Below are 229,434 nucleotides of genomic sequence, written 5' to 3'. Positions count from 1 at the left end.
GACCGCGATCCGGATCCGTTCCGGATCAACTTCCCGTGGCCCCAGGCAATCGCATCCTTTTTCGCTGGTCAAGGATCGCCCTCCGGGGCACGGCGGCCTACCCGACGGCTACCGGAAGTTGCTTGAGTGCGTGCGAGCGGAACGATGCGCGCCACTCCAGCTGCTCGTCCGGCACGGCGAGCCGCAGCCCCGGGAACCTGTCGAGCAGGGTGCTCAGCGCGGTGCGGATTTCCAGCCGGGCCAGGGCGGCGCCCAGGCAGTAGTGGACGCCGTGGCCGAGCGCGAGATGGGTCTTGTCGGTCCGGTGGAGGTCGAAGCGGTCCGGTTCCGGGTAGCGGGACGGGTCCCGGTGGGCGGACGCGAGCGCGAGCAGCACGGTGTCGCCCGTCGGTATCCGTACGCCGCCGATCTCGACGGGTTCGGTGGGGAAGCGCCGGATGGCCATCTGGTTGGGATGGGCGAAGCGGAACAGCTCCTCGACGGCCTCGGGCATCAGCTCGGGGCGGGCGCGCAGGGTGGTCAGCTGGTCGGGATGGCGGAGCAGGGTGAGCAGGCCGCCGCTGATCAGGTGCTGGGTGTTCTCGCTGCCCGCCATGAGGATCAGGAAGGCCAGTGAGACCAGTTCGTCCTCGCTGAGCCGGGACCCGTCGTCGCGGGCGGCGATCAGGGAGGACAGCAGGTCGTCCGCGGGGTGGGCGCGACGGGAGGAGATGAGGTCCAGGAGGTAGCGGTGGATGTGTCCGATCGCTTCGGCGGTGTGCCCCGGGTACTCGGGGGCGAACATGGCGGCGACCCATCCGGAGAACGTCCGGCTGTCCGCCTCGGGCACGGCCAGCAGGTCCCCGATGATGACCAGGGGCAGGGGGTTGGCGAAGGTCGCGACCAGGTCGGCCTGCCCCAACTCGGCCAGCCGGTCGGCGAATTGACCGGCCGCGGCGGCAACCCGCTCGCGGAGCTGCTCGACGTGCCGTGGGGTGAAGCCCTTCGAGACCAGCCGGCGCAGCCGCAGGTGATCGGCCGGGTCGATGTTGAGGAGGTTGGCGTCCAGCGCGGGCGGCAGGGAGAACCCCTGGTAACCGTTCGTGGAATGGGCCTTGTTCACCGACAGCCGTGGGTCGGTGAGCCCGGCCCGCACGTCGCGCTCCCGGGTGACGAGCCAGACGGGGGACCCGTCGGGCAGCGCGATCCGGTGCACCGGCCCTTCGCTGCGCAGCCGGGCGTAGGTGGGGTAGGGGTCCTGGAAGAATTCCTGGTCGAAGGGGCTGCTGAGGGTCGGTGCCGGGGTCTGCCGGTTCATGTGCGTTCCTGGGTTGCCGGGCCGGCGGCGGGCTGGGCGGCCGCGGCTCGGACGATCGGGGACGTGGTGAATGCGCGCGCCAGTTTGCGCTGGAAGGCGAGTTCGGCTGCGAGGTCCTGGGGCTCCGCCACGCGGGGCGTGGGCGGGTGGACGGCGGGCCGCCGTTGCGCGGCCCGCGCCTCCAGTGCGGCCCTGAGCTGGGCGGCTTCGACGGTGGCCGCCAGGTCGGTGCCGGCCAGACCGGCCGCCCGGGCGCGCTCTTCGGCGGCGTCGGCCACGTCGGCCGGGATCCAGACGCGGAGCGCCCATTGGGCGTCGCGGATCTCGACGAGCCGGCGGTAGAGCCGGGTCCGCAGATCCGTGTCCGGTTCGAGGTGCAGCACCGGTTCGGGAATCTGGGAGGTGACCTCGCGGTGCAGCGGGCCCAGCTCCCGGAAGGCGCGGTAGTCGGTGAACCGCTGCCACAGCGCGCTGAGATGGCGGCCCCAGTCGGGCAGGATCCAGCCCAGTGTCTTGCTGAGGGTCGCGATGGTGACGGCGACCTGGGCCACCGGCTCCCAGGCCTGCCCGCCGACGCCGAACTGGGCGGCAACGATGTCGGCGGCCCGGCATCCGGTGTAGATGAGGGCGAAGGGCAGCGTCGCGGCGATGAGATACAGCCCGCGACGCATCCAGGGCTGCGGCGCGATCCTGGCGTAGCTCCAGCCGAGGACGCCCACATCGACCTGGTTCGCGGCGTAGGCGAGCAGGTAGAGGGCGAGGTAGGCGGGGTAGTACTGGGCGCTGTCGATGGCGAAGTCGTCGGGCTTCTCCCCGCGGCTGGTGGCCACGGTGAACAGCGCGACCATGGCGGCGAGGACGAGTCCGAGTCCGATCAGCCGGGGGCGGGCCTTGCGCCAGGCGACCGGGGCTTCATGGCTGAGGTGGAGCAGCACGATCTGCTGGCACGCCGTCAGCAGGATGACGCAGCTCTGCGACAGCAACCCGGAGAAGTTGACGATGCCGACGGCGCTGCTGGTCGCCGCCCAGACCGCAGGGGTGGAGACGGTATAGGTGACGAACAGGAAGAAGAAGTTGGCCAGCAGCGCGACCTGTGTCACGGAGCGGTCCGTGCGCAGCACGCGCAGTTTGTACAGCAGCGCCAGGCAGGCGACGGCAGCACACAAGGGGTAGAGAACGCTATTCATTGCTTCCTCGGAAGGCGGGGTTGTCCAGCGCACCGAGCCGGGAGACCAGCTCTTGCATCGCGGGTGGGACGGGCCGGACGTGGCCGGCGGTCCAGCTCCCGATCCGGCGCCCGATCAGCGAGCCGACGTACTCGGCTTCGGTCTCCGCCCATGACCGGGCGTGTTCGCGCCCCAGCGTCCGGCGGATCAGAGCGGGGTCGAGCGAGGGCAGCAGGAGCCGGGAGGCCTCGGGGGTGAGGACCGGGCTCGACTCGTGGTCGCAGATGAGGTGGCCCAGCTCGTGCAGGATGACCTGCTGCTGGTGCACCGGCGCGAGCCGCTGCTCGTAGACGACGTACTCCGTGCTCGCGGTGGAGACCCAGAGGCCGTCGGGGCTGCCCAGCGGCAGCGGGCAGGGCAGGAGCTGGATGGGCCGTCCGGACCCCCGACTGAGGTGTGCGCACAGGTCGTCGACGGACAGCTTCGTGTGCGTGGGCAGCCCCAGGGCGTCGACCCGCCGTTCGCACTGTTCGCGCAGCCGCGTCGCCTGCGGGTCTGTGTCTTTGTGCCGCCAGCGCATCACCATCACTGCGGCGAGCGGTCGTTGCGGCCCTGCCCCGGCAGGTCCTCCAGGGTCGCCCGGGCCGCCTCGGCGGTGCTGACCAACCGGGTGATGAGATGGCTCAGTTCGGTCAGCGAGGAGTCGGGGGCGGCGGGGCCCGTCTGCCGCAGCGCCACGCTCTCCACGCGATGGGTGCGCATCTTCCTGAGCAGCTCCAGCTCGGAGTTGACGTCGTCGAAGACCTGCTCGTCGAGGAAGTAGGCCACCCGGGAGACGCCGAGACTGTGGGCCACCTTGACGAGGGTCTCCACGGTCAGGTTGGTTCCGTCCGCGGATTCGGCAGCGGCCAGGGTGCGCTTCGAGACCCCGGCGAGTTCCGCCAACCGGGCCAGGGTGAAGGGGCCTTCGGGGTGGTGGTGGCGGATGTGCCGGAGCCTGCGGGCGATGGCGGTCTTGGCGGCGTGCGCGGCCCCGTCCGGACCGGCGGACGTGCCTGCCGCCCTGGCGAGTTCGTGGCGGTCCAACCTTGTCCCTCCGTGGCGTGTGCACTAAAGGGTCGCACGCGGCACAGTGCCCCCTGGTGCAGGGTACGCGGCACCGTTGACCTGCGTACGCGGGACGGGACGCCCGGCCTCGGCTGCGGGAATCTGGCCCGTCGGAATCCGGTTTGGCCGGAACGGAGCGGCCTCATGGCCGAATCGGGCGACCGGTCAGCTGCCCGGGACCTCGTCGTGCACGGTGTGCGGGCCGGGGCAGATGTGCGGGGCCGGCAACGGCCACGGGGACGACAGGGCGGATTCCACCGCCATCGACTCCCGCGCGGTCCGTTCGGCCTCGCTGCGGGCGGCTCCCAGGCGGCTGCGCCAGACCAGTTCCTCGGCGATGCCATAGGCCCAGGAGCCGAGCCAGCCGCTCTGCCACGGGCAGTGCAGCGCCAGCGCACCCCGCAAGGCGTCGTAGGCCCGCAGGAGTTGGCCGGCGAGTTCAGCGTCGAGGTGCTCGGCGTGCGGACGCTCCTGCAGCGGAGGAACCGGGCAGTCGGCCAGCAGGTGGGCCACGCGCCGGCGCAGCAACTCCGCTCCCTCCTGGAGCCGTTGGGCTGCCGACCCCTTCGGGCACGACTCCTCCCAGAGCTCTTCGAGTGGATCACCGGCCCCGGGCCACGGCTGCGCCGGCGTCTCGTCGCACGGGGAGTCGTCGGCGGCGGCCGGGGAGGGCGCACCGTCCTCCGGACGGCCACCGCAGTGATGTGCACACTCCGGGACGTGATCCGCCACGGGAGAGTGCCGGAGGAAGTGTTCGTAGCGCAGTTGGGACCACAGATCACGCGGCGCAGCCGGTCCGGTGAGCAGCCGCCAGACGGGGCCGACGTTCCAGGTGTAGCCGGTGACGCGCTCTATGTGCCCGGAGCCGCGCGTGGCGAATACGGCCAGCCGCCCGGTGGAATTGTCCTGCACCTGCGTGTAGAGGCTTTCCCCGAGTTGCCAGGCGGCGCCTATACCGAACGGCGCTTCCTGAGCGCCCGTTGCCCCTTTGTGCGCGGCGACCGGTACGAGCGTGTGCAATGCCGTGTCCTGCGCCGGCTTTCCCTGGGCGACGAGGAAAGGAATTCGCTCTCGGCGACTGCCGGAGAGGTAACTGCTGCGATCAGCCGCCATGCGGGTCCCCCGTCGTGGTTCGGCATGCGGCAACAGCCGTATCCGGCTTGGCCGCAGAAGCTATGACGGTCACTGGTCGTCCCCCTATGGCCATCTTTCGACGGCCCCGCTTCGAGACGATAGACATAAGCGCACTGTTGGTGCAACTAACTGCTGATGTCATGCAATAAATTGCACCTCGGTCATGGCTGGGGGCGCGGAAAGCGGGAGGTGCGACGGGCTCGCAGTATGCCGTGGCCGGCGCGGCTATGCCGGTTCGGGTGCCGGCCTGCCGGTACGGGCCCGTCGGCGTACCCGGTCGAGCAGACCTGCGGGGTCCGGTTCCGCCTGGAGGCCGCGGAGCAGCAGCAGCCACAGGTCGTGCAGATGGGCCTCGATGTGCCGGCGCCCCTCCAGGGCGTCGGAGACGGTGTGCAGCCCGAAGAAGGCACAGACGACGCTGTGCGCGGTGGCGGCGGGCGGCACACCGGCGGCGAGTTCGCCGTTGTCGCCGGCTTCTTCGAGGAGTCGGGTGACCGCGTCGATCCAGTCGAGGAACGGGGCGGGAAGCTCGGTTTCGATGGCCTTGCGTTCGGCCCAGAGGCGGGATCCGGCGCGTACGACGATGTCGTCACGGAATGCCCGGGCCACGTCGAAGCTCAGTCCGACGAGTCTCTCCAGGGCGGGCAGGCCGGGCTTCCGGTACCGGGTGATCAATTGCGGCCAGGTGGCGAAATGCTCCTCGACAATGGCGAGGGCGAGCTTCTCCTTGCTGGCGAAATGGAAATAGATCGCCCCGCTGGTGCGGCCGGAATGTGCGCTGATATCGCTGATGCTGGTGCCGGCGTACCCTCGCTCGTCGAACAGGGCCGCCGCCGCCTCCAGAAGGAACCTGCGTGTCGTCTTCGCCCGGATCTGCACGTACACCTCAGATGTCGTTCTCGTGCCGGCGGCCCGCAATCTATCGCGCTGCGCCACCCGGAATGAACAGGTGCGCATGTTCGATTTTCGATATTCCCTGGTCGTATGAGTTCCTCAACTGCTGGCACCGCCGGAAAGAGTGAGCCGCTCAGCTGGTCCCGCACCGTCGAGCGGGAGCTGGTGCACCGGACTTCCGTGGCGGAGGTCCTCCTTACGGATGTACGGCGGACGGATACCCCCCATGTCTTCGCCGCGGCCGCGTCATGGCCGCGTGCCCATGCGACGTTCCCCCGCGACGGATCACCGCGGCACAGCCCGCTGATCCTCGTGGAGACGCTGCGTCAGCTCGGTCTCTACATCCCACTGCGTTTCTACGCCGTTCCCGCGGCGTGCCACGCGGTCATCGCCGACCTGTACTTCCGCCTCGCGCCCGGCAACGAGCCACCGGCCCGCGCCGGTGCGACCGAGGTCACCTGCCGCGCGCGGGTGAGCGCGCTGCGGCGCGATCCGGACCGCCGCGTCACCGGCCTGCGCCTGGACGCCGCCTTCACCGTCTGCGGGCTGTCCTTCGGGCAGGGAGGCGGCGGCGTGCGGTTCCTCAGCGACGCGCAGTACCGCGCCCTGCGCGGCAGGTCGGCCCGCGTCGGCATGGTGACCCCCGCCCCGGAAGCGGCGTACCGCCCGTCGGCGGCGGAACTGTCGGTGAACCACCCGCAGGACGCGGTCCTTGCCGTCGCCGAGGGCCGGCTGCTCCTCTCGCCGGCCGACCCGCTGCACCCGTTCCTCTTCGACCACCCGACCGACCATGTGCCGGGCATGGCACTCCTGGAGGCCGCGCGACAGGCCGCCTCTTACGGCAGCAGGGGCACTCTGGGCCGGCCGCGCGCCGGGCGCATGAAGGCCGTGCGGTTCACCGAACTCGCCCCGCCGGCACGGGTGCTGTGCACGCAGTACGACTCGACCTGCGTCTTCCGTGTCACCCAGGGCGACACACGGACGGCCTACGGAACCCTGAGTTACTCATAGGACCATACAATATGGACAATTAGGAGCCTATTGACCACGCCGAGTTGCCGTCCGTAACGTAACGATCGTTATTTTCCGCTGCAGAGCGCACCAGGTTCCCCCTTCTCGGTGGCTGCCCTCTGCCGGAAACCCCCGCCCGGTGCCCGGCGGCCGTCATCCGACGCTGCCTCGCCCCGCACGCGACCGGTCATTCGCCGCTCCGGGCCTGTCGGAACGGAAACCCGGATGACCGCACATCGCTTTTTCTCCTGGACACCCGCCGCCGTGGTCTTCGACTGCGACGGCACCCTGATGGACACCGAACGCCACTGGGTGGACGCCCGCGACATGGTGCTGCGCGAATACGGCTGCACCCCCTCGGCCGAATTCTCCGAACAGGCCCGGGGACTGCACTACACCGAATGCGGGCGCCTGATGGCCGAGGCGGCGGACCGCCCCGACCTGACCAAGGACATGACGGACACCCTGCTCGACCGCTTCCGCGAGCTCGTGGCGGCCAACCCCACCACCATGCCCGGTGCGCCGGAACTGGTGCATTCGGCCGTGCAGTTCGCGCCGCTGGCGGTGGCCAGCAACTGCCCGCTGGAAGTCGTCGAGTCGTGCCTGGACATGGCCGGACTCCGGGAGTGCTTCCGCCACATCGTGGTGCCCGACGCCGCCATCAGGCCCAAACCGCACCCCGACGTGTACGTCACGGCCGCCCGGCTCTGCGGAGTCGATCCGGGGGACGCCCTGGCCGTCGAGGACTCCCACTGCGGCGTGCAGGCCGCCGCGGCCGCCGGCATGCGGGTGCTCGGGGTCGGCGCACAGCCCGGCGAGAAGGAACAGGCGCTGGCCGACTGGTGGGTCGACTCGCTGGAGGAGCCGACGGTACAAGGGTGGGCGGACGCCTGTATTCCGGCCCAGGACACCGGGCAGGCCGACGCCGGGGTCACCGGCGCCTGGGCCGTCGACTCCTAGGCCGGTTCCGCACCGTCCCGCCGGGTCTGCGTTCCGGACACCCCTCCCGGCCGGTCCGCGGTCAGGGCTCCCGGCCCTGCCGCTATCCGTCCGTGGCACGCATGAGGCCTTCGGTGTCGGTCATGTAGGCCTCCAGGGCCCGGCGGGCGGCGTCCGCGTCCCCGCGGCCACCGCCTCCGCCAGCGGGTGGAGGCGGTCCGCGGCGGCAGCGGCGTCCTGGAACGGCCGGGCGAGCGCCTGGCGGACCGGGAGGTGGCCGCCGAGCAGGGTGTTCGTCATGAGCAGATAGACGCGGTTGCCGGTGGCGCGGGCCAGGGTGCGGTGGAACTCGGCGTCGGCGAGCTGCACCTGGCCGGCGTCGCTGCCGACCCGCACCGCGGCGACCTGCTGGCGTAGCGCCGCGACGTCCCGCGCGGTCGCCCGGCGGACGGCCAACTCGCCGATCAGCGTATCCACTTGGCGCCGCACCTCGAAGATCTCCGCCCGCCAGGCGCCGTCCCGCAGCACCAGGGACGGCAACAGCTCCGCGGCCCCCAGCCGCGCCCATACGCCCCGATCCACGCCCTCACAGCGAGACGTCGGGGTGCAGTCGCCCGACGGTCCACACCCGCTGACGCCGTACGGCGAGCGCGGTCACGGCGAGGAAGCCGGCCGTGAAGGCGAAGAGCACGACGAAGTCCCGCAAGAGGTGCGCGGTGAGCCCGCCCGAGACGGTGACCCGCAGTCCGTCGACGAGATAGGTCATCGGGAGCAGGGGGTTGAGCACCTGGAAGAAGGCCGGTTCGGTGGGCAGCGGATAGAGCCCGCCGGAGGCGGTGAGCTGGAGGATGAGCAGGACCAGCGACAGCACATCGCCGGGCACCCCGAAAACCGTGCGCAGACAGTGGTCCACGGCGACGAACGCCCCCGCCGCGGTGACCAGGAGGGCGAGCGTCCAGAAGCCGTGGACGGGATCGAGTCCGAGCGCGAGATCGACGACGCCGTAGAGCACCAGCGCCCCCACGGCGCCGAGCACGGCGGCCGGCAGCCATCCCGCGACGGCGGTGGTGAACGCGCCGACCCGGCCGGCCAGGGCACGGGGGTTGAGCGGGCGCAACAACAGATAGGCGAAGAGGCCGAACACCCACAGGGCGATACCGAAGAAGAACGGCGCCAGACCGCGTCCGTAGACCCCGGCCGGATGCAGGTTTCCCCGGTCGATGTGGACGGGGGTGCCCAGAACCTCGGCGGCGTGGGCGACCTGGTCAGGGCTGGTGCGGGGGATCTTGTGCAGTCCGTCGTCCACGGTGCGGGAGACGTCCCGGGCACCGTCGTGTGCCTGGTCCGCGGCGGTGCGCAGGGCTCCGGAGCCCTTCTCCAGGGTGCCGAGCCCTTCGGCCAGGCCGTGCGCGCCGTCGGCGGCGCTGTGGGAGCCGGTGTCGATGAGGCGGAGCGGGGTGTGCAGGGCCAGTACCTGGCGCCGGAGTGCGCCGATGTGGTCCTGGAGACGCTCGGCGTCATGGAGGGAGCGCCGGGCGTTGTTCTCGGCGGCGGCGGCCCGGCCGTCGAGGTCGGTGGCGGTCGCATCCAGGGCGCGGGCGTGGCTCAGGGCCTTCTGGTAGACCGGGTCGTCCCGCAGTTCGGGGTGGGCGTCGCCGAGGCCGGTGAGGTCCGACACCGCCCGTGAGGTGCCCTTGTGGGTGGCGCCGGTGGCGGTGTGCACCGCGTCCAGCCCGTCGGTGGTCAGCCGGGCGGTGGTCACCAGAGCGGAGACGGCGGCGGGAAGGCGGTCGGCCGCGGCCTGGTCCAGGCGGCCGGAGAGGGTGTCGATCTGCCCGGCGGCCCGGGCGATCTGCCGTGCCCCGGCGGCGACGCCGTCGGCCCCGCTGTGCAGGCCGGAGGTGGCCGAGGTGACCGTGGAGGTGCCCTGTTGCGCGACGCGGGTGGCTCCCACCAGCCGGTGTGCGCCGTCGGCGGCGGTGGTCAGCTTGTCGCGTACGTCCGACAGTTCGCCGTAGACGCTGCGCACATAGGCGGCGTGGGTGGCGGAGTTGACCTGGTCCTGCAGCTTGTTCTGCACGACCTCGGTCATGATGCCGGCGATGTAGTTGTTGGCATCGTTGAGTTCGATCCGGATGCCCGCTTGTTGCGGGCGGGTGTCGGCCCCGGTGGCGAGCTTGCGGCTGAAGTCGGGCGGGATGTCGACGGTGAAGAAGTAGCGGCCGTGCTCCAGCCCGTCCCGGGCCTCGGCCGGGCCGACGAAGTGCCAGTCGAAGGTGCCGGACGCCTTGAGCTGCTGGACCAGTTGGTCGCCGGCGTCCACCCGGCGGCCCTGCGGGGCGTGCGCCAGGTGGTCCTGGTCGACCACGGCGACCGGCATCCGGTCGGTCTTGCCGTACGGGTCCCAGTTCGCCCAGAGGTACATGGCGCCGTACAGCAGCGGCACCAGACAGAGCAGGACGGGCACCAGGCGGCGCACCGGGCCGCGGAAGCGCCGGAGTTCCAGCAGTGCCAGCTTGACGGCTCTCATGTGTCGGCGTCCTCTCGGGCGGCGGCCTCTTCGGCCGGGAGACGGTCCCGGCTGCGCCGCGGTAATAACAGCGCGGTCAGGCCGGGGGCGGGCGGCGGCTGGAGGCACCCGGCCAGCACGGTGGGGCCGTCGTTCCGGACCCGGTCCAGGGCCTGCCACACGGGTGGCTGCGCGTCGGGCGGCAGACCGGCGTCGACATCGTCGACGACCAGGGCGCCCGGCCGCTCGGCGAGGGCCAGCGCGGTCGCCAGCAGCAGGGCGCCGGCCGGGCCGAGGTCCTCGACCAGGTCCGCCCCGCGCGGGGCGATGTCCAGCGTTCCGAAGGCCTCGCGGATGCCGCGCTCGGTGACACCGGGGCTGGTCAGGCAGCGTTCGGTCATCACCTCCCGGACCCGCAGCCGTCCTTCGAGCGTGACCGCGGGCACGGCCCGGGCGAGGGCGACCAGCCTGCGGACCCGCCGGCCCTCGGCGGGCAGGACATGCCCGCCGACCCGGACGGCCCCTCCGGACAGCCGCATCCGCCCGGCGAGCGCGAGCAGCAGCGACGTACGCCCGGAGCCCGCCGGACCGTGCACGGCGAGCAGTCCGCCCGCCGGTACGTCCAGGTCCACCCCCTCGAACACCGGCCCTCTCGGACCACGCACGCTCGCCCCGCGGGCCACCACGTCCACTCCAGCAGCTGTCATGCTGCAAGTCCTAGCCGGGACGGGCCAACTCACCCGTGTGTCATGCCAGTTGTGACGATGTTCACGTGGGGTGGGGTGCAGGAGGGGCGCTCCGGCGCGGCGGTCCGGTGGCGGCCGGCGAGGCGGCCGGGTGAGGGGGGATGGCCGGGTGCCGGAATCAGCAGTTGCCCTTGCGCCGAGCCGGGATCACAGTGAGAAGGGGAACGTATGCGCGATCGGAGAGCATCGTGATCATTCTCGGCGTCATATTGCTCATCATCGGTTTCGTGACCGGCCTCGGGATCCTGTGGACGATCGGGATCGTGCTCGCCGTCCTTGGCGCGATCTTCTGGATTCTCGGCTCGCTGGGGCACGCGGTCGCCGGGCGTCGGCACTACTACTAGCCCCGCCCACCGGCCCGCAGGCACCTGCCCGCGCGCCGGCACCGCTCCTTCCGCACGCGCCCGTCGCACGTCCCGCGCCCACCGGGAACCGACCCGCGCGCACCGTACACAAGGAAGAGCTTTCCGATATGGACACACAAAGCCCGGATCAGGATCCCCGCAACAGTCCTGGTGCCGTCGGCGGGGTGCCGCCCGGCGAGACCCCCGCGGGTGAGGGCAGCACGGGCTCGGAAACCGGTCCTGCCGACCGGCAGACACGCGGCTGGGCCAAGGGCCCGATGATCATCCTCGGCATCATCGTCGTGCTCTGCGCGGCCTTCTTCATCGCCTACGCGGTGACCGTGACGGTGTGACGCGGTGATCGTGGAGCTGTGAGGCGGGCGCGGGCCGGTCCCGCGCCCGCCTCTCGGCCCGGTCACCCTCGGTCGCCCGCCTCTCGGCCCGGTCGCCCTCGGTGGGGTGCCCGGCACGTCTCGGCCCGGGGCCGCCCTCCGTGAGGGTGCCCCAGGCCGAGTGGGCTTGCGGCGCCTCAGGGCTCCTGCGGATCGACACCGGTGTGTGCCTCCGTGTCCCTGCCTCCGCTCGGCCGGCGCGAGCGGCCCTTGGGCCCCATGTCGCGCATGCCCTTCTCGTCGGTCTCGGCGGCCCGGCGCTCGCCGCCCTTCGTCTCGCCCTTCACCTCGCTGGCCGGCGGCACCTTCTCCCGCCCGCTGCCCTCCTTGCTGCGGTCCTTCTCGGGTGCGTAGCGCTCGGGGTGGAAGGACCGGTGGGCGCTCGGGTTCTCCTGCTGTTCGGTCTGGTCGACATCGGGCGACCATCCGTGCTGTTCAGACCCCTTGTGCGCGCTGGGCCCCTCGCCCGACTTCGGATGCGAAGACTTCCGCTTTTCAGACACGTCGGCTCCTTGTGTTGGCGCCGCGTGGGGCGGCGCTGACTGCCCCCGCGCAGAGTGCGGCAGTCCGGATTTCCCGCCTGCGGACCCCTGGCGGCAGCATGCTGCGCACGCCGCCTCGGCCCCTGCGTGGGCAGGCCCGCTACCTTCAGGCTGCGGGCCAGCCGGGGCATCCGCATCTCAGCCCGGCGGGCCGGGGACACCGGCGCCCCGGGCACGGCACGATCCCCGCAGGCCGCACACCCAAAGCGTCCGTTCCGCTACGGAGCGTGGCCGACCATTCGCCGGATCACGAGGGCAGGGGAATTCACCCGGCCGTCGGCGACCAGCGGACCGGAAGGTGCCGCGGGCCACGGAGCAACGCACCCAACCGCCAGCGCAGATCGGCCGGGTGGGCGTCCAGCTCCAGCGTCGGGCAGCGCTCCAGGAGCGTGCGCACCGCGATCCGTGCCTCCATGCGTGCCAGCGGGGCGCCGAGGCAGAAGTGGATGCCATGGCCGAAGGCCACATGGCCGCGGGCGTCGCGGGTGATGTCGAAGCACCCGGGGTCACCGAATCGGACCGGGTCCCGTCCCGCGTCGGCGATCACGGGGAGGACGACCTCGCCGCCGCCGGGGATCACCGTGCCCGCGATCTCGGTCGCCCCGGTGGTGAAGCGGAAGGTGGAGGTCTCAATCGGTCCCTCGTAGCGCAGCATCTCCTCGACCGCGTTGTCGATGAGGGACAGATCGGCGCGTAGCGCGGCGAGTTGCGCCGGATGGGTGAGCAGCGCCAGGACACCGTTGGAGATGAGATTGGCGGTCGTCTCATAGCCCGCGATCAGCAACAGCTGGGCCATTCCCAGGAGTTCCTGCTCGCTGAGCCGGTCGCCGTCCTCGTCACTCACCGCGATCAGATCACTCAGCAGATCGTCGCCGGGGTGGGCCCGTTTCTTCTTCACCAGATCGTCGAGATAGCCGGTCATGGCCACCAGGGCCTCCCAGGCCTCCGGCGTCGCGGCGCCGACGAGCAGGACGTCGGTCCAGGCGCGGAAGGCCTCCCGGTCCAGGAACGGAACGCCCAGGAGTTCGCAGATGACGGTGATCGGCAGCGGGAAGGCCAGCGCATCGACGAGGTCGGCGCGCCCGTCGGGCACGGCGAGCATCGCCGTCAGCAGTTCGTCGGTCAGCTCTTGGATGCGCGGCGTGAGGGATGCCATCCGGCGGGCCGTGAAGGCGCGGGCGACCAGGCCGCGCAGCCGGGTGTGGTGCGGCGCGTTGGAGCGGAGCATCGTCACGCCCATGGTCACCGGCTGCATCGGCTGCGCGGACGAGGCGTGCCGCCACTCCTTCGACAGCCGCGGGTCGCTGAGCGCCGCACGCACCTCGTCGTATCCGACGACCAGCCAGACGACCGTGCCCTCCGGGAGACGTACGCGGTGTACCGGGCCCTGCTCGCGCAGCGACGCGTACACCTCGTACGGATTGCGGACGAAGTCCTCCCCCATTGCCGCCAGATCGAGCGTCTCCACCGGTTGTGTTGCCATCCGGCCTCCTCCCCCTCGTGCCCTTGCCTCGGTACGGCCACATTCGGGGAATCCCTCCCCGGCGGAGGAGCCACTAACCACGACGCCCGCCGAAAGGCCGGACCTTGACCACGCGGGAGCCGGGTGGACGGCTCCGGTCCGGTCCGGGGAGCGGCATCCGCCGATCGCCCGGACCCACCCCTTCGGCTACCGCTGGGTCCAATACAGCATCAGAGCGGAGATGACGGCCCCGGCCACGCCCTCGATGGCGTGCGCGGCGGTGAAGCGGGCGTACTTCCTGAGCCACGAGCGCCGTGACTTGCCGGGAACACGCGGGAGGGAGGGCTCGTCCTCCGCATGGTCCTTCATGGGCTTCTCCCTGGTGGGTGGTGGGCGGTGAGTGGTGAGTGGTCGATAGTGGTCCGTGCGTGCCGCTCGGTCAGTGCCCCGCGCACCCCACGGACAGTGGGGCCTGCGGCTCGGCGAACTGCCGGAGTTCGGGACCGGAGCGCGCCAGCAGCCAGACGGGGTCCGGAAGCGGGGCGCCGGGGGCCGGGTTGGGCAGATGCCGGCGCGGTGAGTAGCCCAGGGCGGTGGCGATGGTGCGCCACAGCCGGGCGTCGATGAAGTTGTCGTCGGCCGCGTGATGGATCGCCAGACAATGGGCGGAGAGCTGGTCCTCGGCGCCGGCGGCGAACCGCCACCAGAAGACCGCCGCCTCGTGGCGGTTGATCGAGTAGAGCAGGCATGCGAACGTCCGGGCGCCGGCCGCGTCGTAGTCCTGGGCGAACTTCTCCAGGCGACCCATGTGCCCCCCGCGCAGGACCGACTCGCAGAGGGTGCGCAGATGCCGGCGCAGCTCCTCCGGGCCGGCCGTGGGGCCGGGGAACGGCCGGGGCCGCGGCCGGCGGGGCAGCGGCCGCGCGCGGCCGGGGCGTGCCGGGGCCGGGCCGCGCTCGTGCCGTCCTTCGGGGACCGGCCGGGCCGGGGGCGTCTGCCCCTGCGCCTCGGCGATCCGCTCGGCCAGTCGGCGAGTGAAGGCTTCAGGATCGTGGTCGGCCAGTACGCGACCCACCTCATCGGCTTCGGCTTGCAGAATGTCTTCGATGGTCACGACGGTTCTCCTTCCTGATCGTGCCGGAGATAGGAGGCCGCCAGGTCCTTGGCGAGCTGACGGCCGCGGGAGTAGTAGGTGCGCGCCGTGCCGGGGGGGATCCCCAGGGTCTCGGCGATCTCCTCATAGCTCAGCTGCGCCACGCGGAGCCGGACGCAGTCGGCCTGGACCGGTTCGCGCCGGGCCAGTTCGTCCATGGCGCGGTCGAGGGCGTCGTAGGTGCCCAGGTGCAGGATCTGGTCGACGCAGGACTGGTAGAGCCCGGCTTCCGCGGCAGCGGCCCGTTCGCGGCGGGCCACCCGGTTGCGCGAGCGGATGTGGTCCTTGATGGCGTCCCGCAGGATCCGCAGGCCCAGGGCCCGGTAGTTGCTGTGGGCCAGGAACTCGTCCCATTTCGCATGGATCTTCATCCCGGCTATCTGGACCACGTCTTCGGCGTCTTGACGGTGCCGCAGCATCTGTATCGCGTAGCCGAGGTAGCCCTGTTGCACCTCCTTGAAGAAGGCGGTGAAGTCGACCCGGAGCCGGTCCATCGGGTCGGGGCGCAACTGCTGTCCGTCTCCGTAATCGCTCACCGGGCAGCCGTCCCTCGCCCCGCCACGGGCGGGCGGACGGCACCGGGGTGGACCCGCGTACGAAGATCACGTTCGCAACTCCGCCGGCTTCCGCGGGCCTGCGGGCGCAACGTGCTGGAGGCCGGCGGGCCGCAGGTCCGCGAGGCGGTGTGGGTGCTCTCGCGCACACGGGCGCGGCGCACGGCCGGAGTCGTCCTGGCCGCGCCGCCCATGGCCGGCGCGTCCCAGGGCCACTGGTGGTCCACTGCCTCTCCTTTCGAGGTTCCACGGTCAACTCCCCGACATCCGGGCGACGTCGGGGAGACCGCTTGCTTGTCCGTAAACCGTTCGCGAAGCCGAAATTGTCAATCAGAACCAGGGACGGGATATGACGGCCCGCAGTCGGATGCTCACGTTGAGCTTCTGACCTGCGGCGTTGGGGAAAGCGTGACGCGGGAGAGTGGCGCGGATCACACGCCTGTACGGGCCGCGCGGTCGGGGCGGGCCGACCGGCCGGGGGAACCGCGGCGGCTGCCGCCCCGGTATGACTTGCCACTCGCCGGGGTGAGCGCCCTCGCGTTCTCCCGCAGCAGCCGCCGTGGCGGCGCTATCAACGCTTGGTGACGGAGCGGCTGTCCGTGCCCTCCCGGCCGTTACCCCCGCACCGCCGAGTTGCCGGCCGGGCCGCGCGCGCCGGGCCCGTTCACCCACCGGACCGACGAAGGCAAGGAAGTCCGCCATGCCGCACGAGCCCGCCCTCCTCGTCCTCGACGCCCACGGCGCCGACCCGGACGCCGAAATCCGCACGCTGCACTCCCTGGGGCCCGCGGCCCGCGTCGACGTCCTCGGCGTCACCGCATGGGCCGTCAGCGAACCCGACCTGCTCAGAGAGTTGCTGACCAGCCCGGACGTCTCCAAGGACGCCCGGCAGCACTGGCCGCGCTTCGAGGAGGTCAGTGGGACCTGGCCACTCGCCTTGTGGATCACGGTGAAGAACATGTTCACCGCGTACGGCAGCGAGCACCGACGGCTGCGCCGCCTGGTGGCACCCGCCTTCACCGCCCGCCGCGTGGCCGCGCTCGCCGGGCCCATCGAGGCCGTCGTCACCGGCCTGCTCGACGACCTCGCGGCCACGGCGCCCGGCGAGCCGGTCGATCTGCGGGAGCGTTTCGCCTACCCGCTGCCGATCCAGGTCATCAGCCATCTCATGGGGCTGCCGCCGAACCAGCGCGAGGGCTTCCGCGACGTCGTCGACGGGGTGTTCGCCACCACGCTCACGCCCGAAGAGTCGGCCGCGAACACGGCGCGCCTGTATACCGTGCTCGACCGGCTCATCGCCGCCAAACGGGCCGAGCCGGGCGAGGACATGACCTCGCTGCTCATCGCCGCGCGGGACGAGGAGGGCAAGGAATCGGCGCTGTCCGACGACGAGTTGCGCGACACCCTGCTACTGGTGATCACGGCAGGGTACGAGACCACCGTCAACCTGATCGAGCAGGCCGTCGCCGCGCTGCTGACCCACCCCGAGCAGCTCGCCCATGTCCGTGCCGGCCGCGCCGGCTGGGCCGATGTGGTGGAGGAGACCCTGCGTCTGAAACCGGCCGTCAAGCACCTGCCGCTGCGCTTCGCCGTGCGTGACATTCCGCTGCCCGACGGACAGGTCATCCCCGCGGGCGAGGCGATCCTCGCCTCGTACGCCGCGGCCAACCGCCATCCCGGCCGGCACGGCGACCGCGCCGCCAGCTTCGACCTCACCCGCACCGCACCGGGACCGGAACACCTGGCGTTCGGCCACGGTGTCCACTACTGCCTGGGGGCGTCCCTGGCCCGCCTCGAAGCCGGCACCGCGCTGCGGGCCCTGTTCGCGCGCTTCCCCGATGCCGAACTGGCCGTACCCGCCGAGGAGTTGGAGCCGGTGCCTTCACTGCTCACCTACGGGCACAAGCGCCTGCCGGTCCGGCTGCGGCCCGCCGTCTGACGGGCCGCAGCCGGATCGAAACGCCTCGCCCCGGGTGGGCGGACCGACCTCGTCCGCCCACCCGGGGGTTTCCGGCGCCGGCCCCTTACGCGGTCGCCGCCGGTCCCCGCGCGACGGTGGCGTGGTCACCGCTCACACGTAGGTGTAGCCGCCCGGGACGACGGTGCTGCCGCCTGGCGTGGTGACCACGACCGGCACGTTGCCGAGCGCTCCGGGCGGGGTGAAGCCCACCAGGGACGTGCCCGCGGGATTCGACGAGACCCCCGTCGCCGGCACCCCGTTGAACGTGACCGACGCCCCGTTCAGGTTGCTCCCGGAGATCACAAATGCCGTACCACCTGCCGTAGTCCCCGACGTCGGCGAGATGGACGTGGCCACGGGCGGGGGCGGCGGCGTGTAGGTGTAGCCGCCGGGGACGGTGGCACTGCCGCCTGGCGTGGTGACCACGACCGGCACGTTGCCGACCGCTCCGGGCGGGGTGAAGCCCACCAGGGACGTCCCCGCGGGATTCGACGAGACCCCCGTCGCCGGCACCCCGTTGAACGTGACCGACGCCCCGTTCAGACCGCTCCCCGAGATCACGAACGCCGTACCACCCGCCGCACTCCCCGACGACGGCGAGATCGACACCGCCACGGGCGGGGGTGCGGTGTAGGTGAACCCGCCGGGGACGCTGGCGCTTCCGGCCCCTGTGGTGACCACGACCGGGACGTTGCCGACGGGGCCGGCCGGTGTGGTTCCGGTGAGCAGGGTGCCCGCGGGGTTGACGGACACTCCGCTGGCCGCCACCCCGTTGAAGGTGACCGTCGCGCCGGTGAGGTTGGTGCCGGTGATGGCGAACGCGGTGCCGCCGGAGGAGGGCCCGCTGGTGGGCACGAGAGAGGTGACGGTGGGGCCCGGCGGAGGGAAGGCCACATAGGTGTAGTACACCGGGTTGGAGGTGCCATAGGGGCTGGTCGCGCCGACCGGGACGGTGCCCGCCGGGTGCGCCGGTGCGAGCACGGTGACCCAGGCACCATAGGGGTCGACTGCGACGATGGTGGCGGGGACGCCGCCGAAGGTGACGAGATTGGTGTTCTGCAGACCTGATCCGGTGAGCTTGACGGAGTTCATTCCGGTGATCGGGCCCGAGTTCGGGATGGCCTCGAAGAGTCTCGGATACCTGGGCCAGTCTCCCCCGCCCCCGTCCCCGCCGGGCCAGGAGCCCGTGGACTGCGCAATTGCTGCCTGCTCTACGACTGCGGACATGACTTCTCCCTGGGCAGCCTCCGCTGCGATTCCGCGCACGAGCCAATTCGTGAACGGATATGTCCGGAGCGGAAGTTACTGCCGTCGAATGGTGGATGCCTGCGACAGTAAGGTTCCCGACAGTTCGGAAAAAGGCGTGTACGTGACAGCAATGGTGCGTTCGGCGATCAAAATGACAATACGTAGATGAGCGTCACTCCCGCATTCTGCAACGGCGCGCGCCGTTATTCCGCGGCCCCCTCGTACGAGCCTCCCCCGGACGGTTATTTCGCAGCCCCTCCTGCGGGCTCCATGCGCGCGGCCCGGGGACGCGCGCCGCTCGTCCCCGGGCCTGATCGTGCTCCTCGGCCCCGGTCCCACGGGGCCTGTCGATTACGGCTGGTGGTAAATGGTGGCGGCCCAGGCGGCCTTCCAACCCCCGTCACCGAACTGGAGGTTGACCGAACACCGGCCGGTATCGCCGTCGCAATTCAGGCTGTTCGCCGGCACGGGTGCGACAAGCCTGCCCTCGGCGGACCGGAGCGCCGGATGGAAGACGGTCGCGGGCCAGCTCGCCCGCCAGCGCCCGTCACCGAACATCAGGTCGGCCACGCAGGTTCCGTTGTCGCCGTCGCAGTTGAGGCTCGTTGCCGGTACGGGAGCGCGGGAGGCGGACCGGTTCGCCTGGTGGAAGATGGACGCGTCCCACCGGGCCTTCCAATTGTTGTCGCCGAAGCGGAGGTTGGCCGTGCACTTGTAGGTGTCGCCATCGCAGTTGAGCGCGGTCACCGGAACCGGGGCGGCAACGGCCGGGGCGGCCGACCCGATACCCAGCACCGCGAGGGCGGCGCAGGTGCCGACGATGGTGCGTCGCATAGCCATGTCCTTCCGTCGTGGGCGCGCGGAGCGCCCGGTCCGAGAGAAGGATCGGTCGATTCCGTCCGGCGTCACGGCCGCCTCCGGGGGCCTTCAGCAGAAGGTGTGAAGGCCCGTACCGGCAAGCGAAACGCGGTCCGCGCGGCCGGCGGAGATCGGTGGTGAACAGCGCAATCGTGGTGAGCACGGGGCGTGCAGACGGCGCATCGCACGGTCCGTCCGGCACCCGGTGGCCCATGCCGCGGGCACAGTCCGGCGCTTCGGCGGCGAGGTGGGCGGAGGGTGCTTCCGTACGTGGCACGAGGAGGGTGCGGGCGCGGTGCCGGCGGGTAGGTACTCAGGTTCGCGGAGCGCCCCGGCGTGCGGCCGCCGCGCTCCGCCCCGGACCCGCCCGTTCGCTCCCGGGACCGCAGCGCTCGGCCGACCCCGGGCGGGGTCGGCCGAGTCTGTGCGGGCGGCGAGCCGGCGGTCCGGGTGCCCGCTGGTTACGGGGCCATCTCGTACGCCCCGGCCAGCGCTTCGACGCGCTCCCAGACGCGGGCCGAGCGGGCCTCGTCGACGACCGGGCGGCGGACCGCGCCCAGTGCCCAGCGCTGCTGCTCTTCGGTGGCGGAGTCCTTGCCGTGCAGCTCCACGGCGTGCGCGGAGAAGTCACGGACGAGGACGGCGAACAGCTCGTCGAGCACCTCCTCGTCGAGCCCGGTCAGCTGCGCCTGCTCCAGGATCAGCTGGCCGTGGACGACCAGCGCGAACAGCTGGCCGATGGCCAGGAGGAGATCGAGGTCGCGGCTCTGCGCCTCGTCGGGCGCGGCGGTGGTGACGAACTCGCACAGGGCGTCCGCCTGCTCACGGAAGCGGCCGACGTTGGGCACGGCGGCATAGGCGTCGTAGGCGGTGCGCCAGTCGTGGAAGCGGATGGCGCCCAGGCCGCGGGCCGGTCCCTGCCGGAAGAGGAACGCGTCGTCGGCCGCGTCGAGGCGGGTCGGTACGGGCGGGTACTCGGCCGGGTTCAGCAGGTGGTTGCCCATGAACTTCAGGATCAGCGCGAGGTTGACGTGGACGGTGCCCTCCAGCTTGGGCAGTCCCCGGATCTCGGTGGCCGCCTGGGCGAAGTAGGTGTCCTTCTCGAAGCCCTTGGCCGCGATGACGTCCCACATCAGGTCGATGACCTTCTCGCCCTCGGTGGTCACCTTCATCTTCGTCATCGGGTTGAAGAGGAGGTAGCGGCGGTCGTCGGGGCCGGCGGAGCGGAAGTAGTCGACGGCGCGGTCGCTGAACAGCTTCATCCCGACGAGGCGGACGTAGGCGTCGGTCAGCTCGCGGCGCACATGCGGGAACGCGGTGACGGGACGGCCGTAGAGGATGCGGTTCTGCGCGTGGGTGACGGCCTCGTACATCGCGTGCTCGCAGATGCCGATGGCGCCCGTGCAGAGGTTGAACTTGCCGACGTTGACGGTGTTGAGGGCGGCGTCGAAGGCGGCGCGGCCGGTGTGCAGGATGTCGGCCCCGGTGACCGGGTAGCCGTCGAGGCGGAACTCGCTGACGTACTTCGAGGAGTCGACGACGTTCTTGACCAGGTGGTAGTCCGGGTGGCGGCTGTCGGCGGCGAAGAAGACATAGCCGTCGGGGCCCTCGACATCGGTGCGGCGGCCGAAGACGGAGACGAGTCCGGCGGCGTTGCCGTTGCCGATGTAGTACTTGGATCCGCTGGCGCGGAAGCCGCCGTCGCCGTCCGGCTCCAGCAGCATGTCGGTGGAGTAGATGTCGGCGCCGTGGGCCTTCTCGGACAGACCGAAGGCGAACACCTCGCCCTGGTCGAGGAGTTCGGCCGCACGGGTGCGGACGGCGGCGTTGTCGCTCTGCCAGACCGGGCCGAGTCCCAGGATGGTGACCTGCCACGCGTACCAGTAGTCGAGCCCGTAGAAGCCGAAGATCTCGTTGAGGGCGGCGATCCGGGCGGTGTCCCAGCGCTTGTCCTGCTGCTCGCCGGCGGCGGAGGCCGGGGTGAGGAAGGTCGCGAACAGCCCTTCCTTGGTGGAGAACTCCAGGAACTCCGCCAGCCAGGCGCGGGAGCGGTAGTCCTCGATCAGCCGGCGCTTGCCGCGGTTCTCGAACCAGTCGACGGTGGCGCGCAGCAGCCGGCGGGTCTCGGGGTCGAAGTGCGCGGGGTCATAGGTACGCGGGTTGAACAGCAGCGGGTCGGCCATGGTGTTCGCCTTTCCGGTTCGTCGGGGAGGGTGGAGGGTCAAGAGACGTGCGGACGGTGCCGGTGAGCGCGGCGGCCGGGCGGCGCGTGGCTCGTCGGCGCCGGGTTCAGGGTGCGGTGCCGAGCCGGCGGAGGGTGGCGAGCACGTCCTCCAGCCAGGCGAGGGTCATCCGCTCGTACGCGATGCCGCCGCGCAGCACGACGTGCTGGAGCTCCTGTCCGGCATCGGGGGCCTCGGGGGCGTCCGGTCCGGTGAAGTCCCGCCGCTCGCCCGCGAGATAGTGCGCGAGCCGCTCGGTGTGCTTGTGGTGGTGCCGCTCGACCTCGCGGATCAGTACGGCCGGGTCGTCGAAGGCCGCCCCGCGGATCTTCACCGCGAGTTCGTGCCGGACGCTCTCCGGTTCGATCGGCTCGTGCAGCCACTCGGCGAGCGCGGCCCGGCCGAGCGCGGCGACGGAGTACTCCTTCTTGTCCGGGCGGGCCTGCTGCGGCACCTCTCGGACATCGATCCAGCCGTCGCTCTCCATGCGCTTGAGAACGCGGTAGATCTGCTGGTGGGTGGCGGTCCAGAAGTAGCCGATGGACCGCTCGAACCGCCGGGCCAGCTCGTAGCCGGAGCCCGGCTTCTCCAGCAGGGAGACGAGGATCGCGTGGTCGAGCGCCATGCCTCGATCCTTCTATGCAACGAGTTGCATAAACAAGGGGCACCGCGCGGGTGAGACGCGGCTCACCCGCGCGGCCGCGGCGCCCCCACCCCTTCCAGGACGGACCCGCCGCCCGCCGCGCCGTGCGACCATGACGTCTTCGGGGAATCAGGGGAGGCAACGGTGCACAGCACAGGCTCTGGCGTGCCGGAAGCGGGTGCGGCGCCGTCCGGCCCACCGCAGGCACCGGCCCTCGCGCCGCACCACGGACTCCTCGACCTGCGCGGCCGGACCGACACCCCGCCGACCCCCTCGCCCCCGTTCACGCTGGCCTATCCGGCGAACGCCGTGGTCGTGGTGTCCGGCCTGCCGGGCAGCGGCAAGAGCACCCTGCTGCGCCGCGCCCCCGCGCAGTCGACCGTCATCGATCCGCGGGCCGTCCATCTCGCCTGCGAGGCGGTGATGCCGGAGTGGCTGCCGTACGGCCTCTACCGGCCCTGGGCGCGGTGGAAGCACATCCGCTGGCTGCACCGGGAACTCCGGGGCGATGGACCGCTGTTGGTCCACGACTGCGGCAGCCGGCCGTGGGTGCGCCGCTGGATGGCCCGGGCGGCGGGGCGCCGGGGCCGCCCCTTGCATCTGGTCCTGCTGGACGTGGGCAGGGCCGAAGCGCTGTCGGGTCAGGAGTCCCGCGGCCGGCGCGCACCACGACGCGCGTTCGCGCGGCACCACCGGGGCCTGGACCGGCTGCTGCGCCGGCTGTCCGAGGCCGCTGCCGCCGGTCCGCCCCCGGCCGCCGTCCGGCCCGCCGCGGACGGGGCAGCCGAGGCTCCCGCGCACCGCACCCCCCTCCTCCCCGTTCCCCCCTGCGTGGCCGAGGCCGCCTCGGTGGTCCTGCTCGGCGGTCCGACCCGGGGCCTTGTGACGTGGGAGTTCGCCCGGCCGCCCGCGCCCGCGCGTCCGGCCGGCAGCCGAACCCCACGCCTCCGCTCAGGAACATGAGCCGCGTTCGGCACCTTGGGTGAACCGGTGGCACCTTGCGCTTACGCGTGCCAACCTTCTGTAATCAGCCAGCGGTCATGGCGCTGGCCGGAACAGGGGGATGAGCCGTGGCGGAGCGTCCGTTGGGCATTCAAGGGATCGAGGCCCTCTACGAGGAGTGCCGCACCCGCGTACAGGACAACAGGACCGCGCCGACGGGGCCGGGGCTCCCCGCGATCGTCCTCGTCGGACCGCACGGCAGCGGCAAGACCAGCACCCTGAAATGGCTCGGCTACCTCGGCTCGCGGCGTCCCCATGTGTACTTCGACTTCGGCTCCGCCGCGCCCCGCCGCCCCCATGAGGTCGCCGGCCGCCTCGCGTACGGGCTGTCCCACCGCCTGCCCCGGCAGACCCCGCTGCTCTTCCCGCGGCTGACGCTCGGCCTGTTCGTGGTGGCCCCCGAGCTGTTCCTCAACCCGACGGACCCCGAGCGGGCCAGGAAGCAGTTACGCCAGGCGCTGCGCGGGCCCCGGGAACCCCAGCCCGCGGCCGAGCGGGTCGTCGCGGTCGCCGGGCTGCTGCAGGACCTCAACCTCCTCAGGATCCCCGGCATCAGCCTGCTGGCCAGCCTCATCAGGCAGCCGCCCAGCATGCCGCTGCGGGTGACCCGGCACACCGGATTCGCCTGGTACGCCGGTCCGCTGGCCGCGATGGACGCCCTGGTCGAACTCAACCAGCTCAGCAAGAGCGAGGACCCGACGGACCGGGCCGCGGTGGACCGGCGCCTGTGCGAGGCGTTCTTGGCCGATCTGCGCGGCGAGTACGCACGGCGCCAACGCGACCGCAACTGCGTGGTGTTGCTGGACAACATCGATGCTCCCGGCGGGCGGGAGTTCCTCGACCTGCTGATGGAACTCCGGGACGCCGCCGGCGAGCCCGATCCGCTGCTGGCCGTGGCCGCCGCCTCGAACGTCGGCCGGGTGCCGGGGATGTTCGCGAACGGACCGGCGGGCGTGCAGGTCCGCTTCCCCGAACAGGCCGGCTACCTCGACTGGGCGCGGTCCGTCCCCGACCCGCCGCCGAACCGCTCCTGGCGCTGGTACTGCGTCCAGCTGCGCGGTCTGACAGCCGGGGAGACCGCCCAGCTCGGTACGAACATCGCCGCGCGGCTGCCGGAGGCTCCGCTGCTCGCGCACCGGTTGACCGACGGGCATCCGTGGAGCGTCCGGCAGATGCTGACCGCCTCGGCCCGCATCGTGGGCCGCGAGCGACCGGAGGCGCTGTTGCGCGCGGTGCTCTCCAGCACCACACCATCCGCGGCGGACGCCGACGAGGGGCCGTCGCTGGAGGCGGAGGCGCGGGAGTATCTCCTCCGCGATCTGACCGACGACCAGCGTCGTGCGCTCGTCGAGTGCTGTGCCGCCCGCGAGTTCGATGCGGCGTGCGACGCGGGGCTCCTCGACCGCTTCCAGCTGCACACCCGCGATTCGCTGGCCCGGGTGGTCGCGACCCGATTATGGCTGACCGACCCCGTCCCCCAGGATGCCGAGACCCGTGGCGGCCGCGGCTCCGGATATCTGGAACGGGTCCATCCGAACCCGTTGCGGGGCAGCTCCGTGCTGCACCCGTGGCTCCGCATGCTGCTGTTGCGGGAGCTCGCCGCCAGTCCGGACCGCTGGATGGCCGTCCACGGAAAGCTGCGGACCTGGCACATCGAGCACGGCCATCCGCTGGAAGTGCTGTACCACTCACTCGCGCTGCAGCGGGTGGACGATGTCATCGAGCACCTCGCCCAGCGCCTGGTCGAACTCTCCGACACCAGTGTCTGGTTGTACGAGCTGTACACCATCACCGCCGCACCGCTGCGTGAACCGGTGCTGCCGGAGCAGTCCGCCACGCTGCGGGCGGAGGAGCTGGCCGCGGAGCTCGCGCCGCGCGCGTTCGCGGCGCACACCCCCCTGACCCTGCTGGTGCTCTCGCTGTGGCTGGCGGCCGATCCACGCAATCGGCTGCCCGGCGCGAACCCCGAGCTCAACCGCACCATCAACGCGATGTTCCAGGACCTGGCCATGCGCTCCGTGCCCACCCGGATCGGGCTCATGCACGAGGCCGCGAAGTACGTGTGAGCACACCTGAGCGTTTCCTCCCCTAGGAGCTGGCACCATGCATCTGACCCCGCAACCGGCCGACTCACTCCCCCCGTGGTGGAAGGGGTGGCTGGGTATCGGCGCCCTGGCGCTCTCCCTCCTCCTCATCGCCGGCGGACTGTGGTACTTCTGGCCCGCCGAGGAGGACACCAGCTGCGCGGCGGGCGTTCCCGGGCTGCAGTGGGTCGGCGAGGGCGCGCAGCGCGAGTGCGTCGGCCTCATGGACAAGACGGCGTACACCTTCGATCCGCAGCTCAAGGGGATCATCGACCGGATCGCGCAGGAGAACCAACGGGTCCGTCAGCAGTGGGAGAAGCCCGACAAGGGCAAGAGCCGCGTCCCGTACGTCAAGGTCGCCGTCCTGACGCCCTTGACGGACAGCGACACCAGCGCGCTGCCCATGAAGGAAATACTCACCAGCCTGCAAGGCTCCTTCATCGCGCAGTGCCGGGCGAACGGCTGCCCTCAGCTGCCCGCGGCCCACTCGCTCGGCATCCAGGGCAAGACTCCGCAGATCGAACTCGTCCTGGCCAACGAGGGCCGCGACGAAACCCATTGGCAGCCGGTCGTGAAGCAGCTGTCCGAGCTGACCGAGGGCGAGCATCCGCTGGTCGCGGTCACGGGTATGGGCGTCAGCATCCCGGAGACCCAGGCGGCGGCCGACGAACTCAGCCGGCTGAAGATCCCCGCGATCGGCGCGGTGCTGACCGCCACCGATCTCAACTCGCCACGCCTGTTCAAGGTGTCCCCGGCCAATGTCGACTACGCCAAGGCGCTCCGCCGCTTCCTGACCGGATCCCCGCTGGCGAAGCACCGCGGCTACCTCGTCTTCGACAGCCGGGACGACAACTACGTCAAAACCCTGCGCAAGGCGTTCGACGACGAGTTCGGCGACTACATCGGCCGGCGGCGCGCTTCGTTCGTCGGCACGACGGGGCCCAAACCCGCCGGCATTCCGAAGCTCTTCCAACGCGCCGTCAACAACATCTGTCTGACCCAGGCGCAAGTGATCTTCTACGCCGGGCGCGACCGCGATCTCGCCGACTTCGTCCGTGCCCTGTCCACCCGTAGCCAATGCGGTCACGACAAGCCGATCACGGTCATGACCGGGGCGACCGGCACGTTCGCGCAGGGCTCGTCGGTGCGGGGGCTGCTCAAGGCCAACAAGATCACCATTGTCGACGCCTCGGCGACGAGTCCCGACCAGTGGACCAGCGGCGTCCACGCCCCGGCCGGCTTCAAGCCCTTCCTCCAGGCCCTGCGGGATCTGAAGTTCGACGACTCGGTGATGGACGACGGATACGCGATCATGCACCACGACGCCGTACTGACCGCGGTGTGGGCCACCCGCAATGTCACCAGCCAGACGGCCAGCGAGGCGCCCAACGTCCAGGACGTCTACAACGAACTCACCAATCTGCACGACGCGAGCACCGTCCCCGCGGCGAGCGGAGAGCTCAGCTTCGACGACGCGTCCAACGGCTGGCCGCACAACAAGCCGATTCCCGTCATCCAACTCCCCGATCCCCTCAAGGATCCCGAGCCGCCCTATCTGGTGCCGTGACGGCCGGGACCGGGCGCCGCCCCCGCATGCAACCACCTCGCAACCTCGCAGGGCGTTCACTGCATCAGTGCCCCGGGCGACCGGAGCCAGAGTCCGGCCGGTTCCGGACCGGACCGCCACCGCCACCGCCACCGTTCAGGGCCACCCCACCGTCCAGGGCCAACACCTCCGTAGGAGCCGGGCAAGAGAGGGACCGCACATGTACCGAACTCGGCGCAAGAATCCGCTGGTCAGCAGCTTCACCATGATGTCGGGCCGCTTCTGATGGGCGCCGACGAGCGGGCGAGGACCGCTCCGGACGTCCCGGCCGACGCGGGCGCCTCGCGCATCGCCCTCACCGCGGCCGCGACGGAACTGCTGCGCCTGCTGCATGCTCAGCACGGCCCGCTGATGTTCCACCAGTCCGGCGGCTGCTGCGACGGCAGCGCCCCCATGTGCTACCCGGCCGGGGAATTCCGTACGGGATCGTCGGATGCGCTGCTGGCCCGGCTGTCCGTGGAGGGCGTGCCGGAGCCGGTGGAATTCTGGATGTCGGCGGACCAGTTCGCGCGCTGGCGGCACACGCATCTGACGGTGGACGTCGTACCGGGGCGGGGCAGCGGCTTCTCCCTGGAGGCACCGGAGGGTGTGCGTTTCCTGATCCGCTCGCGGCTGTTCACCGAGGAGGAACAGGAGCGTCTCGGCGGCTGAGGCCGACCGGACCAGGCCGGCGGCCGGGGGGTCGGCGCCGGGCGAAGCGCCCGCAGAAGCGCCCGCAGAAGCAGAGAGACGAGCCCGGGGAGACAGAGTGAGGCCCCACGCACGGGGGAGAGCGTGGGGCCTCACCCCGTTAAACGGGTGAGAGCCCGCGCAGGTTCCCCCGGGGCGCAGATTTCGCAAGAAAATTCTGTGCGCGGCCGAGTGGGCACGGCCGGCGGGGCATCGGGGACGCGGCGACCGGTCCCCGGCCTCCCCCTCGCCGGTCAGCTTTCCCGCTGCACCAGCCGTTCCAGCATCTCCTGGAACTCCGCGTCCGCCACCACCCGCAGCCCGTTGCCGTCCGGCTCGCTCAGCGGGGTCATCACCCCGCGGCGCCACCAGAACACCCTGGGGCTGATGGCCCCCGCCGCATCCTCGTGACCGGCCGCCGCAAACTGCGCCATGGCCTGCAAGGCCGGGATGACCCGGGTGTCGTGGATGCGGTGGAACGCCAGCTGGTGCCGGAAGGGCATGGCGACCAACGCACCGTCCGGCGTGAGCCCGGTGCCCATGAGCCGCTCCACCAGCTCGTCCAGGACCAGGACCCGGCTCGCGGTGAAGAAGGAGTCGCCGAGCAGCACCTCGAACGCGGAGCCGTCACCGCGCCGCACGGTCTCATGCCCCTCGACCGGCAGCGCCCGCAGATTGTTCATCGCCCGGATCCGCAGCTCGGCCACGTCCCCGAAGTCCGTCAGCGAGTCCTCGCTCAGCATCTGCACCGCCTCGGGCAGATCGAGGGCGAGCACCTCCCGCAGCCCCGGCGCCGGGGCCCGGCCGTAGCGGAAGGAGTCCGAGGCGGGCAGCGTCTCCTGGGCGACGACACGGGGGTAGAGGCAGGCCCGGATCTCGTCCTCGCTGAGGATCTCCAGCGGCTGCGGGCCGTCCATCGTACGGAGCACCTTGCCGACGTGGTCCCGGATCAGCGCGGGCCAGCTGCGCTCACCACGCCGGTCGCGGTGGCAGACCGCGGCGAGGTTGCCCAACCCGAACTGCCGGCCCGCGGAGTCGGTGACCACGCCCGCGTACGCGGTGACTTCGAGCCCGTGCTCGGCGAAGGCCTGCCGGACCTGTGATCTGAAGAGGCCGCCCTCGCGCTCGGAGAAGAAGCCGAACTCCCCGTCGCGTGCCAGGTCGCGGGAATCCCGCTTCGGTCCTCGGCGGAACAGGCCCATCTCTTCCTCCCGGCAGCGGCCACGCTCAACGGCCATGAATGGGCCGATCGTAACGGGTTGCGGCGCCGGCCTCGTCGCCCTGCCGCCGGTACTGCTCACCGCTGTGACCGGCGCAGGGAGACGAGGTGACGGGGACGGGAGAGGGAACAGGGGTGGGAGGGGCGGCGGGGTCAGCCGCCGATGGTGACGTCGATGCAGGCGTAGAAGGCGTTCGCGGTGTCGGCGATGTTCCAGACCGCGAGGATCTTCTGCCGTCCGGTGAGGCCACCGAAGTCCACGGTGTGCGAGACCGTCTCGGGTGGCCGCGCACCGCCGTCGTTGAACTCGGCGACCTTCTTGCCCCCGGCGAAGTACTGCCAGGTACTGGTGGCATGACGGGCGGTCAGTCGCCAGCTGAAGGTCTGCGAACGGCCGATCGGGGTGACCTGCCAGCCCTTGGCGTCGTCGTCGAGTTCGGCGAAGCGGCTGTTGCCGCCGCTACAACTGGTCAGTCCCTTGGGGCCTTCGACACTCTGCGGCTCCCACTTGATCGGACCGCATTCGATGGTGCCCGCCGCACACTGCGCCTGCCGGCTCGGCGGCGAGGACACATAACCGTGCGCGCTCGCCGGGCTGACCGGCATGGTGACGACGAGCAACGGGGCGATGCCCGCACCGATGGCCAGGGCCAGCCTTCTTTTCTTGTGCATGTCAACCCTTTCGCGAGGGAGGCCGCCCACGCGAGAACTGCGGACCGACGCCGCCGACGGCGCCGAATGACGGAGGACAGATGGGGGACGCTGCCGAACGTCGAATGTCCGCCCGGGGAGGCCTCGTTGAGGGGGGATGGGTGACGCGAGGGTGTAACCAATTGGTCTAGACTTTACTGCGTGACCGAGTACGGTCAAGGGGTGCGGTAGTGGAGAGAGTGCGCAGGAGAAGAAGCGCCAACGGGCTATTCGTGGAGCGAATTTGATGGTGCGTCAGCCACTTTCGGGCGGACGCCTCGACCCCCGCTGTCGAGCGGGGGTCGAGGCGGCGCGTGCCGGCCCCGGTCAGCTCCCGGCGATGACGTCGGCCGGGGCGCTGGACCCCCGTACCACCAGCTGCGGTGCGAGCCGGACCATGCGCCGCGACGCCGGGTCCGCGTCGGCCGGGCGCCGGCTCAGCAGGCGGGCGGCCTCGGCGGCGAGTTCGCCGACCGGCTGGCGGACGGTGGTCAGCGCCGGGTCGGCGAGGCCCGCGAGCGGGATGTCGTCGAAGCCGGTGACGGCGACCTCCCCGGGCACGTCCGCGCCCAGCTGCCGCAGACGTTGCAGCGCACCGGCCGCGATCAGGTCGTTGGCGCAGATCAGGGCGTCCGGCCGGGACGGCCAGATGCGGTCGGCGGCGGCCCGGCCCCAGGCCACCGAGAAGTCGCCGAGCTCGACCCGCCCGGGGGCGGTGGGGTCCAGGGCCGCGGCTCCCGCCTCGTACGCCGCGCGCCGCTCGACGGCCGCCGATGCGGTCCCGGCCGCGCCCACGAAGCAGGGGCGGCGGCGGCCGGTGGCCGCCAGGTGAGCGAGTACCAGTGCCATACCGGCCGCGTTGTCGACGGCCACCGAGTCGGCGACGCCGGGGCCGCATCCGCGGTCGAGCAGTACGAGGGGCACCTGGGCGGCCGCGGCTGCCACCGCCTCCCGGCTGCGCCGCTCGTCGACGGGTATCAGGAGCAGGGCGTCGACCTGCCGGCCGAGGAACGCGCCGATCCGGGCCGCCTCGATGACCGGGTCGTCGTCGCAGTCGGCGAGGAGCACGGCCCGGCCCTCGGCGTGCAGGGCATGTTCCAGCTCCCGGACCAGGGAGGGGAAGAACGGGTTGGTGATCTGCGGCAGGACCAGTCCGACGGTGCCGGTGGTGCGGCTGCGCAGGGCGCGGGCCACGTGGTTGGGCCGGTAGCCCAGGCGCTCGGCCGCGGCGCGGACGGTGCGTGCGGTCTCGGCACCGACCGGGCGGGTGCCGGCCAGGACGCGGGAGACCGTGGCGATGGAGCAGCCCGAGGCCAGCGCGACCTCCCTCAGCGTGACTTCGGCCACCGCCTCTCGGCTCCCTTCGTCCGGCCCGTCCGAATCGGAGGGAGCATACGCCCCCTTGAACTTCTGGCAATCGTTGTCCCATGAGAGCGGGATCTCCTGGTCATCCCGCCCTCCTTTCGTCCAGAAAACATGTAGTTGGTCAGAGATTGAACCGTTGACAACCGGCAGCTCCATGGGCCAAGTTTCCGGAGAACGTTTTCCCATGCTGCTCGCTCGCCGGCTGACTCCCCCGCCCGGGCTCGTCATGGGGTGACCGCCGGACGCGCTGTGCGCCGGAGCCCATGTCGGCCCGCACACACCACCACTCCGCGCTGCCTTTCCGCGCAGCCGAGCAAGCAGAGCAAAGGGGCTCTTCCGTTGGCCAGAAAGATCATCCTCGACTGCGACCCGGGGCATGACGATGCGATCGCCATGCTCCTGGCACATGGCAATCCCGATGTCGAGCTGGTCGCCGTGACGACCGTGGTCGGGAACCAGACGCTGGAGAAGGTGACCCGCAACGCCCTGTCCGTGGCACGGATCGCCGGGATCACCGGCGTCCCCTTCGCCGCCGGCTGCCCGCGTCCGCTGGTACGGGCCATCGAGACGGCGCCGGACATCCATGGCGAGACCGGTCTGGACGGCCCGGACCTGCCCGAGCCGGCCTTCGAGCTGGACGGCCGGCACGCCGTGGACCTGATCATCGACACGGTGATGTCCCACGAGCCCGGTGAGATCACCATCGTCCCGACCGCCGGCCTGACCAACATCGCGCTGGCCGTGCGCAAGGAGCCGCGGATCGCCGAGCGGGTCCGCGAGGTCGTGCTGATGGGCGGCGGCTACCACGAGGGCAACTGGAGCGCGGTCGCCGAGTTCAACATCATCATCGACCCCGAGGCCGCGCACATCGTCTTCAACGAGCGCTGGCCGGTCACCATGGTCGGGCTCGATCTGACCCACCAGGCGCTGGCGACCCCCGAGGTCGACGCCAGGATCGCCGCGGTGGGCACCCGCCCGGCCAGGTTCGTCGGGGAACTCCTGGACTTCTTCCGCGAGGCCTACCGCGAGAACCAGGGCTTCGACCACCCGCCGGTGCACGACCCGTGCGCGGTCGCCTACGTCATCGACCCCGACGTGATGACCGTACGCAAGGCCCCGGTGGACATCGAGCTGCGCGGCGCGCTGACGGTCGGGATGACCGTGACGGACTTCCGTGCGCCCGCCCCGGCCGACTGCACCACCCAGGTCGCGGTCGAGCTCGACCACGAGCGGTTCTGGAACCTCGTCGTGGACGCGCTCGAGCGGATCGGTGACGTCGAGGCATGAGCATTTCCACCTCTCGGCGCCCCGCCGGGGCGACGGCCGGCGGCTCCGGTGTCCGTATAGGCGTGCTGGTCACCGCGCTGCTCGCGGCCTGCTTCGCCTTCCAGCTCAACGCCAGCATGCTCAGCCCCGCGCTGAAGAACATCGAGGACTCCCTCGGCGCCAGCTCGGCGGAGATCGGGCTGACCCAGACGGCGTTCTTCACCTCGGCGGCGCTGTTCTCGCTGTTCCTCCCGCGGCTGGGCGATGTCATCGGCCGCCGCCGGGTGCTGGCCGGAATGCTCGGCCTGATGGTCGTCGGCTGTGTCGTCGCGGCGCTGGCGAGCAGCGTGCCGATGCTGTTCGCCGGGCGCATCATCCAGGGCGTCAGCGGTCCGGTCGTCCCGCTGTGTCTGATCATGCTGCGGGTGGAGGTGCAGGAGCCCAAGCGCTACGGCACCCTGCTCGGCGTGATCACCGCGGTCAACGGCGGTATCGCCGGGGTCGACTCGCTCGCGGGCGGCTACCTCGCCGACCGGCACGGCTTCGGCTCGGTCTTCTGGGCGATGGCGGCGGTCGCGGCCGTGGCCACCGTCCTGGTCGCCACGCTCACCCCCGAGTCCAAGGCGCCCGTCGCCGGCCGGATGGACTGGCCCGGTGTCGCGCTGCTGGTGATCTCGGTCGGCTCGCTGCTGATCGCGCTCAACGAAGCGGGCAAGCTCGCCGCCGCCGACTGGCCGCTGATCGCCGTCCTTCTCGTGGTCGCCGCGGCCGCCTTCGCCCTCTTCTGGCGAACCGAGAACCACAGCGGCCACCCGCTGGTCGCCACCCGGCACCTCAAGCAGCGGGCGACCTGGGCGACCCTGCTGACCACCGTGCTCACCATGACCGGCGTCTTCGCCGTCATGAACGGCCTGATCCCGGCCTTCGCCCAGGACGCCCGGGCCGGCCTCGGGATGAGCGCCGAGCAGTCCGCCTGGTGGACGCTGTCCCCGTACGCGCTCGCCGGACTGGCCATGGGTCCGCTGGCCGGCCGGCTCGCCGCCACCTTCGGTTACGGCCGGGTGCTGCGGCTGGGACTGGCCGGTTCGGTGGCGACGGTCGTGCTGATGCTGCTCACGATGCACAGCCACTCGCAGCTCCTGCTGCTGGTGACGTCCATCCTGGTGGGCATCGCCTACGCGGGCGTGGCGAACATCGTCCTCAACGGGCTGGGCATCGTCCTCTCCCCCGCCGAGAACCCCGGCTTTCTGCCCGGCCTGAACGCGGGTGCGTTCAACCTCGGCGCGGGGCTGAGCTTTGCGGTGCTCTACGCCGTCAAGACGGCGGCCACGCCGACGGATCCGGCGTCGTCCGGCGGCTACACCGCGGGCATGATCGCGGGCGTGGCCATCCTGGCCGCAGCCATCGCCACGTCCTTCCTGATCCCGAAGCCGGTGACGGCGGAGGCACAGAGCTAGGTAGCAAAGCCGCTCAACACGCCGCCCGCCGACCGGTTTCCGGTCGGCGGGCGGTCGCATGTCGGTGGCGCGACGCCTCGTCCGATCAGCGTCCGTTCAGCGTCCGTTCAGCGCAGGATGGCGCCGAGGCCGCCGGCCGGTGCCCGTTCGGGGTCATGGACCACCACGATGTCGGCGCCGTGCGCGGCCGCCGACCGTACCAGGGCGTCGTCCGCCCGGGCGGCAGCCGGACGCAGCTCGCCCAGATTCGGCAACTCCATTCCGTGGACGGCGAGTTGGTCGACATCGGAGCCCACCCAGACCTGCCGTGCGCTGTCCGCGCCGTGCGGACTGACCAGCAGGGTGTCGATCCGGTGTTCCCGGGCCGCCTCGACCAGCGCGGGGAGACCGGCCGCGGAGTGCGCTTTCGCGTGCTTGCCGCCGGAGCCGGTACCCGCGCGGAAGCGCTCCGCCACCTGCGCGATGTGGTCGCTTTCCTGGGCGGCCCTGACCTGGGCGATGTCCCGTTCCACCAGGTCGCGCTCGGCACCTGGCGCCCGCCCGCCGTGTTCGCTCTCGTAGGTCAGGGCGCGCAGCGGTTCCGGCAGTTTGCCGTGCACCAGCCGGCGTTCGTGCGCCTCACCGACCAGGACGACGACCTCGGCGCCACTGCTCTCGAACTCCTTGCGTACCGCGTCGGCGATCTCCTCGGCGTTCTGTTCCACGGTGTGGTCCGCCGCGGTCCGGACGTGCCGTTCGGACCGTTCCCCGGCGGCGCGGGCGTCGCCCCGTTCCGCCCCACCGCCCCGCTCGCCGACTACGGCGAAGTCCGCTCCCGTACGGTCCAGGCGGACCACGAGGCAGACGGGGTCGTCGCCGATCGCCGCCAGCAAGGGAGTGACCCGGGGCACCGGCCCCCAGGCCGCGAAGGGGACGGCAGGAGGGCCGGGAAGCGGCGTGTCGAGGACGATGGATCCGTGGGCGGCGAACAGCGCCCGCCCGGCATGCGTTCCGGGCTCGCCACGGCGGGTGAGCAGGGCCTCGTGCACCGCACCACAGGTGGCCTCGTCCGCGCCGAGGGCGAACAACTGCGCCGTGGTGGCACTTGCCGTCAACTCCTGTTGTTTTGCGGTGTCCTCGGTGCCGTGCGAGACATCGGCATAGACGGACGCCCAGGGGCCGGGCCGGTCGATGACCGGTTGCAGGAGCGAGATGTGCATGGCACTGCCTCCTTGGCTTCCTCGGATTCCGCGGATTCTCCTGTGGCGCAATGCGTGGTCGTCGGTGGGCGGCCCGCATCCGTACGCGGCCGGCATTCGCCGGTAAGCAGCCGGCTGTCCTACGAATTCCCGTTCCGGAAAGGCATATGCATTGCCGGCATATGCCTCTGCAATCACGTTCCGTGCCCGTTCCGGCCATTTCCGTGTGCATGGTTGAAACGGCCGCTGCCGGGTTGTTAGGGCTGGGGGACCAGGGAAACTGGGAGGAACACGTCGGGTCTGTACGACCCGTAGAGCCGGAGGCACCCATGGTCATGGAACACGGAACCGACAAGACCGGCCCCGCCCGGGACGACGTGATGAAGCGGCAACTGCGGGGGCAAATGACGGCGGAGCGCTCCCTGTGGCTGGAGGAGGAGCATGAACTCCAGCCGGCCGGCGAGGACCAGCCGGTGGCGGCGTGGTCCCCCGAAAGCGACTTCCGGGGCGGCACACCGAGGGGGATGACCGAGGAGGACGTCGGACTGCGCTCCGAATTCGCCCGGCACCTCGGGCGGAGCCTGTATCCGGCCGACCGGAACGCGATCATCGAGACCCTCCGGCGCAACAACGCCCCGGACCGGCTGGTCACGATGGCCGAGCGGCTGCCCGCACACGAGCGGTTCGGCAATGTGCAGAGCATCGCGGAAGCCGTCGGGATCGCCACGGAACACTGGCGGTCCTGAGGCCGGGGCCGGTTTGTGCCTCCTGGCGCTGCCGCCGGGCGCCGGGAGGCGGACAATTGGTGGTATCGGCACCTGCCGCACCCCGCGGCCGGGCCAGTGGACGGGAAGAGGGAGGGCGGTTATGTCCGACGAGACGATGGGCGATGAGGTCTATCAGCCGCCCAGGTCCGATCCCCAGGACAACCCCAACGAACTCGACATGGAAGACGCCCTGGACGAGCCGGACCTCGATGCGACGCTGGATACCGGCTATTCGCCCCCGGAGCGGCCCTTCGTGGTGAATCACGACGGGACCACCGCACGGGAGCTGCACGACCGCGAGACGCTCGACCACCGGCTGGCGGTGGAGGTGCCGGACGTCTGCGCACCCGACGGCGACGGGATCGGTGATCTGCCGGGCGGGGTGGGAGAACCGACGGATCTCGAATGCGGCGAGGAGCGGGCCGGCCGGCTCGTGGGCTCCGACGAGGGATTCTGGCGCGGTGGCAGCAATGACATCGCCGCCCGCGACGTGGGCATCGACGGCGGGGCCGCCTCGGCGGAGGAGGCGGCGGTGCATATCGCCCGGGACAATGCGGGGGACGGCGGGGGCGGCGAGGGTTAGGGCCGGTCCGATGGGTCATGGCCCGCAGGACCCGCAGGATGCGCGAACCCGTGGGGCTTACGGCGCGCTGCCGCGTAGCGCCCTCCGGCGCCCATACGCCGTAGAGCGCGGGCCCCACGCCCCTCCCTCAACGAGCCGCCCGGCCTCCGGTCCCGCCAGAATGAGAACAGCGGGCATCCATGTGTACCCGGCCGCATGCCGGAAAGCCGGAAGGGCACCGACCCCCGCCGGTGCAAAGGCGCGAGCCGCCGGCTCGTCACGGACCCGACGCGGCCGCCCGGCGCACCGTGCGCACCATCCTCGACCGCAGGAGCCCACGTGAATCGACGTCGTCCTCGGATCGTGATCGTCGGAGCCGGATTCGCCGGCTACGAATGTGCCCGCACGCTCTCCCGGCAGGCCAAGGGAGCCGCCGAGATCGTTCTCCTCAACCCCAACGACTACTTTCTGTACGTGCCACTTCTGCCGGAAGTGGCGACCGGAATCCTGGAACCCCGCCGGATCTCGGTGTCGCTCACCGGGACCCTCCCGGGCGTCCGGCTCGTCCTCGGAGCGGCCCATGACGTGGACTTCGAGGCCCGTCAGGTGCACTACACCGACCCCGAGGAGCGGAAGGGCTCCCTGCCCTACGACCGGCTCGTCCTGACCGTCGGCAGCGTCAACAAGCTGCTGCCCGTACCCGGCGTCGCCGAGCACGCCCACGGCTTCCGCGGAATGCCCGAAGCGCTCTTCCTCCGCGACCACATCACCCGGCAGATCGAGCTCGCCGGTGCGACCGAGGACGCGGCGGAGCGGTCCGCCAGGACCACCTTCGTGGTGGTGGGCGCCGGGTACACCGGCACCGAAGTCACCGCCCAGGGCGTGCGGTTCACCGATGCGCTGGCCCGGCAGAACACCGGACTGCGAGACGGCCCCCGCCCCCGCTGGCTGCTGCTGGACATCGCCGACCGATTGCTGCCCGAGCTCGACGAGCGGCTGTCGCGCACCGCCGAGCGGGTGCTGCGCGCCCAGGGCGTCGACGTCCGTACCGGCACCTCCGTCAAGGAAGCGACCCAGGACGGAGTGCTGCTCGACGACGGCGAGTTCGTCGCCAGCCGTTCCCTGATCTGGTGTGTGGGCGTACGGCCCGACCCGCTGGTCGACTCCCTGGGACTGCCCACCGACAAGGGGCGGCTGTGCGTCGATGAATTCCTGAACGTGCCCGGCCGGCCAGGGGTGTTCGCCTGCGGTGACGCCGCGGCCGTCCCGGACCTGACCCGGCCCGGTGAAGTGACACCGATGACGGCCCAGCACGCCCAGCGGCAGGGCAAGGTCGCGGCGCGCAATGTGGCGGCATCCTGCGGCCGGGGCGCGCCGCGCGCCTATCGGCACCACGACCTGGGGTTCATGGTCGACCTGGGCGGGCTCCAGGCCGCGGCCAACCCCCTGCACGTCCCGCTCTCCGGACCGCTCGCCGGCCTGGTCACCCGCGGCTACCACCTGATGGCGATGCCGGACAACCGCGTGCGGGTGGCCGCCGACTGGCTGCTGGACGCGGTCCTGCCGCGGCAGGGCGTCCAGCTGGGTCTGGTCAGCTCCTGGTCGGTGCCGCTGGACACCGAATCTCCCGAGGTGGCCCGCGTACCGGGCGGCCCGACGGCGTGAGGGGCGCGGGCCCGGAGGGGCGCGGCACGGTGTCCGCATCACCGGGCCGGAGCCCCTCCCCCGCGAGGCCCCGGCCCGGTGAGACGGCTACTGCACCCGTTCCGGCTCTTCCTCCTCGGGAAGCCGCACATCGCTGACCGCGATGTTGACCTCGACGACTTCGAGGCCGGTCATCCGCTCCACCGCGGAAATCACGTTCTCGCGCACGGCCTTGCCCACCTCGGGGATGACCTCGCCGTACTCGACGACGATGTCCAGATCGACCGCCGTCTGCTTCTCGCCCACTTCGACCTTGACGCCGTGCGTGGTGGTCGTCCCTCCCCCGGGTACGCGCTTGCGCAGGGCGCCCACCGAGCGCGACAGCCCGCTGCCCAGGGCGTACACCCCCTCGACCTCACCGGCCGCCAGGTAGGCGATCTTCTCGACCACGCTGTCGGCGATGGTCGTCCGCCCCAGTTCCCCGGGGTTCCGCGGCCGGCGCTCTGCGAATTCGGTCATTGCCCCTCACCCCTTGTGCTCCGTTGTGGGGACGCTTCGGCCCGTCTCTTCACGCTATGACCGGACGGGGGACGCTGCCTCCTGAACCGGGGGCGACACCGCTGCGGGGCCCCGCGCGGCGCCGGCCGGCACTTTGCCGTTCCAGCAATGTGCCTTGACAGCTGCCTCGGCTGCGGCGCGCGTCACCGTGCGGGGGCCCCGCACGGCAGGCCGCACCCGCCCCCGTCGGCGAGGCGCCCGGCACGAGCCGCGCCCGATCGTGCACCTCGCACGCCCGAAGGTGTCAAGTCGTCGCCAACTGGGGGGCGTTGGCGCCTTGGAGCGGCAGTCCGGGGTATGGTCCTGAACCCCGCTCCCGCCTCGGGCCTGCGGGGACGGGGAAACGGCGATGCCACGGACATCTGCCAAAGGGGTGCCGCTCCCGGTGGTGGATCCGTATCGTCTGCTCGCGCCGGAGCCTTCCCGCCCCGGGACTTCCTCGTGGGATCCCCCAACGGGGGCCCGTGCATGACATGGCAATGCCTGTAACGAGGGAGCAGTGGTGACACACCTGATCGTACCGGTCATGATCACATTTGGGATATTCCTGCTCGCCATGGTGGCTGTGGGTTTCTGGACGTATCAGGACACCCTGACCTTCTCCGATTTCGCGTTGGGCGGGCGCCGACTGAGCGCCCCGTTGGCGGCGCTGTCCGCGGGGGCCAGCGATATGTCCGGCTGGCTGTTTCTGGGACTGCCCGGTGCCGTGTACGCGGCCGGCATCGGCGCGACCTGGATCGCCGTCGGTCTGGCCATCGGCACCTATCTCAACTGGCTGCTGGTCGCGCCGCGGCTGCGGACGTACACCGAGCTGGCCGGTGACGCCAAGACACTGTCGGCCTATCTGGAGGAGCGGTTCGAGGACGGCAGCCGGATGCTGCGGCTGCTCTCGGCCACCGTCATCGTCGTGTTCTTCACCGTCTATGTGGCGAGCGGCCTCCTGGCCGGGGGCGTGCTGTTCGAGGGGATCTTCGGCGGCGGCTTCGAATTCGCGCTCACCGTCTTCGCCATCGTGATCGTGGTCTACACCGTCCTGGGCGGTTTCCGCGCGGTCAGCCTGACGCACTCGGTGCAGGCCACGGTCATGTTCGGCGCGGCGGTGGCCCTCCCGGCGATCGGCATCGGACTGCTGGGCGGGATCGGTGCCCTGCACGATGCGCTCACCCACAAGAGCGCCTCGCTGCTGGACATGGGGGCCAAGGCCGGTTTCGACGGCAGCCGTTGGACGTCCGGTCACTCGCTCGGCGCGGTGGCAGTGATCTCCCTGCTCGCCTGGGGGCTGGGCTACTTCGGCCAGCCGCACATCCTGGTCCGCTTCATGAGCATCCGCAGCACCCGCGAGATTCCCAGAGCCCGCCGGATCGGCGTGAGCTGGGTGGTCGTCTGCCTGGCCGGGGCCTCGCTCGTGGGTCTGGTGGGGATCGCCGCGCTCGACCAGCCGCTGGACAATCCCGAGACGGTCTTCATCGCGCTCTGCGCCCAGCTGGTCAACCCCTGGGTCGCGGGCATCCTGCTGGTGGGCGTACTCGCCGCGATCAAGTCCACCGCGGACAGCCAGCTGCTGGTCTCCGCGATGGCGCTCACCGAGGACTTCTTCCGGGCGTTCGTCAAGCGGCAGGCCTCGGATGCGGCGCTGGTGCTGGCGGCCCGCGCGACCGTCGTGGCCGTTGCCGTGGTCGCCTACGTCATCGCGCTGAGCGGCGGCGCCGTGCTGGACATCGTCGCGTACGCCTGGGCGGGATTCGGCGCCGCCTTCGGCCCGGTGATCCTGCTGTCGCTCTACTGGCCGCGGATGACGCGGGCCGGGGCGATGGCGGGCATCGTGACGGGGGCGGTCACCGTCCTGCTGTGGAAGCAGATCGACCCGCTCCTCGGGCCGCTCCAGTCGGGCATCTACGAGATGGTGCCGGGGGTGCTCGCGGCCACCGTGGCGGCCCTGCTCTTCGGGAAGTTCGTCGGCCGCCCGCCGCGACGCAGCTGGTCGGGTTCCATGGAGCGGGAGAACGCCACGACGGTGCCGGTCGGCTGAGCCCGCGGGCGACCCGCCCCGGCCCACCGGGCGCCCCGCCCCGGCCCACCGGCGTCCCCTTCGCCGGTCCCGCCCACGGCCCCTTAGTGCCCGTTCGGCCCCCGGCTTCGGGGCCACGAGGCCCCTGCCGCCGCCGGCACGGCCGCGCGATCCTGAAAGGCGTGGTGCCGCAGACCGTAGCGGTCCCAGCCGGGAGGCGAGGGCAATGATGTGGTTCGACGGCGGATGGGGGTGGGGCAGCTGGTTCATGATGACCTTGCTGATGGTGGTGTTCTGGGGGCTGGTGATCGCTGCTGTCGCCGCGGTCGTCCATTACGTCCGCGGCGCCCCCCGGGACGGCCGGCCCGGTCCGTCCGGTCAGCAGGCGTGGGGCTGGGGACAGGGGCACGCCGAGGACCTGCTCGCCGAGCGGTTCGCCCGCGGGGAGATCGACGAGGACGAGTACAAACGGCGGCTCACCCTGCTGAGGGAACACCGGTGAACGCGAGGCGCCGGCACGGTTGGTAGCTCGACGGTGATCCTCGCGGACGGCCGCCTCCGGCAGATTCCGCACCCCCTGTGCCGTGCCCGTGAACCTGCCCGGTCGACACACCTAGGGCTCGATGTCCAGCACCTCCGCCAGCGGGCGACGGGGAGTCGCGGTGCCCCGCGGGCCGTAGCCGAGTCGCAGCACCATCTGCACGTACCCCGTACCGAACACGGGGTCGCGTAGCGTCCATCGAAGGTCGGGCCATTCGAGGGCCTGCGTGGCAGGTGCGCTGGACAGTCCTTCCCGGGTGGCCAGCAGCAGGACGCGCTCCATGGCCTGACCTGCTCGGAGCCAGTCCTCGGGACGGTCTCCGGACGTGCTCAGCAACGCCAGATGAGGCGATGCTTCGAACGTCGCGGCCTCGCGACCGGGCACCTGTCCGGTCCCGGCGAAGTCACGGACGGGAGCCTTGCCACCGCGCTTGCGTGGGCCGAAGGCGTACTCCGGCACCCCTTCCCCGGTCCCGCCCCCCGCCGTGGCGTCGGTGCGGGTCCAGCGTGACAGGTCCGCAGCCTGGCCGCGGTCGGTGCGGCTGCGTGTCTCCCCCTCCTCGACCAGCTCCAGTACCCACTTCAGATGCCACGGGGTGGGGAAGTCCAGCGTGGCGCCCTCCCTCCGGGCGGCGTCGCTCAGGGCCGACCGAACCGTCTCGGGTATGTCGGTTTCGGCGAACGGGTAGCGGCTGGTGTGCCGGCGGTGGACCGCCGTATACAGCGCGTCGAGGTCGCTCTCGCCACTGCCGAGGCCGGTCAACTGCACCGTGGCGAGGAGAGCGGGATCCCCGGGGTCCGGGAGCAGCCGGGTCGCCGGATACCAGCCCGCATGAGCCACGGCCACCCGCAGGTTCAGCAGGGCCGCGCCGCAGCCGAGGTGGAGAGCACGGTTGTCGGGGTCGGCGTGCGGCAGGCCGCGCTCAAGGTCCGCACGCACGTCGAAGGCGCGGCTGTGCTGCACGTATCGGAAGTGCCACGGCTGCGCGTTGTGCAGGGACGGGGCGGTGGCGGCGGCGTCCGCCAACGCCGCTACGCGCTCCTCGGAGAGCACTCGTGTGGTCACTGGAGCCTCCCTCGGCTCTCCCCCACCGACTCAGTCGTTGTCGATGCGTCGTCCTTGACGCGCTTGGGTTCGATCAGCACCCAGAGTTGATCGCCGATGTGAGCCCGCATGTCATCACCGCTCTTCGGCTCTGGGTCTCCGCCACCGATGTTCCTTCTCCAACCTGGCACGGTGGCTCGCCGACGGCAGGTGACCAGAAGGCCTCATCAGAGGGCCGAACGGACCTGATCAGGCCGTCCGTCCCGGAAGGGAGCCGGTCGGCTCGTTCGCCAGGGAACACGTCGGTTCAGAATGGAAGGGCGGCCGGGCGGCCGGCTGTCACGATCCGCCCGGAGGAAGGCCATGCAGCACCGAACGGTCGGAGAACCGGCAAGGGTGCGACCGGAAATGGCCGGAGTCGCTCGACCTGCGTCTCGGCGCGAGCCGGGGTGGGCCTCGCGACCTGGTAAGACGCAGATCGCGAGGCCCACCCCGGCCTCGCCCACGCCCGATTCGGGCGATCCCCCGCGTCGCCCGAATCGGGCAGCTTGACCGGATTCCTGTCCTGGGACGGATATCCGGAGTCGTCCTGAGTATATTGGCTCTCAGCCAGTCAACGCAGGAGTATCAGAATGTCCCCCCGCAGCGCATCGGTCAATGAAGAATTGCGGCGGCGCTCCCGGGAGCGGCTGCTGCGGGCGACGGTCGAGCTGGTCGGGGAGCGCGGCTTCGAGGCAACGACGCTCGGCGACATCGCCCAACGGGCCGGAACCGCACGGGGGTTGATCTCCTACTACTTCCCCGGCAAGCGCCAACTGCTCCAGTCCGCCGTGCACCGGCTGATGCATCTGACCCTGCAGGAGGCGCTGGAGCGGGAGCCGCGGCCGAGCGGACCGGACGCGGGGCGGGAGCTGCTGGCCCGGGCCATCGATGCCGTCCTGGGGCTCGCGCATGACCGGCCGTTGCTGATGCGGACGCACATGGCGGGAATTCTGACGGCCGAGGGGTTCATCCAGTGCCCCGAGCAGCAACGGCTGGCGCACTTGCTGCGCGAGACGGTCGTGGCGTACGGGTCGCCGGACCCCGACGCCGACTATCCGCTGCTGAGGGCCCTGTTGATGGGTGCGGTGGTGCCGATGCTGCTGCCGGGCGCGCCGATGCCGCGCGCGCGACTGCGCGCCGAGTTGTTCCAACGGTACGAACTGGGCTGGGAGTTGGGGTTTCCCCCCGGGTGAGGAACCGACCCGGGTGACGCGCTCGCGGGGACCGGTACGGGGATAGCCGGTCAGCGATGAGCGGGGGGAGCGGGCGGCCGGCGGTGCGGATCACCGCAGCCTCGCAGGCCGAAACCGGCGCCATGGAAGGCCGGTTGTCCGGCCATGGCGCCTCGCACGGAGCCTCGGCCGGTCACCGTCACGGCGCGGGCGGATGCGGGCGAAGGCGGTCCGGCGTCCTGGTGTCGCCCGCTAACGCTTGTTGTGACGTGGCGTCAGGAGGCCCTCGTCGCGGGCGCCGGCGATCAGCCGCAGCGACCTGCGCCGGTTCCGGCCGGTGGCCAGCATGACGGCCAGTACCGGATCGCTCCCTTCCCGCTGGGCCTGCCGGTAGGCGTCCGCGGCGATCCTGCGGCGCTCGCCGGACCGCGACCGGGCGAGGACGGCGGAGCGCGTCCGCTCGGGGGGCGGGACGGCGGCGGGGGGCGCGGACGACGCCGGTGAAGTGCCGGGCGTGGACGACGCGGACGGCGAGGCCGAGGCGCACGGAGGGGACGGCTCGGCGGACGGCCCGACGGGGGGTGCGGCAGAGGCGTCGGCGGGCGGTTCGGCCGACGGCCCGGCGGAGGTCTCGGCGAGACGCCCGGCGCCCGATGCCGTCGAATCGGCCACGCCGTCGCCCGGCACCGCGCCCGCCGCCCCCGCCGCCGCCTCCGTCACCGAAGGTGCCGGGCCCTCCCCCGCCCCGGCGCCCGCCGGTTCCGGCTCGCGCTCCGGCAGCGGCCCGTGCACCGGCTGCGGCGGCGGCACCGGTTGGTGCGGCGAAGGCGGCCGCGGGCCCGACATCGGCTGGGGCGCCGCGCCGTCGGCCGGTTCCGTGTCCGGCCCGGCCGACAGCGCCTCGTCGCCGGCCGCCGGGACAGCCGCGGGGCCGGGCCGGCGGGGCGTGGGCCGGGCCTTTTGCGGCCGGCCGGTGGCCGCCCGGAAGGCATCGTCCAGGGGGCCTTCGATCCAGCGGGCCAGGCCGGCGAGGGCGGCGAGGGTCAGCGGCGGGTCGGCCCGTACGTCCTCGACGGTGAGGCGTTCGTCGGAGACCGTCACCAGGACATCGATCCGGGCGCCGTCGGCGAAGGTCAGCCGGGCGCTGCACCACGGGCCCAGCGGATCGAGCCGGGGCAGCGAGCACCCGGAACCGTCGGAGCGGGCCGGATCGTACGGGGTGGCGGACTCGGAGGCGGGCGCGGCAGAACCGTGCGCCCGCACCTCCCATGTGGGCCACTCCAGTGGCGCGCCCTGGGCTTCATATCGGTGATTAACGGTATAAAAGTCACTTTCCGACACATTGAAAACCTAGCCTCCAGCTCACCCGGCCCAGTAGCGCGGCACGCTCATCCCACCGGGAGCAACCCCGATAGCGCATCTCCCGTCGCGCGCCCACCGGTGCGACCCTGGGGGTATCCCGCAGAAGGGGCCACCGTGCTTCGTGTCGCAGTGATCGGTTCCGGACCCAGCGGTGTCTACACCGCCCAGTCCCTGATCGAGCAGCAGGCCGTCCCGGACATCGAGGTCTACGTCCTGGACCGGCTGCCCTGCCCGTACGGCCTGGTGCGCTACGGCGTCGCGCCCGACCACGAGAAGATCAAGTCGCTGCAGAACAACCTGCGGATGGTCCTGGAGCACCCCAGAGTGCACTTCCTGGGCAATGTCGAGGCGGGGGCGCCGGGGCTGGGCGTCGAGGAGCTGCGGGAGATCTTCGATGCTGTGGTGTTCTGTGTGGGCGCCGCCACCGACCGGCATCTGGGCATCCCCGGCGAGGAGCTGCCCGGCAGCCATCCGGCGACCGAGTTCGTCGCCTGGTACAGCGCGCATCCGGACGCGGCCGCGGTCCGCTTCACGCTCGCGGCGCGGTCCGCGGTCGTGATCGGCGTGGGGAACGTGGCGGTGGACGTGGTGCGGATGCTCTCGCGCGGCGCCGCGGAGCTCGCCGCCACCGATATGCCGCAGGGGCCGCTCGGCGCGCTCGCGGACAGCCGCGTCGAGGACGTCTGGATGGTCGGCAGACGCGGCCCCTCCCAGGCCAAGTTCACCACCAAGGAGCTGCGGGAGCTGGGCTCCCTGCCGGATACGGAGGTATGCGTCCGGCCCGAGGAGCTGGCGCTGGATCCGGCGTACCGGGATCCGGGCGAGCTGCCCGCGGTGGCACGGCGGAACGTCGCGGTGCTGCGCGGCTGGGCGGAGCAGACGGCGGGCAGACCGGCGGACGCGGCGCCTGCGGCCCGGGCCCGCCGCCGCATTCATCTGCGGTTCTTCCTGCGACCGGCCGAGGTGCTCGGGGACGCCTCGGGGGTGCGCGCCGTCCGGTTCGAGCGGACCGCGCCCGACGGCCGTGGCGGTGTCGTAGGAACCGGTGAATTCGAGGACATCCAGGGGCAGTTGGTGCTGCGTTCGGTCGGCTACCGGGGGACGCCGCAGCCGGGCCTGCCGTTCGACGAGGCCACCGGGACGGTGCCGCATCTGGCCGGGCGGGTACTGCGGGGCGGGGCACCGCTCCCCGGTGTCTACGTAGCGGGCTGGATCAAGCGCGGGCCCACGGGCGTGATCGGCACCAACCGGCCGTGCGCGAAGGAGACCGCCTCGTCGCTGCTGGCGGATGCCCCGATGCTGGCGGAGCGCCACACGGCCGGGGATCCGGTCGCGGCGCTGACACGCGCGGGGCAGCGGCCGGTTCCCTGGCCGGGCTGGCTGGCCATCGAGGCCGCCGAGGCCGCTTGGGGTCACGGTCTGGGGCGCGGCACCGTCAAGCTGCCGGACTGGGCGGGGCTGTTGGCGGCGGCACAGGCGAACGGGTGAGCCGCTGACCGGACGGGCGGGCCGGGCCGCTCCGCCCCGGATCACCGGACGGGCGGGGCCGGACTGATCCATCCCGGATCACCGGACCGGACCGGTCCGCTCACTCCTCCCCGAGGCGGTCGGCTTGGAGGTCCGCCGCCCGCAGCACGCTGTCGATCAAGCCGGGGAAGAGCACCTCCAGGTCGTCCCGGCGCAGCCCGTTCATCTTGGCCGTGCCGCGGTAGAGCTGGTGGATGACGCCGTGCTCGCGCAGTACCCGGAAGTGGTGGGTGCAGGTGGACTTGCTGACCGGGAGTTCGATGTCCGCGCAGTTCAGCTCGCCCTCGGCGGCCGCCAGCACCCGGACGATCCGCAGCCGCATCGGGTCGGCCAGCGCATGCAGCACGTCGGCCAGCCGGATGTCCGCCCGGTCCGGGTGCTCCAGCGACCGGGCGCCCGACGGCGCACGGGTGGAGGTCGTTTCGGTCGGCATCACGGCTCCTGACTGGTTCTGCGGGGCTCGGTCCATCCTGGTGCGCCCGCACGCCCATTGTACGAGAAGCATCGTAGTTTGACATCCACCGTAGTACGACGCTTATCGTATGAGCCTGGATCCGACCGGACCCACTCCTCTTCAGGCACAGGAGTCTGCTGTGAGCGCACTGTTCGAGCCCCTCTCCCTCCGCTCGCTGACCGTCCCGAACCGCCTCTGGATGGCACCCATGTGCCAGTACTCCGCGGCCCCCGAGGGTCCGGACGTGGGCGCGCCCGGGGACTGGCACTTCCAGCATCTGGCCGCGCGGGCGGTGGGCGGCACCGGCCTGATCCTCGCGGAGGCGACCGCGGTGAGCCCCGAGGGGCGCATCAGCCCGTACGACCTCGGACTGTGGAACGACACCCAGACCGAGGCGTTCCGGCGCATCACCGGCTTCCTCAAGGCACAGGGGACGGTTCCGGGCATCCAGATCGCCCATGCCGGCCGGAAGGCCTCCACCGAGCGCGGCTGGGTGAACCGTGGCGGGCCGATCCTCCCCTCTCAGCGCTACGGCTGGGAGCCGGTCGGACCGAGCCCGGTGCCGTTCGACGAGGGCTACCAGGCCCCCGCGGAGCTGTCCGTGGCGCAGATCGGCGAGATCGTCGGGCAGTTCGCCGCCACCGCGCGGCGGGCGCTGGCGGCGGGCTTCGAGGTGGTCGAGATCCACGGTGCGCACGGCTATCTGATCAATGAGTTCCTCTCGCCGTTCACCAACCGGCGCACCGACGCGTACGGCGGTTCGTACGAGAACCGGACCCGCCTCGCGCGGGAGGTCGTGGACGCCGTGCGCGAGGTGTGGCCCGACGAACTGCCGGTCTTCTTCCGGATCTCGGCGACCGACTGGCTCACCGAGGACGCGAGCGATGCGCGCGTGGGCTGGACCGCCGACGAGACCGTGCGCTTCGCCCGCGATCTGCGCGAGCGCGGCATCGACCTGCTGGACACCTCCACGGGCGGCAACGCGCCGGACGCGAAGATCGCCACCGGCCCCGGTTACCAGGTGCCGTTCGCGGAGCGGGTGAAGAAGGAGAGCGGTCTCGCGGTGGGCGCGGTCGGTCTGATCACCGAGGCGCGGCAGGCGGAGAAGATCGTCGCGGACGGCCAGGCGGACGCCGTGCTGCTCGGCCGGGAGCTCCTGCGCACCCCGAGCTTCGCGCAGCACGCGGCACGGGAGCTGGGGGCGCAGCTCACGGTGCCGCCGCAGTACCTCCGGGCCGCCTGAGCGGGCCGGCCGCGCGCGGCTCCCGCGGCAGGAGCCGGGGGGCCGCACCGTGCGACCTGCGCGGACATCCTTCGGGGCGCCATTGTCAGTGGTCGGGTGCAGACTTGCCACTGTCTCCAGACAACGGCGTCCCGGAGGTGTTCCGGCATGACTGATGTACTTCTCGCGGTGGGCACCCGCAAGGGCCTCTTCCTCGGCCATCGACGACGCGGCAGCTGGGAACTGAGCGGCCCGCATTTCCCCGCCGAGGCGATCTACTCCCTCGGTATCGACACCCGGCGCGCAACGCCCCGGCTGCTGGCCGGAGCCGACAGTGCCCACTGGGGGCCGTCGGTGTTCCACTCCGACGACCTGGGCGAGACCTGGCACGAACCCGCCCGCCCCGCTGTCAAGTACCCGAAGTACACCGGGACTTCGCTGGAGCGGGTGTGGCAGCTGCATCCGGCCGGCCCCGCCGCCCCCGAGGTGGTCTACGCGGGCACCGAGCCCGGCGGCCTGTTCCGCTCCGAGGACGGCGGCGAGACCTTCGACCTCGTCCGGGCGCTGTGGGACCACCCGAGCCGGGAGAAGTGGGTCCCGGGCGGCGGCGGACTCGCCGTCCATACGGTGCTCACGGACCCGCGGAACGCCGACGCGGTCACCGTGGCCGTCTCGGCGGCCGGGGTCTTCCGCACCCTCGACGGGGGCGCCAGCTGGGCACCGTCGAACAAGGGCGTCAAGGCGGTCTTCCTGCCGGATCAGCATCCGGAGTTCGGCCAGTGCGTCCACAAGATCGCACCGGACCCGGCCGACCGCGACCGGTTGTATCTGCAGAACCACTGGGGCGTCTACCGCAGCGATGACGCGGGCGCGACGTGGAAGGACATCGGCGGCGGGCTGCCCTCGGACTTCGGCTTCGCGGTGGCCGCTCATCCGCGCACGGGAAATGTCGCCTACCTCTTCCCGATCACCGCCGACATCGACCGGGTGCCGGCCGGACACCACTGCCGGGTCTACCGCACGTCCGACGCCGGCGGAAGCTGGGAGCCCCTGAGCGACGGCCTGCCGAAGGAGGACCACTACGGCACGGTGCTCCGGGATGCCTTGTGTGTCGACGACACCGATCCCGCCGGGGTCTACTTCGGCAACCGCAACGGCGAGGTCTACGCCAGTGCGGACGACGGCGACAGCTGGCGGCAGCTCGCCTCCCATCTGCCGGATGTGCTGTGCGTACGGGCGGCCGCCGTTGCCTGAGGAGAAGCAGGCTCCGGGGGGCTGTGGGGTCGAGGCGATCCGTCTACCGGACAACGAGGTGTGAAGGAGCGGCAGTTGGGGTCGGAGGTGGGTGGGAGCGGCGGTTCCACCGGGGTCGCGTCATCCTGGGCGGCCGGGGCGTGGCCATCGATTGAAGCGGAGCGGGTCCGGGCCAGTAGGGTGATCCCGTGGCTGCACGACCTCTCCAAGAAATTGTCGAACCAGGCTGGGCCAAGGCACTTGAGCCCGTCGCCGACCGGATCGCCGCGATGGGCGACTTCCTGCGGGCGGAGATCGCCGCGGGACGGAGCTATCTACCGGCCGGCAACAATGTGCTGCGCGCCTTCCAACAGCCCTTCGACGAGGTGCGGGTGCTCATCGTCGGGCAGGACCCCTACCCCACACCGGGGCATGCGGTCGGGCTCAGCTTCTCCGTGGCGCCGGAGGTGCGCCCGCTGCCGCCGAGCCTGGAGAACATCTTCCGCGAGCTGCACTCCGACCTCGGGCTGCCCCGCCCGTCGAACGGCGATCTGACCCCGTGGACGCGCCAGGGCGTACTCCTGCTGAACAGAGCGCTGACGACGGCGCCCCGCAAACCGGCCGCGCACCGCGGCAAGGGCTGGGAAGAGGTCACCGACCAGGCCATCCGCGCGCTGGTGGCGCGCGGGCGCCCGCTGGTGTCGGTGCTGTGGGGACGCGATGCACGCAATCTGCGGCCGCTGCTCGGCGATCTGCCGGCCGTCGAGTCCTCGCACCCCTCCCCCATGTCCGCCGACCGGGGCTTCTTCGGCTCGCGGCCCTTCAGCCGGGTGAACGACCTGCTGGCACGACAGGGCGCCCAGCCCGTCGACTGGAGGCTGCCCTGACACCGGGCGATAGTGTGCCTGGCATGACGAATGCGAACATCCCTGCGGGTTGGTACGCCGACCCTCAGGGCACCCCCCACCAACTTCGCTGGTGGGACGGGTCCCAGTGGACGGAGCACACCCACCCGGGGCAACAGCCCCCGGCCCCGGCCCAGAACCAGCCGCCGCAACCGGGCCCCCAGCAGACACCCCAGCAGCAGCCGATGCAGCAGCAGGCTCCGCAGCAACAGGCCACCCAGCAGCCCCCGCAGCAGATGCCGCATCAGTCGGCGCCGCAGCAGCCGATGCCGCACCAGCAGGCGCCGGGCCGGCAGGCGATGCCTCCGGGCCAGCAGGCCCCGGGCCAGGCCCCGTATCCGGGCCCGCAGCAGGGCGGCGCACCGTACGCACAGCAGGGCTACGGGCACCCCCAACAGGCGCCCGGCCAGCCGATGCAGCAGCCGTACGGGCAGCAGCCGATGCCGGGGCAGCCCGCCGGGAATCCGGGCGCCGTGCAGCGGCAGGTGCAGCAGCAGGCCGGGGTGGCGCCCGGCGGGCCGGGCGGCGGCAGCCTGTTCACCGAACCGGTGCTGGTGGTCAACCAGAAGGCCAAGCTCATCGAGGTCAGCAACGAGTACAGCGTCTTCGACCAGCACGGCAACACCATCGGTACGGTCGTCCAGGTCGGCCAGAGCACGGCCAAGAAGGTGCTGCGCGTCGTCTCCAGCCTCGACCAGTACATGACCCACAAGCTGGAGATCCGGGACGCCTACGGCCAGCCGCAGCTGGTGCTGACCCGGCCGGCGAAGATCCTCAAGTCCAAGGTGATCGTGCAGCGTCCGGACGGCTCGCCGGTCGGCGAGATCGTGCAGCAGAACGCCATCGGGAAGATCAACTTCGGGATGATGGTCAACGGCCAGCAGATCGGCGCCATCAAGGCCGAGAACTGGCGCGCCTGGAACTTCGCCATCGTCGACCACGCCGACACCGAGATCGCCCGGATCACCAAGACCTGGGAGGGCCTGGCCAAGACGATGTTCACGTCCGCGGACAACTACGTCCTGCAGATCCACCACCAGTTGCCCGACCCGCTGCTGAGCCTGGTCGTCGCCACGGCCCTGACCGTCGACACCGCCCTCAAGCAGGACGCCCGCGGCCTTGGGTGAGCCTCCCGGCCGCGGCCGGGAGGCCGTCGGGACCGGCCATGTTCTCGGGGTCGACTCGGGTGGGTCGGGCCTGCGGATCGCCGTCGCCCGCGCGGACGACGAGGCGGCCCGCCCGCTGGCCGAACGCGTCTCCCGCGAGCCGGTGCGCATCGGCCCCGCCGGGATCGACGCCGGGCATCTGCTGTCCCAACTACTGCCCGCAGCAGAGGAGTTGCAGCGGGAAGCGGGCGCGAACGGGTTCACCGCGGTGTGCGTGGGCGCGGCCGGTGCGGCCACGCTGGGCGACGAACTGCGCACCCGGCTGCCCGCCGCACTGACCTCCGCCTTCGGAGCGCGGTACTTCGCCCTGGCCGCCGATGCGGTCACCGCGTACGCCGGGGCACTGGGGCAGCGGCCCGGTGCCGTGATCGCCGCGGGCACCGGCATGATCGCACTGGGCACGGATCCGACCGCGGGCGGCTGGCGCCGCGCGGACGGCTGGGGGCACCTGCTGGGCGACTGCGGCAGCGGCGCCTGGATCGGCCGCGCCGGGCTGGAGGCCGCGCTGCGGGAGTACGACGGTCGGCCCGGTGGCTCGGCCGCCCTCCTGGCGCGCGCGGAAGCGGTGTTCGGGCCGGCCGGCGCACTGCCCGGCGCGCTCTATCCCCGCCCCGACCGGCCCGCCGTACTCGCCTCGTTCGCCCCGGAGGTGGCCGGTTGCGCCACCGGCGGCGACACGGTCGCGCTCGGCATCCTGCGGGCCGCCGCGGGCCATCTCGCCGATGCCGCGGCCGCGGTCTGCCCGCCGGCCGCGGACAGCGCGGTGGCCTGCACCGGCGGGCTGTTCGGCCTGGGCGAGCCGCTGCTGGCGCCGCTGCGGCAGGCGCTCGCCGAGCGGCTGCCGCGGGCGCGCTCGACGGTCGCCGCCGGAAGCCCTCTCGACGGGGCGCTGGCCATCGCCGCGGCGCTAGCCGGCGACCGTCTGACGCTCCCCGCCGACGCCGAGTTGTTGCAGATCACACGGCCTGCGCCAGGTCCGTGACCCTTGACGCGCGGGATAAAACGGGACGGATACCTCTCCACCGAACCCTCCCTCCGCGCGGGTGTGACCCGAGGCGTTAGCATGCGGCGCCATGAGTTCCCCCACTGGGCCCGCACCTGGCTCGCCCCATTTTGACGCCGCACCCCCGAGCCCGGGAGCCGCACCCGGCCTGCCTGTACGAATGCCGCGCGCGCGGCAGTCCGGCCGCCACCGCAAGCCGGAACCCCTGGCCGCGCCCGAGGGCGCGCCCGCCCTGGTGCTGGCCGTGCCCGGCACCCCCTCGTCCGCCGCGCGCAGCCTGGCCGACGAGGTCTCCAGCATCGCCCGCTCCGAACTCCCCGGCCTCGACGCCCGTATCGGCTACGTCGACGGCGGCGACGACGAGTTCCCGTCGCTGGAGGCCGTGCTGGCGCACGCCGCCACCGAGCACAAGGCGCGGGAGGACGCCGACGGGAAGCCCGACCCCGGCCCCGTCGCCGTGGTGGTGCCGCTGCTGGCCGGCCCGGACAGCGCCCTGCTGCGCCGGATACGTCAGGCGATCATGAACAGCGGCTCCGGCGCGGAGCTGACCGATGTCCTCGGCCCGCATCCGCTGCTCGCCGAGGCGCTGCACGTCCGGCTCTCCGAGTCCGGACTGGCGCGCGCCGACCGTGCCCGGCTGTTCACGGTCGCCACGGCCGCCGACGGCATCATCCTCGCCACCGTGGGCGGCGAGGAGGCCGTACAGGCCGCCGGGATCACCGGCATGCTGCTCTCCGCGCGGCTCGCGGTGCCGGTGCTGGCCGCCGCCCTCGACGAGGAAGGCGCCATCTCCCGTACGGCCGAGCAGCTGCGCGAGTCCGGTTCGCAGCAGCTGGCGCTGGCCCCGTACCTGATCGGCCCGGAGATCGCCGACGGCCTTCTGGGGGCGGCCGCGGCGGAGGCGGGCTGCGCCTCCGCCGAGGCGCTGGGGGCCTACAGCACGGTGGGCCGGCTGGTGCTCTCGAACTACGCGGCGGCGGTGGGCATCACCCTCCCGACGCAGTCGCAGGGGGTACCGGTCCGCTAGGACTCCTCCCCTACCGGACACCCGGCGTCGAAGGGCCGTTCTCGCGCAGCGCGCGGGGCGGCCCTTCGCCCCGTTCGGGCGGAGGCGCGGAATCCGTTCCCGCCCCGAGCGGCACAGATGCCCCTCAGACGGCCCGGGAGAGCAGTGGCCACGGTGCCCGAGCACCGAGCGGCCGTACGGCTGCCAGAGCCCTGCGCAGGGCGCCTGCCGTACGCCTGACGCGCCGGGCGAGGAGTGCGCGCACGCGTCGGCGTCTACCGTCCTGCACAGGTCACTCGCCGGCCGCGCGCGCCCGGGGCGTGAGCGGGCCGCCCACGGAAGGAAGTTCATGTCGCACGTCGATGTCGTCCGCGCCGCCTTCGCGGCCTATCTCGCCCAGGACCGCACGGCCATGGACCGGCTGCTCGCCGAGGATTACGTCTTCACCAGCCCGCAGGACGACCACATCGGCAAGGCCGCGTTCCTGGAGGTCTGTTTCCCCACCGCGGACCGGCTGCGCCGGCAGGAGATCCTCGATGCGGTGCCTCTCGACGACGAGCAGGTCTGCGTGCGGTACGAGTACGAGCTGAAGACGGGCGAGCGGCATCGCAATGTCGAGGTGACGACGGTACGGGACGGCCGGCTCACCGAGACCCAGGTGTACTTCGGCGGGCGCTTTCCGCAGGGCTGAGCGGCCGCGGGTCCGGTCAGGCGAAGACGACGCAGGAGGCCGCGGGCACCGCGACGGATCCGGTGCGGGCGGGGATGCCGGTCGCCGGGTCGACGGTGAACCAGGTGACGTCGCCGGAGCGCTCGTTGGCGGCGTACAGATGCCGGCCGCCGGGGTGCAGCGCCAGGTCGCGGGGCCAGTGGCCGCCGCAGGGGACGGTGGTGACGAGAGCTGCGGCAGCGCCGCCGAGGGCGAGGACGGAGAGGCTGTCGTGGCCCCGGTTGGCGGCCCAGGCGAACCGGCCGTCCGGGGAGACGACCAGGCCGGAGGGGAAAGTGCCGTCCGGGGCGGCGCCGTCCGGCAGCAGGCGGGTCTCCCCCACCGGCGTCAGCGCACCGGCGCCGGCGTCCCACCGGCAGACCGTCACCATCGGAGCCAGCTCATGGATGACGTACGCGAGGTCGCCGCGCGGGTGGAAGGCGAGGTGGCGCGGGCCGCTGCCCGGCCGCAGCCGGGTCTCGGCGCGTACGGTCAGCGCCCCGTCGGCGGCCAGGGTGCAGCTGCGGACCGAGTCGGTGCCCAGGTCGACGCTGAGCAGCCAGCGGCCGCTGGGGTCGGGCAGCACGGCGTGCGCGTGCGGGCCCTCCTGGCGGTCGGTCCGCGGGCCGCTGCCCTCGTGGGCGAGCACGGTGGCGGGGCCGGTCAGTGTGCCGTCGGCCCGTACCGGGAGCGTACTGACGCTCCCGGAGCTGTAGTTGGCGGTGACGAGACGGCCCGCGGCCAGGGTGAGATGGGTGGGGTCGGCGCCCCGGACGGGCACGGCGGGGGCGAGCAGTTCGGGCCCGCCGGGGGTGAGCGCGAAGGCGGCCGCGGCGCCGTCCGGGGTCTCGCTGACCGCGTAGAGGTACCGGCCGTCGCGGCTCGGCGCCAGGTAGGAGGGGTTGGGGACGGCATCGGTGGAGTGCAGCGGAGTCAGGGCGCCGGACTCCGGGTCCACGGCCGCGGTGGTGAGGCCCGGGCCGCCCGCCGAGGTGAACGATCCGATGTACGCCCGTAGTCCGCTCTCGACCGTCGCCACGGCTCCGCCCTTCGTCCGCCTGCCCGTTGAGCTGCTCGGGCGACGCTAGCAGTCACGGAGGGCGCGGCCGGGGCGATGGCGGCTTCCGCCCCATGGGCGCGCGGCGCCGCATGCGCGGTACCCCGGCCGTGGATCAGGCGTCGACCAACGGGGAGCGCGGGGAGCTGCGCAGCGGCGCGGAGAGTTCGGCCAGCGCCCGCTCCAGCCCGTGCAGATGCATCAGCGCGGGTTCCGCCTCGGGAGGGTGCGCCACGGACAGCGTGGCGGCGGCCGCGTCGCCCGGCAGCTGCGGGCTGGTGAGGGCCTCGACGGCGGCCTCCACCCGCCGGCAGGCCGCGGTGAGCCGGGCGTCGTGGGAGGCCTCCGGGTCGGCGGCGACGGCCGCCAGCCCGCGGACCTCACGCGCGCAGTCGTCGAGCAGCGCGAGCACCCGACGGGCCCGCGCCTTACGAGCACGCAGCGGGCTCAGGGGGTGCACAAGCGGTGCGAGGGAGAGCCGCACCCTGCTCAGCAGGGGCTCCAGCGCGGCGACGTGCGGGGTGGGGTCGGCGGTCTCGGAGCCCGCGAGGCGGGCGGCGGCCTCGGCGGTGCAGAGGTGCACACAGCGCAGGGCGCGCTGGATCCAGGCGTCGGTGGTCGCGTGGGTGGTGACGGGCAGCACGCAGAGCACGGCGAGCGTCGCGCCGAGCGCCCCGACACCGGTCTCCGCGAGGCGCAGCGCGAGGAGCGCGGGGTCCAGCACCCCCAGGAGCCCGTACAGCAGCCCGGCCAGCAGCGTCACGGCGAGCATCATCCAGGTGTAGGACACCGCGGCCGTGTAGAAGATCCCGAAGACGCTGACCGCGAGCAGGGCCACCGTGGGGACGACGGCACCGTGCAGCGGGACGGCGACGACCAGGCCGAGGGCGATGCCGAGCACCGTGCCCAGGGCCCGGCGGAAGCCTCGGACCAGGGTTTCGCCGCGCGAGGTGGTGTTGACGAAGATCCACCAGGTGGCGCCCACGGCCCAGTACCAGCGCTGGTCGGAGAGCAGCTGGCCCGCCACGAGGGCGAAGGTGGCGCCGGCGGTCGCCTGGATCGCCTGGCGGGTGGTCGTACGGGCGAGCCCACGGCCCCCCGGCGGGGCGGGTACGGCAGCCGCGGGCAGCCGGCGCTCGTAGCACCACAGGCCGAAGCGGACGGTGGAGGACGCGAGCAGGGCGAGGGTGACCGCGGCGTACAGCTCGGGCAGCCGGCCCGGCTCGGTGTGCAGGAACTGCGCCGCGAAGAAGGTCATGAACGCGAACACGCCCAGGGCGTGGCCCCGCGGCCCCCACCTGCGGGCGTAGACCCCGGCACCGACCACGGCGAGGAAGACCGTGTCGCGGGTCACCGGGTGGTCGTGCAGCACCGCCGCGGCGGCGAGCACCGGGAAGCCGACGGCAGGCAGCAGCGCCGTGGTGACCAGCTGGCCGCGGACCGTCGCGTCGGTGACCGTGAAGAGGGCGAGCAGCGCGGCCAGTCCGCCGATGACGGCGGCGACGAGGGAGTGGCCGGCGAGCCCGCACACGGTGACCGCCAGGCCGATGCCGAGGACGGACCGCACGGCGCTGCGCAGCCGCAGCCGACCCGGATCCGGGGCCACGAACACCCTCTTCAGCACGGCTTTTGCCCCTTCGACGGTTCCGCATGAAAAAGGCGCCGCGGAATCCGCAGCGCCATCGACGGGGACATCAGAGCACCCTTGCGACAGCTTGCTCAACTGACGCTGGAATCGCTGTGCCATTGGTACAGCAGGTGGCCCGCCCGTCACGCCAGAAGGGGGCCAATGGGCGGGAGGACGGCCACGGGCGGCTTCTCACCAGGTATCCGCGGACACGTAGCCGCAGCGTTCGTGTACCGGCCGGGGCACGTAGGCACCCGTGCGGGGTGCGAGCTGACGATCGGGACGGTCAGCGTGGGGCCGCAGGCCTCACGGAGGCCGTCGCCTCCGGGGCGGGCCCCGCCGGGTGACGAGCGCCGGGCGCCACGGTTCAACGGCCGGCCGGGGGATGGGTTCCCGCGCTACCCGAGTGCAAAGGACGCCCGCTCGTGCCACCTCGTGCCGTCGTGCACCAGAAGCTCGACCGATGACACGAGCGCCGTGATGGGCGTACCGCCCAGGAGTTCGGCCTCCACCCTTTCCAGGACAGCATCTTCGTGCCCTTGGGCGACAGTCAGATGCGGCACGACGTCGGTGAACCGGCCGCCGAACGGCGGGGTCTGCGGCCACCGATCGGCGATCGCCCGAGTGAGCTGCCGGAACGGTCCGTCCGGTTCGGGAGCCAGATACAGCACTCCGGGGAACCGTCCACAGCTCTCGAACCGCACCGGAAAAGCCGGGTGGGCTGCCAGCACCTCCTCCAGAGCGCGGTGGACGGCGCCATCGACGCAGTCTTCCCGGAGGAACGGGAAGAGCACGGTGACATGCGCCGGAACTCCCTCTCGGGCCCCGGGGTCAAGCCGTTCTCGCCATGCCCGCACAGCGGGTTCGGCCTCAGGGATCTGCACGATGAGTCCCGTTCGTCCGGCCTGGAGCTCTCTGGTGCCGTCGTCCGTCACCGCACCTGTGTAGCAAGGAACCTCAACGAGCGCGAGAGACATAAGCAGGACCACTGGCCCAGCCACCACCAGAACCACTGAGCCATTGGTAGCGTCATCAGCGGATTTGCCGACCGGAGGAGCCGAGGGCCATGGCCGTGGATGCGCTGGATGCCAGGATTCTTCGGCTGCTGTTGGAGCAGCCGCGCACGAGTGTGCGGGAGTACGCGCGCCTCCTCGGGGTTGCCCGGGGAACCGTGCAGGCGCGCCTGGACCGTCTCGAACGGGACGGTGTGATCACCGCCTACAGCCCCCGGCTGTCCCCGGCCGCGCTCGACCACCCCGTACTGGCCTTCGTCCACATCGAGGTCACCCAGGGGCATCTGGAGGAGGTGGCCGACGCACTGGCAGAGGTGCCGCAGATCATCGAGGCGTTCTCGACGACCGGCGGCGGGGACCTGCTGACCCGGGTGGTGGCCCGGGACGCGGCGCATCTGGAGGATGTGATCCAGCAGCTGATCAGCATGCCGGGCGTGGTCCGCACCCGTACGGAGGTGGCGCTGCGCGAGCGGGTGCCGCACCGGATGCTGCCGTTGGTCGAGGCGGTGGGCGGCGCCGCGAGGTCGCGCTGACCGGCTGGGACGGCGAGGAAGTGCGGGCGGCTGACGGCGGAGCACAGCGGCTCCCCCGCTCCCGAGCGTCCGCCGGAGCCGGGTCCGCTGCGCCGGTCGCCGTGGACTGGGGACGGGCGCCACAGACGGCTTCGTCCCACAGACGGTTTTGCGCGGCACACGGCTTTCGCCCCGCAGACGGCTTCGCCCCGTCGGCGGCCGGATGCCGGGCTTGCCGGGCATCGGCCGTCGACGGGGCGATCACCGCCTGTTCCGGCACCTGCCGAAGGGGGGCCGGGGTGCGGTCAGTTCAGACCGAGGGACTTGCACTGGGCGCTGAGGCCGTCGGCGCAGAGCAGGTCGGTGCGCACGACGCCGTCGCGGACGACGGTGTCCTTCATGTTCTTTCTGGTGACGATCTGCGCCTTGAAGAGCTGAGCGGGGATACCGGACTTGCTCTTGCTCTGGGCGGTGGCCGAGGTGAGGGACGTGATGCTCTTCCCGCGCAGGAGGCGGAAGGCGATTTCGGCGGCGGTTTCGGCCTCCGGACGGACTTCCTTGTAAATGGTGAAGGACTGGGTGCCGGCTACCAGCCGCTGCAGAGCGGGGAGTTCGGCGTCCTGGCCGCCGAGCGGCACATTCTTGATGCCGGCGGACTTGAGCGCCTCGGCGATGCCGCCCGCCATGCCGTCATTGGCCGAGTAGACCGCGTCGAATCCCGCCGGGCCACGCGCGTCGATGAGGTCGCTCATCTCCTTCTTGGCCTTCACCGCGGACCAGTCGGGGATGCTCTTCTCGTAAACAATCTTATGGACCTTGCCGTCGAGGACGTCATGGGCGCCCTTCTTGTAGGACGGCGCATTCGGGTCGGTCGGCGAGCCGTTCATCATGACGACGTCGGAGGCGGCCGCCTGCGAGCCGAGGGCGGCGAGAATTCCCTGCCCCTGGAGCCGGCCGATCTTCTCGTTGTCGTAGGAGACATAGGCCGCGACATCGCCCTCGGCGAGCCGGTCGTACGCGATGACCTTGACGCCCTTCTTCGCGGCCGAGTCCACCCAGCTCTTGGCCGCCTCGGCGTCGACCGGGTCCAGGATGATGACCTTGACGCCCTTCGTCACCAGGGCGTCGAACTGTCTCTTCTGGGCATCGACCTGCTGCTCGGCATTGTGGTAGTCGACTTTGCATTCGAGGCAGAGGGACGAAATGCGTGCCGAAATGATGCGGCGGTCGAACCTCTCATAGCGGGCCGCTTTGCTCTCCGGGAGCAGCAGACCGATGTGGTCTTTGCCGGCACCGGCATCCTGATGATCACTTCCGCAGGCCGCCAAGGGCGCTGCGAGCGAAAGTGCCATCGCGCCGGTGAGGGCGCGCCGCATTATTACATTCATTCCCGGTACCTCCAAAAGGGCCTCCTGACCGGCCCAGAACGGCTGAAGTGAACGTCACCCACGGCCCTTTAGTCAAGAATCGAACCAACAATGATATGAAAGCGAGTTGTGAGGTGACTCTCTGAAGAGGCGTCACGCCAGGGGCGTTCCGGACAGTCCGGAAACGTTCAATTCGTTCCGTATCGCTCAGGAAATTCCGGTTAGGGCTGCGTCATGCGGGTCCGGATCACGGCGGGGAGCACGGCGGGGCGTGCCGCTCTCGGATCGCTCTCGGAAACACTCCTGCGCAGGTCAACCAGGGGATCACGGAGGGGAGTCGGGCAGCAGCCATCGCGGGGTGACGTCCGCTGCGGGCGCGGATACGGACCCGCACCCGCGGTGCCAGACCGAGAGAAGCGAGGGGACGAGAAGGGAAATAGGTGCTGGGCGCAGCTTTCCCGGGGCGATCGCGGCGCCGGTGCGGGCACGGACCGAGCACCGAAGTGGCAGTCTGGCGCGCACCGGCGACGACCGCGGAGAATTTTTCCACTCCGCAACCAAATGCGGCAGGGGCGAGGGGGAATCCCTGAGAATCTCTTTAGCCTAATTCCGCGCCGAATGGCCGGGCCGGAAAGCCTTACGGATGTACCGGGGCGGAACGTCCACGGTCCGTGCAGGCAGCCCGGCCGACCCCGGAGGGACCGCGGCGGGATCCGCGGAGGCGGTCAGCTCACCCACTGGGCCGTGAGGCCGAGCACCGCCGAGCCGTCCAGGTCGGTGAGCTTGGTGCCGGTGAAGCCACGTGCCCAGTCCGACGTCTGGATCCGGAACGCGGGCCGGTCCGCGGTGAGCGCCTCCAGCACGGCCTCGGCGGCCTCGGCCGGGGTCTGTGCGCCGTTGAGGAACTGCGCGGTGGTGCGGTCCAGGTAGGCCTGCAGCGGCTTCGCGTACGGGCCCGCGGCGTCGATCTCGGCCTGCAGATCGAGCCCGATGTTGTTGACGAACTCGGTCGCCACGGCGCCCGGTTCGACGACGGACACGGACACCCCGAGCGCGGCCGCGACCGGCGCCAGGCTCTCCATGTAGCCCTCGACGGCGAACTTGGCCGCGCAGTAGGCCTCGTTGAAGGGCTGACCGACGACTCCGCCGACGCTGGTGACGGTGATCAGACGGCCACCGGTCGCGCGCAGATGCGGCAGCGCCGCCTTCGACACGTGCAGCACGCCGAAGAAGTTGACCTCCATGACCGCGCGGACGTCGGCCACGGACTCGTTCTCCAGGGTGCCGAGGTGCCCGGCACCGGCGTTGTTGACCACCGCGTCCAGCCGGCCGTGGTCGGCGATCACCCCGCTGAGCGCGGCGGCGACGGAGGCCTCGTCGGTGACGTCGAGCTGCCGGACATCGAGCTCCACCCCCGCTTCGGCGGCGGCCGTGCGCAGCGCCCCGGCGCGGCCGGTGTCCCGCAGCGTCGCCACGACCTGCCAGCCGGCCCGTGCGGCGGCGATCGCCGCGGCCAGGCCGATGCCGGAGGACGTACCGGTGATCAGAACGACCTTGGGAGAGGAGGAGGAAGAAGAGGAAGAGGAGGAGGAAGAAGAAGTGGGAGGCATGGTGGTGGGGCCTTTCGATCTCTGCGAGTTCCGCGAGTTCCACGAGGAGCAAAATTAAGTGCGTGTACACACACCATAGACATTATGTGTGCGTACACGCAAACGGTAGTCTTGCCGTATGGCGAAGAGGAAGCTCACCCAGACCGAGATGCCCGTGGCCGATCACGCCTTCTACGGACTCGTCTGGGCCGGGACCGTGCTGACCGAGCGCGTGGACCGCGCCCTGAGCAAGGCCCATGACCTGCCGGTCTCCTGGTTCGAGGTGATGCTCTGGCTCGCCTCCAGCCCGGACCCGGTCCCGGCCTCCGTGCTCGGCAACAGCACCATGCTCAGCCGCAGCCAGGTCTCCCGCGTGGTCGATGCCCTGCAGAGCCGTGGGCTGGTCGTCCGGACCCCCTCGGCGCGTGACGCACGCTCCGTCGAGGTGTCCCTCACGCCGGAGGGCCACCAGCTCTTCAAGGAGGCGGATGCCACCCGCCGCGCCTGCCTGGCACCGGTGTTCACCGACCTCCTCGACGAGGAGGACCTCGAAGCGCTGAGCACGGTGTGGAAGAAGCTCAAGGCCAATAAGGGCGGCCAGGACGGGCCGTAGGGCGGTTCCGCGGGCCCGCCCTGCGCCTCAGGAGCCAGGGCCCGCCCTACGCCTCAGGGGCCGATCGTGCGGGCGATGTCCAGAGTGAGCCGCTGCCAGGGATCCCGTGGGTCGCGCAGGGTGAGTTCGGCTATGCGGCGCAGCCGGTAGCGCAGCGACTGGGGGTGCAGGCCGAGGTTGCGGGCGGCGGCGTTCGCGGAGCCCGCATCGAGGTAGCTGGTCAGCGCTTCCCTGAGGTGGCCGCGGCCCGGCTGGACGAGCGGGCCGAGGATCAGCCGGCTGATCTGCTCCGGGGCGGCGGCGGGGCGGCCGCCGAGCAGCGCCAGCACCTGGGCGTCCCCGTCCGTCAGGACCCGCGCGGGGTGGTGGGCGTGCGCGGGCGCGGTGTCCAGGGCATCGGCCGCGAGCCGATAGGCGGCGGCGATCCGGTCCTGGCTCTCCCCCGAGATCGCACAGCCGCGCAGGCCCCGCTCCCGCAACGCCTCCGCCGCGGCCCCGCCGGCCGCGGCGGGCAGCAGCAGGACGGGGCGGGAGCCGCGGACCGTCGCCAGCGAGGTGGCGTCGTGGCCGTCACCGTCGAGCGCGGCCAGCAGCCCGAGAGCCGCCTCCTGGGTCACCGCCGGACCGTCCGCCTCGACCGGCTCCGCCACCAACAGGCAGTAGGGGTCCGGGAGTTGACTGCCCAGCCGGGCGGCCCGGGCGGTCAGGGCGCCGATCGAGGCATGCCGGCCGGCGAGCAGATCGTCGAGGAGCAGCCGCAGCGCCCGGTCGCGGTCCGCGGCGAGGTCCTCGCTGGTGGCGGTGTACGCCGTGGCCATCTCCTCGGCGAGCGTGTCCAGGGTGGTCAGCGCCATGCGGACGAGCGCGAAGGCGTCCGGTGCGTCCGGCGCCGGTGTACAGGCCGCGACCTCGTCCGTGAGGACCGTCGCCGCGACCCGGTACGCCCGCAGGACCGCCTGCACCGGGCGGCCGTCCGCGGCCCGCGCCGCCGCGATCCCGCGGAACCGCCGCAGATCGGCCGGGGTGAGGACACCGTCGGTGGCCCACAGCTGGAGCATCCGCTCCAGCGCCCAGGCGGCGATGGCCCGGACCTCGTGGAGCCGGCCGTCGTCGAGGGCGGCGTAGGCGGGTACCTGCGCGCGCACCGCGGTGACGATCGAGGCAACCACGCGCGGGGAGGCGGTCAGCTGCTGCCGGATGCGCTCCCGTTCCTTCATCACAGGGTGATGATGTCAGCCGCGCGATGTGCGCACCGCGGTGGACGGGCCTTGTCACTGTCGCCAGGATCTCGGTGAGCATGCGGTCTCAGCGACGAGAGGCGGGACGTACGGATGGCGAAGCACTGGGCGGACTTCCAGTACGAGATCTATCTCCGCGGGATGTCGGGCGCCGTCCCACGGCTGCCGACCGATCTGTCGCGGCTGGCGGAGCTCACCGAGCAGCGGCTCGGCCCCGGCCCGGTCGGCTATGTGGCCGGCAGCGCGGGCACCGGGAGCACCGCCGACGCCAACCGGGCCGCCCTGGACCGCCGGCGGATCGTCCCGCGGATGCTCCGGGACGTGGCGGAACGCGACCTGTCCGTGGAGGTCCTGGGCCACTCGCTGCCCGCGCCGCTCGCGCTGGCGCCGGTGGGCGTGCTGTCGCTGATGCATCCGGACGCCGAGCCCGCCGCCGCCCGGGCCGCCGCGGCGCAAGGCGTGCCGTACATCCTGTCCTCCGCCTCCAGCACCCCTATGGAGGAGGTCGCCGAGGCGATGGGGGACGGGGAGCGGTGGTTCCAGCTGTACTGGGCGAAGGACCGCGAGGTGACCCGGAGCTTTCTGCACCGGGCGAAGGCGGCGGGCTTCACCGCGCTGTTCGTCACCCTCGACACCCCGCTCCTCGCCTGGCGGCCGCGCGATCTCGATCAGGCGTACCTCCCGTTCCTGCACGGCGTGGGCACCGCCAACTACTTCACCGACCCGGCGTTCACGGCCGGGCTCGCCAAGCCGGTGCACGAGGACCCCGACGCGGCCGTGATGCACTTCGTGGGGATGTTCGCCGACCCCGCCAAGACCTGGCCGGACCTGGCGTTCCTGCGCGAGAACTGGGACGGCCCGATCGTGCTCAAGGGCATCCTGCACCCGCAGGACGCGCTGCTCGCCGCCGAGGCCGGGATGGACGGGGTGGTGGTCTCCAACCACGGCGGCCGCCAGGTGGCGGGCTCGGTCGCGGCCGCCGACGCACTGCCCCGGGTCGCGAAGGCGGCCGGGGACCGGCTGACCGTCCTCTTCGACAGCGGGATCCGCACCGGCGACGACATCGTGAAGGCGCTGGCCCTGGGCGCGAAGTCGGTGCTGGTGGGGCGCCCTTACGCCTATGGGCTCGGCCTCGACGGCCAGGCGGGCGTGGAGCACGTCATCCGCTGTCTGCTCGCCGAGTTCGATCTGACCCTCGCCCTGTCCGGGCACTCCCGCCCCACCACACTGACCGCCGACGACCTCATCGAGGAGTCCGCATGACCCCCACGACAGATCCGGCCGCGGGCACCGGGACGCAGCCGGTGAAGAACGTCCTCGCCGTCGTCTCCCCGCACGTCGGCGGCCGCACCGCCGGCGCCGCGCTGACCGGTCTCTTCCCCGGTCAGGCCCGGGTCACCGTCGTCGAGACGGCCGACGAGGACCCCGCGGCCCTGCGCGCCGCCCATGTCCTGATCACCGGTCTGAGCCCGGTCACCGCCGCACACCTCGCCGCCGCGCCGGATCTGGAGCTCGTCCAGTGCGCCAGCCACGGCTTCGACTACGTCGATCTGGACGCGGCCCGCGCGCGCTCCCTCCCCGTCTGCACCATCGGCTCCAGCAGCGCCGAGAAGCAGAACGTGGCCGAGCAGACCTTCGCCCTGATGCTCGCCCTCGCCAAGCAACTGGTCCCCGCGCACACGGCCCTGGTCGAGGCCGACTGGGCACTCCCCCGCCTCCAGCAGTCCCTCACCGAACTGTCCGGCAAGACCCTCGGCATCATCGGGCTCGGCCAGATCGGCATGGAAGTGGCCCGGCGCGCGGTCGCGTTCGACATGAGCATCCTCTATGCCGGGCCGAGCCCGATCGCGCCCGAGGCCGCGGCCCGGCTCGGCGGCGCCCGTCATCTGAGCGTCGACGAACTGCTGCGCACCTCCGACTACATCAGCCTGCACGCCCCGCTCACCGAGCGGACCCGCCACCTTCTCGACGCGGAGCGCCTCGCCCTCCTCAAGCCGACCGCGTTCGTCATCAACACCGCCCGCGGCGCCCTCATCGACCAGGACGCCCTCGCGGACGCCCTGGAGGCCGGCACCCTCGCCGGCGCCGGCCTCGATGTCTTCGACCCCGAACCGCCCACGGCGGCCCTGCGCCTGCTCAAGGCCCCGAACGTGGTCCTCTCCCCGCATGTCGCGGGCGTCACCCGCGAGACGCTCGTCCGCATCGCCCTAGCCGCCGTACAGAACGTCCTCGACCATCTGGCGGGAAAGCCGGTGCGGGACGTCGTGTCCTAGGGAAGCGGTCCGTACGGTCGTTGGCCCTGTCCAGTGGGTCCGCGCCGTCCCGCCCGGCCTGCGGGGGACGGCGCGGACCGCCACAGGACTCTGCCCCGAATTTCGGCCATTGTTCGATGCCTTGAGTGGGCGGCGCCGGCCACCCCGACGGGGCGATGTGGCGGCAGCCTCCTGACCGGACACCGTCATTTCTCGACACCGCGCGGCTGCCGGCCGCGCCCACAGGAGTAGCGTCCGCCCGGAATCCGGGCGTCTCGCCGGTCGGTTCGGGCCGTCCGGTCCGTTCGTCAGCGGACGGCTGTGCCCGGCGGGACCTCAGGCCCGGACATCCGAGGGCCGTCCCGGTACGAGGCGACGGCCGCACCAGGAAAGGCGGACGCACGCTCGTGGAACCCCGTGGACGCACCCGTTGGGCGATCGGCGGATTGCTGGCCGGCGGTATCGTCGTCAACTTCCTCGACCGCACGGCGATATCGGTGGCGAGCTCCTCGATCGCCGAGGACTTCGGGCTGGACCTCCAGCAACTCGGGGTGGTGCTGTCGGCCTTCACCTGGTCGTACTGCCTGGTCCAGTTACCCGCCGGGATGCTGGTCGACCTCCTGGGCGTTTCACGGCTCACCCGGATCGCCTCCGCGTTATGGGCCGTTGCCGGCCTGCTGACCGCCGTGGCCAGTGGGGTCGGGCCGCTCATCGTGGCGCGGCTGCTGCTCGGGGTGGCCGAGGGGCCGTCGATGGTCGGTGCCTCCAAGGCCACCGCTGCCTGGTTCCCCGTCGGAGAGCGCGGTATGGCGACGGCTCTGTTCGACGGAGCCACCAAGCTCGCCAACATGATCGCGTTCCCGGTGCTGGCGTTCGTGATGAGCCAGTGGGGCTGGCGGGCCGGATTCGTGTTCAGCGCCGCGGTCAGTGTGCTGTTCACGGCCGTGTGGTGGTGGGGCTACCGGGACCCGTCCGCGCTGCGCGCACTGCGTCCGGCGGAGCGGGACTTCATCCTTGCGGGCGGGGCGCGGGACGCCGACCGGGGCGGCGCCCGGCAGTTCCGCGCGGCCCTGCGCTCCGGCCGGATCTGGGTCATGTCCTGCGGTTTCGCCTGTTACGGCTACACCATCAACATCGTGCTGACCTGGATGCCGGAGTTCCTCCAGCGGCAGTTCCATGTGCGGCTGCTGCAGTCCGGGCTGTACTCGATGATTCCGTGGGCGGTGGCGACGGTGGCCGAACTCGCCTTCGGGGGCTGGCTGGTGGACCGGCTGGTACGCCGGGGCCGTCATCCGTGGCGGGTGCGCAAATCCGTGCTGACCTGCGGGCTGGCGCTCGGCGCGACGATCGGCGCCGCCGGGAGTGCGGCCTCGCCAGAGGTCGCGGTCTGCTGGATGTCGGCCTCCCTCGCGGGGCTGGCGATCGCCGCGCCCGTCGCCTGGAGCCTGCCCGGCCTGCTGGCCCCGCCGGGGACGGTGGGGGCGGTCAGCGGGCTGATGAACTTCCTCAATACGGCGGCCACCGCGGGCGGTGTGCTGCTCACCGGCCGGCTGGCGCAGGTGACCGGATCGTTCGCCGCGCCCTTCCTGTTCGCGGTCGCCGTCCTGGCCGTCGGCGTCGCGCTCTACTGGTGGGCGCTGCACCCGTCCGCGGCGCCGGACGCCGATCGGGGCGGCGCCCGGCAGCCGGCCCGCGTCTGAGGCCGCGGAGCTGCACTTCCCGCCCGGGAAGTGCAGCTGCATCCCTCCGGCAGGAGCTGTGGCTGTCGTCACAGATTCCGTATCCCGCCCGGGGGCATGCCTTGTACGCATCGGTAGTTCTGGCAGGGGAGCGTGGAAAGCAGCTATGCACACCGTCGGCCCGATCCGCCTCAGGTCCGGCCTCACCCGGGGACCGGCCGGGCAGTCGCCGGAAGCGGCCGTCCCCGCTCCGGACGCCACTGCACCGGCGCCGAGGGAAGCCGCCACCGAAGGTGTCCGCCGATGACCGATACCTCCGTCTTAGCGTCGTGCCTGGCGCGATTATCCTGGCCGCCGGAGCGGCTGGCCCGTGAGATCAACAGACGCTGCGGCAGCGGAACCATCAGCAGCAAGGCCCCCTACAACTGGCTGAAGGGCTCCTGCCCCCGCCGTCGGCTGCCGCACATCGTCGCCCGGATCCTCTCCGAGCAGCTCGGTGAGCCGATCGCGGTCGAGGCGCTGTGGCCCCAGCACTTCCCGGCCGGCACCCCGCCGCTCCTCCAGGGCCCCGCCCGGCGCCAGCCCGTGGCGCCCCTCCATCTGCCCGCCGACCAGGACCCGTTGACGGCATCGGTGGACTGGCTGGTGACCGACGACGCTCCGCCGCCCTCGCGCAGCCGCGGCGACGAGATCCCCGATGCCGCGGTCGGCATGCTGACCGTCCGGATCCAGCAGCTGCGGCAGCTCGACGACAGCGCCAGCAGCGGACTCGTACTGGACTGGGCGCTCCAGGACCTGCAGTGGGCGCAGAAGCTGGCCGCCAAGTACGCCTACGGCGCCGAGACCGGGCTGCAACTGCACCGCATCATCGCCGAGCTCGGCCAGCTCACCGCGTGGCTGACCGCCGACCAGGGCATGGACGCGCTGAGCACCTCCCGCTTTCTGCACGCGCTGAGCGCCGCCCGTGCCGCCGGCGACCGGCCGCTCGGCGCGTACATCATCTCCTGCATGAGCTACCGCGCCGGCTGGGCCGGCCGCGCGGAGGAGGCGCTGCGGCTGAGCCGCATCGCCCGAAAGGGGACGGCGCACGAGGACATGGGCATCGGCCAGGCGCTGCTGGCCACCCGCGAGGCCAGAGCCCATGCGAGCCTCGGTGACGAAGCGGGCGCTCAACGCGCCCTGGAGGAGGCCGCCGAGCTCAGCCGGGCCGGCCGGCCCTCGTGCGAACCGCCCTGGGCGTACTGGCTCACACCGGCGGTCATGGTGGCCGACGCCGGACGGGCCTGGCTGGAGCTGGGGCGCCCGCAGCGGGCGGAGTCCCATCTGACCCGCGGGATCGACATGCTCAAGGGCAGCCAGCCGCGCAATCTGCTGCTGCACAGCGCCTCGCTGGCCGAGGCACGGCTGGCGCGCTGTGAGCTCGACGGTGCGGCGGCGGCCACCGCGGACGCACTGGCGCTGACCGGGAACGTCACCTCACAGCGCGCCCACACCCGGCTCATGAGCCTGCGCCGGAGGTTTCTGCGGTACGACAGCGCGGTGGCGCGCGAGATCGTGCAACGGGCGGACGAGCTGCTGCATGCGGGGCAGCCACCGGCGGTGTGCCAAGGCCTGACGCCATGAACGCCTTCGCCGCCCGCAGGTCGGCGACCTGCGCATACAGTGCACAAGCGCAGGAACTCCCCGTGGTCGGCACCAACTGAGCGCGGGCTGAGCACCGCCGCCGCGCAACCACCGCCCCCGGGACCCTCTGACACGGATCGGCATCCAGGAGAAACAGGACCACATGCGAGTCACTCACGCGGTACCGCTTGCCCCGATGACGACGCTGGGCATCGGAGGACCGGCCGCGGCCCTCATGGAGCTGCACGACCCCGCGGACTTCCCCGAGTTCGTCGCGCTGGCCGACACCCTGCCCGGCGCGCCGGTCTGTCTGGGCGAGGGCAGCAATGTGCTGGTCGGCGATGACGGATGCGACTGCGCCGTGCTGCGGATGAGCACCAAGGGCGTACGGATGACGGGGAGCACGGCGGACGGCCGGGTGCGGGTCGAGGTGCAGGCCGGTCATCTGCTCTCCGACCTGGTGGACACCACCATCGCCGAGGGCCTCACCGGTATGGAGATGCTGGTGGGCATCCCCGGGACCGCCGGCGCCACCCCGGTCCAGAACGTCGGTGCCTATGGTCAGGAAACCGCCGACAGCCTGGTGGAAGTGACCGCGTGGGACTGGACGTTGCGCCGTATGGTCACCCTGGATGCCGCGGCGTGCGGGCTGGGCCACCGCACCAGCGTCTTCAAACGCTCCCGCCGCTGGACCCTGCTGAGCCTGGTCTTCGCGCTGCGCCGGTCCGAACTCAGCGCGCCGGTCGGCTACCGTACGGTCGCCGCCAAGCTGGGGGTGCCGGTCGGGAGCCGGGTCCCCCTGGAGGAGGTGGCGCAGGCGGTGCTGGCCGTCCGGCGGAGCAAGGGCATGGTGCTGGGCTGCAGCGGCACCGACGACCGGTCGGTCGGCAGTGTGTTCCTCAGCCCCGAGATCACCCCCGCCCAGGCCGACAGCCTGCGGGCGCAGAACGCTCCGGTGAACCACTTCCCCGACGGCTCGGTGCGGGTGAGTGCCAGCTGGCTCATCCGGCAGGCCGGATTCGAGCTGCGCCGCCCGATCGTGCCGGGCGTCCGGCTGTCCTCGCTGCACTACACGCTGGTCGCCGACGAGGGCGCGAGCGCCGCCGGCTTCACCGAGGCGATCGACATCGTCTTCCAGGAGGTGCTGCGCCGCACCGGGGTACGGCTGACCTCGGAGATCGACTTCCTCTGAGGGCGGCGGCGGCCGGGCACCGCCCGGCCGCGAGCCGTCCTCAGCGCCGGAACCCTCCGGTGGGCTATCGGACGTCGAAGTCCGTCAGGCCCTCCGGTTCCTCCTCCCGGACGGCCACCGCGTCGACGGTCCCCAGGGGCGGGCCTTGGTGCGCCCAGTCCACCAGCTTCTGCACGCGCTCGGGCGCCCCCTCGAACACGGCCTCCACCGTCCCGTCCGGGCGGTTGCGCACCCAGCCGGCCACGGCGTGCTCCTCCGCCGTGCGCCGGCAGGTGTCGCGGAAGAACACCCCCTGGACGTCCCCGGAGACCACCACATGTCGGCGGATCATCCGTGTCTCACCTCGTTTCCTCGCCCTGGCGGTACCCGCGCAGATATATCCCGGCGCCGTGGTCAGCCCGCGGCGCCACGCCCGGTCGGCGTACGGCTCACATCGCGGCCGGCGGCCGCGACGGCGCGGCCGAAGTGCGCGGCGTCCAGGACGGCCGCGCCGTCCGGGTCGTTGTTGAAGTACGCGTAGATGTCGGCCCGCTCCGGCCAGGTGTCGGTGATCCGCCCCACCCAGGTGGTGAGCGCCTGCCGGCCGTAGCGCGGCCAGGGTTCCGCACGGCCCGCGTGGAAGCGCAGATACCCCCAGTCGGCGGTCCGCCAGAGGGGCGTCACGGGCCGGGAGTCACGGTCGGCCCAGCACAGCGCGGCGCCCCGCCGCTCCAGCACCGTACGGATCTCCGCGGTCCACCAGGAGGCGTGCCGGGGTTCGACCGCCACCCGGGTGCCGGCCGGGAAGCAGCCGAGGCAGGTGTCGAGCAGCCGGGCGTCCCCGCGCAGGGTGGGCGGCAGTTGGAGCAGGACGGGGCCGAGCCGGGGGCCGAGGGCGGCGGCCCGCGACATCAGCCGCCCGACCGGCTCCTCGGGGTCGCGCAGCCGCTTGATGTGGGTGAGGTAGCGGCTCGCCTTGACGGCCATCACGAACCCGTCGGGGGTCCGTTCCCGCCAGTCGGCGAAGGTCTTCTCCTCGGGCAGCCGGTAGAAGGCGGCATTGCTCTCGACGGTGGCGAAGTGCCGCGCGTACTCCTCCAGCCACAGCCGCTGCGGCCGGTCGGGCGGGTAGAGGACCGTACGCCAGTCCTTGTACTGCCAGCCGGAGGTTCCGACGAGGACGGTCATGTCCCCATCCCTGCCCGGCCGGGGCCCGGACGTATCAGCCGTCCCCTTACGGACCGGCGGCCGGGGGCGTCGGGCCGCGCGGCGTGACGCCCCCCGCGTCAGGCCGCCGCGGGCGACCCGGCCGCACCGGATCCCCCCTCGTGCGCGTCATGGTGAATCGGCCGCCGCGAGCCGGTCAGCGGCACGCCGGTGCCGCCCCGCCGAGCCGCGACGATCTCCGCCGCGATGGACAGGGCGGTCTCCTCGGGGGTACGGGCGCCCAGGTCGAGGCCGATCGGTGAGTGGAGCCGGGCCAGTTCGGGTGCGGTGAGGCCGGCTTCGCGGAGGCGGCGGTTGCGGTCCTCGTGGGTACGGCGGGAGCCCATCGCGCCGACGAACGCGACCGGCAGCCGCAGGGCCACCTCCAGCAGGGGTATGTCGAACTTGGCGTCGTGGGTGAGCACGCACAGGACCGTGCGGCCGTCGGTCTCGGTGCGCTGGAGATAGCGATGCGGCCACTCGACGACGAGCTCGTCGGCCTCGGGGAAGCGGGCCCGGGTGGCGAAGACGGGGCGGGCGTCGCACACGGTCACGTGGTAGCCGAGGAATTTTCCGGCGCGCACCAGCGCCGCGGCGAAGTCGACCGCGCCGAAGATGATCATGCGGGGCGGTGGCGCACTCGATTCGACGAACAGCGTCACGGCCGGCTCACAGCGTGATCCGTCCTCCGCGAGGTCGCACGACCCGGTGCGCCCGGCGTCCAGCAGCGCGCGGGCCTGCTCCGCCGCCGCGCGGTCCAGCTCCGGATGCCCGCCGAGGCCGCCTTCGTACGTCCCGTCGGGGTGGACGAGCAGCGGTCTGCCGAGGAGTCCAACCGGGCCCCGGGCGACCCGGGCGAGGGCCGCCGCCGTGCCCCGGGCGGCGGCCGACAGCGCCGCCGCCCACACCCTTCGGTCCGGCGCGTTCGCCGCCACCGGCGTGACCAGGACCTCGATCTCCCCGCCGCAGGTCAGTCCCACCGCGAAGGCGTCCTCAGCGCTGTAGCCGAACCGTTCGCGGACCGTCACACCGTCCCTGAGCGCCTGGAGGCACAGGTCGTAGACCGCCCCCTCCACACAGCCCCCGGAGACCGAGCCGATCGCCGTGCCCCGGCTGTCGACGGCGAGGGCGGCGCCGGGCCGGCGCGGTGCGCTGCCGCCGACGGCCACGACGGTGGCGACTGCGAAGTCCCGGCCCTCTTCGACCCAGCGGGTCAGCTCGTCGGCGATGTCCAGCATCGTGGTCTCCTCGTGGTTCGTGGTCCGGCGGGGCGGCGGCACCGCGGACGTCCGGACGGGCTCATCCGGCGGCGCGGTCGCCGCCTCCCGCCAGCAGGACACGGTCGGGGCGGATCGGCAGGTCCCGGTGGCGCACCCCGGTCGCGTGCCAGACCGCGTTGGCGATCGCCGCCGCACCGCCGACGATCCCGATCTCACCGATCCCCTTGATGCCGACCGGGTCGTCCTCGTCGGGGTCGTCGACCCAGTCCGCCTCGATGGGGGGTACGTCGGCGTGCGCGGCAAAGTGGTAGCCGGCGAGGTCGGCGCCGACCGGGGCGCCCGAGGCCCGGTCCCGGACCGCCTCCTCGTGCAGCGCCATGGAGAGTCCCCAGGTCATTCCGCCGATGAACTGGCTGCGCGCGGTGAGCGGATTGACGATCCGGCCGGCGGCGAAGATGCCGAGCATCCGGCGCATCCGGACCTCACCGCTGGTGACGTCCACGGCGACCTCGGCGAACTGGGCGCCGAAGGCGTGCCGTTCCTTCTGCGCCAGCGCGGCGATCGCGGCGGTGGTGTCCGACCGCACCGTGATCCCCTGCGGGGGTATCCCGCCGCCCAGGGCCAGTTGCTGCCGCAGTTCGCCCGCCGCGGCGGTGACCGCCCAGGCCCAGGAGCGGGTGCCCATCGAGCCGCCGGCGATCATCGCCGGGCCGAAGTCGCTGTCCGCGATCCGCATCCGGATGCGCTCCGGCGCCACCTCCAGCGCGTCCGCGGCGATCAGGGTCAGCGCGGTGCGCGCTCCGGTCCCGATGTCCGCGGCGGCGATCCTTACGGTGAAGCCGCCGTCCGCCTCCGCCGTCACCGACGCCGTGGACGGGAGGGCCCGCGCGGGGAACTGTGCCGCCGCCGTGCCGGTGCCGAGCAGCCAGCGCCCCTCCCGCCGCCGGCCGGGACGCGGGTCCCGGTCCGCCCAGCCGAATCGGCGGGCGCCCTCCTGGAAGCAGTCGAGCAGCTTGCGGCCGCTGAACGGGAGCCCGGAGACCGGACCCGCCGCCGGTTCGTTGCGGGCCCGCAGCGCGATCGGGTCGATCCCGCACTTCTCGGCGAGTTCGTCGAGCGCGGACTCCAGCGCGAAGGAGCCCGGTGCCTCGCCCGGGGCACGCATCCAGCTCGGGGTCGGCACATCGAGCCGTACGACGCGGTGGACGGTGTGGTGCGCGTCGGCGTCGTACATCACCCGCCCCATCTCGGCGCTCCGCTCGATGAATTCATGCACCGTCGAGGTGACGCACTCCGCTTGGTGGTCGAAGGCGCGCAGCCGTCCGTCGGCGTCGGCGCCGAGCCTGATCCGCTGCGCGGTGGGGCTGCGGTAGCCGACGACCGAGAACATCTGGCGGCGGGTCAGGACCACCCTGACCGGGCGCTGGAGGACGGTTGCCGCCATGGCGGCGAGCACCTGGTGCGGGCGCAGGGCCTTGGAGCCGAAGCCGCCGCCGACGTGCTCGGACCGTACCCGTACCGAGGCCGGGTCCAGGGAAAACAGGTTGGCGAGTTCCTCCGCCACGTATCTGCTGCCCTGGTTGGAGTCGACGAGTTCCAGCCGGCCCCCGTCCCAGCGCGCCATCGCCGCATGCGGCTCCAGCGGGTGGTGGTGCTCCTCGGGCGTGGTGTACTGCGCGTCCACCACCACGGCGGACGCGGCGAGTTCGGCCGCCAGGTCGCCCTTCTCCGTCTCCGCCGGGGACTGCGGGGAGCTGTCCGGCGTGTACATGTCCGGATGCCCGGCGGCGAACGCGACCTCGTGCGGCTCCTGGTCGTAGCGCACCACCAGCGTCTCGGCGGCCTCCCTCGCCTGCTCGGGCGTTTCGGCGATGACCAGCGCCACCGGCCAGCCGGCGTACGGCACCCGGTCGTGCTGGAAGACCTGGACGACCGGGTCGGGCGGCCCGAGCGGACCGGTGTAGTTGCCGTCGACGCGCGGGGCGTTGCCGTGGTGGAGCACGGCGAGCACTCCGGGCATCGCGAGTACGGGGGCGGACTCCACGGCGCGGATGCGCCCGCGGGCGATGGTGGACAGCACCAGCCAGCCGTGGGCGAGTTCGGCGAAGGGAATCTCGCCGGCGTAGCGGGCCGCGCCGGTGACCTTGGCCAGGCCCTCCACGCGGGTGTGGGCGGCGCCGATGGCCCCCGTCACCGCGGTGGTTCCCGTGGTCGTCGTGGTCATCGCGCGGCCTCCTCGGTGAGCTCGGTCAGCACGGCCACGACGAGGTTGCGCATCAGCGTCACCTTGTAGCCGTTGTGGGGCAGCGCCTCGGCGGCCGCGAGTTCGGCATCCGCGGCGGCGGCGAACGCCTCGGCGCTCGCCGGCTCCCCGGTCAGCACCCGCTCGGCCGTCCGGGCCCGCCAGGGCCGGGACGCCACCGCCCCGAAGGCGAGCCGGACTTCGCGGACGGTGCCGTCGCGGACGTCGAGGGCGGCGGCGAGCGAGCCGATCGCAAAGGCGTACGACGCGCGCTCGCGCACCTTGCGGTAGCGGGAGACGGCGGCGACCGGAGCCGGCGGGAGACGGAGCCCGGTGATCAGCGCGCCGGACGGCAGCGCGGTCTCCACATGCGGGGTGTCCCCCACCGGAAGGTAGAACTCCGCCAAGGGCAACTCCCCCGCCCCGTCGGCCGTTTCGTACTCGACGACGGCGTCGAAGGCGGCCAGCGCCACGCCCATGTCCGAGGGGTGCACGGCGACACAGTGCCCGGAGGCCCCGAGGATCGCGTGGTTGTGGTGCTCGCCCTCGATGGCCGGACAGCCGGCGCCCGGGACGCGCTTGTTGCACGCCGCGGCCGGGTCGGTGAAGTAGCCGCAGCGGGTGCGCTGCAGCAGATTGCCGCCGACCGTGGCCATGTTGCGCAACTGCCCCGAGGCACCGGCCAATACGGCCTGCGCCAGCGCCGGATAGCGGCGCCGGACCTCGGGATCGGCGGCGAGTGCACTGTTGGTGACCGTCGCCCCGATGCGCAGACCGCCATCGTGGGTGACCTCGATCCGGTCGAGGGGGAGGTCCTGTACGTCGATGAGCAGCGCGGGCCGCTCCACTCCGGTCTTCATCAGGTCGACGAGATTGGTGCCGCCGCCGAGCAGGCGCGCCTCGGGCTCGGCGGCGAGCAGCGCGACCGCGCCCTGGACGTCGGTCGCCCGCCGATAGCCGAATTCCCTCATGCCGCCGCCTCCTCGCCCGTCGGGGCGCCGGCCTCGCCCGGGGCGCTCCCCTGCCGAGGCACCGCCGGGGCCCCCGCGGCCTCGGCCGCCCGGGCCACCGCCTGGACGATCGACACATACGCGCCGCAGCGGCACAGGTTGCCGCTCATCCGCTCCCGTATCTCGTCGGCCGTGAGCGCCGGAACGCCCGCCTCCGGCCGTACGTCGGCGGTCACGGCGCTCGGCCAGCCCGCCGCATGCTCCTCGATCACCGCAAGGGCCGAACAGATCTGCCCCGGTGTGCAATAGCCGCACTGGTAGCCGTCGAGGTCGAGGAAGGCCTGCTGCACCGGATGCAGCCGCTCGCCGTCCGCCACCCCCTCGATGGTGGTGATCTCGCGCCCCTCGGCGGCGACCGCGAGCTGGAGGCAGGACACCGCCCGGCGCCCGTCCATCAGCACCGTGCAGGCGCCGCACTGGCCCTGGTCACAGCCCTTCTTGGTGCCGGTCAGATCGAGCTGCTCGCGCAGCGCGTCAAGCAGGGTGGTGCGGTGATCGACGGGCAGCGTGTGCTTCTCGCCGTTGATGTGCAGGGTGACGGCGCTGGACGTCGGTGGGGCCATTGGTCAGCCTTCTTTCGCGTAGGTGCAGGCGCGGCGGGCGTCGGGGCGCGGGCCTGAGACCGGCGGGTCCCTTGGGAGTCGGACGATCCCCGCGCCGCGGAACCGGGAGCACCGGGCGGGAACCTCACGGGCAGTCAGGGAGGAAAGGGCTCTGTACAGGGCGGCGTCAGCTCGGAGACCATGGCGGGAGCGGCGGGAGAGGGACCGGCGGCGGGCGCCATCGGCCACCCCGCACCGACCCCCCGCACCGACCACCACTCCGGCCGTATCTGCCGCTATGGTGGACCTAAGCGGACAACTGTCCACTCCATCGAAACTACCGGACAACTGTCCGGTTAGCAAGAGCGGCTTTCCCGTGATTCCCGGAAGGAGGACGAGTGCAGCAGCACAAGGACGCTCCCCTGCGCTCGGACGCGCAACGGAATCGCGAGCGCATCCTGGAAGTGGCGCTGGCGGAGCTGACGCACTCGGCGGACGCCCCGCTGAGCGCGATCGCGAAGAAGGCGGGCGTCGGGCAGGGGACGTTCTACCGCAACTTCCCCAACCGCGAGTCACTCGTCCTGGAGGTCTACCGCTACGAGGTGCAGCAGGTCGCCGACGCCGCCTCCCAGCTGCTGGAAACCCGCACACCCGAGCAGGCCCTGCGGGAGTGGATGGACCGTCTCGCCCAGTACGCCATGGCCAAGGCCGGCCTGGCCGATGCCATGCGCAAGGCCACCAGCGCCCGCGGCAGCCTGGCCGGCCTGGGCCACGGCCCGGTGACCTCGGCCGTGGCCCTGCTCCTGAAGGCGAACGAGGACGCCGGCACCATCCGCCCCGACGTGACCCCCGACGACTTCGTCCTCGCCATCGCCGGCCTCTGGCAGATCGACCCGCACAGCGACTGGCAGTCACGCGCCGGCCGCCTCCTCGACCTGGTCATGGACGGGCTCCGGACAGGCGCTCCGGGGGCGTGAGAGGTCGGCACCGCGCCACGGCAGCCGGACGTTAGCGCTCCGTTAGTGAACCGACAGTGATCGCCGGAAGGGTTGTCCCTGCTCGCCGCAACACCCGGCCCCACCTGACCGCCGTACGCGTCAGGGGTGTTGCGGCGCCTGCCCCCAGGGAGCAGGTACACGAGTGCAGCACAGCTCATCCGCCAGGCTCGAAGATCACAGGAGCACTATGTCCCCCCAGCCCTCCCCCCGCCGCGTCCGCAACCTCGCTGCCGCGCTGCTCGCCGTGACCGCCGCGGCCGCGCTCACGGCGTGCCAGGACGGCAAGCCCGACAGCGCGAAGAGCCCGTCGTCCGCCGCCTCGGGCGCCAGCTCTTCGGGCGCGGCGTCCGGCGCCAACGGGGGCGGCACCGGCACCGGTTCGCAGAACGCCGACGGATCGGCGGACTCGGGGCAGCCCACCGCCGCACGGGGCGCCGCGTCCACGGACCACTCGTCGAACCGCTGCACCGCGGCGTCGCTGCGCATGTCGCTGGGGCAGCCCGACCAGGGCGCGGGCAACATCCGCTACGCGCTGACCTTCACCAACAGCGGCAAGGCGTCCTGCACGCTGCGCGGCTTCCCCGGAGTCTCGCTGCTGGCCAAGGACGGGCAGTCGGTCGGCAAGCCGGCCACCCGTGAAGGCGCGGCGGGCGCGGCCGTCACGCTCGCTCCCGGCAAGAGCGCCCATGCGGTGCTGCACACGATCGCCAAGGGGATGAAGGGCTCCGGCTGCTGGCCGGCCGGGGCCTCGGTGCAGGCGTTCCCGCCCGGTTCGAAGGAGTCGATGACCGCTCGCGCCTCCGGACTGCAGGTCTGCGGCGACGAGTTCAGCGTCACCGCCCTGGCACCCGGCGCGGCGGCGTAACTCCGCATCCAGGGTCGTGCCGTCTCCGGCCGCGTAGGACCAACGCGGCCCGGGCACGAAGCTCGGCCCTGCGATGCCCGCCCCGTACCGGCTCCGGCCGGCGTACGGGCCCGTACGGAGGGCGGGCCCGCACGGGCGGGGCGTCGCGGGGCAGCGGGCGGTTTCCGTACCCGGCCGCACGCGGGGTGAGGCCGGTGGGCGAGGAGGGCGTGGCGCGCGGGGAGCGCCCGCCGGGCGGTGAGCTGCCGGGGGCTGCGGACCGCCGAACGCCACCACGCACTCGGCACCGGCACGACCAGCCGGTGCCGAGTTGCCGGAGGTCACGGGCCCTGGGCAAGGTGGAGAGCGGACGGGGGTGCGGCCCACCGCCGTCGGATCGAAGCGGCCGCCGGCGGTGGCAGTGGCACGACCGCGCAGTTCCTGCTCGTTCGCCGGTCCCCCGACCGTCCCGGTCCGCCCGGGGCCGGGCCCAGGCCCGGGGCGCCGTACCGGGGAGACGCATGAGCGCCCGGCCCAGGAGCGTCCGACGCCACGGAGCGGAGGAACCATGGGGACAACGCACACCTCCCGGACAGCTACGGGGTGGCCGCAGTTGCGGGTGGCCGACTGGACCGACACCCGCGAGACGCTGCACATGTGGACCCAGATCGTCGGCAAGGTCCGGCTGGCGCACGCGCCGCTCCTCAACCACTGGTGGCAGGTGACGTTCTACGTCAGCCCGCGGGGACTGACCACCTCCGCCGTCCCGCACGGCACGGGCGCCTTCGACATCGAATTCGACTTCCTCGACCACACGCTGCACCTGCGCACCAGCGACGGCGGCACCCGCCGCATCACGCTGGAGTCCATGCCGGTGGCCGACTTCCACGCCCGTGTCCTGCGGGCCCTGGAGGAACTGGACGTGCCCACCACGATCCAGGGGCATCCCAATGAGATCGAGCCGGCGATCCCGTTCGCGGAGGACTACCGGCACCACACCTACGACCCGCGTGCGGCGCAGCTGTTCTGGCGTCAACTCCTCCAAGCCAACCGCGTGTTGGGAGAATTCCGCAGCGCCTTCGCCGGCAAGGTCAGCCCGGTCCACTTCTTCTGGGGCGCCATGGACCTGGCCTGCACCCGCTTCTCCGGACGCGGCGCCCCCCGGCACCCCGGCGGCGCGCCGAACTGCGGCGACTGGGTCATGGTGGAGGGCTACTCCCACGAGCTGAGCAGTTGCGGATTCTGGCCCGGCGGCGGGGACGAGGGCGCTTTCTACGCCTACGCCTACCCCGAACCGGAAGGCTTCGCGGACGCTCCGGTGGCCCCCTCCGAGGCGTTCTACAGCCCGGAATACGGTCAGTTCCTGCTGCCGTACGAGACGGTACGCAGCGCCGACGACCCCGACCGGACGCTCTCCCGCTTCCTGCACAGCACCTACGAGGCAGCCGCCGACCGGGCCGGATGGGACCGGGCGGCGCTGGAGATCGATCCGGAGCGCTGGGAAGGGAAGACCCGATGACGCATCACGACGACTGGCCGACACCCGCTCAGGGGCTCGTCCTGACCCACTTCCTGACCGTGCGGGACGTCGCCGTATCCCGTCGCTTCTACGCGGAGGTGTTCGGCGGTGAGGTGGTGCTGGCCGAGAACCCCTGCATCGTGAAGATCGCCAACGGCTGGATCATCATGAACCCCGGCGGCGGCCCGACCCCCGACAAGCCCGAGGTCACCCTCACCCCGCCCGAACCCGGCGACCCGGTGTCGGCCTTCCTCAACGTACGGGTGGCCGACATCGCGGCCTTCTACGAGCAGGCCGTCGCCAAGGGCGCGCGGTTCCTGACCGAGCCGATCGACCGCAAGGCCGAGATCCGCTGCTACCTCCGCGATCCGGACGGCCATCTGATCGAGGTGGGGCAGGCCACCGGGATGCTGGAGGGCGTCTTCGCGGATACGGGCGGGTCGCCGGGGCAGGGTGACGGACACCCATGAGGACAGCCGCCCCGGAAGTCCCGTCAAGCGGAACGTGAGGAGTCCTCGCGGAGGGCATAGGTCAGCGTGCGTTCGCCCAGCAGATCCTCGACGAGATCGACAAGTTCCAGCACGGCCGCCGCGATGGTGTCCGGCTTCTCGCCCGCTACGAGGCGCCGCCCGATCTCGCTGTAGACCAGCGAGTGGCACCACCCGATCTGGGAAGCCACCGCGCGCGGCATCTGGTCGTCCGGCGCGGCCCCGGTCTCTTCGGCCAGGACGGCGCCGAGTGCCTCGGTCATCTGCCGGCCGAGGTCCTCCAGGCGGGCGGTGAGGGTGGGGGCGGCCCGCATCATGGCGAAGACCCGGCCGAAGCCGGCCGTCAGGCCCACCGTGCGGTCCCGGCGGCGCAGTTCGTCCCGGAGGTGGGCGAGCACGGCGCGGGCGGCGGACTCCCCGGGCCGCCGGGCGCGCACGATATCGGCGAGCCGTTGCGGGGAGGCCTGGTCCGGCGGCAGGACGAGGTCCTCCTTGGCCTCGTAATAGTTGTAGAGGGTGTTGACCGAGACCTCGGCCGCCGCTGCGACCTCGGCGATGGTGACCTGATCGAAGCCGCGCTCCACGAACAGGCCGATGGCCACCTCGGAGAGGTGTTGCCGTGTCTGCCGCTTCTTGCGCTCCCGCAGCCCTTCGCTCATGAAAAGAGCCTAACTGTGCTGCTCATGGGCGTTCATCCACCGAGCTTCCCGCCCTCGCGGAAGGCTCCCGGAAGCCACCGGGCGGAGACTTTCGCGCGCGCCGCGAGGTGGGCGACGTAGGCATCCCGTACCTCGTCCGGCGTGGTGAAGCCCGGCTCCCCACGCAGCCATTCGTCCGGGACGGCCGCGACGACCTCGCGCAACAGCCGTGTACTCACCCGGGGTGCGAATTCGGCGTCCGCCGCCGCCAGGTCCGGGCTCCGGGAGCCGAGCACGTGATGACGGAAGTCGTAGGCCTTCCCCACCGCGTCCGCCGCGCTCTCCCACCGATGATGGAAGACGAGCGCGGCACCGTGGTCGATGAGCCACAAGCGGGGCTCCTGGTGACCGGAGGTCGGCCAGACCATGAGGTTCGAGCTGTGCACCGTACGGTCCACATTGGCGGTGAACGCATCCAGCCAGATGATCCTGGCAGCCTCCACCGGATCGGCGTGCAGCGCGTGCGGCGTGACGTCGGCGGCTCCCGGCAGGTAGTCCATCCCGAGATTGAGGCCCGCACTGGAGCGCAGCAGATCCTGCACTTCTTGATGCGGTTCCTCCTCGGCCACCGCGGGGTCGAAGTGCATCAGCACCAACTCCGGTACCCGCAGCCCGAGTCGACGGGCCAGCTCCCCCACGATGACCTCGGCGACGAGCGCCTTGCGCCCTTGCGCCGAGCCGGTGAATTTGACGACGTACGTCCCCAGATCGTCGGCCTCGACGACGCCGGGGACCGACCCGCCGCTCCTGAGCGGGGTCACGTACCGGACGGCCGTCACCGTGCGCAGCTCATGCGTTGCGGTGGTGGTCATGGGTTCCCGCCCCCGTTCCCTCATGAAGGGCCGCCCCGGAGAGTCGACGGCCGAGAAAATGAATCCTACTTCAAATATGCAGTCCATTATAGTTTTCTGGGACGGCGTCAGGTCCCGGCCGTCAGCACAGGACGGACCGATTCGAACCGCTTCGACAGGAGATGCGAGCATGGCAAAGCCACAGGTGCACGACACGGCGGTCGCCCGCGCCAACGAGGCCCTCCGGACGTACACCCTCTCCGGCGAGGGCTGGCAACGCAGTCCCGGCGAGACCTTGCAGCACGTCCTCACCGACTTGCTGCACTGGTGCGACGACACCCAGCGCGACTTCGACGCCGCCCTGGAGCGCGCACGACGACGGCACGCCGAGGAAGTGGGTCAGGCGGACTAACGCACGGCGCGGTGACGGTGCGGCCGAGCCGCCGCATGTGAGCCTGAGGCCGGGGTACCCGGGCGGCAGGAGGTGCGCGGATGACGCGAGGGCTGACGACGGGCGCCGAACTCCTCGGGTGGTGGGCGGTGTTGACCGGGTTGTGGATCGTACTGATCGGTCCGGTGGACACGCTGGAGTGGGCGGTCGGCGCCGGCGCTGCGCTGCTCTGTGCCGCCGCGGCCTGTGGGGCGCGCCGCGCCGCCGGTCGCCGGTGAACGGCTGGACCGCCGCGGGGACGGCGCTGCTGGTGGGCGGCGTCGCCCCAGCCGCATGGGGCGCGGCCACCGGCCCGGTCCGCAGGCGGGTGCCCGCGCAGAACCTCACGACCACCCTGCTCAGCCTGGTCATCCTGCTGCTGGCGCAGGGCTACGCGCGCCCGGCCTATGTGGATCCGGCGCTGGTGCTCTCGGCGCTCGGACCGGCCGGCACGCTGCTGTATGTGCGATTGCTCGCCGACCGGCTGGCGGCGCGGCCACCGCGGCCACGGGCGCTGCGCACGGTGACGGCGCTGAGCTACGCGGCCGTGCTCGCCGTGGTACCGCCGCTGTGCGCGGCCACCGGCCCGGGCAGAGCGCTGGTGAAACTGCTGGTCATCGGGGGCCTGTTGATGCTGGGGAGCTGGGCGGCCGCCCGGGCGGTGACCGCCGCCGTCGTGACGGGACACGACCGTACCGGGCCGGCGGAAGGGATGTCCGATGGCTGATGAACTGCCGCTGCTGTGCGGCCTGATCCTGGTGGCCGGTGCCGGGACCGCCACCGTCCTGGTGCGCGATCCCGTACGGCAGTCCTTTCTGCTCTCCTTGCTCGGCCTGGCGCTGGCCACCGTCTTCCTGCTGCTCCAGGCGCCCGATGTCGCACTCTCCCAGCTGGCGGTCGGCTCCGCGCTGACCCCGTTGATGGTGCTGCTGTCCGTACGCAAGGTGCGTCGCACGGCACGCAGCGAGCGCCGGGAGGAGCACGAATGAGCAGCAGAGTGCGGCTGTGGGTGCTGGCCACCGGGGGTCTGGGGGTGGCCGTCCTGTTCGTCCTGGCCTGCTGGGAGCTGCCCGCCTTCGGCGGCTCGTGGCACCCTTACGGCGTCCGGGCCGTGCATGCCGCGCTCGCCCGGCACACCGCCAACACCGTCTCCTCGGTCAACTTCGACCAGCGCGCCTTCGACACGCTCGGCGAGGAGTCCATCCTGTTCGGCTCGGTCGTGGGCACCGTCGTCCTGCTGCGGCAGACCCGCGAGGAGAACCGGCTGCCGCCCGAGCCGGCCCGGGTCGCGTCGTCGGTACGCCGCTATGCCCTGCTCGCGCTGCCCGTCACCCTGCTGATCGGCCTGTACGTCATCGCGCACGGCCAGCTCAGTCCCGGGGGCGGCTTCCAGGGCGGCGTGGTGGTCGCCACGGCGCTGCATCTGCTCTATATCGCCGTGGACTACCGTGCACTGGAGCGGATCAGACCGGTCGGCATGTACGAGGTGGCGGATGCCGCGGGTGAGGCCGCCTATCTGCTGGTGGGCGCGGCCGCACTGGTCACCGGGGCGGCATTCTTGACCAACTTCCTTCCCTACGGCACCTTCGACACGCTCTCCTCCGGCGGCACCGTTCCCGTGCTCAATGCCGCGATCGGCGTGGAGGTGGCGTGCGGGGTGGTCGTCCTGCTGGCGCGGTTCCTGGACCAGGCCGTGGAGATCGAGGGCGCGGAGCGCGACGACGAAGCGGAGGCCGGGACATGAGTGTGCTGCCGTACCTGATCGCCGGATGGCTGTTTCTGATCGGCTGTTACGGGCTGGCCACCAGCCGCAATCTCCTCCACGCGGTGGGGTGTCTCGCCGTGTGCCAGTCCTCGACCTATGTGCTGCTGCTCGCGATCGGATACCGGCGCGGCGGCACCGCCCCCGTCTTCTCCGACATCGCGCCGGGCTCCCGCCCGGTCGTCGACCCCGTCGTGCAAGCCCTCACCCTCACGGACATCGTCATCGGCGCAACCGTCACCGCGCTGTTGCTCTCCCTGGTCATCCAGATCGCCAAACGGCACCGGACGGTGGACCCGGACGAGCTCTCGGAGCTGCGGGGGTGACCGTCGCGCAGAGCCTCCCGCTGATGGTGGCCACCCCGCTCTTCGGCGCGGCGGTGCTGGTCGGGGCGGGCCGACGGCTTCCGCGGTACGCCGCGGAAGTGCTGGGGTGCCTCTTCGCCTCGGGTACTGCGGCGCTCGCGCTGGCCGCGTCGGCCGCCGCACCGTCGTCCACCGCGCGGCCCGTCGCATGGCTGGGCGGCTGGCGGCCGCACGGCGGCGCGAGCGTGGGCATCGTGCTGGTCGGTGACCGCATCGGACTGGGCCTGGCCGCGCTGGTCTCGCTGCTGTCCCTGGCCGGCCTCGCCTACGCCTGGCGGTACTTCGACGAACCCCCACGGCGCCATGCGGGCTCCTTCCCCGCCCTGGTGCTGCTCTTCCAGGCGGGCATGTGCGGCTTCGCGCTCGCCGGGGACCTCTTCAACGCCTTCGTCTTCTTCGAGCTGATGGGTGTCGTCGCCTACGCGCTCACCGGCTACCGCGTCGAAGAGGCCCGCGCCGTCCAGGGGGCGCTGGTCTTCGGCCTCGTCAACTCCCTGGGCGCCTATGCCACATTGCTGGGCATCGGACTGCTCTACGCCCGGACCGGGGAACTCGGCCTCGCCCAGATCGGCAGCGCCCTCGACGCCCGGCCCGGCGGTCCGGACGCGCTGGTGATCGCCGCCTTCGTCCTCGTCCTCACCGGTCTGCTGGTCAAGGCCGCGGCGGTGCCGTTCCACTTCTGGCTCGCCGATGCGCATGCGGTGGCCCCCACACCGGTGTGCATGCTGCTGTCCGGGGTCATGGTCGAGCTGGGACTGTACGGCGTGGCCCGCATCTACTGGACCGTCTTCGCGGGCCCGGGCGGCATTCCGGCGCCCGACGCGCACCGGGCGCTGCTGGCCCTGGGGGTGCTGACGGCCGTGCTGGGCGCGGTGCTGTGCTGGCAGCAGCGCCATCTCAAGCGGCTGCTCGCCTACTCGACGGTGGCGCACACCGGGCTGTTCCTGGTGGGTGTCGCGGTGCTCACCCCGGAGGGACTCGGCGGCGTCGTCCTCTACGTGCTGGCGCATGCCGGGGTCAAGGCCGCGCTCTTCGCCTGCGTCGGCATCCTCCTGGACCGGTTCGGCAGCGTCGACGAGTACCGGCTGCACGGCACGGGACGTGAACTCCGCTGGGCGGGTGCCCTGTTCGGGCTCGGCGGCCTGGCGCTGGCGGGACTGCCGCCGTTCGGCACCGCGCTGGGCAAGGCCGTCACCGAAGAGGCGGCCGGCGGCTGGGCGACGGCGCTGTTCGTGCTGGTCTCGGCGGCCACCGGGGGCGCGGTGCTGCGGGCCGGGGCACGGGTGTTCCTGGGAGCGGGGCCGGCCGCGGAGACAGCTGCAGCACGGTCCGGTCCGGCCGGCTCGGCCGAGGAGACGACCGGGGACGCCGAGGAGCCGGAGACCCGTGGCGGGCGGCTCTCCCGGGTGCCGGACAGCATGCTCGCGGTGCCCACGGTGCTGCTCGTCGGTGCACTGGCAGTGGGGCTGGCCCCGGGCCTGTGGACGGGCATCGGCGCTGCGGCCGACGCCTTCACCGACCACGCCGGCTATCTGGCCACCGTGCTGGACGGCCGTGCGACGGAGCCCGCGGCCACTCCCCCGCCGCACTGGACCGCACCCGGCGTGCTGTGGGGCCTGCTGGCCACCGCTCTTGCCGTGGCGTTCGCCATGGCGGCCGTGCGGCAGCCCGTTCCGGAGGAACCGGCCCGCTGGGCCGGGCCGCTGCGCCGGCTGCACTCCGGCCATGCCGGGGACTATGTCGCCTGGTTCCTGGCGGGCGTCACGCTGCTGGCGGCGCTGGTCGTGTGACGGACCGCTGCCGTCTCCGTGCCGCCCGCGGAGCCGGAGCGAGCCCCGGAGTTCCCTGGACGACACGTGGCCGCAGGGCGGCTCCGCGCTCGCGTACACGGAGTGCCCGGGGTGGCGGGCGCCCCGGCGCGGTCAGGAGTGGGGAGCGCCGTAGTAGCCGGTGAGCTGCTGGTGGTAGGCGTCATCGTCGAGGTGCTTGTCCTTGTCGAACTCGGGGGCGTGCTCGATGTCGTCCTTGGTGCGGGAGAGGTAGATCGTGGTCGCTTCGACGTCGATGGAGGAGATGGTTCCAGCCGGCAGCAGGACATGCCTGCCGAAGATCCATACCCCGGTGTCGACGACCAGGTAAGCGGTGCCGACCTCCTCGGAGTGCTTGTCGACCTTGCCGATCCTGCCGTCGATCGCCTCGACGTCGAAGCCGGTCAGATCGGTGCCCGCCTGGTAGCCCGTCTTTCCTGCGAAGCTCCAGATGGTGTCCGTCATGGGAACCCTCACGTCGTGGTGGGCCGCCCGGCGGCCGGCATGCTGCGGAACGCCGGCGGCTGTGCATTTACCGGGGAATTCAGCGGTCTTTGTGCGCGCGCCGACCCGGTTTTCTTCATTCTATTGCGGCGGCGCGGGCTCCCCGCAGCATTCAGCTGCGAGGAGCCCGCGCGGACGGTGAAGTCACCAGCGGTACCAGCGCCCGCGCCCACCTGCGGCGCTCGTCGACCGCATGAGGAAACCGAGCAGCCAGAACGCCAGCACGACGACGGCGACGATCCATAGGGCCTTCAAGGCGAATCCGGCGCCGAAGAGAAGGAGCGCGAGAAGCAGGACGAGAAGCAGGGGAACCATGAGAGTCAACCTCCGAATAGGGGACTTCGACTCCACGCGGTGAGAGTACGACCTCCGGTGGAAAGCGCCGGATGTGGCGACTGGGAATATTCAGGTGCCGTGCGGCGGAAGGCCGGCTCAGATGCGGCCGTGGGCAAGTCGCGTCAGGGGGCCGGTCCGTGGCTTCGCCGTGGCACGGCCCGCGGCGAATGCAGCTCCGACGGCGCCGATCAGCCCGGCGCCGACGCTCGCGGCAAGGGCCTTGCGCTTCTTGACGACCTTCCAGGTGGTGACGGCCGTGGCAGCGACGTTTTCGGGTGCGGCCACCGCGGCCTGCCGACCACTTTCGATACTCGCCTTGGCGCGATCACCGGCCGCCGCGCTTTCCTTGGTGGCGACACGAGCCGTATGTTCGGCAGCCTTCCTTCCCTTGGCGGCAGCCGCCTTGGATTCGCGCTGCACCGTTCCTGAGGGGCCGTCGGACTTCTTTCGTTCGTCACTCATACCATTCGTCTCGCCACTCCTGCCTTTTTGAAACCCCGCAAGTTTTCCCGCTGTTGCCCGCCTCCGCTGATTCCTCGTCAAAGGCATTGCCACCGGAGATCATTCATTGCCCTCGGGAGATGTTGCTCCGGGGGCGGCAGGGAGTGCCGCATCGTCCCGTGTGAAGGGGTGGGGCCGCTGAGGGCGGGTACCCGGGCCCGGCGAAGATCCGCCGCAGTGCGCGGACCGTTGAGGAGGCGGAGGGCCGGGGTGAGCGAGGGAGTGGGCGAGGAGCGGGCGGAGCCGGCGCAGCAGGGCCGGCTCGCCCGGATCGGGCAGTGGTGGAAGCGGGCATGGGGGTCGGAGGGACTCGAGCGGCACACCGCGCTGCTGATCGGCAAGAGCACCCTGGCCGCCACGATCGCCTGGCTGGTCTCCTCCCACGTGCTGCACGCCCAGTCGCCGGCGTTCGCCCCGTTCTCCGCGGTGTTGATCATGCAGGTGACCGTCTACCGGTCGTTGCTGGATTCGTCACGCTACGTGGCCGCCGTGGCGGCGGGTGTGGCGGTCCAGGCGGCATCGGGTTTCCTGGTCGGCCCCGACGTGCTGACGTTCGCCCTGGTGGCGCTGGTCGCGCTCACGATCGGCCGGTGGCCGGCGCTCGGTTCGCAGGGCTCCCAGGTCGCCACCGCGGCGTTCTTCGCCTTCTCCACCTACGTTTCCGCCCCCTCGAACCTCGACAAAGCGACCCAGCTCGGCCAGATCATCCTGCTGGTGCTCCTCGGCTGCGGCATCGGGATCCTCGTGAATGTCGCCGTCCTGCCGCCCCTGCGCTACCGCGGTGCCGAGCACGGCATCCGCACTCTCGCGCACGCCCTGTGCGACCTGGTCGGCGACGTGTACCCGGCATTGCGGGCACACGAGGTCGACCCGGAGCGCACCGAACGGTGGCGGGCCCGGGCGGGGCGGACGGGAGACCTCGTCACCGAGGCGCGGGCAGGGCTGCGCACGGCCCAGGAGAGCCTCCACTACAACCCGCGCCCTCTCTTCCGCCGCCATCGCGGGCGACCCGGCTTCGCGGGCTACGGCGCGGTGCTGGAAGCGCTGGAGCGCACCCGGCACCAAGTCGCGAGCCTGACGCGGAGCCTGGACCGGTGGAGCGGGGACGAGGACCGCCACCGCTACGGGTCCTTTCTGGAGTGCTACGCCGACTTCCTGGCATCCGTCTCCGAGATCACCCGGGTCCTCTCCGGCCTCGACGAGGACCGGCTCCACGAACAGGCGCCGCAGTTGTGTCAGCTCGCGGACCAGGCGCAGCACTGCCGCCGGCGCGTCGCCGAACAGGCCGAGCGGGATGCCCTGCCCCTCGCCGACCCGGCCCGCCCGTACGGGGTCCTGGTCATCGAGGCCACCCGCCTGATGGAGGAGTTCCAATACACCTGTGACGTACTCCAGCACCACGTCGACCGGCACCGTCGCTGACGTCCGGGATGCAGCGGGAATGCGGCCCGCGCATACCGCTGCCGCCTGAGGAACAACGCCTGTCCGCACACTTCTTGGGCGGTGCCCGGAATCAACGCCGGGGACCGCCCAAGGAGTGTGTGACCGATCAGTGCTTGAAGGCGTCCTTGGCCTTCTCCTTGGCCGCGCGGAGATGTCCCTTGGATTCCTTCGCACTGCCCTCAGCCGTCGCACTCTCGTTGCCGACGAGACGGCCGGCTTCCTTTTTTATCTTGCCGCCGATCTGGGCAGCCTTTGCTTTCGCCTTTTCCGTGGCGCTCATGGTGCGGTCCTTCCCTGGGATGGGGCACCTTTTTGATGCCCCAGGATTCCCTGACAAAACTGTTGTCCCATGCGGGGCAGAGACGGCCGCGCACACGGTCCCCTTGGGGCGGTTTCTCACTTGGAGCTGGGCACCCGTGACGGTCCGGATTCGTCGCCTTCCGCAGCCGTCATGTGCGCCGTCACCAGGCGGAGCGTCGCTAGATCATCAGGCCGACTGCCCCGCGCCGTGCCACGGTAGGAGAGTCGGCTGACTAGGGGGTGTCCATGCCCCGTGGGCGACTGGCGAAGGAGACCGAGATGCACGACACCGCGCCCTCCCCCACCCCTGACCTCGATGGGCGCGATCAGGAGGACGAGAAATCCGGTCTCCGCCCCGAAACAGCCCGGCGGGAGACCGCGCAGGAATTCATTTCCGTAGTCGCGGACATCGCCTCGGGGGCGCTGGTTTTCCCGCTTCCCGGCTCCGGACGGACCGCCCAGCGGTTCGTCTCCCTGCAATCCGTCGCCCGTCGGGATCTCAGCCTGGCCCGGCTCGTCGAGGGCCATGTGGATGCCGTCGCCATCCTCGCGGAGCTCGGCGCGCCGCCGCCCGGACCGGCCGAAAGATGGGGTGTGTGGGCGGCGGAACCCCCGGGAGAGGGGCTGACCGCCACGCAGGGCGACGGTGGCTGGCGGCTGAACGGTCTGAAGCAGTACTGCTCCGGCGCCCGCAGTTGCACGCACGCCCTGGTCACCGCCGTCGCCGCGGACGGCCGGCGCCTCTTCTCCGTGGGTACGGGCGGTGCGGCCTGCCGCCCGGTGGACTACACCTGGCAGGCCCTCGGGATGGCCGGCAGCGACACCCTGGACGTCCGCTTCACCGAGGCCCCCGCGGTACCCGTCGGCCCGGTGGAGGGCTACGTACGGCGCCCCGGCTTCCAGCACGGCGGAATCGGCGTGGCCGCCTGCTGGTACGGCGGTGCGCTGGCCGTCGCCCAGACCCTGCGTCGCGCGGCGGAACGCGGAGCGGACCCGCACACCGATGCGCACTTGGGTGCCGTCGACATGTGGTTGCACGCCGCCGGCGCGCTGCTGGAACAGGCGGCCACGGAGATCGACCAGGACCCGCTCGACCGTGGCGGCGGCGCCAGGCTCCGCAGTCTGCGGGTGCGCGGGTTCGTCGAGGACGTCTGTGCCCGGACGCTCACTCATGTGGGACGGGCCACCGGCGCCGCGCCGCTGTGCCGCGACGTGCGCCATGCGCGCAACGCCACCGACCTGACCGTCTACCTCCGCCAGCACCACGCGGAGCGCGATCTCGCCGAGCTCGGTGGCCTGGTCGCCCGCCCGGAGGCATCGCGATGACGTCGTACCAGGACGAGCAGGACTCCGACCCGATCCGGGCACCGGGGACCGCGGAACGGGAATGGCGGGCGTGGGGCGGGTGGGAGGCGCTCCCCCGGCTGCGGCTGCCCCGGACCGGTCATGTCGTGGTGATCGCTGCCCATCCGGACGACGAGGTGCTCGGCTTCGGCGGCTCGCTGTCCCTGCTGGCGGCCGACGGTGTGCGGCTGACCGTGGTGACCGTCACCGACGGGGAACGCTCGCATCCGCACAGCCGCGTCGAGACCCCCGAGTCCCTCGCCCGCCTCCGCGCCCTGGAGTCCCGCTCGGCGCTCGGCACGCTCGGCGCACCCGGCGCGGACATCATCCGGCTGCGCCTCCCCGACACCGACGTCGCCGGCCACGAAGCCCACCTCGCGCACGCCCTGACATCCCTCTTGGCGAAAGCCGCACTCTGCGCCGCGCCGTGGACCGGCGATCTCCACCCTGATCACGACGCAGCCGGCCGCGCCGCGCGGAAGGCGGCCCGCGCCGCCGGCGTGCGCTGCCTCCACTATCCGGTGTGGATGTGGCACTGGGCCCGCCCTGCTGACCCGCGGGTGCCCTGGGCCGACGCCGCACGCATCGTCCTCCCGCCCGTCTCCCTGGCCCGCAAGGCCGCTGCCCTCAGCTGCTTCACCAGCCAGATCCGCCCGCTCGGGCCTGGACCGGGCGACGCCGCGATCCTGCCGTCCGAAGAGCTCGCCCATCATCTGCGCGCCACGGAGGTGGTGTTCGGGTGAGCACCCCGTCCTCCTATTTCGACGCCATGTACCAGCACTCGTCCGACCCCTGGCAGCTCACCGAGCGCTGGTACGAGCGCCGCAAGTACGACCTGACCCTCGCCGCCCTGCCCCGGCCGCGGTATCGCCGTGCCTTCGAACCGGCTTGCTCCGTCGGCGAGTTGACCCTGCGGCTCGCCGAGCGCTGCGACGCCGTTCTCGCCTGCGACCGGATCGCCTCCGCAGTTGCCACGACGGCCCGGCGTACGGCAGCGCATCCGCACGTCACGGTGGAATGCCGCGCCCTCCCCGCGGAGTGGCCGGACGGCACCTTCGACCTCATCGTCCTCTCCGAGTTGCTGTACTACTTCGACACCGCCGACGTGCACGCCCTCCTGGACCGTGCCGTCGGCGCGCTGGAGCCCGACGGCACCCTCGTGGCCGTGCACTGGAACCACCCGGTGAAGGAACACCTGGCCACGGGAACCGACCTGGCAAGGGTTCTCGCGCGCTTTCCCGGTCTTGCTCTGCTGGCCGACCACCGCGAGGAGGATTTCGTCCTGCAGACCTACGGCCGGCTCGGCACCGACGGCAGCAGGCCACCGTCCGTCGCCGCGCGGGAAGGGCTGGTATGACCCCGGAGGCGGTGGCCGTCGTCATCCCGGCGCACAACGAGCAGGCCCTCCTGCCTCGCGCCCTGGCCGCCGTGCACGCGGCCGCCCGCCATCCGGCGCTGGCACGGACGCGGGTGGCGGTCGTGGTGGCGGCCGATTCCTGCCTCGACGACACGGCCGGGGTGGCCCGCGGAGCGGGGGCGGTGGTCGTGCCGCTGCGCTGTCACAATCCGGGCAGGTCCCGCGCTGCCGCCGTGCGCTGCGCCCTGGACGTCCTGGGGGTCCCGGAGGCCGGCGTGTGGATCGCCTCCACCGACGCGGACAGTGCCGTGCCGCGCGACTGGCTGGCCTTCCAGCTCGCCCGCGCAGAAGAAGGATGGGAGGCGGTCGTCGGCACCGTCGCCGTGACCCGATGGCCTCCAGTGCCCGGCCTCGCCACCCAGCACCACCGCCTCTACCACGCCACTCGGCCCGCCGGCGGCCTCCCGTGGCGTCACCCGCATGTCCACGGCGCGAACCTCGGCGTGACCGCCACCGCCTACCGGAAGGCGGGCGGATTTCCGCCGCTCCCCGCCGGAGAGGACCACGGCCTCGTCACCGCGCTCGAACGCGGCGGCCACCGGGTCCTGCGCACCTCGGACTGTCCCGTCGAGACGTCGAGCAGACTGCGCCCGCGCGCCGCCGGTGGCTTCGGGCGCGACCTGGCGGCGCTGGCGGGTCCGGCCGGTCGGGCAGGGCCGGCCGTAGAAGGTGAGCCGGCCGGCTGACCGTACGGCGTGCGCGGCTCGCCGAGGCATCAGCGATGCCGTACGCGATCCGCACACGGACTCCTATTTTTTGGGGCGGCCCGTTCCCCGTCCCGCGCACCCTCGCGCCGAGAAATACGAGTTCACGGTCACCGCGCCCCACCGGGAGAAGTTTCTGCGGACGGAAACGGTCCAACCGCCACCACGCATACGTTCGACGTTGACGGGCACGCGGTGTTCTACCGCCCAAACAGCCCACCGTACTTGGGACTTCAACAAGACCACCACGACGTGCAACGGACGGGATCATGGCAACAACGCAGAGCACGGAAGGAAAGAGTGGCCCGAAACGTATCGGCGCTCCCGCAGCGATGCGCCGCGCCGCTGCGCAACTCGCTCAGATGCTGCAATGCGAGCCCGGCTCGGTATCCGCACTCAAAGGCACCGACGACGGTTGGTCGGCGGACGTGGAAATAGTGGAGATCCAACGGGTTCCGGACACCGCGAGCGTGCTGGCTTCCTACCGCGTCCACCTCGACGAACAGGGTGAACTCGTGGGATACGAGCGCACCCGGCGCTATGCCAGGGGTCAAATCGACCGGTGACGGAAGGACGCTCGCCAGAAATCACGAACGTGCCGTGACCCGCTCCAGCGCACTGGAAGGGAAGATCGACCGTGACTGTCGTCCAGCAATCCAATGCACCGAGCAGTGGCAGTGGTTCAGGAAATCTCTATGATGTCCTTGAGCTGATACTCGACCGAGGACTCGTCATCGACGCCTTTGTCCGCGTCTCCCTCGTCGGTATCGAGATACTCAAGATCGATGTACGTGTCGTCGTCGCGAGCGTGGACACCTATCTGCGTTTCGCCGAGGCATGCAACCGACTGGATCTGGAATCTGGCCGCAAGGCGCCCAGTCAACTCACCGATCTGGTCGGCGAGGTGACCGAGGACGGCGCCAAAGGAAAGTCCAAAGGCGCACTGACCGGCGCTATCGAGGCCTTCAGCGATTCCTTCCAGAAGGGTCACGAGGAACCCGAGCAGGAGGAAGAAGCGGAGCGCCCGGCGCGCAAGTCTTCCGCGTCCGGCAAGCGCCGTACGGCCCGCCGCCGGGAGGAGTGACCATGCCGACCTACGTCTACGCCATCACCGATGCCGACCATCCGCTCCGTCTGGACGGCATCGAAGGGGTCGGCGACCCCGCAGCGCGGCTGCGCACCGTCCGGACCGAGCAGCTGAGCGCCGTGGTCAGCGATGCGCCGGCGGATTTGCGGGCCAAGCGCAGGGACCTGGTCGCCCACCAGAGCGTGCAGGAGCGTCTGCTCTCCGACGGCCCCGCGCTGCCGATGCGCTTCGGCCTGGTGGGACCGGACGACGACCAGGTCGCGGCCGTCTTGGACGAACAGCGCGACGCCTACGCCGAACGCCTCAAGGAGATCGCCGGCTGCCTGGAGTTCAACCTCAAGGTCGCCCGCGACGAGGACGACCTGCTGCGGGAGATCATGGCGGAGTCCGCGGGCGTACGGCGGCTCAACGAGCGCACCCGGCGTGATCCCGATGCGCACCGCGACCGGGTCGCGCTCGGCGAGCTGGTCTCCCAGGAGGTCCGGTCCCGACAGGACCGTATGGGCGCCGAGATGGTGGACCGCCTCACGCCGGCAGCGGAACGTACCGCGGTCGCCGACCCGACCAAGACCCACTTCCTGAACGTGTCGTTCCTGGTCAGGCGGGAAAAGACCGCAGCGTTCTCCGAGGCCGTCCAGCAGGAGGCCGAACAGCGCGGCGTGGCCTACACGTTCCGTCTGAACGGCCCACTGCCGCCGTACAGCTTCGTCTGAGCCGGCCGCCACACGCCGAGCGGAGACATCCCATGGGCCTCCTCACGAACATCCTGACCCTTCCGCTGGCTCCGGTACGGAGCACGGTCTGGGTACTCGACCAGGTGTTGCTCACCGCGGAGCGCGAGTACTACGACCCGGAACCCGTCCGCGAGGAACTGCGGGACATGGAACAGCAGTTGCTCGACGGAAGCATGACGCCCGAGGAGTTCGACCGGCGCGAGGACGAACTACTGGACCGCCTGGAATGGCTGGAGGCCCACCAGCAGCGGCTGCGTACCGACTCCTGATCACGAGGAGAACGAGGAGAACGAGGTGTACGAGAGATGATGAGCAACGCCAAGATAGGTGTGGCCCTCGTAGGGGGCTACGTCCTGGGACGTACGAAGAAGGCCAAGCTGGCCATCGGCCTGGGCATGTACCTCGCCGGCAAGCGGCTGCCCCTGGATCCGAAGCAGCTGGGCAAGCTGGTGGCCAATTCACCGGTCCTCGGTCCCCTCAACGACCAGGTACGCAGCGAACTCGTGGACGCCACGAAGTCTGCGGTCAGCACCGCGCTCACCCAGCGCATGTCTGCTCTCACCGACTCCCTGCACGAGCGGACCCTGGAACTCGGCGACGCGGAGAGCGAGAGCCGCACCTCCCGAGAGGCGGAGACGGCGGACGAGACGGCGGACGAAGAGCGTCTGAACTCCGGGGCCGAGTCGCGGGATGACGCCGAGGACGAGGAGCCTGGGCCCCCGCGCAAGCGGCCGGTCGCGTCGTCCGCGAGGCCGAGCAAGCCCGCGGCGGACACGGCGTCGACCAAGACGTCAGCCAAGACGTCGACCAAGGCATCGACGAAGACGGCGGCGAAGACGGCCAAGCCGGCGGACAGGGCCGAATCCACCGCCACGGGCAAGGCGGCTCACGGGACAGGTAAGACCGCCTCAGGTGCGCGAAAGACCGCCACGGGCGCCCGGAAGAAGGCCTCCGGGACGGCACGCAGGACTGCTGACCGCGGGGGCCGCAATGACTGAGTCCACATTCGGCAAGGTGAAGAACGACGTGGCGGCGAGCCCGGCCGCCGGCGAACTCAAGGAAGAATTCCAGCGCTACCTCCAGGCCCGGGCGCAGCACGCCATCACCCGCCTCGGCCACCGGCTGGGCGAAAGCGTCGCCGGACTCGGCGAGCCCGGCCACGGTTCGGGCGGACTCCTCGGCGGCCTCGCCAAGGGCGGCAAGGCGCTCGGCGCGGGCAGTTCACCGGCGCAGGCCGCGCTGACCGCTGGTGCCTCGCACCTCAAGGACACCGTCAAGGACAAGGTCAAGGGCCTGTTCGGCACGGGCCGCAAGAGCGGGGGCGGCGCGTCCAGGAGCGTGACGATCGTCGAGGACATCGACGTGGGTGTGCCGGTGCGCGAGGCGTACGACCAGTGGACGCAATTCCAGGAATTCAGCACCTTCGCCAAGGGTGTCGTGAGCGTCGAGAAGTCCGACGACACCACCAGCAACTGGAAGGTGAAGGTCGGCAAGTCCACCCGCAGTTGGCGGGCGAACGTCACCGAGCAAGTGCCCGACGAGCGCATCACCTGGACCACCGAGGGCGCCAAGGGAACGGTCAAGGGTGTGGTCACCTTCCACCCCCTCACCGAAGACCTGACGCGAGTGCTGCTGGTTCTCGAATATTTCCCCAAGGGCCTCTTCGAGAAGACGGGCAACCTCTGGCGCGCGCAGGGCCGGCGCGCCCGCCTCGACCTCAAGCAGTACCGCACATTCCTCATGCTGCGGGGCGAGGCCACCGACGGCTGGCGGGGCGAAATCCGCGACGGCGAGGTCGTCGTCGAGCACGCCGAGGCCGTGGAAGACGAGGAGCGCGCCGGCGAGGACGAACCCGCCGAGGACGAACCCGGCCTCGAAGACGACCAAGCCGACCTTGCCGAGGACGACTTGGACGAGGACGACTTGGACGAGGACGAGCCGGACGACGACGAGCCCGGCCTCGAAGAGGAAGAGGAGGGCGAGGCGGACGACCTCGACGAGGAGGACGACCCCGGTGAGGAGGACGACCCACCCGCCGACCGTCCACGGCGCCGCCCCGTCGCGGCCCGGCACTGACCACCCTGTCCCACCCGAACTGACGCACAGGCGAGGCTGATCACGTGTCCGACTCACTGGCCGGCCGTATGGGACCGTCCTCCGGGATGTCCCCGTACAGCGGGCAAGGCTCGTCCGCCAACCTGGCCGACATTCTCGAACGCGTCCTCGACAAGGGCGTCGTCATCGCGGGCGACATTCAGATCAACCTGCTCGACATCGAGCTGCTGACCATCAAACTGCGGCTGCTCGTCGCCTCCGTCGACAAGGCCAAGGAGATGGGCATCGACTGGTGGGAGCACGATCCCTCGCTCTCCTCCCGTGCCCATCCCCGCCAGGAGGTCGCGGACGCACCCGCCGCGCCAGCGGGCAGCGACCGTCTGACCGAGGAGAACGCGCGGCTGCGCGCCGAGCTCGCCGAACTGCGGGCTGCCGTCGGCCTGCCGAAGAGCTCCCGGAGCGATGGAACACCGCAGTCGGCGCACGAGGAGGAACGGTGAACACCGACGCCCAGATCACCGAAGCGGGCGCCACTGCGACCACAGCAGGCGCCACTCCGCTCGACCGGCCGGACGCCCCCACGGACCCCGGCGCCACGGTCTCGTACGTGTACGCCCTCAGCCGCGCAGGCACCGCACTCGACACGAGGGCCCCGCAGCTCGCCGGGTTGGACGACGGCCCTCTCCGGACCGTCACCCGCGGCGAGTTGTCCGCCCTCGTGTCCTCCGTGCCGGCCGGCGCCTACAGCGAGGAGGGCATGCGGGCACGGCTGGAGGACCTGTCCGGGCTGGCGGCCGTCGCCCGTACGCATCACGCGGTGATCGAAGCCGCATACGCCACCACCACCGTGCTCCCCATGCGGCTGGCCACGGTGTATCTGGACGATGCCCGGGTCCGGTCGATGCTCCACGAGCGCCGAGCGGACTTCGGCGAGCTGCTCACCTGGCTCGAAGGCCATGTCGAGCTGGGGGTCAAGGTCTACGCGGACCCGCGCGAGCCGGGCGCAGCGGCGCCGGACCCGGCACCGGCCCCCGCCTCCGCGCCGGTCGGCCCCGGCCGCGCGTACCTGCAACAACGCCGGGCGCAGCGGCGCCATCACCGCGATGCGTACCGTGCTGCGGGGGCGGTCGCCGGTGCCGTACCGGACCGGGTGTCCGCGCTCGCCCGGGCGAGGGTCGCGCACCGTCCGCAGCAGGGCGAGCTGGCTTCGGGCCCGGGGGAGAACATCTCCAACGAGGCCTACCTGGTACCCGCTGAGCGGACAGGGCAGTTCCACCAGGCGTTGACGGGTCTGGCCGGCGGCGTGCCCGGCGTTCATGTCGAGATCACCGGCCCCTGGGCACCGTATTCCTTCGCCACGCCCCCCACGGCGGGCGCCGCCACATGACCGACAACGAGGTGGCGACGGACGGCTTCGTGGCGGAGTCGCTCGCCGGGCGTCAGGTCGCCCTGATCGACCTCCTCGACCGGCTGCTGAACGGCGGCGCGGTCCTCACCGGGGATCTCGTCCTGTCGGTCGCCGAGGTGGACCTGGTCCGGATCAATCTGCGTGCGGTCATTCACTCGATCACATCCGACGACCCGGCGCCGTGGTGAACGGCCGGGTGAACTCCCTTGCTGGACAAGGAAGTTCACCGCAACGACGACGAGGAGGACCCGTGCCGGAAGACCCCGACACCGCACCCCACCCCGCCTTCGCGGAGGTCGCCCAGGCCGCGGCCCGGGCGTTCGATCTGATACCGGCCGGGACGAACGACCGGCGCTCGGGCAGCGACCTGGCCCAGCGACTGAAGACCGATCCGGAGACCGTCGAACGAGATCTCATCACATTGGTGCTGACCATCGTCGAGCTCTTGCGGCAACTCATGGAGCGCACCGCATTGCACCGCGTCGACCAGGGCGATCTGAGTACGGACCAGGAAGAGCGGATCGGAATGACGCTGATGGTTCTCGAAGACCGGATGTCGGAACTCTGCCGCCGCTATGGACTCACCCTGGGCGACCTCAATCTGGACCTCGGACCGCTGGGCTCACTGCTTCCCAGAACAACTCCGGATGACGCCACCACGACACACCTTCAGTAACCGACTCGTCGCCATAGGTGAGCCGGAGTGGGTGACCACCCCCTCGGCTCCGCTTTCCGCTGAAATGCCGACATCAGAACGCGCGCCTATAGTGAACCGGGACTGTTCGCAGCGCTGTCAGGCGAATCCTGCCAGGTCAGCGCCTGGCCGCCGGGCAACACCGCGCGAACGCCCGCGCAGGCACCGACGCCCGGCTCGCCGGGCAGTCAGGAAGGAGGTCCGCCCATGTTGAGCGCGATCGCAGACGTCATCAGGGCGATCGGCGGCGCCATCGCCACCGTCGTCACCCTGCCCTTCCGCGCCGTAGGCCGGCTCTTCGGAGGAGCCGCAGACTCTGCACACGGCCGCCACTGAGGCGACTCCCGGCCGTCCGTACCGCTACCGCGACGCGTCAATCGCCCCAGATCTTGCGGTAGGCCTGGCGGTAGCCCTCGGAGTCCCAGGACAGTGCGCCGCCGCTGTTGGCGGAGGTGGCGATGTGGACGGGGGCGACGTACCCGCTGTCCTTGGCGCCGGTGAACGCGCGGTTGAACTCGTCGACGATCTGCCAGCCCTGTTCGGAGAGCGGCTCGGGCACGGTGGCGGCCTGGAACTGCTTGCCGTTGACGCGCTGGAAGGCCGACGGGTCGCCGTCACCGGCACCGATGTTGAAGGGGGCGCCGGCGCCGTCCTTGCCCGCGGCGCGCAGGGCGGGGGCGGCGTGCTGGAAGTACAGGTCGTTGATGGCGGCGGAGTAGGTCCACTTGCGGCCGAAACGGGACATCAGGGAGCGGACTTCCCCGATGGCGCGGCTGTTGACCTGGGGTATGGGCATGTTGGTGTAGCTCAGCAGCTTGGTGCCGGAACAGGTGGCGAGTTCCTTCTTGATCAAGTCGGACTTGTGCTTCGCGAAGGGCACCGTGGCATCGGTGAACAGGACGACGCCCGCGCGGCCGTCGGACCGGGCGATGATCCAGTCGGCGCTGATCTTCGCGACGTCCTCCACCCGCGTGGTGATGTTGCTGAAGAGTTTCGGGTCGTCATTCGGGCCGGGAGCCGGGTTGGCGTGCCAGCCGATCAGCGGAATTCCCGCCGCATTGGCCTTTTTGACCTCGCCCCGTGCCACCCCGGGATCGAAACCGCTGATGACGATGCCATCCGGCCTGAGGTGGAGGGCCTCCTTGAAGGCGGCCCGTTGGCCGGCGGGCGTGCCCTGGCCGTTGAGGGTGCGGGCGTGCCATCCGACGATCTTGGCGGCCTCCTGGACACCTTGGGCGACTCCGGCGACGCCGGGGTTGGTCAGGGTCTCGGCGATGTAGACGACGGTCTTGCCGTGGACGGCCTTGGGCCCGGTGGTGGGGCCCTTCCAGGGGGCGTTGACCGCCTCGGCGTTCTTGACGGCTTGCTTGGCTCCGGAGAGGGCGGTGGGGCAACCCGGCTTGGCGGAGCTCCGGTGGGACGCGGTGGCGCCGCCGCCGGGTTCGCAGCCGGCGGCAGTGGCCATGACCAGGAGTGCGGCGGCTGTCACGACCGCCTTGCGGGTGGGGTGCACGGGTCTCCTCGCAGGGCAGGATGAGGATACGGGTTGGGGTGGGGGGAGACAGGTTACGGGTGGCGATTCTCCGAGGGACATCCGCCTCGGGGAGAGTCGGTGTACGCCGCCTGTGGCCGGGCCCCGTACGGGACGGGCCGGTCCGCGCACTGCTCCCCACGGGCTCCTGGCTCCTGGCTCCCTACCGGACACCGGCCCCTCGGCCGGAGTTGCTCGCTCCGTGGGAGCAACGCGCCAAAAGTGACAAAGAGTTGAATACCACTTGGCCATTGCTGGGGCACGTCTTGCATGCCTGCAGCCACGCGGTAGTGTTCACGGCCGGTTGGACATGTGGCGCAAACTTTTCGCTCGCATTCGGGGCGAATTTCGCAAGCGTCGCACTCCCCCCGTCGTCGGCGGTCGGCAACAACACCACCTCGGTCACCGCTCAGGAGCACGTCGTAAGGAGGCCTGGGTGTCTGTGGACACAGTGGACCCGCCACACGGACCGGACCCGTCCCGGCGTTCACCGTGGAGGCCGCGGTTCCGTCAGCAGACGGGTGCCCTCCTGGACCGATGGCCGTTCCGGCGGAAACTCAACGTTCTGGTGATCGCGCCCGTCGCGGTCGTCGGCGTCCTGCTGGCCATCGGCGTCGACACGCAGGTGGACAAGGCCCTGGACGCCAGCCGGACCGCGGAGCTGGTGCGTGACAGCGAGCAGGTCACGAGGCTGATCAACGACGTCGAGGCCGAACACCGGCAGGCGCTGCTGCTGTCCGTGGAGCAGGAGTCGGCCCGGCCCGGCGACGCCCTGCCGTCGACCGCCGCCTACCGTCGTACGCAGCAGGAGACCGACAAACAGGTCACCGCCGTGCATGCCGCGTTCGGGGCGGGGCTGTCGAAGGACGAGGCGCAGGCCCTCGCATACATCCGGGGCCTCGCCGTGCTGCGCGACAAGGTCGAACGGGGATCAGTTCCGGCCGCCACCATCGACCCCGCCTACGCTGCCGCGGTCGGCTACCTGATCGATGGCATCGGCCTCGACCGCTACGTCGGCACCTCGTCGTCCTCGGTCACCAACCTCCTCGACACGGTGTTGCGCGCCGACGCCGCCCACGCGGCCTTCGAGAGCGGGGTGTTCTCCGCCCAGACCCGGGATGCCAACGCGCTCACCGAGTACACCCGCGCGGTCGGCGCCCACAAGCTCTACGAGGAACAGTCCGAACGCTTCGGCCGGATCGCCGCCCCGGACCAGGTCCTGCGCCTGAGCGGGATCGAGCGGGATGCCGAGGAGAACGGCATCGAGGCCCAGTTCGCGCAGCTCCAGATCGATCCGGGCTCCCTGCAGGGCCAGACCCCGCACGAGCTGCGCAAGGCGATGGCCGCCGGAACCCGGCAGGCCGAGGCCCGCCTCACCATCACCCGGTCGCTGACCGACCAGATCGCCGCCCGGTCCGACGGTCTCTCCCGCAGCGCCCTGGACAACGCGCTGGCGATGCTCGCCCTCGCCCTGCTCGGCTTCACCTCCTGGCTGTCCTTCTCCGTCCTGGTCCGGCGCTCGGTCGTACGTCCCCTGGCGGCCCTGACCGGCGCCGCCCAGCAGGTGGTCGACGTGGCCGGCGAGGAACTCGCCAGGGTCGAGGACGACGAGTCGGCGGACGGCACCCCGCTGCAGCCGCGGCCGATCCCCGTCCCGGTCCGCGACGAGATCGGCCACCTGGCCGAGGCGTTCAACCAGGTGCAGGTCACCGCCGCGGCGCTGCTGGAGCGGCAGGTGCTCAGCCGCCGCAACGTCGCCGAGATGTTCGGCAACGTCGGACGCCGGGTCAGCAACCTCACCTCACGCCAGCTCATCCTCATCGACGCCGTGGAACGCGAGGAGACCGACCCCGACGTCCTGGAGCGGATGTACCGCATCGACCACATCGCGGTACGCCTCCAGCGCAACGCCGACAGCCTGATGCTGCTCGCCGGAATCCGAGACCCCGAGGTGGAGGCCCGGCCGACCAGCCTGGTCAACGTCATCCGGGCCGGGCTCGGCCAGATCGAGGGGTACCAGCGGGTGTCCCTGCGGTCCGAGACAGAGGTCACCGTCGCGCCCGACATCACCGACGACCTGACCCTGATGCTCGCCGAACTGCTGGAGAACGCGGTCTCGTTCTCCCCGTCCGACACCCCCGTCGAAGTGGTCGTCCGGCCCGGCACCGATGTCACCTCGGACGGTGGCGCCCTGATCGAGGTCATCGACCACGGCCTCGGCATGAGCGCGGAACGGCTCGACGAGGAGAACTCCCGGCTGGTCCGCCGGGAACGGCTCGACCTCGTACCGACCAAGGTCCTCGGCCTGTTCGTGGTCGGAAACCTCGCCCGGCGCTCGGGCATCCGCGTCACCCTCAGCCGCACACCGGGCGGCGGGGTCACCGGCACCGTCTGGCTCCCGTCCGCGCTGCTGCTGGCCGTGAACCCCGCCGCCACGCAGACCCCGGCAGCGGATGCGGACGAGGCCGACGTCGACGTCGACACCGACACCGACACCGACGCCGTGGCAGACCACCCGGCAACACCCGAGCCTGAGTCCACCGGGCCCGCGCCGGCCGCCGCCACACCCCTGCCGGTACGGGCCCCCGCCACCACGTCCGAACAACGGCCGGCCGCCCCCTCGCGGGACGGCGAACTCCCCCGGCGCGTCCCGCCGCCGCGCACGGACGCGGAGCACACCGCCCCCACGTCCGAGGCGCGCCCGGCACAGTCCGGCCAGCCGCTGCGCCGGCGGGTCCGGGGCGCGACGCTCGGCAGGACCACCCCGACGGCCGACCGGGTGACCCAGGCCGTGCGCCGGCCGGTCGACGCCGACGCGGTCCGTTCGGAGCTCGACGACTTCGAGGCTGCCGTACGCAGGGCCGAGCAGGACAGCGCTCCCACCCCGACCGATCCAGCACCATCGCACCACCAGCAACCCCGGAAGGAGTCGGGCAGTGACGACGCCGACAGGTAAGAGCAGTTCCGAGCGGGAACCCATGGATCTGACAGCCGCCGCGGCCGACTTCACCTGGCTGCTCGACCGGTTCGCCACCCAGACCGCCGGCGTCGTCGACGCCATCGCGGTGTCCTCCGACGGCCTGCTGATCGCTGTCTCCCAACTGCGCGAGCAGGCCGACTCCGAGCGGCTCGCAGCGATCGTGTCGGGCGTCACGAGTCTGGCCGCCGGTGCGTCCGGCAACTACGGCCTCGGCGGCCTCAACAAGGTCATCATCGACTTGGAGGGCGGCCATGTACTGGTGTCGGCCATCGGCTGCGGTGCCGTCCTCGGCGTGGTGACCTCGAAGGAGGCGAAGCTCGGCAACATCGCCTACGAGATGACCCTCTTCGCCAACCGGGCGGGGAGCGCACTCACCCCGCAGCTGGTGCTGGAGCTCAAGAAGAACGCCGGCGCCACACCGGCCCGCTGACCCGTCCCACACCGCGGAGGCAGGATGCAGGGCTTGAGAAGAGGAGCATGATGGCCGGCGGCGAACCAGGGCCGGACGACGAAGCAGTTGGCCGCGCCCAGGGCCCGTCGGAGCCGGCCGGCCGCGCGCCCGCGATCCGGCCGTTCCTGCTGACGGCCGGCCGGGTGGCGGGGGGCGGCACCGGCCCCCCGCTCCCGGTCGAGACCCAGGTCGTGGCGACCTCGGCCGGGCTCTCCGCCCTGGGCTCGCTCGCCTTCGAACAACACGACATCGTCGCCGCCTGCCGCCGGCCGCAGTCGGTGGCGGAACTGGCCGCGGGGCTGCGCCTCCACCTCAACGTGGTCCGGGTGCTGGCCGAGGACCTGCGCGCCGCCGGACGGCTGGCGGTCCACGTCCCGAACGCCGGGACCACCCAGGACATCTCCGTACTGCGAAGGGTTATCGATGGTCTCCGTGCCGTCCCCGACTCACGGGACACACTCCGTGACAGCGGTTGAACAGCCGCCGGTACCGGTCAAGTTGGTCATCGCCGGCGGCTTCGGCGTCGGCAAGACCACGGCCGTCGGCTCGATCTCCGAGATCCGGCCGCTGACCACAGAGGCCGCCATCACCGAGGTCGCGGCCGGCGTCGACGACCTGACGCACACCCCCGGCAAGACCACCACCACGGTCGCCATGGACTTCGGCTGCATCACCATCGACCCGACCCTGAAGCTCTACCTCTTCGGGACGCCGGGCCAGGACCGGTTCGGTTTCATGTGGGACGACGTCGTCGAGGGCGCTCTCGGCGGCCTGGTGATCGTCGACACCCGCCGCCTGGACGACTGTTACGCCGCAGTGGACTACTTCGAGCACAAGGACATCCCCTTCGCCGTAGCCGTCAACGCATTCGACGGCGAAATCCACCACAACCTCGACGAGGTGCGCTGGGCCCTGGACGTCTCCGACCACGTCCCCCTGACCGTCTTCGACGCCCGCAACACAGGCTCGGTCCGCGACGCCCTCTTGGTCGTACTCGAAGTCGCCCTGTCCCGGGCGGAAGACACCACGCAGTGACGGAGGCGGACTCAGTGCGCGGAGTCCAGCATCGCTGTCCACAGCTGCGTGAAGTCGGGCATGGTCTTGGCGGTCGTGGTGATGTCGTCCACCCGCACACCCGGTACGCGAAGGCCGATGATCGCGCCGGCGGTGGCCATGCGGTGGTCGGCGTAGGAGTGCCAGGGGCCCGAGTGCAGGGGGCGCGGGGTGATGAGCAGGCCGTCGTCGGTTTGCGCCACCGCCCCACCCAGGCCGTTGATTTCGTGTGCGAGGGCGGCCAGTCGGTCCGTCTCGTGCCCTCGGAGATGTGCCACGCCGCGCAGGGTGGACGGGCCCTCCGCCAGCGCCGCCACGGCGGCGACGGTGGGGGTGAGCTCGCCTGGCGTCGCCGGCCTGCGTCGTGCGCTCCGGCCAGCCGGGCACGGTGACCCTCCCGCCGGTCACCGCGGCGGCGGCGAGGAAGGGGGCGGCATTGGACAGGCCGGGTTCGATGTCGATGTCCAGGGCGGCGAGGGTGCCGGGTGCCACCCGCCAGATGTCAGGGGTGGCGTCGTCGACCATCGCCACGGTCAGGTCGACATATCCCTCGCCACCGGGCCGGGATCGGTGCACCGGATGCGTACGGCCTTGTCGGCCAGCGGCGCGACCAGCAGCACGCTCGTCAACACCTGCGAGCTGTGCCGGGTGTCGACCGTGGTGGTTCCGCCGAGGCGCCGGCTGCCCCGCACCGGACCCGCAAATGTGCCGCGTCACTGAGGTCGTCGACGGTGCCGCCCGCCGAGCTCGGGGATGAAGCTCAAGAACTCCCTGACCGGTCGAGTGAGCATGGACGCGTTGCCCTCTAGTACGGTCTCCCCCGGCGACAGGCAGGCCACCGCCGCCATGGTGCGGAAATTGAAGGCCGAGCCCACGACGGACACCTTCGCATTACTCGCCGAGGTTGATTTCCCCACGCCGGAAAGACCCAGCATATGCGTATCGTGGTTACTGATGGTAAGCACAAATTCCTGGGCCGAACCGAAGAGGCTACGGGCCTCCGAGGACCACGCCGGGTGCACGATGACACTCGGCGCGTTCGCCAAGAGGCTCAGTAGCAGGGCTCGCTGCATATGTGGCTTGGAATGCGGGATCCGAGCGTCCCCGCTATACGCGCGGCCGCCGGGCCGATGCCCGTCGCGTGGCGCGCGACGAGGACCGGACGCCGACCGAAACCTGAGCCCCATGGCGGTGGCAACGGTCGTCGTCAAGCCGGCCGGGCTCAGGCGGGTAGGTGGGCGCGGGCGAAGGTGAGGGTTGCTTCGATCTGCTTGATGCGTTCGTCGGCTACGAGTGAGCCGTGCCCCGCGTCGTACCGGTACACCTCGTGCCGCTTGCCCAGCGAGGCGAGGCGGTTGACGTAGTTGTCGATCTGCCGGATCGGACAGCGGGGGTCGTTCTCGCCTGCGATCACCAGCACCGGTGCGGTGACACGGTCCGCGTAAGTGAGGGGGGAGGACGCCCGGTACCGCTCGGGCACCTCATCGGGTGAGCCGCCGAAGAGCGAGCGGTCGTACGCGCGCAGCGCCTCCATCTCGTCCTCATAGGCTGCGAAGTAGTCCGCCACCGGCATGGTGCTGATGCCGACGGCCCAGTTCCCGGGGCGGGTGCCGAGCCCCAGCAGGGTGAGGTAGCCGCCCCAGGAACGGCCCGACAGGACAAGGCGCTTGGGAGCGGCGAGGCCGCTGGCGACGGCCCATGCGCGGACGGCCTCGATGTCCTCCAGCTCGGTCAGGCCGGGGCGTCCCTCGATCGCGTCCCGCCATCGGGAGCCATAGCCGGTGGAGCCCCGGTAGTTCACCTGGACGACCGCGAAGCCGTGGTCGACCCAGGCGGCGACCACGGGGTCGAAGGCGTCGTCGTCGTAACCGATCGGACCGCCGTGCACCTCGAAGACGCACGGGAGCGGGCCGTCAGCCCCCGGGGGCCGGGAGACCAACGCGTGGATACGGCCCCCGGGGCCCTCCACCCAGGCGTCGGTGACGGGGACGGAGGGCGGAGCCGCCGGTCCCGGCGGGGCCAGCACGGTGCCACCCGAGGTGGACCGGACGACCGGAGGCTGTGCGGCGCTCGACCAGACGAACTCCACGGTGCCGTCCGGGCGGGTCCCGGCTCCCCTGATGACGCCCTTCGGGGTGTCCAGGCGGGTCAGGCCGCGGGCTTCCGCGGTGCCGAGTTCCAGCCGGTAGAGCTCGTCACGGGCGTGATGGGTGTGCCAGATCAGCAACGCCGAGCCGTCCTGGTACCAGGCCGCGCTGACCTCGCCGGGCAGGTCGAGTGCGAGCTCGCGCTGCTCACCGGTGGCGACGTCCCAGAGCATGGGCTCGGGCCTGCTGCGGCGCTCGTGCTCGATGAGTAGCCTGTTGTCACCCGGGACCGGGGAGAACGCCATACCACCGAGGCCCTTGCCCGGGCCGTCCCAGATACCGCCGAGGCCGCGCCCCGCGCCGTCCCACAGGTCCGCGACCACCTTGCCGTCCAGGCTCAACACGCGCACCGCCTTGTGCCGGCTGTCGCCGTGTTCGCTGTGGCCGATCGCGACGAGGGTGTCGTCGGCGGACATGGCCCCCACGTGGGCGTCCGAGGGGTGGGTGTAGAGCGTGCGTGGTTCGGTTCCCGGGCGGCAGACATGCACGGTGGTCCCGCCGGTCACGGAGGTGCCGAGCACGGCGAGGCCGTTGGCGCCGAGGGCGAGGCCGGCCTGGTGGGCGGGGTCCAGGCCGGGCACGGCGCGTTCCTCGTGCTCCCCGCCGAACGGCCGGCGCATCCAGACACCACACTCGTCTCCGCCGGTATCGGCGAACCACCACACCCAGTCGCCGGCCGGGTCGATGAAGCCCAGGGCGGTGCCGTGCGGGCGGTCGGTGAGCCTGCGTCGTGCATCACTCGCCCGGTCCCACTCGTACAACTCCCATGTACCGGTGGCGTTCGACCGGTAGACACAGCGGTCGGGGGCGTCGCGCGCCCAGCGGGGCACCGTCACATGGGCGACTCCGATGCGTGCCTTCCAACGCTCGTCATCGACCCCGTCAACCATCTCAGCCACTGACGACTCCGTCCGCACTCCTGGAACTCCACTTTTCGGCGTCGAACACCGCGCCACGCAGCAGCAGGACGACGGCACACAGACCGGTCACCGCCCCCGCGCAGATCACGGCGCTCGGACTGAACAGCTCTGCCACCGCGCCACCCGCGGCGAAGCCGAGCCCCTGCCAGAACATGAGCCCGGCCGTCTGGAGGCCGAGCGTCCTGGCCCGCAGTTCCTCGGGCACCACCCGGAGCAGCAGCCGGTCCTGGCCGAGCTGGGTGCTGAAGCCCAGGCCGCAGACGAACAGCACAGCGATCGCGGGCACCAGACCCGGGCGGAGCGCGAAGAGGAGCATCGGCACGAACACCAGCAGGGCGGCCGGCCCGATCATGCGGATCTGCCGTTCCTTCGGGACCAGCCAGTTGGTGAGGACCTCGCCGGTCACCGTCCCGAGCGGGATCGCGGTGAGCAGGAGTCCCGCGGCGGTCGCCCCTCCCCCGAGCCCGGCGGTGTACGGCACCGCCAGGGCCTCCGGTATCACTGCCAGTGCGGGGACCGCCCAGCCGAGGAGCAGCATGCGGCGTACGGCCGGGCTCCGCATCACCGCGCCGAGCCCGTTGAGCGAGTCGCGCAGCAGGGAGGTTCGCCCCGTGGTCCCACTGTCGTCGTGGAGCCTTCGTTCCCTGGTCCCCAGCCGCAGCAGGAGGGCCGAGAAGAGGAAGCAGCCCGCGTTGATGAGCAGCATCACCTGCGGCGAGAAGGCCGCCATCAGCAGGCCGCCGACCGCGAATCCGCCCAACTGCGCACCCTGGGCGACCAGTCGCATGAGGCTGCGGCCCGGCACGTAGGCGTCGCCGGGGAGTACGTCGGGCAGGGTTGCCGCGCGGGCGCCGGAGAACACCGGCTCGATCAGGCCGAGGGCGAAGGCCAGCGCCAGCACGGCGGCCACCGGGGTGCCGGACAGCGAGAGGACGAGCACGAGCCCCGCGGAGAGCAGATTGCAGCAGACCAGCAGCCGCCGGGCCGGGAGCCGGTCGATGAGCGCAGACAGCAGGGTGCCGGCGATCAGATGCGGAGCGAGGACCAGCGCGAAGACCAGTGCCGACAGCAGCGACGAGCCGGTGCGGGAGTAGACGAGCATGGCCAGCGCGAAATTCGCGGTGACCGCTCCCGCCATGGAGACGATGTGTGCCGTGAAGATCGCCCGGAATTCGGGTATGCCGAGCGCCGTGCGGTACCTGCTCATGGAGCGAGTTCCAGGGGAAGTTCCGCGAGGGTGCGGACGGTGGCGAGTTTCTTGTGTACCGCGGGACCGGCCGGCTTGATGGTGGTGCCGCGCTCCACCAGTACGGTCAGCAACTCACGCAGGAGCAGATGGGCGAGCAGTGACCCGGTGCAGGCATGGGCGCCGTAGCCGAAGGTGAGATGGTGGTTCGGCCACCGGTCGAGCCGTACCGTGTCAGGGGCGTCGAATTGCTCGGGGTCGCGGTTGGCGGCGGCGAAGAGCATCAGCATTCCCTGGCCGCGGCGCACCTGTACACCGTTGAATTCGATGTCCCGGACGGCCAGCCGGGTGGTTCCCTGGATCGGCGCCTCATAGCGGAAGAACTCGTGAGGCGCCCGGTCGATCGCCTCGGGACTGCCGAGCTGGTCGGCAAGGAGGCTCGCGTCCTTGGACACCACATTCAGCGCGTTGCCGAGGGAGGCCGGTACGGCGGTGAATCCGTTGACGACGAGGGTACGCAGCGAGTTCATCGCTATGTGGCGTGGGACGCCGGCGGCCATGGCGTTGTCCACCAAGGCGCGGATGGGGTGGCCCGCGTCCATCCCGGTCACCCAGCCCTCGATCATCGCGGCCAGTTGACGCTGTGCCGCGACGCCCGGCTCCCTGGCTGCCGGGTTAAGTCCGGAGTCCATGGCCGCGGTGATGGCCTCGGCCATCGGCCGGACGGTGGTCAGGTCGAAGGGCGGAACCCCGATGGCCTCGGGGATGAACCAGCGGGCCAACGGCTCGGTGAACTCGGTGATCGCGTTGAAGGGCCCGTCCGGCCGCGCGTCGAGCACGGCCGCTATGTGGTCCCTGGTGCGGGCGGCGAGGCCGTCCGAGGCCATGTCCCGCAGCGACTCGGCGAGCACTCCGTAGATCGCGGTGTGGTCGGGCGGGTCGATGGTGTGGACGTCCAGCGCGGGGTCGGGGACGGTCTCACCCGCCCGCCGCCAGTCGGCCGCGAAGTTCTCGTGGTCCAGGAGCACTTGGCGGCAGTCCTGGTACGAGGTGAGCACCCAGCTGTCGAGCTTCTGGCTCCACACGGGTGTGCCGGCCGCCCGCAGGGACGCGTACACCGGATAGGGGTCGAGCAGGGTGTGCGGGTCCAGTGGGTGGTATTCGACTGCGGCGTCGGTTGTCATGGCTCTCACTCTCAGCGTTCAGGTTCAGCGTTCTGGAACGTGACGGGCAGCCGGTCCGGATAGCGCAAGGTGGCACGCGGCACCCTGACGGGCGGGGCGGCGAGTCGTGGGGGCACGGGTGCGGCCAGCAGCTCCTGGACGAGTGCCCGGATGATGATCCGGGCGAGGAGTGCGCCCGAGCAGGCATGCGGGCCCCAGCCCAGGGAGAGATGCCGGTTGGGGTGCCGGTCGAGCAGCAGCTCGTTCGGGGACACGAACCGTTCGGGGTCGCGATTGGCGGCGCCGAAGAGCGCCAGCACCAGCTGACCGCGCTCGACGGTGACGCTGTCGATCTTGGTGGTTTCCACGCAGGCACGGGTGGTGCCCTGAACCGGGCCGTCGTACCGGAGGAGTTCCTCCACTCCGGAATCCAACAGGGCGGGATCACGCAGGCGTTCCAGCGCGCCGGGGTGTTCGAGGAGGGCGAGCACGGCGTTGGCGGCCGCGCCGACGGTGGTGCTGAATCCGGCCAGGAAGAGCACGCGCACGTTGTTCCACACCGCGTCGTCCGTGATGCCCGCGGCGCCGGCGCCGTCGAGGACCTGGGTGAGGAGACCCGGCCCGCGGCCGGCGGTGAACCACTCGGCCATGAGCTCGTTGATCCGGCTCCGGGCCGCCATCGCCGGTTCCAGTACCTCGGGCAGCAAACCCGCGTCCATGCCGCGTACGAGCGCGTCGGACGACTCGGCGAAGGCGGCGACCGGCGGGGGGTCCACGCCGAGCAGACGGCACACCGCCTGCAGCGCCACCGGACGGGCAACTTCGGCGGTGAAGTCGAAGGAGGGTGCGTCGGCGAGCCGCTCGAAGACCGCGGCCGTGTCCCGGACCGCGAAGGCCGCGATCCCGTCGAGGTCCTGGTCGCGGAAGGCAGTGGTGAACAGCCTGCGGACCGGTGTGTGGTCGGGCGGGTCGAGTTCCTGCATGCTCAACGCCGCGGTGGGCGGCGCCTCATGCCCCGCCCTGCGCCAGTCGCTGGCGAAGCCGTCCACATCGCTGAGCACCCTGTGACAATCCGAGTAGCGCGTCACGATCCACGAGCCGAAGCGCTCACTCCAAAAAACCGGCGAATTCTCCCGCAGCCGCTCATAAACGGGATACGGATCGGCCACCGTGGCCGCATCAAGCGGATCGTAGTCAGACACATTCCGTCCCGAGCGAGTGAGATGAACACGAGACCCACGCAAATCAAAAGTCGCGCGGGCCGGGGTCCAGAAACCCCGGCCGACGCCTCATTTACCTCAGTACGCGTAACGCATGATGGCACCCCCTTGCCGTAGCGCGACGGCCCATTACAAACGGAATCCACAAATCCGCGAAGGGGAATCTGAATTTCCGCTCCAAGGGCAACCGGCGAACTCCCGCCGGACGCCAAGACTCTATTCACATGGGAATTCGTCGCACGAGACACCCGATTTGACCGCAATAGTAGATTGCTGAGCTAGGGAAGGTTTTGAGCCATCGCCAAAAACCCACAAAGTTGTGCGCATCGACGCCGAAACGTGACCCACATCACGCGTCGCAGTGATGCCTATCGGCCACCGAGGCCGAATAACACTCACGGAATGAGTAATTCGACCTTGCCAAAATGCCGAAACCGGTCTGCCGACTCGCCGGTTCGCTGTGGCGTGAGCGCTCGCCCCTGAGCGCTCGACCGCGAGCCCCTGCTGCCGCCTTGTCCGGAGAGACCGCTGGGGCCGGCCCGCTCCGTGGCGGCCCGGCGGTGACTCCCCCGCGGCCCGGCGGTGACTCCCCCGCGGCCCGGCGGTGACTCCTTGCGGTCCGGGCAGTCGGTCGGACCTCCGACGACGGACTCGACGTCCGGCATCACCGACCCCGTCCACGGCCGACATCGGGTCCGCGGGTGACGTCGTGGACACGCATGCTCGCCGCGCCGGACGACGAACGCACCACGCCCTCCCGGGAATACCGCGCCTCACCTGCGGAGAAGGAAACGGGAAACAGCACCGTCCGCCTTGTCCGTCCGGCCGGGGCTGCTGCACGCTTTCGTGCGCACCCCGTTCGCCCGGATGGACGGTCATGGAGGTTCCCGTGCCACAACCGTCCCTCGAGTTCGGCGAGGAACTGAGGAAACGGCGTTTGGACGCCGGACTCAGCCTCACCGCGCTGTCTTCCGTCGTGCACTACAGCAAGGCGCAGTTGAGCAAGGTCGAACGAGGCATCAAGGCGCCCAGCCGCGATCTCGCCCGGCTGTGCGACGCCGCCCTCCGGGCCGGCGGAGCACTGATCGCGCTGGTCGCCACATCCGGTGCCGGCACACCGGATGAACCGCCACCAGGCGGAATCGATGAGGAGGAGTGGACGATGCAACTGTCACCGGACGGCTCAGGCTGGTTCCAGCCCCTGGGCCGCCGCCAGGTCGTGGCCGCCGGCGCCGCCTCGTTGATGAGATGGCAGACCAGCGGTGCGGGGCCGGTCCCGCAGGCAACGGGGGCCGGAATGCTGGAGGCGTCCCGCTCCCTGTTCACGCACTATCGGCGGCTCGGCCAGAGCGTCGAGCCCGGCGTCCTTCTCCCCGGCTTGATCGCGCAGACCCACACGCTGCGGGGACTCTCGGCGCACGCCGATTCCCGCGCCCGCGGGGAGCTGCTCGCACTCGGCTCCCGGTACGCCGAATACGTCGGATGGCTGGTGCAGGAGACCGGAGACGAACCGGCGGCACTGTGGTGGACCCAGCGTGCGGTGGACCTTGCCGCCGCCGGCGGTGACCGGGCGCTGGCCGGCTATGCCCTGGTCCGCCGGGCGTTGGTCACGATGTACCAGGACGACGCCGAGCAGACGGTCGCGCTGGCACAGCGGGCGCAGAGCGGCACGCTCCCGCCCCGGATCCGCGGGCTCGCCGCACAGCGCGAGGCACAGGGCCATGCGCTCGCGGGCGACCGCGACGCCTGTCAACGGGCCCTGGACAGGGCTCGGGTGCTGCTCGCCGGCCAGGATGACCATCCCGGCGCGCCGGTGATCGGCCCCATGCATCTGCCCGACTCGGTCGGCATGGTCACCGGCTGGTGTCTGTTCGACCTGGGCTGCCCGCGGGAGGCGGCCGAGGAACTGAACCGGCAGCTCGCTTCGGTCTCCCCCGACGCGGTACGGACGCAGGTGCGTTACGGCGTACGCCGGGCGCTCGCCTACGCGGCGGACGGCGAGATCGACCATGCCTGCACCTTGACCAAGTCACTGCTCGATGGGGTGGCGGCCGTACGCTCCGCGACCGTCACGATCGATCTCCGGCGTCTCGCCCGCGTCCTGGCCCGCCATTCGGATCACGCTCCGGTGCGCCAACTGGCCCCGCGCTTAGGAACGTTGACCCCCTTCACCCATTCCTGAGGAGGAACCCCCATGGCCGATGTGTTCATCAACTACCGGACGGGCGACGGCAATGAAACCGCCGCCCTGATCGACAACGAACTCTCCAACCGCTTCGGGAAGGACCGCGCCTTCCGCGCCTCGAAGTCCATCCCTCCTGGCACCCCCTATCCCGGCGCCCTGCTCACGAGTTTGCGCCGCAGCGCACTGCTTCTGGCGGTGATCGGGGCCGACTGGATCAACTTCCGGGCCAGGCTCGGCGACCCGGAGGACTGGGTGCGGAAGGAGATCCTGGAGGCGTTCGCCTGCGGGGTCCCGGTGATCCCCGTCCTGGCGGGCAGGACGACGGAACGCCTGAAGAAGGACGATCTGCCGGACGAGCTGGCGCGGCTGGCCGAGCTGCAGTCCGTGCGGCTGGACACGCAGAACGCCGGAACCGATCTGAAGCGCCTCGGTGACCTGGTGGCCGAGATGGTTCCCGAGCTGCATGACCTCGAACACGCCGAGGCACCGGCCCCCGACCCTGGCTCGGTGTCCAACTCGGCCGGTGACATCCACGGAACGGCGGTGCAGAGCCGGGACTTCACCGGAGACGTCGGCGGCACCGTTATCAAGGGCTCGACCGGCCCCGTGCACTCCGGCAACGGCAACCTCTATCAGAATTCCCGCCATGTGTCGGGCGGCCGGCACTACTCGGGCGACGGCATGACGAATGTCGAAGGTGACCATCACGGTGACATCCGGCACCGGTTCGGCGGTCGGCAGCAGGACGAGGACGACGAGCGGTGAACGAAACGTTCACACGGATCGACCATTCCACCGGCTCGGTGCATGCCGGCTACGGCGATATGCACAACCACAACTACGTCTATAACAGCTACACGACAAGCCCGTTCGGGCAACAGAAGGCCCCCCGAAGTCCCCGCCGCATCGCCGACGACCAACTCCGCCTGCTCAGACAGCGGTTCGTCGACCCCAAGGGGATGGGCGAGGCACGCCGTCTGCTGGCGGAGCACAGCACCGTGCTCCTGCATGGCCGGCCGGGGAGCGGCAGAACCGCCGCGGCACGCGTCCTGTTGTACGAACTTCACCGGGACTCCGGCATCTTCCGCGAATTGCTGCCCGGCGACGAAGGAGAGGCCACCCTCACGGATCCCGGGCTGGTCGGCGCCGGTGACCGGCTGCTACTGGACCTTGCCGAGGCCGACGGCACCGTATGGAGGAACCGCAGGGATCTCTCGGCGCTCCGCAAAGCCGTACACGAACAGCAGGCCCACCTGGTGGTCGTCATGCCGTACGACGGCACCCTGGAATCCGACCTCCGGTTCTACCGTGCCGAAATATCCCGCCCTCCTGCCCAGGAGGTGTTCCGGCGCCACCTACGACTCCATCAGATACCGCATGAGGAGTACCTGCAATCCGCGCCCGCATGGGCGGATTTCCTGGACGAGCAGCCTTCGCTCGAAGAGATCGCGGACTTCGCGGACCGCGTGCGGCGGGCCCGCACGGAGCATCGGAGGCCCGACGATTTCGCCGGCTGGTGCGAGCAGGCTCGTGACGCGCGAAAGGCCTGGCGACAAGAGGTCGCCGGCCTCGTCGCCGAGCGGTGTGAGGTGTCGCAGCGAGCCTTGCTGTGCACCACCGCCATGCTGCACGGCGCGCACGCCGACGTGATCCACCACGCCACCGACCTCCTGCTCCGCACCCTCAAGACCCCGCGGAGCACGCTTTCCTCCATCGAAGGCAAGGACCTCGCCGAGCGACTGAAGGAGATCTCCGCGTCGGCCGGGCGGGACGGCCACGTACGGTTCGACCAGCTGGACTTCGACGCCGCCGTTCGCGCCCACTTCTGGGACCACCTGCCCGACCTCAGGCGCCCTCTCAGCACCTGGGCCGTCCGGACCGCGGAGCTGGTCGATCCGCACGTCACCCCGGACCTCCGCGGAGAGCTGGTACACCGGCTCGCCGACCAGTATCTGCGCACCGGGAAGTGGAGGGAGCTTGCGAACCTGGCCGAGGAATGGGCCGCCGCCGACACCACGAGCCGGGCTGGTCCGGAGGCAGCCGTCCACGCACTGACCTGCGGCCTGGAGCACAAGCAGTACGGCGGGGATTTCCGGCAGCTGATCCGTACATGGTGCAGGGACAAGCAACTGTCGGGAGAGCTCGCGTACGTCCTGCTCCGCGTCTGCACCGACGTGATCGCACCGACGCATCCCGACCAGGCGATGGTTCGGCTGCACCACCTCGCCCGCCGTGAGCGCGGTGCCACGCCCGCGCTGGACGCCCTGAGCGATTTGGTGACGACGAGCAGCAGGCTCAGGCGCCGCATGCTCGCCCGCCTCACCCGGAATTCGTCCGTGCCGGCCGCTGACGCCCGTCTCTTCCTGCGGATCTGCGACCCGGTGCCGCTGACGGACCCGGGCGGCGCACCCCGCGCGCTGGCGGACGAGGACTACCTGCAGGGCTGTGTGACCCTCGGCTGGCGGGAGGTGTTCGCCCGGCTGCCGCAGTCGTACTGGCAGCCGTACGCGCAGCGCTGGCTGCACACCGCGTCCGACACCGGCGATCGCCACGACCTGCTGCTCGACTTGCTGGTCGACGCCGCCGCCGGGGACGGCAAACGCCTCGCGACGCTGTACGCCGTGGCCCGCTCAGCGGAACCCACCGCCTCCGGTGGCCCGGCACGCGGCGTCGCCACCACCGACCGCCTGCTCCAGAAGATCTCCGTGGCGCAGGGCCTTGGCCCGTCAGCCGCACGCTCTCGACCGACACCACCCAGGGGGACCGCACCATGACGACCGGCTGCAAGACGACGACCGTCTTCCTCACCATCCTGTGCGCTCTGCTGCTGACGATCCTCGGCCTGACGCAGGAGTGGCCCCCCTGGGCCTGGGCGACCCTCGCCGTTCTCCTCGTCGCAGTGCCCGCGGCAGCCTTCAGGATCGCTGCGAGGCGGCGGGGCTCCGTACCCGTCGATGTCGAGGAGCAACGCACCGCGGTGCCCATCGAACGCAGGGAACAGCGCGTCAGCAACGTGGCGGTGCCCAGCCAGTGGGCCGACTACGACTTCCTGTTCTCCGCGACCGTACGGTGGTACCCCGTCGATGCCCCCGGCGACGGTCCCGTCGTCAGCCCGGCGGGCCTCGCCGTCGAAGCGGTGCTGGACCGCGCCCGCGCGCTCACGGAGCGGCGGGAGCCCGGCCGGGCCTCACTCGTCCAGCACGAGCTGAGTGGCGCACTCGGCACGATGCGCCCGGACCGCACCGGCCACCTCCAGGTCATGGCGGAGGCTGTCACGCTCACCTTGCGCGAACACGATCAGGAGCGGTTGGACAAGCTCGCTGAAGTGCGCAAGGACAAGGCGGTCTGGGAACACCAGCGGAAGTACGAGCAGAGCAAGCGCGAGTACCTGGGCGAGGACGTGCTCAAGGACACCGGCAGCGCAGTGGTCTGGTGGCTCGCGAAGAACGACGATCACGTGGAGAAGACCGTGGCGGACCTCGGTCTGCTCGCCCAGCTCACGTCCGCCGCCAACGACACCGATGTGCCCCAACGACTGCGGGACTTCATCCCTCAGCCGCAGGGCGAGCGGCCCGACCTGAAAGCCATGGACGCACCACCCGCCTCGTTCGAACGCGAGCCGACAGCCGCTGACCACTTCGAAGCCTTCCTCGCCGGCATGGGCTTCACGGACGGAGATGTCCGGCGGGGGATGCTGGCCAAGCAGATCGCCGAGATCATCAAGACACAGGACCGAAACGAGACGGCCGAGGAACTGCTGAGGAGGTTCGACCCGCCGGCGAGCTACGCACCGGATGACGATGCGAGCGACGGCACGCCTCCCGGACTCTGACCTTCCCTCAGGAGACACAAAGCGGAGCTGACACAGGGTTCGGGACGCGTCGGTAGGTGATCAGGCAGCAGGCCAAATTTCGCACGCCTGCCCGAGGGGGATCACCTGGGGTGTGCGGCATGACGCTGCAACTTGTGCAGGTGAACTTCAAGGCCCGGGACGACTCGGCGCTCGGCCAGTTCTGGGCGGAGGCGCTCGGCTGGGGTGTTTCCAGCGAAGGGCCCGGCGTCACCAACCTGGAACCCGTGGGCTTCGACTGGCCGGACCCGTCCGCCCTCTGCATCGATCTCGTCCGCGTCCCGGACCCGGAGACGGTGCAGTACCGCGTCGTCCTGGCCGACCCGGCAGGCAACGAGTTCTGCGTCCTCGGCCGAGGCTGACGCGGAACCTCATGGCGGTGCGGCAGTGCGTCGCCTGATGGGCCAGCGCCTGATTCCCGCGATCAGGAGGTGACCAAGGCGGTCAGCCCGTAGTCCAGCTCTGCACCGTCGACGAACAGCGCCTCGACCGTGCGCGTACTGGGGTCGATGTCGGCCGCCATCCCGTGCGTGGAAGTCATGGACGCGCCGCCCGCTAGTGGTTCGCGTAGCCCAGCGTCTCCGACAGGCGTTTGCAGGCCGACAACACCGCCTCGATCACGGGCGGATGCGCCTCCGGCGGCAGCCGCATCGTCGGGGCCGAGATGTTGACAGCGGCGACCGGGACACCACGGAAGTCGCGTACGGGCGCCGCCACCGCGGTCATGCCCGGCTCGCGCTCCTCGATGGACACCACGTAACCGGCCCGTCGCTCCTCGTGAAGTCGCTCCAACAGGGCCGGGACGGTACGGGGTGCGCGCTCGCTGCCGGGCAGTGGCTCTCCCGTCGCGTCCGCGGCCGCGAAGAGTGCGACCACCTCATCGTCCGGCAGGCCCAGCAGCAGGGCGCGTCCGCTGGACGTGCAGTTCAGCGGGGACGTCTGGCCGACCCGCTCGTGCACTTGCAGCGTGCGGACCGGGCGCTCCGACAGCACCGTCACCGCCGCGTTCCCGGCCAGCGTCGTGAGGTGCGCCGACTCGCCCAGCTGCTGTACGAGGGCGCGCAGCACGCGCGGCGCCTCTGCCGGAGCGGATTCTCCTCGGCCGCGGCGGCGAGGGCGAAGAACTGCCAGCCCAGCCGGTACTCCATCGTTTCGGGGTCACGCACCGCGAAACCCTCTTCGGCCAGCACCTTCAAGGTGCGCGAGACCTGCGTCTTCTCCCTGCCGATCGCGTGTGCCATCGCCTGTACCCGCATCGGCCCCTGCCCGAGGGCGCGCAGGACTTCCAGGGCTCGCTTGACGCTACTCAGGCTGTCGTTACTCACAGCTCAACCTTCCCCTAACCGTGCGTATAGCGCAACAGTAGTTGTTGCATGCGCACCGACGACGTAATGTCGACCTGCATGTGTGGCATAGCTGCGATTTACCACCGGTCCTCCAAGGACTCCGACCCCCTCCATACGTGCGCCGCGGGCCAGAAGATGCTCACCGGCATCAGGCACCGCGGCCCCGACGAAAGTGACCACTGGCTCCTCGGGCATTCCGCCTGGCTCGGTCACACCCGGCTGTCGATCGTGGACCTCGACGGCGGTCGGCAGCCCCTCGGCCGGCAGGACGGCTGGGCCCTCGTCTGCAACGGTGAGATCTACAACCACGCCGACCTCCGCGCCGACCTCGGCGAGGCCGCCCACTTCGCCACCTCCTCCGACAGCGAGTCGGCCCTCGCCCTGCTGAAGCTGCACGGCCCCTCCGCCCTCGACCGCCTCCACGGCATGTGGGCCCTGTGCGCCGCAACCCCCGACGGCCGCTTCGTCGCCGCCCGTGACCGCATCGGCATCAAGCCCCTCTACTGGGCACAGCGGGACGAGACCATCTGGTTCGCCTCCGAGCTGCGCGCCTTCCCGCGCGAAGTCCAGCCCGTCGTCGAGGCATTCCCGCCCGGCTGCTACTGGACGCCCGAGACCGGCCTCGTACGGTTCGCCCACGCCGTCCCGAGCGTCGGCGCACCCGGCGGCGAAGCTGCCGAGGACTGGCTGCAGTTGGCGCCCGAGATCGCCGAGAAGGCCACCCACGAGGTCCTCGTGGACTCCGTACGCCGTCACCTCATGGCCGACGTCGACGTCGGCGTGTTCCTCTCCGGAGGGCTCGACTCCAGCCTGGTCGCCGCCATCGCCGCCCGCGAATACGCGAAGCGCGGCAAGACGCTGAAGACCTTCGCCGTCGGCACGGACGGCTCGCCCGACCTGCTCGCGGCCCGCGAGGCGGCGGCATTCCTCGGCACCGAACACCACGAGGCCGTCTTCGACGCCGAGCAGGCGGCCGCCGTCGTGGACGAGGTCGTCGCCTCGGTCGAGTCCTTCGACGCCAGCCTCATCCGCAGCGCCGTGCCCAACTGGTTCCTCGCGGAGCTGGCCTCCCGGCACGTCAAGGCGGTGCTGACCGGCGAGGGCGCGGACGAGCTGTTCGCCGGGTACGCCTACTACCACAGCGCACACACCGACCCTGCCGCACTCGACGCCGAACTGGCCCGCACCCTCGGCAACCTCCACGGCCTGAATCTCCAGCGCTGCGACCGCGTCACCATGGCCCACGGCCTTGAGGCACGCGTTCCGTTCCTCGACGCGCAGGTCATCGCGCACGCCGTGTCGCTGCCGCCCGAGCTGAAGGGGCTTGAACCGGACGGCATGGAGAAGGGGCACCTGCGCCGGGCCTTCACCGGGTGGCTGCCCGAGCAGCTGCTCTGGCGCCGCAAGGTGCAGTTCGGTACGGGCAGCGGCGCACAGGACGTGCTCGCGCCGCGACCGGGAGCCGGGGACCACGACCGGGTCTCCGATGCGGAAGCGTCGGAGAGGGGCCTTCGGACCGAGGAGGAGAGGGCCTACTACCGGGCCTTCCGGCGGGCGCTGCCGGACGTACGGCCGGAAGCCGTACTGACGAGGTTCGCCACGGCCTGACACTCGGGCCGATCCGCCTTCCCCGATTCCTGCTCGAACTGCCGCAAGAATCAGGCGGGTCGGCCCCCAGGGGCCGCCATGCGCTCTCCGGCCGAGGCGGTGGTCGCGAGCGGCAGAACTGCAGCGTTCATCGCGCACACGTCGCCGGTGCACGTGCGGTACCCGCCAGCGTTCGCGGTCGGTGTCGCCCGGCTCCGGCAACAGTGACCAGGACCCCTGGCTGACGGTAGGTCAGGTAAGACCTGCGGAACCGCCCTGAGGGCTCCTGTTTCAGCGGTGTGTGCGGTGTCACGCACCCCAAAAGCCGCCTAAGTTGCGTGCATCACAGCGGAAATGTCCCTTTGGTGTCCATGCTCGAAACGGATACCGCATCACGAAGTGGAACTTATCGGCAACTCTTGGGCGCGAAGCCCAAAGTGACCCATGCCACAGCACTCGGGGCATTCCTGCTTGTTTCCCCCTGGAAAGGTGCCGCATTATGGCCGCTTACCTCTGTCCTCCTGCCGTGATACACGGCGAGCACCACGTGCAGACCAGCCAGATCGTGGCGGAGGTGCGCGACCGGCATCCGCACGCGGCGTGGGCGCCGCGGATCGACGGCATCGCGGCCAGCACGGGCATCGAGACACGCGGGTGGATGCTGCCGCTGGAGGCCGCCGTCGCGCCCGGCAACGGCAGCGGCCTGCGGGCTGTCGGCATCGGGGCGGCCCAAGAGGCGTTGGCCCGCGACGGGTTCACCCAGCAGGACGTGGACCGCGTGATCGCCGCACTTGAGGCGATACCTGCGCCGCAGACCGTCCAGGAGCGCACCGCGCCGGCCTGGGAGGCCGTGCAGTCCTACGGAGAGCGTGCGGCGCGCGGGGCCCTGCAGATCGCCGGGCTGGACGTCGCAGACATCGACTGCCTGATCACCAGTCACTCCACCACCCCGGCGCTGCCGGGTCTGGACATCGCCCTGGCCAACAAGCTTCCGCTCCGCAACCACGTGATGCTGCTGCCGGCCACGCAGTGGGCCTGTATAGCGGGGACCCGCTCCCTGGCGCTGGCGGCGGATCTCGTGGCCGCGGACCCCGACCGGGTGGTCCTGGTCGTGATCGCGGAGGCGCTGAGCACGACCTACCAGCCCTCGGACGACACTCTGGAGTCCCTGATCGTCCGGATGCTGTTCGCGGACACCGCGGTCGCCGCGGTGGTCACGGGCCGCCCGAGGCGCGAGTCGGTGCTGCGGCTGGACGCCGCCTGGCACCACACCCTTCCCGGCACCCAAGACCTGCACCGCCTGGAGACGCGGGCGGACGGCACCCACTTCGTGATGGACCGGCGCGGGCCGCGCGCCGTACAGGAGACGGTCACCGCGATGTGGGAGTGGCTGCGCGTCCGTTACCAGGACGACCCCGACTCCTGGCACCCCGACGTGCTGCTGGCGCACCCCGGCGGGACCCGGGTGCTGGAATACATGGAGCAGACGATGCCCGACGCGTGGCCGTCAGGGCTGCTGGACCACAGCCGCGACAGCTACACCAGCGGCAACCGCGGCGGCGCCGCCGTGTTCGACATCATGCGGCGGGCGCACGACGCCGGGCAGAAGCCGGGCAGTCGCGCCGTCCTGTACGCGGCGGCACCGGGCCTCACCGCCACCGCCCTGGAAGGAGAGTGGCTGTAGTGCGAGCCGCGCCACCCGTACCGGCAAAACGGGCCCTCCGTCTCACCGGTCACGCCACCGGTGGCGCCGAGGGCGCCGTCGGTGGCGCCGGGTGACGCAGGCGCCGCCCTCACCCTCGCTGCGCTCCCCTGCGCCGGCCGCTCCCCCGCCCCCCGGCTGCGTCACCTCGCGACTTCCGCCCAGACCACCTTGCCGGTGTCCGTCCACCGCACCCCCCACCTGGTGGTGAGCCTGTGCACGATGTGCAGGCCACGTCCGCCGTCGTCGAGGAGGCCGCCCCGGCCCAGACGTGGCCTGCCGTTGCCGGTGTCGCCCACCTCGCACAGCAGGCCGTGACCGGCCCTGATCAGCCGTACCGTGATGGGACCGGTGGCGAAGCGCACCGCGTTCGTGACCAGCTCGCTGACCAGCAGCAGCGCGTTGTCCCGGGTGTCGTCCCTGGGACGCCATTGCCGCAGCAGCGCGGAGACCTGCGCACGGGCACGGGCGGGGGCGTCGTCGCGGGCGGGCAGCCGCCAGGTCGCGGTGTCCCCTTTGCGGTAGCCGATCATCCGCGCGAGCAGCAGGGTCACATCGTCGCGCTGGCGCACGGGGTCGGGCGCCAGCATGGAGACGACGTACCGTGCGGCCTGCTGCAGGGCGTCCCAGGGGTGCACCCTGGACGCGGCGTCCGCCAGCCTGCCGATTCCCTCGTCGATCGACACGGCCGGATCCTCCACCAGGCCGTCGGTGTAGAGGGCGAGCAGGGAGCCCGGGGGTGCGCCGAAAGTGTGCACGTCGAACGGCTCCCGCAGCGCGAACTCGGCGCCCAGGCCGGGGTGTGGGCGGACCGCGAGCGGGCCCGCGTGCCCGTCCGGGGAGACCAGGACCGGGGGGAGGTGGCCGGCGCTGGAGAGCGCCACATGGTGGCTGACCGGGTCGTAGATGGCGATGCAGCAGGTCGACCCGAGGGCGCTGTAGCCGGCCGCAAACCCGGACTCCGCGTCGTCCAGCAGCGTCACGGTTTCGTCCAGGTGCTCCAGTACCTCGTCGGGCGCGAGCCCCGCGGACAGCAGCGCGCGGGCCTCCATGCTCAGCTGGCCCATGGTTGCCGCGGCTCCCAGGCCGTGCCCGACGACGTCACCGACCACCAGCGCGGTACGGCCGTCCGGCAGCGGAAAGCTGTTCACCCAGTCCCCGCCGACGCCCGCGCTGTCGGGCGTGGCGGGCTGGTAGACGCTGGCGATCTCGATGGTGTCGCCGCCGGTCCGGGGCAGCAGCCGGCGCTGCAACGCCAGCACCTGCGTGTGCTCGCGCTGGTGCTGGCGGGCCAGATCGACGTGATGGGCGGTCCTGGCCACCAGTTCCTGCAGGTCGAACAGCTCGCTGTCGCGGAAGGGGCAGTCCGCCCGCCGCCAGACCTCCGCCACACCCAGCACGACGGGCGGCGCGCCGTCCAGGACCAGCGGTATGCACACCACACCCGCCGACCGGTCGCCGGGCACCAGGGCACGCATCGCTCGCGGACTGCCGAGTACCCGCTCGACCGCCTCCCGGTCGGGCATGACGATGGCCTGCGGGGCGTCGTCCCGCCGTACGGCCTGCGCCAGCAGGCGACTCGCGTCGCTGGGAAGATCGTCGCCCGGAGTCACATAGCCCTCGGGCCACGCCCGGTCCGGCACCAGGGCCGCCCGCCGTAGCCGGATGCGCCCCTGCCCCTTCCCGGTGACGCCCTCGCCCGTCCACACGGCGAAGTCGAGGTCGACGGCGGCCACGTCTCCCCAAGCCAGCAGGGACTGCGCCAGCGACTGCGCGGTGTCGCCGATGTCCAGCGAGGTGCCGATCGCGGTCTCGGCGGCGTACAGATGCAGCCTCCGGGCCATGGCGATCACGGAGACGGTCAGGCCCTCCTGGGGCACCGCGGCGGGCAGGATGCTCATCGAGACCACCAGCTCCGACCCGTCGCCGCGCCGCAGGCGCTGGATCCGGGCGACGTGCGCCTCACCGGTCTCCAGGACCTGCCGCAACCGCCGTGTGACCGTCGGTACGTCCCCGGGGGGCAGGAGGTCGACGAAGGGACTCCCGGTCCCGACGTCCAGACCCGCGAATACGGGGGCATCCAGATTGCAGCGGGTGATTCTCAGCTCCCTGTCCAGGTTGACCGCGCCGAGAATCTGATCCCGACCGCCGGCTGCCGGGCTGCCGGGTACCCGCTGGCGGGTGGTGCGGTCGCCCTGGGCGTCGGCAGGACCGGCGTCCGCTGCCGCTCCGCCACGCGGGATGTATCGCCCCAGGGCGCTGCTGACCAGGTCGAACGGCGAAGAGGACGAGGGCGAGGGTGTGGAGTCCATGCGGCTCTCTCAGCAATCCCCGGCGCAGCGCCGGGGCCGTACTCGGACCCGTGCGACGGGGCCCCGAGATCCCTGACCACACACCCCATTGAATAACACCGGGGGTCGCTTCGCCCACACCAGTGCAACGCGCGGTGAACACGGACAGTGAGGGTATGCCGCGGCCGGTGAAGCCGTGCCCACCTTGCCGGAGGCCGCCGCCCGCCGTCACGGGCAGGGGGACCCTAATCCGGCTCCTCAGGTGGAACGGGAGCGGCTAGCCTCCGAGCCGGGACACCCTGCCGGCGATGACGGCAAGGGTGCGCAGGACGGTCGTTCCGGCGAGCAGGACCGAGGAGACCGGCCGGCCCACGCATCGCGTCAGATCGCCTCGCAGATCGGGATCCACCTCGACGGTCACCCGGAGGTACCTGCTGTGCAGCGTGGTGACGGTGGGCTGGGGTGCGGAGACGTCCTGCCCGCGCTGCAATGCCGCGCGGTAGCTGTCCTTGCGCTGGCTCATGCCTCTTCCTGACGCTTGATCAGTTCATCCGCGAGGTCCATGTACGCCGACCCCTTGGCCTGGACCGGGCTCCCGAAAGACTGGGCGTACAGGTCGAGCCGCGCGATCTGGGTGTCCAGTAGCTCGAAACCCCGCTCGGTGAGCGCCTCGCGGGCATCGGCATCGGGCCCCGTGCGCGTGGCATCGGGACGGTTGGTTCGGTTGAGCAGGACCACCGTGCGGGCCGGCTCGGCGCGCAGGGACTGCACATCCGCCATCTCACCGCGGATGGGTGCCATCCGGTCCAGTTCGATGGGGGCCGGGGTCACGGGCACGATCCACTCGCCGGCGTACCTCATGATGCTGCGGGCGATGCGAGGATGGTCCTCCAGCTGGGGCGCGTCGAGCACGACGGCCTGCCGGCTGCCGAGGAAGTCGTTCACGCGACGGTGGACATCCCCCACCGGCAGTGCGATCACCGGAAACGGAAAGCCCTCGGCCAGCTCGCTCCAGCGCAGCGCGGAGGCGGCTGGGTCACCGTCGACCAGCAGCGGCGACAGGCCCGACTCATGAAGCGCGTGGGCCAGCCACACCGCACTCGTCGTCTTTCCGACGCCGGGCTTGAGGTTCACAAACGCACAGCTCAACAGCACAAGAACTGACAATAACGGGCGGGATCGTCCAGTTTCAGTCGGCGCGAGGGTGTGGCTTCGTAGTTCACCCGCAAGCAGTGAGACCGGTTCCGGAGTGGTCGTCGAGCAGCGCCAGGGCTCCACGGGCTCCAGTCCCCTCGGCATCGATGAACTAGGTGCACCAGAAGAGGAAGCAGGTCCGCGACCGTGTGGGGCGTGGTGCGGGCGTCGGGTTCGACCCCGCGTTCGTGGGTGACGGCTTTGGCCGGGGCGGCACCTTGGCGGTGGGTCGGGTGACGACGGGCGGTGCCGTGGTCGCGGATGCGGGAACCGCAGAGTGGGAAACGGCGAGGTCCGATGCCGATGCCGACGGCTTCGCGGCGTGTGACGGACGAGCCGGCTCTCCCGCGGTCCGGCTCGGTGCGGGCTGCGCGGTGACGGACGCGTCAACGGGCGTGCGCGACGCCTGCGACTCCGTGTGCCTTCCCTGTGTCGGACCAGTGGGCAGCAGTTCCCCCGACAGGCCCGTCGCGACGACGCCGACCAGTACGACCCCACCCGCGACGCCGAGGGCCAGCTTGGTCTTGCCGCCCTTGCGGCGTCGCGCCCGGCGCGGGCCTTTGCCACGGCGACGCGTCGCCGACGTCCGGTGGGAGGCGTACGCCTCGTCGCCGTCACCGGGGCCGGCAGCCGCAGCCGTGTCCAAGCCGGTGGCCGTGCCGGAGTCGAAGTCTCCGTCGGCCAGGCCGGTTCCGTTGGGCTCGCCGCCCTGTTCGGGAAAGGGCCCTGTCTCGTAAGGCCCCAGGGGCTCGTACGCCTGCGTCTGCTCGTAGGTGTGCGGGGCCTGGAGGCCCCCGTCGTACCCGTGCGTTCCCGTGTGCTCGTGGACCGGCGGCCCGGGCATCAGCGGGACGCCGCTCTGGTAGAGGGGGTGCGGCCGTGATGGGGGGTACCCGGTGGCTACGCCATCGTGGGCATGGCCACACGTCGGGCACACCTGCGCCCCATCGAGATAGCTCCCGCATCCCACGCAGTAGTCCATGCGGTTGTCCGTTTCCTCAGGTCGCCGCCCCCGTCCCCCCAGATGGGCGGCACCCTACTGGCGCGGCGGTGTCCGGCCCACCCCCGCCCCCACGCCGGGCCCGAGGTATACCGATGCGCCCCTGGTGCGGCACTACGCCCTGCCGACCCCCCGCTTGCCCGGTTGGTCGACAGGGAACGTGTCCCTTCGTGGCGGCGGACCGGTCGATCGGAGAGGCCGGCCCGTCCAGGTCCCAGGGTCACCTGACCGTCGGCGTCCTGTGTAGCCAGGACAATGCGCGTCAGCGCAGGAACCCTTCGTAATTGCGCTGCTGGAGCTGACTCTCGATCTGCTTCACGGTCTCCAAACCGACGCTCACGATGATGAGGATGCTGGTGCCGCCGAACGGGAAATTATTGCCGTTGAACAGCACCAGTGCCGCTGTGGGCACAAGGGCGATCAGCCCCAGGTAGAGCGCTCCCGGCCAGGTGATCCGGTTGAGCACGTAGCCCAGGTAGTCAGCCGTGGGTCGGCCGGCCCGGATGCCGGGGATGAACCCGCCATGCTTCTTCATGTTGTCGGCAATGTCGTTGGGGGTGAAGGAGATGGAGACGTAGAAGAAAGCAAAGAAAACGATCAGCAGGAAGTAAAGTGTCAGATAGATCGGTTGGTCACCCCTGGCGAGGTTGGTGGCGATCCACCGGGCCCATCCTGACGCCGAGTTGCCGCCGAGATCGATCAAACTGGGTATGGAGAGCAGTGAAGAGGCGAAGATGACGGGAGTTACACCCGCCTGGTTCACCTTCAGCGGGATGTAGGTCGAAGTGCCGCCGTATGAACGGCGGCCGATCATTCGTTTTGCGTACTGGACCGGGATCCGACGCTGCGCCTGCTCGACGAAGACCACGAGGCACACCATGCAGAGGCCGACCACGATCACGATGGCGAACTCGCCCCAGCCGCTCAGGATTTTGCCCGACTTCTTGATCCCCCACAGGTTTGCCGGGAGGCTGGCGGACAGGGAGGTGAACATCAGGATCGACATGCCGTTGCCGATGCCGCGGTCGGTGATGAGTTCTCCGAGCCACATCGCCACGGCGGTGCCGGCGGTCATGGTGATGACCATGACGCAGGTCCGGAAGATCGAAGTGTCCGGGACGATCTGGGTGCGGACCTGGCAGGAGGGGAAGAGCCCACCGCTTTGGGCTTTGGCCACCAAGGCGGCGCCCTGGAGCACCGCCAGGCCCAGCGTCAGGTACCGGGTGTACTGGGTGATCTTCGCAGTGCCCGCCTGACCCTCCTTCTTCAGCGCCTCCAGACGCGGAATGACCACCGTCAGCAGTTGAAGGATGATGCTCGCCGTGATGTACGGCGTGATCCCCAGGGCGAAGATGGTGAGCTGCAGTAGCGCACCACCGCTGAACGTGTTGATCAGGCCGAAGAAGCCGCCGTCGCCGACACCCTCCTTGATGCACTGCGTAACGTACCGGTAATCCACCCCGGGGACGGGGACGTTCTGCCCCAGCCGATAGAGCAGCAAGATTCCCAGCGTGAAGAGTATCTTTTTGCGAAGACCGGGCGTTTTGAAAACCCTGACGAATACGGTAGGCACTTTTCAAATCGTCCTTAAGCTCGCAAGTTGATAGAGCATTTGCTGCTGATTCCCGACTGTCCTTGCCCGACGAGTTGCTTCCGTCTCGGTGGTCGGAGCACTCGTTGATGGGAGCTCGCCGGGGTACGGTCATTCGGTTCCTGAAATCATCTGTGCCACAAGGTGCACGGTTAAGAGTTGAGTCGAGCACGGTTGTCTTCGCGGACTGACCGGCAATGGCTTCCGCCCATCTGGAGGCGCCTCATATTCCAGTTGCAGGCAGCGATCGTCGACGGCCAGGAGTAGGTTTCTGAGCGCAGTCAAGACTGACGCGAAGTCATGGAACTCGTCGCGCTGGGCACGTCTTTGATCGCGAAACCGCATGGCGATCTCTTGGTTGGCGCCTTCGCCGGCGGGACCATCTCAGTGGCTGGCCGCCTGTGAATAAACGACCGCGGGGTTGCGGTGGGGCCAACAGGCACCGTGGCAGCGTCGTTGTTGCTGAGGTGCCGTTCGCATGGGGGCGAGGTGCTCCTCGCCCCGGGGCCACTGCCACTGCCGCTGCCGCTGCCGCTGCCGAACGGCGTCGCGCAGGTAAGCGGCGAGTTTCGAAGCGTACTTACGGAACTCCCGCTCCCTCTCCTCCATCCCGGGCGCGCGCTGTCAGTTCGGCGTCAGGCTGCTCCACCAGCGGGTCGATGCCGCTCCAAGATCCCCGCGCCTTGGTCTCGGCATTCCTGCCATCACCGTCCGCTTCCGCTCCTGCGCCATAGCTCGAACTTTGGCCAGCGCTACTTGGTCGTCGAGGTGTGGGTCGGGAGCGGGGCTGGCGCGGTCGTGCAGGTGCGGGTGGGGATCGGGACCGGCACGGTCGTCGAGGTGTGGGTGGGAATGGAGACCGGCACGGTCGTGCAGGTGCGGGCCGGGAGGGGGACCGGCGCGGTCGTGTGGGTGGGTTGGTGATGAGGAACGGCGGGCCCGCCCTGAGCGGACGCGCTGGGCAGGACTTCCAGCCCGACGCCGAGCCCGGCGATCGTGAGTGCCGAGCCGGTGGCCATCCAGACCGTGCGAGCACGCCGACGGGCACGGACCCCAGCTTGCAGCCGCTGCCGGTGCTGGTCCTCAAAGGGGGTGTTTGCCTGGGTATCGCGCATCATCCGCGCGAGTTCGTGTTCGAAGTCTTCCATCATGTCTCCTTTCACTTCACCGGCTCGATGGCGTCATCCAGGAACTGCCGCAACCGCGTCACGCCCCGTGACGTAAGGGACCGGGCGGTGCCCACCGGGCACCCCAGCGCCTCGGCAACCTGCACCTCGGACAGGTCCTGGTAATAGCGCAGCACCACCGCGGCGCGCTGCCGTACCGGCAGCAATGCCAGCGCGGCCTCCAACCGGGTTCGTTCCTCCACGGCAGCGGCCACATCGCCGGCCTCGGGAAGCTCCGGCAACCGTTCCACCGGACGCTCGCCCCACCAGCGGCGTCGCGCCGAGCGAGCCGCCGCACGTGCCAGCACCCGGCGCACATACGCCTCCGGCGCCTGCTCAGCCACCCTCGGCCACGCAAACCACAACTTGACCAGCGCCTCCTGCAGGAGATCCTCGGCCCGATGCCGATCTCCACCGGTGAGCAGATGCGCCAGGTGAAGCAGTGCCGACCAACGAGCCGCGACGAACCGGTCGAACGCATCGGCCCGCGACTGCCCCATCAACGCCATCCCTCGCCTCGATCACTCGCCTACACCCCTACAAAGGCGCTGACCCACGTCCCGCTATGCAGTTCCCGAGCGTGAGCTGCCTCACATGCGCACCTCGGCCCCTTGCGTCAGCTCCCGCACCTAGGCGCACATCCCGTGGGTGTTCATCACTCTCATGTCCCGCCGCCCGTCCCGACCCCACCGGCAGACGACCCGGCTTCGGGGGCCTGCCGATGCAGAGGCGCTACCGACCTCGAATGACTGGAGTTACGGCGATTCGACTACGAAGCAGGTCTCAGCGATGAAGCCGTCGAGGAACGTTGCAGTGAGTCCGGGTAAGGCACCGTCGTGCCCTCCCGCCGACCAGGGCGCTACACCCCCTAGCCCAGGAAGCTCAAACGGACCTGACGGTTGGCATTGTCGACGTTCGTGTCGACCAGGCAGACCGACTGCCAGGTGCCCAGTGCCATCCGGCCCGACACGACCGGGAGGGTGGCGTGGGGTGGGACGAGCGCGGGCAGGACGTGGTCGCGGCCGTGGCCGGGGCTGCCGTGGCGGTGGCGCCAGCGGTTGTCGGCGGGCAGCAGGTCGTGGAGTGCGGCCAGGAGGTCTTCGTCGCTGCCTGCGCCGGTTTCCAGTACGGCGATGCCGGCTGTTGCGTGCGGCACGAAGATGTTCAGCAGGCCGTCGCGGCCGTCTGCGGCCTCGCGCAGGAATGCGGCGCAGTCGGCGGTGAGGTCGGCGACGGTCTCGCTCGTACCGGTGGTGATTTCCAGGGTGCGAGTGGTGAATGCGGTGCTCATGCGGCCATTTTCGTACGGGCGGCCCGTTCTCGGCGAAAGCCGCGGTGGTGGGGCTGCTTCCCGCGCCGGGAGGCCCGAGCCTGCCCGTGTGGGGGCGTCGGCAGCCATGCCGGGAAGACATCCGACGCCTCCCGGGTTGGGTGAAGCATGAACCACTCCGGGGTGCGTGACGTCGAGGTCGTGGTGATCGGTGCCGGGCAGGCCGGGCTGGCCGCGGCCTTTCATCTGCGGCGGGCCGGCTGGGCACCGGACCGGGACTTCGTCGTGCTCGATCACTCTCCGCGGCCCGGCGGGGCCTGGCAGTTCCGGTGGCCCACGCTGACGTACGACAAGGTGCACGGGATGCATGCGCTGCCGGGCATGGAGCTGACCGGCGCCGATCCGCAGCGCCCGTCGTCCGAGGTGATCGGCGGGTACTTCGACCGCTATGAGCGGACGTTCGGGCTGCGGGTGCACCGGCCGGTGAGCGTGGCGGCGGTGCGTACGGGCGCCGGCGGACGGCTGCTGGTCGAGACGCCCGAGGGCGCTTACGCACCGCGGGCGCTGATCAATGCGACCGGGACCTGGGACCGGCCGTTCTGGCCACGGTTTCCGGGGCAGCAGGTCTTCGCCGGCCGTCAGCTGCACAGTGCGCAGTACGAGGGGCCGGAGGACTTCCGCGGTGCGCGGGTCGTGGTGGTGGGCGGCGGGACGTCGGCCGTCCAGCAGTTGCTGGAGATCGCGCCGGTCGCGGCCGCCACGACATGGGTGACCCGTCGGCCGCCGGTGTTCCGGGAGGGGCCGTTCGGCGAGGAGCAGGGCCGGGCCGCGGTCGCGCTCGTGGAGCAGCGGGTGCGGCAGGGGCTGCCGCCGCGGAGCGTGGTGAGTGTGACGGGGCTGCCGATGACCGAGGCGATCCGGCGGGCTCGGGCGAACGGCGTGCTGGAACGGCTGCCGCTCTTCGCGCGCGTCACACCCAGCGGGGTGGTCTGGGCCGACGGCCGTACGGTCGAGGCCGAGGTGATCCTCTACGCGACGGGCTTTCGTGCGGCGCTCGACCATCTCGCCCCGCTGCGGCTGCGCGAGCCGGGCGGCGGGATCCGGATGGACGGCACCCGTGCCCTGCGCGATGCGCGGGTGCACCTCGTCGGTTACGGCCCGTCGGCGAGCACCATCGGCGCCAACCGGGCGGGGCGCACCGCGGTCCGCGACATCCGCCGGCTGCTCGACGGGGCTGCGCAACCTGCCCGTGGGGAGGCGGAGTTGGCCGGACGTCTGGCCTCATGAAGCGCGACCGTTCACTGCCGTCACGAGGGCACCGCGAAAAGCCCCGCCCACGCGAACACGGGGGCGCGGGCGCACACGTTCGACGGCAAGCGTGATCGAAGAACTGAGGGCTTCAATTGACTCATCGCCACGGGCAATGATGACGAGGCGCAGGCGGCGGGCTGCAGACCGTTACTACGGCGCCTCCGGTCGAAACCCCTTGCTGGACCGGAGAGTTGGGTCCCACATCAAAGGAGTAGACCCGATGGACCTCATCACCAACTTCATCGCGAACATCCTCCACTTCGTGGGGTGGCTCGTCTGACCGACCCCACCCCGAAAGCGCCGCCCCTTCCTGTCCCTGGAGGGGCGGCGCCTTCGTGTGCTGCCGGGTCGGGGCCGATCCGCACGGTCCTGTCCGGCCGCAACCGCGCAGGGTGGGAGCCGGGGGTGCCTGCCTGACGGCCTTCTCGGTCACGACGCCCGCGACCGGCGCATCACCCGCAACTGCCTAGGTGTCCAGCGTCTGCCGGGCCGTTTCCGGGAGCGTCAGATAGACGAGGAACGAGACGAGGCAGAGCGCGGCCACGTACCAGGGGAAGAAGTCGGGGTGGCTGGCCTGCCGGAACCAGGTGCCGACGTAGGGCGCGGTGCCGCCGAAGAGGGCGACGGTGAGGGAGTAGGGGAAGCCGATGCCGGCGGCGCGTACCCGCGCGGGGAACACCTCGGCGTTCACAGCCGCGGCGATCGCGGTGTAACCGGTGAGCAGCACCATGCCGGCGCACTGCACCAGCAGGAGCGAGAGGAACGCGTCGGTGACCAGGTGCAGCAGCGGTACGGCCAGTACGGCGAAGCCCAGGGAGAATCCGAACAGCAGCGGTTTGCGGCCGATGCGGTCCGAGAGCAGTCCGCCGAGCGGCTGGAGCAGGGCGAAGAAGGCGAGCGAGAGGGTGCCGACGGTGAGCGAATCGCCCTTGTCGAAGCCCGCGTTGACCTGTGCGTAGGTGGGCAGATAGGTCGTCCAGGTGTAGTAGGCGAGGGTGCCGCCCGCGGTGATGCCGCAGATGAGCAGCGACTGGCGGGGGTGGCGGCGCAGCGCCTCGAAGAGGCCGGGGCGCTCGGCGGTCCGCTGCTCGGCGATGGTCTCCTGGGCGCCGCGCCGGATCCACAGTCCCAGCAGGCTCAGCAGCGCGCCGAAGAGAAACGCCACCCGCCAGCCCCACTGCCCCATCTGCCGTTCGGTGAGCAGCGTCGCCAGCAGCGCGGCGGTCCCGGACGCCAGCAGCTGGCCGGCGGTCGTGGACACGTACTGGAAGCTGGCGAACAGTCCGCGCCGGCCGGGCCCCGCCGATTCGACGAGGAAGGTGGTGGAGGCCGCGAACTCGCCGCCCACCGAGAGGCCTTGCACCAGGCGGGCTAGGACCAGGATGGCGGGGGCCAGCACTCCGGTGGCCGCGTAGGTGGGGGTGAGCGCGACCAGCAGACTGCCGCCGCCCATGAGCAGGATGGTGAGGGTCAGTGCGGTCCGCCGGCCGCGGCGGTCGGCGAGCGCGCCCATCAGCAGTCCGCCGACCGGGCGCATGAAGAAGCCGACCGCGAAGACGGCGAAGGTCGACAGCAGGGGCACCAGGGAGTTGCCGGCGCCGTGCGGGAAGACCTGGTCGGCGAAGTAGACCGCGAGGAAGGAGTACGCGTACCAGTCGTACCACTCGACGGCGTTGCCGATGGAGGCGGCGGCCAGCTGGCGCAGCCGCGACGGCGGGCGGGCGCCGTCGGGCACCCGCTCCTCGGCTATGTGTTCGGCGTTCGACATGGTCCTCCGCTCCGGGTTCTTCTCCTGGGCCTGCTGCTGGGGCAGGATGAGCCGACAGGTGATCATGTACCGCGGAAGCGGAGGGCCGCCAGGGGCCGTGGCGGCCGAAAGGAGAGGGCACCGTGCGCGTAGCACTGTTCGTCACCTGCATCAACGACCTGCTCCAGCCACGGACGGGGCAGGCGGTGGTGGCGCTGCTGGAACGGCTGGGGGTGGAGGTCGGCTTCCCGGAGGGGCAGAGCTGCTGTGGCCAGCCCCAGTTCAACACCGGATACCGGCACGCGACCGAACCGCTGGTGCGCCGTTTCGACCGGGTCTTCCGCGACTTCGACCATGTGGTCACCCCGTCCGGGTCCTGTGCGGCGATGGTGCGGGACAACTACCCGCGGATCGGCGCGAAGGCGGCCGCCGAGGGGCGCGGCCGGGAGCTTGCGGACGCGGCGGCGGTCGCGGTGGCCAAGACGTACGAGCTGACGGAGTTCCTGGTGGATGTGCTGAAGGTGGAGGATGTCGGCGCCTACTACCCGCATACCGTCACCTATCACCCCACCTGTCACGGGCTGCGGGTGCTGGGGCTGGGTGACCGGCCGCGGCGGCTGCTGGACCGGGTCAGGGGGCTTCAGCTGCGGGAGTTGCCCGGCGCCGAGGAGTGCTGCGGCTTCGGCGGCACCTTCGCGGTGAAGAACGCGGCGGTCTCGGCGGCGATGGGCGCCGACAAGGTCCGCAATGTCGTCGCGACCGGCGCCGAGGCCCTCTGTACGGTCGACAACTCCTGTCTGCTGCACCTCGGCGGCACCCTCACCCGGCAGGGTGCGGCGGTCCGCCCGGTGCACCTCGCCGAGATCCTGGCCAGTACGGAAGGGAGCGTGTGGTGAGCGGGACGTACCTGGGCATGCCGGCATTCCCCCGGGCCGCGGCCGCCGCCACCCGCGACGGCCGGCTGCGTGCCAACCTCACCCACGCCACCCACACCATCCGCGACAAGCGGGCGGCGGCCGTGGCCGAGCTGGACGACTGGGCGGAGCTGCGGGCGGCGGGCGCGGCGGTCAAGGACCGTACGCTGCGCCATCTGGACCACTATCTGGAGCAGTTGGAGGAAGCGGTCACGGCGGCGGGCGGGCAGGTCCACTGGGCGGTGGACGCCGACGAGGCCAATGCGCTGGTCACCCGGCTGGTGCGGGAGACCGGTGAGCGGGAGGTCGTCAAGGTCAAGTCGATGGCGACGCAGGAGATCGGGCTGAACGAGGCGCTGGCCGAGGCCGGAATCCGGGCCTACGAGACGGATCTGGCCGAGCTGATCGTGCAGCTCGGCGGGGATCTGCCGTCGCACCTCCTGGTCCCGGCGATCCATCGCAACCGCTCCGAGATCCGCGACATCTTCCGCCGGGAGATGGCCGGTTGGGGCCGTCCGGCGCCCGAGGGGCTCTCCGACTCCCCCGCCGAGCTGGCCGAGGCGGCGCGGCTGCATCTGCGGGAGAAGTTCCTGTCGGCGAAGGTCGGGATCTCCGGCGCCAATTTCATGGTGGCCGAGACCGGCACCCTGGTCGTGGTGGAGTCCGAGGGGAACGGCCGGATGTGTCTGACCCTGCCCGAGACGCTGATCTCCGTCGTCGGCATCGAGAAGGTGGTGCCGAGCTGGCAGGATCTGGAGGTCTTCCTGCAGCTGCTGCCCCGATCCTCCACCGCCGAGCGGATGAATCCGTACACCTCCACCTGGACGGGCACGACGGACGGCGACGGTCCGCAGACCTTCCATCTCGTGCTGCTCGACAACGGGCGGACCGACGCCCTCGCCGACACCGTCGGCCGGCAGGCGCTGCGCTGTATCCGCTGCTCGGCCTGTCTCAACGTCTGCCCGGTGTACGAGCGGGCCGGCGGACACGCCTACGGTTCGCCCTATCCCGGCCCGATCGGCGCCATCCTCACGCCCCAACTACGGGGCGTCGGTGGGCCGTTGGAGGCTTCGTTGCCGTATGCCTCGTCGCTGTGCGGGGCGTGTTACGAGGTGTGTCCGGTCGCCATCGACATCCCCGAGGTGCTGGTGCATCTGCGGGAACGGGTGGTGCAGGGCGGGCCGGTCACCCGGGGCGGGGAGCGGGTCGTCCTCACACCGGCCAAGGGGCATGCCGCGGAGCGGGCCGCGATGCGCGCGGCGGCCTGGGCGTTCGACCACCCGGGCGCGCTGCGCGCCGGAGGGCGGCTGGCGGCCCGTACCCGGCGGCTGCATCCGCGGCGGCTGCCGGGTCCGGGCCGTGCCTGGTCCGCCACCCGCGATCTGCCCGAGGTGCCGGCCGAGTCCTTCCGCGACTGGTGGCAGCGCACCCGCCGGACACCGGACGAGCAGCAAGGAGGCAACGGGTGAGCAGCCGGGACGTGGTGCTGGCGCGGGTGCGCCGGGCACTGACGGATGTGCCGCGCGGGGAGCGGCCGGACGACGCGCCGGTGGCACGTGACTACCGGCGGGTGCACGGGTCCCGCACGGTGGAAGAGACCGTCGAGCTGCTCGCGGAGAATCTCGCGGATTACCGGGCGCTGGTGCACCGCAGCACCGCCGGAGCGCTGCCGGAGCTGATCGGCCGGCTGCTGGCGGAGCGCGGGGCGCGCACGGTGCTGGTGCCGCCGGGCCTCGATGCCTCATGGCTGGCCGGTTCCGGCATCACCCGTGTCGAGGACCGGGCGTCCGCCACCCCGCGGGAGCTCGACGCCGTGGACAGTGTGCTGACGGGCTGCGCGGTGGCGATCGCGGAGACCGGCACCCTGGTCCTGGACGGCGGGCCCGATCAGGGCAGGCGCCGGATCACGCTGGTGCCCGATCATCACCTCTGTGTGGTCCGCGTCCCGGAGCAGGTGGTCGGGTCGGTCCCGGAGGCGCTGCCCCTGCTGGCGCCGGACCGCCCGCTGACCTGGATCTCCGGCCCGTCCGCCACCAGCGACATCGAGCTCGACCGGGTGGAGGGGGTGCACGGGCCGCGGACGCTGGAAGTGATCCTGCTGGCGGGGGCGTAGCCGGCGGACGCGGCGGCCGGGCGGGCGGTGGGCAGGGCCCACCCTGTCAGGGGCGGTGCCGCCGGGCGTGGGCTCCCTCGACGGGTCCCGGGAAGAAGGTGCGGCGGCCGCCCCGACCACTGAACTGGCCGCCGCGCCCCTGACCTTACCCGCGGGTCACTTACGGGGCCATCATCTGCTCCCCGGCCGGGGTGAGGTGTGCGTCACGCCGTACCAGCGCCGCGTAGCGCCCCTCGGCGGCGAGCAGTTCGTCGTGGGTGCCGCGCTCGGCGATCCGGCCGGCGTCCAGCACCACGATCTGGTCGGCGTCGCGGACCGTGGAGAGGCGGTGGGCGATGGTGAGGGTGGTGCGGCCCGCGGACAGCTCGTCGATGGCCTGCTGTACGGCGTGTTCGGTGCGGGTGTCCAGGGCACTTGTCGCCTCGTCCAGGACGAGGACGGGCGGGTCGCGCAGGATGGTCCGGGCGATGGCGAGGCGCTGCTTCTCGCCGCCGGAGAAGCGGTAGCCCCGCTCGCCGACGAGGGTGTCGTAGCCGTCGGGGAGGGCGGCGATGTGGTCGTGGATCTGGGCGGCCCGGGCGGCGCGTTCGATCTCGTCGTCGGTGGCGTCCGGCTTGGCGAAGCGGAGGTTGTCGGCGACCGAGGCGTGGAAGAGGTAGGTCTCCTGGGAGACCACGCCGACCGCGCGGGAGAGGGTGTCGAAGTCGAGGTCGCGGACGTCGGAGCCGTCGAGGGTGACGCGGCCGCCGGTCACGTCGTAGAGCCGCGGGACGAGATAGCTCAGGGTGCTCTTGCCGCTGCCGGTCGGCCCGACGACGGCCAGGCTGCCGCCGGCGGGGACGGTCAGGTCGATGCCGTCGAGGGTCGGGGCGGCGTCGGGGTCATAGCGGAACGTGACGTTCTCGAAGCGGATTTCCCCCCGCGGGGCCGCGATCCGGACCGGCTCGGCGGGCTCGGTGATGGCCACCGGCAGATCGAGATATTCGAAGATGCGCTGGAAGAGCGCGAGCGAGGTCTGCATCTGCACGCCGGTGGAGAGCAGGGAGACGGTGGGCCGCAGCAGGCCCTGCTGGAGCGAGACGAAGGCGACCAGGGTGCCCAGGGAGAAGGCGGGGCCGCCGAGCTGGAGGACGAGTCCGGCCGACCAGTAGATCAGCGCGGGCATGGCGGCCATGACGATGCCGATGGTGGCCATCCGCCAGCGGCCCGCCATGTTGGCGCGGACCTCCAGATCGACCAGGCGCTCGGACTCCTCGGCGAAGCCCTGGGTGAGGGAGTCGGCGCGGCCCATGGTGCGGCCGAGGAGGATGCCGCTGACCGAGAGGGACTCGGTGACCATCGCGGACATCGCGGCCATCTGCTTCTGGCGCGTGGTGGTGATCTTCTTGCGTTCCCTGCCGACCCGGCGGCTGATCCAGACGAAGAGCGGAAGCAGCAGCAGGGAGACGACGGTCAGCCGCCAGTCGAGGGCGACCATGGCGCAGATGGTGGCGAGGACGGAGGTCAGGTTGGAGACCAGGGAGGTGGCGGTGGAGGTGACCGTCGCCTGCATCCCGCCGATGTCGTTGGCGATCCGGGACTGGACCTCGCCGGTGCGGGTGCGGGTGAAGAAGGCCAGCGGCATCCGCTGGAGCTTGGCGTAGACGGCGGTGCGCAGGTCGTGCATGACGCGCTGGCCGACGGTGGTCGACAGCAGGGTCTGCAGCACACCGAAGACGCTGGTGGTGACGGCCGTGGCGATCATGCCGAGTGCCAGCAGGCTCAGCAGTCCGGTGCGCCGGCCGGGGATGGCCACGTCCAGGATCTCCCTGAGGAGGAACGGGGAGGCCACCGACACCAGCGAGGAGGCGCCGACGAGCAGGCCGACGAGGGTCAGCCGGCCGCGGTAGGGGCGGAAGAGGGCGAGGATCCGCCGCAACGGCACCGGTTGGTCCGGGTCCTTGGGCGGTGGGGTCCACTGGGGATCGTCGCTGCGCATGGGCTCCTTCGGGAGGGGTGAGGGACAGGCCGTCCCAGACGGCCGGGAGGTAAGCGTCGTGGAGCTTAGCTCATTGTTACCTATACTCACAATGAGCCTGGTCCTGATATCCGCTATCCTCGCGGTATGCCCTCCCCCGAGCCGACGGTCAGCACCTCGAACCTCGCCGAACAGCTGGTACGGCTGACCCGCCGGATGCACCGCGCCCAGAAACACCATCTGGAGCACCTGGACATCGCCTTCACCCCGGCGCAGTCCCGGCTGCTGCGGATCGTCGATCACTACCGCGACACCCCGCCGCGGATGGCCGACCTCGCCGAGCGGCTGGAGGTCGTCCCGCGCGCGGTGACGACGCTGGTGGACGCGCTGGAGGCGAACGGCGCGGTGCGCCGGGTGCCCGATCCGGCCAACCGCCGGGTGGTACGTATCGAGCTGACCGACACCGGCCGGTCCACCCTGCGCGCATTGCGCAGCGCCCGGCGGGCCGCGGCGGAGGAGATCCTGGCCCCGCTGACCGCCGATCAGCGCGAGATCCTCGGCGGTCTGCTGTCCACCCTGGTGGACGGGCCGGGTGTGCCGCATTGAGCTGACGGGGAGTCAGCCGCAGGAGTGCCGCCTGCCTCTGCTGGAGCGTCTTCGCCTACGCCCGGCCGGACGGGGCCGGGCGCCCGAGCCCGTCCGGCCGATGAGAACCGCGCACTCAGCGCACCGGCAGCAACGCCACCGCCCGCTTCGCCGGGACGGTCAGCCGGACCTTCCCGTCGTCCCCGACGGTGACCGTGTGGCCGTAGCACGAGGAGGGTGTGGCGGCGACGACATCGCAGTACGTACCGCCGGGCAGCGACGTCGCGAAGGTCTGGTTCAGCTCGCCCGCGCCGTTGTTGAGCGCGACGAACCCCTTGCCGCCGCGGCCGAAGGCGATCGCGCCGCCCCCGTTGTCCCACCAGTCGGTCAGCGGGGCGGAGCCCACCGCGTTGCGGAACCCGACCATCCCGGTGATCTCCTGCTTGGCGTGCTCGCGGGTCCAGCCGCCGCTGCCGCTGGGCGGTCCGGCGTCCTTGTCGGACCACTCGTAGCCGGAGTAGACGTTCGGTGAGCCGTAGGGCGAGGCGAGCATGAAGACATTGGCGAGGGTGTAGGCCGCGCCGTCCTTGTAGGTGAGCGTCGAACCGTTGCGCTCGGTGTCCCAGTTGTCGACGAAGGTACGGGCCTGGTCGCCGCCGAGCTTGCCGTCCGCGACGGACTTGAGCCCGGCGAGGTTGCCACCCTGGAAGGCGCTCTTGAGGTGGCTGCCGTAACGGAATTCGTCCACGTCGCCGGTGCCGGTGTACTCCTCGGGCTGCACTGCCTCGCCGGCGCCGTAGATGACCTCCTGCACCCAGTAACCGGGGTCGCGCATCTTGCCCTTGATGGCGGCGAGGTCGGTGGCGGAGATGTGTTTGGCGGCGTCCACCCGGAAGCCGTCCACCCCCATCGACCGCAGGCCGTCGAGGTACGTGGCGATGGTGGTACGCACGTACTCGCTGCCGGTGTCGAGGTCGGCCAGGCCCACCAGTTCGCAGGTCTGGACGTCGGTGCGGTTGCCGTAGTCGGAGATGCTCTTGCGGCAGCCGTGGAAGTCCTGGTCCTGATAGAAGCCGGGGTAGCGGTACTTGGTGTACCGGGTGCCGCCGGTGCCCGTGCCGGACCCCGCGGCCATGTGGTTGATGACGGCGTCGGCCAGGACCTTGACGCCCGCGCCGTGGCAGGTGCGGACCATCGAGGCGAAGGCGTTCCGGTCGCCCAGCCGTCCGGCGATCTTGTAGCTGACGGGCTGGTACGAGGTCCACCACTGGTCGCCCTTGATGTGTTCGGTGGCGGGCGAGACCTCGACATAGCCGTAGCCGGCCGGACCGAGCTGGTCCGTACAGGCCTTGGCGACGTCCGCGTACTTCCACTCGAACAGCGTGGCGGTGACGGTCTTTTCGCCGGGCGGGGTGGCCTGGGAGGACCACGGCGCGAAGGTGGCGAGGCCGGCCGCGGCCAGCACGCCGGCCAGCGCCCCGCCCAGCACACGGGAACGTTGCTGCATCTTGCGGCTCCTTGGTCAGGGGGCGCGGCAGGGCACACCGCGCCCACGAGTGCAGCCACGCGCCGGGCCGCCCTGGGGGGATGGTGTACCGGAGCCTGCCGTTTGCCGTGTGGACACGTCAAGGCTTCCCGCAAGGCTTTTCAGGCCCTTGCGAAAGGAGCTGACGGTGCGGCATCCGACCGTGCGCGGAGGGGTCCTGCGGGGCGGCCGAGAATCCCAGCGTGCCGCGACAAGAGTCCACTCGGCCCTCTTGTGCCCCGGCCCACCGGCCGACAGGGTCCTGACCGAGGTTCACGTATGCCCCGGTACACCACCGCTCCCTGGAGGATCGATGAACGAGGCACCATCGCAGAACCACGACGACCCCAACGAGCCGGGCCCGAGCCGCCGTTCGGTCCTGTGGACCGCCGGCGCGGCGGGCGCCGGGCTGGGACTCGGCGGCCTGTCGTCCGGCCAGGCCATGGCGGCCGCGCCCGGGACGGCCGGCTCCGCCGCAGCACCCGAGGCCAAGGGCAAGACCATGATCGGGGTGCCGTTCGAGCGGCGCAGCACCGTACGCGTCGGCATCATCGGCCTCGGAAACCGCGGCGGCAGCATGATCGACCTCTTTCTCGCGATGCCGGGCGTGCAGGTCGTCGCGCTGTGCGACCCGGTGAAGGACAAGACCGCCAAGGCCGCCAAGAAGGTCACCGCCGCCGGGCAGCCCGCGCCCGCCGTCTACACCAACGGCGACCACGACTTCGAGAACCTCTGCGCGCGCGGTGACCTCGACTTCGTCTACGCGGCCACGCCCTGGGACTGGCACTTCGAGATGGCGCGCACGGCGCTGCGCAACGGCAAGCACGTGGGCGTGGAATGCCCCCTCGCCCTGCGGCTGAACCAGCTGTGGGAGCTGGTCGATCTCTCCGAGCGCACCCGCAGACACTGCATGCAGCTGGAGAACTGCTGTTACGGCAGAAATGAGCTGCGGGTGCTGCGGATGGCCCACGCGGGCCTGTTCGGTGAGCTGCTGCACGGCGCCGGTGCCTACATCCACGATCTGCGCGGCCTGATGTTCGACCCCAAGTACTACGAGGGGCCCTGGCGCCGGCTCTGGCACACCCGGCTGCGCGGCGACCTCTACCCCAATCACGGCTTCGGCCCGGTCGCCAACTACATGGACATCAATCGCGGCGACCGCGCGGTCCGCATCTCCAGCGTCGGCACCCCCGCCCTCGGCCTCGCCGCCTACCGCAAGGAGCACATGCCGGCGAACGACCCCAGCTGGAAGGAGTCGTACATCGAGAGCGACCGGACGATCAGCCTCGTCCAGACCGCCAAGGGGCGGGTGATCCGGCTGGAGCACGACGTCTCCACCCCGCACCCCTACAGCCGGATCAACAGCCTCGGCGGCACCAAGGGACTCTTCGAGGACTATCCCGAGCGGATCTATATCGAGCCGGACCAGAGCAACGACACGTGGGGCGACTTCGGCAAGTACACGGAGTGGGACCACTGGCTCTGGAAGGAGCACGCCAACCCGCCCGGCGGACACGGCGGCATGGACTACATGCTGGTCTTCCGGCTGATGCAGTGCATGCGGCTCGGCCTCGTACCGGACTTCGACGTCTATGACGCGGCGACCTGGACCGCGCCGGTACCGCTGAGCGACCTCTCGATCAAGGCGAAGGGCGCCCCGCAGGAGATCCCCGACTTCACCCGCGGACAGTGGAAGAAGGCCCGTCCGGGGATGGATTCGCAGAAGCCGGAGGAGTAGAGGCTCTGGAGTGCGGGCCCGGCGGAGGGTGGCTCCGCCGGGCCCCGGCGCCGGCCGGCGGATGCCGCGCCCAGCGCCGTCCTCCCGCCGGCCGCGCGTGCGGCGCCACGTACGCTCAGGCCGTCAGGTGCGCCTTGTCCCCCATGACCACCACCGGGTTCCGGGCCGGGTCGAGGGCTCGCAGCAGTGCCTGCATGGCGGGCTTCGGAACGCTGATACAGGCGGAGGTTCCGCTGCCGTGGTCCATGTGCAACCAGACCCCGCCCCCCTTGGCCTGCCCCTCCGGGCGGGTCGGGTCCAGCGGGGAGGTCCCCTTGACGCGGTTGTAGTTGATCGCGACGACATAGTCGAAGTCGTGGCGGGTGTTCTTGGACCAGTACGACGGCGGGGTGAACGCCGCGGAGTGCGTATAGGGCAGCTTGGCACCGGGGTCGGCGAGCACGCCGCCCGCGTCGGTCAGCGCGAACACTCCCACCGGGCTGCGCTTGTCCCCTTCATGATGGTTCGTCGTCCAGCCCCGCCGGCCGTTGTGTGCGGCCCACCGCCCTTTCTGGTCCCAGCCCTTGGCGCCCTTGTCGTAGAGGACGACGGTGGCATCGGCGGAGTTCACCCCCTCCCCGTAGACCGCGACGACCTGCCGGGAGCCGGCGGGGATCCGTGACCGCAGCGCGGCGCCGACCTCGGGGATGTTCTTGAGATGGGTGGTGGCCGACGCCCCGCGGGCCGGGCCGCCGGGGCGCTCGCCCTTGTCCGCGCCGTCGCCCTTGCCGTCACCCCGCTCGCCCCCGCCGCCGCCACAGCCCGTCAGAAGAACCAGCCCTGCCGCGGCCACCGCCGCCATCCGCCTCACACTGCCCGCTGTTCGCATGGCCACCATGCTCGCACCGCCGGGGCGGCGCACCTCCGGCACCCGCCCACCGGGCGCGGACCGCCACACGATTGTCCGAAACCCGGGGCCACAGCGGAAAAACCGTTTGAAATCAGACCTCCCGACCGGCCAACCTTCCAGAACCTCCGCCCGCGACACGACCGGCGCGGGGAGCACTCCGCCTGCCGGGAGGCCCGCCGCCATCGGCCCCACCACGACTTCGCCTGGGACATCATGCATATTCGCGACCTTCCGCATCCCGATCCGGGCGTCCCGGACGTCCGTACGGGCGGCGCCTTCCTCCGCTGGCTCTGCGCACAGCAACTCGGCGGACAGCTGTCGGCCCTCGCCTGGGGGCTGCTGAACGTCGGGGCCATCGCCGCCTCCCCGCTGCCGGTGGGCCTCGCCGTGCAGGCAGTGGTGGACCGCGACGGCCGCCGGCTCCTCCTGGCCGGCGGTCTGGTCCTGGTCCTGGGTCTGCTGATCGCGGTCGGCGGGGTGATGCTGCACCGCGCCGCCGTCACCAACTGGATCACCGCCGTCGCCCGGATGCAGCAACTGCTCGCCCGCAAAACCACGGAACTGGGCTCGGCCATGACCCGGCGGGTGGCGGCCGGCGAGATCGCCGCCGTCAGCACCGGCGACCTGGAGAAGATCGGCTGGTTCGTCGAAGCGCTCTCCCGGTTCGGCGCGGCGGCGCTGACCACCATCGGCGTCTGTGTCGCCCTCGCCTGCTACCAGCCGGCCCTGGGTGTGCTGGTCGCGCTGGGCGTGCCCGTACTGGCGCTGGCCGTACTGCCGTTGCTGCCGCCCGCCATCCGGCGCGCCGACGCCCAGCGCGACAAGGCCGGCCGGGCCACCGAGCTGGCCTCCGACACCGTCGCCGGACTGCGCGTACTGCGCGGCATCGGCGGTGAGGAGCTCTTCCTCGGCCGCTACCGCAGCGCCTCCCAGGAGGTACGCCGGGCCGCCGTCCGCAGCGCCCGGATGTGGTCGCTGATCGCGGCCGTCCAAGTGCTGCTGCCGGGCCTGCTGCTGCTCGCGGTGGTCTGGTACGGCGCCCGGCTCGCCCTCGACGGCACAATCGCCGTCGGCGATCTCGTCGCCCTCTACAGCGCGGTCACCTTTCTGCTCTTCCCGCTCCGGCACTTCGAAGAGATCGCGCAGGCCTATGCCTTCGCCAAGCCGTCGGCGAACCGTACGGCCCGCGTACTTGCCCAGCAGCGTCCGACCGGCGGACGGACCGGGGACCCAGCGGCGGCGCCCACCGGCGATCTGCACGACCCGGTCAGCGGTCTGACCGCACCTGCCGGTCGGCTGACCGCGGTGGTCTGCGGCGACCCCGACGCGGCGGGCCGGCTCGCCGAACACCTCGGCGGGCACCCGCCGTCGGCGGACGACGGCAACGGGCCCGGCTCTCCGCCGTCCGTCGTCCTCGGTGGCACCCCGCTGGACGAGCTGCCGCGCGAGGCCGCCCGCCGGGCCGTACTCGTCCAGGACAAGGACCCGATGCTGCTCTCCGGCACGCTCGGCGAGCTGCTCGACGTACCGGCCTCCGGGCGGGTGGGCGCGGCGGAGGCCCTGGCCGCGGCGCAGTGCGGCGATGTGCTGACCGCGCTGGCCCAGGCGTCCGTCGACGACTCGGGCGACCCGATGCGCACCCACATCACCGAGCGCGGCCGGTCCCTGTCCGGCGGGCAGCGACAGCGGCTGGCGCTGGCCAGATCGCTGGTCACCGACCCAGAGGTACTGGTGCTGGACGAGCCGACCAGCGCCGTCGACGCACACACCGAGGCCCGGATCGCCGAGGGTCTGCGGGACCTGCGGAGCGGACGCACGACGGTCGTCCTCACCTCCAGTCCGCTCCTGCTGGACCGGGCCGACCAGGTGGTGTTCCTCCAGGAGGGCAAGGTCGCCGCCCGAGCCACCCACCGCGAACTGCTGCTCCAGCACTCCGCCTATCGCGCGGTCGTCACCCGCGCACCGGACCCCGAGCCGGCGATGTCGGCCGGCCATCCCGAGCAAGAAGGGAGGACCGCATGATCGGCCTGGCGCCCCCGGAACACGATCCGGACGCCCCGCAGACCCTCACCACCCTGCCCGTCGGCTCACCGGCGACCGTACGCAGCTACGTCGCCGAACTGATCCGCCGTCACCGCAGGGCGTTCACCGTGCTGGTCGCCGTGAACGCGGCCGCGGTGACCGCCTCCATGGTGGGCCCGTATCTGCTCGGCGGAGTAGTGGAGAAGCTGTCCGCAGGCGACCGGAACCTCCCACTCGAAGGAACACTCGCGCTGTTCGCCCTCGCGCTGGCCGCCCAGACGGTGTTCGTCCGGATGGTCCGGCTGCGCGGGGCGATGCTCGGCGAGCTGATGCTGGCAGACCTGCGCGAGGACTTCCTCGTACGGTCCGTGGCGCTGCCGCCGGGCGTCCTGGAACGGGCCGGCACCGGCGATCTGCTGTCGCGGATCACCACCGATATCGACCGGCTCTCCAGCGCGATGCGTGAGGCGGTGCCGCAACTGGCCATCGGCGTGGTGTGGGTGGCGCTGCTGCTCGGCGGGATCACCGTGACCGCGCCGCCGCTCGCCCTGTCCGTCGTGGTCGCCCTGCCGCTGCTGATCGTCGGCTGCCGCTGGTACTTCAAGCGGGCACCGAGCGCCTATCGTTCGGAGGCGGCCGGCTACGCCGCGGTGTCCGCCGTGCTCACCGAGTCCGTGGACGCCGGGCGGACTGTCGAGGCCCACCGGCTGGGCGCCCGCCGCATCGCGCTCTCAGAGCGCCGGATCCAGGAATGGACCCGGTGGGAGCGCTACACACTCTTTCTGCGCTCGGTGCTCTTCCCGGTGGTCGACCTCACCCATGTGCTGCTGCTGGGCGCGGTATTGCTGCTGGGCGGGGCGTTCGTCATCGGCGGCTGGATCACTCCGGGGCAGCTGACGACGGGGGCGCTGCTGTCGCAGATGATGATCGAGCCGGTCGGCATGATTCTGCGGTGGTACGACGAACTGCAGGTGGCCCAGGTGTCCATCGCGCGGCTCGTCGGCGTCCGGGAGATCGAACCGGAGGCCCCGGATCCGGAGCAGTCCCCCGACGGCCGGGACGTACACGCCGACCGGGTCAGCTTCGGCTACCTCGCGGACGTGGAGGTGCTGCGCGAGGTCTCGTTGCAGATCCGTCCGGGGAGCCGGCTGGCGCTGGTGGGGCCGTCCGGCGCCGGCAAATCGACGCTGGGCCGGCTGCTGGCCGGTATCTACGGGCCGCGCACCGGCACCCTCACCCTCGGCGGGGCCGAACTCTCCGCGATGCCGGCCGAGCGGATCCGCGAGCAGGTGGCACTGGTCAACCAGGAACACCATGTCTTCGTGGGCTCATTGCGCGACAATCTCCGGCTGGCGCGGGCCACGGCGGGCGAGGCCGAACTGTGGGCCGCACTCGGTGCGGTGGACGCCGACGGCTGGGCACGAACCCTGGACAAGGGGCTGGACACCGAGGTCGGCTCCGGCGGCCATGCGCTGACCCCTGCCCAGGCACAGCAGATCGCGCTGGCCCGGCTGGTCCTCGCCGATCCGCACACCCTCGTCCTGGACGAGGCGACGTCCCTGCTCGACCCGCGGGCGGCCCGCCATCTGGAGCGTTCGCTGGGCAGGGTGCTGGACGGCCGTACGGTGGTGGCCATTGCGCACCGGCTGCACACCGCGCACGACGCCGATGTGATCGCGGTCGTCGAGGAGGGCCGGATCAGCGAACTGGGCAGCCATGACGAACTGGTCGCGGCGGAGGGCGCTTACGCGGCGCTTTGGCGGTCTTGGCATGGGTGAGGCGAGTGCGGGCGGCGGGGGCTTCCGGCCCCGCCGCCGCCTCTGCATCGGGGCCTCGGCTCTCGGCCGCCGCGGGCTGATGCGGGTGTGGGTGGCGGGGGCTCCTGCACCGCCCCCGTCTCCACATCGGCCCTCCGGCCGACGCAGCCGGGCACGTCAGATATAGCCGAGTGCGCCCAGTCCGCCGATGCCGCCCAGCAGCATGAACACCGGCATCAGCACCTTCAACTCCACCCAGCTGCCCGCCTTGAAGCGAATCGCCTGGGGCGGGCCGACGGGGTACCAGCGCTTCCGGCCTATCGGGATGGGCCACAGGACGGGGCAGCCCGAGACCGTCAGGGCGTCACCGATGTCATGGACCAGCGCCCCCAGGACGACTGGCAGGCCCAGCCAGAGGTACTGCTGTCCCGGCTCGGTGAACAGCCAACTCGCGCCGTTGCCCGGCTGGTCGAGTATGCCGCCCAGAATCCAGGCCGCGGCGGCGCCCAGCAGCCACACCAGCACATCGCTGGAGACCCGCGCCGCCCGCCACAGCAGCCCCTCGATGGCGAGCACCATATGGACGAAGAGGATGCCGAGCACCGCCCAGCGGCCGCCCTTCATCGCCAGCAGCGACATCCCGCCGCCGACCAGCACGGCCCACAACCAGGTGTGGGTGAGCGTGCGATGCCCGCCGTTGCGGTTCGAATCACCGCGCATCTTGGTCGCCTTGTAGACGGCATGCGAGAGGGCGTCGACCACTTCGCACAGAATCCGCGAGAGCGGACCGAAGGCCCGCGAGATGGTCGCGGACTTGTGGTCGAGGTCCGGGGCCAGCGCCGCTCCGGCACAGATCAGCGCTCCGCAGACGAGCACCGGCCAGGGCATCGGATACCCGGCGGCAGCGGCCCCCGCACCCACCCCCAGCCAGGCCGCGGCCCCGGACAGCGAGTGCGCCGGTCCCATCATGATGTGCTCCCACCCTCTTCTCTTGCGCGTCTTCTCCAGCGCGCCCCATGTGCCTCGCGCACCCCTGAGCTGTGCCCCTGACGCCCGTTCGGCGACTCAGCGTAGCGTCAGATGATCTCCCTGAGCGGTGGGGGTGGGGCGTCATGTTGCAGCGTGAGGGGACGAGAGGGAGGGCGGGCTCGGCCAGGAGCTGGTTCTGATCCAGGTTCAGAACGGGGGCGCCGCCTGCCCTGCCCTCGGTGCAGGTAATTCTGGCATTTTGCCTGCCTGCACATAGGCGTAACTTCCTGACGCGTCGACCAAGCGTTTCAAGTTCGAGCCGGAACCGGAATGTCACTCGACAGATTTGCACAGGGCGGCTGCCAAAAATGATCAACACCATCCGCGCAAGAAATGGAGGAAGTTAAAGGCACGTTAGCCAATGGGGACCGGTAGCGGTCGCCACAGAAGTCGCGACGCCGGCACTGGCAATCCCGGCAACCGGTGCCACAAGCACGCGGAGCACCAAGTACGCAGAGCACCAAGGCCGCCAGCATCGCGGCCATCAAGTGCACGATTGAGTATAAGAACTTCAAGATCTAACGGATGGCCAGCCCGGAAACCGGATCCGGGATACCCTGAGTCCGGCTTCCGGGATGCTCATCGAAAACGAGGGGGCGGGATGTGGTCAGGCAGGCACGACAGCTACTTCGAAGAAACCGGACGGATGATCGCCGAGCAGTTACAGCGAAGCCGTTCCAGGCAGCGCGCCAACGCCGTCAAGTACGGCAGAGAACAAGCGGAACAGAGCCGCAAGATCTCCCATGAAGCCGCGGCCGCAGAAGTGGAACGTCTCGCAGTTCTCGGGCAGATCCCACAGGCCGAATACAAGGCCCGCGTGGCCGCTTTGGAAGAAGACGCCGAAGCAGGAACCGGACAGTAGAGGCGAACGAACCCCGGGCTCACATCCGACGATGCCGACGACCTCCCGCCATCGCCCGTGCTCTCCCACCCCGTGCTGCTCCCGGTCTCACTCCGGCCGCCGACGCCGGCCAGTCGGCGTTCGCGCCCGGCTCACCCGTCACTGGGACACCTCAGTGAGTGGGTCCGGGAGCGGTGGGACGATCCTCGCCCCGGAGGGTCCGCGACAACGCCCTCAGAGCCCGGCCGCCAGTGCGCTGGGCGCCACAGAATGACCTCGGTCCCTCTAGAACGGCTCCCCGGCGTCGCGACTTCTCCGGGTTTCGACCACTCGGCGTCACGGCCTCTCGGCTCCCCCGCCCCGCCCCCTCCCTCCCCTCCCCCTCCACCTCCGTCCACCTCTCGCCTCTCCCTCCCTCCCCCTCCGCCTCCGTCCACCTCTCGTCCTCTCCCCCCTCCCCCCTCCCCCCGCCCCCCTGCCCCTGTTCCCCTCTCCCCGCCCTACCGAGGCGGATGTCGATCAGCGCGGATGCCCATCGGCGTGGGTGGACGTTGATCAAGGTGGGTGCCTTCCCCGCCGGCAATGCGCGTCGCTTACGGTGCGTGATGTCCACCACGTGCCGAGCGGCTGTGGCACAGCAGGCAGCCGTCGATAGCGACGATGCGTCCACGCCCTGGTACGGAAAGTGAAGACACCTAGCCGCACCATCCTGTGGCCTGAGCTGTGGAAGCGGACTTTTGTGCAGCTCAGGGGTGCCGTAGGGACGTATCGGGGCGATGCCGGGGCCTGAGTCGCGCGGTTCCGGGGCCGGTGGACCCGTCGGGCTCCGGGGCCGACGGGCTTCGGTTGATCTCGCTGTGAGCCGCCGGTTCCCTGATCTGGGCCGAAGGCAGGCAGTATGGGGGCGTGACCCTCATCGATCATCTGCCGAACGACGCCGACCCCGATGCCCTCTTCGAAGCCTTTTCGGGCTGGGCCGAGCAGCAGGGCATCTCGCTCTACCCTGCCCAGGAGGAGGCGCTGATCGAGGTGGTCTCGGGGGCGAACGTCATCCTGTCCACCCCCACCGGCTCCGGTAAGAGCCTGGTGGCGGCCGGTGCGCACTTCACCGCCCTCGCCAACGATCAGGTCACCTTCTACACCGCGCCCATCAAGGCGCTGGTCTCGGAGAAGTTCTTCGATCTGTGCAAGCTGTTCGGTACCGAGAACGTCGGCATGCTCACCGGCGATGCCTCGGTCAACGCCGACGCACCGGTGATCTGCTGCACGGCCGAGGTTCTCGCCTCGATAGCGCTGCGGGACGGCAAGGACGCGGACATCGGCCAGGTCGTGATGGACGAGTTCCATTTCTATGCCGAGCCGGACCGCGGCTGGGCCTGGCAGATTCCGCTGCTCGAACTGCCGCAGGCGCAGTTCATCCTGATGTCGGCGACGCTCGGCGACATGTCGCGCTTCGAAGCGGATCTGACCCGGCGCACGGGGAAGCCGACGTCGCTGGTGCGCTCGGCGACGCGGCCGGTGCCGCTGTCGTACGAGTACCGCACGACGGCGATGACCGAGACGCTCACCGAGCTGCTGGAGACCCGCCAGTCCCCCGTCTACATCGTGCACTTCACTCAGGCCGCCGCCGTGGAGCGGGCCCAGGCACTGATGAGCATCAATATGTGTACGCGTGCCGAGAAGGACGAAATCGCGCAGCTCATCGGGAACTTCCGGTTCACCACGAAGTTCGGCCGGAACCTGTCGCGGTACGTCCGCCACGGCATCGGCGTGCACCACGCGGGGATGCTGCCGAAGTATCGCCGACTCGTCGAAAAGCTCGCGCAGGCGGGCCTGTTGAAGGTCATCTGCGGTACGGACACCCTCGGGGTGGGCGTCAATGTCCCCATCCGTACGGTGCTGTTCACCGCGCTGACGAAGTACGACGGGTCGCGGGTGCGGACGCTGCGGGCGCGGGAGTTCCATCAGATCGCGGGCCGCGCCGGGCGGGCCGGTTTCGACACCGCGGGCTTCGTGGTCGCGCAGGCTCCCGAGCATGTCGTGGAGAACGAGAAGGCGCTGGCCAAGGCGGGCGACGACCCCAAGAAGCGCCGCAAGGTGGTGCGCAAGAAGGCACCGGAGGGCTTCGTCAACTGGGGTGAGAACACCTTTGAGAAGCTGATCGCGTCCGATCCGGAGCCGCTCACCTCGCGCTTCCGGGTGACGCACGCGATGCTGCTGTCCGTGATCGCGCGTCCGGGCAATGCGTTCGACGCGATGCGCAAGCTCCTTGAGGACAACCACGAGCCGCGCAAGAACCAGCTCCGGCACATCCGGCGGGCCATCGCGATCTACCGCTCGCTGCTGGACGGCGGGATCGTGGAGCGGCTGACGAAGCCGGACGCGGAGGGCCGGATCGTCCGGCTGACCGTGGATCTTCAGCAGGACTTCGCGCTCAACCAGCCGCTGTCGACCTTCGCGCTCGCCGCGTTCGACCTGCTCGACCCCGAGTCGCCGTCCTACGCGCTGGACATGGTCTCGGTCGTGGAGTCCACGCTGGACGATCCGCGGCAGATCCTGGCCGCGCAGCAGAACAAGGCCCGCGGCGAGGCGGTCGCCCAGATGAAGGCCGACGGCGTCGAGTACGAAGAGCGCATGGAACGGCTCATGGACGTGGAGTACCCCAAGCCGCTGGAGGAGCTGCTCTTCCACGCCTACGGGCTCTACCGCAAGAGCCACCCGTGGGTCGGCGACCACCCGCTGTCGCCGAAGTCGGTCATCCGCGATATGTACGAACGCGCCATGACCTTCACGGAGTTCACGTCCTTCTACGAGCTGGCGCGCACCGAGGGGATCGTCCTGCGCTACCTGGCGAGTGCCTTCAAGGCGCTGGACCACACCGTGCCGGACGATCTGAAGTCCGAGGATTTCGAGGACATCATCGCCTGGCTGGGCGAGATGGTGCGGCAGGTCGACTCCAGTCTGCTGGACGAGTGGGAGCAGCTCGCCAACCCCGAGGTGGAGACGGCGGACCAAGCCGCGGAGCGGGCGGATCAGGTCCGGCCGGTCACTGCCAACGCGCGGGCGTTCCGGGTGCTGGTGCGCAATGCGCTGTTCCGGCGGGTGGAGCTGGCGGCGCTGGACAAGGTCGAGGAGCTCGGCGAGATGGATGCCGATTCCGGCTGGGACGCGGACGCCTGGGGCGAGGCGATGGACGCCTACTGGGATGAGTACGACGAGCTGGGCACCGGTCCGGATGCACGTGGTCCCAAGCTCCTGCAGATCCAGGAGGATGCCGAGCACGGGCTGTGGAAGGTACGGCAGACTTTCGCCGACCCGAACGGTGATCACGACTGGGGTATCTCGGCGGAGGTCGATCTGGCCGCCTCCGACGAGGAAGGACGCGCGGTGGTGCGGGTCACGGATGTGGGTCAGTTGTGAGGCGACGGCTTCGACCGAGGCCGCCGAAGGATGCGACGGAGGGCCTCCGGTCATGAGCAATCCCGCTGACAGGCTGGTCGATCTGCTGGATCTCGAACAGATCGAGGTGAACATCTTCCGCGGCCGCAGCCCGCAGGAATCACTGCAGCGGGTCTTCGGCGGGCAGGTCGCGGGGCAGGCGCTGGTGGCTGCCGGGCGGACCACGGAAGGTGACCGCCCGGTCCACTCACTCCATGCGTACTTTCTGCGGCCGGGCCGGCCTGGGGTGCCGATCGTGTACCAGGTCGAGCGGGTGCGCGACGGGCGGTCCTTCACCACCCGCCGGGTCGTCGCCGTCCAGCAGGGACGCACGATCTTCAATCTGACCGCCTCCTTTCACAAGCCGGAGCCCGGCTTCGATCACCAGTTGCCGCTGCGCCGGGCGGTGCCCGACCCGGAAGATCTGCCCACGGTTGCGGAAGAGGTCCGCGAGCATCTGCGTGAACTGCCCGAGTCCCTGGAGCGGATGGCGCGCCGGATGCCGTTCGAGATCCGGTATGTCGACCGGCTGCGGTGGACCCCGGAGGAGATCCAGGGCGCCGAGCCGCGCAGCGCGGTGTGGATGCGTGCGGTCGGGCCGCTGGGCGACGATCCGCTCGTGCACACCTGCGCGCTGACCTACGCCAGCGATATGACGCTGCTGGACGCGGTCCGCATCCCGATCGAGCCGCTCTGGGGGCCGCGCGGGTTCGACATGGCCTCGCTCGACCATGCGATGTGGTTCCACCGGCCGTTCCGTGCGGACGAGTGGTTCCTCTACGACCAGGAGTCGCCGATCGCCACCGGCGGCCGTGGTCTGGCCCGCGGACGGATCTACGACCGGGAAGGCAGGATGCTGGTCTCGGTCGTCCAGGAGGGGTTGTTCAGGAAGCTCGGCGGCTGACCCGGGCGGGTGGTGGAGGCGGTGGCGGCCGGGGTCCGCAGCCGTCCCGGGTCTTCCCGGCGTGCTCGCTCCAGGCTTCGGGAGAGGTTGACGCGGTACCACAGCACCTCGTCGAACTCCTCCGCCGTCACGACCCGTTCAAAGGATTCCCGGGCGGCGGGGGTCACCGTGATCACGGATGCCAGGGTGGGCCGGAGCCGGCGCAGCAGGGACCGCTCCAGCGGATCCTCGGCCACCGAGGCCAGCTCCTCCGGCGGCAGCACCGCGGCGATCACCGCAGCCGACTCCCAGGGGTCATCGGTCTGCCCCATGAGCTGGGCGACCCGGCGGTTGCGCCACTGGCGGGCCCGCCAGTCCTGTCCGCTGTCGAGCATCACCCGCATCGCCGCCGGTGTGTTGCCCCGCATGAGTGCGGGTTCCCGCGCGGCGAAGCCGGTGACCTCGGACGCGAGATAGAGCCAGACCACCGCGCCGTAGCGGTTCACATAGAACCGGACGGGGCCGAAGCAGCCCGCCCGGGTCAGGCGCAGCACCCGGCCGGGCCCGACGCCCATCAGCGCGGCCGCCTCGGTCGTGCTGACCGCGCGGATCCGGTCGCGGAGGGCTTCCGGAAAGCCCGGCTCGGCCTGGAGCCGGGCGATCTCCTCCGCCGGGACTCGGCGCCGACCGAGCGAGCCGGCCCCTCCCGGCCGGTCATCGCGCCCGGCCGGGACCGTCCGCACTTCTCCGAGCTGGAGGGCGAGCTCGAACTCGCCGGTCCTCAGCTCCAGTTCGCGGGCCGCCCGCCCCGTCGTGAGCGTCTGCTGCCCGTCGCACATCACTGTCATGGCGCTTCCCCCGCACCTCGTTCGATCACTGACAGTGACGACCATAGCCGCAGGCGATGACAGTGGGTCAACCCCCACCTCAGATCTGTGGATAACTCTCCGGCTGGCGGACCGCGACGCCCAGATGCTCCCCGACGCGATTGACCAACAGCGTCATTTCGTAGGCGATCTGCCCCATGTCGGCCTCGGCGCCCGCCAGCACGCACAGCGCGCTGCCGTCGCCCGCCGCCGTCACGAACAGCACCCCGTCGTCGAACTCCACCATCGTCTGGCGCACCCGGCCGATGCCGAAGTGGAGCCCCGATCCCTTCGCCAGGCTGTGCAGTCCCGAGGCGACCGCCGCGAGATGCTCGGCGTCCTCCCGCGCCAGTTGCTCGCTCGCCCCGGTCACCAGCCCGTCGTTGGAGAGCACCAACGCGTGCCGTACCTTCTCCACCCGCTTGGTCAGGTCGTCCAGCAGCCAGTCGAGTCCGCTGCTCAATGCCATTGCCGCTTCCTCCCCGTGTCCTCACCGCACTTCCGGCCGGACGGCAGCCCCCGGTCCGTCCGCGGACTGCCGTGCCAGCCTGTCCCACCTCCGCCGTCTCGGCAAGCGGCCCACAGCCGGCGTGCCACGCGACGCGTGTCCGCGCCCCATGGATGAGGATGTCCGCATGGCACACAAGATGACGAAGGACGAGTGGCAGAGGTTCCTTTCCGAGGGGACCCGTACCGGCAAGCTGGCGACGGTACGGGCCGACGGCAGCCCGCACGTCGCGCCGGTGTGGTTCCTCATGGACGGTGACGAGTTGGTGTTCAACACCGGTGAGGACACGGTCAAGGGCCGCAATCTCGCCCGTGACGGCCGGGTGGCGCTCTGCGTCGACGACGACAGGCCGCCGTTTTCCTTCGCGGTCGTCCACGGGACGGCAGCGACCAGCAGCGAGCCGGCGGACCTGCGCCACTGGGCGACGCGGATCGCGGCCCGTTACATGGGCGAAGACCGTGCGGAGGAGTACGGCGCACGCAACGGCGTGCCGGGCGAGCTGGTGGTGCGGGTCAGGATCGACAAGGTCATCGCGATGGCGGCACTGACCGACTGAGGGTGCGGGTGGCGCGGGCCGTCCGGCGTCCGCGCCGTACCCGGCCCCCGGCGCCGGTCACCCCACCGGGTCCAGGACCCGGTCGGAGCGCCACCGCCCCGCGTGCTCGACGAGCCGGACCAGCACTTCCTTGCCGGAATCGCGATCCCGTGCGTCGCAGAGCACGACCGGGATGCCACGGTCCAGGTCCAGGGCGCGGGAGACCTCGTCGGCGCCGTAGGAATGCGACTGTGCAAAGCAGTTGACGGCGACCAGGAACGGGATCGAGCGGCGCTCGAAGTAGTCGACCGCCGGAAAGCAGTCCTGCAGCCGCCGGGTGTCGGCCAGCACCACGGCGCCCAGCGCGCCCTCCGACAGGTCGTCCCACAGGAAGCAGAAGCGGTCCTGTCCCGGGGTGCCGAAGAGGTAGAGGGACAGGCCCTGCCGGATGGTGATGCGGCCGAAGTCCATCGCCACGGTGGTGCTGTCCTTGAGGTCCACTCCCCCGGTGTCGTCCACGGTCTCGCCCGCCTCGGTGAGGCGTTCCTCCGTGCGCAGCGGGTGGATTTCGCTGACCGACCCCACCAGGGTCGTCTTGCCGGCGCCGAAGCCGCCCGCGACTAAGACTTTCAGGGTCAACTCGGGGTCGGGGCCCGGGGCTGCGGCCTCCGGGGCCCCTTGTGCGCCGTTCATCGGCCGTCTCCTCCAGGTGCAAGGGTCCTGCGCGTCACGGGGTATACGGATCCACGGCTCGGCGAGAGGAGCCTTCGGCGGCAGAGCGCCGTCCGAAATCCATGGCGAGGACCGTACCGCCCGATGACCGTGATGTCCGCGGATTCACCAAAGCCACCACGTCTTCCGATCAAGACACGCAACGGCCCCGGTTTTCGTGATAGCCGGCCGCCGCAGCGCACCACCAGGGGCCACAGGTCGCCGGCCGCGCCCGTGGTTCGCCCGCCGCGGAGCCGGCGGGTGCGGGATCATGCGTGCATGGCTCAGCAGCAATCGCAGGAGCGGCACGGTACACCCATCGCGGCGGCTCCAACAGGTGCCGCCGAAGGCAGGGGCGTCGATACGCGGGCGGCGGTCTTCCTGGAGGTCCGGACCGTCGCGGGCGCCCGGTACGCCTGCACCGCCTCGCTCGCCGACCGTCCCGCCCCCGGAGGAGCCCGATGACCGACCACCACGCCGACCGGCCGCACGAGGTCCGGGAGTTCTTCGCGGCCCGCGCGGCCGGCTGGGACACCAAGTTCCCCGGCGACGGCCCCGCCTTCGCCGCCGGAGTCGCCGAATTGGGCCTCAAGGAGGGCGAGCGGGTCCTCGACGCGGGCTGCGGTACGGGGCGCGCCCTGTCCGCGCTGCGGGCGGCCGTGGGCCCGCACGGGACGGTGCTGGGCGCGGATCTGACGCCCGAGATGCTGCAGGCCGCCGTGCGCGCCGGGCGGGACCGTGACGCGGCGCTGCTGCTCGCGGACGTGACCCGGCTGCCGCTGCCGGACGCCGCGCTGGACGCGGTCTTCGCCTCCGGTCTGCTGTCCCATCTGCCGGACTCGGCGGGCGGCCTCGCCGAACTCGCCAGGGTCGTCCGCCCCGGTGGCCGGCTGGCGCTGTTCCACCCCATCGGGCGGGCGGCCCTCGCCGCGCGCAAGGGCCGCCCGCTCACCCCCGACGATCTGCGGGCGGAGCCGAACCTGCGGCCCCTCCTCGCCGTCGCCGGCTGGGATCTCATCCGGTACGAGGACGAGGACGCCCGCTATCTGGCGCTGGCCGTGCGACAGGGAGGAGCCGGGGCCCGGGGGTGAAGCGGGCCGCGGGCGCCTCAGGTCGCCGCCGGGTCCTCCCCGTGCGGGACCGGGCAGCTGCCGGTGCGGCGGGCGGCAGGAAAGGTGCCGAGCTCGGCCACCCGGAAGCCGTTCGGATAGCCCTTGATCTCGGGGTTCTGGCGGACGTAATGGGGAGTGCGGCGCGGCGGCAGCAGCCGCACGGCCCGTGCGCGCAGCTTCAGCGCCGTGCGGACCGTCTTGCGCACCGCCGGGGCCGGCCGCTCATATCGGAAGGCCTCGAGGAGCGTGTCGTCCAGGAGGGCCATGCTGGCGCCGCGCACCACCGGGGCGAGCGGGCCGTACCAGCCCGCCATCAGATCCAGCGTGGCGTCCGACACCCGCCGGGCGCCCTCGTCCCAGCCGAAGTGCGCCGCCTCGTAGGCGTCGAGGCAGCGCTCGAAGTCCTCGTAGGTCTGCGGGATGTCGGTGATGCCCATATGCCGGCCGAGGGTGCGGTAGTAGGCGGCGACAGCCTGCTGTTCGTGTGCGGTCAGCCGCCGCCAGCCGTACTCGTCGAGCCAGCGCTTGGGCACCACCACGAAGGTGCACAGGACGTAGCGCATGTCCTCGTTGCTGATGTCGTAGCCGTGGTGCATCTGGTTGATGCGGCGGATCGCCGTCCGGCCGTCCGTAGTGTCGAAGCCGTGCTCGACGACGGCGTCCAGGAGGAGGGCGGTGTCGTCATAGCGCTTTTGCGTACGGTCCGTCAGCTCCGCCGTCTCGGCCAGCAGCCGCCCGATGCTCGGCACGGCATAGGTGCGATAGAGCGCCAGCTCCAGGGCACGGGTCAGGTCCCAGGGGAATTCGTGGGTCGCGATGATGCGGTAGATCCGCAGGCAATCGCGCTCCGGGTCGAGCCGCCGGATCTCCCGTAACCAGTCGTAGCGCCGCACCTGATATCCGTCCTTTCGGTTGCCGACGGGCCGATTTTAGTGCGGTGGACGGTAGTTGAGGGGGTGCCGGGGTGCCGGATCGGGCCGCGCGGTGGCCGGATCGCGTCGTACCGGACGGGCCGGGCGGTGCGTCGTCCGGGCGGGTCGCACCACCGGGGCGGCGCCCCTTCGAACGACGCACCGCGCCGCCACGGGGCGGCCACCAGGGCAGTCGCGAGGCCTGCGCCGCCTTCCCCGCGGCCCGGCGGTCCGTCCGCGCGAGCTGCCCACCGCGCCGGCAAAAACACATCTGCGCAGCGTACGGCTGGTGACAAGGCCCTGCCGGGCCAATTAGGGTGCGCCGACGTACTCCGCGACGGATTGGATGGGGGAGGCCCCGCGTGCCCACGACCGAGAGCGCCGGCAACGACCAGTTGTTCGTGCTGACGGCGGTGCTGCTGACGCCCGCGCAGTTCCCGAGCGTGCTCGGCGACGACTACCCCGAGGTGTGTGCGGGTCTCGGCCTCGAACCGTATGCCGAGGGCTACGGACTGGTCCTCGGCCAGGACGGTGACGGCGCCCGCTGGACGGTGGCGACGGAGGATGTGTCGCTGGTGGCGTGTGCGATCGCGGCCTGGGACTGCGGGATGGAGTACGACCTCTCGCCCGGGGAGAGCAGCATCGTCGGGGCACTTCCCGGATGGCCGCTCGCGCTGGCCGTCGCGGCGCCGGAAGTGCCGAGCCCGCACGATCCGGAACCCCAGGAGGGCGACCCGGCGCCGCTGACCCCACCGGACGCCGAGGCGTGGGGACCTGCGCAACGACGGCTCGGCGCGGACGAGATCGCCATGCAGTGGGCGGTGTGGCGCGAGCAGGTGGACGGCGACGACGCCTTTGCCGAGCCGGGCGACGAGGCGCACCAGGGGGTGCGGCGGGTCCTGGAGGAGGCGCGCGCCTATGTGACCGATCCGCCGCCGCCCGGGCGGGTGCGGTCGTCGTTCGCGGCCGGTGAGGCGCGCACCCTGCGGGTCGACGGGCCCGGCTGGAGCATGGTCGCCCGCACCGATGACATTGCGTTCGTGCTGCTGGACGAGGAGCCGGGAGAGGTGCACCCGGTGGGCCGGGGGCCCGAACTGCCCGGTCTGCTCTCGTCGCTGGACGAGCTGGCGGTACGGCCGGTCTGAGCCGGTCCGGCACCTGCCGGGCCCGGGCCGCCCCGGGCCGGTGAGGGCGACCGCCCCGGGCAGGCCGCCTCCGGGCCCCCGCCCACCGGCTGTCGCGCACCGGCCCTGCCGCCCGCCGCACGGTGCCGCCACCGGGTGCCGGGGCGGCCCAACTGCCGCGAGGGGCGCGGGGCCGCTCGCTCAGTGGCCGATCTGCTTGCGGCCGACGCGGCGCAGCCGGCGCCGCTGGGAGGAGTCGAGCGTCAGATACGCGACGGCCGGGATCCCGACCATGACCAAGAGGGCCGCCCAGAAGGGCAGCAGCCACAGCAGGATCACTCCCACCGCGACCCCGCCGACCGCGACCTTCGCCTGTGTGGACATCCTTCACGCCCCTTCCGCGGCGCCTGCCGCGCTCTGTGTACTCCATTGAACGCCGATTGCGCGCCGCAGGTTCCATTCAACGGCGTGCGGTCGGGTACTCTCGGGCGCTTCAGGGGCCAGTAGTCAAATTTGAGGAGTCGGCATCCAGTGGCATCTCCCCCGGCGGTCACGCCCGCTCAGCTCTGTGCGCTCGCCCGCTGCGCAGCGGTTTTCCTCCCGTCGGATCCGCCCCGGGGAGGGCGGGTCGCCTTCTGGCGTCCCGACGGCGACCCCCTGGAGGAGGCGACCCCCGCGGGCCGGAAAGGCGGCGGGGACGGGCCGGCGGAGGAACTGCTGACCGTGGCCCTGCCGGACGAGGGCGGCGGGGTGGCGCTGTACGAGGTCCCGGCCCAGGTCCTGCCGGTCGCCGACGCCGTGCCGGTGCTCACCCGCGCGCGAGCGGCCCGGGCCACCCATCCGGCCGCCGCCTTCTGGGGCACCGCGTCCCTGCTGGCACTACAGCTCGCGGCGCGCGGGCGGATCCTGCCCGGGCTGAGTCCCGCCGGGTACGACGCCTGGCGGCTGGGGCCGCTCGACCCGGCGGACCTGGCCCGGCTGCGCGACCTCGCGGCCGCGATGCCGCCGTCCGCCCACGCCGTCCCGCTCCCCGGCACCGACCCGGTGACGCTGCCGGATCCCGAGCGCCAGGTACGGGCCTTCCTCGACGCGGTGGCGGACGGGCTGCCCCGCTCCCCCGCCGCCGCACTGGTCACCGGCGCGCCGGCGTTCGCGGCGGCCGCCCCGCAGCAGCTGCCCGAACAGCGCGCCTGGGCCGCGGACGTCGCCGCGGGGCATGACGCGGGGGTACGGATCTCCCTGCGGGTGGAGGCACATGACGCGCGGAGTGGGACGGGGTCCCCGTTCTCCTTCACCGCCGTCCTCCAGCTGCACAGCCTCACCGACCCGGGGCTGCGCGCGGATGCCGCCGAGGTGTGGGCGGGCGCCACACCAGCCGGGCGGGCCTTCGGGCCGCGCGCGCGGCGGGACACCCTGCTGACGTTGCGCCGCGCGGCACAGGCCTGGGCGCCGCTCACCCCGTTGTTGTCCGCGGCAGTGCCCGACGCGCTGGACCTCGCCGACGAGGAGGTCGCCGAACTGCTCGGGCCGGCCGCCCGTGCGCTGGCCGCCGCCGGCGTGCCGGTGCACTGGCCCGCGGACCTGGTGGGCACGCTGACCAGCCGGGCCGTGGTCGGCGCGCCCGACGCGCAGGACGGTGACGGGGCGGCAGGGACGGCGGCGGGGCTGCCGTCGTTGTTGTCCGCGCGTGCCCTGCTGTCCTTCAGCTGGCGGTTCGCGGTGGGCGGCCGGGAGGTGGCGCGGGCCGAACTGGAACGGCTCGCCGAGGCGGGGCGGCCGTTGGTGCGGCTGCACGACCGGTGGGTGCTGGTCGACCCGGAGGCGGTACGGGCCGCCCGGGACCGCCGGGACCGCGAGGTCACCCCGCTCGACGCGCTCGGCGCCGCGCTCACCGGCAGCGCCGAGGACAACAGCGGCGACCGGGTGGAGGTGACGGCAGCCGGCCCGCTCGCCCGGCTGCGCGACCTGCTCCGCGCCCAGGAGGACGGCGACGCCGAGCCCGTCCGGCAGCCGGCGGCGCTGCGCGCGACGCTGCGCGACTACCAGGTGCGCGGGCTGGGCTGGCTGCACCGGATGACCTCGCTGGGGCTGGGCGCCTGTCTCGCCGACGACATGGGACTCGGGAAGACGATCACGCTCATCGCCCTTCATGTGCACCGCCAGACCGACCCCGGCACCGCCGGTCCCACGCTCGTCGTCTGCCCCACCTCCCTGATGGGCAACTGGCAGCGGGAGATCGAGAAGTTCGCCCCGGGCACCGCCGTGCGCCGCTTCCACGCCGGGCGGCGCAGCCTGGCCGGACCGGCGGACGGCGAGATCGTGCTGACCACGTACGGGACGATGCGGCTCGACGCCGGGAAGCTGGCGACGGTGGACTGGGGACTGGTCGTCGCGGACGAGGCGCAGCACATCAAGAACCCCTTCTCCGCGACCGCCAAGGCGCTGCGGACCATTCCGTCCCGGGCGCGGGTGGCGCTGACCGGTACGCCGGTGGAGAACGACCTGTCCGAGCTGTGGGCGATCCTGGACTGGACGACGCCCGGACTGCTGGGCCCGCTGGGCCGGTTCCGTACCCGCTATGCGCGGGTGGTCGAGGGCGGCGCCGCGGCGTCCCCGGAGGCGGCCGAGCGGCTCGCGCGACTGGTGCGGCCGTTCCTGTTGCGCCGGCGCAAGTCCGATCCGGGGATCGCACCGGAGCTGCCGGCCAAGACGGAGACCGACCATGCGGTGGCGCTGACCGCGGAACAGGCGGGGCTGTACGAGGCCGTGGTGCGCGAGGGGCTCGACGAGATCGCCGGGACGGGTGGGTTCGCCCGGCGCGGGCTGGTGGTCAAGCTGCTCACCTCACTCAAGCAGATCTGCAACCACCCCGCGCAGTACCTGAAGGAAGCCGGCGCCGGAGAAGACGGCCAGGGGGCGGTGCGGATCCAGGGGCGGTCGGGGAAGGTCGAGCTGCTGGACGAACTGCTGGACACCATCCTGGCCGAGGGCGCGAGCGTCCTGGTGTTCACGCAGTATGTGCAGATGGCGCGGCTGCTGGCGGCCCATCTGGCGGGGCGCGGGGTGGCCACACAGTTCCTGCACGGCGGGACGCCGGTGGCCCGCCGGGAGGTGATGGTGCGCAGCTTCCAGGACGGTGCCGCGCCGGTGTTCCTGCTCTCGCTGAAGGCGGCGGGCACCGGTCTGAACCTCACCAGGGCCTCGCACGTCGTGCACTTCGACCGCTGGTGGAACCCGGCCGTCGAGGCGCAGGCCACCGATCGCGCGTACCGCATCGGGCAGACCCGGCCGGTGCAGGTCCACCGGATCGTCACGGAGGGCACGATCGAGGACCGGATCGCCGACATGCTCTGCCGTAAGCAGCAGTTGGCCGATGCGGTGCTGGGGTCCGGCGAGGCCGCACTGACGGAACTCACCGACGCCGAGCTGGCGGACCTGGTCGCACTGCGGGGGAACGAACGATGACCAAGAACGGAGACGAGGGATCGATGCCGCGGTACGAGGGGGAAACCGGCGCCGCCGAGCGGACGTTCGGCGCACTGCCGGTGGCGCGGGGGCGGGCCTTCGCCAGAAGCTGGTGGGGGCAGGCGTGGCTCAAGGCGCTGGAGGACACCGCGCTGGACGGGGCGCAGCTCGCGCTGGGCCGGCGATATGCGCGGGCGGGTGCGGTCGGCGCGGTGTCGGTGCGGCCCGGCCGGATCACCGCGGTCGTCCAGGACCGCGACCACACACGGCATCGCTCCGACGTGCTGGTGCAGCAGCTGAGCGGGGCGCACTGGGCGCGCCTTGCGGACCTGGTCGCGGACCGGGCGGGGCATCTCGCGGCGCTGCTGGACCGCGACCTGCCGCCGGTCCTGGTCGAGGACGCGAGTGCCGCCGGGATCGAACTCCTGCCGGGCATCGGCGATCTGGAGCCCGAGTGCAGTTGCGGCGCCTGGGACCACTGCGCGCATTCGGCGGCGCTGTGCTACCAGGTGGCGCGGCTGCTGGACCAGGACCCGTCCGTCCTGCTGCTGGTGCGCGGCCGCGGCGAGCGGGAGCTGCTCGACGAGGTGCAGGCGCGCAGTGCCGCGATACCCGCCGGGGCGGCGGCGGAACGGCCGGACGTGGGGGTGCCGGCGGCCGAGGCGTATGCGGCACGTGACATCCTGCCGCCGCCCGTGGCGCCGCCGCCGGTCGCCGCCCCGGGTACCCCGCCGGTGCTCGGCGGCGGCACCCCGCCCGCGCCCGGAGTGGACGTGGCCGCGCTGGAGTTCCTGATCGGGGACGCGGCGGCGCGTGCCCAGGAGTTGCTGGCGGATGCCCTCTCCCCCGGACATCCGGACAGTCCGATCCCGCCCGTGCTGACGCCCGCCCAGGATGCCGTGCGGCTGGCGGCGGCCGGTCCCGGTGCGGCCCGATCGGCGCGGCTGGCGGCCGGTTCGGGGCGGGACGCGGCGGGTCTGGCGGCGGCCGTACGGGCCTGGGAGCTGGGGGGTACGGCCGGGCTCGCGGCCTTGGAGGAGGAGTGGACGCCGGAACCGGAGGTGCTGGCCAGGGCGGCCGGCCGGCTCGCGTCCGCCTGGGAGGACGGCGAGGCCCGGCCACCACTGCGGGCGTACGGCAACCGCTGGACGGAGGACGGCGGTACGGCCCAGCTCCGCTACGGGCGGGACGGCCGCTGGTGGCCGTATCGGAGGGAAGGCGGGCAGTGGGTGCCCGCGGGGCCGGCCGCGGACGATCCGGCGGCCGCGTGGGCGGTGTTGTCGGCGGAGGGCTGAGCGGACCCCGGGGCAGGGGCGGCTCGGCTCCCTGCCGTGCGCCGCGCGGCCCGGTCGAATCCGCCCCATCCTGCTGCGCCGTGCGGCCGCTCATGATTCTCTGAGGTGATCCCCCACCGCCCGGCACGTCGCCCGCAGCAGGAGGACCAGTGACCGGCACCTCGCCGCACGCGCCGCACCACACGTCGCCCGCACCCCGGACCGCCACCGGGGCGGACGGCGCACCGCCCCGCCCCGGCGACCCCGAGCACCCCCCGTCCCCGTACTACGAGGACCGCTCGCCGGGCAGCGGGGTCCTGCCGCCCCGCGCCTGGTACGCGAGATCGGACGCCGCCCGGCTCTCGCTGGACGGCACCTGGCGGTTCCGGCTCTCGGCGGGCGCCACCGCCGAGGACGACTCGTTCGCCCGGCCGGACTTCGACGATGCGCAGTGGCAGGACCTGCGGGTGCCCGGCCACTGGGTGCTCCAGGGGCGCTCCGCCGCCGACGGCCCCTTTGAATGCAGCGGTGCGGCGCGGCCGAACGGCGCGCCCGTCTACACCAACACCGCCTACCCCTTCCCGGTCGATCCGCCGCGGGTGCCGGACGAGAACCCGACGGGCGATCACCGGCGGGTCTTCGATCTGCCCGAGGGGTGGGGCGAGGGGCCCGCCGTGCTGCACTTCGGCGGGGTGGAGTCCTGTGCCCGGGTCTGGCTCAACGGGCAGGAGCTGGGCCACTTCAAGGGCAGCCGGCTGCCGCATGAATTCGAGGTGGGGCCGCTGCTGCGGCCGCGCCGCAATGTGCTGGCGGTGCGGGTCCACCAGTGGTCGTCGGGCAGCTATCTGGAGGACCAGGACCAGTGGTGGCTGCCCGGCATCTTCCGGAACGTCTCGCTGCACCGCCGTCCGGAGGGCTCGGTCGCCGACCACTTCGTCCACGCCGGGTTCGACCATCGCACCGGCCACGGCACCCTGCGGGTGGAGTGCACTCCGGCCGGCCGGGTGCGTGTCCCGGCGCTCGGCCTCGATCTGCCGACCGGGGAGCACGCGACGGTGCCGGTGCGCCCCTGGACGGCGGAGGACCCGCATCTCTACGACGGGGAGTTGGTCACCCCCGGCGAGCGGATCCCGCTGCGGATCGGGTTCCGCACGGTCCGCGTCGAGGACGGGCTGCTGAAGGTCAACGGCCGCCGGATCCTGCTGCGCGGCGTCAACCGCCACGAGTTCCATCCGCTCCACGGGCGCGCCCTCGGCCCCGAGACGATGCGCAGCGATCTGCTGCTGATGAAGCGGCACCACATCAACGCCGTGCGCACCAGCCACTATCCGCCGGACCCCGCCTTCCTCGACCTGTGCGACGAGCTGGGGCTGTGGGTCGTCGAGGAAGGCGATCTGGAGACGCACGGGTTCGCCCAGCAGGGCTGGCGGGACAATCCGGTGGACGACCCGCGCTGGGAGCCGGCGCTGCTCGACCGGGCACAGCGGATGGTCGAGCGGGACAAGAACCACCCCAGCATCGTGCTGTGGTCACTGGGCAACGAGTGCGGCACGGGACGCGGACTGTCCGCCATGGCCGCCTGGATGCGGGAGCGCGACCCGTCCCGCCCGCTGCACTACGAGGGCGACCCCAGCTGCGCCGACACCGATGTCTACTCCCGGATGTACGCCGACCACGCCGAGGTGGCACGCATCGGGCAGCGCGCCGAGGAGCCGCTGTCCGACCCGGAGCTGGACGCCCGCCGGCGGCACCTGCCCTTCCTCCTCTGCGAGTACGCGCATGCCATGGGCAACGGGCCGGGCGGGCTGAGCGAGTACCAGCGGCTGTTCGAGCGGTACCCGCGCTGCCAGGGCGGCTTCGTCTGGGAGTGGATCGATCACGGGCTGCGGCAACGGACGCCCGCGGGTGAGCTCTTCCATGCCTACGGCGGCGACTTCGGCGAGGAGCTGCACGACGGGAACTTCGTCTGCGACGGGCTGGTCTTCCCCGACCGGGTGCCCTCGCCGGGCCTGCTGGAGTTCTCAAAGGTCATCGAACCGGTGCGGATCGAGGCCGAGACCGACGAGGAGGGCCACCCGGACGCGGTCCGGCTCAGCAACCGCTACGACTTCGCCGACCTCGGTCATCTCACCTTCCGCTGGATCTACGAGGTGGCGGGCGAGCTGCGCGGGCACGGCCGGCTGGACGTACCGCCGCTGGCGCCCGGTGCCTCGGCGACGGTCCCGCTGCCGACCCCGCCGGTCGAGCCGGGCGACGACGGGGAGGCGCTGTGGACGGTGACGGCGGTGCTGGACGAGGACACCGCCTGGGCGCCGGCCGGGCACGAGGTCGCCTGGGGCCAGCTGCCGGCCGGCCCGCGCCCCGCCGCCTCCTGGACGGCCACCGCCACCCCGCGCCGCGGCGAGGGCAATGTGATCGTCCTGGGCCCGGGAACCTTCGACGCCGCCACGGGAACGCTCGGCTATCTGGACGGCTTCCGGATCGGCGGCCCCCGGTTGGACGTCTGGCGGGCGCCGACCGACAACGACGAGGCCGCGCCCTGGCAGCCGGGACCGCGGCCGGCCACCGAGTGGCGGCGGATCGGTCTGCACCGGATGCGGCATCGCGTCGATGCCGTGGAGACCGGGGCGGACGCCGTGCGGGTACGGACCCGGATCGCCCCGGCCGGATCGCCGCTCGCGCTGCGGGCGGTCTACCACTGGACGGCCCAACCCGACCGGCTGCGGCTGGAGTTGAGCGTCGAACCGGAGGGTGACTGGCCGGTTCCGCTGCCGCGGCTCGGGGTGCGGATGCTGGTGTGCGGCAGTCTGGGCCGCGCCGAGTGGTTCGGCGGCGGGCCCGGCGAGGGCTATCCCGACACCCTGGCCGCCGCCCGTGTCGGCCGCTGGTCGATGCCGGTGGAGGAGCTGCAGACGCCGTATGTGCGGCCGCAGGAGAACGGCGCGCGGCCCGGGGTGCGCTGGGCGGAGCTGACCCGTGCGGACGGCTCGGGCCTGCGGATCGAGGGCGACCCGGACTTCTTCTTCACCGCCCGCCGGTGGTCGGCCGAGGAGCTGACCGCGGCCCGCCACACCACGGATCTGCGGCCCGGCGAGGACCTGTGGCTCCATCTCGACCATGCGCAGCACGGGATCGGCAGCCAGTCGTGCGGGCCGGGGGTGCTGCCGCAGCACCGGCTGGAGGCGGCCCCGGCGCGGTTCTCGTTCGTGTTCGCGTCGCTGCGCTGAGCGCCCCCGGGCACGCAGGTGCCGCCCGGGGCACTGTCAGCAGGCGGCACTACGCTCATGACGAGGGGCGCACACCGCACGCGTCCGGACCCCACCGGGAGGCTTCGCACCATGGTCAGCACGTCCCCGCCGCTCACCGAGGCCCTCGCCGCGGGCCCGGTCGTCCTCGACGGGGGACTGTCGAACCAGCTGGAGGCCGCCGGGCACGACCTGAGCGATGCGCTGTGGTCGGCCCGGCTGCTGGCCGAGGAGCCGGCGGCCGTGGTGCGGGCCCATCAGGCGTACTACGAAGCCGGGGCCCAGGTCGCGATCACCGCCAGCTACCAGGCGACGTTCGAGGGCTTCGCGCGCCGCGGCATCGGCGCCGAGCGGGCCGCGGAGCTGCTGCGCCGGAGCGTGGAGCTGGCCCGCGAGGCAGCCGGGCGGGCGCGGGCCGGCGGGGTTGCCGGGCCGCTGTATGTGGCCGCTTCGGCGGGCCCGTACGGGGCAATGCTGGCGGACGGCTCCGAGTACCGCGGCCGCTACGGTCTGTCGGTGGCGGCGCTGGAGCGTTTCCACCGGCCGCGCCTGGAGGTACTGGCCGCGGCGCGGCCCGATGTGCTGGCGCTGGAGACCGTGCCGGACGCCGAGGAGGCCCGGGCACTGCTGCGCGCGGTGCGCGGACTGGGGGTACCGGCCTATCTGTCGTACAGCGTCGCGGGCGAGTGCACCCGCGCCGGGCAGCCGCTGGCGGAGGCGTTCGCGGTGGCGGCGGACGCCGACGAGGTGATCGCGGTGGGGGTGAACTGCTGCGCGCCGGACGATGCGGACCGGGCCGTACGGCTGGCGGCACGGATCACCGGGAAGCCGGTGGTGGTCTACCCCAACAGCGGGGAGAGCTGGGACGCCGCGGCCCGGGCTTGGTGCGGGAGCCCGGCGTTCGACGCGGACCGGGTCGCGGCCTGGGCCGCGGACGGCGCCCGGCTCATCGGCGGCTGCTGCCGGGTGGGCCCGGACGCCATCGCCGCCGTGGCGACCGCGCTGGGCCGCTGACGGGGCGCCCGGGGGCGCGAGGCCGGCGCGCTGACGGGCCCCTGGGGAGGCGAGGCCGGCGGGGCCCGGTTGCGGGCCGAAGGCGTTACACAGACGCAACCGACGGGGCGGCGACAGCGCCCCGAGCCGGTGGCAGGATGCAGGCCACATCGCAGCATGCACGGCTTGGTTGATCTGCATCACGCCTTGGAGGACCCGTGTCCGCTCGCTCCGCGTCGTCTGTCATAGCCGTTGTTGCTGCCATCGCCGTAGTGGCGGGGTGCAGCAGCACCAAGTCCGACGGGAAGAAGGGGGCCGGCGGACTGGAGCTGGTCTCCTCCGGGACACTGAAGACCTGCACCCACCTTCCGTACGCACCGTTCCAGGTGAAGAAGAACGGCAAGATCGTCGGGTTCGATGTGGATCTGGTCGACCTCGTCGCCAAGGATCTCGGCATCAAGCAGGAGATCGTCAACACCCCCTTCGAAGGCATCGAGACCGGTCAGGACTTCACCATCCGCAAATGCGATCTGGCCGCCGCCGGCATGACCATCACGCCCGCGCGCGACAAGGTGATGGACTTCTCCGACCCCTACTTCAATGCCACCCAGGCGCTGTTGACGAAGAAGGGCAAGCCCTTCAAGAAGGTCGAAGACCTCAAGGGCAAGAAGCTCGGCTATCAGAAGGCCACCACCGGCGGGATCTACGCCAAGGACCACGGCAAGGGCGTCGAACTCGTCGAGTTCGAGGATCTGGGGCTGCTGCTGACCGCCGTGAAGTCCGGTCAGGTCGACGCCGGCATCAATGACAACGGTGTGCTCTTCGACTATGTGAAGCAGAATCCCGACACCGCCGTCGCCGCGGAGTTCAATACCGGCGAGCACTACGGAATCGGCGTGCGCACCGGGAACGACGTCCTGCGCAAGAAGATCAACGAGGTCATCAAGAAGGCGAAATCCGACGGGACGTACAACCGGATCTACAAGAAGTGGTTCGGCACCACCCCGCAGAGCTGAGGCCGGCCACCATGTCCGTATCCAAACGACAGCGCGCGCGGATCATCCGCGGCGTGCAGTACGGCGTCCTGGTCGTCGCCGTGGTGGTCTTCGCGCTGGTCGCCGACTGGCACCAGCTGCGGATGGCGTTCTTCGACGTCGAGGTCGCAAAGGCGCTGTTCCCCGAGATCATCACCACGGCACTGGTCAATACCGTCCTCTACACCCTGCTCGGCTTCGGCTTCGGCCTCGCACTCGGTCTGGTGCTCGCGCTGATGCGGCTGTCGTCCGTGCCGCCCTACCGCTGGATCGCCGTCACCTATATCGAATTCTTCCGCGGGATCCCCTGTCTGCTGGTGTTCATCGCGCTCGGTTTCGGTGTGCCGCTGGCCTTCGAGGTCGCGCTCGATATGAACGTCACGGTGATGCTGTCGCTCGGGCTGGTGGGCGCGGCGTACATGGCCGAGACCATCCGGGCCGGAATTCAGGCGGTCCCCAAGGGGCAGACGGAGGCGGCGCGTTCGCTGGGGATGTCGCACGGGCGGGCGATGGTCTCCATCGTCATTCCGCAGGCGTTCCGTATCGTGCTGCCGCCGCTGACCAACGAACTGATCCTGCTGACCAAGGATTCCTCGCTGGTGTATCTGCTGGGGCTGTCCCTCACCCAGTTCGAACTGGCCAACTTCGGCCGGGACGCGCTCAATGAGCACAAGAGCCTGACCCCGATCCTGATCGCCGGGCTGCTCTATCTCGTGATCACCCTCCCGCTCGGCCAGCTGGTCCGGCGCCTGGAGGCCCGTACGGCGAAGGCCAGGTGAGTGACGTGACGGCGGAGACGACGGCACCGGGCGCGGCGGACCCGAAGGCCATCGAGGTGGCGGGGCTGCGCAAGGCGTTCGGTGAGCTGGAGGTGCTGCGCGGGATCGACTTCTCGGTGGCGCGCGGGGAAGTGGTGTGTGTCATCGGGCCGTCGGGATCGGGGAAGTCGACCCTGCTGCGCTGTGTGAATCTGCTGGAGGAGCCGAGCGCGGGCCGGGTCACGGTGGCCGGGACCGAGGTCACCGACCCGGACGTGGACATCGACCGGGTCCGGCGGCGGATCGGGATGGTCTTCCAGGCCTTCAATCTCTTTCCGCATCTGAACGCGCTGGAGAATCTGACGATCGCGCAGCGGCGGGTGCTCGGCCGCGACCGCGCCGAGGCGGAGCGGATCGCCCGCGCCAACCTCGAACGGGTGGGGCTCAGCGACAAGGCGGCGGCCTATCCGGCGCAGTTGTCGGGCGGCCAGCAGCAGCGGGTGGCCATCGCCCGTGCGCTGTCCATGGACCCGGAGCTGATGCTCTTCGACGAGCCGACCTCGGCACTCGACCCGGAGCTGGTCGGCGATGTGCTGGCGGTGATGCGTGCGCTGGCGCAGGACGGTATGACGATGCTCGTCGTCACGCATGAGATGAGCTTCGCCCGGGAGGTCGCCGACCGGGTGGTGTTCATGGACGGTGGGGTGATCGTGGAGGAGGGCACCCCGGAGCAGGTGGTGGGCGCCCCGCAGCACGAGCGGACCCGGACCTTTCTGGCGCGGGTGCTCGATCCGGCGGCCGCGGAGGTCGGGGAGGTCGCGGACAGCGGCGCGGCGGGCAAGCGCGTCGACCGCTGACCGGCCGGGCCGCCCCGGGTGCCCGGTGGCGGCAGGACCGGCCGCGGTTCCGCGTCTGAAATGTCCGCCCCGTGGGCACGGTTGGCGACAGGAAGCCAGCCACCCTACGGCGCGGAGGTTTTCCCGTGTTCCTCGACCTTCCCCTCGACGAGCTCCACGCCTATCGCCCGCCGGTTCCCGAACCGCCCGGCTTCGACGCGTTCTGGCAGCGCACCCTCGACGAGGCCCGTACCCACGACCTCGACGCCCGCTTTGCCGAGGTGGATACCGGGCTCGCCCTCCTCAGCTGCTACGACGTCGAGTTCGCCGGCTTCGGCGGGCACCGTATCCGCGGCTGGTTCCTGCTGCCGCGCGCGGCCGCCGGGCCGCTGCCGTGCATCGTGCAGTACCTCGGCTACGGCGGCGGCCGGCTGCTGCCGCACGACTGGCTGCTGTGGCCGTCCGCCGGGTACGCCACGCTGGTCATGGACGCCCGCGGGCAGAGCGGCCCCAACCGCCCCGGGGACACCCCCGATCCGGCGGGCTACGGAAACCCGGGCGTCCCCGGCAAGCTCACCCAGGGCCTGCTCGATCCCGACGGCTACTACTACCGGCGGCTGTACACCGACGCCGTCCGGGCCGTGGAGGCGGCGCGGGGCCATGACGCGGTGGACGCCGAGCGGATCGTGGTCGCCGGCCACAGCCAGGGCGGCGCACTCGCCCTGGCGATGACCGGGCTGGTCCCCGGGCTGGCGGGCGCGCTGATCGATGTGCCGTTCCTGACGCACATCCGGCGGGCGGTCGAGGTCACGGACGCGGGCCCGTACGGCGAACTCGCCCGCTACTTCGCCGGCGCCCGCGGCCACATCGATACCGCCCTGCGCACCCTGGACCACTTCGACGGCCTGAACTTCGCCGTCCGCGCCACCGCCCCGGCCCTGTTCGGCACGGCGCTGCGCGACGCGGTGGTGCCACCGTCCACCGGCTTCGCCGCGTACCACCACTACGCGGGCGAGAAGGAGCTGGAGGTGTGGCGGTTCAACGCCCACGAGAGCGGCGGCGGGGAGCAGCGGGCGGCGGAGTTGTCGTTCGTGCGGGGGGTGGTGGGGTGAGGGGGGTTGGTTGATCCTCGAATGGCCGGGGCTGCTTGGCCCCGAGGGCTGGGTGCCGCTCCGCCGCCCGAAAAACCGGGTGCCGCTCCCCCCACCCCCGAACCCACCCCCCGCCCCCTCCCCCGAAGGGGGAGGGGGGGGAGGGGGCGGGGGAGAGCCTCCGGACGTCGCGACCCGCCCCCTCAAACCACCCCTCAAACCGCCCCCAACAAATGCTCCAACGCCAACTGATCCAAATGCTCGAAGGCCATCCCCCGGCCGGCAGCAGCCTCGGCGTCGAAGGACTCGTACGCGGTGGGGTCGGCCAGCAGCCCGGCGAGGCCGTCCTCGGCAGTGGGGCGGCCCAGCTGGTCCAGCCGGGCGGCGTGCAGAGCGTCCTGGACGGCCGGGTCGGTCCGGAAGGCCGCCGCGCGCTCCCTGAGGATCAGGTAGTTGCGCATACAGCCGGCCGCCGAGGCCCACACGCCGTCGAGGTCCTCGGTGCGCGGCGGTTTGAAGTCGAAGTGCCGCGGTCCGTCGTAGCCGGCCGTCTCCAGCAGGTCGACGAGCCAGAACGCGGACCGCAGATCGCCGGCGCCGAAGCGCAGGTCCTGGTCGTACTTGATGCCGCTCTGGCCGTTGAGGTCGATGTGGAACAGCTTGTCCGCCCAGAGCGCCTGGGCGATGCCGTGCGGGAAGTTGAGCCCGGCCATCTGCTCGTGTCCGACCTCGGGGTTGACGCCGTAGAGCTCCGGGCGCTCCAGCCGTTCGATGAAGGCGAGGGCATGGCCGACGGTGGGCAGCAGGATGTCGCCGCGCGGCTCGTTGGGCTTGGGCTCGATGGCGAACCGCAGGTCGTAGCCCTGCTCGACGACGTACTGGCCGAGCAGGTCGAAGGCTTCCTTCATCCGGTCCAGCGCCGCCCGGACGTCCTTGGCCGCGCCGGACTCCGCGCCCTCCCGTCCGCCCCATGCCACATAGGTGTGTGCGCCCAGTTCGGCGGCGAGGTCGATGTTGCGGAGTGTCTTGCGCAGCGCATAGCGGCGGACGTCGCGATCGTTGGCGGTGAAGGCGCCGTCCTTGAAGACGGGGTGGGTGAAGAGGTTGGTGGTGGCCATCGGGACGACCAGGCCGGTGGCGTCCAGGGCCTGCCGGAAGCGGGTGACGGCCGCCTCGCGCGCGCTGTCCGCGGCGCCGGGCGGGATCAGGTCGTCGTCGTGGAAGGTGACGCCGTACGCGCCGAGGTCGGCGAGGCGGTGGACCGTTTCGACGGGGTCCAGGGCGCGGCGGGTGGCCTCCCCGAAGGGGTCGCGGCCCTGCCAGCCGACGGTCCACAGGCCGAAGCTGAACCTGTCTTCGGGCACGGGCTGATGCCTCATGCCGGATCCCCTCCCCTCTCGGCCCCGCAGGTGCGCGGCGGGCAGCTCCCCGTCATTCGCCGACTGCACTTGCTCATGCGCGACTCCCTCGCTCTTTCGTCAACGCGCTTTACAAATTCCGCCGCGGCCAAACTAATATGCGGCAGCACACCGGGGAACCCCCTGGACCCAGACCAAGGAACACGGGCCGCCAAGGAGAGTGCACGATGGGCGCACAGTCAGCGGGACCGCTCGTCGTCGGGGTGGACAGCTCGACACAGTCCACCAAGACGCTGGTCGTGGACGCCGACACCGGTGTGGTCCTCGCCCGGGGGCAGGCGCCGCACGCGGTCAGCGGCGGCGAGGGCAAGGAGAGCGACCCCGGGCAGTGGTGGCGGGCGCTGGGCGAGGCGCTGGCGCAGTGCGGTGACGCGGCGCGGCAGGCCTCGGCACTGTCCGTCGGCGGCCAGCAGCACGGGCTGGTCACACTGGACGCGGCCGGTGCGCCGGTGCGTCCCGCGCTGCTGTGGAACGACGTCCGGCCGGCGCCCCAGAGCGAGCGGCTGATCGCGGAGCTGGGTGGGGCGCAGGTCTGGGCGGAGCGGGTGGGGAGCGTTCCGGGTCCGGCGTTCACGGTGGCCAAGTGGGCCTGGCTGCGGGAGAACGAGCCGGCCGCGGCGGCCGCCACCGCAGCGGTGCGGCTGCCGCACGACTATCTCGTCCAGCGGTTGACCGGTGAGGCCGTCACCGACCGCGGCGACGCCTCCGGCACCGGCTGGTGGGCGTCGTCCACCGAGTCCTACGACACGGAGATCCTGGAGCAGGTCGGACTGGCCCCCGAGGCGCTGCCGCGGGTGGCGCTCCCGGGCGAGGCGGCCGGCACCGTACACGCCGATGATCTGCCCCTCCCCAAGGGCGCGTTGGTGGCCGCCGGCACCGGCGACAACATGGCGGCCGCGCTCGGCCTGGGCCTGCGCCCCGGGCAGCCGGTGCTGAGCCTGGGCACCTCGGGGACGGTCTATACGGTCTCCAGGAACCGGCCCGCCGATCCGACCGGGACCGTGGCGGGGTTCGCCGACGCCCGCGGTGACTGGCTGCCGCTGGCCTGCACCCTGAACTGCACGCTCGCCGTGGACCGGGTGGCGGCGCTGCTGGGGCGCGACCGGGAGGCCGTGGAGGAGGGGGGCGAGGTGGTGATGCTGCCGTTCCTGGACGGCGAACGGACCCCGAATCTGCCCGGCGCCTCGGGGCTGGTGCACGGGCTGCGCCATGACACCACGCCCGGCCGGCTGCTCCAGGCCGCTTACGACGGCGCGGTGTTCGCGCTGCTGCAGGCGCTGGAGGAGGTGCTGGACGCGGACGCGGCGCCCGATGCCCCGCTGTTGCTGATCGGCGGCGGGGCGCGGGGCCGGGCCTGGCGGGAGACGGTGCGCCGGCTGTCCGGCCGCCCGGTGGTGGTGCCCGAGGCGCAGGAGCTGGTGGCGCTCGGTGCGGCGGCGCAGGCGGCCGGACTGCTGCTGGGCGAGGATCCGGCGGCGGTGGCTCGGCGGTGGGGCACGGCCCGCGGCGCGGCGTACGAGGCGCGGCCGCGGGACCGCGCCGCGTGGGACCGGCTGGCGGCGACGCTCGCCGACGGTGCGGCGCTGCTGCGCCGCTGACCGCCCTGCTCATCCGTACACCCGGAGGGACGTCCGCTCCCGCCGGCACCCCGAGGAGACCTCTGTGACCGCGTCCGGCGGCGACACCCAGCACGGCATCCGGCGCCGCAATCTGGCCCGGGTGCTGCGGACCGTGGCCGCGCAGGGGCCGCTCTCCCGGCCGGCGGTCGCGGCGCGGATCGGGCTGACCCGGGCGGGGGTGGCTCCGCTCGTCGACGAGCTGCTGCGGGCCGGGCTGCTGGTCGAGACGGGGCGGGCGTCGACCGGCGGCCGGGGCAGACCGGGCGGCGAACTGGCCGTCAGCGACCGTGGCCCGGCCGGGATCGGGGCCGAGATAGGCGTCGATCATCTGGCGGTGTGTGCGGTCGATCTGCGCGGGCGGGTGCGCGCGCGGGTGGCGGCCGGTGCGGCGAACCGGCACAGCGCACCGGGACCGGTGCTGCGGCGGCTGTCCGCGCTGCTGGCGGAGGTGACGGCGGGCCTCTCGGCCGAGGGGCTGCGGCCGGCCGGGCTGACGGTCGCCGTGCCCGGCCTGGTGGCCCGGGGGTCGACGACCGTGCTGCACGCCCCCAATCTCGGCTGGCGGGCGGCCGATCTGGCACCGGCCCTCGCCGGGGCGACGGCGCCGGAGCACGAGGCCGCCCTCCCGCTCACCGTCGAGAACGAGGCCAACCTCGGTGCGCTGGCCGAGCTGCGGCTGGGCGGAAGCGGCGGCCGGCCGGCCCCGCCGCCGGACTTCGTGCATGTGTCGGCCGAGTCCGGTATCGGGGCCGCGATCGTGGTGGACGGCCAACTCCTGCGGGGTGCACGGGGTTTCGCGGGCGAGCTGGGGCATGTGCCGGTGTATCCGGACGGCCCGGTGTGCGACTGCGGTGGCCGGGGCTGTCTGGAGCAGTACGCGGGGGAACGGGCGGTGCTGCGCGCGGGCGGGGTCACGCCGGAGGGGGCGGCGGCCGCACCCGCGGGGCCGGGGGCCCGTATCGGCCTGCTGGCGCGCCGGGCCGCCGACGGGGACGCCGCCACCGTCCGTGCGCTGCACGAGGCGGGGACGGCCCTCGGCATCGCGCTCGCCGGAGCGGTGAATCTGCTCGACCCGCAGGCGGTGGTCCTCGGGGGTGCGCTGGCCGAGCTGGCGCCGTGGGTACTGCCTTCCCTGGAGCGGGAGTTGGCACGGCGCACGGCCGTCGCCGCGGCGGACGGGCGGGACGGCGGGCCGCTGGTGACGGTCTCCCGCCTGGGCGCGGACGGACCGCTGCTCGGGGCGGCGCACGCCGCACTGCAGGCCGTCCTGGACGATCCCCTCCATTCCCGGACCACGGCACACTCTCCCCGGAATTGAGCCCGCTAAACCTTTCCAGGGCACGCGAATTCCATGCCACCCCATCGGGCGATTGTGCCGATAAAATCCACACGGCTACCTTCGGTTCGGCGGGTTGCCGCGGAACTTCCTGAAGTGGGGTTTCTGGGCGGTCCGCAGCGCACCCTCCGAAGAGACAGGTGGCATGATGACGATTGCCGACGAATCGCTGCATGGCAGCACGGAAGAATCCCAGAATTCCAGTCTGAGTACCACCGCAGCACGGAATTTGGCGACCACCACCAAAACGGCACCGCAGATGCAGGCCATCACGTCCCGCTGGCTGCTGCGGCTGCTGCCCTGGGTGCAGGTGTCCGGCGGTACGTACCGCGTGAACCGCCGGCTGACGTACACGCTCGGCGACGGGCGCATCGATTTCGATATCACCGGCAGCGATGTGGCGATCATCCCCGAGGAGCTGCGCGAGCTGCCCGCGCTGCGGGAGTTCACCGATTCCGAGGCGCTGGCGGCGCTCGGCGAGCGGTTCACCCAGCAGGAATACGCGCCCGGGGAACTGATCGCCGAGGCCGGTGCGCCGGGCGACCGGCTGGTGTTGATCGCGCACGGCCGGGTGGACCGGATCGGCAGCGGCAAATACGGCGAGGACACCGTCCTCGAAGCGCTGGCCGGCGGCGACCACCTCGGCGACGAGCCGCTCACCGACCCGGAGGGGACCTGGCGGTTCAGCTATCGCGCGGTGACCCGGGTGACCGTCATGGCGCTGTCCCGGCTGGGCGCGCAGGAGGTCATGGACCGCTCCCCCGGGCTGCGCGAGCATCTGGCGACGGCCCGGCAGGACGGCGCACGGCCCACCAACGCCAGTGGGGAGTCGGCGGTCTCGGTCGCCTCCGGGCACCACGGCGAGCCGTCCCTGCCCGGTACCTTCGTCGATTACGACCTGACGCCGCGGGAGTACGAACTCAGCGTCGCGCAGACGGTGCTGCGCACCCACAGCCGGGTCGGCGACCTCTACAGCGACCCGATGAACCAGGTCGAGGAGCAGCTGAAGCTGACGGTCCAGGCGCTGCGGGAGCGCCAGGAGCACGAGATGATCAACAACCGGGACTTCGGGCTGCTGCACAACGTGGACCTCAAGCAGCGCATCCACACCCGCACCGGTCCGCCCACCCCCGACGACCTCGACGAGCTGCTCGCGACGGTCTGGAAGGACCCGGGTTTCCTGCTCGCCCATCCGCAGACGATCGCCGCGATCGGCCGGGAATGCAGTGCCCGCGGACTGTATCCGACGGCGGTTGATTTCATGGGGCATTCGCTGCCGTCGTGGCGCGGTGTCCCGATCTTTCCGTGCAACAAGATTCCGGTGACGAAGGAGCGGACGAGCTCCATTCTGCTGTTGCGCACCGGTGAGGAAAAGCAGGGCGTGGTCGGCCTGCACCAGACCGGAATTCCCGATGAATATGAACCGAGCCTCTCGGTGCGTTATATGGGCCTCGATGACCGGGCCGTTCTCAAATATCTCGTCAGCGCCTACTACTCGGCGGCCATTCTCGTACCCGATGCGCTGGGCGTGCTCGACGACGTCCAGATCGGCCACTGAACGCTCCGCGGAAGAACTCGGCGCGTCGGGGAGCGGTCCCGTATGCCCGCCCGGCGCGCACCGTACGCACCGCACCGAACAAGAACAGGTGAGCCTTCTCCATGACCACATCGGTGGATCCGACGTCCGGCCCGCAGCCGTCCGCGCCCGAGCGGACCAGCCTGGACACCGCGGCCGCCCGCAAGCTGGCGACCACGACCAAGACCGTGCCGCAGATGCAGGGGATCTCCTCCCGCTGGCTGTTGCGCATCCTGCCCTGGACGCAGGTCTCCGGCGGTACGTACCGCGTCAACCGGCGGCTGACCCACACCCTCGGTGACGGCCGGGTGGAGTTCGTCTCGACCGGTTCCGACGTCCGGGTCATTCCGGCGGAGTTGCGCGAGCTGGCCCCGCTGCGCGGCTACACCGACGCGGCGACGCTGGAGGCGCTGGCGGACCGGTTCGTCCAGCGGGAGTTCGCACCGGGTGATGTGCTGGCCCGGCAGGGCGGGCAGGCCGACCGGGTCATCCTGATCGCGCACGGCAAGCTCGACCGCAGGGGCACCGGCAAGTACGGCGACGAGACGGTGCTGGGGGTACTGGCCGACGGTGACGCCCTCGGTGCGGCGGCGCTGCTGTCGCCGGACGCGGAGTGGGAGCACTCCGTCCGCGCGGTGACCCGGGTGACCGCACTGACCCTGTACCGCAGCGACCTCGAAGAGGTGCTGGCCCGGTCGGAGTCGCTGCGCTCCCACCTGGAGGAGTTCCGCGCGGCGCTGGTGCCCGCGCAGAACAAGCACGGTGAGTCGGCCATCGAGCTGGCCGCCGGCCATGTCGGTGAGCCGGCCCTGCCGGGCACCTTCGCCGATTACGAACTGACGCCGCGGGAGTACGAACTCAGCGTGGCGCAGACCGTGTTGAAGGTGCATTCCCGGGTCGCCGATCTCTACAACGACCCGATGAACCAGCTGGACCAGCAGCTGCGGCTGACCGTCGAGGCGCTGCGGGAGCGCCAGGAACACGAGATGGTCAACAACCGGGAGTTCGGGCTGCTGCACAACGCCGACCTCAAGCAGCGCCTGCACACCCGCACCGGTCCGCCCACCCCCGACGACCTCGACGAGCTGATCTCCCGCCGCCGCAAGACCCAGTTCCTGCTGGCCCACCCGCGCACCATCGCGGCCATCGGGCGGGAGTGGAACGCCCGGGGCATCTACCCCACGACCGCGGAGGTCGAGGGCACCGCGGTCCGGGCCTGGCGCGGCATTCCGCTGCTGCCCTGCAACAAGATCCCCATCACCCCGGAGGGGACCAGCTCGGTCCTGGCGATGCGGGTCGGCGCGGAGAACCAGGGGGTGGTCGGGCTGCACCAGACGGGCATCCCGGACGAGTACCGGCCCGGCCTGTCGGTCCGCTTCATGGGCATCAACGACCAGGCCGTCCTCAACTATCTGGTCAGTGCCTACTATTCGGCGGCGGTGCTGGTGCCGGACGCGCTGGGCATCCTGGAGGACGTAGAGATCGGACACTGACCGGCCGGGAAGCGGGGCTGCGGGTGCCGCGCCCACCACCGCCCCAAGGCCGGGGGTGCGGCACCCGAGTGACGTCCGATCAGGTATCTCCTGGACTTCTGACCTGCGCCGTTCTGCCTTTGGTCCAGCCATTGGCAGAACGGCCATTCCCTTGGCAGGGCGAGCCCTGTTGCGCATCATGAACGCACCGGCTGTGCGTGACATGTACGCGACCACCCCTCGGTCCCTGTCAGGAGTTCACATGGAGCCCGACCCCCGTCGCCCGGCCCGCAGACGCCTGCTCACCGGTGCGGCCGCGCTCACCGCGTCCGCCGCACTCGCCCCCTTCGGCACGGCCACCGCCGGTGCCGCCGCCTCCGCGCGCCGGCTCACACCGGGCCGCGGCGCCTACCCCCCTCACCAGTGGGTCCCGGCAAGCCCGTCCAACCTCACCACCGCCAATCGCCCGACCCAGTACCCGGTCGAGATGGTCGTGATCCATGTGACGCAGGAGACCTACGCCCACACCCTCAAGCTCTTCCAGAACCCGGCACACAAGGCGGCCGCGCACTATGTCGTACGGTCCACCGACGGCCATCTCGCCCAGTGCGTCCGCGAGCGGGACGTCGCCTGGCACGCCGGGAACTGGGACTACAACACCCGCAGCATCGGCATCGAGCACGAGGGCTGGATCGACGACCCTGCGTGGTTCACCGACATCCTCTACACCCGGTCCGCCCAGCTCACCGCCGCCATCTGCGACCGCTACTCGATCCCCAAGGACCGCGAGCACATCATCGGCCATGTGGAGGTCCCCGGCAGCGACCACACGGACCCCGGTGAGTTCTGGGACTGGGCGCGATACCTGCAACTGGTGAACGGGCCCTCCTGGCGGACCACCATGTGACCCGGCGCTGCGCCGCACCCTCCGCCACGCCGACGGGCCGGGACGCCGCCGGACGCGCGATCGCGGCCCCGCGAGGGCATCCGGCGGGGACGGCGCCCGGCGACACGGCGGCCGTTCCACGGGTGTACCGATTCATGACATCTCCGGGCCATAGTGAACATCTTCCGCACCTGGGACAGTTGGCGTGACGTCAGGGGGGCCTCGTGAAGCAGCGATTCGTTCGAGTGCGCGCGATGCTGACCGTGCTGGTGGCATGGGGGGCGCTGATCGGCGGCGGGTTGGCGGGCGGGGCTCCGGCCACCGCCGCGGACACCGGTCTCCACCGTTTCGGTGCCACGTCGGTGGCACCGGGTGTGTCCTACGCCGAATTCCGGATGACGGTGCCCCGCGGCCTGGTGCACGGGCATCTGGTGACGGTCGATCTGGCCGATCCGCGGGTCGCGGTGGACCTGCTGTACCCGGGGGCGATCGGCGCCCGGTCGCCGGTGTCCGAACTGGCCGCGGACCGTGGCGCGGTGGCGGCGGTCAACGGCGACTTCTTCAACATCAGCGAGGGCCAGCATCCCGGTGTGGAGGCGACCGGCGCCTCGGTCGGCCCGGCGGTGGCCTCCGGGCGGCAGCTGAAGAGCGCGGTGCCCGACGGGCAGCGCTTCGGGCCGGTCATGCCGCCCGGCGCCACCACCGAGGACGTCATCGGCGTCGGCTACGACCACCGGGCCCGGCTGGACCGGCTCACGCTGCACGGTGCGGTGCTGACCCCCGAAGGGGCGCTGCCGCTGCGCGGCCTGAACCAGTACGCCCTGCCGGTCGACGGGATCGGCGCGTACACCGCGCGGTGGGGCCCGGCGTCCCGGCTGCGCGCCACCTGCGGGACGGACACCGACCGGGCGGCGCCGTGCAGCACGGACACCACAGAGGTGACGGTCCGCCACGGCCGGGTGGCGGCACTCCGGGACGCGCCGAGCTCCGGCGGCGTGGCTGTCGGCAGCGTGGTGCTGGTGGGCAGGGAGGAAGGGGCCCGCCAGCTGCGCAAGCTGCACCTCGGTGAGCGGGTGAGCGTCAGCCACCACCTGGCCGGCCGGGGGCCGGGGCGGCTGCGGTTCGCGGTGGGCGGCTTCCCGATCGTGCGGAACGGCGCGCCGGTGGACGGTCTGGACTCCGGCGCGGTGGCGGTGCGCACCTCCGCGGGGACCGGCGCCGGCGGCCGGGTGCTGTATCTGCTGGCACTGGACGGAGCGCCGGGCCAGACCGGGCTGACGGTGTGTGAACTTGCCGATCTGATGGCGGAGTTGGGCGCGCGCAGCGCGGTGGATCTGGACGGCGGCGGGTCCTCCACGCTGGTCACCGGCGACGCCTACGGGGAGACGGTGCGCAACCATCCGTCGGGCGGGGCGGAGCGGCCGGTCCCCAATGCGATCGGGGTCTTCTCCCCTAGGGCCTTTCCGACCCTGACCCATCGGACAGGCCCTGAACGACTCGGTGGGCGGGTACGGGGCTGAGCGCCGGCGCGTGGCCGCCCCTCGCGCTCAGCCGCCGCCTCATGGACGCACACTGCTCACCACATCGGCGGCGCCGGTCAGGCCCTGGTGGATGTCGGGAGCGAGGCTGCTGTTCGCCAGATAGAAGCCGAGCAGTGCACACACCAGGGCGTGCGAGAACTTGAGCTTGCCGCTGCGCAGGAAGATCACCGTCAGGACCACCAGCAGCAGCACGACCGAGATGGAAATTGCCACGGGACGCACCCTCCTCGACCGCCGCCCGAACGGGCAGCAATGGGTGGCCAGTTTGGCGTATTTCAGGGTATGTCCGGTTCTTGTACGGGTGCTCCGATCGGGTGATCACTACGGGTCACCAGGCGTCGGCGAGCGACAGGCCTCCGGCCACGGCGGACGGCCGGGCGACGCACCACCGGGAGCAGGGAGGATGCCCCCTCGCGCCCTCCGCCGACCGCCCGCCCTCCCGGCGTCCGCGTCACCCACCGCCACGCACCCTAAGAGGGACATAAGCCGTATGTCGCCCCAAATACCCAGCGGCGGCGGCACGTTCACGCCACCCAGCGCACCCCGCCAGCCAATGTGGCGCGTATCACATAACTCCCTGCAACGAATCGTGTCGCTCGATCGTCTTAGCGGCCGATCCTGCCCCTCCCCCTCCTCGCAGACGGAAAGCCCGTATGAGCCAGACCCCCTCCCCCCGTCACCGGCCCTTCCGGTCACTGCGCGTCTTTGCGTGCGTGCTCCCGGTGATTGCCGTGGGCACGCTCACCGCGTGCGGGGGCCTCGCGTCGTCGGCTCCCCAGGGCGAGCCGGTGAGGGTCGCGCTGGGGGCGGCGAGCGGGACGAGGACCGTGCAGGCCGGCGACAAGATCAAGGTGACCGCTCAGGGCGGGGTGCTGACCGAGGTGACGGTCACCGACCCCCGAGGCCACAAGCTGCCCGGCGGGCTCGGAAGTGGCGGGACCGAGTGGACGGCCCTGACGAAGACCGCGCCGGGCACCAAGTACTCCGTCCTCGCCCGGACCAGGAATCGGCAGGGCGACGTGGGTGCGACCAAGGAATCGCTGACCATCGCGAAGCCGAACCGGCTCCGCGAGCTGGCGCTGGCCACCGGCACACCGGTCGGCGCGGTCGACGTCGACCGGCCGTTGACGGTCACCTTCGGCTTCCCGGTGACCCACCGGGAAGCCGTGGAGCGCCGGCTGTGTATCCTCACCGGCCGTGGCACGACCGGATCATGGGCCTGGAGCAAGGACCGCAGCGGTAAGGACCGGGCGGACTGGCTGCCGGCGCGGCACCGGGAGCCGGGCACCGGGGTCGCTCTGCGGGCGGAGCTCAACCCTGCGGACTCCGGCGGCGTCCCCCACGTCGCCAAGGACTATGACCTGAACTTCACCATCGGCCGGAGTTGCACCGACTCGGCCGCGGGGCGGGTTTGTGGCAAGGTCCAGGTGAGTGACGCCCCTGAGGTCGCCACATCCTCCGTACGAGGGAAAGACGACAGGACAATGGGGATCGGAGACTGGCATGCCGGCTGATCCCCACGACGGACGAACAGCGCCCTCGCGCCGAGCAGCTGACCCTTTTCAGAGCCTAATGTGACGGAATGAGCACCGTGCAGGACCAGGATCAACTTACGGGGTGGCGGCGCTTCCGGCGCCGGGTCCCCAATGGCTTCGCCATCATCTTCAGCATGCTGGGGCTCTTCTGCGCCCTGACCGCGCTGATCGGGCCCCTGCGGCGCGGACTCCATCCGGTGATCTACTGGCTGGACACGCTCACCTTCCCGGTGCCGCCGAACCTCGCCTATGCGGTGCTCCTCTTCCTGTTGGCCGCGGCGCTGACCGCACGCAAACGTGTGGCGCTGTGGTGCCTGGTGGCCTACATGGTGCTGGTCATCCTGGCGGACGCGGCGTTCCTGGCCATGGGCTACTGGGAGTTCGCCTTCTCCCTGGTGCTGTGTGGCGGCGTGCTGGTGCTGCTGCTCGTCTCGCACCGTGAGTTCTATGCGATCACCCGGCGCGGGGCGTTCCTGCGGGCCATCGGTGTGCTGATCGGCGGGCTGGCCGTCGCGGTGCTGATCGGCTGGGGTCTGGTGTCGCTGACGCCGGGCACCCTGGAGGCCGGCGGCGGCAATCGGCTGCTGTGGGCCGCCAACCGCGTCTGCGGCGGGCTGGTCGGCGGCCGGCTGGTCGAGGGTCATCCGCCGCACTGGACCAACTTCCTCCTCGGTCTCCTCGGTGCGCTGGCGCTGCTGAACGCCGCGGCCACGCTGTTCCGTTCGCAGCGCATGGAGGCCGCGCTGCACGGGGACGAGGAGGACCGGATCCGGGCGCTGCTGGAGCGCTACGGCAGCCAGGACTCGCTCGGCTACTTCGCCACCCGCCGCGACAAGGCCGTGGTCTTCTCCCCCAGCGGCAAGGCCGCCGTCACCTACCGCGTCGAGGCCGGTGTCTGTCTGGCCAGCGGTGACCCGGTCGGTGACCGCGAGGCCTGGACCCAGGCCATCGAGGCCTGGCTGGAGGTCGCCGGGCGCTACGGCTGGCAGCCGGCCGTCATGGGCGCCAGCGAGAGCGGCGCCAAGGCGTTCGCGCGCTGCGGCCTCGGTGCGCTGCAGCTCGGCGACGAGGCGATCTTGCATGTGAAGGACTTCGACCTCGACGGCCGGGAGATGCGGGTCACCCGCCAGGCCGTCAACCGCGTCGAGCGGACCGGCGCGACCTTCCGTCTGCGGCGCCACTCCGCGCTGACCGACGAGGAGATGCAGGAAGTCATCCACCGGGCGGACGCCTGGCGGGACACCGAGACCGAACGCGGCTTCTCGATGGCGCTGGACCGGCTGGGCGACCCGGAGGACGGGGACTGCCTGCTGGCCGAGGCGTACGACGGCGACGGCAACATGATCGCGCTGCTGTCCTTCGTGCCGTGGGGCAAGGACGGCATCTCGCTGGACGTCATGCGCCGTGACCGCACCGCGCCCAACGGCGTCATGGAGTTCATGGTGGCCCGGCTGTGCGCGCAGGCCGGGGCGATGGGCGTGCGCCGGGTCTCGCTGAACTTCGCGGTGTTCCGGTCCGCCTTCGAGGAGGGCGCCCGGATCGGGGCCGGGCCGGTGCTGAAGTTCTGGCGCCGGCTGCTGCTGTTCTTCTCCAAGTGGTGGCAGCTGGAGGCCCTGTACCGCTCCAACGCGAAGTACAACCCGGAGTGGTACCCGCGGTTCCTGTGCTACGCGGACGCCGGCGCGCTGGCCCGGATCGGTCTGGCCTCCGGTATCGCCGAGGGCTTCGTCGCCGTGCCGAGCCTGGGCACGCTGTGGGGCAAGGGCCACAAGAAGCGGCTGCTGGCCCCGGCGAGCACCGCGGGCCTGCCGTCGCTGGACGAACTCGGTCTGGTCCAGACGGGCCCGGCCACCGAGGAGGAGCTGCACGAGCAGGAGCTCGCCGCGCTGCCCGAGCAGGTGCGGGTGCGCCACCGGAAGCTGGAGCGGCTGCGGGCGAACGGCACCGACCCGTACCCGGTGGGCGTGCACCGTACGCACACCCTGGGCGAGGTCCGCAGCGAGTTCCCCGACCTCAAGGCCGGGGCGCGGACCGGCAAGTCCGTCACCCTTGCCGGCCGGGTGCTGCTCACCCGCGACCACGGCGGAGTGCTCTTCGCGGTGCTGCGGGACTGGTCGGGCGATCTGCAGATCGCGCTGACCCGGGACGGCAGCGGCGCCGGACTGGACCGCTTCGGCTCGGACATCGACCTCGGTGACCATGTCGAGGTGGAGGGCGAGATCGGCGCCAGCGACCGCGGTGAGCTGACGGTCTTCGTCAGCACGTGGCGGCTGACCGCCAAGTGCCTGCGGCCGCTGCCGGACAAGCGGCGCGGACTGTCCGACCCGGAGGCCAAGGTCCGCCAGCGGTATGTGGACCTGGTCGTCTCGACGGACGCGCGGGACAATCTGCGGGCCCGCAGCACCGCCGTACAGGCGCTGCGCCAGGGGCTGATCGACCGGGGCTACCTGGAGGTCGAGACGCCGATGCTGCAGCAGATCCACGGTGGCGCCAACGCCCGCCCGTTCCACACCCACATCAACGCCTACGACCTCGATCTGTATCTGCGGATCGCGCCGGAGCTGTATCTCAAGCGGCTGTGTGTGGGCGGCATGGAGAAGGTCTTCGAGATGGGGCGGACCTTCCGCAACGAGGGCATCTCCTACAAGCACAACCCCGAGTTCACGATGCTGGAGGCCTACCAGGCGTTCGCCGACTACGACGTGATGCTCGATCTGACCCGGGAGCTGATCCAGAGCGCGGCCGTCGCCGCGTTCGGCAGCGCCACCGCCCGTAAGGCGGACGAGCGCGGCCGGCTGGTCGAGCACGACATCTCGGGGATCTGGCCGGTCAAGACTGTCTACGGCGCGATCTCGGAGGCGCTGGGCGAGGAGGTCGACGCCGACACGAACCCGGAGGTGCTGCGCCGTCTGTGCGCGACGTCGGGGGTGCCGGTCAAGCCGGAGAGCGGCCGGGGCGACATCGTGCTGGAGATGTACGAGCGCCTGGTCGAGGAGAAGACCACCCTGCCCACCTTCTACAAGGACTTCCCGACCGATGTGTCCCCGCTGACCCGGCAGCACCGGCGAGATCCGCGGCTCGCCGAGCGCTGGGACCTGGTCGCGTTCGGCACCGAACTGGGCACCGCCTACTCGGAGTTGACCGACCCGGTCGAGCAGCGCCGGCGGCTCACCGCCCAGTCGCTGCTGGCGGCCGGCGGTGACCCGGAGGCCATGGAGCTGGACGAGGACTTCCTCCAGGCGCTGGAGTACGCGATGCCGCCGACCGGTGGTCTGGGCATCGGCGTGGACCGGCTGGTCATGTTCCTCACCGGTCTGTCGATCCGCGAGACGCTGCCGTTCCCGCTGGTACGGCGCCGCTGAGCGCACCAGCCCACCGGCGCCCGGCCCGGGCCCGCCACCGCACGGTGGCGGGCCCGGGCCTTTGTTCCTTTGTCGGCGCCGTCAGAACCAGTTGACGGTGAGCGGGAAGGAAGCGGTGGCGGTGGCTCCCGTGGCGTCGGTGACGGTCGCCGTGACCGGGAAGGTGCCGGTCTGCCAGGGTCTGCCGCCGATCCGGCCGCCGCCCGCGTCGGCGGACAGGCCGAACGGCAGACCGGTCACACGGTAGGTGAGCGGGGTCCTGCCGCCGGTGGCGGTGAGCTTGACGCTGCACTCCTGGGCGAAGCGGCAGGTCTGCGGGCCGGGGGTGGCGAGTTCGAGGCCGCCGCCGGGCGGTTCGGTGCCTCCGGTGTCGAAGACCCCGGTGACGGGGGCGGCAGTGGCCGCGTTGCCCGCGTGCCCGGTGCCGTACATGTCCTCGAAGGTCCGCAGCAGGTTGTAGTGGTTGTAGTCGCCGCTGACGCTGCCGCGTTTGACGTGGGCGCCGTGGAAGATGGTCGCGATCCGGTTGGAGCCGAGGAGGTTGTCCTCGTCCCAGGTCACCATCAGCAGGCTGTTGTGGTCCTCGGCCCACCGGGCGTAGTCGGCGAGGTTGTTCTTCAGCCAGGTGTCACCGCTGCCGACGGCGCAGTCGTGCATGTCGTTGCAGATGTCCGGGATGACGAACGACAGGGTCGGCAGCGAGCCGAAGTCGCCCCGGGGGAACTGCGCGAAGGTCCGGCCGGTGTCCAGCGGCACGTTCCGGAAGGCGAACCAGGGGTTGTGCTTTTGCCGATACCGGCCGTCGGAGCAGGTCGTGGAGCCCTGGGCGGGCAGGCCCTCGTTGTAGCTCGCGAAGGTCTTGCCGGCCGCGATCAGCTCCTGGGCGAGGTTGGGCGCGGTCATCGACTGGGCGGTGTAGCAGCCGTCGCCGGTGAGGCCCTGGGTGGCGCCGGAGAAGAGGTTGAAGTAGTTCGGCTGGCTGGGGTGGGTCAGCGCCTTCATTGCGGTGAGGTCGGCGCCGCTCTGGGCGAGTTCGTTGAGGTAGGGCGCGTCGCGGTTGCCGATGATCTCGCCGTACTGCTTGTTCTCGAAGACGACGACCACGACGTGGTCGTAGGACGGCAGCGCGGACCGGCCGGTGTGGGCGTCCGCCGTGGTGGCGACGGCGATCAGGCCGAGCGCACCGAGCGCCGCGGCGATCGCCCGGCGTCTGAGGTTCACTGTTCGTCTCATCAGGTCTCGTTCCTCTGAGGGGGGAGGCCGGCAGGTGTGGGGGGTGTCAGTCCTCGCGGCGGGCGGCGCCCGTGACGGCGATCCGCAGCAGACGCGGTACGGGCAGGTCGCAGCGGCGAAAGGCGTCGAGGACGGCGGTGCGGACGGCCGCGCGCCGGTCAGGGGGCATCAGCAGCAGGACGCTGCGCCCCGGGCGGGTGCCCGGCCAGCAGGCGGACCGGGCGCCGGCCCGGAGGGCTTCGCGGACCGCGCCGGCCAGGCCGGTGGCCACGGCCGCGGCGCCGGTGTCCCCCGTACCGCCGCCGGTGGCGGTGCGGGCCGTCAGGAGCAGCAGACAGGGCGCGGGGCCGCCGTCCGGGGCGGGCAGCGGTCGGCGGGCGCTGCCGTCGGCCGCCAGGAGCTGACCGGTCCGGCCGAAGAGCACCGCGCGGCGCAGCCCGTGGTCGCCGGGTACGGCGGCGCCGAGGAGTTCGGCCAGCTGCGCACGGGGCAGCGGGCGGGCACCCCGTGCGGCGTGGACGTCCGCGAGAGCCAACGCGACCGCGCACTCCAGCGGTTCGGCGACGGGCAGCCCCACGGCATCGGGCAGGGTGGCGTTCACGTGCAGATCGGCGCCGCCCCGGCCGAAGCCGGCGGCGGCGAGCGCCCGCAGCACGGCGTAGGGACGGGCCGCCCAGCCGGGGGCGCGGGCGGCCGGGCCGGTCAGGGGGAGCTCGGCGGACTCGGCCGGGTGGTTGAGCGAGCCGCAGCGGAGCAGGCCGTCGGCGCGCGGCGAGACGGCCGCGGCGACATACCAGTTGGCCGCCGCGACCCAGTCGGTCCGTGGGGCCGCCGCGGTGAGCGGCGCGGCGGGCTCGACGGCGGAGGCGGCGAGCCGGAAGGCGTACGGAGCCCGCCACACCGCGCCGGGCGGCCGCCGGTACGTGGTCGCGAAGCCGTGCGCGAGCAGCCGCAGCAGCGGGTCCGCCGTCGCGCGCCGGGCCAGGTCCACCGCGCTCACCCCAGTGCTTTGCGGGCCAGCAGCCGGTAGGCGTTGCCGCCGTCGGTGGCCCGGGCCGCGACGGTGCCCAGGGCGTCCAGGGCGAAGGCGGCGGCGTAGCAGGGAACCGCCATGGCCTGTACGGCACTTCGGGCGCGGCGGCGGCCCGGGGTGTCGGGGACGACGGCCCAAGGGGCTCGCGGGTCGGGGGCGAGCCGGTTCGCGAGGAGGGCGACGGCCGCGAGGAAGTCGCCGTTGCCCTGGTGCGCCGCACCGTGCTGCTCGGCCAGGACGGTGAAGCCCCGGGCGGCCAGGGCCTGTTTGAGGTTGCCCACCGGCATCAGGTGCTGGTGCTGGGGCTGGAACCAGGGCAGCCAGTAGGGGCCGAGCAGTCGCCCCGTACGGGACTCGGGGTCGGGGAGCTCGATCAGCAGATGGCCGCCGGGGGCCAGGACCTTGACGGCCGCGTCGAGTTCGGCGAAGGGGTCCCGGGTGTGTTCGAGGTAGTGGTGCATGCTCACCGTGTCGTAGCGGCCGGCGAGCCGGTCGGCCAGGTCGGGGAACTGGCCCTGGTAGCCGGTGGTGATCCAGCCCCGGCGGGCGGCCTCGTGCACCCCCTCACCCATGTCCAGGCCGTCGAATCGGGTGTCGGGCCAAACGGTGCGCGCCGCGTTGCAGAAGTGCCCGGCGGCGGTGCCGACGTCGAGCCAGGCCCTGGGGGTGGTGAAGGGCCGCAGCAGTGCGGCACGGTCGCGGTAGGTGCCGCTCATCCGGCCCAGGACCAGGGCGGCGCCCTCGCCGCCGAGGCCCTCGTAGAAGTCGCGGTAGTAGAAGTCCAGTCCGTCCGGGGTGAGGCGGGGGTTCTGGAAGATGTGGCCGCAGCGGCGGCACTCCTCCAGGGTGAAGCGGCCGGGCTTGCCCTGGAGCAGGTCGGGCATCCGGACCCGCACGGCGAGGTCCGGTGCCGCGCACCAGGGGCAGTCGGTGCGGCGGGGTTCGAAGAACCGCTCGGTGCCGGCGGCGAGTTCGTTGAGGTAGGCGGCCCGGCGCGCCGCGGTGCCGGCCGGTTCGGGCGGATCGGCCGAGGGCGTTTGCAGAGTCCGCAGCGCGGTGGTCAGGGTGCGCAGCGGACGCAGCGCGGTGGCGCGGGCCAGGTCGGCGGGGCGCGGTCCGCGGGCCGGGGCCAGCACGGCGGCGGGCTGCAGCCAGTACAGGGCGGCCGCGGCCAGGCCCCAACGCGGTGCCGAGACACAGCACTTCACCAGCAGGGCGAGCCCGGCGAGCTGGGCTGCGGACAGCAGGCCCGGCGGCAGGCCGCGGGCGCGCAGTTCCTCGGCGCGCCACCCAGGGTCGCAGGGCGGCGCCGTCACGCCGGGTGCCAGGGCCCAGCCGGTGGCCTCGGGGGCGTACTCCTTGAGGGTGCGCACGAGGCGGAGCAGGTCGGCCGCCGAGCGCGGCGGCTCCGCGTCGTCGAGCCCGGCCCGCCCGAGGACCGCGTCGGCCACCAGCAGCGCATGGCCCGCGCTGTGGCCCGGAGCACAACGGTCGGTGCGGTGGCCCGCGGGGTCCAGCAGCCGGAGCAGCCCGAGGGTGCTCTCGGCGTCCAGCTGGGTCGGGACGAGGTCCAGGACCTGGAGTCCTTCGCGTACGGCGTGGGCGACCGCGGCGCGCAGGGTGGCCTCGTCGGCCGTGACACCGGGCGCGGTGATCAGCTGCCAGCCCAGCAGCGGCGGCGAGTCGTGCGGGGCGAGGTCGAGCACGGGCAGCGCGGCGAGCCGGCGGCGGGCGCGTACGGTGCCCGCGCCCAGGGCCGTGACGGCGGCGGCCGCCACCCATCGCGTACGTCGTCCCGAACGGTGCGCTGGTGTCAGCTGGCTCATGGTCCCTCCACGCTCACGGTCGGGGCGGTGCCGGGGACGGGCGGGTGCAGGTGCGGCCCGGGCGGCAGTTTCTCCAGGCGGTCGGCCGCGGCGGGGGCGCCGCCCGCCTCGGCGAAGGACGCCTGGATGCGGCGGGCCGCGCGGCGGTGGGCCGGGTCGTCCAGGACGGCGGACAGCGCCCGGTGCAGTTCTTCCGCGCGGGCCCGGCCGAAGCGCACCCGTACGCCCGCGCCGGCCTCGGTCACCTGGCGGGCGACGATCGGCTGGTCGTCGCGGACCGGCGCCACGACCAGCGGCAGCCCGTACGCGAGCGCCTCGCACACGGTGTTGTGGCCGCCGTGGCACAGCACCGCGTCCAGGTGCGGCAGCAGCTTCAGCTGGGGGACGTACTCCTGGTGCACCACGTGGTGCGGGAGGGTCCCGATGAGGTCGCCGGGGGCGGCGAGGATCAGCTGGGCGCGGTCGGCGAGGGCGTCCGCGGCACGCAGGACCGCGGGGTAGAAACGGGCGCCCGCCTCGCGGTTGAGGGTGCCCAGGGAGACCAGGACCCGGGGCCGGGCGGGATCCAGCCGGCGCCAGGGGAAGCCGCCGGCCGGCGGGCGGGCGCCGAAGGCGGGCCCGACGAAGGCGTAGTGGGGCGGGTATCCGCCGGCGCCGCGTCCGCCCGGGTCCGGCCCGCCGGGGCCGATGAGTTCGGGGGTGGAGAAGACCAGGACGAGGTGCGGGGAGAAGCGTGGGTCCCAGCCGGCGGGTGCGCCGCAGTCGGCGAGCAGCGCCGCGATGCTCTGCGCCACCCACTCCCCCACCTTCGGGACCCCGGCGAACGGCTGGGTGAACTCCGCCGAGGTGGTCGCCGAGGTCACCCAGGGCAGCCCGTGCCGGCGCGCCACCAGGGCTCCGGCGAGGGCCTGTTGATCGGCCACCAGCACATCGGGCCGGAAGGCGGCGACGGCGCTGTGCACCCCGGGCAGCATCGCGCGGGCGAGCGGGATGAGGACCTCCGCCCACAGGAACCGCAGCGCCGCCACGCCCCGCAGATCGCGCCAGCGGGCGTGCAGGACGTCCTGCCCCTCGGCCGCACCGCGGTCCCCCGCCGCGTACAGCAGGGCGCCCGCGGGGAGCAGTGGCTCCAGGGCGGCGGCGGGACCGGCCCAGGCGACCTGGTGGCCGCGGGCGGTGAGTTCGGCGGCGACGGCGACGGTGGGGTTGACATGCCCGGCCAGCGGCGGCACCACGAAGAGCACTCTCATCCGGCCACCGCCCCGGCCCGGGCGCCGAGCCGGGTCAGCACCGCGGCGCACAGCCCTTCGGTGGCCTCGTTGAGCACGGTGTGCCCCACGCCGGGCAGCACACACAGCTCGCAGTCCGGCACGCTGCGCACCAACTCGTATGCTCCTGGCAGCAGTTCGGAGTGCGCGCCGTAGACGGCGAGGATCGGGCAGCGCAGCCGGGCGAAGTCGCGGGCGGTGAAGGCGGTCGCCGAGGCGAGGTCCTCGATCAGGGTGGTGTGGTTGAGCAGGGCGTCGGCCCCGGCCGCCAGCCGGGCCTCCTTGCGCCGCCCGAGCGCGGCGAGCTGTTCGGGCAGCCCGCTGTGTTCGAGGCCGAGGGCCGCGACGGAGAGGGTGTCGGTCATGTCCTCGACCCAGTCGCCGGTCAGCTGGGCGTCGATCAGCACCAGCGAGGCGACCAGGTCGGGGCGGCGGAGCGCGGTGTGCAGGGCCAGTACACCGCCGTAGCTGTTGCCGACCAGATGCACCGGGCGGCGGTCGAGCCCGAGGGCGGCGAGCAGGGCGGTGAGGTCGGCCACCGCGGTGTCCCGGTCGTAGCCACGGGGCGGCCGCTCGCTGCGGCCGTGGCCGCGCTGGTCGTAGAGGAGCACGGGGTGGCCGGCGCGGGAGACGGGGCCGGCGAGGGTGCAGTAGAAGCTCGACAGGTTGTCCATCACCAGCCCGTGGAGGAAGACCACGGTGGGGCCGTCGCCGCGGCCCGGCAGCCGCTGGGTGTGCAGGTGCAGCCCGTTTGCGTGGGTGTGGGCCATGGCGCGCTCAGCTCGCGCAGGTCCGGCCGGCGGTGGTGACCCGGTCGACGTGCGCGGCGAGTTCACCGACCGACATGGCCAGGATCTGGTCGATGTCCTTCTCGGCGAGGAAGCCGAGGAAGTCCACCGACGGGCCGTACCGCTCCTGGAGCAGCTCGGCCAGCGCGACGAACTCGATGCTCTCCAGGGCGAGATCGTCGTTGAAGGTGGTGGCGGGGCCGATCTCCCCGACGACGAGGAGTTCGTCGCCGACGACGCTCACCAGCATGTCGGTGATCTCGTCCACGATCGTCCGGGTGCGCTCGGTGCGGGGCTCAGCTGCCATGGACGGCCTCCGGGAGTGTGGGGGTGTCGGTGCCCGTACGGTCCCCGGGCCGCGGCCCGGCCCAGGCGACGACGTGGCGTGCGGACGGGTCGTGGACAAAGTCGAGGCGGACGAGGTGGCGGCGGCCGTCCGGGGCGGCCACCCACAGGGTGCCGCCCGGTGCCGGGGTCACGGCCCACGCCTGCGGCCGGCCGCCGAGGCCGCTGCCGGCCGCCTTCGCCGCGGCCTCCTTCGCGCACCACAGGGCGGTGATCCAGTGGGCGCGGCCGTCGGCGGCGTCGCGGGCGTGGAGGCCGTCCGCCAGGCGGCGTTCGGCCGGGGTGAGGGCGATCCGTTCGAGGGCGCCCGGATCGTCGGTGACGGTCTCGATGTCGATCCCGACGGAGCCCGACCGGTGGGCGAGGGCGACGGCGATGCGGTCCTTGTGGGCGAGCGAGAGATGGATGCCGCGGGTGAGCGGGCCGTCGGGGCGGGGGCGGCCGTGGTCGTCGTCGACGACGGCGACCTCGGCCGGGAAGACCGGCCCGGCCCCCTCGTCCCACAGCAGTTCACGGACCGCGTCCTTGGCCGCGATCCGGCCCAGCAGCCATGCCGTACGGGCGTGCGGCGCGCACCGTTCGTAGCGTGCGCGTTCGGCCGCGCCCAGATAGCGGCGCATGACCAGCTCCTGCGAGGCCGGGTCCGACCAGCGACGTCGGGCCAGACACCAGCCGCCCGGCCGGGGTTCGCCGATGCCGCACACCTCCGGGGTGAACTTCATCGGCCACACCCGCTCGTCGGCCCCGAAGCGCCGGTAGGTCCACCCCTCCAGCCGCGCCCATACGGCGCCGTCGGCGCGGCACAGCTCCACGTCGCCGCGCACCGTGCCGGGCCGTACCGCACGGATCCGGGCGGTGGCCGCCAGCAGCGCACCCGCGCGGGGCGGGGGACCGTAGAGCCGTACCCGGTCCAGGGTCGCGGGGAAGACCAGCCGGTCGCCGGAGAGCTTCAGCTGCATCCAGTGGCCGAGGAGTTGGCCCGCGGCATCCAGGAGGGCGCCGGGCGCGGGCAGGGCGCGCAGCGTGCCGCGGATGCCGTCGGCGGCGAGCGTGCCGACCTCGTGGACGCCGGCGAACGCCGGGCCGTGGAACATCCACCGGTCCCGGTAGAGCGCCGCGGCACTCACCGGCGCCGGCCCGCCGGAGGTCAGGGGCGAGGGGTCGGGGGGCGGTGGCGCCGGGTGGTGCGCCGCGAGGTGCACGGTCACGGACGCGTAGTCGCCGAGGCCGACCCGTATCCGGCCGTCCCCGGCGGGGGTGGTGGTGACGGTCAGGTCGACGGGCGGGGCGACGGGCAGCCAGCGCAGGGCCCGTACGTCGGAGTAGCCGGTGACGGTCTGCCCCGGGGACACCTGCCGGGCCTCTTCGGCGGCCAGTTCGAGCAGGGTGGTCATCGGGACGACGGGGAAGCGGTCGGCGGGCTCGGGCCAGTCGTCGGGCTGGAGGTAGACGCAGTGGTCGCGGACGTAGGGGAGGGTGTCGAGGGAGAGGTGGCGGAGGGTGCGGAGGGTGCGGTGGGGGGTGGGGGGCGACGGGGTCGGAAGGGCGGTCGTGGGGGCGGCGGGGGCGGCGGGCGGTGCGACGGCGGGGGCGGGGGGCGCGGGGGTCGCGGCGGGGGCGCCGTGGGCGGCGGACGGTGCGGCGGCGGGGGCGGCGGCCGCGGCGGCGACGGGGGCGGCATGGGCCGCGGACGGCACGGTGGCGGGGGCGGCATGGGCCGCGGACGGCACGGTGGCGGGGGCGGCATGGGCCGCGGCCGCGGCGGCGACGGTCCTGCTGGCGGCGCGGGTCTCGGCGAGGAGCGCGTCGAGGGCCTGCCGGACGGGTTCGGCGGCGGGCGGACGTGCGTGCGACAGCGCTCCCCCGCCCCCTCCCCCTCCTCCCCCTTCGGGGGAGGAGGCGGGGGGTGGGTTCGGGGGTGGGGGTGGGCCCGCGGACGCGAAAATCCCCGTCCTCGGCACCGTCTCGCCCAGCCGGACCAGCGGTGAGCCGAGGTCCAACCGGACCGGCGGGCCGGATGCCGCCGGGACGGTGGCGGACGCCGCGGACGGGACGGCACCGGGCACCGCGGACGGCACGGTGGCGGACACCGCGGACCGGGCGGTGACCGGCGCCGCGGACGGCACAGTGCCGAGCGACCCGGCACCCGCGACACCCCCCAGCCGATCCCACCGCAGGTTCACCCCCTCCGCCCACAGAGCGGCAGCCAGCCGCCGCAGCGGTCCTGTTCCGCCGTCGCCGGCGCCGGCCGCCGCGACGGCGAGGTGCTCCCGTCCGTGGAGGGTGTCGGCCACGAACCCGGTGAGGCTGCCGGCGCCGACCTGGACGAAGGCGCGTACGCCCGTCTCGTACAGCCGCCTGGTCAGCTCCTGGAAGCGGACCGGCTCCAGCAGGTGCCGCAGCACCAGCCGGCGTACCGCGGACGGGTCTTCGGGAAACGTGGCGACCGTGGTGGCCGACCACACGGGAAGCTGCGGGTCCCGTTGCGGCAGGGCGTCGAACGCGGCGCCCACCTGGTCGAGGTAGGGCGCCCACATCGGCGTGTGGAAGCCGGAGCGGAACGGCATCTCCTGGGCGTGTACGCCCTGCTCCGCGAGTCTGCGCACGGCCTCGGCCAGCTGCCCGGGGTCCCCGCAGATCACCGACTGGTGCGGGCAGTTGTCATGGCTGACCGCGACCCGGTCCAGCCCCGCCAGTGCCGCGGCCGCCTGTGCGGCGCCGCAGCCCAGGGCCGCATAGACCAGGTCGGGTACGGCGAGCGAGGTCGGTCTCAGCGAGCCGAGGAAGGCGTCCACGGCCTGCGGCGGATACATGCCGGCGACCACCATCGCGGTCCATTCGCCGAGGCTGTGGCCGGCCAGCAGGTCGGGGGCGATGCCCAGTTCGCGCAGTGCGCGGGCGAGCAGCCGTCCGGTGGTGAGGGTGTCGACGGCCCGCTCGACCAGTCCCGCGCCGCCGGTGACCCGGGACCGGGGCAGGGCCAGCAGGTCGGCGATCTCGTCCACCGGGGGCGGCAACTCGGCCTCCAGCCCCGGGAAGAGGAACGCGAGCCGGGCTCCCGGCTCCGCGGCGTACGGCCCGAAGAAGGGGGCCGGGGTGAACCACACCTCGCCGCGGCCGCGCCAGGGCAGGCCGCGCGCGAGGATCTTGGCGGCCAGGGCGCGGCGCTGCGGGGTGGGGTCGGGCAGCGCGAGCCGGCAGGGGCGGTGGTGCGCGGGGACGCCGGTGTCCGCGTCCGCACCCCGGTCCCCCGCCTTCCGTAATTCCTCGGCGAGTTCGCCGGGGGTGTCCGCGGTGAGCCAGTAGGTGCGCTCCGGCTCCGCCGCCCGCAGCCGGGAGTTCCGGCGCACGGGCGGCGCGTCGGGGCTGCGTCTTCCCGGTCCTCCCGATGCTCCCGGTGCTTCCTCCAGGACGGCGTGGGCGTTGATCCCGCCGAAGCCGAAGGCGTTGACGCCCGCGCGCAGTGGGGCCGGTCCGGCGTCCCAGGGTTCGGCCGCGGTGACCGGCCGCATACGGGTGCGGGCCAGGTCCTCTTGCGGCTCGTCGAGGTGCAGAGTCGGCGGCAGGGTGCGGTGGTGGACGGCGAGGGCGGCCTTGATCAGTCCGGCGATGCCGGCGGCCTGCATGGTGTGGCCGAGCATCGATTTCACCGAGCCCAGGCCGATCGGCGCCCGGCCCGCCCCGGGCGGCCCGAACACCCTCGCCAGGGTGGCCAGTTCGGTGCGGTCGCCCACCGGGGTCCCGGTGCCGTGCGCCTCCAGCAGCCCGAGCGCTCCGGGGGCCGCCGGGTCGAGGCCCGCACCGTGCCAGGCCTGCGCCAGCGCCTGGACCTGGCCCTCGACCTCGGGGCTCATCAGACTCGCGGTACGCCCGTCCCCCGCCACTCCCACCCCGCGGATCACCGCGTACACCCGGTCCCCGTCGCGCTCGGCGTCGGCCAGCCGCTTGAGCAGGACGACACCGGTGCCTTCGGACAGCAGGGTCCCGTCGGCCCGGCGGTCGAAGGGGCGGATGTGCTGGCTGGGGCTGAGCGCGCGCAGCTGGGTGAAGACGCTCCACAGGGTGGCGATATGGCAGTGGTGTACGGCTCCGGCGACCATCAGGTCGCAGCGGCCGGCGGCCAGCAGATCGACGGCCTGTGCCACGGCCAGCAGGGAGGAGGCGCAGGCCGCGTCGAGGGTGTAGGCGGGGCCGCGGAAGTCCAGCCGGTTGGCGGTCCGGGCGGCGGTGAAGCTGGGGACCAGGCCGATGGAGGCCTCCGGCGCCTCGGGCCCCAGGCTCGCCTGAAAGGCCTCCCGGACGGCCGCGATCCGCTCCTCCCCCAGTTCCGGGGCGAGTTCGTGCAGGGTGGTGGCGAGCTGATGGGCCGTACGGACCCGCTGGTCGAGGCGGGCGGTGGCCACGCCCATGTAGCCGCCGCGGCCGAGGATGACGCCGATACGGGAGCGGTCGGCGGGCAGCCGCTCGTGGCCGCCCGCGTCGGCGATGGCGTCGGCGATCACCCGCAGCGCGAGCAGCTGATCGGGCTCGGCTCCCGGGACCGCGGCGGGCATGATGCCGAAGCGGGTGGGGTCGACGACGGCTAGCTCGTCCAGGAAGCCGCCCCGCCGGCAGTAGAAACGGTCGCTGCGGGCGGGGCCCTCGGCGCCGTGCGGGTCGTAGTAGACCTCCGGGTCCCAGCGGCCGGGCGGCACGTCGGTGATGCAGTCCGTACCGGCCACCACGTTGCGCCAGTAGGCGGCGAGGTCGCCGGCGCCGGGGAAGAGCGCCCCCATGCCGACGATCGCGGCGTCCGTGGGCCGGGGCCCGGAGGGACGGAAGGGGGCCTCACTCATCGTCCGCCGCCCGGCCGTTCGCCTCCGCCGCCAGCACGACCTGGGCCGCGGTGCCCCGCGCCAGTTCGTCCAGGAGGGCGGCGGCCGCGGCGTCGGGATCCAGGAGCGCGACACCGCGGCGGGCGTAGGCGCGCTCCAGTTCCGCGGTGACCATGCCGCCGCCGGTGGCGGCCCAGGGGCCCCAGTCCACGGCGAGGACGCGGCCGGGCATCCGGGCCGACCAGGCCCCGGCGAGAGTGTCCAGGGCGTCGTTGGCCGCGGCGTAGTCGGCCTGGCCGCGGTTGCCGAAGACCCCGGCGACGCTGCCGAAGAGGACGACGAAGCCGGTGTCCTCGCCGGCGGCCGACAGCAGATGGCGGGCGCCGTCGACCTTGGTGGCGAAGACCCGGGCGAACGACGCCGGGTCCTTGTCCCGCAGCAGCTTGTCCTCCAGGGTGCCCGCACCGTGCACGATCCCGTCGAGGCGGCCGTGCCGGTCCCGGATGTCGTCCACCACGGCGCGTACGGCACTCTCGTCGGTGACATCGGCGGCGTGGTAGCGCACGGAGGCGGCGAGCGGTTCCAGGGCGGCGAGGGTGCCGGCGATCTCGCGCCGGGCCAGCACCCGGCCGGCCGCCGCCTCGATCTCGGCGGGCCGGCGCAGGCCCTGGGCGATCAGCGCGGCGCGCAGCGCGATGCGGTCGTGGGCGTGCGCGAGTGCCGGGTCCTCGGGGGCGTCCTCCAGGGGCGTGCGTCCCAGGAGTTCGAGGTGGCAGCCGTATGCGCGGGCCAGGGCGAGGGCCGTACGGGCGGTGATCCCGCGGGCTCCGCCGGTCAGCAGCACCACGGAGCCGGGGCCGAGCGGGGGCCGGCCGGTGGCGGTGCGGTCGTGGGGCAGCGGTACGGGGACGGCGCGCAGGGTCGTACGGGCGCCCCGGGTGTGGCCGACGACGACCGGCTCGCCGGGGGCGCAGAGTTCGGCGAGGAGGTGGGCGGCGATCCGTTCGGGGCGGTCCTTGGGGTCGATGTCCACGGCGCGGATCAGGGCGTCGGGGTATTCGAGGGCGGCCGTCCGGGCGAAGCCGCGCAGGCCGGCGCCGGGCAGCGGGTCGGGGGCGTCGCCGACGGCGTCCTGGCCGAAGGTGCCGCCGGCCGCGGTGGCCAGCAGCAGCCACCGGCTCCCGCCGGTCAGTGCGCCGCGCAGTGCGGCGTACTGACCGGGCAGTACGGCTGCGTGGCCCGCCCGCAGCGCGCTGAGGTCCACCACTGCGGCCACCCCGTCACCGGTGAGACCGGCCAGCCGCTCGGCGGGGACGGTGCGCACCCGTGCGCCATGGCTCTCCAGGAGGGCGGTGAAGGCCAGCGCCACTCCCTGGCCGTCCTCGACCACGGCGAAGTCGACCCCGGCCACCACCTCGGCGGGCGGCCGGCCGACGGGCGGGCCGAGGGGTACGGCCCGGACCAGGGAACGGATCGGGGGCAACGGGGCCGGGCCGCCGCCGGGTTCGTCCGGTCCGGCGGGACCCACGGTGGTGTGCGGGGCGGGAGCAGGGGGCGCCGCCGGTGCGGGCCCGGCCGGCGCGGGGGCCGGTGCGGGCTCGGCGCGCGCGGCGGCGATCCAGTCGACGATGCCGCTGATGGTCTTGACCCGGGCGAGCTGTTCGACCGCCGATTCCGCGGCCCCGCCGGCGTCCTGCGGCAGTCCGATCCGGTCGGCCAGCGCGCCGATGATCTCCACCCGCTTGATGGAGTCCACCGAGAGGTCGGCCTCCAGGTCGAGCCCGACGTCGAGCATCTCGCGCGGATAGCCGGTCCGGGTGTGGATGATCTCCCGTACGGCGTCGAGGAGTTCGTCGGGGGTCAGCCGCTCCGCCACGGCGGGTGGCGGCGCCGGCGGCGCGGCGGCCGCCGCGGGGGCCTGGGCCACGGCGGTTGCGGGGTACGACACAACGGCGGCCCGCTCCGCCGCGGACCCCGGCCCGGAAGCCGTGCCCTCCCCCAAGTAGCGCAGTACGACGTCCCGTTGGGCGGCGACGAGCTCCCGCGTGGTCCGCAGATACTCCAGCACCGCATCCTGCCGGACGAGGCCGCCGGCCGCGGCGCTCCCTTCGTGGGTCGCGGCCGCGGTCTCCCCGGGGGTGTCCACCCGCCGTGCCGGGCGCAGCCCGCCCGGCAGACAGGCGCCGTCGGCGGTGCGCACCACGTGCCCGTCCACCAGCCATCCCGGGCGGCGCGGTGCGGCGTCCGGCAGGATCTGCGTGCGCCCGTGGAACAGGGCCTCCGGGTCGAGGGGGACCCCGGCCGCGGCGAGCCGGGCCAGAACGTGCGGCAGCCGGGCGAGCGCGGACTCGCCGGGTACGTCCAGCGGCACGGCGGTGTGCGGGCGGCCCCCCAGGATCTGCCCGACGAGCCCGGTGAGGACCCGACCGGGGCCGGCCTCCACAAAAGTGCGCACTCCGGCGGCGTACATGTCCTCGATCTGGTCCACGAAGCGCACCGGCGCGGCGACCTGGCCCGCCAGGGTGCTCCGCAGCGCGGCCGGCGTGCCGTCGTACGGGCGGGCGGTGGCGCCGGACCAAACCGGGAAGGCGGGCGTGGACACCGCGGTGGCGTCCAGTTCGGCGGCGAGATCCGCGCGGGCGGCGGCGAGCTGCGGGCTGTGGAACGCACAGGCGACCGGCAGCCGCCGGGCGTCGACATCGGCCGTGTGCAGGGCCGCCACGGCGCGGTCCACGGCGTCCGTCGGCCCCGAGAGCACGCACTGGGCGGGGGCGTTGTGGTTGGCGACGACGACCCCGGTGCCCCCGGTCAGCTCTGCCACCCGGTCCGGCGCGGCCGCCACGGCGGCCATCGCCCCGGGGTCGTCCCCGGCGGCCGTGAGGATCGCCTCGGCGCGGCGGGCGCTGAGCCGGAGCAGCGCCTCGGTGTCGAAGGCGCCCGCGGCCCACAGGGCGGTCAGCTCGCCGTAGGAGTGCCCCGCGGTGCAGTCGGGTCGCACCCCGAGGGTGGTGAGCAGCCGGTGGGCGGCGGCGGAGGCGAGGCCGAGCGCCGGCTGGGCGACGCGGGTGTCGGTGAGGGCGGCCTGCTGGGCGGTCCGCTGCCCGGCGGTGAAGGCGGCGGGCGGGAACATGGCCGCGGTCCACTGCGGGTCGGCACCGTCCAGGAGGGTTCGCAGCGCGGGAAAGGCGGTGAACAACTCCGCCAGCATGCCGGTGCGCTGACTGCCCTGGCCGGGGAAGAGGAAGGACACCAGACCGGGGTCGGCGTCCCGGGTGCGCAGGTACACGCCCTCGGTGGCGGTGAGCCCGCGGGCCGCCGCCAGTTTGCCGGCGAGGTCGTCGAGGTCCTCGGCCACCACACAGATCTGTAGGGGCCCCGGCGCGGAAGCGGTCTCGGCGGCCAGGTCCCGCAGCGGCCACGGCCGCCCGGCGGCGTCGTTGTCGGCCAGCCGCGCGGCGAGCCGCTCCACGGCCCGTACGGCGGCGGCACGGTCGGCCCCGCGGAAGCAGAAGAGTTCGGCGGGCCAGTCCTCCAGGGCGTGCACGGGCTCGGGCGCACCGCCGTAACCGGCCAGCACGGCATGGTAGTTGGTGCCGCCGAAGCCGAAGGCGCTCACCCCGGCGATGCGCCGCTCCACGGGGAGGGGCCAAGGGCGGGCGCTGACGGTGTCGAAGCGGAACGGGCCGGTCGCCGCGGCACCGTCCGCGGCCGGACGGGTCAGATGCAAGGTGGGCGGCCGCACGCCCGTGTGCACCGCGCGGGCGGCCTTGATGAGCCCGGCCAGGCCGGCCGCGCATTTGGTGTGCCCGATCTGCGATTTGACCGAACCCAGCGAGCAGCTGCCCGGCGTCGCGCCCGCGGCGTCGAACAGCTCGGTGAGGACGGCGAGTTCGGTGCTGTCGCCGACGACGGTTCCGGTGCCGTGGGCTTCGAGGAGGCCCACCTGTGCGGGACTGATCCCGGCGCGCCGGTAGGCACGTTCCAGGGCGCGCCGCTGCCCCTCGGGCCGTGGGGCGGTCAGCCCCAGGGAGCGTCCGTCGCTGGAGGTGCCGACCGCCTTGACGACCGCGTAGATCCGGTCGCCGTCCCGCTCGGCGTCCGCGAGGCGCCGCAGCACCAGGCAGCCGACGCCCTCGCCCAGCGCGATCCCGTCGGCCGCGGCGTCGAACGGGCGGCAGCGGCCGGTGGGCGACAGGGCGCGGACGGACGCGAACATCAGGTAGTCGTTGATGCCGTTGTGCACATCGGCACCGCCGCACAGGACCATGTCGCTGTCGTGGTCGCGCAGTTGCCGGCAGGCCAGGTCGAGCGCGGCGAGCGAGGAGGCGCAGGCGGCGTCCACGGTGCAGTTGGCGCCGCCCAGGTCGAGGCGGCTCGCGATCCGCCCGGCGATGACGTTGGCGAGCACGCCGGGGAAGGAGTCCTCGGTCAGCCGGGGCAGTGCGGCGTCGAGGGCGGGCGGCAGCGCTCCGAGGTAGGCCGGGTGCAGCGCGCGCAGCCCGTAGGCGCCGGCGAGTTCGGTGCCCGCCTCCGCGCCGAAGACGACGCCGGTACGGGCACGGTCGAAGTCCCGCTCCGCGTATCCGGCGTCCGCCAGGGCCTTGGCCGCCGCGTCGAGGGCGAGCAGCTGCACCGGTTCGATGCCGGTGAGGGAGGCCGGGGGGATGCCGTGGGCGAGGGCGTCGAAGGGGATCGGCGGCAGGAAGCCGCCCCAGCGCGAGGGGGTGCGTTCGCCCGCCCGCGCGGGGTCCGGGTCGTGGTAGGTAGCGGCGTCCCAGCGCTCGGCGGGCACCTCGGTGACGGAGTCGACGCCGTGGACGACATGGGACCAGTAGCGGGCGGTGTCGGCCGCGCCCGGGAAGCAGCAGGCCATGCCGACGATGGCGATGTCCAGCGGGTCCGCCTCCGGGTCCGGGCGGCCGGTGGGCGGCCGGAACTGCGCCGCCCGTGCGTCGAGCAGAGCGGTGGCCCCGTCGGTCACCTCGCGGTGCAGCGCGGCGAGGGTGGTGGTGGCGCTGCGGGTGGTGGCGGCCTGGCCCAGCATGTACAGGCCCTCGCGGCGCTGTTCCGGCTCCCCCACCGGCGCCGGGCGCCCGCCGTCGGTGTGCCGCAGGCCCTTGCTCGCGAGGCGCAGCCGTCCGAGGTTGCGCCGCTCCAGCTCCTCCCAGCGGGCCCGCGGGTCCGTGCCGTCCGCGGCCAGCCGCCGTTCGGCCGCCGCGAACTCGTCGGCGTAGGCGGTCTCGGCGCAGCGGGTGGCATGGCCCGGCGCGGTCCGCAGCAGTACGGTCCGCTCGCAGGCCAGCGCGGTCTGCTGGAAGCCCGGGAGAACGGCGCCGGTGGCCACGGCCTCCTCGGTGAAGAGGTAGGCGGTGCCCATCAGGACCCCGAGGGTGGCGCCGTGCTCGGCGAGCGGGGCGGCGGCGGCCATGGCCATGGCGGCCGAGCGGGCGTCGTGGATGCCGCCGGCCAGGAGCACGTCCAGCTCCTCCGCCGTCCCGCCGTGTGCGCGTACGTGTGTCAGCAGGCTCTCGATCTGCTCCTCCCACAGCGGGAAGCTGGCCCGGGGGCCGATGTGGCCCCCGCACTCCTGACCTTCGAAGACGAATCTGCGGGCGCCCTCCGCGAGGTAGCGCTCCAGCAGGCCGGGGGAGGGGACATGGAGGTAGGTCCGGGTGCCGGCCGCTTCGAGGGGCGCGGCCTGGGCGGGCCGGCCGCCGGCGATCAGGGCGTAGTCGGGGGCGAACTCGGCCACCGCGGCGAGCTGTTCGGCGCGCAGCGCGGGCGGCGCGAAGCCGAGCAGGCCGACGCCCCAGGGCTTGGCGCCCAGCCGTTCGGCGGTCTCGGCCAGCAGCCGGCGCACCTGCGCGCCGTCCATGACGGCCAGGGCGAGGAAGGGCAGCCCGCCCTCGGTGGCCACGGCGGCGGCGAAGGCGGCCTCGTCGCTGACCCGGGTCATCGGCCCCTGGGCCACGGGGAGATGGCGGGCCCCGGAGCGGCGGGCCAGCGGGCGGGTGCGGGCCGCCGCCGCGAGGTGGCCGGTGACGGCGGCGCGTACGGCCTGCACGATGCCGGCGGTGGTGCGGTGGCGCGCGGCGAGCCGGGCGGCGAACGCACCGTCCTGGCCGATGGGAAGCAGTTGGGCGGACAGATCGCGGGAGCCGAGGAGCCCGGTGACCTCTGCGGGGCCGAGGCCCTGGCCGGCGACGCCCCCGCCGTCCGGAGCGAGGCCCGCGTCGGCGCCCGGCAGCGCGAAGCCCGGGCGCAGGAGGACCCGGTGGCCCGCAACGACCGTGGTCTCGCTGCCGTCCATGGCCCGGATCGCGGCGGCGACCGCCCGGGGCAGCCGGGCCGCGCCCTCGGTGGTGAGCGCGAGCTGGGAGTCGAGCAGCACACCGGCGGCCCCGCCGGCGACGGCCGCGGCGGCAGTGTGCGGACCGATGCCCCCGGCGGCGAGGACGGGGACGGTCACGGCCGGGTCGGCGAGTATCCGCTGGAGCAGGACACAGGTGGTGAGTTCGCCCACCCGGCCGCCCGACTCATGGCCCCGGGCGACGAGCGCACCGACACCCGCGGCACAGGCAGCCGCGGCCTCCTCGGGGGTGGTGACCTCGGCCCATACGCGACGGCGGCCGCCGTCGGCCCAGTCCCGCGGGGCGGGTGACGAGGGCAGGGCGGGGGCTCCGTGCGGCACGGCCGTGGCGTACGCCCGCGCATCGGCGAGCAGCACGGTGTCGACCTCATCGGGCAGGTCGGCGGGGGTGCAGGGGCACCCCACCGGGATGCGCACGCCGTACGGCAGCCGCCCGGTCCGGGCCAGCGCCGCACGCGCCGTACCGGCGTCCCGGCCGAGGTCCAGAAGGCCGAGCGCGCCCGCGCGGGCGGCCGCCACGATGATCCGCTCGTCCGGCTCCTCGAACGGCGAGAGCACGACGACGAGATCGCGGTCGGGGGCCTCCGGAAGCGGAGGCCCGGCGGGGGCGGGGCCGGTCCGTACGGCTCCCGCGGCCCGGTCGCCGGGTGCGTCACCGTCACGTGCCGGGCCGCCCGGACGTGCACCGAAGGGCGGAGAAGCGGGGGCGGAAGAGCTGGGGAGAGGCGTGCCGGGGAACGTGGGCGGGGGGACCACGGGCGCTCCTTCTGCCGGAGGGGGGCGAACACGCTGACCACTGCCACCTGCGCTACCCAGTGGTAGCCCGCTGATTGCCGCGTTGCATCGTGGGGCCACCCCCTTGCACTGTCAACGACTCTGCGCCAGGCGGTAGTTGATTCCGCCAAGGTCACCCGCGCGCCGTGCGAGGCACCGTTTCGGCTGCTGTCCCCGCTCCGAGGTGCAGCGCCTCGCGCGGCCGCCCGGCAGGGCCGGGCCGGGTGCACCGTCCGGTGGCACAGGTCCGGTCCCCGCCCGGCCCGTTCCGCTCCTGCCGCCGTGCGGCAGAAGGCCCCTGCCCACGCGCCGTCACACCGGCGCCCCCGGGCCCCTCACTCCCCACCGGCCCGTTATCGCCCACCGGCCCCAGGGGTGGCCGATAACCGCTTCCCCTGGCATCCCCCGCATCCCGGTCCGGTGGTCCGCTGCCGCCGGGCCCAGAAGGGGCGGTCGGTCCAGCGGGTTTCCCGGGCGTGCACGGCACGGTGGCCGTCGTGGTAAGCGGCGCGGGCCGCGGCGACCTTCGCCGCGTAGTCGGCCAGGGCCGCCCGGTCGCCGCACAACCGGGCGTCGACCGCCCGGCCCGCGCTCAGCCCGGTGTAGAGGGCGGTGATGATGCCCTGGGAGCTGAGCGGGTCGAAGGCGGCCGCCGCGTCTCCGGCGGCCGTCCAGCCGTCGCCGTGCACCCGGTCCAGATGTGCGCTGTGCGCGGGGGCCCGGCGGGGTGGCCGCAGGGTGCCCAGGCCGTGTGGGCGGGCCCGGCGGGAGAGGTGCCGGGTGGCCAGCAGCCGGTCGCGGAACCGCTCGGGGCCGCGGGCGGCGGCAACGGGGAGGTCGGGGTCGGTGAAGTAGGCGACCAGGCGGTGCCGGGAGGGCAGCAGCGCGGTGTACCACCAGCCGTCCTCGTCGGACTCGACCAGCGAACGGCCGTCGGTGGGGGTCTGCGGGGCCGGGTCGAGGAGGAGGTGGAGGGCGGTGAGCCGGTCTCCGGTGCACCGCCGGGCACCGGAGCGGACGGCGATCGCGGCGCGCCGCCCGGTGGCGTCGACCACCCAGCGGCAGCGGACCGTACGCTCCCCGCCGCCGGTGCGGTCGCACAGGGTGAGCCGCCAGGTGCCGTCCGGCTGCCGGGAGGGGCGCCGTACGACGGTGTGCTCGGCGACGTCGGCGCCCGCCGCGTGGGCGGCGGCGCGCAGCCGCCGGTCGAAGAGCGGACGGTCGAGGTGCCAGCCGTGACCGTACGGGTCGTGGAGGAAGTCCACGGCGTGCAGTGCGGCCGAGCCCCAGGCCGACAGGTTGCCGTGGCAGGGCAGATGGCCGCTGCCCAGGACCGGTCCCTCGACGCCGAGGTCGGCCAGGAGCAGCCGCCCCACGGACACCAGCGCCTCGCCGGTTTTGGGCGGGCCGGTGCCGGCGTCGGCGAGCAGGACGGTGCGCCCGGCCCGTACGAGGGCGAGCGCGGCGGCGCAGCCGGCCGGCCCCCCGCCCGCGACCACGACGTCGTAGCCGGGTGCGGGGGTCACTGGGCGCCGTGGAAGGGGTCGAGCTTCTCCAGGTATCCGGCGGCGATCGCCGCCTCGTCCTGTCCGGTCGCCTCCTTGACCTCCTGGACCGCCTGCTGCACGAGCATGGACTCCACGGTCTCGGCCGGGACCTCCCCGGTCCAGGTACCGGCCACCCCGGCCAGTTGGGGCGCGCCCGCCTCGGGTACCTGGATGTTGATGAGGTTGGCGTGGGCGGGGGCCGGCGGATAACCGGGCTCGGACTCCACCTGGAGGTACCGGGGGAACTTCGCGTCGCCCACGGTGTATTCGCGGGTCTCGACGATGCCGAACTTGAACCAGTCGTCGATCATCTGCCGGCGCTGCTTGTTGAAGTCGGCGCCCTGCAGGCCCCGCAGCCACACCGCCCGGTTCTCGAAGGCTTTCTCCCTGGCGCTGTCGTCGGAGCCGGCCGGTGGGGTGTTGACGGTGGCGAAGTCCGTCTGCGTGAGCACGTGGTTGGGGATCTGGGCGGGCCAGAAGGTGGGCAGATAGGGGCTGTAGCGGGGGCCGAGCCCGGACCGCACCTGGTAGCCGGAGCGGCAGCTCGCCGCGTCGCACTGCCAGGGGGCGGCCATCCAGCGGGTGAGGTCGCCCGGCCCCTGCGCGTGCAGCGGGCCGTTCTTGCCCAGGGCGTCCTGGACCGTGAGGACGTCGCCGTAGTCGCGTTCCGGGGTCTCCGGTGCTCGGTGCAGGATGCGGAAGGGCTCGGCGTACATGGTCTTGTGCCGCATCGGCCAGGTGACCTCGATGCCGGGGTGGAACGCATCGGCGGCGCAGTTCTCCAGCGCGGCCCGGTCCAGCAGGTGCGGCTGTTCGGCGGGCGGCGCGTCGTCCACGACGGGGAAGCCCGTGCGGGGCGGGCCGGTGGTGAAGTGGCCGTCGGCCCACTGGGCCAGCATCCGGTCCTGGGCCGGGGAGAGCGTGATGTGCTGCCGTACGGACGTGGGCCTGCCGCCGGCCATGGCGTCGCCGTAGAGCCAGGGCCAGGGCAGGGGGGACGTCCCGTCCCGCTCGTAGTCGCGCATCTGGACGTAGATCTGGCGGCGGAGTTCCCGGCTGGCCTCGCCCGGGTCGGCGAGCCGCCGGCGCAGGGCCGGTTCGAGGAAGTCGTGCGGGCCCTGCCGGCCGAATTGGGTGGCGAAGCCGTGGTTGACCCACTGCAGATCGCAGAACCGCCGCAGGAGCGGTTCGATGTGGTCCGGGTACGAGACCTGCTGCACGGCGGGCAGCGTGTGCTCGGCGACGAACACGTCGTAGAGCAGGTCGTAGAGGGTGCGGACGGTCTTCACGCCGGGTGCGAAGTGCGGCGGGGCGACCACGACCCAGGCGGGGGTCGCGGTCTTCGTGCCGCCCCTGAGGGTGACCTCCGCGGTGACCGGGCCGTCGGAGACATCGTCGTACCAGGTGTCGTTGTTGGTGACACCGGAGATCGGCGTCTCGGGTGTGCTGTAGGAAGCCGACTTGCCGACACCGCCGACGACCAGCAGGCGGCCGTCGCTCTGGGTGGAGATCGAGCCCAACGGGACCGCCCGGTTCATGATCTTCCCGGCGAAGGTGGCGGTCTCGTGCACGGAGGCGCGGATGGTCTGCCGGCCGGGGTCGTTGACGAGCTTCTTGCGCTCGGCTCCCCTGACGCCGAAGTTCCGCCGGCGCCGCTGGGTGTCCGGCAGGGCGAGGGCCTCGGGGATGTCGAGCGGGAGGTGGAACTGGTACCAGGCGGCCTTCTTGTTGGCCAGGTGCACCGACCACTTGATCTCGGTGACCTCCTCGTCGCCCAGCTTGAGCTCCCGGACGACCTCGCCCGCCTGGTTGTAGCCGTAGATCCGGAAACGGGCCGCCTGCCGGATGATCTTCCCCGAGCCGTCCTTGCACGAGCCGGCGGGCGGCGGCGGCTGGTCCGGTGACTCCGGGCCGAGGAAGGGCGGTTTGTCACTGTTGCCGACCCGGGCTATGCCGATGGCAGGGTGGATCTTCACCTGTGCGATCTGGGTGTCCATCGAAGGCCTCTCACTGGGCGGGAGTGGATGCCCCCGAAGGCTTCAAACGTAGGAGCGGCGCCGCTCGGGGGAGGACATCGAGGCGTCGCAATGGGTGCACGGATTCACCCTTTCGGGACGCCCTGCGGGCGGGGCCGCCCGGGGGCCGGTCACGGGCCGTGACGGGGCCGGCGGCGATCACCACTGCCGGTCGCCGCCGCGCCCCAGACGGGCGCGCGTTACGGACTGCCCGTCTTCAGCTTCAGATTCCACTTGGCCAGGGCCTCGCCGACCGGCTGGAAGATGGTCAGGGTGGTGCCGCCGAAGTTGCCGCAGGTCGCGGGGCCTCCTCCGGAGTGCATTCCGAGCGCCATCGGGGCGTTGGGCTGGGTGACGTACGACCCGCCCGAATCGCCGGGCGCCGAGCAGGCGTTGGTGAACGAGAGGCCCTCGATGACCGTGTTTCCGTAGTCCACGGTCTGGTCGACGCGGGTGATCTCCCCGCAGTGCCAGCCGCTGCTCTGGCCGGAGCGGCACATCGACATCCCTACCAGTCCCTCCTGGGAACCGGTGACGGTGACCGGCGTACCGCCCTGGCCCGCCACGTTCGAGCTGACGGTCCAGCCCGGCTGGTCGACCCCGACCAGCCCGAAGTCACCCTCGCGGTTGTTCACGCTGTGCCCGCCGCCCTTGTTGGAGGTCCCCATGCGGCTGCCGTCCTTGCCGTAGGCGGCCTGATCGGCGGTGAGGGTGCAGTGACCGGCCGTCAGAAAGCCCTGGAAGTCGCCGGGTCCGGTCACCGTGAAGCCGATCGAGCAGATGCCCTCGCTGCCGGGCATCCACCGTTCCCCGCCCACCACCGATCCGCCCTGCTGCCGCGGCGTCTGGTCGCTGCGCTCGACGGTGACCGGGATCTTCGCGCGCGCCCCGAGGCCGCGGACGGTGCGCTCGAAGGCGTCGGTCCGCGGGCCGCGCCGTTTTCGGTCGACCCGGAGTACGACGCCGTTGGCGCGCTCGTCCACCCCCCACCCGGTGACGCCCGGCACTCCGTCGCCGGCCCGGCCGGTGATCCGGCGCAGCAGCCCGGTGAGCGCGGCACGGCTGTGCGGCACCGTCTTGGGCACCGCCCCGACCTCCCGTACCCGCTGTGCGTCGGCGGCACCGGTGACCGCGACGACGAGCCGGCCGGTCGACTTGTCGAACCACATGCCGGCGGGCGGCGCGCTCAGCGCCCGGCGCACGGCGGCCACCGAACGGTGTGCGTCGGCCTCCTGCGCAAGCCGGGTCCGCACCTGCGCCGCCGTCAGCCCGAGGTCCCGCCGCATCGCATCGAGCATGCCGCGCGGCGACGGCGAGGGCGACGGGCCGGGCCGGGGCCCGGCATGTGCCGGGCTGAGCGGGCCGGCGGCCGCCAGGACGGCGGCCACGGTCGCGCCCCAGAGAGCTGCCTTGCGAGAGCGGCGTTCCATCGGGGTCTCCTCGCGGTGTCGAGTGCACGTCGGATCCGATGGAGCGAGCCTGCGCGACACCGCGAGGTGCGGCATGAGGGAGACCCCGTGCACCATGTCCGGATGACCGACGAGCACCGACACCAAGTCCCCGCCGACCACGGCGCGGTAGCGTTCGCGCAGTTGCCTCAGGTGCTGCGCAAGGTGACCTACTCGGGTGCCCGCCATCCGGGAGCCGGGGCACCTGAATGCCCGTCACACCTGCCGCAGGGGGCCGCCGGTGCCACCGTCCCGGCCGCCCCCGACGCCTTCGCCGACCTGGCCGGCGGCGCCAACTGCCAGCGCTACGCCTATGCCGTGCTGCGCCACTTCGGGCTGCTGGTACCGCCGTTGCGCTCGGCGGAGCTCTGGGCGGACGACCGGGCGACCCGGCGGGCCGGCCGTCCGCAACCGCTGGACCTGGTGCTGTTCGACGCCGGCCCGGCCGCCGGCCGGCCCCGGGGTACGGCGCGCATGTGGGCGTCCATCTGGGGCCCGACCAGGTCCTGCATCTGTGCCGGGAGGCCGGCCGGCCCGCCGTCTGGCGCTATGCGGACTTCGCGGCGCGGGCGCGCTACCGGCGGTTCCTCGGTGCCAAGCGGGTGGTGCGCGGGGCGGGCTCGTGACGGCTCAGAAGCCGCCGCCGTCGCCGCCGAAACCGCCACCGTCGCCGAACCCGCCCCCGTCACCGAAGCCGCCGCCGAAGCCGCCGCCGAAGTCGTCGGGGTTGAAGTCGGATCCGGAGAAGTCACCGCCGTCGGCACCCATGCCGCCGAAGTCGGCACCGTAGGCGTCCGACGACATCATCATGTTGCCGAGCAGCGTGCCCACCAGGAGTCCGGGCAGCAGACCGCCGCCGAAGTAGCCGCCGGCCCAGGGGGCGTAGGCCGGTCCCGCGTCCCAGTAGGGACGGTCGCCGCTCGCCGTGCGGACCGTGCGGGCCAGCGGCTCCAGGCCGTCGTCCAGGCGGCTCTTGTCCGCGGCGCAGACCGGTACGGTGCGCTGGGCACCGCCCGCCGGCGCCCAGGTGGCATCGGTGACGGACGGACCGTGGCGCGGGTCGAAGAAGCAGGGCAGCCGGCGCTCGGGCAGCGGCTTGCCCTCCCGGCGCGCGGCGAGGGTGGCCAGCGAGAACCGGCCGTCCTCCAGGGCCTGGGTCACGGCCTGCACCTCGCCGGGGTGCTGGGCCGCCGCCATCGACGACTTGGCGTTTTCGTACGAGTCCAGCGCACGGCTGTAGTCCGTGCGCATCGCGTCGTCGGCGCCGGGCTCACCGGGGTGGAAGTCGAGCCGGTCCAGCTCTTCGCCGAAGGCGGTGATGTCCTCGTCGACGACGACCCGCAGCTCCTCCAGCGCGGCCCGCTCCTCCTCGGCCCGCCGCTTGCGGTTGCGGCGGGCGATGGCGTACGCGCCGCCACCGCCGACGACCACCAGCACACCGAGCCCGATCGCCGTGCCGGTGTCGAAGCCGGAGCCGGCGGACCCGCCCCAGGAGGCCGGGGCCTGGCCGTTGGCCGACTGGTTCGCGGTGTCGACGAAGCTGTTCAGCCGGGCGCTGACCGTCGGGTAATGGGAGCGCTTGACCGATCCGACGAGGTTCTGCACCGAACTGTGCGACATCACGCGCGGGTCGGCGCCGGCGTTGAAGCCGTCGCCGAGTTCGACGGCGTAGACGCCGCTGATGCCGACCTTGGTGCGCAGGTCCCGCAGCAGCGTGCTGGGCGGGTAGTCGGCGGTCCGCGGGAGTACGGCGACGAAGACCGGCTTGTCCGCGTCCTTGATCTTCTTGGCCAGCGCATCCGCCTGGGCGGAGCTGAACTGGTTCGCGGCGCGCGGATCGACGTAGACCGGGCCCTTCTTCAGGGTGGCCGCGGCGTCGTCGAGCCCGCCGCCGGCGGCACGGGCTCCCGGGGCCATCGCGGCGGCCACCGCCAGCAGCGCGGCCACCAGCAGCAGAACCGGACCCATCAGCGCACGTCGAGTTGCGGTCTTCATGTGTTCGACGCTACCCGAACCGCACTTTCAGGACATCACCGATGGTGCGACCGACGCCGTGCACATCGGGGGATTTTCCCGCACCCCCGGGCGGCTGTCGCGCCGGAGATGTCCATCCAGGTGATCGCTCAGCGCGTCGTTTTTGATGATCGAAGTGCCGGGGATGTACCCGCTCGTGCCTCCCCCCAGGAAACGAGGAGACGATGTCTAGGGCCACCTCGATGGCCACCAATCTGGCCGTCGCCGTCGCCACCACCGCCGTCGGCTGCATGCTGGTGATCTCGCTGGCGCCGTCGCGCCCCGAGTCCGGGAAGAGCTGGCGCCCGGACGGCAGTGCGGTGGCCGCCACGTCCGGCCACGCGGGCTCGGCCGCGCGGGCCGCCACCTCGGCTCTGGGCGCGACCGCCGCCGGCCCGGAGGAGGAGCGGTTCGCCTCTCCCCCGACGGGGCGGATCGTGGTGACCGCCCCCGCGCCCGGCGTCGACTACAAGGCCAACGGCAGCTTCACGGTGGCCTGGACGAACACCACGGGTGAGCAGGTGGACATCTGGCTGTACGCGGAGACCGGCCAGGGCGATGCGCAGCGGGTGGCGGTGGTGGCGTCCCGGGCCGGCGACGGGCCGACCGGCGAGGCGCTGGTGACGCTGCCCAACGTGCCGCCGGGCCGCCACTACTTCCTGGAGGTGGCCACCGCCGGTGACGGCGCGGTCCGCGGTGTCAGCCGGACCTTCGCCATCACCGCGTGACCGCCGCCGGCCGCGGGGGACCCGCCCTACGGTGCGTCGATCCCCACCAGTCCGGCCAGGGCGTCGCGGTGCCGCCCCGGCGAGCCGAGGGCGAGCTCATCGCTCTTGGCCCGCTTGAGGAACAGATGGGCCGGGTGCTCCCAGGTCATGCCGATGCCGCCGTGCAGCTGGACGCACTCCTCGGCGGCGCGGACCGCCACCGGCGCGCAGTACGCCTGGGCGACGGCCACCGCCACCGGGGCGTCGGGGCTGCCGACGGCCAGGGCGTCGGCGGCGTAACGGGCGGCGGCGCGGGCCGAGGCGACCTCCAGCCAGAGCGCGGCCATCCGGTGCTTGAGCGCCTGGAACGAGCCGATGGGGCGGCCGAACTGGGTGCGCTCGGCGGTGTGGCGCACGGTCTCGGCCAGGCACCATTCGGCGACGCCCAGCTGTTCCGAGGCGAGCAGCCCGGCGCCGGTGAGCAGGGCGCGGTCCACGGCGGCGCGGGCGCGGTCCCCGGTGGCCAGGAGGCGGCCGCGGGCGCCGTCGAAGGTGAGATGGCCGAGGGGGCGGGTGAGGTCGAGCGGGGTGGCGGTGTCGGTGCGCACGCCGTCCGCCGCGGCCTCGACCACGTACAGCGCCGGTCCGTCGGGGCGCTGCGCCGGGACGAGCAGCAGCTCGGCGGACGCGGCGTCGGCGACCGAGGTCACCCGGCCGGTGAGGGTGCCGTCCGCCGCGGCCCGTACGGCCGGGTCCGGCACTGCGCCCGGAGCGGTGGTCAGCGGGAGCGCCAGCACGGCGACGGTGCGGCCGGCAGCGAGGGCGGCGAGCGGCGCGGCGGCCTCCGCACTGTCGCCACCACAGTCGAGCAGTGCGGTCACCGCGATGACGGCGCTGGTCAGATAGGGCACGGGCGCGACCGAGCGGCCCAGCTCCTCCAGGACCACGGCGGCCTCGCGGGCGCTCGCGCCCTGGCCGCCGAGCTTCTCGGGGACCAGCAGTCCCGCGGTGCCGATCTCCGTGGCGAGCGCCCGCCACAGACCGGTGTCGTAGGCGACGTCGGACTCCAGGCCGGCGAGCACGGTGGCCGGGGCGCTGCGGTCGGCGAGCAGCGACCGTACGGCGGCGCGCAGCGCCTCCTCCTCTTCGGAGTAGAGGAGATCGGGGTCGGGCGCCGGGGCGCTCGACGGGAGGGTCTCGGCGGTCATCGGGGGAGGTCCTTCCACGCGACGTCCTTGTCGGTGCGCGGCTCGGGCGGCAGCCCCAGCACACGTTCGGCGACGATGTTGAGCAGCACTTCCGAGGTGCCTCCTTCGATGGAGTTCCCCTTGGCGCGCAGGTAGCGGTAGCCGGCGTCGCGGCCGGTGAAGTCGACGCCGTCGGGCCGGCGCATCGTCCAGTCGTCGTAGGTCAGCCCGTCCTCGGCGAGGAACTCCACCTCCCAGCCGCTGATCTCCTGGGCGAGCCGGGCGAAGGCCAGCTTCATGCCGCTGCCCTCGGGGCCGGGCTGGCCCTTGGTCAGCTGCTGGCGCAGCCGCTCTCCGGTCAGCCGGGCGACCTCGGCCTCCACCCACAGCGACAGCAGCCGCTGGTGCAGGTCGTGGGTGCGCAGTTCGGGGCGGGCGCGCCAGTCCTCGGCGGCGACGCCGATCATGCCGCCCTCGCGGGGGATGCGGGAGCCGCCGATGGCGACCCGCTCGTTCATCAGCGTGGTCTGGGCGACCTTCCAGCCCTCGCCGATCCCGCCGAGGCGATGGGCGTCGGGGATGCGCACACCGGTGAGGAAGACCTCGTTGAACTCGGCCTCGCCGGTGATCTGCCGCAGCGGCCGCACCTCGACACCGGGGTCGGTCATATCGCACACGAAGTAGCTGATGCCGCGGTGTTTGGGCACCGCGGGGTCGGTGCGGGCGATCAGGATCGCCCAGCGGGCGAGATGCGCGCTGGACGTCCAGACCTTCTGGCCGTCGACGACCCAGCCGCCCTCCTCGTCCCGTACCGCGCGCGTCGCCAGCGCCGCCAGGTCGGAGCCGGCTCCGGGCTCGCTGAACAGCTGGCACCACACTTCCTCGCCGGTCCACAGGGGACGCAGCCAGCGCTGCTTCTGCTCGTCGGAGCCGAAGCGCAGGATGGTCGGCGCGGCCATGCCCAGACCGATCCCGATCCGTCCCGGGTCGTTGTCGGGGGCACCGGCGGCCGTGAGTTCGGCGTCCACGACGGACTGCAGGGAGCGGGGCGCGTCCAGCCCGCCGAGGCCCTCGGGGAAGTGGACCCAGGCGAGCCCGGCATCGAAGCGGGCCCGCAGGAACTCCAGCCGGCCGGTGGCGGCGGGAGGATGGGCGGCGAGCAGCGCGGCGGTGCGCCGTCGCAGGTCTGCGGCGTCGGTCATCGCGCCTCCTTTGCTCCGGGGAGCACCACGAGCCGGCCGACGGACGTCCCGTCGGCGACCCGCTGCACGGCGTCGGCGGCCGCGGCCAGCGGAACCCGCCCGCCGATGAGCGGCTTGACGGTGCCCTGCGCGGCGAGCTTGGTCAGCTCCTCGTGGCAGGCGTCGATCGCGGCGGGGTCCTTGGTCTGGTACAGGCCCCAATGCAGGCCCAGGATCGCGTAGTTCTTCACCAGGGCGTGGTTGAGGGCCGGGGTGGGGATGGCGCCGCCGGCGAAGCCGACGACGATGATCCGGCCCTCGAAGGCGATGCACTTGACGGACTTGGCGTACGCCTCGCCGCCCACCGGGTCGTAGACGACGTCGGCGCCGCGGCCGCCGGTGGCTTCCTTGACGGCGGCGACGATGTCGTCGACGCGCCGGTCGAGGACGAGGTCACAGCCCAGCTCGCGGGCGATCCGGGCCTTGTCGGCGCCGCCCACGACGCCGATGACCCGCGCGCCGGCGGCCTTGCCGAGTTGGACGGCGGCGCTGCCGACGCCGCCCGCTGCGGCGTGCACCAGCAGGGTCTCGCCCGGCTGGAGCCGGGCCCGGCGGTGCAGTCCGAACCAGCCGGTCTGGTAGCCGATGTGCAGCGCCGCGGCCTCGGCGTCGTCCAGGGCCTCGGGCGCCGGGCGGACGGTCGCCGCGTCGACGACCGCGAGTTCGGCCAGGCCCCCGTCGGGCAGCGGCGGCTGGGCGAGCACCCGCGCGCCGATGTCCCCGGCCGCCCCCTCCCCCACGGCGAGGATCTCGCCGCAGATCTCCACGCCCGGGGTGAACGGCAGCGGCGGCCGCGCCTGGTAGAGCCCGCGGCACAGCAGCGCGTCCGGGAAGTTGACGTTGGCGGCCCGCACCCGCAGCAGCAGCTGCCCGGGGCCCGGCTGCGGATCCGGCACCTCCTCCAGCCGCATCACTTCACGCGGCTCGCCGTTCGCGTGTACGCGCCATGCCTTCACCTGGTGCCTCCACAGACTTGGATACGCGGTGGGGCGAAGGGCACACCGGTCCCCTCGCCAGCGACATACTAAGCGGTCGGTATCCCTGAGGGAACAGTCTGCGCCACATGGCGGCAGGAGGCGGGCGCACAGTCCCGTGCGGCGCTGCGGCTACTCGCCGCGGAGCGCGGCCCAGGTCTCCGGGTCCTCGAAGCCGAGCGCCCACAGCCCGGTGCCGCGCACCCCGTACTTCCCCAGCAGCGGCATCAGCTCCCGGACCCCGCGCGCGTCCTGGTACCAGACCTCGTGGTCCTCGCCGTCCTTGCGGTAGGTGAAGTGCGGCGTACCGGAGCGCTCATCGAAGAGGTACTCCGCGTCCTCCCGCTCGCGCAGCGCCTCGGCCTCCTTCCAGGTCCGGTGCGCGGCGTGGCCGGTGACCCCGGTGACCCAGTCCCAGCCGTAGCCCGGGAAGGCCACCTCGATCTTGTTCCGGGGGATGGTGTCGGTGGCGTAGCGCAGGAACTCGCCGTACCAGTCCCCGGCGGACAGCGGCCCCGCCTCGCCGCCCGACCAGTGCAGGTCATAGCCCATGATCCGGACCCGGTCGGCATATCTGCCGAGCTCCTCGTAGTCGAACGCCTCACCCGACCCGCGGACCCGGGCGGGCACCGTGACCACACACTGCGCCTCACGGGCGTGCAGCCGCGCACACAACTGCTCGACGAGCGCGCTGTATCCCGTGCGCACCCGTGCGCGGACCTCCTTGTCGCGGGTGACCGCCATCGCCTCGTAGTCCAGGTCGAGCCCGTCGTAGCGCCGACTGTCCATGATCCGCAGCAGCGCCTCGACATGGTCCGTGCGCCGCTGCGGATCATGCATCAGACCGGCCATCTCCTCGGCGCCGAGGGTCTCGGTCACGGTCGGGACGACATCGATCCCGGCGTCGTGCAGCCCGTCGATGACGCTGCGCCGGCCCGCCCCTTCGTGTCCCGTGACGATGGTGTCCGACGTCGCCTGGTACCAGAAGGGGCTGACGGTGTGCAGCTGGGAGGCGTGCCGCAACGCGTCGCGGTAGGCAGCGTCGGTGTCGCCCCAGTAGGGCAGCCAGGCGGAGCCGGTACGCCCGCCGGCCCTGGGCTCCCGCGCCGTCGCGGCCGCCGGCGACCAGGGCGCGAGGAGCGCCGTGAGGACCAGCAGGAGCGCAAGACCGGTGCGCAGCCGGGATCCCGAAGCCTGTTCCATGATCCGAGCGTCACCCGGCACCTCAACTGACGCACCGTCAGATGCGCCGAACGGGGAGCCGCACCACATGGCGGGCGGAGCGGCGGGCGGATCCCGGACGCGCCGGCGGTGCAGCACGGAAGCCCCCGCACCGCGGTCCCCACCCGGAATGACCATGGATCCGATCCCGGTACGCCCTCATGACGGCACCCCCTGAAGGAGCGAACAGGCGTCGGGTTAGCATATGAGCACCGCCTAGCTCGAAAGATAAACCTGTGACTGTCAATGACGACTCGTTCACCAACTGGAAAAACCGCGAAGAGATCGCGGAGTCGATGATCCCGATCATCGGGAAGCTGCACCGGGAGCGGGACGTCACGGTCCTGCTGCACAGCCGCTCCTTGGTGAACAAGTCGGTGGTCAGCATCCTCAAGACCCACCGATTCGCCCGGCAGATCGCCGGCGAGGAACTCTCGGTCACCGAGACGCTGCCGTTCCTGGAGGCGCTCACCACGCTCGATCTCGGCCCGTCCCAGATCGACATCGCGATGCTCGCCGAGACGTACCGGGGCGACGACCGCGGTCTGTCGGTGGAGGAGTTCACCGCCGAGGCCGTCGCCGGTGCCACGGGTGCCGACAAGATCGAACGCCGCGAGCCGCGCGACGTCGTCCTCTACGGGTTCGGCCGGATCGGCCGCCTCGTCGCCCGCCTGCTCATCGAGAAGGCCGGCTCCGGCAACGGTCTGCGGCTGCGCGCCGTCGTCGTCCGCCAGGGCGGCGACCAGGACATCGTCAAGCGCGCCTCGCTGCTGCGCCGGGACTCCATCCACGGCCAGTTCCAGGGCACGATCACCGTCGACGAGGCGAACAGCAAGATCATCGCCAACGGCAACGAGATCAAGGTGATCTACGCGAGCGACCCGTCGGAGGTCGACTACACGGCGTACGGCATCAAGGACGCCATCCTCATCGACAACACCGGCAAGTGGCGCGACCGCGAGGGCCTCTCGAAGCACCTGCGCCCCGGCATCGACAAGGTCGTCCTGACCGCCCCGGGCAAGGGTGACGTCCCCAACGTCGTCCATGGGGTCAACCACGACACGATCAAGCCGGACGAGCAGATCCTGTCCTGCGCGTCCTGCACCACCAACGCGATCGTCCCGCCGCTGAAGGCGATGGCGGACGAGTACGGCGTCCTGCGCGGTCACGTGGAAACCGTCCACTCGTTCACCAACGACCAGAACCTGCTGGACAACTACCACAACTCCGACCGCCGCGGCCGCTCGGCGCCGCTCAACATGGTCATCACCGAGACCGGTGCCGCCTCCGCCGTCGCCAAGGCGCTTCCCGACCTCGAAGCGAAGATCACCGGCAGCTCGATCCGCGTCCCGGTGCCGGATGTCTCGATCGCGATCCTCAACCTCCAGCTCGCGCGCGAGACCAACCGCGAGGAGGTCCTCGACTACCTCCGCAACGTGTCGCTGACCTCGCCGCTCAAGCGCCAGATCGACTTCACCAGCGCCCCCGACGCGGTCTCGAACGACTTCATCGGCTCGCGCCACGCCTCGATCGTCGACGCCGGCGCCACCAAGGTCGAGGGCGACAACGCCATCCTCTACCTCTGGTACGACAACGAGTTCGGCTACTCCTGCCAGGTCATCCGCGTCGTCCAGCACGTCTCCGGGGTGGAGTACCCGACCTACCCGGCCCCGGTGGTCTGACCTCGGCGGCCTGTCCGATCCGTGCAGGCAGGCCGGGTGGTAGTGGGGAGGGCAAGGGGATCCCGATCGGCATCCCGTTGCCCTCCCCCACCGGCACCGGAGCGGGCTGCCGAACCGGCCGAACGAGACGACGTCCAGGGGCTGTCGTTCGGATCAGGCCGGGCTCGCGGGGTCCGGCCTGATCCGAACGACAGCCCCTAGGTACGCCCGGCCCGCTGCTGGGCGTCCCGCAAGGTGTCGGACGGGGTGGACCAGCGGGCCCGGATCACCGGGAAGCCGGCCCTTTCGCAGGCTTCACAGACGAGTTCGTCGTCATCGACCACATGACGGACCTGACGGTCACGGGCGATCCGGCGCAGTATTTCCAGCTTGGTGTGCCGGGCCGGGCGGCGGTCGTGGTGGGGGCGCATCCACAACCGGCCCTCGGGCAGGCCGTGTTGGGCGATCCAGGCCAGCGTGTCGCGACGGCAGTTCTCCGGACGGCCGGTGAGGTAGACCACCTCGCAGTCTTCGGTGCTGCGGAGGGCCAGGGCCACCCCCTCGGCGAGCGGCGGGTCCTCGGTGGCCGCCGCAAAGAAGGCCTTCCAGTCCCGTGGGGTGCGCTCCAGCAGGTGCTGCCGGTGGCTGGCGTCGGCGAGCGTGCCGTCCAGGTCGAAGACCGCCAAAGGGCGTGCCGTCATGCTGTCGTCCTCCCTCTTCTCTCGTCTTCGGCCGTCTCGTATCGGCTTCTGTCGTCGTTCCGCCGGACGCCTTGAGTGACCGCGATCCGGCCGGTTTCGCTTCCCTGTGCGAGGGAGAAGTGATCGTACGCGATATCGGCACTGGGCGGCGTGGCCGGGGCACTTGAGCGGGCACACCGGGCGGCGAATTGCAGCACAAAAACCTCTGCAGTCCCGGCAGCTCACATTCGTCCATTGCGATTGTTCGCAAGAGCACCCAACCGGCCAGGATCAATTTTCCAGCCGATTCCCAGCGTTCTTCCACAACGTACCCGGGGGATCGGTAGTTTTTGTGCTGCCTCTTTGGCGAAGCCGGCCCGGAAACACGGCATTCGGATACTTGCGGGCCACTGCCGGCCGGCCGAGTCGAAAGCGCCATGGCCCGGTGACAGAAAGGGAAACCGCATGACCACTGGAATCAGGGGCTGCGACAACCAGTCGAACTCGTATGTGTCCTTCGTCAACGAAGAGCACGCCGGGGACAGCGAGTCCGTGAACCCGAGGTCGTACAGCGACGCCTACGCCTGGATCTCGCAGCACAAGGACAAGCCGCTGAGCGTGCAGACCGGTCGGGGCAGGTGCATCATCTGGGACGACGACTGGAAGGTCAAAGGGCAGTGGGACGACGGCAAGGGGGAGTTCGTCCTCGCCAAGGTGGAGAGCAGCCCGCAGGATTACCGCATGACGGTCGCCAGCACGGGCGACATCAGTCTGTCCGCGGTCTGATCCGCGGAATCAGCAGCGAAAGAGGGGGACTCGGATCGTCATGCCCATGGACAACTGGCGTATCACGAATGCCATGGAGAACCGGACGGGGAACTGGGTTTACTACATCTGTTCCGCCGCGGCGACCTTCGCGAATCTCCATTTCAGTCGCCACGTCGACAACCCCGCCGACGACCATATGGCGACGAACGACGGAGCCTATTACTACTACGGCGTGACCGGCACGTTCAATCAGGCGGCCCAGCACGCCGACCAGTCGGTCCGGCAAATGCTCATCGACGCCTGGAACGACTACTTCACGACATAGTCAGGCCCGTCGGCCTGCTCGCCGTAGTGGCGTCACGGCCCCTGCTCCTTGCTCGCTCCGGCACGGGGCGGGCCAGGGGCAGGAGCCGCATGAAGCGCCCGGTCACGGCGCGCCCCGCCCCACACTCACTCGAACAGCCGTACGTGCCGCTCGCTCCCGTCCGCCGCTCGCCCGGCGGGTCATCGGGCCCCACGGCGGGCGGAGCGGCCGTCCTGGCGCCGAGGAGGCGCCTGGCACCCTTCGGAAGTCTCCCGGTCCGGACGGCCCGTCGGCCCGGTGAGAGCCCCTCCGTCGCCGTCCCGGCGGCGGATGCGCCCTTGAGTGCATCGCCCGCAACAGATTAGGTGGAGGGCGGCAATCCTGCCGCTACCCCACAAGGGAGAGGGATTCCATGCCCGTACGGCCTGCTGTCACGGAAGCGGAGCTTGAGGCTCACCTGCGCGGAATATGCTTCAAGACGGGGCCCCCGCGTCGTATCGGGGTCGAGATCGAGTGGCTGGTGCACGACGCGCGCAACCCCCGATGTCCGGTCGAACCGGCCCGGCTGCGCAGCGCGGCCACGACCCTGCGCGCACTCCCCCTCAGGTCCCTGCTGACCTTCGAACCAGGCGGCCAGCTGGAACTCAGCTCGCCCGCCGCCACCTCCCTCACCGGCTGCATCGAGGCCGTCACCGCCGATCTCGCCCTGGTCCGCCCCGCCATGCGGGCGATGGGTCTGGGCATGGCCGGCCACGGCCACAATCCCTGGCACCGCCCGCAGCGGGTGCTGACCGAACCGCGCTACGACGCCATGGAGGCGTACTTCGACCGCTGGGGCTCCGCCGGGCGGTCGATGATGTGCGCCACCGCCTCCGTGCAGGTGTGTGTGGATGCCGGGTACGAGGAGCCCGGCCCGCTCGGGCACGGCCGGCGCTGGCTGCTGGCGCATCTGCTGGGTGCGGTGCTGGCCGCGGCGTTCGCCAATTCGCCGACCAGTGAGGGCTGCCCCACCGGGTACCGCACCACCCGTCAGGTCGTCTGGTCCCAGCTCGACCCGGCCCGTACGCTCGCCCCGCCGATGGGGCCGGACCCGCGCGCCGCCTGGGTGCGCTACGTCATGGACGCTCCGGTGATGTGCCTGCGCGCCGAGGACGGCCCGTGGGACGCACCGGAGGGGCTCACGTTCCGGGAGTGGGTCCGTACCGGCGTGCCGCGGCCGCCCGCCCAGGAGGATCTGGACTACCACGTCACCACGCTCTTCCCGCCCGTACGGCCACGCGGCCATCTGGAACTGCGCATGATCGACGCGCAGTCGGGCGAGGCCGGGTGGATCGTGCCGCTGGCCGTCACGGCCGCGCTGTTCGACGATCCGGAGGCCACGGAGAGCGCCTACCGCATCGTCAAGCCCCTGGCGGAGACCGCCGGTTCGCGGCCGGCGCCGCGCAATCCGCTGTGGCGGCGGGCCGCCCGCGGGGCGCTGACCGATCCGGAGCTGCACGCCGCGGCGGTGGCCTGTTTCGCCGCCGCGCAGGAGGCGCTGCCGCGGCTCGGCGCCTCGGCCGAGGTGTGCGCGGCGGTCGCGGAGTTCACCGAGCGCTATGTGGCGCGCGGCCGCTGCCCCGCGGACGACCATCTCGACGCCCTGTACGCCATGGAGGGCGACCTCACCGTTGGGAAGGACAGCCAGTGACCATCGACCCCGAGCTCCTTCGTGAGCGGGCGGCCTCGGCGCTGCTGGCCGCCCGCGACCGCACCCGCCTGCTGACCACCTGCGTCGAGCATCCCGATCTCGTCGCCCAGCACTCCCCGCTGATGTCCCCGCTGGTGTGGGACCTGGCACACATAGGCAACCAGGAGGAGCAGTGGCTGCTGCGCACCGTCGGCGGCCGTGACGCGCTGCGCCCCGACATCGACTCCGTCTACGACGCCTTCGAGCACCCCCGGGCGACCCGTCCCTCGCTGCCGCTGCTGGCACCGGACGAAGCGCATGGCTATGTCGCCGAGGTCCGCGGCCGGGTGCTGGACATCCTGGAGCGCACCCCGCTGCACGGCGGTCCGCTGCTGGACTCCGGCTTCGCCTTCGGCATGATCGCCCAGCACGAGCAGCAGCACGACGAGACCATGCTCATCACACACCAACTGCGCCGCGGTACGGCCGTGCTCACCGCCCCCGAGCCGCCGCCCGTCACCGACGACATCATGCCGGCCGAAGTCCTGGTGCCCGGCGGCCCGTTCACCATGGGCACCTCCACCGAGCCCTGGGCGCTCGACAACGAACGGCCCGCGCACCGCCGGCTGGTCCCCGCCTTCCTCATCGACACCACCCCGGTCAGCAACGGCGCCTACCAGCGCTTCATCGAGGCCGGCGGCTACGAGAACCCGCGCTGGTGGACCCCCGAGGGCTGGGCGCAGGTACAGGAACACGCGCTGCACGCCCCGCTGTTCTGGAAGCGGGACGGCGGCCAGTGGCTGCGCCGGAGGTTCGGGGTGACCGAGCCGGTGCCGCCGGACGAGCCGGTACTGCACGTGAGCTGGTACGAGGCGGACGCCTACGCCCGCTGGGCGGGGCGGCGGCTGCCGTCCGAGGTCGAGTGGGAGAAGGCCGCCCGGTACGACCCGGCGACCGGCCGGGCGATGCGCTACCCCTGGGGCGACGAGGACCCCACGCCGGCCCACGCCAACCTCGGCCAGCGGCATCTGCGGCCCGCCCCCATCGGCAGCTACCCGGACGGGCAGTCACCACTGGGCGTACGGCAGCTGATCGGCGATGTGTGGGAGTGGACGGCGAGCGACTTCCTGCCGTACCCGGGCTTCGCCGCCTTCCCCTACCGGGAGTACTCGGAGGTGTTCTTCGGCGACGAGTACAAGGTGCTGCGCGGCGGCTCGTTCGCGGTCGACCCGGTGGCCTGCCGGGGCACCTTCCGCAACTGGGACCTGCCCATCCGCCGGCAGATCTTCTCCGGGTTCCGTACCGCCCGGGACGCCGACCCGGAGGCGGGCGCATGAGGCCCGCGGCCCGTCCGGCCCGGGAGGTCGCCGTCTGATGTGCCGTCATCTTGCGTATCTGGGACCGGAGATACCCTTCGGCCAGGCTGTGCTGGCCCCGCCGCACAGCCTCTTCCGGCAGTCGTGGGCGCCGCGCCACCAGCGGCACGGCACGGTCAACGCGGACGGCTTCGGCGTCGGCTGGTACGCAGCCGACGACCCGGTGCCCGCCCGCTACCGGCGCGCCGGGCCGATCTGGGGCGACGAGCAGCTGGCGGACCTGGCCCGGGTGGTGCGCACCGGCGCGCTGCTCGCCGCCGTCCGGGACGCCACGGTGGCCGGTGCGGACGCCGAGGCCGCGGCCGCGCCGTACGCCGCCGGACGCCATCTGTTCAGCCACAACGGCGCCGTGACCGGCTGGCCGGACTCGCTCGCCCCGCTGGCCGCGGAGCTGCCGCCCGCGGAGCTGCTGCGGCTGCCGGCCCGCTGCGACGCGGCGTTCCTCTGGGCGCTGGTCCGGCACCGGCTGGAGCGCGGTGACGAGCTCGGCGACGCGCTGGCCGGCACCGTCACGGCCGTCGCCGGGGCCGCACCCGGCTCCCGGCTCAATCTGCTGCTCACCGACGGCACCACCATCGCCGCCACCGCCTGGGGCGACACGCTCTACCACCTGGCCGTCCCCGGAGGCGGCACGGCCGTCGCCTCCGAACCGTACGACGATTCCCCCCACTGGACCGAGGTCCCCGACCGCACCCTGCTGCGCGCGACCCGGACCGAGGTCCACCTCACCCCGCTCAAGGAGCCCGTCACGTGAGCCCGCTCAGCATCACCCGCACCCTCCCTGCCGACGCCACCGCGGCCGCGCTGCGCACCGATGTCACGCAGGGCCTGTCCCGTACCCCCAAACAACTGCCGCCCAAGTGGTTCTACGACGCGCGCGGCAGCGAGCTGTTCGAGGACATCACCAAGCTGCCCGACTACTACCCGACCCGGGCCGAGCGGGAGATCCTGCTCACCCGCGCCGACCACATCGCCGCGGCCACCCAGGCCCGCACGCTGGTCGAGCTGGGCTCCGGCTCGTCCGACAAGACCCGCCATCTCATCGGTGCGCTCGGCTCGCTGCACACCTATGTGCCCATCGACGTCAGCGAATCCGCGCTGGCCGCGGCGGGCGAGGCGCTGCTGGCCGACCATCCCGGCCTCACCGTGCACGCGCTGGTCGCCGACTTCCAGCAGGGCATCGAGCTCCCCGCCACGCCCGGCCCGCGGCTGCTCGCCTTCCTCGGCGGCACCCTCGGGAATCTGCTGCCGGACGAGCGCGCGGCCTTCCTGCGCTCGGTGCACGACATGCTGTCCCCGGGTGACGCCCTGCTGCTCGGCACCGACCTGGTCAAGGACGAGGCCACCCTGGTGGCCGCCTATGACGATCCGCAGCGGGTGACGGCCGCGTTCAACAAGAACGTCCTGGAGGTCATCAACCGCGAGCTGGGCGGCGACTTCGATCCGGCGGACTTCGACCATGTCGCCGTGTGGGACGCCCGGCAGGAGTGGATCGAGATGCGGCTGCGGGCCCGCAAGGACCTGACCGTGAAGATCCCCGGCGTGGACCTCGCGGTGACCTTCGCCGCGGGCGAGGAGCTGCGGACGGAGGTCTCGGCCAAGTTCCGCCAGGAGGGCGTGCGCAAGGAACTCGCCGCGGCCGGACTGGAGTTGAACAGCTGGTGGACGGACAGCGCGGACCGTTTCGCGCTGTCGCTGGCCTTCCGCGTCTGAGCTCCACCCCTGCCCGGCCGGCGTGACCAGAGGGTCCCGCCGGCCGGGTGTCATGTCCACGGTCGATGTGGTTCGATGCCCCGATCGCGCTTCGCACCGGAGCGTCCGGTGCGGGGCACGCAGACTCGACGGACAGGGGACGCGGCATGGGGCTGGGACTGGATCGGCGGGGTTTCCTCAGGGGCGCGGCCGGGCTGTCGGCCGCCGGGGTGCTGACGGGCATCGGCAGCGGGCAGTTCACGGCCGGCGCGGCACCACGGCGGGCCCGTGCCCTGTCGGCAGCGGACTGGATGTCGGCGCTGGGCGACGGCACCCCCGTCCAGCGGCTGACGATCCCCGGCACCCATGACTCCGGTGCCCGGATCGGCGGCCCCTGGGTCGCCTGCCAGAACACCGCCGTCGACGCCCAACTCGCCTCCGGCATCCGCTTCCTGGACGTCCGCTGCCGGGCCGTCGACGGCGTCTTCGCGATCCATCACGGTGCGTTCTACCAGCAGCTGATGTTCGGCGATGTGCTCAACGCCTGCCGGGCGTTCCTTCAGGCGCACCCCTCCGAGACGGTGCTGATGCGGGTCAAGCAGGAGTACTCGGAGGTCTCCGCCGACGAGTTCCGCCGGATCTTCGTCAGCTACCTGGACGACAAGGGCTACCGTCCGCTGTTCCGGCTGGACGGCGATCTGCCGACGCTGGGCGGGGCCCGCGGCAGGGTCGTCCTGCTGGCGGACTCCGACGGCCTCGGCGGCGTCCGCTACGCCGATCCGCAGCTGTTCGACATCCAGGACGACTACATGGCGGAGCCGTTCGGGAAGTACCCGAAGATCGAGGCCCAGTTCCGCAAGGCCGTCACCCAGCCCGGCAAGCTCTTCGTCAACTACGTCAGCACCTCCGCCTGGCTCCCGCCCCGTTCCAACGCGGACCGCCTCAACCCGCAGGTCAAGCAGCTGCTGACGGGCTCGGAAGGCAGCCGCTGGACCGGCCTGGGCATCGTCCCGATGGACTTCCCGAACGAGGTCGGGCTGGCCGAGACGCTGATCGCGCACAACCTCGCGGGGCAGGGGGTACGGCTCACCCGCTGAGCCGGGTCCCGTGGGCCGCGTCCCGCGCTTGTCCGGCGGAATCCGTGCACCCGCGAAGAGCCGCACCGGCGTCGGTGCGGGGCACCGCCACGAGTTCACTCGACCGGCCTAACGGGACCGGTCCGTACCGCACCGTCCTCCCCTGCGGCGCAGACCGGCCATCTGGCCCACTGGGCCACGGAGGTGACGGGTGGTCCGATGCGGTATGAGCGTGATCTCCGCCGCCGGCACCAAGGATTCGCCCAGGTGAGCCAACCGCGTCACCCGGCCCTGCAGCAGACTGGGTGAAATGTCCGGTTCCGGTGCTGCCCCGCGTCCGACGGGGTGACACCGGCTGATGTGGGGAGGCGGCGGCTGGTGGCGACGAGCGAACGCGGGACCGCGCCGGCGGACAGCGCCGGGCGGGCGGACGAGGGCGCCGGAGCACCGGCGGCCCCCGACTGTCCGGGTCCCGGCGGGCCGCCGTGCACGGGGTGCGGCCGGCCCGGCGTTCCGCTGCGGACGACCCTGGCGCTCGGGGTGGTGGCGATCGTGGTGGGCAGCACGGCACTGGTGCTGGGCTCCTCGTCGCGCGATCCGTACCTGGCCGCCGGGGACCCCGCCACCGGTACGTACCTCGCCCCTCCGGCCGAGGGGGACCGGGCCGCCGCGGCCGTGCTCGCCGGGCCCTACGTGGAGCGGCCGGGGCCGCTGGTACCGGCCCGGAGCAACAGCGCCAAGGTGGCCACGTCGTCGGTGTCCCGACCGCTGATGGCGGCCCCGGCGGACCCCGCTCCCGCGGTCGGCGCGCTCTTCTCCCCCGACGAGGACGGCAGTCCGGTCCACCACTGCACGGCCAGCGTGGTGCACGCCCCGGCGGGTGACCTGGTCGTCACCGCGGCGCACTGCGTGCACGACGACGGCTTCCGAACCCGGCTGGTGTTCGCGCCCGGTCTGCACGACGGGGTGGCGCCGTACGGACTGTGGGTGCCCAGCCGGATCGATGTCGACCCGCGCTGGATCAGCAGCCGGGACCCCGACCACGACGTGGCGTTCCTGCGGGTGCGCAGGGCGGGGCGGGGCGGCGGCCGGATCGAGGACGTCACGGGTGCCGAACGGCTCCGCTTCGACGCGGCGCCCGGGCGCCCGGCGCAGCTGACCGGCTATCCCGAGGACCGGGACAGACCGGTCAGCTGCCGGCACACGGCGGACCTGCAGAGCGCGACCCAACTCCGGTTCGCCTGCCCGGGTTTCCCGAACGGGACGAGCGGCGGTCCGATGCTCACCGACCTCGACCCGGCCACCGGCACCGGCTCGCTGATCGGCGTGATAGGCGGTCTCGACGAGGGCGGTGACGACCTCGTCTCGTACAGCAGCCGGTTCGGTGCGGAGGTGGCCGCGCTCTACCGGCGGGCGATCACGGAGCCGGCCACGAAGGCGGCCCGGCCGGCCTCCGGGACCGAGGCTCTCGGCGTCACGCCCCGCGCGGCACCACGGTCTTGAGGACGGACGGCAGCGGATACCAGTCGGCGGTGGCGAAGCTCGCATGTGCCGAGGCGAGCCGACCGACCCGGGCCAGGGCCTGCGCCTCGGTCGGGTGGGTGGCGTCGATGGCCGGCGGCACATTGTGGGCGTCGGTCATGATGAGCAGGTAGTGGCGGGTGTCGTACCAGGCGGTGTCGATGCTGCCGTTCAGATAGGTCGCGGCGTCACCGTCGAAGACCACGAACCAGGGGCGCAGTGTCCGGTCGGCGTAGCGCTGGCGGGGGTCGCCGGCGGCCGCGCCGTGCACGGCGGGGAACGCCGTGGACTGCGCCAGCTTCCCCTGCGCCGCCAGGTTCTTGAGGTGTCCGGCGTACTCCACGTCCGTCCACAGCTTGTCGAACGGGTTCTTCTCCTCGACCGTGCCCGGTATCAACTCGAACAGGAACTTGCCGGCCAGGTCGGCGCGGGCGGGCCAGCCGCGGGACCGCACCGCCTCGTCCAGGGTGGCGTGCCCGGCGGTGAGGTCGCCGGGGCCGTAGACGGCATCGCCCAGCTTCTGCCGCACCAGCGCGTCGAACTCGGCGGGGCCGCGGCCGCCCTTGGCGTTGAAGCCGTCCTTCATCTCGACCTTGAGCAGAATCGGACGGTGGCCGGGGTGGGCGTCGTGCCAGGCCTTCATGTCGGCGAGGCAGCCGGCGAAGTCCTGGTTGCGGTCCTTGGTGCGCAGCTGCGAGGCGTTGGCGGCGCCCTCGCAGTTGTTGTTGTTCCCGAGCGGGTTGGCGTGCGAGACCCGCCAGGACCTGCCCAGTCCGTTGGTCCAGAGGTCGAGTTCGAGCAGTGCGGCGCCGGAGTCCAGGGCGTCCGCGAAGTAGGGGTACTTCTCCTTGTCGTAGGCGTTGTGCACACCCACGGACGTACTGGTGCCGTAGGTCGTACCGGACGGCTCGGCGCCCGCCGGACCGGTCATCGTGAGCACCGCCGCCGCCGCGACGGCGACCGTTCCCACACACCGCTTCCCGTTCATGTTCCCCGCTTTCCTGAGGTCATCGGCCGTCCGGCACCGTTCCGGACGGCCGCTCGTCCGGTCGGTCACCCGGACGATCGGGCAGCAGCGTACGGGAGTTGGGTACGGAAGGGACCCCGGAGACGAGGGAGAGTGGGGGAACAGCCGGTGGCGGCGGAGCGGCAGCCGGTCAACGGGGAGACCCCCCTGTGCGCCGTCTTGGGCGCCGCAGCCCGCGTCTCCCGGGCGCGCCTCACCACTCGATCCGGTACCCCGTCAGCCAGTCGCCGGGGCCCGCGCTGTCGCTGGGCGCCGGGCGGGCGGCCCCCGTCGCGGTGAGCTTGGCCATCCCCGCGCTCGCCGCGACGACCTTCTCCACCCGTTCCCTGCGCAGCTCTTCGTACGCGGCGAAGGCGCTGTGCGGGTCGGGCCGGTCGCGCAGACACCTGGCGAGCACGATGCTGTCCTCGATGGCCATCGAGGCGCCCTGGGCGGCGTTGGGTGCGGCGGCGTGCGCGGCGTCGCCGAGGACGACCATGGTGTCGGTGTGCCAGGTCGGAATGGTGGCGAGGTCGTAGGCGCTGGAGGCGATGACGCGGTCGCCGCTGGCGCGGACGAGGGCCGCGGCCGGGGTGGCGTCGTCCGCGAACAGCTCGGCCACCCGCTCGCGCCAGGCGCCGGGGGCGGTGGCCGACGGGCCGGTTCGGTCGAGTTCCGTGCCGGGGACGTTGGCGAACCACCAGACCGCGCCGTCGGGGGCGCGGGTGCAGCCGAAGAAGGCCCGCTTGCCGCGGATCATGGTGTAGGTGTCCGGCGGGAGCGGCACCTCGGTGTCGCGGACGTAGCCGCAGACGGTGTTCTGACCGGTGTAACGGGGGCGGGGCGCGGCCGGGTCGATCAGCGTGCGGGTGACGGAGTGCAGGCCGTCGGCGCCGATGAGGAGGTCACCCTCGGCGCGGCTGCCGTCGGCGAAGGCGGCGACGACTCGCGCGGCGCCCGCGGAGCGCACGGTCTCCGCGCCGACCAGCCGCTTGCCGTGCCGTACGGCGATCTGGCGGCGGGCCGCCTCGGCGTGCAGCACCTGATACAGCGTGGCCCGCCGCAGGGTGCGCGGGCCGAGGTCGGTGCCCTGGGCGGCGCCGGCGATGGGCCGCTCCCCCAGCCGCGCCCCGCTCGCGTCGAGGAACTCCACCCGCTGCGCCGGGAAGGAGTGCGCGGCGACGGGGCCGTGGGCGTCGATCACCCGGAGCGCTTCGAGGCCGTTGGCGAAGAGCACGAGAAAGGCGCCGACGT

The 229,434-nt window shown here is 72.0% G+C and carries 202 protein-coding genes and 2 pseudogenes (1 of these 204 cut by a window edge); 112 read left to right on the top strand and 92 right to left on the bottom strand.

Going from position 1 to position 229,434, the window contains the following annotated elements; translation table 11 throughout:
* Positions 1-97: 97 nt before the first annotated feature.
* The 6 genes from BKA18_RS32965 to BKA18_RS32940 all read right to left on the bottom strand — a co-directional run bounded on the left by BKA18_RS32965 (position 98) and on the right by BKA18_RS32940 (position 5,589).
* Positions 98-1,297: a cytochrome P450 family protein gene (locus BKA18_RS32965; RefSeq protein WP_366046408.1), complete on the bottom strand. Its 1,200-nt coding sequence runs from the start codon at positions 1,295-1,297 to the stop codon at positions 98-100.
* Positions 1,294-2,484, bottom strand: coding sequence for an MAB_1171c family putative transporter (locus BKA18_RS32960; protein ID WP_366046407.1), 1,191 nt, complete (start codon positions 2,482-2,484; stop codon positions 1,294-1,296). The genes BKA18_RS32965 and BKA18_RS32960 overlap by 4 nt, the downstream gene beginning before the upstream one ends.
* Positions 2,477-3,043 carry an ImmA/IrrE family metallo-endopeptidase gene (locus BKA18_RS32955; protein WP_366046406.1) on the bottom strand — a complete coding sequence of 189 codons (567 nt, stop codon included), beginning with the start codon at positions 3,041-3,043 and terminating at the stop codon, positions 2,477-2,479. The genes BKA18_RS32960 and BKA18_RS32955 overlap by 8 nt, the downstream gene beginning before the upstream one ends.
* 5 nt (positions 3,044-3,048) lie before the next feature.
* The gene (locus BKA18_RS32950; RefSeq protein WP_006601755.1) at positions 3,049-3,549 is read right to left on the bottom strand and encodes a helix-turn-helix domain-containing protein; all 501 of its coding nucleotides are present in this window, start codon (positions 3,547-3,549) and stop codon (positions 3,049-3,051) included.
* Between the two features lie 186 nt (positions 3,550-3,735).
* On the bottom strand, positions 3,736-4,683 hold the full coding sequence (locus BKA18_RS32945; RefSeq protein WP_366046405.1) for a hypothetical protein: 948 nt from the start codon (positions 4,681-4,683) through the stop codon (positions 3,736-3,738).
* A 246-nt stretch (positions 4,684-4,929) separates the two neighbouring features.
* Complete coding sequence (locus BKA18_RS32940; protein WP_366046404.1) at positions 4,930-5,589, bottom strand: ScbR family autoregulator-binding transcription factor; 660 nt, start codon at positions 5,587-5,589, stop codon at positions 4,930-4,932.
* A gap of 99 nt (positions 5,590-5,688) precedes the next feature.
* Here BKA18_RS32940 and BKA18_RS32935 point away from each other — a divergent pair, with 99 nt between their 5' ends.
* Positions 5,689-6,609, top strand: a complete 921-nt coding sequence (locus BKA18_RS32935) for a ScbA/BarX family gamma-butyrolactone biosynthesis protein (RefSeq protein ID WP_366046403.1) — start codon at positions 5,689-5,691, stop codon at positions 6,607-6,609.
* Positions 6,610-6,834: 225 nt separating this feature from the next.
* On the top strand, positions 6,835-7,569 hold the full coding sequence (locus BKA18_RS32930) for an HAD family hydrolase (RefSeq protein WP_366046402.1): 735 nt from the start codon (positions 6,835-6,837) through the stop codon (positions 7,567-7,569).
* A 120-nt stretch (positions 7,570-7,689) separates the two neighbouring features.
* On the opposite strand, the gene BKA18_RS32925 is transcribed toward BKA18_RS32930, so the two are convergent.
* The 3 genes from BKA18_RS32925 to BKA18_RS32915 are packed head-to-tail and all read right to left on the bottom strand — an operon-like array spanning position 7,690 to position 10,764.
* A complete protein-coding gene (locus BKA18_RS32925; RefSeq protein WP_366046401.1) occupies positions 7,690-8,130 on the bottom strand; it encodes a FadR/GntR family transcriptional regulator in 441 nt (146 codons plus the stop codon).
* A gap of 4 nt (positions 8,131-8,134) precedes the next feature.
* Entirely contained in the window at positions 8,135-10,078 is a 1,944-nt protein-coding gene (locus BKA18_RS32920) for a YhgE/Pip family protein (protein ID WP_366046400.1), read from the bottom strand.
* Complete coding sequence (locus BKA18_RS32915; RefSeq protein ID WP_366046399.1) at positions 10,075-10,764, bottom strand: ATP-binding cassette domain-containing protein; 690 nt, start codon at positions 10,762-10,764, stop codon at positions 10,075-10,077. The genes BKA18_RS32920 and BKA18_RS32915 overlap by 4 nt, the downstream gene beginning before the upstream one ends.
* Before the next feature lie 227 nt (positions 10,765-10,991).
* Here BKA18_RS32915 and BKA18_RS32910 point away from each other — a divergent pair, with 227 nt between their 5' ends.
* Both BKA18_RS32910 and BKA18_RS32905 read left to right on the top strand, forming a co-directional pair.
* A complete protein-coding gene (locus tag BKA18_RS32910) occupies positions 10,992-11,147 on the top strand; it encodes a DUF6131 family protein (RefSeq protein ID WP_006601763.1) in 156 nt (51 codons plus the stop codon).
* Between the two features lie 128 nt (positions 11,148-11,275).
* Positions 11,276-11,500, top strand: coding sequence for a DUF6480 family protein (locus tag BKA18_RS32905; protein ID WP_366046398.1), 225 nt, complete (start codon positions 11,276-11,278; stop codon positions 11,498-11,500).
* A 176-nt stretch (positions 11,501-11,676) separates the two neighbouring features.
* Here the strand turns inward: BKA18_RS32905 and BKA18_RS32900 are convergent, their stop codons facing one another.
* The 5 genes from BKA18_RS32900 to BKA18_RS32880 form a co-directional block, all read right to left on the bottom strand.
* Positions 11,677-12,042, bottom strand: a complete 366-nt coding sequence (locus tag BKA18_RS32900) for a hypothetical protein (RefSeq protein ID WP_366046397.1) — start codon at positions 12,040-12,042, stop codon at positions 11,677-11,679.
* Between the two features lie 304 nt (positions 12,043-12,346).
* The gene (locus tag BKA18_RS32895) at positions 12,347-13,564 is read right to left on the bottom strand and encodes a cytochrome P450 family protein (RefSeq protein ID WP_366046396.1); all 1,218 of its coding nucleotides are present in this window, start codon (positions 13,562-13,564) and stop codon (positions 12,347-12,349) included.
* A gap of 186 nt (positions 13,565-13,750) precedes the next feature.
* Entirely contained in the window at positions 13,751-13,912 is a 162-nt protein-coding gene (locus BKA18_RS32890) for a hypothetical protein (protein WP_366046395.1), read from the bottom strand.
* A gap of 70 nt (positions 13,913-13,982) precedes the next feature.
* The gene (locus tag BKA18_RS32885) at positions 13,983-14,657 is read right to left on the bottom strand and encodes a hypothetical protein (RefSeq protein ID WP_366046394.1); all 675 of its coding nucleotides are present in this window, start codon (positions 14,655-14,657) and stop codon (positions 13,983-13,985) included.
* Positions 14,654-15,232 carry an RNA polymerase sigma factor gene (locus tag BKA18_RS32880; protein WP_366046393.1) on the bottom strand — a complete coding sequence of 193 codons (579 nt, stop codon included), beginning with the start codon at positions 15,230-15,232 and terminating at the stop codon, positions 14,654-14,656. The genes BKA18_RS32885 and BKA18_RS32880 overlap by 4 nt, the downstream gene beginning before the upstream one ends.
* 718 nt (positions 15,233-15,950) lie before the next feature.
* Between BKA18_RS32880 and BKA18_RS32875 the strand changes: the two genes are divergently transcribed.
* A complete protein-coding gene (locus BKA18_RS32875; RefSeq protein WP_366046392.1) occupies positions 15,951-17,189 on the top strand; it encodes a cytochrome P450 family protein in 1,239 nt (412 codons plus the stop codon).
* A gap of 132 nt (positions 17,190-17,321) precedes the next feature.
* Here BKA18_RS32875 and BKA18_RS32870 read toward each other — a convergent pair whose 3' ends face one another.
* The 4 genes from BKA18_RS32870 to BKA18_RS32855 form a co-directional block, all read right to left on the bottom strand.
* On the bottom strand, positions 17,322-18,437 hold the full coding sequence (locus BKA18_RS32870) for an IPT/TIG domain-containing protein (RefSeq protein ID WP_366046391.1): 1,116 nt from the start codon (positions 18,435-18,437) through the stop codon (positions 17,322-17,324).
* Between the two features lie 372 nt (positions 18,438-18,809).
* Positions 18,810-19,292: a hypothetical protein gene (locus tag BKA18_RS32865; RefSeq protein WP_006601771.1), complete on the bottom strand. Its 483-nt coding sequence runs from the start codon at positions 19,290-19,292 to the stop codon at positions 18,810-18,812.
* Positions 19,293-19,777: 485 nt separating this feature from the next.
* Positions 19,778-21,499 (bottom strand): acyl-CoA dehydrogenase family protein, encoded by a 1,722-nt coding sequence (locus BKA18_RS32860; protein ID WP_366046390.1) that lies wholly within the window; start codon positions 21,497-21,499, stop codon positions 19,778-19,780.
* A gap of 106 nt (positions 21,500-21,605) precedes the next feature.
* Positions 21,606-22,163, bottom strand: coding sequence for a PadR family transcriptional regulator (locus BKA18_RS32855; RefSeq protein WP_366046389.1), 558 nt, complete (start codon positions 22,161-22,163; stop codon positions 21,606-21,608).
* A 183-nt stretch (positions 22,164-22,346) separates the two neighbouring features.
* Here BKA18_RS32855 and BKA18_RS32850 point away from each other — a divergent pair, with 183 nt between their 5' ends.
* The 4 genes from BKA18_RS32850 to BKA18_RS32835 all read left to right on the top strand — a co-directional run bounded on the left by BKA18_RS32850 (position 22,347) and on the right by BKA18_RS32835 (position 27,524).
* Positions 22,347-23,144: an AAA family ATPase gene (locus BKA18_RS32850; protein ID WP_366046388.1), complete on the top strand. Its 798-nt coding sequence runs from the start codon at positions 22,347-22,349 to the stop codon at positions 23,142-23,144.
* 122 nt (positions 23,145-23,266) lie between these two features.
* Positions 23,267-25,249, top strand: coding sequence for a P-loop NTPase family protein (locus BKA18_RS32845; protein WP_366046387.1), 1,983 nt, complete (start codon positions 23,267-23,269; stop codon positions 25,247-25,249).
* Between the two features lie 37 nt (positions 25,250-25,286).
* Positions 25,287-26,834 (top strand): ABC transporter substrate-binding protein, encoded by a 1,548-nt coding sequence (locus BKA18_RS32840; RefSeq protein WP_366046386.1) that lies wholly within the window; start codon positions 25,287-25,289, stop codon positions 26,832-26,834.
* 264 nt (positions 26,835-27,098) lie between these two features.
* Positions 27,099-27,524 carry a DUF779 domain-containing protein gene (locus BKA18_RS32835; protein ID WP_366046385.1) on the top strand — a complete coding sequence of 142 codons (426 nt, stop codon included), beginning with the start codon at positions 27,099-27,101 and terminating at the stop codon, positions 27,522-27,524.
* A gap of 272 nt (positions 27,525-27,796) precedes the next feature.
* On the opposite strand, the gene BKA18_RS32830 is transcribed toward BKA18_RS32835, so the two are convergent.
* From BKA18_RS32830 to BKA18_RS32820, 3 genes are all read right to left on the bottom strand, one after another.
* Positions 27,797-28,744 carry a hypothetical protein gene (locus BKA18_RS32830; RefSeq protein ID WP_366046460.1) on the bottom strand — a complete coding sequence of 316 codons (948 nt, stop codon included), beginning with the start codon at positions 28,742-28,744 and terminating at the stop codon, positions 27,797-27,799.
* Positions 28,745-28,914: 170 nt separating this feature from the next.
* Positions 28,915-29,433, bottom strand: a complete 519-nt coding sequence (locus BKA18_RS32825; protein ID WP_366046384.1) for a lytic polysaccharide monooxygenase auxiliary activity family 9 protein — start codon at positions 29,431-29,433, stop codon at positions 28,915-28,917.
* A gap of 345 nt (positions 29,434-29,778) precedes the next feature.
* Positions 29,779-30,798 (bottom strand): LacI family DNA-binding transcriptional regulator, encoded by a 1,020-nt coding sequence (locus BKA18_RS32820; protein WP_366046383.1) that lies wholly within the window; start codon positions 30,796-30,798, stop codon positions 29,779-29,781.
* A gap of 357 nt (positions 30,799-31,155) precedes the next feature.
* Here BKA18_RS32820 and uriH point away from each other — a divergent pair, with 357 nt between their 5' ends.
* Positions 31,156-32,103 carry a uridine-preferring nucleoside hydrolase UriH gene (uriH, locus tag BKA18_RS32815; RefSeq protein WP_366046382.1) on the top strand — a complete coding sequence of 316 codons (948 nt, stop codon included), beginning with the start codon at positions 31,156-31,158 and terminating at the stop codon, positions 32,101-32,103.
* Entirely contained in the window at positions 32,100-33,539 is a 1,440-nt protein-coding gene (uriT, locus tag BKA18_RS32810) for a uridine transporter UriT (protein WP_366046381.1), read from the top strand. The genes uriH and uriT overlap by 4 nt, the downstream gene beginning before the upstream one ends.
* 107 nt (positions 33,540-33,646) lie before the next feature.
* Here the strand turns inward: uriT and BKA18_RS32805 are convergent, their stop codons facing one another.
* A complete protein-coding gene (locus BKA18_RS32805; RefSeq protein ID WP_366046380.1) occupies positions 33,647-34,738 on the bottom strand; it encodes a baeRF2 domain-containing protein in 1,092 nt (363 codons plus the stop codon).
* A gap of 308 nt (positions 34,739-35,046) precedes the next feature.
* Here BKA18_RS32805 and BKA18_RS32800 point away from each other — a divergent pair, with 308 nt between their 5' ends.
* The 3 genes from BKA18_RS32800 (at position 35,047) to BKA18_RS32790 (ending at position 37,711) form a co-directional block, all read left to right on the top strand.
* Positions 35,047-35,463, top strand: a complete 417-nt coding sequence (locus BKA18_RS32800; protein ID WP_093487135.1) for a DUF2795 domain-containing protein — start codon at positions 35,047-35,049, stop codon at positions 35,461-35,463.
* Between the two features lie 121 nt (positions 35,464-35,584).
* Positions 35,585-36,067 carry a DUF5709 domain-containing protein gene (locus BKA18_RS32795; RefSeq protein ID WP_006601785.1) on the top strand — a complete coding sequence of 161 codons (483 nt, stop codon included), beginning with the start codon at positions 35,585-35,587 and terminating at the stop codon, positions 36,065-36,067.
* A 342-nt stretch (positions 36,068-36,409) separates the two neighbouring features.
* Entirely contained in the window at positions 36,410-37,711 is a 1,302-nt protein-coding gene (locus BKA18_RS32790; protein WP_366046459.1) for an NAD(P)/FAD-dependent oxidoreductase, read from the top strand.
* Positions 37,712-37,798: 87 nt separating this feature from the next.
* Here the strand turns inward: BKA18_RS32790 and BKA18_RS32785 are convergent, their stop codons facing one another.
* Positions 37,799-38,209, bottom strand: a complete 411-nt coding sequence (locus BKA18_RS32785) for an Asp23/Gls24 family envelope stress response protein (RefSeq protein WP_366046379.1) — start codon at positions 38,207-38,209, stop codon at positions 37,799-37,801.
* Between the two features lie 565 nt (positions 38,210-38,774).
* Between BKA18_RS32785 and putP the strand changes: the two genes are divergently transcribed.
* Together putP and BKA18_RS32775 are read left to right on the top strand one after the other, a co-directional pair.
* On the top strand, positions 38,775-40,277 hold the full coding sequence (putP, locus tag BKA18_RS32780) for a sodium/proline symporter PutP (protein ID WP_366046378.1): 1,503 nt from the start codon (positions 38,775-38,777) through the stop codon (positions 40,275-40,277).
* Between the two features lie 205 nt (positions 40,278-40,482).
* A complete protein-coding gene (locus BKA18_RS32775; protein ID WP_366046377.1) occupies positions 40,483-40,758 on the top strand; it encodes an SHOCT domain-containing protein in 276 nt (91 codons plus the stop codon).
* A 111-nt stretch (positions 40,759-40,869) separates the two neighbouring features.
* Here the strand turns inward: BKA18_RS32775 and BKA18_RS32770 are convergent, their stop codons facing one another.
* Positions 40,870-41,862 carry an Acg family FMN-binding oxidoreductase gene (locus tag BKA18_RS32770; protein ID WP_366046376.1) on the bottom strand — a complete coding sequence of 331 codons (993 nt, stop codon included), beginning with the start codon at positions 41,860-41,862 and terminating at the stop codon, positions 40,870-40,872.
* A 611-nt stretch (positions 41,863-42,473) separates the two neighbouring features.
* Here BKA18_RS32770 and BKA18_RS32765 point away from each other — a divergent pair.
* Positions 42,474-43,076: a TetR/AcrR family transcriptional regulator gene (locus tag BKA18_RS32765; RefSeq protein ID WP_366046375.1), complete on the top strand. Its 603-nt coding sequence runs from the start codon at positions 42,474-42,476 to the stop codon at positions 43,074-43,076.
* Positions 43,077-43,307: 231 nt separating this feature from the next.
* Here the strand turns inward: BKA18_RS32765 and BKA18_RS32760 are convergent, their stop codons facing one another.
* Positions 43,308-44,318: a DUF6214 family protein gene (locus tag BKA18_RS32760; RefSeq protein WP_429638730.1), complete on the bottom strand. Its 1,011-nt coding sequence runs from the start codon at positions 44,316-44,318 to the stop codon at positions 43,308-43,310.
* Positions 44,319-44,531: 213 nt separating this feature from the next.
* Between BKA18_RS32760 and BKA18_RS32755 the strand changes: the two genes are divergently transcribed.
* Positions 44,532-45,905: an FAD-dependent oxidoreductase gene (locus tag BKA18_RS32755; RefSeq protein ID WP_366046374.1), complete on the top strand. Its 1,374-nt coding sequence runs from the start codon at positions 44,532-44,534 to the stop codon at positions 45,903-45,905.
* A gap of 100 nt (positions 45,906-46,005) precedes the next feature.
* Here the strand turns inward: BKA18_RS32755 and BKA18_RS32750 are convergent, their stop codons facing one another.
* Positions 46,006-46,377 carry an ArsR/SmtB family transcription factor gene (locus tag BKA18_RS32750; RefSeq protein ID WP_366046373.1) on the bottom strand — a complete coding sequence of 124 codons (372 nt, stop codon included), beginning with the start codon at positions 46,375-46,377 and terminating at the stop codon, positions 46,006-46,008.
* Positions 46,378-46,537: 160 nt separating this feature from the next.
* On the opposite strand from BKA18_RS32750, the gene BKA18_RS32745 reads away from it, so the two are divergent.
* The 7 genes from BKA18_RS32745 to BKA18_RS32715 all read left to right on the top strand — a co-directional run bounded on the left by BKA18_RS32745 (position 46,538) and on the right by BKA18_RS32715 (position 53,624).
* A complete protein-coding gene (locus BKA18_RS32745) occupies positions 46,538-47,641 on the top strand; it encodes an NADH:flavin oxidoreductase/NADH oxidase (protein ID WP_366046372.1) in 1,104 nt (367 codons plus the stop codon).
* Between the two features lie 147 nt (positions 47,642-47,788).
* The gene (locus tag BKA18_RS32740) at positions 47,789-48,874 is read left to right on the top strand and encodes a WD40/YVTN/BNR-like repeat-containing protein (protein WP_366046371.1); all 1,086 of its coding nucleotides are present in this window, start codon (positions 47,789-47,791) and stop codon (positions 48,872-48,874) included.
* 188 nt (positions 48,875-49,062) lie between these two features.
* Positions 49,063-49,740, top strand: a complete 678-nt coding sequence (locus BKA18_RS32735) for a uracil-DNA glycosylase (RefSeq protein WP_366046370.1) — start codon at positions 49,063-49,065, stop codon at positions 49,738-49,740.
* 23 nt (positions 49,741-49,763) lie between these two features.
* Positions 49,764-50,885, top strand: coding sequence for an LURP-one-related family protein (locus BKA18_RS32730; RefSeq protein ID WP_366046369.1), 1,122 nt, complete (start codon positions 49,764-49,766; stop codon positions 50,883-50,885).
* Positions 50,878-51,906, top strand: coding sequence for an N-acetylglucosamine kinase (locus BKA18_RS32725; protein ID WP_366046368.1), 1,029 nt, complete (start codon positions 50,878-50,880; stop codon positions 51,904-51,906). The genes BKA18_RS32730 and BKA18_RS32725 overlap by 8 nt, the downstream gene beginning before the upstream one ends.
* 91 nt (positions 51,907-51,997) lie before the next feature.
* On the top strand, positions 51,998-52,954 hold the full coding sequence (locus tag BKA18_RS32720) for a sirohydrochlorin chelatase (RefSeq protein ID WP_429638729.1): 957 nt from the start codon (positions 51,998-52,000) through the stop codon (positions 52,952-52,954).
* A 328-nt stretch (positions 52,955-53,282) separates the two neighbouring features.
* Positions 53,283-53,624 carry a nuclear transport factor 2 family protein gene (locus BKA18_RS32715; protein ID WP_366046366.1) on the top strand — a complete coding sequence of 114 codons (342 nt, stop codon included), beginning with the start codon at positions 53,283-53,285 and terminating at the stop codon, positions 53,622-53,624.
* A 16-nt stretch (positions 53,625-53,640) separates the two neighbouring features.
* Here the strand turns inward: BKA18_RS32715 and BKA18_RS32710 are convergent, their stop codons facing one another.
* The 3 genes from BKA18_RS32710 to BKA18_RS32700 all read right to left on the bottom strand — a co-directional run bounded on the left by BKA18_RS32710 (position 53,641) and on the right by BKA18_RS32700 (position 57,261).
* Positions 53,641-54,681, bottom strand: coding sequence for a lactonase family protein (locus BKA18_RS32710; protein WP_366046365.1), 1,041 nt, complete (start codon positions 54,679-54,681; stop codon positions 53,641-53,643).
* A 133-nt stretch (positions 54,682-54,814) separates the two neighbouring features.
* Positions 54,815-56,323, bottom strand: a complete 1,509-nt coding sequence (locus tag BKA18_RS32705) for an FUSC family protein (RefSeq protein ID WP_366046364.1) — start codon at positions 56,321-56,323, stop codon at positions 54,815-54,817.
* Positions 56,324-56,724: 401 nt separating this feature from the next.
* Complete coding sequence (locus tag BKA18_RS32700; protein WP_429638728.1) at positions 56,725-57,261, bottom strand: 2'-5' RNA ligase family protein; 537 nt, start codon at positions 57,259-57,261, stop codon at positions 56,725-56,727.
* 131 nt (positions 57,262-57,392) lie between these two features.
* Between BKA18_RS32700 and BKA18_RS32695 the strand changes: the two genes are divergently transcribed.
* Positions 57,393-57,872 (top strand): Lrp/AsnC family transcriptional regulator, encoded by a 480-nt coding sequence (locus BKA18_RS32695; protein ID WP_006601807.1) that lies wholly within the window; start codon positions 57,393-57,395, stop codon positions 57,870-57,872.
* A 284-nt stretch (positions 57,873-58,156) separates the two neighbouring features.
* Here the strand turns inward: BKA18_RS32695 and BKA18_RS32690 are convergent, their stop codons facing one another.
* The gene (locus tag BKA18_RS32690; RefSeq protein ID WP_366046362.1) at positions 58,157-59,239 is read right to left on the bottom strand and encodes a sugar ABC transporter substrate-binding protein; all 1,083 of its coding nucleotides are present in this window, start codon (positions 59,237-59,239) and stop codon (positions 58,157-58,159) included.
* A 704-nt stretch (positions 59,240-59,943) separates the two neighbouring features.
* Positions 59,944-60,828: an SDR family oxidoreductase gene (locus tag BKA18_RS32685; protein ID WP_366046361.1), complete on the bottom strand. Its 885-nt coding sequence runs from the start codon at positions 60,826-60,828 to the stop codon at positions 59,944-59,946.
* A gap of 118 nt (positions 60,829-60,946) precedes the next feature.
* Here BKA18_RS32685 and BKA18_RS32680 point away from each other — a divergent pair, with 118 nt between their 5' ends.
* Positions 60,947-61,420 (top strand): MarR family winged helix-turn-helix transcriptional regulator, encoded by a 474-nt coding sequence (locus tag BKA18_RS32680; RefSeq protein ID WP_366046360.1) that lies wholly within the window; start codon positions 60,947-60,949, stop codon positions 61,418-61,420.
* 53 nt (positions 61,421-61,473) lie between these two features.
* On the opposite strand, the gene BKA18_RS32675 is transcribed toward BKA18_RS32680, so the two are convergent.
* Entirely contained in the window at positions 61,474-62,637 is a 1,164-nt protein-coding gene (locus BKA18_RS32675) for an RsbRD N-terminal domain-containing protein (RefSeq protein WP_366046457.1), read from the bottom strand.
* 114 nt (positions 62,638-62,751) lie between these two features.
* Here BKA18_RS32675 and BKA18_RS32670 point away from each other — a divergent pair, with 114 nt between their 5' ends.
* From BKA18_RS32670 to BKA18_RS32650, 5 genes are all read left to right on the top strand, one after another.
* Positions 62,752-63,921 carry a lactate 2-monooxygenase gene (locus tag BKA18_RS32670; RefSeq protein ID WP_366046359.1) on the top strand — a complete coding sequence of 390 codons (1,170 nt, stop codon included), beginning with the start codon at positions 62,752-62,754 and terminating at the stop codon, positions 63,919-63,921.
* A complete protein-coding gene (locus tag BKA18_RS32665) occupies positions 63,918-64,931 on the top strand; it encodes a 2-hydroxyacid dehydrogenase (RefSeq protein ID WP_366046358.1) in 1,014 nt (337 codons plus the stop codon). Before BKA18_RS32670 ends, BKA18_RS32665 begins: the two co-directional genes overlap by 4 nt.
* A gap of 386 nt (positions 64,932-65,317) precedes the next feature.
* Complete coding sequence (locus BKA18_RS32660) at positions 65,318-66,610, top strand: MFS transporter (RefSeq protein ID WP_366046357.1); 1,293 nt, start codon at positions 65,318-65,320, stop codon at positions 66,608-66,610.
* 282 nt (positions 66,611-66,892) lie between these two features.
* Positions 66,893-68,212, top strand: coding sequence for an NsdA family TPR-like regulatory protein (locus BKA18_RS32655; protein ID WP_366046356.1), 1,320 nt, complete (start codon positions 66,893-66,895; stop codon positions 68,210-68,212).
* 127 nt (positions 68,213-68,339) lie between these two features.
* Positions 68,340-69,404, top strand: coding sequence for a UDP-N-acetylmuramate dehydrogenase (locus BKA18_RS32650; RefSeq protein ID WP_366046456.1), 1,065 nt, complete (start codon positions 68,340-68,342; stop codon positions 69,402-69,404).
* A 64-nt stretch (positions 69,405-69,468) separates the two neighbouring features.
* Here the strand turns inward: BKA18_RS32650 and BKA18_RS32645 are convergent, their stop codons facing one another.
* The 6 genes from BKA18_RS32645 to BKA18_RS32620 all read right to left on the bottom strand — a co-directional run bounded on the left by BKA18_RS32645 (position 69,469) and on the right by BKA18_RS32620 (position 75,624).
* The gene (locus BKA18_RS32645) at positions 69,469-69,735 is read right to left on the bottom strand and encodes an acylphosphatase (protein ID WP_366046355.1); all 267 of its coding nucleotides are present in this window, start codon (positions 69,733-69,735) and stop codon (positions 69,469-69,471) included.
* Positions 69,736-69,797: 62 nt separating this feature from the next.
* A complete protein-coding gene (locus BKA18_RS32640) occupies positions 69,798-70,571 on the bottom strand; it encodes a DUF72 domain-containing protein (protein WP_366046354.1) in 774 nt (257 codons plus the stop codon).
* Between the two features lie 98 nt (positions 70,572-70,669).
* The gene (locus BKA18_RS32635; RefSeq protein WP_366046353.1) at positions 70,670-71,827 is read right to left on the bottom strand and encodes an XdhC family protein; all 1,158 of its coding nucleotides are present in this window, start codon (positions 71,825-71,827) and stop codon (positions 70,670-70,672) included.
* Between the two features lie 61 nt (positions 71,828-71,888).
* A complete protein-coding gene (locus BKA18_RS32630) occupies positions 71,889-74,033 on the bottom strand; it encodes a xanthine dehydrogenase family protein molybdopterin-binding subunit (protein ID WP_366046352.1) in 2,145 nt (714 codons plus the stop codon).
* On the bottom strand, positions 74,030-75,022 hold the full coding sequence (locus tag BKA18_RS32625; protein WP_366046351.1) for an FAD binding domain-containing protein: 993 nt from the start codon (positions 75,020-75,022) through the stop codon (positions 74,030-74,032). The genes BKA18_RS32630 and BKA18_RS32625 overlap by 4 nt, the downstream gene beginning before the upstream one ends.
* Complete coding sequence (locus BKA18_RS32620; RefSeq protein ID WP_366046350.1) at positions 75,019-75,624, bottom strand: 2Fe-2S iron-sulfur cluster-binding protein; 606 nt, start codon at positions 75,622-75,624, stop codon at positions 75,019-75,021. Before BKA18_RS32620 ends, BKA18_RS32625 begins: the two co-directional genes overlap by 4 nt.
* Before the next feature lie 377 nt (positions 75,625-76,001).
* Between BKA18_RS32620 and BKA18_RS32615 the strand changes: the two genes are divergently transcribed.
* The 4 genes from BKA18_RS32615 to BKA18_RS32600 all read left to right on the top strand — a co-directional run bounded on the left by BKA18_RS32615 (position 76,002) and on the right by BKA18_RS32600 (position 79,434).
* A complete protein-coding gene (locus tag BKA18_RS32615) occupies positions 76,002-76,580 on the top strand; it encodes a TetR/AcrR family transcriptional regulator (protein WP_366046349.1) in 579 nt (192 codons plus the stop codon).
* 208 nt (positions 76,581-76,788) lie between these two features.
* Positions 76,789-77,466 carry a DUF4232 domain-containing protein gene (locus BKA18_RS32610; RefSeq protein WP_366046348.1) on the top strand — a complete coding sequence of 226 codons (678 nt, stop codon included), beginning with the start codon at positions 76,789-76,791 and terminating at the stop codon, positions 77,464-77,466.
* Between the two features lie 547 nt (positions 77,467-78,013).
* The gene (locus tag BKA18_RS32605) at positions 78,014-78,964 is read left to right on the top strand and encodes a DUF5996 family protein (protein ID WP_366046347.1); all 951 of its coding nucleotides are present in this window, start codon (positions 78,014-78,016) and stop codon (positions 78,962-78,964) included.
* Positions 78,961-79,434, top strand: a complete 474-nt coding sequence (locus tag BKA18_RS32600; RefSeq protein WP_366046346.1) for a VOC family protein — start codon at positions 78,961-78,963, stop codon at positions 79,432-79,434. Before BKA18_RS32605 ends, BKA18_RS32600 begins: the two co-directional genes overlap by 4 nt.
* A 23-nt stretch (positions 79,435-79,457) precedes the next feature.
* Here BKA18_RS32600 and BKA18_RS32595 read toward each other — a convergent pair whose 3' ends face one another.
* Together BKA18_RS32595 and BKA18_RS32590 are read right to left on the bottom strand one after the other, a co-directional pair.
* Complete coding sequence (locus BKA18_RS32595) at positions 79,458-80,111, bottom strand: TetR/AcrR family transcriptional regulator (RefSeq protein WP_366046345.1); 654 nt, start codon at positions 80,109-80,111, stop codon at positions 79,458-79,460.
* Between the two features lie 32 nt (positions 80,112-80,143).
* Complete coding sequence (locus tag BKA18_RS32590; RefSeq protein ID WP_366046344.1) at positions 80,144-80,962, bottom strand: HipA family kinase; 819 nt, start codon at positions 80,960-80,962, stop codon at positions 80,144-80,146.
* Positions 80,963-81,131: 169 nt separating this feature from the next.
* Here BKA18_RS32590 and BKA18_RS32585 point away from each other — a divergent pair, with 169 nt between their 5' ends.
* From BKA18_RS32585 to BKA18_RS32555, 7 genes are all read left to right on the top strand, one after another.
* Entirely contained in the window at positions 81,132-81,353 is a 222-nt protein-coding gene (locus BKA18_RS32585) for a hypothetical protein (RefSeq protein WP_366046343.1), read from the top strand.
* 80 nt (positions 81,354-81,433) lie between these two features.
* A complete protein-coding gene (locus tag BKA18_RS32580; RefSeq protein WP_167551422.1) occupies positions 81,434-81,610 on the top strand; it encodes a hypothetical protein in 177 nt (58 codons plus the stop codon).
* Positions 81,607-82,098 (top strand): monovalent cation/H+ antiporter complex subunit F, encoded by a 492-nt coding sequence (locus tag BKA18_RS32575; RefSeq protein ID WP_366046342.1) that lies wholly within the window; start codon positions 81,607-81,609, stop codon positions 82,096-82,098. Before BKA18_RS32580 ends, BKA18_RS32575 begins: the two co-directional genes overlap by 4 nt.
* Positions 82,091-82,360 carry a Na(+)/H(+) antiporter subunit B gene (locus BKA18_RS32570; protein ID WP_006601833.1) on the top strand — a complete coding sequence of 90 codons (270 nt, stop codon included), beginning with the start codon at positions 82,091-82,093 and terminating at the stop codon, positions 82,358-82,360. Before BKA18_RS32575 ends, BKA18_RS32570 begins: the two co-directional genes overlap by 8 nt.
* Entirely contained in the window at positions 82,357-83,115 is a 759-nt protein-coding gene (locus BKA18_RS32565; RefSeq protein ID WP_040897875.1) for an MnhB domain-containing protein, read from the top strand. The genes BKA18_RS32570 and BKA18_RS32565 overlap by 4 nt, the downstream gene beginning before the upstream one ends.
* Positions 83,112-83,459 carry a sodium:proton antiporter gene (locus BKA18_RS32560; protein WP_006601835.1) on the top strand — a complete coding sequence of 116 codons (348 nt, stop codon included), beginning with the start codon at positions 83,112-83,114 and terminating at the stop codon, positions 83,457-83,459. The genes BKA18_RS32565 and BKA18_RS32560 overlap by 4 nt, the downstream gene beginning before the upstream one ends.
* Positions 83,456-85,288, top strand: coding sequence for a complex I subunit 5 family protein (locus BKA18_RS32555; RefSeq protein ID WP_366046341.1), 1,833 nt, complete (start codon positions 83,456-83,458; stop codon positions 85,286-85,288). Before BKA18_RS32560 ends, BKA18_RS32555 begins: the two co-directional genes overlap by 4 nt.
* 132 nt (positions 85,289-85,420) lie before the next feature.
* Here the strand turns inward: BKA18_RS32555 and BKA18_RS32550 are convergent, their stop codons facing one another.
* The 3 genes from BKA18_RS32550 to BKA18_RS32540 form a co-directional block, all read right to left on the bottom strand.
* The gene (locus tag BKA18_RS32550) at positions 85,421-85,771 is read right to left on the bottom strand and encodes a PRC-barrel domain-containing protein (protein WP_366046340.1); all 351 of its coding nucleotides are present in this window, start codon (positions 85,769-85,771) and stop codon (positions 85,421-85,423) included.
* Between the two features lie 183 nt (positions 85,772-85,954).
* Entirely contained in the window at positions 85,955-86,125 is a 171-nt protein-coding gene (locus BKA18_RS32545; RefSeq protein ID WP_006601838.1) for a hypothetical protein, read from the bottom strand.
* 117 nt (positions 86,126-86,242) lie between these two features.
* Positions 86,243-86,608: a hypothetical protein gene (locus BKA18_RS32540; protein ID WP_366046339.1), complete on the bottom strand. Its 366-nt coding sequence runs from the start codon at positions 86,606-86,608 to the stop codon at positions 86,243-86,245.
* Positions 86,609-86,857: 249 nt separating this feature from the next.
* On the opposite strand from BKA18_RS32540, the gene BKA18_RS32535 reads away from it, so the two are divergent.
* The gene (locus tag BKA18_RS32535) at positions 86,858-88,069 is read left to right on the top strand and encodes an FUSC family protein (protein WP_366046338.1); all 1,212 of its coding nucleotides are present in this window, start codon (positions 86,858-86,860) and stop codon (positions 88,067-88,069) included.
* Between the two features lie 127 nt (positions 88,070-88,196).
* Here the strand turns inward: BKA18_RS32535 and BKA18_RS32530 are convergent, their stop codons facing one another.
* Positions 88,197-88,370, bottom strand: a complete 174-nt coding sequence (locus BKA18_RS32530; protein WP_366046337.1) for a CsbD family protein — start codon at positions 88,368-88,370, stop codon at positions 88,197-88,199.
* A gap of 299 nt (positions 88,371-88,669) precedes the next feature.
* Between BKA18_RS32530 and BKA18_RS32525 the strand changes: the two genes are divergently transcribed.
* The 15 genes from BKA18_RS32525 (at position 88,670) to BKA18_RS32455 (ending at position 98,169) form a co-directional block, all read left to right on the top strand.
* Positions 88,670-89,716, top strand: a complete 1,047-nt coding sequence (locus tag BKA18_RS32525; RefSeq protein ID WP_429638787.1) for an acyl-CoA dehydrogenase — start codon at positions 88,670-88,672, stop codon at positions 89,714-89,716.
* Entirely contained in the window at positions 89,713-90,477 is a 765-nt protein-coding gene (locus tag BKA18_RS32520) for a PIG-L deacetylase family protein (protein ID WP_366046335.1), read from the top strand. The genes BKA18_RS32525 and BKA18_RS32520 overlap by 4 nt, the downstream gene beginning before the upstream one ends.
* Positions 90,474-91,091: a class I SAM-dependent methyltransferase gene (locus BKA18_RS32515; RefSeq protein WP_366046334.1), complete on the top strand. Its 618-nt coding sequence runs from the start codon at positions 90,474-90,476 to the stop codon at positions 91,089-91,091. Before BKA18_RS32520 ends, BKA18_RS32515 begins: the two co-directional genes overlap by 4 nt.
* Positions 91,088-91,837 carry a glycosyltransferase family 2 protein gene (locus tag BKA18_RS32510; RefSeq protein ID WP_366046333.1) on the top strand — a complete coding sequence of 250 codons (750 nt, stop codon included), beginning with the start codon at positions 91,088-91,090 and terminating at the stop codon, positions 91,835-91,837. Before BKA18_RS32515 ends, BKA18_RS32510 begins: the two co-directional genes overlap by 4 nt.
* Positions 91,838-92,124: 287 nt before the next feature.
* Positions 92,125-92,421: a gas vesicle protein GvpO gene (locus tag BKA18_RS32505; protein WP_366046332.1), complete on the top strand. Its 297-nt coding sequence runs from the start codon at positions 92,125-92,127 to the stop codon at positions 92,419-92,421.
* A gap of 71 nt (positions 92,422-92,492) precedes the next feature.
* Complete coding sequence (locus tag BKA18_RS32500) at positions 92,493-92,939, top strand: gas vesicle structural protein GvpA (RefSeq protein WP_366046331.1); 447 nt, start codon at positions 92,493-92,495, stop codon at positions 92,937-92,939.
* Positions 92,940-92,941: 2 nt separating this feature from the next.
* Complete coding sequence (locus tag BKA18_RS32495; protein ID WP_366046330.1) at positions 92,942-93,655, top strand: GvpL/GvpF family gas vesicle protein; 714 nt, start codon at positions 92,942-92,944, stop codon at positions 93,653-93,655.
* A gap of 32 nt (positions 93,656-93,687) precedes the next feature.
* Positions 93,688-93,945, top strand: coding sequence for a gas vesicle protein GvpG (locus BKA18_RS32490; protein WP_366046329.1), 258 nt, complete (start codon positions 93,688-93,690; stop codon positions 93,943-93,945).
* A gap of 36 nt (positions 93,946-93,981) precedes the next feature.
* Complete coding sequence (locus BKA18_RS32485; protein WP_366046328.1) at positions 93,982-94,674, top strand: hypothetical protein; 693 nt, start codon at positions 93,982-93,984, stop codon at positions 94,672-94,674.
* Positions 94,667-95,752, top strand: coding sequence for an SRPBCC family protein (locus tag BKA18_RS32480; protein ID WP_366046327.1), 1,086 nt, complete (start codon positions 94,667-94,669; stop codon positions 95,750-95,752). Before BKA18_RS32485 ends, BKA18_RS32480 begins: the two co-directional genes overlap by 8 nt.
* Positions 95,753-95,796: 44 nt before the next feature.
* Entirely contained in the window at positions 95,797-96,231 is a 435-nt protein-coding gene (gene gvpJ, locus BKA18_RS32475; protein WP_366046326.1) for a gas vesicle protein GvpJ, read from the top strand.
* Positions 96,228-97,118, top strand: coding sequence for a GvpL/GvpF family gas vesicle protein (locus tag BKA18_RS32470; protein ID WP_366046325.1), 891 nt, complete (start codon positions 96,228-96,230; stop codon positions 97,116-97,118). The genes gvpJ and BKA18_RS32470 overlap by 4 nt, the downstream gene beginning before the upstream one ends.
* Positions 97,115-97,327 carry a gas vesicle protein gene (locus BKA18_RS32465; protein ID WP_366046324.1) on the top strand — a complete coding sequence of 71 codons (213 nt, stop codon included), beginning with the start codon at positions 97,115-97,117 and terminating at the stop codon, positions 97,325-97,327. Before BKA18_RS32470 ends, BKA18_RS32465 begins: the two co-directional genes overlap by 4 nt.
* Before the next feature lie 62 nt (positions 97,328-97,389).
* Positions 97,390-97,815, top strand: coding sequence for a gas vesicle protein K (locus BKA18_RS32460; protein WP_366046323.1), 426 nt, complete (start codon positions 97,390-97,392; stop codon positions 97,813-97,815).
* Positions 97,816-98,040: 225 nt separating this feature from the next.
* The gene (locus tag BKA18_RS32455; protein WP_006601851.1) at positions 98,041-98,169 is read left to right on the top strand and encodes an LPFR motif small protein; all 129 of its coding nucleotides are present in this window, start codon (positions 98,041-98,043) and stop codon (positions 98,167-98,169) included.
* Between the two features lie 37 nt (positions 98,170-98,206).
* Here the strand turns inward: BKA18_RS32455 and BKA18_RS32450 are convergent, their stop codons facing one another.
* A complete protein-coding gene (locus tag BKA18_RS32450) occupies positions 98,207-99,346 on the bottom strand; it encodes a substrate-binding domain-containing protein (RefSeq protein ID WP_366046322.1) in 1,140 nt (379 codons plus the stop codon).
* A gap of 586 nt (positions 99,347-99,932) precedes the next feature.
* Here BKA18_RS32450 and BKA18_RS32445 point away from each other — a divergent pair.
* Genes BKA18_RS32445 through BKA18_RS32430 form a run of 4 tightly spaced genes read left to right on the top strand, consistent with a single transcriptional unit; the run spans position 99,933 to position 103,830 of the window.
* Entirely contained in the window at positions 99,933-102,320 is a 2,388-nt protein-coding gene (locus BKA18_RS32445) for an ATP-binding protein (protein ID WP_366046321.1), read from the top strand.
* A 22-nt stretch (positions 102,321-102,342) separates the two neighbouring features.
* Positions 102,343-102,774, top strand: a complete 432-nt coding sequence (locus tag BKA18_RS32440) for a roadblock/LC7 domain-containing protein (RefSeq protein ID WP_006601854.1) — start codon at positions 102,343-102,345, stop codon at positions 102,772-102,774.
* 50 nt (positions 102,775-102,824) lie between these two features.
* Positions 102,825-103,271 carry a DUF742 domain-containing protein gene (locus BKA18_RS32435; protein ID WP_051006811.1) on the top strand — a complete coding sequence of 149 codons (447 nt, stop codon included), beginning with the start codon at positions 102,825-102,827 and terminating at the stop codon, positions 103,269-103,271.
* Positions 103,219-103,830 (top strand): GTP-binding protein, encoded by a 612-nt coding sequence (locus tag BKA18_RS32430; protein ID WP_366046320.1) that lies wholly within the window; start codon positions 103,219-103,221, stop codon positions 103,828-103,830. The genes BKA18_RS32435 and BKA18_RS32430 overlap by 53 nt, the downstream gene beginning before the upstream one ends.
* 11 nt (positions 103,831-103,841) lie before the next feature.
* On the opposite strand, the pseudogene BKA18_RS32425 reads toward BKA18_RS32430, so the two are convergent.
* From BKA18_RS32425 to BKA18_RS32395, 7 genes and pseudogenes are all read right to left on the bottom strand, one after another.
* Positions 103,842-104,355: pseudogene (locus tag BKA18_RS32425) on the bottom strand (3-phosphoshikimate 1-carboxyvinyltransferase); the annotation flags it as partial.
* A 26-nt stretch (positions 104,356-104,381) separates the two neighbouring features.
* Entirely contained in the window at positions 104,382-104,540 is a 159-nt protein-coding gene (locus BKA18_RS32420) for a hypothetical protein (RefSeq protein ID WP_366046319.1), read from the bottom strand.
* A gap of 21 nt (positions 104,541-104,561) precedes the next feature.
* A complete protein-coding gene (locus BKA18_RS32415; protein WP_366046455.1) occupies positions 104,562-105,035 on the bottom strand; it encodes a hypothetical protein in 474 nt (157 codons plus the stop codon).
* 35 nt (positions 105,036-105,070) lie between these two features.
* On the bottom strand, positions 105,071-106,885 hold the full coding sequence (locus BKA18_RS32410) for a S9 family peptidase (RefSeq protein WP_366046454.1): 1,815 nt from the start codon (positions 106,883-106,885) through the stop codon (positions 105,071-105,073).
* 1 nt (position 106,886) lies between these two features.
* Positions 106,887-108,122: an MFS transporter gene (locus BKA18_RS32405; protein ID WP_366046318.1), complete on the bottom strand. Its 1,236-nt coding sequence runs from the start codon at positions 108,120-108,122 to the stop codon at positions 106,887-106,889.
* Positions 108,119-109,285 (bottom strand): cytochrome P450, encoded by a 1,167-nt coding sequence (locus BKA18_RS32400; RefSeq protein WP_366046317.1) that lies wholly within the window; start codon positions 109,283-109,285, stop codon positions 108,119-108,121. The genes BKA18_RS32405 and BKA18_RS32400 overlap by 4 nt, the downstream gene beginning before the upstream one ends.
* An 11-nt stretch (positions 109,286-109,296) precedes the next feature.
* Entirely contained in the window at positions 109,297-110,325 is a 1,029-nt protein-coding gene (locus BKA18_RS32395) for a cytochrome P450 (RefSeq protein WP_429638727.1), read from the bottom strand.
* Positions 110,326-111,421: 1,096 nt separating this feature from the next.
* Between BKA18_RS32395 and BKA18_RS32390 the strand changes: the two genes are divergently transcribed.
* From BKA18_RS32390 to BKA18_RS32370, 5 genes and pseudogenes are all read left to right on the top strand, one after another.
* Positions 111,422-112,666 (top strand): helix-turn-helix domain-containing protein, encoded by a 1,245-nt coding sequence (locus BKA18_RS32390; protein ID WP_488169146.1) that lies wholly within the window; start codon positions 111,422-111,424, stop codon positions 112,664-112,666.
* Positions 112,667-112,678: 12 nt separating this feature from the next.
* Positions 112,679-113,434 (top strand): toll/interleukin-1 receptor domain-containing protein, encoded by a 756-nt coding sequence (locus BKA18_RS32385; RefSeq protein WP_366046314.1) that lies wholly within the window; start codon positions 112,679-112,681, stop codon positions 113,432-113,434.
* Entirely contained in the window at positions 113,431-115,443 is a 2,013-nt protein-coding gene (locus BKA18_RS32380; protein ID WP_366046313.1) for a hypothetical protein, read from the top strand. Before BKA18_RS32385 ends, BKA18_RS32380 begins: the two co-directional genes overlap by 4 nt.
* Complete coding sequence (locus BKA18_RS32375) at positions 115,440-116,501, top strand: hypothetical protein (protein ID WP_366046312.1); 1,062 nt, start codon at positions 115,440-115,442, stop codon at positions 116,499-116,501. The genes BKA18_RS32380 and BKA18_RS32375 overlap by 4 nt, the downstream gene beginning before the upstream one ends.
* A 119-nt stretch (positions 116,502-116,620) precedes the next feature.
* Positions 116,621-116,830, top strand: a pseudogene (locus BKA18_RS32370) (VOC family protein); the annotation flags it as partial.
* Positions 116,831-117,074: 244 nt separating this feature from the next.
* On the opposite strand, the gene BKA18_RS32365 reads toward BKA18_RS32370, so the two are convergent.
* Together BKA18_RS32365 and BKA18_RS32360 are read right to left on the bottom strand one after the other, a co-directional pair.
* On the bottom strand, positions 117,075-117,587 hold the full coding sequence (locus BKA18_RS32365; RefSeq protein WP_366046311.1) for an IclR family transcriptional regulator: 513 nt from the start codon (positions 117,585-117,587) through the stop codon (positions 117,075-117,077).
* On the bottom strand, positions 117,515-117,844 hold the full coding sequence (locus tag BKA18_RS32360) for a helix-turn-helix domain-containing protein (protein WP_366046310.1): 330 nt from the start codon (positions 117,842-117,844) through the stop codon (positions 117,515-117,517). The genes BKA18_RS32365 and BKA18_RS32360 overlap by 73 nt, the downstream gene beginning before the upstream one ends.
* Positions 117,845-117,922: 78 nt before the next feature.
* Between BKA18_RS32360 and asnB the strand changes: the two genes are divergently transcribed.
* Positions 117,923-119,473 carry an asparagine synthase (glutamine-hydrolyzing) gene (asnB, locus tag BKA18_RS32355; RefSeq protein ID WP_366046309.1) on the top strand — a complete coding sequence of 517 codons (1,551 nt, stop codon included), beginning with the start codon at positions 117,923-117,925 and terminating at the stop codon, positions 119,471-119,473.
* Positions 119,474-119,951: 478 nt separating this feature from the next.
* Positions 119,952-121,136: a beta-ketoacyl-[acyl-carrier-protein] synthase family protein gene (locus BKA18_RS32350; RefSeq protein WP_366046308.1), complete on the top strand. Its 1,185-nt coding sequence runs from the start codon at positions 119,952-119,954 to the stop codon at positions 121,134-121,136.
* 161 nt (positions 121,137-121,297) lie between these two features.
* Here BKA18_RS32350 and BKA18_RS32345 read toward each other — a convergent pair whose 3' ends face one another.
* The 7 genes from BKA18_RS32345 to BKA18_RS32315 form a co-directional block, all read right to left on the bottom strand.
* A complete protein-coding gene (locus BKA18_RS32345; protein WP_366046307.1) occupies positions 121,298-123,466 on the bottom strand; it encodes a SpoIIE family protein phosphatase in 2,169 nt (722 codons plus the stop codon).
* Between the two features lie 256 nt (positions 123,467-123,722).
* Entirely contained in the window at positions 123,723-123,968 is a 246-nt protein-coding gene (locus BKA18_RS32340) for a hypothetical protein (protein ID WP_366046306.1), read from the bottom strand.
* The gene (locus BKA18_RS32335; RefSeq protein WP_078568566.1) at positions 123,965-124,579 is read right to left on the bottom strand and encodes a ParA family protein; all 615 of its coding nucleotides are present in this window, start codon (positions 124,577-124,579) and stop codon (positions 123,965-123,967) included. Before BKA18_RS32335 ends, BKA18_RS32340 begins: the two co-directional genes overlap by 4 nt.
* Before the next feature lie 1,322 nt (positions 124,580-125,901).
* Positions 125,902-127,212: a preprotein translocase subunit SecY gene (secY, locus tag BKA18_RS32330; protein ID WP_366046305.1), complete on the bottom strand. Its 1,311-nt coding sequence runs from the start codon at positions 127,210-127,212 to the stop codon at positions 125,902-125,904.
* Positions 127,213-127,982: 770 nt separating this feature from the next.
* Entirely contained in the window at positions 127,983-128,378 is a 396-nt protein-coding gene (locus BKA18_RS32325) for a cellulase (protein ID WP_366046304.1), read from the bottom strand.
* An 11-nt stretch (positions 128,379-128,389) separates the two neighbouring features.
* A complete protein-coding gene (locus tag BKA18_RS32320) occupies positions 128,390-128,896 on the bottom strand; it encodes a SigE family RNA polymerase sigma factor (protein ID WP_366046303.1) in 507 nt (168 codons plus the stop codon).
* Between the two features lie 368 nt (positions 128,897-129,264).
* Positions 129,265-129,687: a secondary thiamine-phosphate synthase enzyme YjbQ gene (locus tag BKA18_RS32315; RefSeq protein ID WP_006601863.1), complete on the bottom strand. Its 423-nt coding sequence runs from the start codon at positions 129,685-129,687 to the stop codon at positions 129,265-129,267.
* A gap of 147 nt (positions 129,688-129,834) precedes the next feature.
* On the opposite strand from BKA18_RS32315, the gene BKA18_RS32310 reads away from it, so the two are divergent.
* Positions 129,835-130,953: an NAD(P)-binding domain-containing protein gene (locus BKA18_RS32310; RefSeq protein ID WP_366046302.1), complete on the top strand. Its 1,119-nt coding sequence runs from the start codon at positions 129,835-129,837 to the stop codon at positions 130,951-130,953.
* Between the two features lie 490 nt (positions 130,954-131,443).
* Here BKA18_RS32310 and BKA18_RS32305 read toward each other — a convergent pair whose 3' ends face one another.
* On the bottom strand, positions 131,444-132,745 hold the full coding sequence (locus BKA18_RS32305; protein ID WP_366046453.1) for an MFS transporter: 1,302 nt from the start codon (positions 132,743-132,745) through the stop codon (positions 131,444-131,446).
* Between the two features lie 122 nt (positions 132,746-132,867).
* Between BKA18_RS32305 and BKA18_RS32300 the strand changes: the two genes are divergently transcribed.
* The 3 genes from BKA18_RS32300 to BKA18_RS32290 are packed head-to-tail and all read left to right on the top strand — an operon-like array spanning position 132,868 to position 135,751.
* Positions 132,868-133,620 carry a (Fe-S)-binding protein gene (locus tag BKA18_RS32300; protein WP_366046301.1) on the top strand — a complete coding sequence of 251 codons (753 nt, stop codon included), beginning with the start codon at positions 132,868-132,870 and terminating at the stop codon, positions 133,618-133,620.
* Positions 133,617-135,107 (top strand): lactate utilization protein B, encoded by a 1,491-nt coding sequence (locus BKA18_RS32295; protein ID WP_366046300.1) that lies wholly within the window; start codon positions 133,617-133,619, stop codon positions 135,105-135,107. Before BKA18_RS32300 ends, BKA18_RS32295 begins: the two co-directional genes overlap by 4 nt.
* Positions 135,104-135,751, top strand: a complete 648-nt coding sequence (locus BKA18_RS32290; protein WP_006601869.1) for a LutC/YkgG family protein — start codon at positions 135,104-135,106, stop codon at positions 135,749-135,751. Before BKA18_RS32295 ends, BKA18_RS32290 begins: the two co-directional genes overlap by 4 nt.
* Positions 135,752-135,911: 160 nt before the next feature.
* Here BKA18_RS32290 and BKA18_RS32285 read toward each other — a convergent pair whose 3' ends face one another.
* On the bottom strand, positions 135,912-137,729 hold the full coding sequence (locus BKA18_RS32285; protein WP_366046299.1) for an ABC transporter ATP-binding protein: 1,818 nt from the start codon (positions 137,727-137,729) through the stop codon (positions 135,912-135,914).
* Positions 137,730-137,855: 126 nt separating this feature from the next.
* On the opposite strand from BKA18_RS32285, the gene BKA18_RS32280 reads away from it, so the two are divergent.
* A complete protein-coding gene (locus BKA18_RS32280) occupies positions 137,856-138,314 on the top strand; it encodes a MarR family winged helix-turn-helix transcriptional regulator (protein WP_006601871.1) in 459 nt (152 codons plus the stop codon).
* A gap of 115 nt (positions 138,315-138,429) precedes the next feature.
* On the opposite strand, the gene BKA18_RS32275 is transcribed toward BKA18_RS32280, so the two are convergent.
* On the bottom strand, positions 138,430-139,800 hold the full coding sequence (locus BKA18_RS32275; protein WP_366046298.1) for an alpha-amylase: 1,371 nt from the start codon (positions 139,798-139,800) through the stop codon (positions 138,430-138,432).
* 331 nt (positions 139,801-140,131) lie between these two features.
* On the opposite strand from BKA18_RS32275, the gene BKA18_RS32270 reads away from it, so the two are divergent.
* Positions 140,132-141,556 (top strand): Gfo/Idh/MocA family protein, encoded by a 1,425-nt coding sequence (locus tag BKA18_RS32270; protein WP_366046297.1) that lies wholly within the window; start codon positions 140,132-140,134, stop codon positions 141,554-141,556.
* A gap of 115 nt (positions 141,557-141,671) precedes the next feature.
* On the opposite strand, the gene BKA18_RS32265 is transcribed toward BKA18_RS32270, so the two are convergent.
* Entirely contained in the window at positions 141,672-142,424 is a 753-nt protein-coding gene (locus tag BKA18_RS32265; protein ID WP_366046296.1) for a hypothetical protein, read from the bottom strand.
* A 234-nt stretch (positions 142,425-142,658) separates the two neighbouring features.
* Here BKA18_RS32265 and BKA18_RS32260 point away from each other — a divergent pair, with 234 nt between their 5' ends.
* Together BKA18_RS32260 and BKA18_RS32255 are read left to right on the top strand one after the other, a co-directional pair.
* Positions 142,659-144,467 carry an ABC transporter transmembrane domain-containing protein gene (locus tag BKA18_RS32260; protein WP_366046295.1) on the top strand — a complete coding sequence of 603 codons (1,809 nt, stop codon included), beginning with the start codon at positions 142,659-142,661 and terminating at the stop codon, positions 144,465-144,467.
* Positions 144,464-146,245, top strand: coding sequence for an ABC transporter ATP-binding protein (locus BKA18_RS32255; protein WP_366046294.1), 1,782 nt, complete (start codon positions 144,464-144,466; stop codon positions 146,243-146,245). The genes BKA18_RS32260 and BKA18_RS32255 overlap by 4 nt, the downstream gene beginning before the upstream one ends.
* Positions 146,246-146,401: 156 nt before the next feature.
* Here BKA18_RS32255 and BKA18_RS32250 read toward each other — a convergent pair whose 3' ends face one another.
* Positions 146,402-147,193, bottom strand: a complete 792-nt coding sequence (locus BKA18_RS32250; RefSeq protein ID WP_006601878.1) for a metal-dependent hydrolase — start codon at positions 147,191-147,193, stop codon at positions 146,402-146,404.
* A 706-nt stretch (positions 147,194-147,899) separates the two neighbouring features.
* On the opposite strand from BKA18_RS32250, the gene BKA18_RS32245 reads away from it, so the two are divergent.
* From BKA18_RS32245 to BKA18_RS32235, 3 genes are all read left to right on the top strand, one after another.
* Entirely contained in the window at positions 147,900-148,115 is a 216-nt protein-coding gene (locus BKA18_RS32245) for a hypothetical protein (protein WP_366046293.1), read from the top strand.
* Between the two features lie 885 nt (positions 148,116-149,000).
* A complete protein-coding gene (locus BKA18_RS32240; protein WP_366046292.1) occupies positions 149,001-151,514 on the top strand; it encodes a DEAD/DEAH box helicase in 2,514 nt (837 codons plus the stop codon).
* A gap of 52 nt (positions 151,515-151,566) precedes the next feature.
* Positions 151,567-152,436, top strand: a complete 870-nt coding sequence (locus tag BKA18_RS32235) for an acyl-CoA thioesterase (protein ID WP_366046291.1) — start codon at positions 151,567-151,569, stop codon at positions 152,434-152,436.
* Here BKA18_RS32235 and BKA18_RS32230 read toward each other — a convergent pair.
* Complete coding sequence (locus BKA18_RS32230; protein ID WP_366046290.1) at positions 152,367-153,263, bottom strand: DUF6397 family protein; 897 nt, start codon at positions 153,261-153,263, stop codon at positions 152,367-152,369. The genes BKA18_RS32235 and BKA18_RS32230 overlap by 70 nt on opposite strands.
* A gap of 79 nt (positions 153,264-153,342) precedes the next feature.
* The gene (locus tag BKA18_RS32225; protein ID WP_006601883.1) at positions 153,343-153,750 is read right to left on the bottom strand and encodes a roadblock/LC7 domain-containing protein; all 408 of its coding nucleotides are present in this window, start codon (positions 153,748-153,750) and stop codon (positions 153,343-153,345) included.
* A gap of 166 nt (positions 153,751-153,916) precedes the next feature.
* Here BKA18_RS32225 and BKA18_RS32220 point away from each other — a divergent pair, with 166 nt between their 5' ends.
* The gene (locus BKA18_RS32220) at positions 153,917-154,345 is read left to right on the top strand and encodes a PPOX class F420-dependent oxidoreductase (protein WP_366046289.1); all 429 of its coding nucleotides are present in this window, start codon (positions 153,917-153,919) and stop codon (positions 154,343-154,345) included.
* Between the two features lie 57 nt (positions 154,346-154,402).
* On the opposite strand, the gene BKA18_RS32215 is transcribed toward BKA18_RS32220, so the two are convergent.
* Positions 154,403-155,017 (bottom strand): GTP-binding protein, encoded by a 615-nt coding sequence (locus BKA18_RS32215; protein ID WP_366046288.1) that lies wholly within the window; start codon positions 155,015-155,017, stop codon positions 154,403-154,405.
* A gap of 297 nt (positions 155,018-155,314) precedes the next feature.
* On the opposite strand from BKA18_RS32215, the gene BKA18_RS32210 reads away from it, so the two are divergent.
* Positions 155,315-155,500 carry a hypothetical protein gene (locus tag BKA18_RS32210; protein WP_366046287.1) on the top strand — a complete coding sequence of 62 codons (186 nt, stop codon included), beginning with the start codon at positions 155,315-155,317 and terminating at the stop codon, positions 155,498-155,500.
* Positions 155,497-156,126: a class I SAM-dependent methyltransferase gene (locus BKA18_RS32205; protein ID WP_366046286.1), complete on the top strand. Its 630-nt coding sequence runs from the start codon at positions 155,497-155,499 to the stop codon at positions 156,124-156,126. The genes BKA18_RS32210 and BKA18_RS32205 overlap by 4 nt, the downstream gene beginning before the upstream one ends.
* Before the next feature lie 17 nt (positions 156,127-156,143).
* On the opposite strand, the gene BKA18_RS32200 is transcribed toward BKA18_RS32205, so the two are convergent.
* Positions 156,144-157,040, bottom strand: coding sequence for an oxygenase MpaB family protein (locus BKA18_RS32200; RefSeq protein ID WP_366046285.1), 897 nt, complete (start codon positions 157,038-157,040; stop codon positions 156,144-156,146).
* 380 nt (positions 157,041-157,420) lie between these two features.
* Here BKA18_RS32200 and BKA18_RS32195 point away from each other — a divergent pair, with 380 nt between their 5' ends.
* Positions 157,421-158,203: a hypothetical protein gene (locus BKA18_RS32195; RefSeq protein ID WP_006601888.1), complete on the top strand. Its 783-nt coding sequence runs from the start codon at positions 157,421-157,423 to the stop codon at positions 158,201-158,203.
* 180 nt (positions 158,204-158,383) lie between these two features.
* On the opposite strand, the gene BKA18_RS32190 is transcribed toward BKA18_RS32195, so the two are convergent.
* Positions 158,384-158,566 (bottom strand): hypothetical protein, encoded by a 183-nt coding sequence (locus BKA18_RS32190; protein WP_006601889.1) that lies wholly within the window; start codon positions 158,564-158,566, stop codon positions 158,384-158,386.
* Between the two features lie 147 nt (positions 158,567-158,713).
* Between BKA18_RS32190 and BKA18_RS32185 the strand changes: the two genes are divergently transcribed.
* The 8 genes from BKA18_RS32185 (at position 158,714) to BKA18_RS32150 (ending at position 170,899) form a co-directional block, all read left to right on the top strand.
* Complete coding sequence (locus tag BKA18_RS32185) at positions 158,714-161,647, top strand: DEAD/DEAH box helicase (RefSeq protein WP_366046284.1); 2,934 nt, start codon at positions 158,714-158,716, stop codon at positions 161,645-161,647.
* The gene (locus BKA18_RS32180) at positions 161,644-162,942 is read left to right on the top strand and encodes an SWIM zinc finger family protein (RefSeq protein WP_366046283.1); all 1,299 of its coding nucleotides are present in this window, start codon (positions 161,644-161,646) and stop codon (positions 162,940-162,942) included. The genes BKA18_RS32185 and BKA18_RS32180 overlap by 4 nt, the downstream gene beginning before the upstream one ends.
* Positions 162,943-163,091: 149 nt before the next feature.
* The gene (locus BKA18_RS32175; RefSeq protein WP_366046282.1) at positions 163,092-166,148 is read left to right on the top strand and encodes a glycoside hydrolase family 2 TIM barrel-domain containing protein; all 3,057 of its coding nucleotides are present in this window, start codon (positions 163,092-163,094) and stop codon (positions 166,146-166,148) included.
* A 111-nt stretch (positions 166,149-166,259) separates the two neighbouring features.
* Positions 166,260-167,180, top strand: a complete 921-nt coding sequence (gene mmuM, locus BKA18_RS32170) for a homocysteine S-methyltransferase (protein WP_366046281.1) — start codon at positions 166,260-166,262, stop codon at positions 167,178-167,180.
* A 197-nt stretch (positions 167,181-167,377) separates the two neighbouring features.
* Positions 167,378-168,175 (top strand): ABC transporter substrate-binding protein, encoded by a 798-nt coding sequence (locus tag BKA18_RS32165; RefSeq protein ID WP_040897894.1) that lies wholly within the window; start codon positions 167,378-167,380, stop codon positions 168,173-168,175.
* A gap of 11 nt (positions 168,176-168,186) precedes the next feature.
* Positions 168,187-168,972: an amino acid ABC transporter permease gene (locus tag BKA18_RS32160; RefSeq protein WP_040897895.1), complete on the top strand. Its 786-nt coding sequence runs from the start codon at positions 168,187-168,189 to the stop codon at positions 168,970-168,972.
* A 5-nt stretch (positions 168,973-168,977) separates the two neighbouring features.
* Positions 168,978-169,808 carry an amino acid ABC transporter ATP-binding protein gene (locus tag BKA18_RS32155; RefSeq protein WP_006601896.1) on the top strand — a complete coding sequence of 277 codons (831 nt, stop codon included), beginning with the start codon at positions 168,978-168,980 and terminating at the stop codon, positions 169,806-169,808.
* A gap of 125 nt (positions 169,809-169,933) precedes the next feature.
* Complete coding sequence (locus BKA18_RS32150) at positions 169,934-170,899, top strand: acetylxylan esterase (protein ID WP_366046280.1); 966 nt, start codon at positions 169,934-169,936, stop codon at positions 170,897-170,899.
* Between the two features lie 194 nt (positions 170,900-171,093).
* On the opposite strand, the gene xylA is transcribed toward BKA18_RS32150, so the two are convergent.
* Positions 171,094-172,257: a xylose isomerase gene (gene xylA / locus BKA18_RS32145; protein ID WP_366048743.1), complete on the bottom strand. Its 1,164-nt coding sequence runs from the start codon at positions 172,255-172,257 to the stop codon at positions 171,094-171,096.
* A gap of 206 nt (positions 172,258-172,463) precedes the next feature.
* On the opposite strand from xylA, the gene xylB reads away from it, so the two are divergent.
* From xylB to BKA18_RS32115, 6 genes are all read left to right on the top strand, one after another.
* Entirely contained in the window at positions 172,464-173,894 is a 1,431-nt protein-coding gene (gene xylB, locus BKA18_RS32140; protein ID WP_366048745.1) for a xylulokinase, read from the top strand.
* Between the two features lie 64 nt (positions 173,895-173,958).
* Positions 173,959-175,233 (top strand): ROK family transcriptional regulator, encoded by a 1,275-nt coding sequence (locus tag BKA18_RS32135; RefSeq protein ID WP_366048746.1) that lies wholly within the window; start codon positions 173,959-173,961, stop codon positions 175,231-175,233.
* 163 nt (positions 175,234-175,396) lie between these two features.
* The gene (locus BKA18_RS32130) at positions 175,397-176,809 is read left to right on the top strand and encodes a family 2B encapsulin nanocompartment shell protein (protein WP_366048747.1); all 1,413 of its coding nucleotides are present in this window, start codon (positions 175,397-175,399) and stop codon (positions 176,807-176,809) included.
* A gap of 101 nt (positions 176,810-176,910) precedes the next feature.
* Complete coding sequence (locus tag BKA18_RS32125) at positions 176,911-178,320, top strand: family 2B encapsulin nanocompartment shell protein (protein ID WP_366048748.1); 1,410 nt, start codon at positions 176,911-176,913, stop codon at positions 178,318-178,320.
* A 241-nt stretch (positions 178,321-178,561) separates the two neighbouring features.
* On the top strand, positions 178,562-179,206 hold the full coding sequence (locus BKA18_RS32120) for an N-acetylmuramoyl-L-alanine amidase (protein WP_366048749.1): 645 nt from the start codon (positions 178,562-178,564) through the stop codon (positions 179,204-179,206).
* A gap of 233 nt (positions 179,207-179,439) precedes the next feature.
* A complete protein-coding gene (locus BKA18_RS32115; protein WP_429638786.1) occupies positions 179,440-180,705 on the top strand; it encodes a phosphodiester glycosidase family protein in 1,266 nt (421 codons plus the stop codon).
* Positions 180,706-180,744: 39 nt separating this feature from the next.
* Here the strand turns inward: BKA18_RS32115 and BKA18_RS32110 are convergent, their stop codons facing one another.
* Positions 180,745-180,939, bottom strand: coding sequence for a hypothetical protein (locus tag BKA18_RS32110; RefSeq protein ID WP_006601905.1), 195 nt, complete (start codon positions 180,937-180,939; stop codon positions 180,745-180,747).
* A gap of 518 nt (positions 180,940-181,457) precedes the next feature.
* On the opposite strand from BKA18_RS32110, the gene BKA18_RS32105 reads away from it, so the two are divergent.
* Together BKA18_RS32105 and lysX are read left to right on the top strand one after the other, a co-directional pair.
* Positions 181,458-182,240 carry an Ig-like domain-containing protein gene (locus tag BKA18_RS32105; protein ID WP_429638726.1) on the top strand — a complete coding sequence of 261 codons (783 nt, stop codon included), beginning with the start codon at positions 181,458-181,460 and terminating at the stop codon, positions 182,238-182,240.
* A 68-nt stretch (positions 182,241-182,308) separates the two neighbouring features.
* Positions 182,309-185,623 carry a bifunctional lysylphosphatidylglycerol synthetase/lysine--tRNA ligase LysX gene (lysX, locus tag BKA18_RS32100; protein ID WP_366048752.1) on the top strand — a complete coding sequence of 1,105 codons (3,315 nt, stop codon included), beginning with the start codon at positions 182,309-182,311 and terminating at the stop codon, positions 185,621-185,623.
* Positions 185,624-185,704: 81 nt separating this feature from the next.
* Here the strand turns inward: lysX and BKA18_RS32095 are convergent, their stop codons facing one another.
* From BKA18_RS32095 to BKA18_RS32045, 11 genes are all read right to left on the bottom strand, one after another.
* Positions 185,705-186,856 carry an alkaline phosphatase family protein gene (locus tag BKA18_RS32095; protein WP_366048753.1) on the bottom strand — a complete coding sequence of 384 codons (1,152 nt, stop codon included), beginning with the start codon at positions 186,854-186,856 and terminating at the stop codon, positions 185,705-185,707.
* Positions 186,857-186,902: 46 nt separating this feature from the next.
* A complete protein-coding gene (locus BKA18_RS32090) occupies positions 186,903-187,856 on the bottom strand; it encodes a galactokinase (protein WP_366048754.1) in 954 nt (317 codons plus the stop codon).
* Positions 187,853-189,715 carry a class I SAM-dependent methyltransferase gene (locus BKA18_RS32085; RefSeq protein WP_366048755.1) on the bottom strand — a complete coding sequence of 621 codons (1,863 nt, stop codon included), beginning with the start codon at positions 189,713-189,715 and terminating at the stop codon, positions 187,853-187,855. Before BKA18_RS32085 ends, BKA18_RS32090 begins: the two co-directional genes overlap by 4 nt.
* Positions 189,712-190,959, bottom strand: a complete 1,248-nt coding sequence (locus BKA18_RS32080) for a glycosyltransferase (RefSeq protein WP_366048760.1) — start codon at positions 190,957-190,959, stop codon at positions 189,712-189,714. Before BKA18_RS32080 ends, BKA18_RS32085 begins: the two co-directional genes overlap by 4 nt.
* 2 nt (positions 190,960-190,961) lie before the next feature.
* Complete coding sequence (locus tag BKA18_RS32075; protein ID WP_366048756.1) at positions 190,962-191,753, bottom strand: alpha/beta fold hydrolase; 792 nt, start codon at positions 191,751-191,753, stop codon at positions 190,962-190,964.
* A 7-nt stretch (positions 191,754-191,760) separates the two neighbouring features.
* On the bottom strand, positions 191,761-192,078 hold the full coding sequence (locus BKA18_RS32070) for a phosphopantetheine-binding protein (protein ID WP_366048757.1): 318 nt from the start codon (positions 192,076-192,078) through the stop codon (positions 191,761-191,763).
* Positions 192,068-196,951 carry a type I polyketide synthase gene (locus tag BKA18_RS32065; protein ID WP_429638725.1) on the bottom strand — a complete coding sequence of 1,628 codons (4,884 nt, stop codon included), beginning with the start codon at positions 196,949-196,951 and terminating at the stop codon, positions 192,068-192,070. Before BKA18_RS32065 ends, BKA18_RS32070 begins: the two co-directional genes overlap by 11 nt.
* Positions 196,944-204,056 (bottom strand): SDR family NAD(P)-dependent oxidoreductase, encoded by a 7,113-nt coding sequence (locus tag BKA18_RS32060; RefSeq protein ID WP_366048741.1) that lies wholly within the window; start codon positions 204,054-204,056, stop codon positions 196,944-196,946. Before BKA18_RS32060 ends, BKA18_RS32065 begins: the two co-directional genes overlap by 8 nt.
* Positions 204,057-204,427: 371 nt before the next feature.
* Entirely contained in the window at positions 204,428-205,600 is a 1,173-nt protein-coding gene (locus BKA18_RS32055; RefSeq protein ID WP_366048740.1) for an NAD(P)/FAD-dependent oxidoreductase, read from the bottom strand.
* The gene (locus tag BKA18_RS32050; protein WP_366048739.1) at positions 205,597-207,618 is read right to left on the bottom strand and encodes a LodA/GoxA family CTQ-dependent oxidase; all 2,022 of its coding nucleotides are present in this window, start codon (positions 207,616-207,618) and stop codon (positions 205,597-205,599) included. The genes BKA18_RS32055 and BKA18_RS32050 overlap by 4 nt, the downstream gene beginning before the upstream one ends.
* Positions 207,619-207,836: 218 nt before the next feature.
* The gene (locus BKA18_RS32045) at positions 207,837-209,066 is read right to left on the bottom strand and encodes a S1 family peptidase (RefSeq protein WP_366048738.1); all 1,230 of its coding nucleotides are present in this window, start codon (positions 209,064-209,066) and stop codon (positions 207,837-207,839) included.
* A 494-nt stretch (positions 209,067-209,560) separates the two neighbouring features.
* On the opposite strand from BKA18_RS32045, the gene BKA18_RS32040 reads away from it, so the two are divergent.
* Positions 209,561-209,710: a hypothetical protein gene (locus BKA18_RS32040; protein ID WP_366048737.1), complete on the top strand. Its 150-nt coding sequence runs from the start codon at positions 209,561-209,563 to the stop codon at positions 209,708-209,710.
* Positions 209,711-209,714: 4 nt separating this feature from the next.
* Here the strand turns inward: BKA18_RS32040 and BKA18_RS32035 are convergent, their stop codons facing one another.
* Complete coding sequence (locus BKA18_RS32035; protein WP_366048736.1) at positions 209,715-211,079, bottom strand: hypothetical protein; 1,365 nt, start codon at positions 211,077-211,079, stop codon at positions 209,715-209,717.
* 203 nt (positions 211,080-211,282) lie between these two features.
* Between BKA18_RS32035 and BKA18_RS32030 the strand changes: the two genes are divergently transcribed.
* Entirely contained in the window at positions 211,283-211,825 is a 543-nt protein-coding gene (locus BKA18_RS32030) for a Ser-Thr-rich GPI-anchored membrane family protein (protein WP_366048735.1), read from the top strand.
* A gap of 26 nt (positions 211,826-211,851) precedes the next feature.
* Here BKA18_RS32030 and BKA18_RS32025 read toward each other — a convergent pair whose 3' ends face one another.
* From BKA18_RS32025 to BKA18_RS32010, 4 genes are all read right to left on the bottom strand, one after another.
* A complete protein-coding gene (locus BKA18_RS32025) occupies positions 211,852-213,012 on the bottom strand; it encodes an acyl-CoA dehydrogenase family protein (RefSeq protein ID WP_366048734.1) in 1,161 nt (386 codons plus the stop codon).
* A complete protein-coding gene (locus BKA18_RS32020) occupies positions 213,009-214,193 on the bottom strand; it encodes an acyl-CoA dehydrogenase family protein (RefSeq protein ID WP_366048732.1) in 1,185 nt (394 codons plus the stop codon). The genes BKA18_RS32025 and BKA18_RS32020 overlap by 4 nt, the downstream gene beginning before the upstream one ends.
* The gene (locus tag BKA18_RS32015) at positions 214,190-215,188 is read right to left on the bottom strand and encodes an NADPH:quinone oxidoreductase family protein (RefSeq protein ID WP_366048731.1); all 999 of its coding nucleotides are present in this window, start codon (positions 215,186-215,188) and stop codon (positions 214,190-214,192) included. Before BKA18_RS32015 ends, BKA18_RS32020 begins: the two co-directional genes overlap by 4 nt.
* Before the next feature lie 150 nt (positions 215,189-215,338).
* Positions 215,339-216,409, bottom strand: coding sequence for a glycosyl hydrolase family 18 protein (locus BKA18_RS32010; protein WP_366048730.1), 1,071 nt, complete (start codon positions 216,407-216,409; stop codon positions 215,339-215,341).
* A gap of 254 nt (positions 216,410-216,663) precedes the next feature.
* Here BKA18_RS32010 and BKA18_RS32005 point away from each other — a divergent pair, with 254 nt between their 5' ends.
* A complete protein-coding gene (locus BKA18_RS32005; protein WP_366048728.1) occupies positions 216,664-218,109 on the top strand; it encodes a glyceraldehyde-3-phosphate dehydrogenase in 1,446 nt (481 codons plus the stop codon).
* Positions 218,110-218,306: 197 nt separating this feature from the next.
* On the opposite strand, the gene BKA18_RS32000 is transcribed toward BKA18_RS32005, so the two are convergent.
* Positions 218,307-218,789 carry a phosphatase domain-containing protein gene (locus BKA18_RS32000; protein ID WP_366044546.1) on the bottom strand — a complete coding sequence of 161 codons (483 nt, stop codon included), beginning with the start codon at positions 218,787-218,789 and terminating at the stop codon, positions 218,307-218,309.
* Positions 218,790-219,233: 444 nt separating this feature from the next.
* Between BKA18_RS32000 and BKA18_RS31995 the strand changes: the two genes are divergently transcribed.
* From BKA18_RS31995 to BKA18_RS31960, 8 genes are all read left to right on the top strand, one after another.
* Positions 219,234-219,554, top strand: a complete 321-nt coding sequence (locus BKA18_RS31995; RefSeq protein ID WP_366044547.1) for a hypothetical protein — start codon at positions 219,234-219,236, stop codon at positions 219,552-219,554.
* A 46-nt stretch (positions 219,555-219,600) separates the two neighbouring features.
* Positions 219,601-219,861 (top strand): hypothetical protein, encoded by a 261-nt coding sequence (locus BKA18_RS31990; RefSeq protein WP_366044548.1) that lies wholly within the window; start codon positions 219,601-219,603, stop codon positions 219,859-219,861.
* A 391-nt stretch (positions 219,862-220,252) separates the two neighbouring features.
* Entirely contained in the window at positions 220,253-221,530 is a 1,278-nt protein-coding gene (egtA, locus tag BKA18_RS31985) for an ergothioneine biosynthesis glutamate--cysteine ligase EgtA (RefSeq protein ID WP_366044549.1), read from the top strand.
* Positions 221,527-222,846 carry an ergothioneine biosynthesis protein EgtB gene (gene egtB / locus BKA18_RS31980; protein WP_366044550.1) on the top strand — a complete coding sequence of 440 codons (1,320 nt, stop codon included), beginning with the start codon at positions 221,527-221,529 and terminating at the stop codon, positions 222,844-222,846. The genes egtA and egtB overlap by 4 nt, the downstream gene beginning before the upstream one ends.
* A 37-nt stretch (positions 222,847-222,883) precedes the next feature.
* Positions 222,884-223,639: an ergothioneine biosynthesis protein EgtC gene (gene egtC / locus BKA18_RS31975; RefSeq protein WP_366044551.1), complete on the top strand. Its 756-nt coding sequence runs from the start codon at positions 222,884-222,886 to the stop codon at positions 223,637-223,639.
* Positions 223,636-224,598 (top strand): L-histidine N(alpha)-methyltransferase, encoded by a 963-nt coding sequence (gene egtD, locus BKA18_RS31970; RefSeq protein ID WP_366044552.1) that lies wholly within the window; start codon positions 223,636-223,638, stop codon positions 224,596-224,598. Before egtC ends, egtD begins: the two co-directional genes overlap by 4 nt.
* A gap of 146 nt (positions 224,599-224,744) precedes the next feature.
* On the top strand, positions 224,745-225,674 hold the full coding sequence (locus BKA18_RS31965) for a phosphatidylinositol-specific phospholipase C (protein ID WP_366044553.1): 930 nt from the start codon (positions 224,745-224,747) through the stop codon (positions 225,672-225,674).
* Positions 225,675-226,031: 357 nt separating this feature from the next.
* The gene (locus tag BKA18_RS31960) at positions 226,032-227,156 is read left to right on the top strand and encodes a trypsin-like serine peptidase (protein ID WP_366044554.1); all 1,125 of its coding nucleotides are present in this window, start codon (positions 226,032-226,034) and stop codon (positions 227,154-227,156) included.
* On the opposite strand, the gene BKA18_RS31955 is transcribed toward BKA18_RS31960, so the two are convergent.
* Positions 227,128-228,162: a phosphatidylinositol-specific phospholipase C domain-containing protein gene (locus BKA18_RS31955; RefSeq protein WP_366044555.1), complete on the bottom strand. Its 1,035-nt coding sequence runs from the start codon at positions 228,160-228,162 to the stop codon at positions 227,128-227,130. The two genes, BKA18_RS31960 and BKA18_RS31955, sit on opposite strands and share 29 nt — an antisense overlap.
* Before the next feature lie 232 nt (positions 228,163-228,394).
* Positions 228,395-229,434: the 3' portion of an FAD-dependent monooxygenase gene (locus tag BKA18_RS31950; RefSeq protein WP_366044556.1), read on the bottom strand. 115 nt of this gene lie beyond the right edge of the window; the window shows 1,040 of its 1,155 coding nt (coding positions 116-1,155); its start codon lies beyond the right edge, outside the window; it ends in the stop codon at positions 228,395-228,397.

The sequence above is a fragment of the Streptomyces auratus genome (assembly GCF_050433025.1).
GTDB classification, from domain to species: domain Bacteria; phylum Actinomycetota; class Actinomycetes; order Streptomycetales; family Streptomycetaceae; genus Streptomyces; species Streptomyces sioyaensis.
Note: the sequence above shows the minus strand (reverse complement) of the source record. Positions and strands in the feature narration are given on the sequence as shown.

Bases quoted from the DNA above. Each gene is read 5' to 3' on its own strand.
- BKA18_RS32965 (WP_366046408.1), bottom strand. From the start codon at position 1,297: ATGAACCGGCAGACCCCGGCACCGACCCTCAGCAGCCCCTTCGACCAG.
- BKA18_RS32960 (WP_366046407.1), bottom strand. From the start codon at position 2,484: ATGAATAGCGTTCTCTACCCCTTGTGTGCTGCCGTCGCCTGCCTGGCG.
- BKA18_RS32955 (WP_366046406.1), bottom strand. From the start codon at position 3,043: ATGCGCTGGCGGCACAAAGACACAGACCCGCAGGCGACGCGGCTGCGC.
- BKA18_RS32945 (WP_366046405.1), bottom strand. From the start codon at position 4,683: ATGGCGGCTGATCGCAGCAGTTACCTCTCCGGCAGTCGCCGAGAGCGA.
- BKA18_RS32935 (WP_366046403.1), top strand. From the start codon at position 5,689: ATGAGTTCCTCAACTGCTGGCACCGCCGGAAAGAGTGAGCCGCTCAGC.
- BKA18_RS32930 (WP_366046402.1), top strand. From the start codon at position 6,835: ATGACCGCACATCGCTTTTTCTCCTGGACACCCGCCGCCGTGGTCTTC.
- BKA18_RS32920 (WP_366046400.1), bottom strand. From the start codon at position 10,078: ATGAGAGCCGTCAAGCTGGCACTGCTGGAACTCCGGCGCTTCCGCGGC.
- BKA18_RS32915 (WP_366046399.1), bottom strand. From the start codon at position 10,764: ATGACAGCTGCTGGAGTGGACGTGGTGGCCCGCGGGGCGAGCGTGCGT.
- BKA18_RS32905 (WP_366046398.1), top strand. From the start codon at position 11,276: ATGGACACACAAAGCCCGGATCAGGATCCCCGCAACAGTCCTGGTGCC.
- BKA18_RS32895 (WP_366046396.1), bottom strand. From the start codon at position 13,564: ATGGCAACACAACCGGTGGAGACGCTCGATCTGGCGGCAATGGGGGAG.
- BKA18_RS32890 (WP_366046395.1), bottom strand. From the start codon at position 13,912: ATGAAGGACCATGCGGAGGACGAGCCCTCCCTCCCGCGTGTTCCCGGC.
- BKA18_RS32875 (WP_366046392.1), top strand. From the start codon at position 15,951: ATGCCGCACGAGCCCGCCCTCCTCGTCCTCGACGCCCACGGCGCCGAC.
- BKA18_RS32870 (WP_366046391.1), bottom strand. From the start codon at position 18,437: ATGTCCGCAGTCGTAGAGCAGGCAGCAATTGCGCAGTCCACGGGCTCC.
- BKA18_RS32865 (WP_006601771.1), bottom strand. From the start codon at position 19,292: ATGCGACGCACCATCGTCGGCACCTGCGCCGCCCTCGCGGTGCTGGGT.
- BKA18_RS32860 (WP_366046390.1), bottom strand. From the start codon at position 21,499: ATGGCCGACCCGCTGCTGTTCAACCCGCGTACCTATGACCCCGCGCAC.
- BKA18_RS32855 (WP_366046389.1), bottom strand. From the start codon at position 22,163: ATGGCGCTCGACCACGCGATCCTCGTCTCCCTGCTGGAGAAGCCGGGC.
- BKA18_RS32840 (WP_366046386.1), top strand. From the start codon at position 25,287: ATGCATCTGACCCCGCAACCGGCCGACTCACTCCCCCCGTGGTGGAAG.
- BKA18_RS32835 (WP_366046385.1), top strand. From the start codon at position 27,099: ATGGGCGCCGACGAGCGGGCGAGGACCGCTCCGGACGTCCCGGCCGAC.
- BKA18_RS32830 (WP_366046460.1), bottom strand. From the start codon at position 28,744: ATGGGCCTGTTCCGCCGAGGACCGAAGCGGGATTCCCGCGACCTGGCA.
- BKA18_RS32825 (WP_366046384.1), bottom strand. From the start codon at position 29,433: ATGCACAAGAAAAGAAGGCTGGCCCTGGCCATCGGTGCGGGCATCGCC.
- uriT (WP_366046381.1), top strand. From the start codon at position 32,100: ATGAGCATTTCCACCTCTCGGCGCCCCGCCGGGGCGACGGCCGGCGGC.
- BKA18_RS32805 (WP_366046380.1), bottom strand. From the start codon at position 34,738: ATGCACATCTCGCTCCTGCAACCGGTCATCGACCGGCCCGGCCCCTGG.
- BKA18_RS32800 (WP_093487135.1), top strand. From the start codon at position 35,047: ATGGTCATGGAACACGGAACCGACAAGACCGGCCCCGCCCGGGACGAC.
- BKA18_RS32795 (WP_006601785.1), top strand. From the start codon at position 35,585: ATGTCCGACGAGACGATGGGCGATGAGGTCTATCAGCCGCCCAGGTCC.
- BKA18_RS32785 (WP_366046379.1), bottom strand. From the start codon at position 38,209: ATGACCGAATTCGCAGAGCGCCGGCCGCGGAACCCCGGGGAACTGGGG.
- putP (WP_366046378.1), top strand. From the start codon at position 38,775: ATGATCACATTTGGGATATTCCTGCTCGCCATGGTGGCTGTGGGTTTC.
- BKA18_RS32775 (WP_366046377.1), top strand. From the start codon at position 40,483: ATGATGTGGTTCGACGGCGGATGGGGGTGGGGCAGCTGGTTCATGATG.
- BKA18_RS32765 (WP_366046375.1), top strand. From the start codon at position 42,474: ATGTCCCCCCGCAGCGCATCGGTCAATGAAGAATTGCGGCGGCGCTCC.
- BKA18_RS32750 (WP_366046373.1), bottom strand. From the start codon at position 46,377: ATGCCGACCGAAACGACCTCCACCCGTGCGCCGTCGGGCGCCCGGTCG.
- BKA18_RS32740 (WP_366046371.1), top strand. From the start codon at position 47,789: ATGACTGATGTACTTCTCGCGGTGGGCACCCGCAAGGGCCTCTTCCTC.
- BKA18_RS32730 (WP_366046369.1), top strand. From the start codon at position 49,764: ATGACGAATGCGAACATCCCTGCGGGTTGGTACGCCGACCCTCAGGGC.
- BKA18_RS32720 (WP_429638729.1), top strand. From the start codon at position 51,998: ATGAGTTCCCCCACTGGGCCCGCACCTGGCTCGCCCCATTTTGACGCC.
- BKA18_RS32715 (WP_366046366.1), top strand. From the start codon at position 53,283: ATGTCGCACGTCGATGTCGTCCGCGCCGCCTTCGCGGCCTATCTCGCC.
- BKA18_RS32695 (WP_006601807.1), top strand. From the start codon at position 57,393: ATGGCCGTGGATGCGCTGGATGCCAGGATTCTTCGGCTGCTGTTGGAG.
- BKA18_RS32690 (WP_366046362.1), bottom strand. From the start codon at position 59,239: ATGAATGTAATAATGCGGCGCGCCCTCACCGGCGCGATGGCACTTTCG.
- BKA18_RS32685 (WP_366046361.1), bottom strand. From the start codon at position 60,828: ATGCCTCCCACTTCTTCTTCCTCCTCCTCTTCCTCTTCTTCCTCCTCC.
- BKA18_RS32680 (WP_366046360.1), top strand. From the start codon at position 60,947: ATGGCGAAGAGGAAGCTCACCCAGACCGAGATGCCCGTGGCCGATCAC.
- BKA18_RS32675 (WP_366046457.1), bottom strand. From the start codon at position 62,637: ATGAAGGAACGGGAGCGCATCCGGCAGCAGCTGACCGCCTCCCCGCGC.
- BKA18_RS32670 (WP_366046359.1), top strand. From the start codon at position 62,752: ATGGCGAAGCACTGGGCGGACTTCCAGTACGAGATCTATCTCCGCGGG.
- BKA18_RS32665 (WP_366046358.1), top strand. From the start codon at position 63,918: ATGACCCCCACGACAGATCCGGCCGCGGGCACCGGGACGCAGCCGGTG.
- BKA18_RS32655 (WP_366046356.1), top strand. From the start codon at position 66,893: ATGACCGATACCTCCGTCTTAGCGTCGTGCCTGGCGCGATTATCCTGG.
- BKA18_RS32645 (WP_366046355.1), bottom strand. From the start codon at position 69,735: ATGATCCGCCGACATGTGGTGGTCTCCGGGGACGTCCAGGGGGTGTTC.
- BKA18_RS32640 (WP_366046354.1), bottom strand. From the start codon at position 70,571: ATGACCGTCCTCGTCGGAACCTCCGGCTGGCAGTACAAGGACTGGCGT.
- BKA18_RS32635 (WP_366046353.1), bottom strand. From the start codon at position 71,827: ATGCTGGACATCGCCGACGAGCTGACCCGCTGGGTCGAAGAGGGCCGG.
- BKA18_RS32630 (WP_366046352.1), bottom strand. From the start codon at position 74,033: ATGACCACGACGACCACGGGAACCACCGCGGTGACGGGGGCCATCGGC.
- BKA18_RS32625 (WP_366046351.1), bottom strand. From the start codon at position 75,022: ATGAGGGAATTCGGCTATCGGCGGGCGACCGACGTCCAGGGCGCGGTC.
- BKA18_RS32620 (WP_366046350.1), bottom strand. From the start codon at position 75,624: ATGGCCCCACCGACGTCCAGCGCCGTCACCCTGCACATCAACGGCGAG.
- BKA18_RS32610 (WP_366046348.1), top strand. From the start codon at position 76,789: ATGTCCCCCCAGCCCTCCCCCCGCCGCGTCCGCAACCTCGCTGCCGCG.
- BKA18_RS32605 (WP_366046347.1), top strand. From the start codon at position 78,014: ATGGGGACAACGCACACCTCCCGGACAGCTACGGGGTGGCCGCAGTTG.
- BKA18_RS32600 (WP_366046346.1), top strand. From the start codon at position 78,961: ATGACGCATCACGACGACTGGCCGACACCCGCTCAGGGGCTCGTCCTG.
- BKA18_RS32595 (WP_366046345.1), bottom strand. From the start codon at position 80,111: ATGAGCGAAGGGCTGCGGGAGCGCAAGAAGCGGCAGACACGGCAACAC.
- BKA18_RS32590 (WP_366046344.1), bottom strand. From the start codon at position 80,962: ATGACCACCACCGCAACGCATGAGCTGCGCACGGTGACGGCCGTCCGG.
- BKA18_RS32585 (WP_366046343.1), top strand. From the start codon at position 81,132: ATGGCAAAGCCACAGGTGCACGACACGGCGGTCGCCCGCGCCAACGAG.
- BKA18_RS32580 (WP_167551422.1), top strand. From the start codon at position 81,434: ATGACGCGAGGGCTGACGACGGGCGCCGAACTCCTCGGGTGGTGGGCG.
- BKA18_RS32570 (WP_006601833.1), top strand. From the start codon at position 82,091: ATGGCTGATGAACTGCCGCTGCTGTGCGGCCTGATCCTGGTGGCCGGT.
- BKA18_RS32565 (WP_040897875.1), top strand. From the start codon at position 82,357: ATGAGCAGCAGAGTGCGGCTGTGGGTGCTGGCCACCGGGGGTCTGGGG.
- BKA18_RS32560 (WP_006601835.1), top strand. From the start codon at position 83,112: ATGAGTGTGCTGCCGTACCTGATCGCCGGATGGCTGTTTCTGATCGGC.
- BKA18_RS32550 (WP_366046340.1), bottom strand. From the start codon at position 85,771: ATGACGGACACCATCTGGAGCTTCGCAGGAAAGACGGGCTACCAGGCG.
- BKA18_RS32545 (WP_006601838.1), bottom strand. From the start codon at position 86,125: ATGGTTCCCCTGCTTCTCGTCCTGCTTCTCGCGCTCCTTCTCTTCGGC.
- BKA18_RS32540 (WP_366046339.1), bottom strand. From the start codon at position 86,608: ATGAGTGACGAACGAAAGAAGTCCGACGGCCCCTCAGGAACGGTGCAG.
- BKA18_RS32530 (WP_366046337.1), bottom strand. From the start codon at position 88,370: ATGAGCGCCACGGAAAAGGCGAAAGCAAAGGCTGCCCAGATCGGCGGC.
- BKA18_RS32525 (WP_429638787.1), top strand. From the start codon at position 88,670: ATGCACGACACCGCGCCCTCCCCCACCCCTGACCTCGATGGGCGCGAT.
- BKA18_RS32520 (WP_366046335.1), top strand. From the start codon at position 89,713: ATGACGTCGTACCAGGACGAGCAGGACTCCGACCCGATCCGGGCACCG.
- BKA18_RS32510 (WP_366046333.1), top strand. From the start codon at position 91,088: ATGACCCCGGAGGCGGTGGCCGTCGTCATCCCGGCGCACAACGAGCAG.
- BKA18_RS32505 (WP_366046332.1), top strand. From the start codon at position 92,125: ATGGCAACAACGCAGAGCACGGAAGGAAAGAGTGGCCCGAAACGTATC.
- BKA18_RS32495 (WP_366046330.1), top strand. From the start codon at position 92,942: ATGCCGACCTACGTCTACGCCATCACCGATGCCGACCATCCGCTCCGT.
- BKA18_RS32490 (WP_366046329.1), top strand. From the start codon at position 93,688: ATGGGCCTCCTCACGAACATCCTGACCCTTCCGCTGGCTCCGGTACGG.
- BKA18_RS32485 (WP_366046328.1), top strand. From the start codon at position 93,982: ATGATGAGCAACGCCAAGATAGGTGTGGCCCTCGTAGGGGGCTACGTC.
- BKA18_RS32480 (WP_366046327.1), top strand. From the start codon at position 94,667: ATGACTGAGTCCACATTCGGCAAGGTGAAGAACGACGTGGCGGCGAGC.
- BKA18_RS32465 (WP_366046324.1), top strand. From the start codon at position 97,115: ATGACCGACAACGAGGTGGCGACGGACGGCTTCGTGGCGGAGTCGCTC.
- BKA18_RS32455 (WP_006601851.1), top strand. From the start codon at position 98,041: ATGTTGAGCGCGATCGCAGACGTCATCAGGGCGATCGGCGGCGCCATC.
- BKA18_RS32440 (WP_006601854.1), top strand. From the start codon at position 102,343: ATGGATCTGACAGCCGCCGCGGCCGACTTCACCTGGCTGCTCGACCGG.
- BKA18_RS32435 (WP_051006811.1), top strand. From the start codon at position 102,825: ATGGCCGGCGGCGAACCAGGGCCGGACGACGAAGCAGTTGGCCGCGCC.
- BKA18_RS32430 (WP_366046320.1), top strand. From the start codon at position 103,219: ATGGTCTCCGTGCCGTCCCCGACTCACGGGACACACTCCGTGACAGCG.
- BKA18_RS32415 (WP_366046455.1), bottom strand. From the start codon at position 105,035: ATGGGGCTCAGGTTTCGGTCGGCGTCCGGTCCTCGTCGCGCGCCACGC.
- BKA18_RS32410 (WP_366046454.1), bottom strand. From the start codon at position 106,885: ATGGTTGACGGGGTCGATGACGAGCGTTGGAAGGCACGCATCGGAGTC.
- BKA18_RS32405 (WP_366046318.1), bottom strand. From the start codon at position 108,122: ATGAGCAGGTACCGCACGGCGCTCGGCATACCCGAATTCCGGGCGATC.
- BKA18_RS32400 (WP_366046317.1), bottom strand. From the start codon at position 109,285: ATGACAACCGACGCCGCAGTCGAATACCACCCACTGGACCCGCACACC.
- BKA18_RS32385 (WP_366046314.1), top strand. From the start codon at position 112,679: ATGGCCGATGTGTTCATCAACTACCGGACGGGCGACGGCAATGAAACC.
- BKA18_RS32375 (WP_366046312.1), top strand. From the start codon at position 115,440: ATGACGACCGGCTGCAAGACGACGACCGTCTTCCTCACCATCCTGTGC.
- asnB (WP_366046309.1), top strand. From the start codon at position 117,923: ATGTGTGGCATAGCTGCGATTTACCACCGGTCCTCCAAGGACTCCGAC.
- BKA18_RS32350 (WP_366046308.1), top strand. From the start codon at position 119,952: ATGGCCGCTTACCTCTGTCCTCCTGCCGTGATACACGGCGAGCACCAC.
- BKA18_RS32345 (WP_366046307.1), bottom strand. From the start codon at position 123,466: ATGGACTCCACACCCTCGCCCTCGTCCTCTTCGCCGTTCGACCTGGTC.
- BKA18_RS32340 (WP_366046306.1), bottom strand. From the start codon at position 123,968: ATGAGCCAGCGCAAGGACAGCTACCGCGCGGCATTGCAGCGCGGGCAG.
- BKA18_RS32325 (WP_366046304.1), bottom strand. From the start codon at position 128,378: ATGGAAGACTTCGAACACGAACTCGCGCGGATGATGCGCGATACCCAG.
- BKA18_RS32320 (WP_366046303.1), bottom strand. From the start codon at position 128,896: ATGGGGCAGTCGCGGGCCGATGCGTTCGACCGGTTCGTCGCGGCTCGT.
- BKA18_RS32315 (WP_006601863.1), bottom strand. From the start codon at position 129,687: ATGAGCACCGCATTCACCACTCGCACCCTGGAAATCACCACCGGTACG.
- BKA18_RS32310 (WP_366046302.1), top strand. From the start codon at position 129,835: ATGAACCACTCCGGGGTGCGTGACGTCGAGGTCGTGGTGATCGGTGCC.
- BKA18_RS32305 (WP_366046453.1), bottom strand. From the start codon at position 132,745: ATGTCGAACGCCGAACACATAGCCGAGGAGCGGGTGCCCGACGGCGCC.
- BKA18_RS32285 (WP_366046299.1), bottom strand. From the start codon at position 137,729: ATGCGCAGCGACGATCCCCAGTGGACCCCACCGCCCAAGGACCCGGAC.
- BKA18_RS32280 (WP_006601871.1), top strand. From the start codon at position 137,856: ATGCCCTCCCCCGAGCCGACGGTCAGCACCTCGAACCTCGCCGAACAG.
- BKA18_RS32275 (WP_366046298.1), bottom strand. From the start codon at position 139,800: ATGCAGCAACGTTCCCGTGTGCTGGGCGGGGCGCTGGCCGGCGTGCTG.
- BKA18_RS32270 (WP_366046297.1), top strand. From the start codon at position 140,132: ATGAACGAGGCACCATCGCAGAACCACGACGACCCCAACGAGCCGGGC.
- BKA18_RS32265 (WP_366046296.1), bottom strand. From the start codon at position 142,424: ATGCGAACAGCGGGCAGTGTGAGGCGGATGGCGGCGGTGGCCGCGGCA.
- BKA18_RS32260 (WP_366046295.1), top strand. From the start codon at position 142,659: ATGCATATTCGCGACCTTCCGCATCCCGATCCGGGCGTCCCGGACGTC.
- BKA18_RS32255 (WP_366046294.1), top strand. From the start codon at position 144,464: ATGATCGGCCTGGCGCCCCCGGAACACGATCCGGACGCCCCGCAGACC.
- BKA18_RS32250 (WP_006601878.1), bottom strand. From the start codon at position 147,193: ATGATGGGACCGGCGCACTCGCTGTCCGGGGCCGCGGCCTGGCTGGGG.
- BKA18_RS32245 (WP_366046293.1), top strand. From the start codon at position 147,900: ATGATCGCCGAGCAGTTACAGCGAAGCCGTTCCAGGCAGCGCGCCAAC.
- BKA18_RS32235 (WP_366046291.1), top strand. From the start codon at position 151,567: ATGAGCAATCCCGCTGACAGGCTGGTCGATCTGCTGGATCTCGAACAG.
- BKA18_RS32230 (WP_366046290.1), bottom strand. From the start codon at position 153,263: ATGACAGTGATGTGCGACGGGCAGCAGACGCTCACGACGGGGCGGGCG.
- BKA18_RS32225 (WP_006601883.1), bottom strand. From the start codon at position 153,750: ATGGCATTGAGCAGCGGACTCGACTGGCTGCTGGACGACCTGACCAAG.
- BKA18_RS32220 (WP_366046289.1), top strand. From the start codon at position 153,917: ATGGCACACAAGATGACGAAGGACGAGTGGCAGAGGTTCCTTTCCGAG.
- BKA18_RS32215 (WP_366046288.1), bottom strand. From the start codon at position 155,017: ATGAACGGCGCACAAGGGGCCCCGGAGGCCGCAGCCCCGGGCCCCGAC.
- BKA18_RS32210 (WP_366046287.1), top strand. From the start codon at position 155,315: ATGGCTCAGCAGCAATCGCAGGAGCGGCACGGTACACCCATCGCGGCG.
- BKA18_RS32205 (WP_366046286.1), top strand. From the start codon at position 155,497: ATGACCGACCACCACGCCGACCGGCCGCACGAGGTCCGGGAGTTCTTC.
- BKA18_RS32190 (WP_006601889.1), bottom strand. From the start codon at position 158,566: ATGTCCACACAGGCGAAGGTCGCGGTCGGCGGGGTCGCGGTGGGAGTG.
- BKA18_RS32180 (WP_366046283.1), top strand. From the start codon at position 161,644: ATGACCAAGAACGGAGACGAGGGATCGATGCCGCGGTACGAGGGGGAA.
- mmuM (WP_366046281.1), top strand. From the start codon at position 166,260: ATGGTCAGCACGTCCCCGCCGCTCACCGAGGCCCTCGCCGCGGGCCCG.
- BKA18_RS32160 (WP_040897895.1), top strand. From the start codon at position 168,187: ATGTCCGTATCCAAACGACAGCGCGCGCGGATCATCCGCGGCGTGCAG.
- xylA (WP_366048743.1), bottom strand. From the start codon at position 172,257: ATGAGGCATCAGCCCGTGCCCGAAGACAGGTTCAGCTTCGGCCTGTGG.
- xylB (WP_366048745.1), top strand. From the start codon at position 172,464: ATGGGCGCACAGTCAGCGGGACCGCTCGTCGTCGGGGTGGACAGCTCG.
- BKA18_RS32130 (WP_366048747.1), top strand. From the start codon at position 175,397: ATGATGACGATTGCCGACGAATCGCTGCATGGCAGCACGGAAGAATCC.
- BKA18_RS32125 (WP_366048748.1), top strand. From the start codon at position 176,911: ATGACCACATCGGTGGATCCGACGTCCGGCCCGCAGCCGTCCGCGCCC.
- BKA18_RS32120 (WP_366048749.1), top strand. From the start codon at position 178,562: ATGGAGCCCGACCCCCGTCGCCCGGCCCGCAGACGCCTGCTCACCGGT.
- BKA18_RS32115 (WP_429638786.1), top strand. From the start codon at position 179,440: ATGCTGACCGTGCTGGTGGCATGGGGGGCGCTGATCGGCGGCGGGTTG.
- lysX (WP_366048752.1), top strand. From the start codon at position 182,309: ATGAGCACCGTGCAGGACCAGGATCAACTTACGGGGTGGCGGCGCTTC.
- BKA18_RS32095 (WP_366048753.1), bottom strand. From the start codon at position 186,856: ATGAGACGAACAGTGAACCTCAGACGCCGGGCGATCGCCGCGGCGCTC.
- BKA18_RS32085 (WP_366048755.1), bottom strand. From the start codon at position 189,715: ATGAGCCAGCTGACACCAGCGCACCGTTCGGGACGACGTACGCGATGG.
- BKA18_RS32075 (WP_366048756.1), bottom strand. From the start codon at position 191,753: ATGGCCCACACCCACGCAAACGGGCTGCACCTGCACACCCAGCGGCTG.
- BKA18_RS32070 (WP_366048757.1), bottom strand. From the start codon at position 192,078: ATGGCAGCTGAGCCCCGCACCGAGCGCACCCGGACGATCGTGGACGAG.
- BKA18_RS32065 (WP_429638725.1), bottom strand. From the start codon at position 196,951: ATGAGTGAGGCCCCCTTCCGTCCCTCCGGGCCCCGGCCCACGGACGCC.
- BKA18_RS32050 (WP_366048739.1), bottom strand. From the start codon at position 207,618: ATGGACACCCAGATCGCACAGGTGAAGATCCACCCTGCCATCGGCATA.
- BKA18_RS32045 (WP_366048738.1), bottom strand. From the start codon at position 209,066: ATGGAACGCCGCTCTCGCAAGGCAGCTCTCTGGGGCGCGACCGTGGCC.
- BKA18_RS32035 (WP_366048736.1), bottom strand. From the start codon at position 211,079: ATGAAGACCGCAACTCGACGTGCGCTGATGGGTCCGGTTCTGCTGCTG.
- BKA18_RS32030 (WP_366048735.1), top strand. From the start codon at position 211,283: ATGTCTAGGGCCACCTCGATGGCCACCAATCTGGCCGTCGCCGTCGCC.
- BKA18_RS32025 (WP_366048734.1), bottom strand. From the start codon at position 213,012: ATGACCGCCGAGACCCTCCCGTCGAGCGCCCCGGCGCCCGACCCCGAT.
- BKA18_RS32020 (WP_366048732.1), bottom strand. From the start codon at position 214,193: ATGACCGACGCCGCAGACCTGCGACGGCGCACCGCCGCGCTGCTCGCC.
- BKA18_RS32010 (WP_366048730.1), bottom strand. From the start codon at position 216,409: ATGGAACAGGCTTCGGGATCCCGGCTGCGCACCGGTCTTGCGCTCCTG.
- BKA18_RS32000 (WP_366044546.1), bottom strand. From the start codon at position 218,789: ATGACGGCACGCCCTTTGGCGGTCTTCGACCTGGACGGCACGCTCGCC.
- BKA18_RS31995 (WP_366044547.1), top strand. From the start codon at position 219,234: ATGACCACTGGAATCAGGGGCTGCGACAACCAGTCGAACTCGTATGTG.
- BKA18_RS31990 (WP_366044548.1), top strand. From the start codon at position 219,601: ATGGACAACTGGCGTATCACGAATGCCATGGAGAACCGGACGGGGAAC.
- egtA (WP_366044549.1), top strand. From the start codon at position 220,253: ATGCCCGTACGGCCTGCTGTCACGGAAGCGGAGCTTGAGGCTCACCTG.
- egtC (WP_366044551.1), top strand. From the start codon at position 222,884: ATGTGCCGTCATCTTGCGTATCTGGGACCGGAGATACCCTTCGGCCAG.
- BKA18_RS31965 (WP_366044553.1), top strand. From the start codon at position 224,745: ATGGGGCTGGGACTGGATCGGCGGGGTTTCCTCAGGGGCGCGGCCGGG.
- BKA18_RS31955 (WP_366044555.1), bottom strand. From the start codon at position 228,162: ATGAACGGGAAGCGGTGTGTGGGAACGGTCGCCGTCGCGGCGGCGGCG.